Raw genomic sequence first — 228375 nt, 5'->3', positions numbered from 1 at the left:
GCGGAGAAAGTCGTCACGGCCGGCGTGACCCCGGGCACGACCGTCACCGCGAACGACGACGAGAAACTGAGCTGGATGTGGCCGTCCGACGGCAAGATCATCGCCACCTTCGACGAAGGCAAGAACAAGGGCATCGACATCGCGGGCAAGATGGGCCAGCAAGTGATGGCGGCCGGCTCCGGGAAGGTGATGTACGCGGGCAGCGGCATCCGTGGATATGGTAATCTCGTGATTGTTAAGCACAGCAACAGCCTGTTGTCGGCGTACGCACACAACCGCACCATCCTGGTCAAGGAAGGTCAGAACGTGACCAAGGGCCAGCCGATCGCGGAAATGGGCGATTCCGATGCCGACGGGGTCAAACTGCATTTCGAGATACGCCAGCAGGGCAAGCCGGTCGACCCGGCCAAGTTCCTGCCCAGTCGCTAGAGAGAGCCGATGACGCTGCCCCCCGATCCGCTGGACCACGACACGCCGGAAGACAATCCGGACGAGCCGCTGGACGACGGCGAGTTCGGGGCCGACGGCGTCGAGCGCGCCGAGATGCTGCCGGACGGCGCGGTGGTGGCCGTCGCGGACACCGTCGACGAACTCAAGAGCGTGCTGCAGGCCGAGCTCTCGACCGACACCACGCAGCACTACCTGAACCGGATCGGCGCCAAGCCGCTGCTCAGCGCGGAGCAGGAAGTGCATCACGCCACCCTGGCCAAGGCGGGCGACTTCAATGCGCGGCAAAAGATGATCGAGCATAATCTGCGGCTCGTCGTCTCCATCGCCAAGCACTACATCAATCGCGGCGTCGTGCTGCTCGACCTCATCGAAGAGGGCAACATCGGGCTGATGCGCGCCATCGACAAGTTCGAGCCGGAACGGGGCTTCCGCTTCTCGACGTACGCCACGTGGTGGATCCGCCAGAGCATCGAGCGCGCGATCATGAACCAGGCCCGCACCGTGCGCCTGCCCGTGCACATGGTGCGCGAGCTGAACCAGGTGCTGCGCGCGAAATACCACCTGGAAGCCCAGCACCACGACGGCAAGGAAGCGAGCGCGGAAGACATCGCGAGCCTCGTCGGCCGGCCCGTGGAAGAAGTGCAGGACATCCTCGCGCTGTCCGAACACGCGACGTCGCTCGACGCCCCGCTCGACAACGATCCGCAGAGCAGCTTGATGGACATGCTGCCGGACGAGGGCGACGTCAGTCCCGACACCCACGCGGAACAACACGAGATGACGGTGCTCGTGCGCGACTGGCTGCAGAAGCTGCCGGACAAGCAGCGCCTCGTCGTCATGCGCCGCTTCGGCCTCGACAACGATGATCCGGCCACGTTGGAAACCTTGGCCGAGGAGATGGGTGTGACGCGCGAGCGCGTGCGCCAGATCCAGCAGGAAGCCCTCGTCAAACTGAAGCGGGCCATGGCCGCCCGTGGCGTCGTCCGCGATTCCTTGCTATGATGCCCGGCTGGCCTGAGTAGGCCACGAGCCGTTTGGTCTTCCCGTTTTGCTTCTTCTATCCCCATGCAAGAAACCTTCATCAACATCAAATCCCTCGACATGGACGCGCGCGGCGTCGGCCACCTGGAGAACGAGGACGGCACGCCAGGCAAAGTGATCTTCGTCGAGGGCGCGCTGCCGGGCGAGCGCGTCAGCTTCGAGACACTGCGCAAGAAGAAGAACTGGGAATCGGGCCGCATGGTCACCCTGCAGAAGGCGTCGTCCATGCGCGTCGAGCCGAAGTGCCCGCACTTCTGGCATTGCGGCGGCTGCTCGATGCAGCACCTGGAGCCGTCGGCCCAGGTCGCGATGAAGCAGCGCGTCCTGGAAGACAACCTGTGGCACATCGGGAAGACGAAGGCCGAGAACATCATGCGCCCGATGTACGGCCCCACGTGGGACTACCGCTACCGCGCGCGCCTGTCGGTCCGTTACGTGGCGAAGAAGGGCACGGTGCTCGTGGGCTTCCACGAGCGTCACTCGTCGTACGTGGCCGACATGACGAGCTGCGAGATCCTGCCTGACCATCTGTCCGCGATGCTCGTGCCGCTGCGCGAGCTGGTGCGCGCGCTGTCGATCTACCAGCAGATGCCGCAGATCGAGATCGCCGTCGGCGAAGAGACGACCGTGCTCGTGCTGCGCATCATGGCGCCGCTGACGGCCGCCGACGAGGTGCTGGTGAAGGCGTTTGCCGACCAGTGGAACATCCAGTGGTGGCTGCAGCCGAAAGGACCGGATACGGCGGCGCCGTTCTACCCCCTCGGCAAGGAGCTGTACTACACCTTGCCCGAGTTCGGCATCAGGATGCCATTCAAGCCGACGGATTTCACGCAGGTCAATCACCAGATCAACCGCCTGCTCGTGCACAAGGCGCTGACCCTGCTGGACGTGCAGAAGGATGACCGCGTGGCCGACCTGTTCTGCGGCCTCGGCAACTTCACCTTGCCGCTGGCGACGCAGGCGCGGGAAGTCGTCGGCATCGAAGGCAGCACGGCGCTGACGACGCGCGCGCTGGAAAACGCCCGCGCCAACGGGCTCGCGGACAAGACGACGTTCTACACGCGCAACCTGTTCGAGGTGACGAAGGATGACCTGATCGCGCTCGGCAAGTTCGACCGCATGCTCGTCGACCCGCCGCGCGACGGCGCCGTCGCGCTGGCCATCGCGCTCGCGGAGCTGCGTTTGACGAACCCCGAGCTGATGCCGCAGCGGATCGTGTACGTGTCGTGCAGCCCGTCCACGCTGGCGCGCGACGCGGGCATCCTCACCCACCGCGCCGGTTATGTGCTGAAGAAGGCCGGTGTGGCGAACATGTTCCCGCACACGTCGCACGTGGAATCGATCGGCGTGTTCGAGCGCCTCGAGAATTTCCAGCCGCGCGAATTCGCGGCGCCGGACGTCAAGGACAACGCGTCAGCGGGCGGCGACGCGGTCCAATAACGCGAACAACCCCGCCGGATCCACCGGCTTCACGAAATAACTGTCGAACCCGGCATACGCCGCGCTCGCCTGATCCGATTGCTGCCCATAGCCCGTGATCGCAACGAGCGTCGAGTCGGCGCATGAAGGCAGCGTGCGCAGCCGGCGCGCCAATTCGTAGCCGTTCATGCCGGGCAGCCCGATATCGAGCAGGAACGCGTCGTAATGCGCCGCCGTGGCCCGCTCCAGCGCGTCGCCCGGGTTGTGCATCACGGTCACGTGGTGGCCGCCGGATTCCAGCAGCAGGCCCAGGGTCATGGCGGCGTCGACGTTGTCGTCCACGAGCATCAGCGATAATCCTCGCGCGGCGCCGGGCGCCGGTGTGCCCGACTGATCCGCGCCGCCGGCCGGTGTGGCGGCCGTGTGCACGCGCGGCAGGCGGATCGTGAATTCGCTGCCGTGGTTGCGGCCGTCGCTGGCCGCCGTCACCATGCCGCCGTGCAGTTCCACGAGGCTCTTCACGAGCGCGAGGCCCAGGCCCAGGCCGCCCTGCGACCGGTCGGGCGTGCGCTCGGCCTGCGAGAAGAGCTCGAACACGGTGGGCAGCAGTTCGGCGGAGATGCCGATGCCGTTGTCGGACACGGAGACAAGCACCTGTTCCGGCGTGATGCCCATCCAGATCGACAGCCGGCCGTCTTCGTGCGTGTACTTGGCCGCGTTGTTCAGCAGGTTGGCGACCACCTGCACGAGACGCTTCGGATCGCCTTCGACGATCGCGGGCTCCGTCGACAGATGCAGCGCCAGCTGGTGGCGGCGCGCCTCGATCAGCGGGCGCACCTGTTCGACGGCGTCGCCGATCACGCGGCGCAGGTCGACTTCCTCGCGAGCCAGGACGACGAGGCCGCGCGTGACGCGCGAGACGTCGAGCAGGTCGTCGATCAGGCCCGTCATGTGCGCGACCTGGCGCGCGATGATGGCGCTCGTGCGCTCCACGCGGGCATTGTCCGGCGGGCCCAGGGTCAGCAGCTGCGCGGCGGCCGAGATCGGCGCAAGCGGGTTGCGCAACTCGTGCGCGAGCATCGCGAGGAACTCGTCCTTGCGGCGGTCGGCGAGGCGCAGCGCGTCCTCCGCGCGCACGCGCTCAACGGCGCTCCACGCGCGTTCCGCCACGTCCTCGATGAGGCGCACGATGTCGGCGCTCCACAGCCGGGGCAGGTTGTCGTTGATGAACAGGCACGAGGTCAGCGCCCCGTTGCGATTCAGCGGCACGACGACGGCAGAGCGGATCTGCAGCGCCGCGTAGTTCGGCCACACGTCCGCGCCGCTCGTGCGCGGGTCGCGCTGCAGGTCGCTCGACACCCACGTGGCCTGGCCCAGCGACGCGAGGTTCGCCGTGCCGAACAGGGCGGCGGGGAAGGTGCCGTTCAACTCGGCGACGATGCCGTCCGTGTAGTTCGAGTGGAACGTGACGAGCTGCTTGTCGGCGTCGTAGTCGCCGTACAGCACGCGGCTGGCCTGCAGGAAGCGGCCCAGCATGGCGCCCGTCTGCGTGAAGATCTGCGCGGGGTCGTTCAGGCGGCGCAGCAGGTCCGAGACTTCCAGGCGGAACTCGTTCATGTCGAGCAGCGTCGTCTGGCGCGCCACGGCGTCGCGCAACGCCTGTTCGGCGCGCACGCGGTCGAGCGCTTCCCAGCTGCGTTCCGCGATGTCGGCGGCGAGGCGTTGCGCTTCCTCGTTCCAGTCGCGCGCCTGCGTGGCGTAGCCGACGAGGGCCGCCACGAGCTGGCCGCGGCGGATCTTGGGCACGACGAGGATCGCGCGCGCGCCGGCGGCCGCGTAGCGCTCGCCGCGCGCGGGCAGGCGCGGGTCGGCCATCGCGTCGCGCACGGCGAGCGGCGAGCCCGTGCGCAGCAGCGCCAGCGCCTGCGGGCCGAAATCGTCGAGGCGGGCACGCCGGCCGATGAGCGGGGCGCCGGCGTCGCGGGCCCAGTCGTGCATCACTTCGAAGCTGCCGTCGGCCTCGTCCGTTTCGACATAGCAGGCGCGCTCCAGTTCGAGATGCTTGCCGAGCAGCGTGCACGCGCTTTCGATGATGTCGGACGGGTGGTGCAGGCGCCGCAGGCTGTCGACCACCTGCAGCTGCACGGCGTGGCGCCGTTCCAGCTGGACGCGCTGCGTCGTCTCGCTCGTCACGCACAGCATGCCGCGCACGGTGCCGGCGTCGTCGCGGACGGGGGAGTAGGCGAGCGTGAACCAGGCGTTGTACGGCTTGCCGTCGCGGTCGACGGGGCTCGGTACGTCCTCGCCGTACGTGGCGTGGCCGGCGAGCGCTCGCTCGACGAGCGGTTTCAGGCCGGGCCAGCGGTCGGGCCAGACCTGGGCCAGCGGCCGGCCGAGCGCCGCGGGATGCGTGCCGTCGAGGAGGGGAATGAAGGCGGCGTTGTAGAGCAGCGCCAGCTGCGGACCCCACGCGACGTACATGGGGAATTCGGATTCGAGGATCAGGCTGACCGCATTGCGCAGTGCGGAACTCCATTGGTCCGGCGGGCCGAGCGGGGACGACGACCAGTCATGGACGTGGTAACCGGCGCGGACGGCGCCAGTGCTGTCGAGGAGATGAAAGTCGCGCGTCGCTGCTTCCATACTGATCGCTTCCGAGTCCGAAAGCGGTCATTCTATGCGCAAATGCATAAGCTGGAACAGCTGTGAAAAAAAATACATTTTCCGCGCGAGAAGGTCCATTGATACCTGGGGAACAAAATGTCTCCAAAGGACCAAATGAGGCGGCAAGACGCGTGATGCTGATGCCGAAGGGATTGGGTTCGATGGCAATACTATAACGACGGCGGTGACAACGTGGCGCACGGGACGCCAATACGTCACGCGCCGGTGGTGACGCAATGGTGGGCGGAGGCCGCCCACCCTACGGCAGTCACGTAGGGTGGGCGCGGCCGGCGTAGGCACCCCGTGCCCACCATCGACGCGCCATCAGAATTTGGCACGCACCCCGAACGTGATGTTCCGCCCCGGCAGCGGGGCAATATCCTTCAGCAGCGACGTCGACAGCCGGATATCCTCATTCAGCAGGTTTTTAGCCGTGAGGAAATACGTGAGGTCCATGCTCTCGAGCTTTTGCGTGTACGACAGGTTGGCATCGACGAGATTGTAGGCCGGCGTGGGCGACGTCTCGAACGCGGCCAGACGTTCCTGGCCGCGGGCGTGCGTCCACTCGAGGCCGGTGCGCCAGTGCGGCTGGCGGTAGCCGATCGAGGCGCCGACGCGGTCGGCCGGCTGCAGCGGCAGGTTGCCGGCGTCGTCGAGGTAGCCGCGCGACGTGTCGGCGAACACGCGGCCGTTCCAGCCCATGCCGATCTGATTCCACGTCATTTCGGCTTCCGCGCCCTGGACGTGCGCCTTGGCCTGCTGGAACAGGCGCTGGCGGAAGTCGCCGCCCGGGTTGCCGTCCTCGTCGAACATCGCGTCCGTGACATGGCCGTAGATGAAGTTGTTGACGTTGTTGCGGTAGGCGTTCACGCGCCAGCGCAGCAGGCCGCTCGTCTTTTGCAGCGACAGCTCGACGTTGCGCGAGATTTCCTTGTGCAGGTCCGGGTCGCCGACGTCGAACGTCAGCGTGGCGTCGTGCGGGCCGCCCGAGTACAGCTCCTCCGTCCCCGGCGCGCGCTGGGCGTACGACAGCGTGGTGCCGAAGGAATAACCCTGCGTGAACGGCCACAGCGCGCCGATCGAGCCGGAACCGAGGTCGAACGTGCGCTCGCGGTTCGAGACGGGCTTGCGGTCGACGTTTTCGTAGCGCACGCCGGCGTTCCAGCGCAGCGGACCCTGTTTCCACTCCTCGACGAGGAAGGCGGCCTGCGTCGTGGAGTGGGTGACGGGCACCGTGTCGGGGCCGCCTGCCGCGCTCAGCGCCGAGAAATGCGTGTTTTCCGTCTGGACGCCGACCGTGCCGTGCAGGCCGAGGCTCGTCAGCGGCTTGTGCGTCAGTTCGATGCGCGACTCGAACGACTTGTTCGAGAACAGCGTCGCCGGCACGCCGTCGTCCAGTTCGGCGTGGTGGTAGTCGGTATAGCCGGCCTTCACGCGCGCGCTCTCGAAGCCGGCCAGCGGGTTTTTGACGACGCTGTCGAAGTCGTAGCGGTTCTGGCGCTGGTCGATGTGCGACCCGGCATTCGTCGGAATGCCGTAGAAATTCGTCAGGTGCGACACCGACAGGCCCGCATAGCCCCAGTCGTCGACATACGAGCCGCCCACGCCGACGTTGCGTTCGCGCGTGTCGCTGTTGGGCAGACGGTGCATGGCGGACGACGGGTCGTTCAGCACGCGGTCGCCGGGGATCTGGTAATCGTCCGTGTTGCGCAGATTGGCGTCGAGGTGCAGGCCGAGCTTGCCGACCGCACCGTCCAGTGTGCCGGAAAGATTCTTGCCGTCGTCGACGGAGCTGTAGCGCGTCTCGATCTGGCCCGTCGGCTTTGGCTCCAGCGCCGTCGGGATGCGCTCGTTGACGACGTTGACGAGGCCGCCGATGGCGCCCGAGCCGTACAGCAGGGCGGCGGGGCCGCGCAAGATTTCGATCTGGCGCGCGACGGCGCCTTCCGATGCGACGGCGTGGTCGTTCGACAGGCCGGACACGTCCGACGTCGCCATGCCGTTTTCCAGCATTTTTACGCGCGAGCCTTCCATGCCGCGGATGATGGGGCGCGACGCGCCGGCGCCGAAGGCGGACGATGACACGCCCAGTTCGTTCTGCAGCGTCTCGCCCAGCGAGTTGCCGACCTTGTCGCGCAGTTCGTCGCCCGCGAGCACCTTGGCCGGGGTCAGGATCTGGTCGCCTTCGCCGTTGCGCAGCGGGCTGGCGGTCACCACGACTTGCTGGACCTTGCCTTCATTGATGGTCTGCTGGTCGTCGGCGGCGCGGACGGCCGGGTGGAAGGCGAGCAGGAGCGCGCTGGCGAGCAGCGTATGTTCGATGTTCATGACTGTGTAAAACCTCAAGCGAATGGATAACGGCCCGCACCGCCGGGACGCGCCGGGCGGTGCGGGAAAAACGGGACGTTATTCAGGCCTGGGGTGGGGCGCGCGACTGGAACGGGCAGGCCTCGAGCAGGCAGATGCCCGGGGTGGCACGGACGACCGGCGCGGCGTAGGCCAGCTCGGCCGGGACGAACCGGCGCAGCGTCGTCGGCAGCGCGAAGGCGATCTGGGCGCTGGCCGCGCACTGGCCGCACAGGTCGTGCAGGGCCGGCTTCGGCAGCTTGCCGCTGTTGTCGTCGGCTTCGTCGGCGCCGGCGGCCGCTTGCTGGACGAGCGCCTCGTCGACCTCGGCCCAGTGCGTATAGCCGTGGCCGAGCGACAATTGCTGCGATACGAGCAGCAACAGCGACAGCAACACATGGACCAGGCTACGGGGCATTGGGGAGGCGGAATCGACGGCGAACGGATATTGTACGCAGGCCCGTTCAATTCTGCCAATCGGACTTTTCGTCGACGCCGCTGTTCGCATGGGCTCGGGGTGCCCACCCTACGACAGCGTCACTCGTAGGGTGGGCACACCCCTGTGCCCACGCGTATGCATGCGTGACCGCGAAAAAAAGCCGGCCACGCGGGCCGGCTCCGATGCATCAGGCAAGCAGGGAATCAGTCGCGGTTGCCGAACCCGACGCCCAGCAGCTGCAGCATGCTCGTGAACACGTTGTAGATGTCCAGGTAGATGGCCAGCGTGGCGCTGATGTAGTTCGTCTCGCCGCCGTTCACGATGCGGTTCACGTCGAACAGGATGAACGCGGAGAAGATCACCATCGCCAGCACCGACACCGCGAGCATCAGCGCCGGCAGGTGCAGGAAGATGTTGGCGAAGGCGGCCACGATCACGACCATGGCGCCGGCGAACAGCCAGCTGCCCATGCCCGAGAAATCGCGCTTGGACACGGTGGCGATCGTCGCCATCGTGGCGAACACGACCGCGGTGCCGGCGAACGCCGTCATGATCAGGGTGCCGCCGTTGGAGAAGTGCAAGGTGTAGCGCAGCAGCGGCGTCAGCCACAGGCCCATGAAGAACGTGAACCCGAGCAGGATCGGCACGCCGGCCGCCGAGTTCTTCGTCCTCTCGATCGCGAAGATGAAGCCGAACGCGATGGCGAAGAACAGCAGGACGCCCATGCCGCCGGCGAAGATCGGCAGCGCCATCTGCAGGCCGATGTAGGCGCCGAACACGGTCGGGATCATGGACAGTGCGAGCAACCAGTAAGTGTTGCGCAGCACGCGGTGACGCGAGGCCTGGATGGCCGACACGTCGTAGGTTTTCTGCAGGCTGGGAATCATAATGCCTCCGTTGGAAGAAATCGCTTTGCACCCCATATGGGGATGGGACCCGTCTTCAACAGGCCGTGGGCTGTCGGAACCGCAAGATTTAAGCCCTGCATAAGTGCCGGCGCACGCGACCGTATGGACGAGGTCTGACTGATGTCACTCTAACATCCGGGGCGCGGGCGGCGCAATATGGGTAGGATGACGGATGTATGGTAAAATAGAAGGTTGATTGAGTTCCCAAATCTCGATTTAAACCTTTCTTTTTATTGGAGTTTTTAAATGGCAATCGAACGCACCCTGTCGATCATCAAACCTGACGCAGTCGCTAAAAACGTGATCGGCCAAATCTACAGCCGTTTCGAAGGCGCAGGCCTGAAGATCGTCGCTGCCCGTATGGCCCAGCTGTCGCGCGCCGAAGCCGAAGGTTTCTACGCCGTCCACAAAGAGCGTCCGTTCTTCAAGGATCTGGTCGACTTCATGATCTCGGGTCCGGTCATGATCCAGGTGCTGGAAGGCGAAGGCGCGATTGCCAAGAACCGCGAACTGATGGGCGCAACCGATCCGAAGAAGGCCGACAAGGGCACCATCCGCGCCGACTTCGCCGATTCGATCGACGCCAACGCCGTGCACGGTTCGGACGCTGCCGAGACGGCCGCTGTCGAGATCGCTTACTACTTCCCGGCACTGAACGTCTACTCGCGTTAATCGCAGTTTATTTTTTGTAGCAATTATTTGTGTTGGCCGGCCAGAGGTCGGTTTAACATATGCAATAACCCGCTCGCCCATGCTCGAAGAGCCCGGCGGGCGGGACTTATTTTGAAGGCACAGGATTCAATCATGGCAACTCTCACCAACTTGCTGGACTTCGATCCCGCGCAGCTCGCCGCTTACTGCGCCGAGTTGGGGGAGAAGCCCTTCCGCGCCAAGCAGCTGCAGCGCTGGATCCACCAGTTCGGCGCCGCCAATTTCGACGACATGACGGACTTGGCGAAATCGCTCCGTGAAAAGCTGAAGACGCGCGCCGAAGTCCGCGCGCCGGCCGTCATCAGCGACCACACGTCGAGCGACGGCACGCGCAAATGGCTCGTGGACGTCGGCAACGGCAATGCCGTCGAGACCGTGTTCATCCCGGAAGAGACGCGCGGCACCCTGTGCATTTCCACGCAGGCCGGCTGCGCCGTCAACTGCCGCTTCTGCTCGACGGGCAAGCAAGGCTTCAACCGCAACCTCACCGTCGCCGAGATCATCGGCCAGCTGTGGATGGCCGAGTTCGAGCTGCGCCGCACGAAAGGCATCGAGCCCGGGCCGAAGGGCGAGCGCCAGATCACGAACGTCGTCATGATGGGCATGGGCGAACCGCTGCTGAACTTCGACCCCACCGTCACCGCGCTGAAGCTGATGCTGGACGATAACGCGTACGGCCTGTCGCGCCGCCGCGTGACCGTGTCGACGTCCGGTGTCGTGCCGAACATGGACAAGCTGTCGCAGGAATGCCCGGTGGCGCTTGCGGTGTCGCTGCACGGCTCCAACGATCCGCTGCGCGACATGCTCGTCCCGCTGAACAAGAAATACCCGCTGCGCGAGCTGATGGCCGCGTGCAAGCGTTACCTGGAGTTCGCCCCGCGCGACTTCATCACGTTCGAATACTGCATGCTGGACGGCGTCAACGACACGGACGAGCATGCACGCGAACTCGTCGCGCTCGTCAATGACCCGGTCGTCGGCGTGTCGTGCAAGTTCAACCTGATCCCGTTCAATCCGTTCCCGGAATCGGGCCTCGTGCGCTCGAAGAACCCGCGCATCAAGGCGTTCGCCCAGGTGCTGATGGATGCGGGCCTCGTGACGACGATCCGCAAGACGCGCGGCGACGACATCGACGCCGCCTGCGGCCAGCTGGCAGGGGAAGTCAAGGACCGCACCCGCGTCAACGAGCGCATGAGCAAGATGACCGAATACCAGCAAAAGTTCGGCCCGAACTTCGGCAAGATCGTGGAGATCGCGTCCTGATGCCGCGGCTGCCCGGACGCCTCGCCTGCGCGCTCGCCATCCCGCTGCTGCTGTCGGCCTGCGCCGGCACGAACGGCGGCCTGGAAGGCGAGTCGCATGAGCTCAAGACGCTGTCCGACCAGACGGCCGCGGAAAAGCGCGCCCAGATCCGCCTGCAACTGGCGGTGGGCTATTACCAGGACGGGAAGTACGACGTCGCGCTGGACGAGGTGAAGCAGGCCATCGTCGCCAACCCCGAGTACGCGGACGCGTACGGCGTGCGCGCGCTGATCTACACGGCGATGGGCGAGAATGTGCTCGCCGACGAAAACTACCGGCACGCGCTGCGCCTCGCGCCGCGCAATCCCGACCTGGCCAACAACTACGGGCTGTTCCTGTGCGGCGCCGGCGGCAAGCCGCGCGACGCGATGGCGTATTTCGACGCGGCGCTGAAGAATCCGAATTATGCGACGCCGGTCAAAGCCATGATCAATGCAGGCAATTGCAGCCTGAAGATGAAGAATGCCGACGCGGCCGAGCGCTATCTGCTCGACGCCCTGCGTTACGATCCCGATCAGCCGGCGACGAGCGCCGGCCTGGCCCGGGTGTATTTCGAGCGGCGCGATTATTCCCGCGCCGGGTTTTTCATTAACCGCCTGACGGAGACAGCGAAGCTCGATACGCTGTCGGCCGACGTGCTGTGGCTGGCCATCCGGGTCAAGCACATGGTCGGCGACCGGAGCACGGAAGCGTCGCTGGCCGCGCAGCTGCGCAAGCGCTTCCCCGGTTCGCCCGAGTACGCGGCCTTCGAGCGCGGTGCATTTAGTGAGTGAGACAACGACAATGACTTCCGAGCGTGCAGATCAGCCGGCGGCACCCGATAATCCGCCTTCCTTGCATGGCGTCCCTGGCCAGACCCTGGCCGCCCAGCGCGAGGCGATGGGATGGTCCGTCGAACAGGTGGCCGACCAGTTGAAACTGGCCGTGCGCCAGGTCATCGCATTGGAAGCGGGCGATTACGCCTCGCTGCCCAGCCCCGCCGTCACCCGCGGCTTCGTGCGGGCCTATGCCAAGCTGGTGAAGCTCGATCCGGCGCCGCTCGTGGCGCAGATCGCGATGGAGACGGAACCCGCGCCCGACACGAGCGCCGTCACGGCGACCCGCCGTCCGACGCCGGCCTCGTTCTCCGAGTCGCGCTTCCCCAGCCACGGCAAGCGCTCGTCGCTGCCGCTGGGCTGGATCGCGGGCGGCATCGTCGTCGTCGCGGCAGCCGCTGCCGGCGCGTGGCACTTCGGCCTCGTGCCGGGCAGCCAGCGTAACGAAGCAGCGACGACCGCCGTGACGCCGCCGGCCGCGAACGGCGTCGTGACGGAGACCCCGGGCACCACCGTCGAACCCGTGCAGAATCCGTCCGTGCCGCTGATTTCCGTACCGGGCCCGGGCGCCAGCGCCACCGCGCCGGCCGCGCCCGCGACCAATGCGGCACCGGGCCCCGTCGTCAACGTGCCGGGCACGACGGCGACGGGTGCGCCGCCGACGACCATCCCCGCGCCGGCTGCCACGCCGGCCGTGACGCAGGCGCCGGCCGCAGTCGCACCTGCGCCCGCCGCAGCCGCGCCGGCCGCAGGTGCGCCCGCGGGCGCCAACGCGCTCGTGCTGAACGTGCGCGAAGATTCCTGGATCGAAGTGCGTCCCGCGAAGGGCGGCGCGCCGCTGCTGTCGCGCCTCGTGAAGGGCGGCAGCACGGAGACGGTCAACGTCGAGCAACCCGTGCGCGTCGTCGTCGGCAATCCGTCCGGCGTGACGGCCACCCTGCGCGGCAATGCCGTCGCGCTGCCGCCCGTGCCGGGCAAGACGCTGGCGCGCGTGAACCTGCAGTAACAACGGAATGGAAGAGATGACTTTTTCGAACAACGCCAACGAGCCGATCGGATCCGGCCCGCTGTCGCGCCGCGCCAGCCGCGGCGTGGTCGTGCAGCACGGCGCGCGCAAGGTCGTGATCGGCGGCGATGCGCCCGTCGTCGTGCAGTCGATGACGAACACGGACACGGCCGACGTGATCGGTACGGCGATCCAGGTGAAGGAACTGGCGCGCGCCGGTTCCGAGATCGTGCGCATCACCGTGAACACGCCGGAAGCGGCGGCCGCCGTGCCGGCGATCCGCGAACAGCTCGACAAGATGGACGTCGACGTCCCCCTCGTCGGCGACTTCCACTACAACGGCCACCTGCTGCTGCGCGATTTCCCCGAGTGCGCGCAGGCGCTGTCGAAATACCGCATCAATCCGGGCAATGTGGGGCAGGGCGCCAAGCGCGACACCCAGTTCGCCCAGATGATCGAGACGGCGATCAAGTACGACAAGCCCGTGCGCATCGGCGTCAACTGGGGCAGCCTCGACCAGGCGCTGCTGGCGCGCATCATGGACGAGAACGCTTCTCGCGCGCAGCCGTGGAGCGCGCAGTCCGTCATGTACGAAGCGCTGATCACGTCGGCGATCGAGAACGCCCAGCGCGCCGAAGAGATCGGCCTCGCGCGTGAAAAAATCGTCCTGTCGTGCAAGGTGTCGGGCGTGCAGGACCTGATCGCCGTCTACCGCGAACTGGGCCGTCGCTGCGACTACGCGCTGCACCTGGGCCTGACGGAAGCGGGCATGGGCAGCAAAGGCATCGTCGCCTCGACGGCCGCGCTGTCCGTGCTGCTGCAGGAAGGCATCGGCGACACGATCCGCATCTCGCTGACGCCGGAACCGGGCGGCGACCGCACGAAGGAAGTCGTCGTCGGCCAGGAAATCCTGCAGACGATGGGCCTGCGCAAGTTCACGCCGATGGTCATCGCGTGCCCGGGCTGCGGCCGCACGACGTCGACCGTGTTCCAGGAACTCGCGGACAACATCCAGACCTTCCTGCGCGAGCAGATGCCGGAATGGAAGAAGACGTATCCGGGCGTGGAAGCGATGAACGTGGCCGTCATGGGCTGCATCGTGAACGGTCCGGGCGAATCGAAGCACGCGAACATCGGCATCTCGTTGCCGGGCACCGGCGAATCGCCGGCGGCGCCGGTCTTTGTGGATGGGCAAAAGGTCGCTACACTGCGGGGCGAGCGGATCGTGGATGAGTTCAAGACGATCGTGCTGAATTACGTGGAAAAAAATTACGGCAAGGAAACCGTGTAGGGTGGACGGCTCCGCCGTCCACGCGGTGATGGTTGGCGTTAGCAAGACGCGCTCGATATCGGAGCCATCGTTTTGCGGCTTCGTGAACGTCGGCTTCGTGAACGTGTGCGGTGTCGGGGCCGGTAACTATCGCCGCGTGGACGGGGGACCCGTCCACCCTACCGGACGGGAAACCGTTCGTCATACGAGAACAAAAGAATATGTCTAAAGCAGAGAAAATCGTCGCCATCAAAGGCATGAACGATATCCTCCCGGCCGACGCGCCGCTGTGGGAATTGTTCGAGAACACCGCGGAATCCGTGCTCAAGAGCTACGGCTACCAGAAGATCGTCACCCCGATCGTCGAAGAGACGGGCCTGTTCGCGCGCGCCATCGGCGCCGTCACCGACATCGTCGAGAAGGAGATGTATTCCTTCACCGATTCGATGAACGGCGACCAGCTCACGCTGCGTCCGGAAGGCACGGCGGGCGTCGTGCGCGCCGTCATCGAGCACAATCTTGCGTACGACGGTCCGAAGCGCCTGTGGTACAAGGGCCCGATGTTCCGCCACGAGCGTCCGCAGCGCGGCCGCTATCGCCAGTTCTTCCAGTTCGGCGCGGAAGCCATCGGCTTCTCCGGCCCGGACATCGACGCGGAACTGATCATGCTGTGCCGCCGCCTGTGGGACGACCTGGGCCTCGACAACATCCGTCTCGAGCTGAACTCGATCGGCAACGCGGACGAGCGCCAGCGCCACCGCGCCGACCTGATCGCCTACTTCGAAGCGAACATCGACGTCCTCGACGCGGAAGCCAAGCGCCGCCTGCACGCGAACCCGCTGCGGATCCTGGACACGAAGAACCCGGCGATGCAGGACCTCGTCAACCAGGCGCCGCAACTGCTGGCCTACCTGGGCGAGGAATCGCTCGCGCACTTCGAGGGCCTCAAGAAGATCCTCGACGCGAACAACGTCCAGTACACGGTGAACCCGCGCCTCGTGCGCGGCCTCGACTACTACAACCGCACCGTGTTCGAGTGGGTCACCGACCTGCTGGGCGCGCAGGGCACCGTCTGCGCCGGCGGCCGTTACGATCCGCTGATCGAGACGTTCGGCGGCAAGCCGACGCCGGGCATCGGCTTCGCGATGGGCATCGAGCGCCTGATCGAGCTGATGAAGGCGCAGGGCGAGCCGTCGCAGCCGGCGCAGTGCGACGTCTACCTCGTGCACCAGGGCATGGACGCGCAGATGAAGGCGTTCATCCTTGGCGAGCGCATCCGCGACGCCGGCCTGGACGTCGTCCTGCACTGCGCGACGCCGGCCGGGGCGGGCAGCTTCAAGAGCCAGATGAAGAAGGCCGATGGCTCGGGCGCCGCGTTCGCCGTGATCATCGGCGAGGACGAGGTCAAGAACGGCGTCGTCGCAGTGAAGGCGCTGCGCGAAGGCGAGGCGGGCGGCCAGCAGTCGAGCGTGCCGTTCGACGACGCCGTCGACTTCATCGTCGACCAGATCGTGGGCGGTCACGACCACGATCATGACCACGACCACGTGCATTACCATCCATAATCCGCAGCCCGCGCGCGCGGGCACCTTCAACCAACGATAACGACTAAGAACGACGTCCATGGCATACGATCTCGAAGAACAGGAACAGATAGCCAATTTCAAGGCCTTCTGGGGCCAGTACGGCAATCTGATCAGCTGGGTGCTGATCATCGCGCTGGGCAGCTACGCCGGCTACAATTTCTGGAACGCGCACCAGCGCACGCAGGCCGCGGAAGCGTCCGGCCTGTACGACGGCCTGACGGAAGCCGTCCAGGCCAATGACAAGGCCAAGATCCAGCGCATCACGAGCGACATCGAAGGCAAGTACGGTTCGACCGCGTACGGCCAGATGGCCGCGCTGACCGCCGCCAAGGCCGCGTTCGACGCGAACGACCTGAAAACCGCGAAGACCCAGCTGCAATGGGCGATCGACCACGGCGACGACGAGTACAAGGCCATCGCGAAGCTGCGCCTGTCCGGCGTGCTGCTGGACGAGAAGGCCTACGACCAGGCGCTGGCGCAGCTGAATGGCGAGTTCCCCGCGCAGTTCGCGGCCGAAGTCCTGGACCGCAAGGGCGACATCCTCGTCGCGCAGAACAAGCTGCTTGAGGCGCGCACCGCGTACCAGAGCGCGCTCGACAATATGGCCAAGAACCACCCGGGCCGCCAGGTCGTGCAGGTCAAGCTGGATGCGATCGGCGGTGCCGCACCGGCGCCGAAAGCGGCAGCGTAAGTCAGATAAACCCGTCCTTCCCGCTCGCGTCGCGGGCATCGGCAGGTCGCGCCAGGCGCGGCGCCGCTGCGCCGGCCCGGCGGGAACGACGTTTTTGAGAACAAGGTAAAAAAACACATGCGTATTACCCGGAAGCTCGTTGGTGTCGGTATGTTCGCCCTGATGGCGGGCTGCTCCTCGCTCAACCCGTTCGCGTCGAAATCGAAGGGCAACCAGCCCACGCCGCTCGTCGACCTGAAAGGCTCGATGGCCGTGCGTACGGCGTGGAAGCTGGAAGTCGGCAAATCGCAGAACTACATGTTCTCGCCGGCCGTCGCCGACAACACCATCGTCGCGGCCGGGGGCGACGGTACGCTCGTGCGCGTGGAAGCCGCGACGGGCCGCCAGCTCTGGCGCACGAAGGCGGGCATGGACCTGACGGCGGGCGTCGGCACGGACGGCAACGTCATCGTGCTGGGCGGCGCCAAGGGCATGCTGCTCGCGTTCGACATGGACGGCAAGAAGCTGTGGGATGCCCAACTGTCGTCCGAGATCCTGTCGGCGCCTGTCGTCGGCCAGGGCATCGTCGTCGCGCGCAGCATCGACAACCGCATCGTCGGCTACGACGCCAAGACGGGCCAGAAGAAATGGACCGTGCAGCGCACCGCGCCGGCACTGACCTTGCGCCTCGCGCCGGGCATGGTCATCCACGACAAGGACGTGCTGATCGCCCAGCCGGGCGGCAAGCTGATGTCGCTGATCCTCGCCACCGGCGCACCGCGCTGGGAGATCGAGGTCGGCATCGCGCGCGGCGCGACGGAACTGGAGCGCGTCACCGACATGGGCGGCACGCCGGTCGTGATCGACGACGAAGTCTGCGCCGTGTCGTACCAGGGCCGCGTCGGCTGCTTCGACCTCGCGACGGGCAGCCCGCGCTGGACCCGCGACCTGTCGTCCGAAGTGGGCGTCGCCGCCGACCAGCGCTTCGTGTTCGTCCCGGACGACAAGGGCGCCGTCTACGCGTACAACCGCGACAGCGGCACGAGCGCGTGGAAGAACGACAAGCTGGCATACCGCCGCCTGTCGACGCCCGTGTCGTACGGTCGCGCCGTCGCCGTCGGCGACTACCAGGGTTATGTGCACTTCCTGTCGCGCGAAGATGGGGCGTTCCTGTCCCGCGCCGCCACGGACGGCAGCGCCATCGAATCGACGCCCCTCGTCGCCGGTTCGAACCTGATTTTTCAAACACAAAATGGAACAGTGACCGCCATCGCGGTCGAATAAGATTCAATGAAGCCGGTAATCGCACTCGTAGGTCGTCCCAACGTCGGAAAGTCGACCTTATTCAATCGCATGACCCGCTCGCGCGACGCGCTTGTGGCGGATCTGCCCGGTCTCACGCGCGACCGCCACTACGGCGAAGGGCGCATGGGCGAACGGCCGTTCCTGGTCATCGATACCGGAGGTTTCGAGCCGGTCGCCAAGGAAGGCATCATGCACGAGATGGCGCTGCAGACGCGCCAGGCCGTCGCCGAGGCGGATATCGTCATGTTCATCGTGGACGGCCGCCAGGGCCTCACGCCGCACGACAAGACCATCACCGACTTCCTGCGCAAGTCGGGCCGCAAGGTCATGCTCGTCGTGAACAAGAGCGAGGGCATGAAGTACACGTCCGTCACGGCCGACTTCTACGAGCTGGGCATGGGCGATCCGTACGTGATCTCCGCGGCCCACGGCGACGGCGTGCTGGACCTCGTCAACGAAGCCATCGACGAAGCCGTGCAGCAGCGTCCCGCGGAAGAGGAAGAGCTGGAGCCGGCCGACTACGGCGTCAAGATCGCGCTCGTGGGGCGGCCGAACGTCGGCAAGTCCACCCTCATCAACACGCTCGTGGGCGAGCAGCGCGTGATCGCGTTCGACATGCCGGGCACCACGCGCGATTCGATCGAGGTGCCGTTCGAGAAGGGCGGCAAGAACTACACGCTGATCGACACGGCCGGCATCCGCCGCCGCGGCAAGGTGTTCGAGGCCATCGAAAAATTTTCGGTGGTGAAGACCCTGCAGTCGATCTCGGAGGCGAACGTCGTCGTGCTGATGCTCGACGCGCAGCAGGACATCTCCGAGCAGGACGCGCACATCGCCGGCTTCATCCTGGAGACGGGCCGCGCGCTCGTCGTCGCCGTCAACAAGTGGGACGGTCTCACGTCCGACCAGCGCGACCAGATCAAGAACGACATCGACCGCAAGCTGAACTTCCTCGATTTCGCCGAGACCAAATTCATCTCGGCGCTGAAGGGCACGGGCATCAACCACCTGATGAAGGCGATCGACACGGCATATGCCGCGGCGACCGCGAAGCTGTCGACGCCGCGCCTGACGCGCGCGCTGCAGGAAGCCGTCGAGAAGCAGGAACCGAAGCGCAAGGGCAGCACGCGTCCGAAAATGCGGTATGCCCACCAGGGCGGCCAGAATCCGCCGATCATCGTCATCCACGGCAATGCGCTGGACGGCATCACGGAGCCGTACAAGCGCTTCCTGGAAAAGCATTTCCGCGATACGTTCGACCTGATCGGCACGCCGCTGCGGATCGAGCTGAGGAGTGGCAAGAACCCGTTCGCCAAGGACTAACCGGCGCGGGTAGGGTGGACGGCAAGCCGTCCACCCTACCGATGTTCGGCGTTGCATCCGCAGCCGATATTCGATACTGCAAGCAGCTTTTTAAGCCAGGATTAACCATAGCAGTACGACAAAAAAGACCAAAACAGGTTACAGTGAGCCTGGGCGAACATTCACAGCTTGAGAATGTTGGCGCAGCCACTTGAAATCCGGCATCCCGCCACAATTTTTATACGACAACAACATCACGGAGCTGTCATGAGCAACAAAGGGCAACTGTTACAAGACCCATTCCTCAACGCCTTGCGCAAAGAGCACGTCCCCGTCTCGATCTACCTGGTCAACGGGATCAAGCTCCAGGGCCATATCGAGTCCTTCGACCAGTACGTGGTCCTGCTGCGTAACACGGTCACCCAGATGGTTTACAAGCACGCTATCTCCACCGTCGTTCCGGCCCGCGCCGTCAACCTCAACCTCGAACAAGACGCCGAGTGAGGTCGATGGCTGACGTGTCCGGCAACTCCATGCGCGCCGCACTGGTCGGTATCGATTTCGGTGCTGGCGACTTCAAGGCCAGTCTCGAAGAACTGGCCCTGCTGGCGCGCTCGGCGGGGGCCGAACCGGTCACCACGATCACCGCGAAGCGCAACAGTCCAGATCCCGCGCATTTCGTCGGCAGCGGCAAGGCCGACGAGATCGCGCAGGCCGTTCTCGCCGATAAGGTCGAGATCGTCATTTTCAACCACGCCCTGTCGCCCGCCCAGCAGCGTAACCTGGAGCGGCGCCTCAACGTGCGCGTCGTCGACCGCACCAGCCTGATCCTCGACATCTTCGCGCAGCGCGCGCAGAGCCACGAGGGCAAGCTGCAGGTCGAACTGGCCCAGCTGCAGCACCTGGCCACGCGCCTGATCCGCGGCTGGACCCACTTGGAACGCCAGAAGGGCGGTATCGGCCTGCGCGGTCCCGGCGAAACCCAGCTCGAGACCGACCGCCGTCTCATCGGCGAGCGCGTCAAGATGCTGCGCACGCGTCTGACGAAGCTGCGCAAGCAACACGAGACCCAGCGCCGTTCGCGCGGGCGCAACCAGACGTTTTCCGTGTCGCTCGTCGGCTATACCAACGCCGGCAAGTCGACGCTGTTCAATACCCTGACGAAGGCCGGCGTGTACGTCGCGAACCAGTTGTTCGCCACGCTGGACACGACGTCGCGCCGCCTGTACCTCGGCCCCGACACCGGCAACGTCGTCGTGTCCGATACGGTCGGTTTCGTGCGCGAACTGCCGCACCAGCTGGTCGCCGCGTTCCGCGCGACCCTCGAAGAAACCATCCACGCCGACCTGCTCCTGCACGTCGTCGATGGCGCATCGCCCGTGCGGATGGAGCAGATCGACCAGGTCAACGACGTGCTGCGCGAGATCGGCGCCGACCATATTCCCCAGATCCTCGTCTGGAACAAGATCGATGCCGCGGGCCTCGAGCCGGGAATCGAGCGTGATGAATATGGTAAGATCAGCCGCGTTTTCATCAGCGCCAGGAGCGGCGCGGGCCTCGACCTGTTGCGCGACGCGATCGTCGAAGCGGCCGGCCGCCCGGCAGCCTTGCCGGACGCCGACGAGCAGGAAGGCGAGGAAGTCGGCTATGCGCATGCCGACCCCATGCCCGCGACTCCCCATCCCGGACCCCACTAGTCTATGCTTGTATCTTTGATTAAACGGATCGGCACACGCAAGGCCGGCGGCCCTCTGCTGTCCTTGAATGATCCGCGTTGGGGCCACAAACCCAAGTCGAACGAGGGGCGGCGCCCCAACAATAAGAACGACAACGAGGGACCGCCTGAACTCGCGGAACTGTGGAACGACTTCAATCAGCGCCTGAACCGCCTGTTCGGCGGCAAGCGCGGCGGCGACGGCGGCAAGTTCCGCCCGGACGCCCGCGGCATCGGCCTGACGGCCACCGTCGTCGGCGCCATCGCCTTGCTGATCTGGCTCGCCAGCGGCGCGTTCATCGTGCAGGAAGGGCAGGTCGGCATCGTGACGACGTTCGGCAAGCTGTCGCACGTGACGGGTGCCGGTTTCAACTGGCACTGGCCGGCACCGTTCCAGGCGCACGACATCGTCAACACGGCGCAGCCGCAGACGGCCGAGATCGGCTATCGCGCGAACGTGCGCAACAAGCAGCCGAACGAAGCGCTGATGCTGACGGGCGACGAGAACATCGTCGACGTCCAGTTCTCCGTGCAGTACAAGATCAAGGACCCGGTCGCCTGGGCGTTCAACAACCGCGACCAGGTGCAGACCGTCCGCGACGCGGCCGAGACCGTCGTGCGCGAACTCGTGGGCCAGAACCGCATGGACACCGTCCTCTACGAAGGCCGCGACAAGCTCGGGGCGCAGGCGCGTGAAGCGATCCAGCTCATGGTCGACCGCTACAAGATGGGCGCTGACATCGTCGGCGTGACGATGCAGTCCGTGCAGCCGCCGGACCAGGTCGTCGCCGCGTTCGAGGATGCCGGCAAGGCGCAGGAAGAGCGTGCGCGCGCACGCAGCGAAGCGCAGGCGTTCGCCGACGACATCATCCCGCAGGCCAAGGGCCGCGCGGCGCGCCTCGTGCAGGATGCGGAAGGCTATCGCGCGCAGGTCGTCAACCAGGCGACGGGCGCCGCCGCGCGCTTCGACAAGGTCGTCGCCGAGTACGCGAAGGCGCCGGCCGTCACGCGCGACCGCATGTATATCGAGACGATGCAGCAAATCCTCTCCAGCACGAGCAAGGTCATGATCGACACGAAGAACGGCACCAACCAGGTGTACCTGCCGCTGGACCGCCTGCTGGCCCAGTCGACCGCGAACGAGGCGGCGCGCGGCGCGGGCTCCGGCCCTGTGATGGCGCCGCCGCAGAACCCGGCCCAGCCGGCGCAGCAGCCGCAGGCCCAGTCGCAACCGCAGCAGCAATCGTCCACCGCGACGCAGCCGGACAACGCGTCGGGCGAATCGGCGCGCACGCGCGAGCTGCGCAGCCGCGACACGGGCCGCGAACGGGAGAGCCGCTGATGGGCCGCCTGTTTGCCATACTGCTCGGGGGCGCGCTCGTCGTCGCGCTCGCGGCGTCGTCGATGTTCGTCGTCGACCAGCATCGCTATGCCGTCGTGTATGCGCTGGGCGAATTGCGCGAGGTGATCCAGGAACCGGGCCTGAACTTCAAGGCGCCGCCGCCGTTCCAGAACGTCGTGTACCTCGACAAGCGCCTGCAGACGCTCGACACGCCGGACGGCGAGCGCTTCATGACGGCCGAAAAGAAGGATTTGCTCGTCAACGCCTTCGTCAAATGGCGCATCGTGAACCCGCGCCAGTACGTGATCGCCATTAACGGCAACGCGGACCGCGGCGCCGAGCGCCTGGGCCAGCTCGTGCGCAATGCGCTTACGGCCGAGATCGGCAAGCGCAACCTGGCGGATGTCCTCACGGGCGGCAAGCGCGCGGACGTCGCGGCCGCCGTCCGCACCGACCTCGCGCAAGACGCGAAAGACCTGGGCGTGGAAGTGTTCGACGTGCACCTGAAGCGCATCGAATTCGTCGACCAGGTGAACAACGCCGTGTACGAGCGCATGAAGGCCGACCGCGTGCGCGTGGCGAACGAATTCCGCGCGACGGGCGCGGCCGAGGCGGAAACGATCCGCGCCGACGCCGAGCGCCAGCGCAACACGATCCTCGCCGAAGGCCAGCGCGACGCCGAGACGATCAAGGGCGAGGGCGATGCGCAGGCGTCGCAGATCTATGCGCAGTCGTTCGGCAAGAATCCGGAGTTCTACCGGTTCTATCGGTCGATGGAGGCGTACAAGGCCACGTTCAAGGGTCGGAACGACGTGATCGTGCTCGATTCGAACTCGGAATTTTTCAAATACTTCAAAGGGCCCGGGAAGTAGGGTGGACGGCTACACCCGTCGGTGTGCCGATCGGCGGCCGACGGGCCGTCCACGCGTTCAAATCCCGCGTGAATGGACGGGCAAACGGTTGTTGAACGCGTGGACGGGGAACCCGTCCACCCTACGTGACACGGCACGTTTACGTGGATGATCGGCAACGTTGGCATTCGTTTCATCGCCAACCGGCCCGCGTTTTCGGTTAAAATCGTCGATTCGGCGGAATGAACGCGTGCAAAGCCGCGCTCGTGCTGCCCGAATGTTGTCCGACTTTTAATAATCCGACCCGCTTTGCCCATGCCCACCTGGCTCCTGCCCGAGAATATCGCCGACGTCCTGCCGTCCGAAGCGCGCAAGATCGAAGAGCTGCGCCGCTTGATGCTCGACACCTTCCGTACCTACGGCTACGAGCTCGTGATGCCGCCGCTGCTCGAATACGTCGATTCGCTGCTGGCCGGCGCCGGACAGGACACCGATCTCCGCACGTTCAAACTCGTCGATTCGATGAGCGGCCGCCTGCTGGGCCTGCGCGCCGACATGACGACGCAAGTCGCCCGCATCGACGCCCACCTCTTGAACCGCGACACGGTGACGCGCCTGTGCTACGCCGGCAGCGTGCTGCACACGCAGCCGTCCGGCCTGCACGCGACGCGCGAGCCGCTGCAGATCGGCGCCGAGATCTACGGCCATGCCGGCCTCGAAGCGGACGCCGAGATCCAGGAACTGGCCCTCGCATCGCTGGCTCTGGCGGGTTTCGACCAGCCGCGCCTCGACTTGTCGCACGTGGGCGTGCTGCGCGCCATCCTCGCCGAGGATGCCGCCGCCAAGCGCGACGAGCAGCTGCTGTATGCGTTGCTGCGCTCGAAGGACGTGCCGGGCCTGATCGATGCGACCGCCGGCTACAACGAGCAGACCCGTGCCGCGCTGCTGGCGCTGCCGAACCTGTATGGCGACGTCGACGTGCTCGCGCGTGCGAAAGACGTGCTGCCGCCGCTGCCGGGCATCGCCCGCGCGCTGGCGGAACTCGCGGCGCTGGCGGGCTCGGTCCTCGGCCGGGCCGAAATCGCGATCGACCTCGCCGACCTGCGCGGCTACCAATATGAAAGCGGCGCCATGTTCGCGCTGTACGTGCCGGGCCTGCCGAACGCCGTCGCGCGCGGCGGCCGCTACGACCACGTGGGCGAGGCCTTCGGCCGCGCGCGTCCCGCGACGGGCTTCTCGCTCGACCTGCGTGAACTCGCGCGGCTGCTGCCGACGGCCGAGCGCAAGCACTCCATTCGTGCCCCGTGGGGCAACGCGCCGGAACTGCGCGAAAAAATCGCCGAACTGCGCAAGCGCGGCGAAACGGTGATCCAGTCGATGCCGGGTCACGACAATGTACAGGACGAGTTCGAGTGCGACCGCGTGCTCGTCCTCGAACAAGGAAATTGGATTCTCAAAAACTTAGGCTCATGATGTCAAATACTGCTAAGAACGTCGTTGTCATCGGCACCCAGTGGGGCGATGAAGGCAAGGGTAAGATCGTCGACTGGCTCACCGACCATGCCGCCGGCGTGGTACGTTTCCAGGGCGGCCACAATGCCGGCCACACGCTGGTCATCAAGGGCCAGAAGACCGCGCTGCAACTGATCCCGTCGGGCATCATGCGCGCAGGCGTGGCCTGCTACATCGGCAACGGCGTCGTCGTCTCCGTGCCGGACGTGATGCGCGAGATCGACAAGCTGGAAGCCGCGGGCGTGGAAGTCGCGTCGCGCCTGAAGATCTCGGAAGCGTGCCCCGTCATCCTGCCTTACCACGTCGCCATCGACGTCGCGCGCGAAGCCAAGCGCGGCGTGAACAAGATCGGCACGACGGGCAAGGGCATCGGCCCCGCCTACGAAGACAAGGTCGCGCGCCGCGCGATCCGCATCGCCGACCTGCTGAACGAAACCCGTTTTGCCGAGAAGCTGCGCGAGAACCTGGAATACCACAACTTCGTGCTGACCGGCTTCCTGGGCGGCCAGGCGCTGGACTTCCAGAAGGTGTACGACGACGCGATGGCCCTCGTGCCGCGCCTGCGTCCGATGGTCGGCGACGTGTCGTCCGCGCTGTACGCGACGCACAAGGCCGGCGGCCACCTGCTGTTCGAAGGCGCGCAGGGCTCGCTGCTGGACGTCGACCACGGCACGTACCCGTTCGTCACGTCGTCGAACTGCGTCGCGGGCAATGCCGCCGCCGGTTCCGGCGTCGGTCCGGGCATGCTGCACTACATCATGGGCATCACGAAAGCCTACACGACCCGCGTGGGTTCGGGCCCGTTCCCGTCGGAGCTGCCGACGGACGCCGGCGTGGGCGAGCACCTGTCGCGCATCGGCCATGAATTCGGCACCGTGACGGGCCGCGCCCGCCGCTGCGGCTGGTTCGACGCCGCGCTGCTGCGCCGCTCCGTGCAGATCAACGGCGTGTCGGGCATGTGCCTGACGAAGCTGGACGTGCTCGACGGCCTGGAAACGTTGAAGCTGTGCACCGGCTACAAGATCGACGGCCGCGACGCGGACATCTTCCCGGTGGGCGCCGAAGAAGCCGCGGCCTGTGTGCCGGTGTACGAAGAGATGCCGGGCTGGACGGGCACCACCGTCGGCGCCAAGTCGATGGACGAGCTGCCGGCCAACGCCCGCGCGTACATCAAGCGCATCGAAGAACTGGTCGGCGTTCCGGTGGACATGGTGTCGACCGGTCCGGACCGCGAAGAAACCATCGTGCTGCGCCACCCGTTCGCAGCCTGATATCGAAACAGCGTCCCCGCCGTGCTACCCGTGCGGTCGGGACGTCAGCCACAAGCAGAAACTAGGGATACTCCAAATGACGACGCCTCCATCGACCGACAAGGACCTGTGGGTCTCCTGGGATGAATACAACCGCCTGATCGAGCGCCTCGCGCTGAAGGTGTACGAATCGAACTGGAAGTTCGACATGGTGCTGTGCCTCGCGCGCGGCGGCGTGCGCCCGGGCGACGCGATCTCGCGCATCTTCGACGTGCCGCTGGCGATCCTGTCGACCAGCTCGTACCGCGAAGAAGCGGGCACGAAGCAGGGCGACCTGGACATCGCCAAGTACATGACGATGACCAAGGGCCCGCTGGCCGGCCGCATCCTCCTGGTCGACGACCTGGCCGATTCCGGCGTCACCCTGATGCGCGTGCGCGAGCACCTGCAGCAGAACTACCAGGACGTGACGGAAGTGCGTTCGGCCGTCATCTGGGTCAAGGGCACGTCGTCGATCAAGCCGGACTACCACCTGGTCGACCTGCCGCACAATCCGTGGATCCACCAGCCGTTCGAGGATTACGACGGCCTGCGTCCGCACCAGCTGTCGTCGTGGCTGAAGAAGTTCGAGCAGAACTGATCCGCAGCGGATACGAACGAGAAGGGCGACACGAGCAGTGTCGCCTTTTTTCATTGCGGCCGCGCTGTCGTAGGGTGGGCACCCCTGTGCCCACCCTACGATCCAATGATCGGTTAATATCGACGAGTCGCAAGAACAATAACAACGCCCATGACCCAGAGCTTCTTCCAGACCTTCATCCTGCTGCTGCTCGTCACGGACCCCTTCGGCAACGTCCCCCTGTTCGTGACGGCGCTGAAAGACGTGGCCCCGGCCCGCCGCCCGCGCATCGTCGTGCGCGAATGCGCGATCGCCTTCCTCCTGCTGCTGCTCTTCATGTTCTTCGGCCGCCACTTCCTGGCGGCGCTGCAGCTGACCGACATCTCGCTGCGCATCGGCGGCAGCGTCATCCTGCTGATCATCGCCATCCGCATGATCTTCCCGCATCCCGACGGCGTGCTCGGTCGCAGCGAAGGCGGCGAGCCGTTCATCGTGCCCCTCGCGATTCCCGCGCTGGCCGGGCCGTCGGCGCTGGCGACCGTGCTGCTGTTCACCTCCGGCTCGATCGAGGAAGTGCTCGTGCACGTGGCCGCGCTGGCGGCCGTCGCCGCCGTCTGGCTGGTCGTCTTCCTCGGCGCCGAGCGCCTGCAGAACCTGCTCGGCACGCATGTCATGACGGCGTTCGAGCGCCTGATGGGCCTGATCCTCACGGCGATGTCGATCGAGATGCTGCTGGGCGGCGTACGCGCCTTCGTCAAGACCCTCTGACTTTCACAAGGATCCAACCATGAACACAATGCTCCGCGCCGCTGCCCTCGGCCTCGCGCTCACCCTGTCGCTGGCTGCCTGCAAGCGCCGCGAAGAAGCGCCGTCCGCGCCCGCCAAGGCCGACACGTCCGCCATCGCCTTCCAGAAGATCGACACCACGGCCGGCACGGGCGCGGAAGCGACGCCCGGCAAACACGTCACCGTCAACTACACGGGCTGGCTGTACCTGCCGGACGCGCCCCAGCACCACGGCGAGCAGTTCGACAGCTCCGTCGGCCGCAAGCCGTTCACGTTCCAGCTCGGCAGCGGCATGGTCATCCCCGGCTGGGACCAGGGCGTCGCCGGCATGAAGGTGGGCGGCAAGCGCACGCTCGTCATTCCCGCCGCGCTGGGCTACGGCGCGGAAGGCGGCGGACCGATCCCGCCCAACGCGAACCTGATCTTCGACGTCGAACTGCTCGACGTGCAGTAAGTCCGCCGCGGCGACCATGCACGCCTGGATGCACACGCCGCAGGGAGAGCTGACCGAGGCCGTGCACGGCATCGGCTTCTATTCGACCGTGGACGAGCCGTGGCCGCCCGCGCAGCCGCACCTGAACCGGTTCCCGGCGATGGTGTACTGCAGCCTCACGTTCTTCGCGCAAGGCGCCGTCGCGCTGCCGGACGATATGGGCGAACTGCGGGCGATGGCCGACTGGTCCGTGTCCGGACCGCGCACGCGGCCCGTCGCGTCGCTGTCGCTGGCGCCGCTGCGCTCGCTGGGCGTGCTGCTGTATCCCGACGCGTTCGCCTTGTTGACGGGACTCGCACCAGCCGCCCTGCAAGACCGCAACGACCCCGCCGACGACTTGCTCGATGCCGGCTGGGCCACGTGGCCGCAGGCGCTGCGCGCGTGCGCCGACGATGCCACGCAGCTGGCGTGGGTCGAAGCGGACCTGTGTGCGCGCTGGCGTGCCGTGCGCGGCCGCTGGGATCCGGCGCTGGGCGCCAGCCTGCGCCGCATCGCCGCGCCGGACGGCGCCGCCACCGTGCCCGCGCTCGGAGAAGCACTTGGCGTGGGCGAGCGCCAGGCGCAGCGTCAGTACCGCGCCCATGTCGGCCTGAGTCCCGCGCAGGCGCGCCGCCTGCAGCGGATGAACGCGGCCGTGTACGCGCTGCGCGACCCGCAGGCGCCCGCGCGCACGCTCGCGGACCTCGCTGCCGAACTTGGCTATGCCGACCAGGCCCACATGGCGCGCGAACTGCGCCAGCTCGCGGGCTTGCCGCCGTCGCGACTGGAAACGCACATCGATACCGACCGCGAGTACTGGCCGTATCGGCTCTGATGTCGGGTTTGTTCAAGCCGGCCGCCGCGCCGCCGGCCAGAATCGTGCCTTTCCGAACGAGGCACGACGATGAAGATCACCTTTCTCACCTACGGTACGGACGGCGACACGCGCCCGCTGCTGGCGCTCGCGCGTGAAGTGAGGGCGCGCGGCCACGAGGCGCACGTCCTGGCCGACGTGGCGGGCGCGCCGCATGCGCAGGCCCTCGGCATTCCCTTCACGGCGCTGGCGGGCGACATGCGCGCCGCGTTCCTGCCCGGCGGCGCGTTCGGCCGGCTGCTCGAGGACGGCGCCAGCATGACGCGCCTCACGCGCGCCTGCGCGGCCCTCGCGCGCGACAACACGGGGCCGTGGATGGAAGCGGCACGCGCGGTGGCGCGGGGCAGCGATGCGCTCGTGTATTCGGGCCTCGCGGGTTTCGTCGGCCTCGCCGTCGCCGACGCGTTGCGCGTCCCCGTCGCCGGCGCCGCCATGTGGCCGATGACGCCCACGCGCGCGTTCGCGCCGCCGTTCCTGCCCGTGCACCGCTGGCCGGGCTGGGCCAACCTGCTCGCGCATCGCGCGTTCGAGCACATGGCGTGGTCCATGTTCGGCCCCGAACTGAACCGCGCGCGCCGCCACGTGTTCGGCGCACCGCCGCGGCGCCGGCCGTGGCGCGGCGTGCCGATGCTGTACGGCTGCTCGCCCACGTTGCTGGCGCGTCCTGCCGACTGGCCCGCGAACGCGGAACTCACGGGCGCGTGGCATCTGCCGGCGCGGGAAGACTGGCGGCCCCAACAGGCCTTGCTGGACTTTCTCGCGGCCGGGCCGGCACCCGTCTACATCGGCTTCGGCAGCATGGCGGGTGTCGACCAGGCGACGCTCGTCGATGCCGTCACGGCCGTGGCAGCGGAGCGGCGCGTGCTGTTCCATCCGGGCTGGAGCGGCATCGATCCGGCCCGGCTGCCGGAGGGCGTGTTCGCGCTGGGCGACACGCCGCACGACTGGCTGTTCCCGCGCACGGCGCTCGCCGTGCACCATGGCGGCGCCGGGACCAGCCACGCGGCCGCGCGGGCGGGCGTGCCGTCCGTCGTCGTGCCGTTCGCCGGCGACCAGTTCTTCTGGGCCCGGCGGACGGGCGAGCGGGGGATCGCCGTGACGTGTCCGGCCATGCGGCTCGACGGCGATCGCCTCGCGCACGCCGTCGCGGCCGCGTCGGCGCCCGCGCTGCGCGACAACGCGCGCCGCGTCGGGCAGGCGATGGCGCGCGAAGACGGCGTGCGCGAGGCCGTCGACCGCCTGCTGGGCGGCGCCGCGCGCCGGCTGGCCGGCTGACGGCGCCGATGTTGGCTGATCGGACACTTCTTCGGTATATACTGGAATTCCCAGCCGGATTCCCCGCCTTAGAAACGATTGGCCTGCACATGAATCTGTCGCTCTCCCGTCCGACGGCGCTCAGCTATTACGTGGTGATCGCCTTGCTGCTGGCGACCCCGGCCTTGCTGCTCTGGCAGCACTTCGGGATGATCCGTACGATCGAGATTTCGCCCCGCCAGCCGCATGGGGTCATGGTCGCCGACGATCGGCGCGAGCTGCACGGCAATTCCGTCGGCTCGGTCGTCGTGAGGCCGGATGCCATCGTCATGCATTGCGAGTTGCGGGCGCGCGCCTCGTACCCGTTTTGCAAGTTGCAGTTCCTGCTGGGCGAACCGGGCAAGGGCGTGGACCTGTCCCGCTTCGACACGATCGAGTTCGACCTGCGCTATACGGGCCGCACGCCTCCCATTGTCAACCTTAACCTGCTGAATTTCGAACCGGAGTTTTTCAGGCCGGGCGAGTGGAATTCGCAGCGCTACAACATTGCCGAGATCGAGCTGCCCGCCCAGCCCAGGTTCAGCATCCCCATGAACGTATTGCGCACGGCGGATTGGTGGCGCACGTTGTACAAGGTGCCGCTGTCCAAGACCTATCCGCGGCTCGACCACGTGACGGTCGCGGAGATATCGACGGCCGCCATCCCGCCGGGCCAATCGATCACGATCGAGCTGCGCTCCCTGCGGTTCCGCGGCAAATGGATCTCGAAGACCGCCTTGCTCGCGGGGCTCGTGATCGCGTGGATCGCCTCAGGACTCGTCGGCCTGGCGCAGGGGCTGCTGCACTACCGGGCGGGCCTGTCCGCCAGTAACTCGCGGCTCGAGCACCTGGCCACCGTCGACCGGGAACGCAAGGCGGCCGAGGCGGCGCGCGAGGAGGCGCTCGCGGAGGCCGTCGGGCTGGCGCGCCAGCGCAGCAATTTCCTCGCACAGATGAGCCATGAACTGCGTACCCCGCTGAACGCCATCATCGGCTATGCGCAGCTGCTGCGGCGCGACCGGCACCAGTTGAACGAACGGCAGGCCGTCGGCCTCGCCACGATCCACGAGAGCGGCCAGCACCTGCTCACCTTGATCAACGACATCCTCGACCTGGCGCGCGTCGAGGCCGGCAAGATGGTGCTGCATCCCATCGCCATCCATCTCGGCACCTTCCTTCAAGTTGTCGTCGACATCATGCGCGTGAAGGCCGAGGAAAAAGGGCTCGCGTTCCACTACGAACCGGCGCCCGACCTGCCGGCCGCGGTGACGGTCGACGAGACGCGCCTGCGCCAAGTGCTGTTGAACCTGTTGGGCAATGCGGTGAAATTCACTGATCAGGGCACGGTGTCGTTGCGCGTGCTGCCGGCACCGCCGGGCGACGGTGCGAACGGGCATGGCAGTGACGCGATCGCGCGCCTGCGCTTCGAAGTGGCCGACAGCGGCATCGGCATGAGCGCGCCTCAGGTCGGCCGCCTGTTCCACCCGTTCGAGCAGGTGGCCGACGCCCGCCGGCGCGAGGGCGGCACGGGCCTCGGCCTGGCCATCAGCCAGCAACTTGTGCGCCTGATGGGCGGCACCATCACGGTGGCGAGCCAGCCGGGCAAGGGGAGCACGTTCGCGTTCGAACTGGCCCTGCCGGTCGCGACAGGCACCCCCGCCACGCAGCCGTCGATGCGCGCCATCGTGGGCTATGAAGGCGAACGCAAGCGCGTGCTGGTCGTCGACGACGTCCCGCAGAACCGCGCGATGGTGATGAGCCTGCTGCAAGACCTCGGGTTCGTCGTCGCCGCGGCCGAGAACGGCATGGAGTGCCTCGTCGTGCTCGACAGCTTCAAGCCCGACCTGATCGTGATGGACGTCATGATGCCTGTCCTCGACGGCAACGAGACGACGCGGCGCATCCGCCAGTTGCCGGCGTGGAAGACGATCCCGATCATCGCCGTCGCCGCCAGCGCCGGCCGCGACGACGAGGCGCGCAGCGTCGACGCCGGTGTCGACGCGTTCCTCGCCAAGCCCGTCGAGCACGACGTCCTGCTGCGCACCATCGGCACGCAGCTCGCGCTGACGTGGATCGCCGGGCTGCCCGCGCCGGAACCGCACGCCGCCGAGGACGAGGACGACGCGGCGCTCGTCGTCCCGCCGGCCCAGGAGATCGAGGTGTTGTGGCAGCTGGCGCGGATCGGCAACATGCGCAAGATCCGCGAGCGCGCCAGCTACCTGCAGGCGCTCGATCCCGCGTATGCGCCATTCGCGAACCGCCTGCACGCACTGGCGCAAGGCTACCATTCGAAAGACCTGGCCGCGTTCGTGGAGCGCTACCGCACCGAAAGCGCCGTACCGCCGGCGTGACTCGTTTGATTGCGATCAAACATTTGTGTGTCGAGAAAATTTACATAAATACAAATTTTTTGACACAAACAATGTGACAGGAGGATGACAAGCTTTTGATTAATTGAGGAAATGACTCTTGGTTACAGAAAATGGCATACGGCTTGCTTGATGGTCGATGGTCTGCCCCATGCGGGCAGACGTCCAACAACCATCAGGGAGTCCGCATTGAAAACGCTCACTGCAATTACCGTTGCCATCGGTGTGTTGACCAGTTCGCTGGCTTACGGCGCCACGACATCCACCCAGTTCCACGTCGATAAAGACGCGCGCATCGTCGATCTCGGGCTCGCGCCCCAGTCCGAAACGCGGCAGATCACGCTGTCGCTGGCCGTCAAGAACCTCGCCGCCATGGAAGCCCATGTCGCGTCGCTCGCCGATCCCGCCAGCCCCAACTACCGTACATTCCTGACGCCGGCCCAGGTCGGCAGCTTGTACGGCCAGGACGCCGCCACCGTCGCCCAGGTCGTCAACTTCCTGAAGGCGCAGGGCCTGACGGTGACGAAGGTCTATGCGAACAACCTGCTGATTTCCGCGCGCGGCACGAATGCGCAGCTCGCCGCCGTGTTCGGCAGCCCCATCCACGCCTACCAGGCGCAGGGCCGCGCGTACGAGGCGCCCGCGGGCGCGACCGCCGTGCCCGCCAACCTGGCCGGTATCGTGAAGTCCGTGCACGGCCTGGACGGCCGGCCGCTATTCCGCAGCAACGTCGTCCGGCAGCCCGCGACGGGCCCGTCGGCCGCCGAAGCGAAGCTGGTGCCTACCCGCATCCCGACGCCGAACGCCACGCCGGCATCGCTGCCGGGCGAATACACGGTGCTGGACCTCGCCGCCAAGTACAACGTGACACCGCTGTACGCGGCCGGCGTGACGGGCACGGGCAAGACGATCGGCATCGCCACCCTGGCCGGCTACCGCCAGTCCGACGCGTACGGCTACTGGAATGCGCTGGGGCTACCGGTGGCGCCGAACCGCATCACGGACGTGCTCGTCGACGGCGGGCCGCTGCCGGACGACGGCCCGGGCAGCGACGGTGCCGGCGAGACGACGCTCGACGTCGAGCAGTCGGGCGGCGTGGCCCCGGGCGCCAACATGCGCGTGTACCTCGCGCCGAACAGCGGCAACGGCTTCCTCGACATGTTCGCCGCAGCGATCGACGACAACATCGTCGACACCCTGTCCGTGAGCTGGGGCGCGGCCGAGATCTACAACACCGCCGCAGACCTGGAGGCGTTCCACAAGGTATTCCTGCAGGCCGCATTGCAGGGCATTCCCGTGATCGCCGCCTCGGGCGATGCCGGTGCGTTCGACATCAACCGCAACTTCCCGTATCCCGACTGCACCACGTTGCTGTCGGCGGACCACCCGGCGTCCGACACGGCGGTCCTCGCCGCCGGCGGCACGACCTTGCCGCACACGCAGGTCCACCGCTACGGCACGATCACGATCCCGACCGAGCGCGCCTGGGGCTGGGACTACCTGCGCAACTACATCACGCAATACTATGGCCAGGCCACGTACTACACGAACTACTTCCCGGTGGGCGGCGGCGGCGGCGTCAGCGTCGACTTCGCGCGGCCCGGCTACCAGAACGCGCTCGCGGGCGTGATGACGAGCGCCGCGGCGCAAAGCCTGTACTGCAAGGCGTCGCTGGTCGGCGACCCGGGTTCGGGGTACGAAGACCTGATCGACCTGCCGCCGGGCGCCCCCGGACGCAACCTGCCGGACGTGTCGCTGAACGCGGACCCGTACAGCGGCTACCTCGTCTATTTCGAAGGGCAGTGGGGCGCGGGCAACGGCGGCACGAGCTTCGTGGCGCCGCAGCTGAACGGCATCTTCACCTTGATCGCCGCGGGCACGAACAGCCGGCTGGGGCCGTTGCATCCGAAGCTGTACGGCGCGTTCAAGACCTATGGCTACGGCGCCAAGTCGCCGTTCCGCGCCATCACGGCGGGCACGAACCTGTACTACAAGAGCACAAGCACGTTCAATCCGGCGACGGGCCTCGGCTCGCTCGACGTGACGAACCTCGCGCGCGCCTTCGGCGTGAACCTGTGACCCGCAGCCCGACAACCTTTACGAAAGACTTGCGATGAAATCGATCAAACACGCTTTGTTGGGCTTCGTGCTCGCGACCTGCGCCGTCTTCAACGCCTCGGCCACGCCGACGTTCAGCGACGCGTTCTTCGTCGTGCCCGTCTTCGGTCCGACGACGACGCAGACTTGGGACTTCGGCATCACGGAACCCGCCGCCCAGGCGGGCGACACGTTCCTGTACGACTTCCTGTTCAACACGCCGCCGGAGCCCGCGTGGTTCAAGTTCGCCGTGTTCCCCGATGTGGCCGGTTCGCTGGCGTTCACCGACCTCGGCTTCTTCGCGGGCGACTTCGTGACGCCGATCGATGCGCTCACCTTGTCGCTGACGAGCGACCTGGCCGCCGGCAGCGGCACGATCACGAGCGGCACGTACGACGTGCGGCTGGCCGGGACGTTCCTCGCGGCCGGTGCCGGCTTCACGGGAGTGGCGGTCTCCGACGTCCCGGAACCGGTCAGCCTTGCGCTGATGGCTGCCGGCCTGGCCGGCATGGGCGCCGCGCGCCGGCGCCGGCGTGTCGCAAAGGAGGATGCCGTCGAAGCGACCTGATCATTCGACCCCGCTGCCCGTGCCCTCCACGAGCACGGGCGCGCGATAGCCGGCCGGCTTGTCGCCGACGCGGGCGCCGCCGTACATCATCCCCTGCATCGCATTCGTGAAGAAGTAGTAGGGGAACGGCGTTGCCGGCCGGCTGGCGTCGTCCAGGCGCTGGACGAGTTCGGCGGGCAGCTCGAAGTCGAGCGCGCAGAGGTTGGTCGTCATTTGCTCCGGCCGCGACGCACCGACGATCACGCTGGCCACGCCCGGGCGGTTCGCGACCCAGTTGAGGGCAACTTGCGCCAGCGGCCGGCCGACGGCATCCGCGACTTTTGCCAGTTCGTCGACGATCTGGAAATTGCGTTCGGTGAGGTGCTGGAACGCCGGGTTGCCATTGCCCTGCATCGCGGCGAGCCGGCCTTCCGAGGCGCCGTCGCGGCGGTAGCGGCCCGCGAGCAGGCCACTGGCCAGCGGGCTCCACACGGTGATGCCCATGCCCAGTTCCGTGGCCAGGCGCTGGTATTCGTGTTCGATGTTGCGTTCGACGAGCGAGTACTGCAGTTGCAGGGCCGACCCCGGCTCGTAGCCGCGCCACTCGGCCAGCGTCTGGGCGCGGGCCGCGTACCACGCGGGCACGTCGGACAGGCCGATGTGGCGGATCTTGCCGGCACGGACGAGGTCGTCCAACGTGCGCATCACTTCCTCGACGGGTGTCAACTGGTCCCAGGCGTGCACGTAGAACACATCCAGGTAATCCGTTTGCAGGCGCTTGAGGGAGTTCGCGACAGCGCGCATCAGGTTCTTGCGGCCGTTGCCGCCGCCGTTGGCATTCGCGGCCGCCAGGTTGAACGTGTACTTGCTCGCGAGGACGAGCTCGTCGCGTGATCTGCTGGACTTGATGAATTCGCCCAGCCACGTCTCGCTGGTACCGTTCGTGTACACGTCGGCCGTGTCGATGAAGTTGCCGCCGTGGTCGCGGTACAGGTTGAACACCGTTTCCGCCGCCGCCTTGTCCGAACCCCAGCCCCATTCCGTGCCGAAGGTCATCGCGCCCAGCGACAGGCGGCTCACGCGCAGGCCCGTGCGGCCGAGGGTGTAGTAGATCGGTTGGTTCATCGTCGTTCTCCTCGTTGGGTGGATGAACGACATCGTAATTCGCGCGATAAGGAAGAAAAAGCGGGATAATCTTCAATCCTTATTAAGCTACGCTTCATAATGAAACTCACGCAACTGGACGGCCTGCTCGCGTTCGCCACCGTCGCCAGGCAGGGCAATTTCACGGCCGCGGCCGCGCTGCTGGAAGTGACGCCATCGGCCGTCAGCCAGACCATGCGGCAACTGGAGGAGCGGCTGGGCGTGCGCCTGTTGCACCGGACGACGCGCAGCGTGAGCCTGACGGAAGCAGGGGAGCAATTTCTCGCGCGCGTGGGGCCCGCCGTGGCCGAGCTTACGCAGGCGGCGGCCGAGCTGGACGACTATCGCCGCGGCGTCAGCGGCACCTTGCGGCTGAACATGGCGAACATCGTGTACGCCGCGTATCTGCGGCCGCTGCTGCCGGGCTTCCTGGCGCGCCATCCGGCCATCAAGGTCGAGCTGGACCTGGACGACAGCTTCGTCGACATCGTGGCCGGCGGCTTCGACGCAGGCGTGCGGCTGGGCGAGTCCGTCCAGGTCGACATGGTGACCGTGCCGCTGACGCGCGAGGAGACGATGTGCATGGTGGCGTCGCCGGACTACGTGGCGCGGCGCGGGCTGCCGGACTCCATCGAGGCATTGCAGCAGCACGACTGCATCCGCTTCCGCTTCCGCAAGAGCAATACGATCTACCGGTGGGAGCTGATGCGCGACGATCAGTTGATCGAGGTGGAAGTGAACGGGCCTTTGATCGTGACGAGCAGCGTCGCGATGGCCAGCGCCGCACTCGACGGCGTCGGCATCGCGTTCGTGTTTGCCCGGCAGGTGGAGGCGGACGTCGCGGCCGGCAGGCTGGTGCCCGTGCTGCCTGCGTGCTGGCCCACGTTCGCGGGCTTTCACCTGTACTACCCGACAAGAAGACAAATGCCCGCGAAGTTGCGGGCATTTATCGATTACTGCACGGCGAGGGTGGGGTGACTCACTTGCCGAGGATGGACACCACGTTGTCCGCCCCCGGCGCGCCGAACGCCTGTTGCTTGAGGACGTGCAGTTGATCGCGCACCTGCGCGGCCTTCTCGAACTCGAGGTTCTTGGCGTGGTCGACCATGAGCTTTTCGAGGCGCTTGATCTCTTTCGAAATCTGCTTCTCGCTCATGCCCTCGACCTTCGCCGCGTCTTCCGACAGGCCGACGTCGTTCAGCATGGCCTTCTGCGCGGCCGCGCTGTAGACGCCGTCGATCATCTCCTTGATCTTCTTCTGCACGCCCTTCGGGATGATGCCGTTCGCCTCGTTGAACGCGATCTGCTTCGCGCGGCGGCGTTCCGTCTCGTCGATCGCGCGCTTCATCGAATCCGTGATCTGGTCCGCGTACAGGATCGCGACGCCGTTCAGATTACGCGCCGCGCGGCCGATGGTCTGGATCAGCGAGCGTTCCGAGCGCAGGAAGCCTTCCTTGTCGGCGTCCAGCACGGCCACGAGCGACACTTCCGGCAGGTCGAGGCCCTCGCGCAGCAGGTTGATGCCGACCACAACGTCGAACGTGCCGAGGCGCAGGTCGCGCAGGATTTCCACGCGTTCCACCGTGTCGATGTCGCTGTGCAGGTAGCGCACCTTGATGCCGTGGTCGGACAGGTATTCCGTCAGCTGTTCGGCCATGCGCTTCGTCAGCGTCGTGACGAGCACGCGCTCGTCCTTCTTGATGCGGTCCGTGATCTCGCCCATCAGGTCGTCCACCTGCGAACGCGCGGGTTTCACGATGACCTGCGGATCGACGAGGCCCGTCGGGCGCACGACCTGCTCGACCACGTTGTCGGCTTTTTCCTTTTCGTAGTCGGCCGGGGTCGCGGAGACGAAAATACACTGGCGCATCTTGTTCTCGAATTCCGAGAATTTCAGCGGCCGGTTGTCGAGCGCGGACGGCAGGCGGAAACCGTAGTCGACGAGGTTCACCTTGCGCGAACGGTCGCCGTTGTACATGGCGTTCAACTGGCCGATCATCACGTGCGACTCGTCCATGAACATGAGCGCGTCCTTGGGCAGATAGTCGATCAACGTGGGCGGCGGCTCGCCCGGCATCGAGCCGGACAGGTGGCGCGAATAGTTCTCGATGCCCTTGGTAAAACCGACTTCGGCCAGCATCTCGAGGTCGAAGCGCGTGCGCTGTTCGAGGCGCTGCTCTTCCAGCAGCTTGCCCTGCTGGCGGAATTCTTCCAGGCGGTCGCGCAGCTCGGCCTTGATGGAGTCGACGGCCTTCAGCACGGTGGCGCGGCCCGTGACGTAGTGCGAGCCAGGGTACACGGTGAAGCGCGGGATCTTCTGCCGGACCTTGCCCGTCAGCGGGTCGAACAGTTGCAGCGATTCGATCTCGTCGTCGAACATCTCGACGCGGATCGCGAGTTCGGCGTGCTCGGCCGGGAAGATGTCGATCGTGTCGCCGCGGACGCGGAACGTGCCGCGCGCGAAGTCCATCTCGTTGCGCGTGTACTGCATCTGGATCAGGCGCGCGATGACGTCGCGCTGCGCGACCTTGTCGCCCGTGCGCAACGTGAGAATCATCTTGTGGTACTCGTTCGGATTACCGATACCGTAGATCGCGGACACGGTGGCGACGATGACGACGTCGCGCCGTTCCATCAGCGACTTCGTGCACGACAGGCGCATCTGCTCGATGTGCTCGTTGATCGACGAGTCCTTCTCGATGAACAGGTCGCGCTGCGGCACGTACGCTTCCGGCTGGTAGTAGTCGTAGTAGGAGACGAAGTACTCGACGGCATTCTGCGGGAAGAACTCGCGGAACTCCGCGTACAGCTGGGCCGCGAGCGTCTTGTTCGGAGCGAACACGATGGCGGGCCGGCCCGCGCGCGCGATGACGTTGGCCATCGTGTATGTCTTGCCGGAACCGGTCACGCCGAGCAGCGTCTGGTACATCAGGCCGTCTTCGATACCGTCGATCAGCCCTTCGATCGCCGTTGGCTGGTCGCCGGCCGGTGGGAAGGGCTGGTGCAGCTTGAATGGTGAATTCGGGTACGTGATGACGGTGGGTGCTGGTGAATTTGCAACCGATAAATCTGCCATTGGATCAGACCTTTGCTAGAATGAGAATCCGCTTGCGATCTGGCACGGTCCAGACCGCCTATCTATACAACCGCTGCGAACCCAGCCGACAAACCAAGTTTATCACGATGAATTCCCCAGCTTCTGCCAGCATCTTCAGCGCCATCGCTATGGCTCCCCGCGATCCGATCCTCGGCATCACCGAGGCCTTCAACGCAGATACCAACCCCGCCAAGATCAATCTGGGCGTGGGCGTCTACTATGATGACAACGGGAAAGTGCCGCTGCTGCAATGCGTTCAGAAAGCGGAAGCGAAGCTGATGGAACAGCCGACGCCGCGTACCTATCTGCCGATCGAAGGCCTGGGCGCGTACGACAAGGCTGTGCAAGAACTCGTATTTGGTGCCGACAGCGCCGTAATTCAAGAGAAACGTGCCGTCACGGTGCAAGCCCTGGGCGGCACCGGCGCGCTGAAGATCGGCGCCGACTTCCTGAAGCGCTTCTCGCCGGATTCGCAAGTCTACATCAGCGATCCGAGCTGGGAAAACCACCGCGCGCTGTTCGAAAGCGCCGGTTTCACCGTCAACAACTACGCCTACTACGACGCAGCCACGCACGGCGTCAACTTCGACGCGATGCTGGCCGCCTTGAAAGCGATGCCGGAAGGTTCGATCGTCGTGTTGCACGCCTGCTGCCACAACCCGACCGGCGCCGAACTGAACGCCGACCAGTGGGGCCAGGTGATCGACGTCGTGCGCGCCAACAACCTGATCCCGTTCCTCGACATGGCCTACCAGGGCTTCGGCGACGGCATCGCGGAAGACGGCGCCGTCGTGCGCCGCTTCACCAACACCGCCGGCCCGCTGCTCGTGTCGAACTCGTTCTCGAAGTCGTTCTCGCTGTACGGCGAGCGCGTGGGCGCGCTGTCCGTCGTCGCCGCGACGGCGGAAGAGGCCGCTCGCCTGCTGTCGCAGCTGAAGCGCATCGTCCGCACCAACTACTCGAACCCGCCGACGCACGGCGGCAAGGTCGTCGCGACCGTCCTGTCGACGCCGGAACTGCGTCAGCTGTGGGAAGACGAGCTGGCCGGCATGCGCGTCCGCATCAAGCAGATGCGCGAAGAACTGGTGAAGAAGCTGGCCGCCAAGGCACCGGGTTCGGACTTTGCGTTCGTGCGCCAGCAGGTCGGCATGTTCTCGTACTCGGGCCTGACGAAGCAGCAAGTCGAGAAGCTGCGTGCAGAATCGATCTACGCCGTGGACACGGGCCGCATCTGCGTGGCCGCGCTGAACTCGAAGAACATCGATACCGTCGTTGACGCGATCGCAAAAGTTCTCTAAACTCTTGCTTCTTTCGCTGCGGCATCTGTCGTAGCGAAAGATCTTTTCCCTGATAGCTCAGTCGGTAGAGCGACGGACTGTTAATCCGCAGGTCCCTGGTTCGAGTCCAGGTCGGGGAGCCAAGATTCAAAGCCTCGGTAGTGCGTGCACAATTGGCAACCTTGCCTGTGCAAGCGCGCTGCCGGACGCTATAATAGCAACACCTATTCCCTGATAGCTCAGTCGGTAGAGCGACGGACTGTTAATCCGCAGGTCCCTGGTTCGAGTCCAGGTCGGGGAGCCAGAATTCAAGAAAGGACATCGAGAAATCGATGCCCTTTTTTCGTTTTGGCGGCCGGCGTCCTTGCCGGCCAGGCCGGCCACGTTCCACGTCGCGGGATTTTCGAGGCCACTTGTCGAAAAACGGAATTGAACTCATCCGCACGATTGCCAATGATGTGTTCTTTGGTCCGTTGAAACTGGTGGAGTGATGGAGATGAACAAGAGAATGATGTGCCTCGTGGTTGCCGTTGCCACGGCGCTGGCAGGATGTGGTGGTGGTGGCGGTGGGGCCTCGGCGGGCACGAGCAGCACGGGTGGCACGACCGGCACGGGTGGCTCCGCCGGAACGGGAACGCCGAGCCCGCCGGCGGTAACCAGCGTCAGCGCCGTGAACGCGACCGGTGCCGATTTCGCGACGGCAGCCAGTCCGCGTCTGAACCAGCAGGCCTATTTCCAGGTCACGGGCAGCAACCTGCCTGCCGGCGTGACGCTGGCCGTGCCCGGCTGCGCCGACATGAACACGGTCTCCACCAGCACCACCGAAGTGCACTTCAAGTGCACGCCGGTGGGCGTGGCTGGCACCCGGGCCGTCACGGTCCTCGACAAGCCGGGTGGCACGACGCTGTCCAGCAGTTCGGTCGCCGTGCAGGCCGCGACCCCCGCCGGCGACGACGTGCCGCTGCCGATGCCCACATATGGCTTCAACCTCGGCAATTCGCTGGAAGCCGTCTGGGGCTATTCCGTGCCGACCGCGGCCGTGTTCACGAGCGCCGCGGCGGCCGGATTCAACGCCGTGCGTATCCCTTGCGCCTGGGTGTCGAATGCCGACAAGGTCACCGGAAAGATCGATCCCGCGTACATGGCCAAGGTCAAGCAGGCCGTGGACTCGAGTATCGCCGCCGGCATGTATGTCATGATCAACGTCCACTGGGACAATGGCTGGTTCGACAGCAATATCGGCGACACGGTCGACCCGGCCCTCGACGCCAAGTACCGCGATGTCTGGTCGCAGATCGCCACCGCGTTCGCCGGCTACGACAACCATCTGCTGTTCGCGGCCGCGAACGAGCCGGACATCAAGACGCCCACGAAGATGAAGACGCTGTTCGCGTATTACCAGAGCTTCGTCGACACGGTCCGTGCCGCCGGCGGCAAGAACGCCAACCGCTGGCTCATCCTGCCGATCCAGGGCGACGCGTCGTGGATCACCGCGATGCCGACCGATTCGACGACGCACCGCGTGATGCTCGAGTTCCACAACTACACGCCGTCGCTGTTCACGATCATCCACGACGACCAATCGTGGGGCAAGGCCATCTATTACTGGGGCACTGCCTACCACAACCCGGCCGACCCGACCCGCAACGCCACGTTCGGCGAGGAGGGCGACATCGACTGGGGATTCCAGCAGTTGAAGGAACAGTTCGTCGACAAGGGCATCCCCGTGCTGATCGGCGAATTCCAGGCCGCGTCGACGCCGGGCCTGACGGGCGATGCGAAGACGTGGAACAGCGCATCCGCGCTCTACTGGAACAAGTTCGTGGGCGATTCCGCCCGCGCCCACGGCCTGAGCCCATTCTACTGGAGCACGCCGAACGCGCCATTTACGTATGACAGCGCCGGCACCATCACGAGCCCGGACGTCGTCAACGTCCTGACCGGCGGCGCCGCACCGCCGCCGCCGAACGGCGCGCCGTATGCGGTGACGGGGCTCGCCGCGACGGGCGCCACGGGCAAGGTGTCGCTGTCGTGGAATGCCGTCGCCGGTGCCACCAGCTACAGCCTCTACCGCACGACGAAGTCGGGCTCCGAGCCCGCCGCGGCGTCCGTCACCGGCATCACCGGCACGTCGTACACGGATACCGGCCTGAACGACGGCACCACGTATTACTACCGGGTCGTCGCCGTCAACGGTTCGGGCGCATCCGGCTTCTCGACCGAGGCGCATGCGGCCACGCCCGGCACGAACCCCGATCCGGCGCAGTTCTCGTTCGAGACCGACACCCGTGCATGGACGCCGAGCGGCGCGCAGATCAGCGGGGTCGCCACGTCCACCGCCCAGCACTATGCGGGCAAGCAGTCGATGGCGGTGAATTTCGGCGGCACGTCGGGCGGGACGTCGTCGGTGGATGCCAGCTACATCGTCGTACCTCCCGGCGCAACGGTGACGTTCCACGTGTGGGTGCCGGCCGGCAGCGCGATCACGACGATCGAGCCGTACGCGACGGACTACAACTGGGGCTGGAGCTCGAATCCGACCGGCAGCTTCACGGCCGGCGCGTGGACCACGGTGACGCTCACGGTGCCGCCGGCCGCCATCACGCCGCTCAATCGGCTCGGCCTGAGATTCACGACCAGCGGCGCGTGGACCGGGACCGTCTACGTCGATGCGATCGACTGGACGGCGCCGTAGGCCTCTATCGTTCGCAAACCTCCATGCGTTTGGTGGGCACGTTTCATTTGGGGCCCCCGGCCCCAAATGCCCGCCATCACGTCAGCGGCCCACGACCGGCTTCACTTTCGAGGCTGCCTCCAGCGCGCGCGCACGCGCCGTGTCGACGTCATCCGCCGTCGCCAGCGCCACGCCCATGCGGCGGCGCGCGAACGACTCCGGCTTGCCGAACAGGCGGATGTCGCTGCCCGGCCCGCGCAGCGCGTCCGCGACGCCTTCGAACGCGATGCCCGCTTCCTCCAGCTGGCCGTAGATCACGGCGGACGCGCCCGGCGCGCGCAGCGCCGTGTTCACGGGCAGGCCGAGGATCGCTTTCGCGTGCAGTTCGAATTCGCTTTGCACTTGCGTGGCCATCGTGACCATGCCCGTGTCGTGCGGGCGCGGGCTCACTTCCGAGAACCACACCATGTCGCCCTTGACGAACAGCTCGACGCCGAACACGCCCTGGCCGCCCAGGTTCGCCGTGACCTTCTCGGCGATCTCCTGCGCGCGCTGCAGCGCGACCGGGGCCATCGGTTGCGGCTGCCACGATTCGACGTAGTCGCCATGCACCTGCTTGTGGCCGATCGGTTCGCAGAAGCGCGTCTCGACGTTGCCGTCGGCGCCGACGGCGCGCACGGTCAGCAAGGTGATCTCGTAGTCGAAGTCGATGAATCCTTCGACGATGACGCGGCCCGCATCCACGCGCCCGCCGGACGCGGCGTAGTGCCACGCGTTCTCGACGTCCGCGGCGCTGTCCAGCTTCGATTGACCCTTGCCCGACGACGACATCACGGGCTTCACGACGTTCGGAAAACCGATCTCGGCGCACGCGGCCTTCAGCTCGTCGAGGCTCGACGCGAAACGGTACGGCGACGTGGCCAGGCCCAGCTCCTCGGCGGCGAGGCGGCGGATGCCTTCGCGGTTCATCGTCAGCTGCGCGGCGCGCGCGGTCGGGATGCAGGTGATGGTGCCTGCCGCTTCCAGCTCGGCCAGCCTGGCGGTGGCGATCGCCTCGATCTCGGGCACGACGAGGTCCGGCCGCTCGCGCTCGATCAGCGCGGCCAGCGCGTCGCCGTCCGTCATGTCGATCACGTGCGCGCGGTGTGCGACCTGGTGGCCGGGCGCGTTCGGATAGCGGTCGACGGCGATCACTTCGACACCGAGGCGTTGCAACGAGATGATGACTTCCTTGCCGAGCTCGCCGGAGCCGAGCAGCATGACTTTCGTTGCGGAAGGGGAGAGGGGCGTGCCGAGGGTGCGTGCAGTGGTCATGAGGAAATAAGGTTGGGTCGCAAAGAGTGGCGACTATAACAAACCGCGCCGCCCGGCGCACGCGAGGCCGGCATTTGGCAATCCCGGATTTCCTGCTATAATATTGCCTCAATTCCCTGATAGCTCAGTCGGTAGAGCGACGGACTGTTAATCCGCAGGTCCCTGGTTCGAGTCCAGGTCGGGGAGCCAGAATGCAAGGCCTTGCGAGCGATCGCAAGGCCTTTTTCGTTTGGGGATGCCGATGAATCAAATCCTGACCACCCTCATGGGCACGCTGGCCATTGTCGCCGGCCTGTTCTGGCATGCGCCGGCGTTGGCGCGCAGCGACTGTGCCGACTATTTCTTCAATCCGCAGAACCGCTATCCGCACAACACGGCCAGCGCCGCTCCAGCGCCGTTCCCGCTGAAGCCGGGCCCGGCATTGGGCGACGTGACGTACAAGCTGCGCGACGATCCGACCACTTACACGCTCGAGCAATATCTAACGACATTCTGCACCACGGGATTTCTTGTCCTGAAGGACGACCGGATCGTTTTCGAGCGTTATTTCCAGGGCCGCAAGCCGAGCGACAGTCTGCTGTCCGCCTCGATGTCGAAATCGATACTCGCGCTGTTGATGGGAATCGCCGTCAGGGACGGCAAGCTGGCTCTCGACGAACGTGTCGCGGCGGTGCTGCCCGATTTCAAGGACAGTGCGTTTGCCGATGTGACGATCGAAGACCTGTTGCGCATGGCGTCGGGCGTCGCGATGGTCAACTCGTTCGAGCCGGGCGCCGACGCGGACAACCAGGCGATCAATCCGATCATCGCCCCGCGGCAGAATGTGCACGACTACCTGAAAGCCAAGAAGGAACGCGCCGCGGCGCCCGGTACGGCGTTCGCGTACAACGGCGCGCAAACCGCGTTGCTGGGCCTGATCCTCGCCAAGCGCTTGAACACGAACAACCTGACCGCTTATCTCCAGGAGAATCTCTGGATGCCGATGGGCGCCGGAGCCAGCGGATATTGGATCAAGAACTATCACGACGAAGAGGGCGTGCAGGGACAATTCGCCGCAACGCTGCACGACTATGCGCGGCTGGGCTATCTCGTCATGAACCAGGGCCGCGTGGATGGCAAACAGATCGTGCCCGCCGACTGGATTGCGAAGATGACGGAGCTGCGGCGCGACAAACCGCAACCGTCGCACCCGCCGTTCTACGGACTCCAGATCTGGATACCGCAAGCGGCCGGCGGACGGTCGATGTTCTGGGGTGTCAACGGCCAGAACATTTTCATCGATCCCGTGGCGCGGGTCGTGATCGTCCATACGGGGAACGGTCCGCACGCGGAGTTCGACGGCAACCGGCACCTGTTCGCGCTGCGGGACGCGATCGTGCGCCACCTGAGTGCATCGCATGACTGACGCATCCCCGCTCGCGCCGCGCGACGCCGCGCGCATCGCCCGCCACGCGGCCGCCGCCGACGCGGAGGGCTGGCTGCACCCGGCGCAGCAGGCGCTGATTCACCACCGCGGCTGGCTGCGCATGCTGGCGCCGCGCGCCGTCGGCGGGGAAGAGCGCCCGCTGCCGGACGTCGTGCGGCTGGAAGAGGCGATCGCGCGGGTCGACGGCAGCGTCGGCTGGACGGTGACCTTGTGCGCCGGCGCCGGCTGGTTCGCGGGCTTCCTGCCGCCGCACCTGGCGCGCGCGATCCTCGCGACGCCGCGCGCCGGCCTCGCGGGCAGCGGCGCCCCGACCGGCCACGCGGACCGCGAGGGCGACGGTTGGCGCATCGGCGGCGAGTGGGACTACGCGAGCGGCGCGCCGATGGCCACGCACTTCACGTTCAACGCCTGGCTGCGCGAGAACGGCCGGCCGCTGTGCGACGCGGACGGACAGCCGCGCATGCTGGCGTTCGTCGTGCCGAAAGCCATCGTCGAGATCGTGCCCCGCTGGCGCAGCATCGGCCTCGCCGCGACGGCGTCGCACGCCTACCGCGTCCGCGGCGCGTGGGTTCACGCGGACCACGGCTTCGTCATCGACCCGGCTTGCGCGCGCGCGCAAGGCCCGCTGTACCGCTTTCCATTTCTGCCGTTCGCGTTCGTCACGTTGGCCGCCAACGTCGCTGGGATGGCGGCCCATTTCGTCGACCTGGCGGCCGCTTGCATCGCGCGCCGCCGCAACCGCTTTGGCGCGCACAACGAACCGCTGATCGAGGTGCCGGCCGTGCGCGCCGCGCTGGACGGCGCCCGCGACCGCCTGGACGACGTGCGCGGCCGTTTCTATGCGCTGCTGGATGCGTGCTGGGCCGACGTGGCGGCGGGCGGCGCCGTCGGCGACGAAGAGGCCGCCCAGATGCAGGCGCTCGCGCAGGAATGGGTCGCGGCGGCGCGGCACGCGGTCGACACGTTGTACCCGTACTGCGGCCTCGTCGCGGCAAGCCGGGACAGCGACATCAACCGTGCGTGGCGCGACTTCCATACGGCGTCGCAACACGCGCTCTTGATGCCGCAAGGTTGAGCCGCTATAATGCGGCCTCCATTCCCTGATAGCTCAGTCGGTAGAGCGACGGACTGTTAATCCGCAGGTCCCTGGTTCGAGTCCAGGTCGGGGAGCCAGAATTCGAAAGGCCGTGTATTGTTCTGCAGTACACGGCCTTTTTGCTATGCAATTCGCGACGGGGAGATGACGATGTCCGGAAGACGATCGGGCGCGCTGGCGCTGGCAGCCCTGCTGACGAGCGGTTGCACCATGAACTCGACGGTGCCGCTGGCAACCGGTGGCGCGCCTCATGCGGGCCGTGCCGTGATCGTCTACGGCGTCGGCGTCGACGGCCCGTGGGCTTACCCCAACTTCGCAGTACAACTGACCGAGTACAGCATCGAGAAGCAGGCCATCACGGGCAATTGCTTCCGCTTCAACCGGGTCGACGCGGTCGTGCCGGCCACGGCCATCGGCATCCGCTATTTCGCGTTCGACGTCGCGCCCGGCAGCTATGTGTACAGTCCGATGAACGGGGCGCAGCCGAACGGCGAACCCGTCGCGTTCCGCGCCCCGGCGGGGCGTGCCGTCTACCTGGGCGATTTCGTCTACGGCAAGGATGGGCGCGTCACGCGCGGCGGTAATCTCGACGGTGAAAAATCCGCGATCCGCCAGGCGCTGCCGGCCGTGCCGGACGACCTGGCCCTCGCGGACACGGTCGTCGTCGCGGCGCCGAAGCCGTTCCTCTGCGCGCCCTGACGCAGTCGCGGCCAATCCGGGCCGTCGCCAGCAGCAAACAAAAAAACGAGCGAAAATAACGACTTACGTCATCCATCGCTCGTTTCCAAATGTCTATTTCTGCTTCTCCGTCACTGCGTGGCGGCATCGACGTCAATCCGAAACCGCTCGGCGTGTCGCTGCTGCTCATCGTCCTCGGCGCCTGGTACCTGGCGCAGACCGTCGATACGAAACATGCCGCGCTGTTCGTCGTCGGCGCGCTGCTGGGCCTCGTGCCGTACCACGCCGCGTTCGGCTTCACGTCCGCGTGGCGTGTGTTCATCGCGGACGGCCGCGGCGCCGGCCTGCGCGCGCAGATGATCATGCTCGCCGTCGGCGTCGCCCTGTTCTTCCCCGCATTGTCCGCCGGCGCCTTGTTCGGCAATCCCGTCACGGGCCTCGTGTCGCCCGCGGGCACGTCCGTCGTCGTCGGCGCGTTCCTGTTCGGCATCGGCATGCAGCTGGGCGGCGGGTGTGCGTCCGGCACCTTGTACACGGTGGGCGGCGGCAGCACGCGCATGATCGTGACCCTGGCCGCGTTCATCGCCGGCTCCGTCATCGCCACGGCGCACATGCCGTTCTGGACGGCACTGCCGCATCTGCAACCCATCTCGCTCGTGAAGACGCTGGGCCTCGCGCCCGCGCTGCTGCTGAACTGGGCCGTGTTCGCGCTGATCGCCGCCGTCACGGTTGTCGTCGAGAAGCGCCGCCATGGACGGCTCGTCGCGCCCATGCTGCGGCCCGCGCAGGCGTCGCCGTGGCTGCACGGCCCGTGGCCGCTGGTGGCGGGCGCCGTCGCGCTCGTCGTGCTGAACTTCGCGACGCTCGCGTTGTCGGGCCGGCCGTGGGGCGTGACCTCGGCATTCGCGTTGTGGGGCGCGAAGGCCGCGCAGCTCGTCGGCATCGATACGGCGAGCTGGACGTACTGGTCGACGAAGGCGAACGCCGCCGCGCTGGCCGCGCCCGTGTCGCACGACGTGACCTCCGTGATGGACATCGGCATCGTGCTCGGCGCGATGCTGGCGGCCGCGCTCGCGGGCCGCTACGCGCCGCAGTGGCGCGTGCCGCTGCGTTCGCTCGTCGCGGCCGTCGTGGGCGGACTGCTGCTCGGCTATGGCGCGCGCCTCGCGTACGGCTGCAATATCGGCGCGTACTTCAGCGGCATCGTGTCGGGCAGCCTGCACGGCTGGCTGTGGCTCGTCGCCGCGTTCGCCGGCAACGTTCTCGGTACGCGGCTGCGGCCGCTGTTCGGGCTCGAGGTCGAGCGGGTGAAGCGGAGCGCGTGCTGAGCCGTTTCGCCTGTCAGTACGGGCCGTATGAAAAACGGCGGCCCGCTGCACGCTTCGTCCAACGGGCCTACAATCGATCCTTTGCCGTCAGGATCGAGCATGCAAGCAACAGTCAATACAACACCTCTCGAACACGACGGACTCCCGCCCGGACCCCGCATCTGGGCCATTCTCGCCCTCTCGCTGGGCGTCGGCATGTCGGCACTCGACACCGCCATCGCCAACACGGCGCTGCCCGCGATGGCGCAGCAATTGCACGCCTCGCCGGCCGACTCCGTGTGGATCGTGAATGCTTATCAACTGGCGATGGTCGCCACGTTGCTGCCGATCGCGGCGCTGGGCGAGACCATCGGCTACCGCCGCATCTACGTGGCCGGCATGGCGTTGTTCACGCTGGCGTCGCTCGCGTGCGCGCTCGCGTGGTCGCTGCCGCTGCTGATCATCGGACGGCTGTTCCAAGGGCTCGGCGCCGCCGCCATCATGGGCGTCAACACGGCGCTGCTGCGCGCAACGTACCCGGCCGCGCTGCAGGGGCGCGGCTTCGGCAATAACGCACTCGTCGTCGCCGTCGGGTTCGCGCTGGGGCCGAGCCTCGCGTCGATCATCCTCGCGGCGTCATCGTGGCAATGGCTGTTCGGCATTAACGTGGTGCCGGGCATCGTCGCATTTTTCATGGCGCGCAAGGTCTTGCCGGACACGCGCCGCGCCAGCCACAAGGTCGACGTCGTCGCCGGCGTCTTCAACGTTATCGCGTTCGCGATGGCCGTGCTGGCGCTGGGCGACGCGGCGCACCGCGTGCCCGTCGCGACCCTGCTGCCCGAAGCGCTGGTTGCGCTCGTGTTCTTCGGCCTGCTGCTGCGGCGCGAACGGGGCCATCCGGCGCCGCTGTTGCCGGTCGATCTGTTCCGGCGGCCATTGTTTGCACTGTCGACCATCACCGCGATCTGCACGTTCGCCGCGCAGGCGCTGGCATTCGTCGCGCTGCCGTTCTACTTCGAGACGACGCTGGGCCGCTCGCCCGTCGAAACAGGCTTCCTGATGACGCCGTGGCCCGTGCTCGTCGGCGTGATGGCACCCATCGCCGGGCGCCTGTCCGACCGGTATTCGCCGGGCCTGCTGGGCGGTATCGGCCTCGTGATCCTCGCCGCGGGCCTCGTCGCGATGATGACCTTGCCGGCCGACCCGTCGGCCCTCGCCATCGGCTGGCGGATGGCCGTGTGCGGCATCGGCTTCGGCTTCTTCCAGGCACCCAATGTGAAAGCGATCATGGGCAGCGCGCCGGCCTCGCGCGGCGGCAGCGCCAGCGGCATGGTCGCGACCGCGCGCCTGACGGGGCAGGCGACGGGCGCCGCGCTTGTCGCGTTCTGTCTTACTATTTCCCATGTGCGCGGACCATGGCTCGCGCTCGGCATCGCGGCCGCGTTCTCGGCCGCGGCCAGCGTCGCGAGCTTCTCGCGCCTCGTCGTCGCGGCGCCGGCCGTGTGAGCCGGATACATTACAAGGACAACAAATGACACGACGTTTCAAGATCGCCGCCATCGCCGGCGACGGCATCGGCAAGGAAGTGCTGCCGGAAGGCCTGAAGGTATTGGCCGCGGCGGCCGAGCGCTTCAACCTGCATCTCGACTTCGCGCATTTTCCATGGGCCAGTTGCGACTGGTACATGCAGCACGGCGAGATGATGCCGCCGGACTGGAAGGAGCAATTGTCCGGGATGGACGCGATCTATTTCGGCGCCGTCGGCTGGCCCGCGCTCGTGCCGGACCACGTGTCGCTGTGGGGCTCGCTGCTCAAGTTCCGGCGCGAATTCGACCAGTACATCAACCTCCGTCCCGTCCGGCTGTTCGAAGGCGTGCCATGCCCGCTGGCCGGCCGCAAGCCGGGTGACATCGACTTCTTCGTCGTGCGCGAAAACACGGAAGGCGAGTACACGAACCTGGGCGGCGTGATGTTCCCCGGCACCGAGCGCGAAATGGTGATCCAGGAATCCGTGTTCACGCGCCACGGCACCGACCGCGTGCTGCGCTACGCGTTCGAGCTGGCCAACGCGCGCCGGCGCCGTCACCTGACGGTCGCGACGAAATCGAACGGCATCGCCATCAGCATGCCGTGGTGGGACGGCCGCGCGGACGCGATCCACGCCGACTATCCGCAAGTCACCGTCGACAAGCAGCACATCGACATCCTGACGGCGCGCTTCGTGCTGCAGCCGGACCGCTTCGACGTCGTCGTGGCGTCGAACCTGTTCGGCGACATCCTGTCCGACCTCGGCCCCGCGTGCACGGGCACGATCGGCCTGGCGCCGTCGGGCAACCTGAACCCGGACCGCACGTTCCCGTCGCTGTTCGAGCCCGTGCACGGGTCCGCGCCGGACATCGCCGGCCAGGGCATCGCCAACCCCATCGCGATGATCTGGTCGGGCGCGATGATGCTCGCGTTCCTCGCGGCCGGTCCGAACCCGGACCCGCGCTGCGGCGAGGCGCACGACGCCATTGTCGCGGCCATCGAGGAGGTGCTGCGCACGGGCCCGCGCACGGGGGACCTGGGCGGCACGGCGACGACGGTCGAAGTCGGCGATGCCATCGCGGCGCGCGTGCGCGGCTGAGAGGCACTTTAAACGGCGGCGCCCGCCTCGATATGGAGCCCATGGCGCGCCGTCCCGTTCTTCCCGTTCCTCCCGACCCGCCGCCCGCGGCCGACGGTCCGTGCCCGCTGTGCGGCCGGCCGCTCGGCACGGTCAACATCGACCGCCATCACCTCGTCCCGAAGTCGATGAAGGGCAGGGAGCAATTCCCCATCCACAAGATCTGCCATCGCAAGATCCACGCGACCTTTTCCGAACGCGAATTGCTGCGCGCGTATCACACGTGGGACGCGCTGCGGGACGATGCCGATATTCGCGCGTTCATCGACTGGGTGGCGACGAAGCCGCCCGGGTTTTATGCGCGGACTTTTACCTCGAATAAAAAGAAGAGCCGCTGACGCCCTCCATTTTTGTCTCCGATTTCTTCATTTTCATTCTTGACTCGCCATGGGGAGGCGGCCCATATTCGGCTTCTGCTATCCCATTCGACGAAAGGCTGTCCCATGTCGTTTACCCGGCGTTCGATGCTCAAAGCGACCCTGGCGGCGCTGCCGGCGCATTGTGCCGCCCACGACCTTGGTCAACCGGTGCCCCCGGTGTCGGGCGCCGCACCGGTCGATGCGGCCCGCGCCTTCCTGGCAAATCAGGTGCGCCTGCTGCCGGGCAGTCCGTTTTACGCACGGCAGGAACTGCATCGAAATGGGGTGCTCGCGGCTTACGATCCCGACAAACTGCTTTACCACTACCGCGCTGTCGCCAAGCTTCCCCAAAAAGAAGGTGTCGACAAGGGGTACGACGGCTGGGACAGTGAATTTATCCGTGGGCACATGACCGGGCATTATTTGTCGGGCGCATCGCGCATGGCGGCGGCGACGGGAAGCCTCCTGTTCCGCGACCGGGTGAACTATCTCGTGGGTGAGCTCGCCGCATGCCAGCGGGCGCTGAATCTGGACGGCTACCTGGCCGCCTTTCCCACGGCCGCGTTCGACCAGCTCGAGGGCAAGCCCGGAGCCGATGCCCAGGGCATCGGCGTGCCTTATTACACGATCCAGAAGATCATGTCGGGCCTCGTCGACGCCTATACCTATGTCGGCAACAAGCAGGCACTGGACGTCGTCACGAGGATGGCCGACTATTTTGGGAAACGGCTCGCGGCGCTGGATGCCGCGCAGATCGACAAGATGTTCCGGACGGACGGCAGCCGCAATCCACAAAACGAGTTTGGCGCGATGAGTGACGCGCTCACGGAACTTTTTAAAATCAGCAACGATCCGCGCCACCTCGAATTTGCCCGCATGTTCCATCGCGCCTGGTTCGTCGGTCCGCTTGCCGAGGGCGAGGATAGGCTGGGCGGCTTGCACGCCAATACGCACATCGCGCCGGCAGTGGGCCTTGCCAACTCGGCGAACGTCGACGGCGACCCGGTCGAATTGAAAGCGTCCGAGAATTTCTGGCGACTGGTCGCGCACCGGCATTCGTTCGCCAACGGCGGCAACTCGTTCAACGAATGGTTCGACAAACCCGGTGTGGAGGCCGGCCCGTCCATCGATAGTCAGAAGGCGTTGCCCCCGACCACCGCCGAAACGTGTAACACGCACAATATGCTGAAGCTGACCGCGAGGCTGTTCGAGCGCAACCGCCGTGCGGAACTCGCCGACTACTACGAGCGCGCGTTGTACAACCACGTGCTCGCGTCGGTGGCGCCCGACACGGGTGCCGTGACCTACTTCACGCCGTTCCATGGGGATTTCCGCACCTATCTTCGCGGCACCTTTTGCTGTTCGGGCACCGGTCTCGAAAACACCGCACGCTACAACGAAGGCATTTACTTTCACAACGATGGTGCGCTGTGGGTGAACCTGTACATCCCATCCGAGCTCAGCTGGCGGGAACGTGGGATGGTATTGCGGCAGCAAGGCGACATCACGCGGGGGGAGCCGGTGCACATGACGGTGGTGAAGCCTGGCGCCCACGCCGTCACGCTCCACCTGCGCATTCCCGCGTGGGTGGCCAAGCCGGTGACAGTCAGCATCAACGGCAAGCCGCAGCGCGTTGACGCCAAGCCGGCAAGTTATCTCGCGTTGCGGCGGCAATGGAAAGCCGGCGACGTGATCGACCTGACGCTTCCCGCGGGGCTGCGCCTCGAGCAAGCGATGGACGATGCCTCGATGATCTCGATATTCCACGGCCCCGTGCTGCTGGCCGGAGAACTCGGCAAGGCCAATATGCATGCCAGCGACGTGGGCGACAAGGATGCCTATTTGAAGATCGCGCCAGTGGCGGTGCCCGATATCGTCAGCACGTCCGGCGATCCCGCCGATTGGCTCGTTCCACTCGCCGGCGATCCGTCCGCGTTCCAGATCAAGGACGCCGGTCCGGCAAGCGGCATCGTCGTGCGGCCGTTATTCGACCTGCACCATCAACGATATTCCGTGTATTGGCGCCTGCGCAAGGACACGCGACCGCACCTGGTCGGATCGAGATGACGCAATGTTGTGGTGGATGGGGCGTGGTAAACCCTGATTCAAATTGGCACGACGAGAAATTTACGGCGTCATCAAGTACAACCGTGCGGGCCGGGACGATCCGCACTGGTCGGATAACGGAGCGTGAGCCATGAAAACAATAGTGCTTTGTCTGTCTTTGTCGGTGCCATTCCATCCAGTCCTGGCAAATGAACAGCTTCCAAACGATGTGCGGACTTTCATCGAAACACGCGAGGGTTGCGATCACATGCGAGGCGAACTACCTGATCCAGTCGATAAACATCGCACGCAACAGCTGCGGCGCGAAACACGGAAGCTGTGCAAGGGAACTGATCAGAAACTGGCGCAGCTCAAGAGAAAGTATGCAAAAAATTCGTCGGTGTTGCAGCACCTCGACGCATTCGAACCTGCCGTCGAGGAAGTCCAGAAAACGCATTAGCCAACAAAGTAGTGCGCCGCCCGCATCAGCAGTTGCTCATAGGCATCGAGACTCAGGGCAATCGAGCTTGCGCCCGCCCGCGATATCGAATTGTCCCACCGTCGTACGCTTCAATCGAGCAACGTCACCCGCCATGGTTGGTGTAAAATCAACCCTTACTATTTTGCAATTTTGGTTCTCTCTTCCATGCCGTTTCCTGCCGTTTTGCAATGAACCAAGACGACCCCAGCGCCTGCTCGATCCTGCTGATCGATGACGAACCCTTTGCCGAGGACATCATTTCCCATGGCATGAAAGGGTGCGCGTCGTATGGGCTGCGGTATGCCCGCGACCCCGGCATGGCGGTCGCGCTGGCGAAGGAGATCGGTGCGACGGTCATCCTCGTCGACTTGCGGATGCCGGAAGCCGACGGCTTCGAGGTCACGCGCCGCCTGCGCGCCGACAAGGACACGGAGCATATTCCCGTCATCCTGCTGTCGTCCGAAGAAGATCCCGAAATCAAGGCGAAGGCGTTCGCCGTCGGTGCGAACGATTACCTCGTCAAATGGCCCGATCCGCGCGAGCTCGTCGCGCGCGTGCGCTACCACAGCGATGCGTGCATCGCCCGGCGCCAGCGCGACGCTGCGTTCGTGTCGCTGCGCCACAGCCAGGAACAGCTCGCGGCCAGCCAGTCGGCGCTGCACCAGGCGCAGAAGATGGAGGCCATCGGCCAGTTGACGGGCGGCGTCGCCCACGATTTCAACAACGTCCTGCAGATCATCGGCGGCAACCTGCAATTGCTGAAACTGGTCGGCAACTTGAACGATGCGGGCAAGGCACGCGTCGACATGGCGCTGGCTGGCGTCGAGCGCGGTGCCAAGTTGTCGTCGCACCTGCTTGCGTTCGCGCGCCGCCAGCCGCTGCAGGCCGTCGTGATCAATCCCGGCCACCTGCTGCGCGAGATGGACGACATGATGCGCCGCGTGCTCGGCCCGCGCGCGCGCGTCGTGACCGAGATCGCGGCAGGCCTCGGCAGCACGCTCGTCGACCCGAGCCAGCTCAACAACGTGCTGCTGAACCTCGCCATCAATGCGCGCGACGCGATGGCCGGCAGCGGCACGCTGACGATCCACGCCGCCAACGTCGGACCCGACGGCCCGTTGCCCACCGAAGTGCCGATCGGCCATTACGTGCTGATCGAAGTCGCGGACACCGGCAAGGGCATGGCGCAGGAAGTGCTGGAGCGCGCGTTCGAACCGTTCTTCACGACCAAGCCGACGGGGCAGGGGACGGGGCTCGGGCTGTCGATGGCCTACGGCTTCGTCAAGCAGTCCGGCGGCGAGATCGTCCTCAAGAGCGAGCCGGGCAAGGGCACCAGCGTGCGCATCTACCTGCCGCGCACCGAGGCCGAGGCCGTGCGCGCGGAACACGTCGCGTCCGGGCCGCTGCTGGGCGGCATCGAGACGATCCTCGTCGTCGAGGACGAGGAAGACGTGCGCAGCACGACGTGCGGCATCCTGTCCGCGCTGGGCTACCGCGTGCTGGAAGCGCCAGACGCCGCGCGCGCCGTCGAGATCGTCGAGGGCGGCCAGCACATCGACCTCGTGTTCACGGACGTGATCATGCCGGGGCCCGTGAGCAGCCTGCAGCTGGGCGACGTCGTGCGGACGCGGCTGCCGCAGGCGCAGATCCTGTACACGTCGGGTTATGCGGAGGGCGTGCTCGCGCACGAGGGGAAGCTGGAGGCGTCCGTGAACCTGTTGCAGAAGCCGTATCACCCGGACGCGCTCAGTGCGCGCATCCGGCACCTGTTGCGGCGGCGGCGTGCCGAGGTGGCCGCCAGCGCTACGCACTAAATCCGGCGATAGGGCGCGCTGCGTCTGCGCATGGTGGGCACCCCGTGCCCACGCGAATTCCGCGCCGTCGGCCGATTATTTATTGGGCTTGATGTAGCGCTGCGACCCCGGCGGCGGTTCGTTCAGCACGGCCCAGAAGATGCCCAGGTCCGCGATCGCGCGCACGAATTCCGTGAAATCGACGGGCTTGACCACGTAGGCGTTCACGCCCATTTCGTAGCTGCGTACCAGGTCCTGTTCTTCCCGCGACGAGGTGAGCATCACGACGGGCAGGGGCTTCAAGCCTTCGGTGGTGCGGATCTCACGCAGCACTTCGAGGCCATCCACTTTCGGCAGTTTCAGGTCGAGCAGCACGACGGCCGGGTTGCCGGCCGGGCGCGCCGCGTAGTCGCCGCGGCGGTGCAGGTAGTCCAGCGCCTCGGCGCCATCGCGCACGATGATGACCTGGTTGGCGAGCTGGCTTTTCGACAAAGCGATCAGCGTCAGTTCGAGATCGTTGGGGTTGTCTTCGACCAGCAGGATGGGCTTGAGCATGAGTATCTACGAATGACGGTCAATATTGGTTCTGTTTTGGGAGCGCGAACGAGAACGTCGCTCCCTCGCCTTGCACGGACCGGGCCCAGACCCGCCCGTCGTGGCGCTCGACGATGCGGCGCACGTTCGCGAGGCCGATGCCGGTGCCCGCGAAGTCTTCCATCCGGTGCAGGCGCTGGAACACGCCGAACAGCTTGTGCACGTATTCCATGTTGAAGCCGGCGCCGTTGTCGGCCACGTGGAACACGGTCTCGTGCGGATGGTCTTCCGCGTGGACGCGGATTACGGCCGGATCGCGCTGGCCCGTGAACTTGACGGCGTTCGACAGCAGGTTGAACACGGCCAGGTGTACGAAGGTCGGGTCGGCCCAGATCGTGGGCAGCGGGCCGATGTCCCACTCGATGTTGCGGCCGCGCGTTTCCAGCGCCAGCTTGTCGATGCAGGAGGCCACGAGGTCGTTCATGTCCACGGTCGTGGGGCGCAGCGACGCGCGGCCCATCTGCGAGAACGACAGCAGGTCGTCGACGAGCTTGCCGGCCAGGCGCGCCGCTTCCTTGATGTTCTTGAGGAAGCGCTGGCGCTGCTGGGCGTCCTCGCTGCCGGCCGATTCGAGCAGCAGGTCGGCGAAGCCGACGATGTGGCGCAGCGGCGCGCGCAGGTCGTGCGAGACGGAATACGAGAACGCCTCCAGTTCCTTGTTCGCGCGGCCCAGTTCCTCGGCCAGTTCGGCCATCTGCTCGGCGCGTTCGAGCGCGATGCCCAGCAGCGCGGTGCGGAATTCCAGCGCCAGCTCGATCTCGCCGCCGTGCCACGGCAGGCTCGTGCCGTGGATCGTCTCGCGCCACGCGGCGAAGCTCGTGCGCGGCGACAGCTGCGTGGGCGCGCCGGCTGCCGGCTCCTTCGCGTGCGGATTGCCGGCCCATTCGATCGTGTGCACCCACTCCGGCCGGAACCACAGCAGGTAGTGCTTGTGGATGCGCGAGATCGGCATCGCCAGCAGGCCGCTGGCGTTGCGCGCGAACCGCTCCGCCGGCGGGTACAGCGCGGACAGCTTATCGGTGTGGAAGACGTCCCCGTGGTCGTGCAAGGTGAGCCAGTCGACGAGGGCCACGATGTCGTCCTGCTCCGGCGTGTCGCCGTACGTGAGCACCCGGTCGTCGACGACGATCGCCGCGCCGGCCGCGCGCGCGAAGCGCAGCAGGTCGGGGAACACGTTGGCAAGGTTCTCGATGAAGTCGCTGCCCTGCGTGAGGCCGGCCAGCATCGACACCATCGTGCGCCGCACCTCGAGGCGGAACTGCAGCTCGGCCGCGTCCTCGCGCGACTCGATGCACAGCGCGAGGATCTGCCCCAGTTGCTCGCACGCCGTGCGCTTCTCGAACGCGACCGGGGCCGCGTCCTCGTTGTGGCACGAGATCAGGCCCCACAGCCGGCCCTTGACCATCAGCGACACGGACATCGACGCCAGCGTGTTCATGTTGCGCATGTACTGCAGGTGCACGGGCGAGACGCTGCGCAGCGCGGCGAACGACAGGTCGTTCGGCCGTCCGGTCACGGGGTTCAGCGCCGGCACGAGCGGCGCCGGCGTGTACGTCGCGTCCTGGATCAGGCGGATGCGCGACAGCTTGTACAGCTCGCGCGCCTGGACCGGGATGTCGGATGCCGGGAAGTGCTGCCCCAGGTACGAGTGATAGCGTTCGTCGCGCGCTTCCGCCATCACGTGGCCGTGGCCGTCGGCGTCGAAGCGGTACACGAGCACGCGCCCGAAGCCCGTGACCGAGCGCACGTGCTGGCACGCGAGCTGCGCCAGCGATTCGATGCTGCCCGCGCTGTTCACCTTCAGCAGGAAGTCGCCGATCAGCGGATACAGGTTGCGGAAATCGGCCGGCTCCGCGCGGTCCACGGCTTCGAATTCGGCGATCGTGACGCCGTCCCAGCGGTGCGCGAGCACGTCGAAGTGGCGGCCGTTGGCCGTGGCGACGGTGCCGAGGTAGTAGGGATGCGGGCCCCGGTCCGCCGCGAGTTCCGGCGCCAGGCGCTGCGCCGCCGCGGTGCCGATCACGTCGGCCAGCGGTCGCCCGATCGCTGCGTCCGCCGCCGTTCCGGACCATGCCGCCACGTTCGCGCTGGCCTGCAGCACGGTCAGATCGGGCGCCAAGGTGAGCAGGAAACCGTGGGGCTGGATGCTGCCGGGGGTGCGGATCGGTTCCTTGTCGCAGGTCGACAGGTCGAGGACGGGAACTGGAGCGGCCTGGGTCATGGATAACAGCGGTGGGGACGTCGGTTGCAAGTCCGGCATTTTACAATGAAACGGCAAACGTCAATTATGCTCGGCATGTTATTATGCAATATGCATAAAACAATGTTGCAGCGATACCTCATCGGTTTGTGCGCGAATCCGGCGAATTGGGCCGGAGAACGACCATGTTGTCGTTCCAGAAATGGGCAATTTGACGCCCGCGCGACGACGTCATTACCTGGGAGGTAATCGCCGCGCGGCGCGGCGGCGGGCACACTGGCTCCATCGTCAACCCACCAAGGAGCCCATCATGAACCAAGCCACCCATATCGCCGAACGCTACCTCGCCGCCTGGAACGAACGCGAACCGGCCGCCCGCCGCGCGCATGTCGTCCAAGTGTTCGCCCCGGATGCCAGCTACCTCGACCCGATCATGCGCGGCAGCGGCGTGGACGGCATCGACGCGATGATCGGCGCCGCCCAGCAGCAGTTCCCCGGCTGCCGGTTCGCGCTGCATGGCACGCCGTCCGGCCACAACGACGTCGTCCGCTTTTCCTGGTCGCTGGCCGCCGAGGCCGCACCGGACGCCGTGCTCGCCGTCGGCACCGACTTCGCCACCGTCGACGCGCAAGGCCGCCTGGTCCGCGTCACCGGTTTCCTCGATGCCGCCTAAGCAAAGGAGACGATCATGCACAATGCCCACACCTCCCGTCCGGCCCGCGCCTACACGAGCGCACCGAACACGATCATCGCCGGCGACGTCAACCTGTACTACCGCGACTGGGGCCGCGGCCGCCCCGTGCTGTTCGTGTCCGGCTGGTCGATGTGCTCCGATTCGTGGGGCTACCAGATGATGGCGCTGCAACGCCAGGATCTGCGCTGCATCGCCTTCGACCGGCGCGGCCACGGCCGCTCGTCCGACCCGGGCCGCGGCTACGACCTCGACACGCTCGCCGACGACATCGCGGCCGTCATCGAAGCGCTGGACCTGCGCGACGTCGTGCTCGTCGGGCACTCGATGGGCTGCAACGAGATCGTCCGCTACCTCACGCGCCACGGCAGCGCGCGGGTGGGGCAGGTGGCGCTGCTGGGGCCCATGACGCCCGGCGTCACGCTGTCGGCGACGAATCCGGAAGGGATCGATCCGGCGCTGCTGGAACAGTTCCGCGCCACGCAGCTGCTGCACGACTTCCCGCGCTGGATCGAGGAGAACGTCGAGCCCTTCGTCCCCGGCGCCGGCCCGCGCATGTGCGACTGGCTCGCGCAGATGGCCCTGCAATGCTCGCTGCAGGCGCTGCACGACTGCCACGTCGCCGTGCAGGCGTCGGACATGGGCGCGGAGCTGGAAGCGCTCGACGTGCCCGTGCTCGTGATCGCCGGGATGCTGGACGTCTCCGCGCCGTTCGCGCTGACGGCACGCCGCACGGCCGCCCTCGTGCCGGACTGCCGCCTCGTCGTGCTGGAAGATGCCGCGCACGGCATGTTCCTCACGCACGTGGAGCGGGTGAATGCCGAGCTGCTTGAGTTCGTCCGGGCCGCGGGGTAGATTCATGTTTTCCTATCAAGGAGGCGAGATGCAGGACGGACACGTGGAAGCGGCCGAGGCCCGCAGCGAGGGCTACTTCAGCGACTTCGGCTCGGCGCTGCGCTACTGGCGCACGCGGCGCGGCTACAGCCAGCTGCGGCTGGCGGTGGACTCCAGCGTCTCGCAGCGCCACCTGAGCTTCTTGGAAAGCGGGCGCGCCCAGCCGAGCCGCGACCTCGTGCTGAAGCTGGGCATCGCGCTGGACGTCCCGCTGCGGCAGCGCAACGCGATGCTGCTGGCGGCAGGCTTCGCGCCCGCCTACCAGGAACGCAACCTGTCCGACCCGGAGCTGTCGAGCGTGATGCAGGCGCTCGACTTCATGCTGCGCCAGCAGGCGCCGTTCCCCGCGCTCGTCGTCGACCGGCTGTGGAACCTCGTGCGCTTCAACGAGCCGGCCGCCGGCTTCATGAAGTGGCTGCTGGGGATGCCCGCCGACGCCGTCATCCCGCGCGACGGTTCCATCAACGTGCTGCGCCTGATGCTCGACCCGGCCGGCCTGCGGCCGCGCCTCGTCAACTGGCAGGCCGTGTGCGCCGACAGCCTGCTGTGGATCCAGCGCGAAGCCATGGCGGACGGCCCGGGCAGCGAGGCGACGGCGCTGCTGGCCGAGCTGTCCGCGCTGCCCGGCATCGCGGGCGGCCTCGCCCCGGACCACCACGTGCCGAACCTCGAGCGGCGCGCGCTGCCGTTCCTGCCGCTCACCCTCGCGCACGAGGGCGTCGAACTGAACCTGTTCACGACGATCACGACCTTGGGCACCCCGCACGACGTGACCGTGCACGAGTTGCGGCTGGAGTCGTTCTTCCCGGCGGATGGCGCGACGGCGGACTGGTTCCGCGCACGTTTCGGCGCGACAATATAACGGGTGTTGCGTTCTTGCTCATCAATTCCGGTGATTTTTCGTGAACATGCATCGAGGATGCACGTTTCTTGGTGGTCCGGTTTGCGAAAATTGGCAATGTGAAATTCGTTAAATGGCAGCGCGCGCGGCCATTTTTGCTGCGGTGTATGATGGGCTGGTTCCGATACCCTTTAGGCCCATGAAAACCGCAGTACATGAATGATCTGACCCTTACGCAACGCTGGCCCGACGAGAAGCGCTACCAGTACCTGATCTCCGGGATCAGCGACTACGCCATCTACATGCTCGATCCGGAAGGCCACGTCAGCAGCTGGAACGCGGGCGCCAACCGGTTCAAGGGCTATGTCGCGCAGGAGATCCTCGGCGAACACTTCTCGCGCTTCTACACCCCCGAGGACCGCGAGGCGGGCAAGCCGGCGCGGGCGCTGTCGATCGCGCTGGCGGAGGGCAAGTACGAAGCGGAGGGCTGGCGTGTGCGCAAGGACGGGTCGCGTTTCTGGGCCCACGTGGTCATCGACCCGATCTACAACGAGGAAGGCGTGCTGCTGGGCTTCGCGAAGGTCACGCGCGACGTCACCGAACGCAAGCGCGCCGAGGATGCGTTGCGCGAGAGCGAACAGCGCTTCCGCCTGCTCGTGAACGGCGTGACGGACTACGCGCTGTTCATGCTGTCGCCGGAAGGCACCGTCACGAACTGGAACCCGGGCGCCGAGCGCATCAAGGGCTACAGCCAGGCCGAGATCATCGGCAGCCATTTCTCGCGCTTCTACACGGCGGAAGACCAGGTCGCCGGCCTTCCGAAGCGCGCGCTGGAGACGGCCGCGTCGGCGGGCCGCTTCGAGTCCGAGGGCTGGCGCGTGCGCAAGGACGGCTCGCGCTTCTGGGCGCACGCCGTCCTCGACGCCATCCGCGACGACGACGGCGCCTTGCTCGGCTTCGCCAAGATCACGCGCGACCTGACGGAAAAGAAGAAGGCCGACGAGGCGCTGGAACGGGCCAATATCGCGCTGTTCCAGGCGCAGAAGATGGAATCGATCGGCCAGCTCACGGGCGGCGTCGCGCACGACTTCAACAACCTGCTGTCCGTGCTGTCCAGCGGCCTGGAAGTGCTGGGCCTGCAGCGCGGCGAGACCGACGTGCGCACCCTCGAATCGATGCGCCGCGCGATCGACCGCGGTGCGCGCCTCACGCAGCAACTGCTCGCGTTCGCGCGCCAGCAGCCGCTGCAGGCGGAGACGCGCAACGTCAACGGCATCATCCGCGGCTTCGAGACCGTGCTGCGCCGTGCCGGCAATCCCTCGATCGACTTCGTGATCGACCTCGACCGCAAGGCCCACAGCGCCGTGATCGACAGCGCCCGTTTCGAGTCGGCGCTGCTGAACCTCGTCGTCAACGCGCGCGATGCGATGCCCGACGGCGGCCGCCTGACGATCGCCACCGGCAACGTCGTGGCGGACGGCCAGCAGCCCCCCGGCCTGGCGCCGGGCGAATACGTGCGCGTGACGGTGAGCGACACGGGCACGGGCATGCCGCCCGACGTCGTCGCGCGCGCGTTCGAGCCGTTCTTCACGACGAAGGAAGTGGGCAAGGGCACGGGCCTCGGCCTGTCGCAGGTCTACGGCTTCATCAAGCAGTCGGGCGGCGAAGTCGCCATCGACAGCCGGCCGGACGAAGGCACGACCATCGCGATCTACCTGCCTGCCGCGATCCATTCCGTCGAGGAGACGCGCGCCGAGCACACGGAGCGCGTGCTGATCGTCGAGGACGAGCCCGACCTGATGGACGTCGCGGCGTCGCTGTTCACGAGCATGGGCTACGACGTCGTGACGGCGTCCAGCGGCCAGGAAGCGATCGAATTGATGGAGCAGGGCGACATCGACATCCTGTTCACGGATGTCGTGATGCCGAACGGGATGAACGGTATCGAGCTCGCCAGCTACACGCGCGAGCACTATCCGGGCACCAAGATCATGCTGGCGTCCGGCTATCCGCTGCCGGCGCTGAAGCAACGGCATGGCGTCGACCTCAACGAGTTCGCGTTCGTCAACAAGCCGTATCGCCTGTCCGACCTGGCGCGCACGCTCAGGTCGGCGATCTGACGCGGTGCCGCTCACTGCAGGCCGAAGATGATATCGCTGATCCGCTCGTAGATCGGGTCGGCCGACGGCCCCGGGTTCGGCCAGTTCAGCACGTCGAAGTGGTCGTAGCCGCGGTAATTGCCGAGGAAATTCCACATCCCCCGCACGGCCGTGCCGTCGTAGTCGCGCACGGGGTGCCCGCTCGGTGCGCGCATGCTCACCGTGTTGACGACGCCGTCGTTGGGAAACCACCTGCTGTCGATGCGCACGCGGCCCGGTGCGTTCTGCGTGTACGACCCCATGCCCGGCTGGGCCAGCGATCCGACGATCCACTCGCCGGCGAACAGCTTGAAATACGGGATCATGTCGGCGCGCGGGTATTGGAGCTCGGTGTTTTGCACGGGTGCGATGATGCGGTCCGTGTCGTTGCAGCACCAGGCGCCCGCTTCCGTGGCCAGGGTGCCGACCGAAAAATAATAGGTCGACGGCGACGTGAGGGCCCAGCGGTTGAATTCGCGTGCGCCGTCCGGGGCCAGTTCCCAATGGGCCAGCTCGTTGTCGAGGATGTCGCGCAGGGGGCTGCGCAGATTCGGCAGGACGTCGAGCACGGCATCGCGCAACGTGGTGCCGTCGTGCGGGGCGGAGATCGTGACGACGCTCTTCACCCAGCCGACCTTGCCGCCTTGGTAGAGCGCGCCGCCGCCTTCGTCGCCATCCGGTGAACCGTGCTCCAGCAGCTGGATCAGCGCGCGGATCGTCGTGCCGCCCTGGCTGTGGCCGATCATGTGGATGGGGTGGGCCGCGTCCCATTGCGGGTAGAAGGCGAGCGGGTAGCCCTGCGGATTGTGCGTGGGGTCGGCGGCCCAGCACTTGCCGGCGGGCTTCTGCTGCTGGCCCGGATAGCCGTAGCGCGCCACGTGATGGGCGCCGTAGTCGACGCAGCCGCCCTTGATCTGGGCATACAGCTCGGCGGCGCGGTCCCAGTTGGACGCGATCGCACCGACCTGCGCCGTGAACACGGTGTGCGGCCCGTGGTAGACGGCCAGGTGCGCCGCGATGTCGCCGTAGCCGCCCCAGTACAGGAAGCTGCCGAGCGGATGCGACTGCGGGCCGAAGCCGAGGACGCCATGCACGAGCACGACGGGATCGTTGTTGGCCGCGCGGGCAGGGGCGCCCAGCAACGCGGTGAGCGCCAGCAGCGCGCAGGCGCAGGTGTTCGTCAGTCGCAACATATGACCTCCATTGGACGTGGCGAGCCCATTGTCGGTTTGATATGCGGCGCTACGTTTGCGCTGGCTCGACCGGAGCTGCAAATCTGTTGCAATGCAACAAAAGTTGCGGACGTATGAAGCACGCAGGGTGGGCACTCCGTGCCCACCCTGCGGTGATTGTGCTGGACGAAAAAAAGCGGCCGTCCGGCGGCCGCTCGTGCGTTGCGAGGACGGTACTCAGTTCGCCGCCGTCATCCCCGCCGCATTGCCCACCGCGCCGTTGCCAGGCGCCGGGACCGGCGTGTTGGACGCCGTGACGGCCGCCTTCTCGGCCAGGTCCGGATTCCACACGACGTGCTCGTCGACGGAATACAGGCGGCACGGCTTGTCGCTCTTGGCCGAGCACGTCGCGAGGGCGCGTGCGTCCGGGTCTTCGCCTTCCTCCGCCCAGCACCAGGCGCCGCTGGGCGACACGGCGAACGCGCGCGGCGTCATCTTGGTCAGATATTCGCGGTAGGCGCGGCGGCCGTTCTCGCTGAGGAAGGGCACGGCGTCGATGTCGTCGACGCCCGCGAAATTGGTCGCCTGCGGCTGCGGCGGTTCCGGCACCTTGTACACGATTTTCGTGGGCATGCCGACCTGCTGCAGGAAGTTCATCGTGTCCGCGAGCCAGATCTTCTCGCCGTCACGGCTCGCCAGCATGCCGTGCGAATCGCGCTTGAACGGCGCGAATTCGACGAGCTGGGCGTGGCCGCCGGCCTGCTCGAACGCGTCGTGCATGCGCGCCACCAGTTCCGGCGAGAACAGCGAATCGTTCTGGCCGTACATCCACAGGCTCGGGATCTTGTTCTGCGCGCCGTATTCGGCGAACGCCGAGACGAGAGCCGAGCGCCAGCCGCAGCCGTTGCTGTCGTCGCGCAGGCCGCCGGCGAAGTTGATCAGGCCGCGCACACCCGGCAGATCCTGCGTGCCCAGCGCCATCGTCGCGAGGCCGCCGTACGACTGGCCGGCGACGACGATGTGGTCGGCATCGATCCAGCGCTGCCCGCGGGCATAGGCGAGGGTGGCGGCGATGTCCTCGGCCTGCGTGTAGCCGTTGGCCGTCATGTCGCAGCCGTGATCGCGGTAATAGCCCGTCGAACTCGCGAAGCCCTGGCGCATCGGCACCATCACGGCATAGCCGCGCTCCACGAACGCGTGGGCCATGTGGTAGAAGCGGTCGCGCGGCTGCAGGTTCGGATGGCCCGGGTCCTTGCCGTGGTTGATGATGATCAGCGGGAACGGGCCGGGGCCGTTCGGCTGGAACACGGTCGTTTCCAGGCGCGCCTGGTGGTCCTGGCCGGCCGGAATCAGGATGATGTGTTCGTTGATCCGGTAGTCGAGCTGCAACTCCTGTTCGATCGCGAGGCCCGGCAGCAGGGCGAGGGCGGCGAGGAAGGCGGACGTCAATTGGCGAACGGAAGGGCGGACTTTAACCATGGGACACTCTGAACGACACCGGGTTTGCTTGTTATCCGCCAGCACTGATTGCCTTGCGGAATGAATTGATTCTAAGCACGGTGATTTCTCAGAGCAATGCCTGAATAACCAGAACTCGAACTAAATCTTTGCGTGTGGCGACTTTTGCCATAACGGGCCGATAATCTGCATGACCAACGATTGGGACGCCCATGTTTCCTTGACATGAACAACGCCGACGACCCCGACGACCGTTTTCTGCACGCCTTGCAAGGCGCCGCGCGTGCATGGCGCTTCGCGCTCGAACGCCACCTGAAGGCGCACGGGCTGACGACGGCCGCCTGGAACGCGCTGGCAGCCGTGGCGGACAGCACCGAGCCGCCGTCGCAGCGCGAGCTCGCGCGCCGGCTGGGTGTCGACGGCGCGACGCTCGTGACGACCATCGACCGCCTCGCTGCCGGCGACCTCGTGCGGCGCGATGCGGCACCGGGTGACCGCCGCGTCAAGCGCATCGGCTTGACGCCGGCGGGGGCGTCGGTCGCGGCGCAGGTGCGCGCGGACGCGGCCGCCCTGCGGGCGCGCACGGTCGCGCGGCTGGATGCCGATGCGACGGCCGCCGCCGCCGGCCTGCTGGACGACCTGCAACGGCTGCTGGAGGGCGCATGAGCGACGAGTACGCGCCGCGCGAATGGCATCCGGACGAGCGCCCCACCTTGCCGGGCAGCCCGTCGTTCCCGAAGCATTCGACGCCGCGCCGCATCGCCTACTTCCTCGTCGGCGTGCTGGTGACCTTGACGGGCGGCCTGGGCAACGCACTCGTCACCGTCAACCTCGTGAACCTGCAAGGCACGCTGGGCGTGTTCACGGCCGAGGTCAACTGGCTGCCGACGGCGTACGTGATGACGAACGTGTCGATGAACCTGCTGCTCGTGAAGTTCCGCCAGCAGTTCGGCCTGCGCGCGTTCACGGAATTCTTCCTCGTGCTGTACGCGCTCGTCACGTTCGGCCACCTGTTCGTCAACGACCTCGGCTCCGCGATCGCCGTGCGCGCGGCCCACGGCATGGTCGGTGCGGCGCTGTCGACACTGGGCCTGTACTACACGCTGCAGGCGTTCACGAAGGCGTGGCGGCCGCGCGGCATCGTCATCTCGACGGGCATCGCGCAGCTGGCGCAGCCGATCGCCTATATCTTTTCGCGCAGCCTGCTGCAGGTCGCGGAATGGCGCGGGCTGTACCTGTTCGAGCTGGGGCTGACGCTCGTCACCCTCGCTGCCGTGCTGTGGCTGAAGCTGCCGCCGGGCGACCGCTTCCGCGCGTTCCGCCCCACGGACTTCCTCACCTTTTCCCTGTTCGCACCGGGCATGGCGCTGCTGTGCGCGGCGCTGACGTTCGGCCGCGTGCTGTGGTGGACGGAGAACCCGTGGGTGGGCATCGCGCTCGCGGTGTCGATCGTGCTGCTGCTCGCGGCGATCTGCGTCGAGCACAACCGCGACAATCCGCTGCTGAACATCCGCTGGCTGACGAACGGGATGATCGTCCGGCTCGCGCTCGCGCTGATGCTCGTGCGCGTCGTGCTGTCGGAGCAGAGCGTGGGCGCCGTGGGCTTCCTGCGCCTCGTGGGCCTGAACAACGATGAAATGCAGACCATGTTCGTCGTGATCCTCCTCGCGACCACCCTCGGCATCGCCGTGTCCGTGCTGATCATCCGCCCGCCGCACCTGATGGCGCCGCAGGTGGTGGCGTTATTGATCATGGCGCTGGGCGCGTGGGTCGATTCGCACGCGTCCAACGTCACGCGCCCCGCGCAGCTGTACGTGGGCCAGGCCATGCTGGCGTTCGGCGGCGTGATGTTCCTCGGGCCGCTGCTGCTCACGTTGATGGGCTCCGTGATCTCGAACCCCGCGAACCTGATCAGCTTTTCCGTGCTGTTCGGCCTGACGCAGAACCTCGGTGGCCTGATCGGCTCGTCGTTGCTGGGCACGTTCCAGGTGATGCGCGAAAAATACCATTCGTCCGTGCTGGCCGAGCAACTGAGCGCGCTCGATCCGCTCGTCGCCGCGCGCATCCAGCAGGGCGGCGCCGCGTATGCGCGCCTGCTCGCGGATCCGGCGCTGCGCACGCGTCAGGGCATCTCCGTGCTGACGCAGACGGCGGCGCGCGAAGCCAACATCCTTGCCTACAACGACGTGTTCCTGCTGATCGCGATCCTCGCCGCCGTGCTGGCCGCGTGGATCTGCGGCCGCGCGCTGTGGCTCACGTACGTCGCGCCGCCACCGCCGCAACCTCCCGCGCCGCCGGCACCGCCCGACCCGACCGATTCGCCGCTCGCCGTGCCGTCCGGCGACCGCCGCTCGGCGCCGCGTCCGCCCGAGCCGACGCGCGCCGTCCCAACCTGAAGCGAGCCTGCCGCCATGCCCGAAACGACAACGACGACCACCACGACCACCACAGAGACAGCAGCGACGACGCAGCAGAAGTCGAACCGCAACGTCATCGCCAGCGGCCTGCTGTTCGCGCTCGTCGCGCTGATCGGCGTGCTGATCGTGCTGTACGCGTGGAACCTGCCGCCGTTCCACAGCGCGCTGCAGACGACGGAGAACGCGCTCGTGCGGGGCCAGGTGACGATCATCAGCCCGCAGCTGTCCGGCTACGTCGTCGAGGTCGACGTGCAGGATTACCAGCAGGTGCGCCAGGGGCAGCTCTTGATGCGCATCGACGACCGCATCTACCGGCAGCGGCTGGAGCAGGCGCAGGCCCAGCTGGCGGCACAGCGGGCGGCCCTCGCCAACTTCACGCAGACGAGGAACACGGCCAGCGCCACCATCGCGCAGAACCAGGCCGCCGTCGCCAACGCGGCCGCGCAGGCGCAGCGCGCCAATGCCGACCTGCGCCGCGTGGAAGAGCTGGCGGCCGACGGTTCGCTGTCCGCGCGCGAACGCGACGCGGCCCGCGCCACGCGCGCGCAGACCGTGGCCGCGGCCGAGCAGGCCCGCGCCGCGCTGGAAATCGCGCGCCAGAGCCTGCGCACGGTGGACGTCAACCACGCGTCGCTGGAAGCGGCCGTCGCGAACGCGGAGGCGGCCGTCCGGCTGGCCGAGATCGACCTCGCCAACACGCAGATCATCGCGCCGCGCGACGGCCAGCTGGGGCAGGTGAGCGTGCGCCTGGGCGCGTTCGTCAACGCGGGCGCCCAGCTGACGGCGCTCGTGCCGCATACGATGTGGGTCGTCGCCAACATGAAGGAGACGCAGATGGCGGACGTAGCCGTGGGCCAGCCCGTCACGTTCACCGTCGACGCGCTGAACCGCGCGAAGCTGCGCGGGCACGTCGAGCAGATCGCGCCGGCGACGGGCTCGGAATTCTCCGTGATCGTGCCGGACAACGCGACCGGCAACTTCGTCAAGATCGCCCAGCGCATCCCCGTGCGCATCAGTATCGATCCGGACCAGCCGCTGGCGGCGCGGCTGCGGCCGGGGATGTCGGTGGTGGCGAGCATCGACACGAAGGCGCCGGCCGAGCCGCGTCGGGTGCAGCCTGCGGCGCCGGCTGATGCGTCACCGTCAGGGCAGGGGGAGGCTCAACGTAGAGTGGGCACCCCCGTGCCCACGCGAACGCCAGCGGTTACGCAAGCGCCGGCCGGTCCACGCACCGGCAGCACACCGGTGCCCGCCGCAACGCCGCCCGCCCAACCCGCGCCGGGACAAGGCCAATGACGCGCCACCTCCTGCTCATCGCCTGCGCCGCGCTGCTGGCCGGCTGCCGCATCCCGGTGCAGCCGCCGCCGCAACCGACACTGGTCGTGCCGCCCGCGTGGCACGCGCAGGTCGGGCCGGGCACACCGGTGGAACGCGACTGGTGGCGCGCATTCGCCGACCCGGCGCTGGACCGCCTCGTCGCGCAGGCGCTCGCGCGCAACAACGACGTGCGTACGGCGCAGGCGCGGCTCGCCGAATACCGGGCGCGCATCCAGGTCGCGCGGTCCGCGCAGGAACCGAGCCTGTCGGTGGGCTTGTCGCCCACGCGGGCGCGCGCGATCGGCCCGTTCGGCACGCCGATCGATTCCACCGTCCTGCAGGGCAGCTTCCAGGCCGCGTACGAACTCGATCCGTTCGGCCGCCTGGCCGGCGCCACGGACGCGGCGCGCTTCGACTACGCGGCGCAGCAGGCCGCGTTCGATGCGACGGCGCTGGCGGTGGCCGCGAACACGGCGTCCGGCTACCTGAACCTGCGCGGCCTCGATGCCCAGCTGGCCCTCGCGCGCGCGACCCTGGCATCGCGCCAGCGCTCGCTGGAACTGGCGCGGCGCCAGTTCGAAGTCGGCTACAGCTCGCGCCTCGAACTGTCGCAGGCCGAAGCCGAATACCGCGCGACGGCCGCCGTCGTGCCGCAGCTTGAGCGCGCGATCACGCAGCAGGAAAATGCCCTCGACATCCTCGCGGGCGCGAATCCCGGCCCCGTCGAACGCGGCACCGAGCTCGCCCGGCTGGACGCGCCGGCGATCCAGCCCGGCCTGCCGTCGGAACTCTTGCGGCGCCGGCCGGACGTCGCCGCGGCCGAGCGGGCCGTCGCCGCCGCGGACGCGAGCCTCGCCGCCGCGCGCGACCAGATGCTGCCGTCCCTGCGGCTGACGGCGTCGCTGGGCGCGTACGCGCACGACCTGCCCACGTTGCTGCGCTCGCCGACGGCGCTATGGAGCGTGGGCGGCAGCATCCTCGCGCCGCTGTTCGACGGCGGCCGGCTGCGCGCCCAGGCCGAGATCAGCGCGTCGCTGCGCGACCGCGCCGTGTTCGCGTACGAGGCCGCCGTGCGCAACGCGTTCGCCGACACGGAGAACGCGCTGACGGCCGTGCAGCGCCTGCGCGAACAGCTGGACGAGGTGGAGGCACGGCGCGTGGCCGCGGCGGAAGTGCTGCGCATCGCGCACAACCGCTACCGCAACGGCTATTCGTCGTACCTGGAAGAGCTGGATGCCCAGCGCAACGCGTTCAGCGCGGAGACCGCGGCGCTGCAACTGCGCGCCGCCTGGCTGCAGGCCCACGTCGACCTGTACCGCGCGCTGGGCGGCGGCTGGGCGCCCGTACTGGCCGCACGCGGCTAGAATCGATAACAACCTTGGAGGAGGAACCATGATCAAGATCGGGATCATCGTCGGGAGCACCCGGCCCGGCCGCAAGGCGCCGGACGTGGCGCGCTGGGTGCTGGACATCGCGGGCATGCGCGCGGATGCCGTGTTCGAGCTGGTCGACATCGCGGATTTCGACCTGCCGCTGCTGGACGAGCCGGTCCCGCCGGCGGCCGGCCAGTACGCGCAGCCGCACACGAAGGCGTGGGCCGCCGCCATCGCCGGCTTCGACGGCTTCGTGTTCGTGACGCCCGAGTACAACCACGGCACGTCCGGCGCGCTGAAGAACGCCATCGACTACCTGTACAAGGAGTGGAACAACAAGGCCGCGGGCTTCGTCGGCTACGGCAGCGCCGGCGGGTCGCGCGCCATCGAGAGCCTGCGCCTCGTGATGGGCGAGCTGATGGTGGCCGACGTGCGCGCCCACGTGATGCTGTCGCTCCGGACGGACTTCGAGAATTACAAGACGTTCAACCCGGCCGAGCACCACGAGCAGGCCGTCGACGCGATGCTCGACCAGGTGGTGGCGTGGAGCCGCGCGCTGAAGACCTTGCGCCCGGACGCACCGGTCACGTCGGCCGATGCGCCGCAGGCCGGCCAGCGCATGGGCAGCCAGTGAACGCGCGGCGGCGCTACAATCGCCGCCCATGACCGTTCCTTCCTCTACCACCCGGCGCGCCACCTGCGCCGCCTGCCTGCGCGCACAGAGCGCCTGCATTTGCCACTGGGTGCGGCCGCTGGCCAGCCGCGTCGACGTATTGATCCTGCAACATCCGCTCGAGGTGCGCAACGCCAAGAACAGCGCGCGCCTGCTGCACCTGTGCGTGGCCGGCAGCCGGCTCGAAGTCGGCGAAGCGTTCGATCCTGCCGCGTTGCACGCGTTGTTGTATGCGGACGGGCGCGTGCCGCTGCTGCTGTATCCCGAGACGCCGGGCGATGCGCCGGCTCCCGTCCTCGATCCATCGCCGCGGGCGCAGCCGGAGGGGCTGCGGCTCGTCGTGCTGGACGCCACCTGGCGCAAGAGCCGCAAGATGCTGTATCTGAATGCCGGGCTGCAACGCCTGCCGCGCCTCGCGCTGCAGGACGTGCCCGCGTCGGCTTATCGGATTCGCAAGGCGCACGCGCCGCACCAGCTGTCGAGCCTGGAGGCGGCCGCGCTCGCACTGGCCCAGCTGGAAGGCGATCCCGACGCATACCGGCCTCTGCTGCAGGCGTTTGACGGTTTTGTGCAACAACAAGCTGCTCTTTTTTCGCGCTTGAACCCATCCTGACATCGGCGTACTATACTGTATAAACATACAGTACTTAAGGAGCGCCGTGTGAACCGGGTAAAAGCAAACGCAAGTCGGGCGGTCAGCCAGGTTATGTTGCCGTTCCCGCAAAAGTCCGCCGAGGTCGTGCCGATCGATGGTCCGATCAAAGGCCGTGGTGCCGTCACCAATATTCAAGGCCGCTACGAAGTGAACGGCCGCGAACGGTTCGACGACGGCTGGACCGTGCCGAGACCGAAGGACGAGGCACCGGCGCCCCTGAAGACGATCGTCACGGACGAGATCGCGAAAACCATCCTCAGCCGCAACACGTCGCCGGACATCCCGTTCAGTGTCTCGCTGAACCCGTACCGCGGCTGCGAGCACGGCTGCATCTACTGCTTCGCGCGGCCCACGCACGCCTATCTGGGCTTGTCGCCGGGTCTGGACTTCGAAAGCCGCCTGTTCGCCAAGGTGAACGCGGCCGACCTGCTGCGGCGCGAGCTGGCGCGGCCCGGTTACGTTCCGGAAAACATCGCCATCGGCGTCAACACGGACGCCTATCAACCGTGCGAACGCGAGCGCCGCATCACGCGCGAAGTGCTGGAAGTGCTGGGCGAGTGCAACCACCCGTACGGCCTCATCACGAAGTCGGCGCTGATCGAGCGCGACATCGACCTGATCGCGCCGATGGCCGAGAAAGGCCTCGTCTGCGCCGCCATCACGTTGACCACGCTGGACGGCGAAATCTCGCGCACGCTCGAGCCTCGCGCAGCCGCGCCCGCGCGCCGCCTGCGGGCGATCCGCACCCTGACGGAAGCCGGCATCCCCGTCAGCGTGAGCGTGGCGCCGATCATCCCGTTCGTCACGGAGCCGGAAATCGAGCGCATCCTGGGAGCGGCGAAGGACGCTGGCGCCGTCGGCGCCCACTACACGGTGCTGCGCATGCCCTGGGAAGTGAACCCGCTGTTCCAGCAATGGCTGCACGCACACTTCCCCGACCGCGCCCAACGCGTGATGAACCGCATCCGCGACATGCGCGGCGGCAAGGACTACGACAGCGAGTTCAGCAAGCGCATGACGGGCGAGGGCATATGGGCCGACCTGATCCGCCAGCGCTTCACGAAGGCCGTCAAACGCCTGGGCCTGGACGGCCGCATGAGCCGCTTCAACACGTGCGACCCGTCGCAATTCCGTCGGCCGCTCGTGGTGCCGAAATCCGTCGTCAAGCCGGAAAGCAGCAAGGCGGCGCAGATGGATCTGTTTTAACAGTTCGTCGTCGTATCCGGCGGCACCAGCGACAGCACGTGCGCGGCGACGGCGTGTCCGTGCAGGTTGAGACGGTTGCGCGCGAGGCATTCGTGGACGGCCCCGGCCTTGCGGGCGATGCCGAGACTGGGCAGGTTGCCGTCCGCGACGACGATCTCGACCCGCGACTGGCCGAGGCGCTCGAACGCAAAACGCGACAGCGCCCGGATGGCCGCCAGTGCCGCGCCCTGGCCCTGGGCCGACGTGCGTACCCAGTAGCCGAGGTTGCAAAAGCCGTGCAGGCGGTTGAACTGGTTCAGGCCGGCCGCGCCGACGCAGTGCAGGCCGTCCGCCCGGAAAATGCCGAACTCGTGCGCGGAGCCGTCGGCACGCGCGGCGTCGCAGAACGCGATCCAGGCGAGCGCATCGGCATTGTCGTAGCCGGCGTGGGCCCACGGCATCCACGGGCCGAGGCTCGCCATCGATTCGCGGACGGCGGCCACCGTCGCGGGCGCGTCGTCCGGGACGAGGGGACGGAGCAGGAAGCCGTCGGCGTGGATGGGCTGTGTCATGTCGGCATGATAACCCGTCAGTTGTGGGGAGGCGGGCTCTCGGCTACGATTGCGCTCTTTGCAACGGCGGATCGGCAGGCAGGATATGGTGGAGCAGGGCAGTACAGTGGAACGCGTCGTCTTCGTGGGCGCGGAATCGACGGGCAAGTCGACGTTGTCCGAGTATCTGGCGCGCGCCTACGACACGGTGGCGGTGCCCGAGATCGGCCGCTTCATCTGGGAAGACAAAGAGGGCCGGCTGGGGCCGGACGACTACGTGGACATCGCCGTGAAGCACCGCGCCGCCGAGGACGCGGCCATGACGCATGCGCGCCGCTGGCTGTTCGTCGACACGAATGCGCTGACGACGCTGCTGCTGGGCATCGAGTTCCGCCAGGTCGGTGAACTGCCCCCTGCCGACCTGCTGCGCTGCGCCGACGAGTGCCGGGCCCGCTACGCGCATACGTTCGTCTGCGCCGACGACATCCCGTACGAGGAACAGGACGTGCGCGAGAACGAGGCGTGGCGCGGCCGCATCCAGCAACTCGTGTTGAAGGACCTCGATGCGCGCCGCATCCCGTACACGGTCGTGCAGGGCAGCGTGGAAGAGCGGGCGCGCCAGGTGCGGCGCGTGCTCGACGCGGCCGCCGCTTGACTGCCGCGACACCACAACGCGATGCTGCGGGACCGTTCGCGCGGGTGGTGCCCGCGGTGGATGTCCGCTTCCGTTCCTAGACGATCGTGCCCGGCAACTCCATCCCATGCAGGCGCCGGAACAGTTTCAGCGCGAAGCTGTCCGTCATCCCGGCAATGTAGTCGGTCGCGCCGAGCAGGCGCGCGTACCGTGTCGCGCCGCGGCTGAATTGCTGCGGAATGATCTGCGCGATCTTGCGGTCGGCCGCCGAGCGGTCCGCGTCCTCTTTCACGAGGGCCGGGACGATCTTGCCGAGCAGGCCGCCGAGGATCTCGAAGCCGGCCGCTTCGATCTGCAGCACGGACGGCGTCGCGTAGATGCGTGCGCGCGACAGCGTCGCGATGGCCTTCAATTCCGGCGCGAAGCGCGACGCGCCGGCGAGGTCTTGCTCGAAGCGCCCGTCCATGATGGCGTCGTAGTGGTCGCGGAACACGTCGAGTGAGCCACCGATGAGGTGGCCGATGGCGCGGGCGCGCAGATACTCCACGCGGCCCGTGTCGTCGGGCAGTTGCCGGTACGACTGGCTTTCGGCCTCGCCGCCGGGGAAGGCGATGGGCCACAGCAGGCCGCGCGCTTCGTCGAACGAGACGCGGCCCAGCCGGTGGCCGTCTTCCAGGTCGACGATGCCGTAGCAGATGTCGTCCGCCGCCTCCATCACGAATGCGAGCGGATGGCGAGTCCAGGCGCCTGGTCCTTTGCGTACGAGACCGACTTGAGTCGCCACGCGCTCGGCCGCCGCCACATCGTCCGCGAAATAGCCGAATTTCCGTTCGCTGATTCTGTCCTTCGCCGCCGGCAGGTCGGATGGGCGCGGGTATTTCATGAACGCGGCCAGCACGGCACAGGTCAGCTGGAAGCCGCCGTGGTCGACGGCGTTCTGCAGCCGCGTGACGAGGCGGAAGCCCTGCGCATTGCCTTCGAAGCGCAGGAAATCCTGGCGCTCGCGTTCCGTCAGGCCGGCGAGCCAGCGGTCCGCGTGTTCGGCGAACCACGACTGGATCGCGGCTTCGCCGGAATGGCCGAATGGCGGGTTGCCGATGTCGTGCGCGAGGCAGGCGGCGGCCACGATGCTGCCGAAGTCCTGCGGCGCCATCGACAGCGCGGGCTCGCGCTCCTTGATGAACTCGCCGCACAGCATGCCGAGCGAGCGTCCCACCGACGACACTTCGATGCTGTGCGTGAGCCGCGTGCGCACGTAATCGCTGTCCGACAACGGGAACACCTGGGTCTTGTCCTGCAGGCGCCGGAATGCGCTCGAATACACGAGCCGGTCCCAGTCGCGCATGTACTCCGTGCGGCTGCCGCCGTCGCCCCGGTCATCCTCGCGACCCAGACGCACCGTCGATACCAGCCGTTCCCATTCCATCGACATCGATTCCTCCTTGAACGTTCGCCGCCGCCACGTCCGCGACGGCCGGCGGCCCAGTGTAGCGCACTGCGTCGGCCCGGGACGCTGACGCGGCCGGCGTCGCCCCGCGCGCGCCGCGTGCATGCGCGCACGCAGGCGCAGCCCCGGGCGCTTGACTACTGCGTGCAGCCACGACGCCACGACCAGTGCCGTTGCGTCGTCAAGTCGCCCGTCATGCCGTCGAGCCACGCGTCATGCGCAACACGGGCCCCGTCATGCAGAGCTCGGCAACGCCGTTGGCAAGCTGTCATCGCTGCCGTATGCTTCCCCATCCATCTACGCCATCGCCAAACACAATGCGTCCTGATTCCACCACCGCCACCAGCAAGCTGCTGAGCTACGTGCTGCGCCACCGCCCAGACAGCATCGGTCTGCAACTCGACGCCAACGGCTGGGCCGACGTGGACGAGCTCTTGCAACGCCTGGCCGAACACGGCAAGCCCGTCGCGCGCGACTTGCTCGACCGCGTCGTGGCGGAGAACGACAAGCAGCGCTTCGCGTTCGATGCGCAGCGCACCCGTATCCGCGCCAGCCAGGGCCACTCGATCGACGTCGAGCTCGGCCTCCAACCGGTGGCGCCACCGGACGTGCTGTACCACGGCACCGCGAGCCGCTTCGTCACCTCCATCCTCGCGACAGGCCTGCGCGCCGGCGGCCGCCAGCACGTGCACCTGTCGGGCGACGTCGACACGGCCCGTCGCGTCGGCGTCCGGCATGGCGTCCCCGTCATCCTGCGCGTGGACACGGCGCGCATGCGCGCGGACGGTGCCGTGTTCTACCGGTCGGACAACGGCGTGTGGCTGACCGGGTCCGTCGCGCCGCGCTACCTGCGCGTGCTGGACGGCGCCGGCGACTAGTCCGCGTTCGCGTCGCTGCGACTCCCGGCCTGTCTCGTCCCCCGGGCGCGCGATCAGGGTTCGTGGCGCATCGCCGCCAGCATCTGCGCCGTGTCCGCCGCCCCCATCCTGCGCGCCGCATCGACCACCGTATTGCCGTCCGCGTCCCTGCGGACCGGGTCGGCACCACGCGCCAGCAGCAGGCGGGCGATGGTGACGCGGTTGAACATGGCGGCGAACATCAGCGCCGTCTTGCCGTTCGGCCCTGCGTTGTCGACGGCCGCGCCGTGGTCCAGCAGCAGCGTCGCGATCGCCGTGTCGCCCTTGAACGCGGCGCCGGCGAGCGGGGTCTGGCCGGCGTCGTTCATCAGTTCCGGATCGGCCCCGTGCTCCAGCAGCACGCGCGCGGCGTCCGCATGGCCGTGGTAGCAGGCCAGCATCAGCAGGCTGTCGCCCCGTTCGTTGCGCAGGTTGGGCGGCAAGCCCTGGTCGAGCAACGTGGCCAGTTCGGCGGCGTCGCCGGAGCGCGCGGCATGGAAGACCTTGCGCACGAACGCCAGCGTGTCTTCGTCGAGCTCGCTCGCCGATGGCGGACGGGGCGGTGCTTGCTCCTGCATGGTGACCTCCGGGATAGGAACGCTCGACAGGATTAGAACACAGCGCACCACCGCGCACGGTTGCGGCGCATTCGCGCTGGATCAAACGCGGCCCTGGAACTCGCGGAGGTGGCGCTCGATCTCAAACACGTGCGGGTCGGGCTTGCCGAGTGCGCGCAGGGCCTTGGCCAGTTCCAGCAGGTATTCGCTGTTCGGTCCGCTGGGTCCACGCGCGGTGGCGATCTGTAGCGCAATGTCGCGTTCGGGCGCCGGGCCGAGGTAGGCCGCGTTCTCGTGCGTGGCGATGTAGACGAGGCCTTCGGTGCCGCTGCCGTCCTCGAAGCGGATGTCGGTTGCGAGGCGCAGGTAGCCGTTCTTTTCGCGGTAGTCGAGGTGCGCGAATTCCTCGGGGGTGACGAGGTAGGCCATGCCGTGGCAGGTCGCGCCGGCATCGGGGACCAGGGTCACGACCCGGCCCGGCGCCGTCTCCGTGCCGCGGTGGTCGTGCGAGCCTTGCCAGAAGCGCCGGCTCCAGCCCGTGATGCTGGCCGGGCGCCGCTCGAGGTAGGGGAAGTCGGCCTTGAAGATGAGGGAGCCGTAGCCGAACAGCCACACGCTGGCGTGGTTGTCGAACTTGTCCATGCGTCGGTTGACCGCGATGGTGTTGTGAGACATCGATGAAGGAGGTGACATGTAGGAATCCGCATTCTAGCGCGGCCGTTCGGCGGCGTCAGGCGCGGCCCGGAGCGCCACTTGCTGCAAGCAGCGGCGTCAGCGGGCGCGCGTCCGCAGCGCGCCCGCTGGGTTGTCGGCGCCGCCGATCCAGTCGAACAGGAAGGCGATGAACGCCGCAGCCGCCGGTGACAGCGAGCGCTGTTCGCGCGTGTAGACGAAGAAGCGACGCGTCAATACGGGCGCCTCCAGCGGCAGCATGCGCAGGCCGTGCAGGCGCACGAGCGGCGCCGCGTACGGCATGCAGACGGTGATGCCGAGGCCGGACGCGACCATCGCCAGCGCGGTCGTCATGTAGGTCACTTCGTGGGACGGTCGCAACGCCAGGGTCACTTCGTGGGCTGGCCGCGGCGCCAGCTCGCGCACGTTGTCGGTCCGGCGGTCGTCCGTGCCGTCTGCGTCGACGTTGGCGTGGACGTCGGCGTTCGATGCGCGGCGGCGTTTTGCGACGTCACGCTCGTCGCCCATGTCGGCCAGCAGCCGTTCCGTGAACTGGCCGCGCAGCGTGATCAGCGGATACGGCGCCAGGTCGCTCCAGCTGACCCGACGGCGCTTGGCCAGCGGATGGTCCGGCGGGACGACGGCCTGGAACGGCATCTCCATCAATTCGCGCGCCTCGAGTTGCGGCGCGTAGTCGCGCTCCGGGCCGATGCCGAAATCGGTCTCGCCTGACAGCACGCGCGTCGTGACGGCCTCGACCGGCGAATCGGACAGGCTCACGCCGATGTCCGGGTAGCGCTCCCGCCATGCCGCGATCACCTGCGGCAGCAACGTGCAGGCCATTAACTGTGGCACGGCCACACGCACGATGCCTTTTCTTAATTGCGCCTGGTCCGCAATGTTCGCAAGCGCACGGTCGAGGTCGTCGATCATCTGGCTGAATAGGGGGTAGAGTTCGGTCCCCGTCTCGGTCAGGGCGATGCGCCGCGTGCTGCGGTCGACGACGCGCACGCCGAGCGTTTGTTCCAGTTCCTTGATCAGGCCTGACAAGGCCGATTGTGTAACGTGCATGTATTGCGCGGCGAGCGTAAAGTTACCCGTCTTCGCGAGGGCAACGAAGGCACGCATCTGGCGCAGGGTAGGATTCATAAGGAAATCCGATAAATAGAGCGGAAAATATTGTTTGTATGATAGTCCGTTTTACTTTTTAATGGCGGAAACATTTACCAGCTGAAGGAAACGCCATGAAACTCGCTACCCTGAAGACGGGCGGCCGCGACGGCACGCTCGTCGTCGTCAGCCGGGACCTGGTCACTTGCCAGGCCGTCCCCAAGATCGCCCGTACCCTGCAGCAGGCGCTGGACGACTGGGACCACGTCGCGCCGCGCCTCGCCCAGGTCTACGACCAGCTGAACGCCGCGAAGGCCACGGCGGCCGAATCCTTCATCGAGGAAGAGTGCGCGTCACCGCTGCCGCGCGCGTACCAGTGGGCCGACGGCTCCGCGTACATCAACCACGTGGAACTCGTGCGCAAGGCGCGCGGCGCCCAGGTGCCGCCGTCGTTCTACACCGATCCGCTGATGTACCAGGGCGGCTCCGATTCCTTCGTCGGTCCGTGCGACCCGATCGCCGTGCTGTCCGAGGAATGGGGCGTCGACCTGGAGGCGGAAGTGGCCGTCGTCACCGGCGACGTGCCGATGGGCGCGACGGTCGAGCAGGCGGCACAGGCGATCCGCCTCGTCATGCTCGTCAACGACGTGTCGCTGCGTAACCTGATTCCGAAGGAACTGGAGAAAGGCTTCGGCTTCTTCCAGTCGAAGCCGGCAAGCGCGTTCTCCCCGGTGGCCGTGACACCGGACGAGCTCGGCGATGCCTGGCGCGACAGCAAGCTGCACCTGCCGCTGCTCGTCACCTTGAACGACCAGCCGTTCGGCCGGCCGAACGCGGGCGACGACATGACGTTCAGCTTCGCGCAACTGATCGCGCACGCCGCGAAGACGCGCGAACTCTGCGCCGGATCGATCATCGGTTCCGGCACGGTGTCGAACAAGCAGGGCAGTTTGCACGGGTCGAGCATCGTCAATGGCGGCGTGGGGTATTGCTGCCTGGCCGAGGTGCGCATGTACGAAACGATCGAGCAGGGCGCGCCCGCCACACCGTTCCTGCGCTTCGGCGATACTGTCCGTATCGAGATGCTCGATGCCGATGGCGCCAGCCTGTTCGGTGCCATCGACCAGGAGGTTGCACATTATCACGGGAGGAAGGAATGAAGCTCTATACCTATTTCCGCAGTTCGGCCGCATACCGGGTGCGTATCGCGCTCAACCTGAAAGGGCTGAAGTACGACGCGGTCCCGGTGCACCTCTTGCGTGGCGGCGGCGAGCAGTTGCAAGCAAACTACGTCAAGATGAACCCCAGCGGCCTCGTCCCCACCTTCCAGGACGATTTCATCACGCTGACGCAGTCGATGGCCATCCTCGAATACCTGGAGGACGAGTACCCGGAGGTGCCGCTGATGCCGAAGGACTCGGCCGGACGCGCGCGCGTGCGCGAGCTCGCGCAGATCGTCGGTTGCGACATCCACCCGGTGAACAACCTGCGTGTGCTGCGTTACCTCGTCAACGAGCTCGGGCTGTCGGAAGAGGTCAAGACGCAGTGGTACCGCCACTGGATCGTGGGCGGCCTCGACGTGCTGGAAAAACATCTGGCGCGCGACCCCAGCGCGGGACCGCTGTGCCACGGCTACCTGCCGACCATCGCCGACTGCTTCCTCGTGCCGCAGGTGTTCAACGCGCAGCGCAACGGCGTCGACATCGCCGCGTATCCGAACATCGCGCGCATCAACGCGGCCTGCGTGGAAATCCCGGCGTTCGTGGCGGCGCATCCGTCCAACCAGCCGGACGCGGAATAAGGCGACCGGCGAGGGCGACCGGCGAGGGCGACCGGCCAGCGCGACCGGCCAGGGCGATCAGCGAAGCGACCCGCCGCCGCGTGATCCACGGCGCCGGCCGGCGCCGCAACGCGCGAACGCCGCTGCCGCGCGTGCATCGACGCGTCGGCGGCGGCTGGCGTCAGTGCCGCGTCTGCGACCCGGTACTCGAGCGGTCGGGCACGGCCGGTGTCGAGATCTCTTCCAGCGTATGGTCGACGCCGGCCGAGTGCTTGGCCGCCATGTCGCCCAGCGACACGATGCCGACCACTTCATGCGAAGCCTCGTCGACGACGGGCACGCGGCGGATCTGCACGTCGCCCATCTGGCCCAGCACTTCATCCACTGTCTGGTTCGGCGCGCACGTGCGCACGTCGGTGCTCATCACGTCGCCCACGCGCGTCTGGCCCGGTGCCTGGCCCGCCGCCGTCGAGCGGACCGTGATGTCGCGGTCGGTGATCATGCCGACGAGCCTGTGGCCGTCGAGCACGGGGATCGAACCCACGTTCAGCTCATCCATCATCTGCGCGGCGCGCTGCACGGTTTCCTGCGGCGAAATGCTTTGCACGTCGCGGGTCATCACATCTTGAATGGTCTGCATTTGAACCTCCTTCGCTGCGTTCACACGGCGTTGCATGATGCACGAATCCACGCAGGTCGGACGCTACGTTGACTCGCGGAACGGCCCGTACATAAAGGCCTTGTGCGAACACGGCTCGGCTACAATCTGCCCCTTTCGACTCGCACCGACACCATGACCATTCCCGCGCCCATCGCCGCCGCCCTGGACCGTGCCGATCCTTCCTGGCGTCCCCATCTCATGAACGGTCTCGACGCGATGATGCGCGCGACGCCGGACTACCTGCCGCAGCTTGCGGACGATCACTATCTGCCGACCAGCGGGCGCCTGTTTGCCGCGTTCGCGCTGCAGTTCGATCACGTGCGCTACGTGCTCGTGGGCGAGGGGCCGTATCCGCGCGAGGAGAGCGCGACCGGGGTGTGCTTCATGGACGGGGCCGTCGGACCGCTGTGGTCGGACACGGGGCTGTCGAAGGCCGTCAACCGCGCCACGTCGCTGCGCAACTTCATGAAGATGCTGCTCGTGGCCGAGGGCCGGCTGAGCCCGGACGACACGGGTGGCGCGGCGCTGGCCCCCGTCGCGAAGGCGGCGCAAGGCGACGGCTCGATCCTGACGCTGGCCGAGCTGCAGGACAATCTGCTCGGCCACGGGTTCCTGCTGTTGAACGCGGCCCTCGTGTTCCGCAAGCATGTGCCGCCGGTACAGGAAGCGCGCGCATGGGTGCCGTTCCAGCGCGCCGTGTTCGCCGCATTGGCGGCGAGGGCTGACAAGCCGACGCTGGTGTTGTGGGGCAAGATCGCCGAACAGTTGAACAAGGTGCCGGAGACGGCCGGCTTCCCGCAGATCCACGCCGAACACCCGTACAACCTGTCGTTCATCCGCCACGAAGGCATGCAGAAACTGTTCGGGCCGATGCGTTTGCTGCACCGCGGCTAAAAATGGGGGCGCCAAGCAAAGGATGGCGAAATACGCTATACTTGACTAAATCGATCAACTAATCCGGCTTTTGTGAATGGCCGGAGGGCAGATGAAAACGCCGGTCGATTGAAGAGAAGCAAGATTTTACCACTGTCTGGACAACAACCGGGGTTGTGATGCGTCTGACCACCAAAGGCCGTTTTGCTGTTACCGCGATGATCGATCTTGCCCTGCGCCAGGGCAACGGTCCTGTCACGCTGTCGGGCATCAGCCAGCGCCAGGCCATTTCGCTGTCCTATCTGGAGCAGCTGTTCGGCAAGCTGCGCCGGCACGAGATCGTCGAGTCGGTGCGCGGCCCCGGCGGCGGCTACAGCCTGGCGCGCACTGCCGACAAGGTGACCGTCGCCGACATCATCATCGCCGTCGACGAGCCGATCGATGCGACGCAGTGCGGCGGCAAGGAAAACTGCCATGGCGCCGATGCCGCCAGCGGCACCCGCTGCATGACCCATGAGCTGTGGGCGACGCTGAATGCGAAGATGGTCGACTTCCTCGATTCCGTCACCCTGCAGGACCTCGTCGACCAGCAGAAGCAAAAAGAACAGAACGTCGTGGTGATGCACCGCCACGCGCCGTCGGACAATACTGAAGCTAAGCATATTGGAGTGAACTGATGAACGCGCCCTTGGACCAAAAAATCGAGCAGAGCTTCGCGACTGCGCCGCATTTCCCGATCTACATGGATTATTCGGCCACGACGCCGATCGACCCGCGCGTCGCCGACAAGATGATTCCGTTCCTGCGCGAGCAGTTCGGCAATCCGGCATCGCGCAGCCACGCCTACGGCTGGAGCGCCGAAGCGGCCGTCGAGGAAGCGCGCGCGCAGGTTGCCGATCTCGTCGGCGCCGATCCGCGCGAGATCATCTGGACGTCGGGCGCGACGGAATCGAACAACCTCGCACTGAAGGGCGCGGCGCAGTTCTACAAGAGCAAGGGCAAGCACATCATCACGGTCAAGACGGAGCACAAGGCCGTGCTCGACACCGTGCGCGAACTGGAACGCCAGGGCTTCGAGGCGACCTACCTGGAGCCGCAGGACAACGGCCTGATCTCGCTGGAGCAGCTGGAAGCGGCGATCCGTCCGGACACGATCCTCGTCTCCGTGATGTTCGTGAATAACGAGATCGGCGTGGTCCAGCCGATCAAGGAAATCGGCGAACTGTGCCGCAAGAAGGGCATCATCTTCCACAGCGACGCGGCGCAAGCCACGGGCAAGGTCGAGATCAACCTGGAAGAGCTGAAGGTCGACCTGATGAGCTTCTCCGCGCACAAGACCTATGGTCCGAAAGGCATCGGCGCGCTGTACGTGCGCCGCAAGCCGCGCGTGCGCCTGGAAGCACAGATGCACGGCGGCGGCCACGAGCGCGGCCTGCGTTCGGGCACCTTGGCACCGCACCAGATCGTCGGCATGGGCGAAGCCTTCCGCATCGCCAAGGAAGAGATGACGACGGAACTCGCGCGCATCAAGGCGCTGCGCGACCGCCTGGCCAAGGGCCTGCTGGAGATCGAAGAGGTGTACATCAACGGCGACATGGAACACCGCGTGCCGCACAACCTGAACGTGTCGTTCAACTTCGTCGAAGGCGAATCGCTGATCATGGCCATCAAGGACATCGCCGTGTCGTCCGGTTCGGCCTGCACGTCCGCGAGCCTGGAGCCGTCGTACGTGCTGCGCGCCCTGGGCCGCAGCGACGAACTGGCACACAGCTCGATCCGCTTCACCATCGGTCGTTTCACGACGGAAGAGGACATCGACTTCGCCATCAAGCTGTTGAAGGAAAAGGTCGGCAAGCTGCGCGAACTGTCGCCGCTGTGGGAAATGCACAAGGACGGCATCGACCTGAACTCGATCCAGTGGGCTGCCCACTAATTCACCGAACAGAACATCAAGGAGCACTACCATGGCATATTCCGACAAGGTCCTCGACCACTACGAAAACCCGCGCAACGTCGGCTCGTTCGACAAGAACGCCGACGACGTCGGCACCGGCATGGTCGGCGCGCCGGCCTGCGGCGACGTGATGAAGCTGCAGATCAAGGTCAACGAAGCGGGCGTCATCGAAGACGCGAAATTCAAGACCTACGGCTGCGGCTCGGCGATCGCATCGAGCTCGCTCGTGACCGAATGGGTCAAGGGCAAGTCGCTGGACGAAGCGCTGTCCATCAAGAACACGCAGATCGCCGAAGAACTGGCGCTGCCGCCGGTGAAGATCCACTGCTCGATCCTCGCTGAAGACGCCATCAAGGCGGCTGTCGCCGATTACAAGCAGAAGCACGGCGCCGAAGAAAAAGCCGCGTAAGGGACTCGCAAACCTACTGCGCGTTGCAGGTTCGGTCTGCGATGCTCGCTGTACTGTTCGTACAGCTGCGCTTCTCGACCGAACCTGCTGCCGCTCGCGACGGTTTTCGAGGCCCTTAAGATGTATCGAGTAATCCGTAAGAACGCTGGAGATATGAAATGGCTGTGACCCTCACCGAAAAAGCCGCAAAGCACATCAACCGTTACCTCGAGCGCCGGGGCAAGGGCGTGGGCCTGCGTTTCGGCGTGCGCACGACCGGCTGCTCCGGCCTGGCCTACAAGCTGGAATACGTCGACGAGGCGGCCGCGGAAGACACCGTGTTCGAATCGCACGGCGTGAAAGTGTTCGTCGATCCCAAGAGCCTGCCGTACATCGACGGCACCGAGCTCGATTTCGCCCGCGAAGGCCTGAACGAAGGTTTCCGCTTCAACAACCCGAACGTCAAGGACAATTGCGGTTGCGGCGAAAGCTTCCGCGTCTGACCGGGAGCACCGGAACGTGCAAAACCACTTCGAGCTGTTCCAGCTGCCGGCCAGGTTCGACGTCGACATGGACGCGCTGGATGCCGCTTATCGCGAAGTCCAGGGCCGCGTCCATCCCGACCGCTTCGTGAACGCGACCGACGCCGAAAAACGCGTCGCGATGCAATGGGCCACGCGCGCCAACGAGGCCTACCAGACGCTGAAGAATCCGATGCTGCGCGCGCGCTACCTGTGCGAGTTGAACGGCGTCGACCTGCAGACGGAATCGAACACGGCGATGCCGATGGACTTCCTGATGGAGCAGATGGAGCTGCGCGAAGCGCTGTCCGACGCCCGCGCCGCGAAGGACGCGGGCGCGCTCGACGAGCTCGATGCGCGCATTCGCGGCGAGCGCAAGCAGCGCCTGAAACAGGTCGGCAAGCTGCTCGACGCGGGCGACTACCCGCAGGCCGCGCAGGGCGTGCGGGCGCTGATGTTCCTCGATAAATTTGGCGACGAGTTGCATTACGCGTTCGAGGCATTGGAGTCGTAGGGTGGACGGGTTCCCCGTCCACGCGGTGATACGTAACGGCTCCGCTCTCGTGCATGTCCCGGCTGCCGCCAACAATCACCGCGTGGACGGCAGAGCCGTCCACCCTACGCATTGCGAACGTATCCAATAATAAAACCAGGTAACACGACCATGGCACTACTGCAGATCTCCGAACCCGGCATGTCGACCGCGCCGCACCAGCACCGGCTGGCGGTGGGCATCGACCTGGGCACCACCAATTCCCTCGTCGCGACCGTGCGTCACTCGATCCCTGAAGTGCTGACCGACGAGGACGGCCGCTCGCTGCTGCCATCGATCGTGCGCTACCTCCCGAACGGCCACGCCAACATCGGCTACAAGGCCATGGCGGCCCGCACCACCGATCCGAAGAACACCATCGTCTCCGTCAAGCGCTTCATGGGCCGCGGCCTGAAGGACATCGCGCACGCCGAGAACCTGCCGTACGATTTCGTCGATGCTCCGGGTATGGTGCAAGTGAAGACCGTGGCCGGCGTGAAGTCCCCGGTCGAAGTCTCCGCGCAGATCCTCGCGACGTTGCGCCAGACGGCGGAAGACGCGTTGGGCGACGAGCTGGTCGGCGCCGTCATCACGGTGCCCGCGTACTTCGACGACGCGCAGCGCCAGGCCACGAAGGACGCCGCGCAACTGGCCGGCCTGAACGTGCTGCGCCTGCTGTCCGAGCCGACGGCGGCCGCCATCGCGTATGGCCTCGACCACGGCAAGGAAGGCGTGTTCGCCGTGTATGACCTGGGCGGCGGCACGTTCGACATCTCGATCCTCAAGCTGTCGAAGGGCGTGTTCGAAGTGCTGTCCACGGGCGGCGATTCCGCGCTCGGCGGCGACGACTTCGACCAGCGCCTGTTCTGCTACATCACGCAGCAGGCCGGCCTCGCGCCGCTGTCCGAAGTCGACACCGCGACGTTGATGGTCAAGTCGCGCCAGGCCAAGGAACTGCTGTCGACGAACGAAGAGACGAGCGTCGAGGCGATCTTGAAATCGGGCGAGGTCGTGCAGGTGACCGTCACCGCGAAGACCTTTGCCGAGATCACGCAGCCGCTCGTCGCGAAGACGATGAACGCCGTGCGCAAGGCGATGCGCGACGCGAACGTGTCCGTCGAGGACGTCGATGGCGTCGTGCTCGTCGGCGGCGCAACGCGCATGCCGCACATCCGTCGCGCCGTCGGCGACTTTTTCAAAACGATCCCGCACGCGAACATCGACCCGGACAAGGTCGTGGCGCTGGGCGCGGCCATCCAGGCGAACCTCCTCGCGGGCAATCGCGCGGCCGGAGACGACTGGCTGCTGCTGGACGTGATCCCGCTGTCGCTCGGTATCGAGACGATGGGTGGCCTCGTCGAGAAAATCATTCCGCGCAACTCGACGATCCCGTGCGCCCGCGCGCAGGAGTTCACGACGTTCAAGGACGGCCAGACGGCGCTCGCGGTGCACGTCGTGCAGGGCGAGCGCGAGCTCGTGTCCGACTGCCGTTCGCTGGCGCGCTTCGAGCTGCGCGGCATTCCGCCGATGGCGGCCGGCGCGGCGCGTATCCGCGTCACGTACCAGGTCGATGCGGACGGGCTGCTGTCCGTGTCCGCGCGCGAGACGCGCTCTGGCGTGGAAGCGGCGATCACCGTGAAGCCGTCGTACGGTCTCGGCGACGACGAGGTCGCGCGCATGCTGCAGGATTCGTACAACTCGGCGCAAACGGACATGGTCGCGCGCGCGCTGCGCGAAGAACAGGTCGAGGCCGAGCGCATCCTGCTCGCGACGCAGTCCGCGCTCGACACGGACGCCGACCTGCTGAACGATGAAGAGCAGAACGCGGTCGCGCAGCTGGTGCACGCGGTGCGCGACGCGATGATGCGGTCGAACGATACGGACGTCGACGCGGCCGCGCGCCAGAACGCATTGCACGAGGCCGTGCAGGCGCTGGCGCACGGCACCGAGGAATTCGCCGCGCGGCGCATGGACAAGAGCGTGCGCAAGGTGTTGGCCGGCAAGGCGCTGGATCAGGTATAAACAATCGAAGAGGTCAAGAAGTGCCACAAATCGTCATCCTCCCCCATCCCGTCTTCTGCCCCGAAGGCGCCGTGCTCGAAGGCCAGAGCGGCAAGTCGATCTGCGACACGCTGCTCGAGAACGACATCGAGATCGAGCACGCCTGCGACCGCGTGTGCGCGTGCACGACGTGCCACGTGATCGTGCGCGAAGGCTTCGATTCGCTGAACGAGCAGGAGGAAAAGGAAGAGGACATGCTCGACAAGGCCTGGGGCCTCGAGCCGAACTCGCGCCTGTCCTGCCAGGCGATCATCGCCGACGAAGACCTCGTCGTCGAGATCCCGAAGTACACGATCAACCACGCAGCCGAGAACCATTGATCACGACGGAGGATTCCATGAAGTGGACCGATGTCACGGCCATCGCCGAGGCCTTGTACGAAACCTACCCGGACGTCGATCCGGCCACCGTGCGCTTCGTCGACCTGCATAACTGGGTCGTCGCGCTAGACGGCTTCGACGACGACCGCACGCGCGGCGGCGAACGCGTTCTGGAAGCCATACAGGCGGCATGGATCGATGAAGCAAAGTAAAAAGGAAGTCCCGACGATCTACGAACAGGCCCCGGAAATCAAGCCGGGCCAGTCGATCGAACTGCTGAAGGAACTGCATATCCTCACGCGCGACGGGAAGCTGAACCAGGACAGCCGGCGCAAGCTGAAGCAGGTCTACCACCTCGTGCAGTTCATCGAGCCGCTGCTCAAGGACGTTGGGGAGAGCGCCACGGTTGTTGACCACGGCGCCGGCAAGTCCTACCTGGGTTTCATCCTGTACGACCTGTTCTTCAAGGGGCGAGAGAACGCAGGCCACATCTACGGCATCGAGACCCGCGAAGAACTCGTGCAGAAATCGACGGAACTGGCCGCGCGGCTGGGCTTCCCCGGCATGTCGTTCCTGAACCTGTCCGTCGCGGAGTCGACGGAATCCGACAAGCTGCCCGCGACGATCGACGTGGTGACGGCCCTGCACGCCTGCAACACGGCGACGGACGACGCCATCGACTTCGCGCTGAAGAAGCACGCGAAGCACATCGTGCTGGTGCCGTGCTGCCAGGCCGAAGTCGCGTCCGTGCTGCGCAAGAATAAGAGCCGTGATCTGGGCCGCAGCGCGCTCACGGAGATCTGGCGCCATCCGATCCACACGCGCGAATTCGGCAGCCAGATCACGAACGTGCTGCGCTGCCTGCAGCTGGAGGCGCACGGTTACCAGGTCACCGTCACGGAACTGGTGGGCTGGGAGCACTCGATGAAGAACGAGCTGATCGTCGCGACGTATAAAAACCTGCCGCGCCGCCGGCCGGCCGAGCGCCTGCAGCAGGTGCTGGCCGAAGTGGGCCTCGAAGAACTCTCCTCGCGCTTCTACACCGAACCATCGACTGTTTGACACCGACATGAGCGACCACCACGACCGCTGGATCGACCTGCGCAGCGACACCGTCACCCAGCCGTCCGCCGCGATGCGCGCCGCGATGGCGGCGGCGCCCGTCGGCGACGACGTCTATGGCGACGACCCCACAGTCAACCGCCTGCAGGATTTCGCGGCCGAGCTGTTCGGCTTCGAAGCGGGTCTGTTCGCGCCGACCGGCACGCAGACGAACCTCATCGCGCTGATGACGCATTGCGGCCGTGGCGACGAATACCTCGTCGGCCAGGAAGCGCACACGTACAAGTACGAAGGCGGCGGCGCAGCGGTGCTGGGCTCGATCCAGCCGCAGCCCATCGCGAACCAGCCAGACGGCAGCATCGCCATCACCGACATCGCCGCGTACATCAAGCCGGACGACATGCACTTCGCGCGCACGCGCGTGCTGGCGCTGGAAAACACGATCGGCGGACGCGTACTGCCGCAGGCCTACGTGAAGGCCGCGACGGACTTCGCGCATGCGAAAGGCCTCGCCACGCACCTGGACGGCGCCCGGATCTGCAATGCGGCGGTCAAGCAGGGCATCAGCTTGCGCGACGCGGCGACCGGGTTCGACACCGTGTCCGTGTGCCTGTCGAAAGGTCTCGGCGCACCCGTAGGTTCCGTGCTGCTGGGGCCGAAGGCCTTCGTCGAGCAGGGCAAGCGCTGGCGCAAGATGCTGGGCGGCGGCATGCGCCAGGCCGGCGTCATCGCGGCCGCTGCGCATTACGCGCTGGAGCATAACGTCGCGCGCCTCGCGGACGACCACCAGAACGCGGCCGACCTATCCGCGGGCCTCGCGCGCATCGAAGCACTGACAGTAACGACGCCGCAAACGAACATCTTCTACGTCGAGATCCCGCAAGCCGCGTGCGCGCCGCTGGCGGACGCGCTGGCGCGCCAGGGCATCCGCGCATCGATCGCGCCGCACACGCGTCTCGTGACGCACCTGGACGTCACGAGCGCCGACGTGCGGACGACCATCGCCGCATTCGAATCCTTCTTCCGTTACTGGACTTTGCAATGACGCAGCCCTTGACTGAGGAAGGCATCCGTCTGGCCAAGCGCGTGGCCGAGATCGTGCCGTGCTCGCGCGCCGAAGCCGAGCGCTATGTTGCGGGCGGCTGGGTGACGGTCGACGGCGCCGTCGTCGAAGACCCGGCCACGCGCGTGACGCCTGAGCAACCGGTGGCGCTGCTGCCGGGCGCACAGCCCGTGGAGCCCGCGCCCGTGACGATCTTGCTGCACAAGCCGGCCGGCGTCGATGCGGCCGGCGCGCTGGCGCTGATCGCACCGGAGACGCTGGCGTCAGGCGGCGACACGCGCTTCCTGCGCCGGCACTTGGCGCGCCTGACTGTCGTCACGCCGCTGGAACCGGAAGCGAGCGGCTTGCTCGTGCTGAGCCAGGACTGGCGCGTGACGCGCAAGCTGGTCGACGACGGCGCGCGGATCGAACAGGAATACGTGGCCGAGGTGACGGGCGCCATTCTAGAGGATGGCCTGGCGCGCCTGAACGCAGGCATGCGCGTGCAGGGCAGGGCGACCGTGCCGCTGAAGGCCAGCTGGCAAAGCGAGGCGCGCCTGCGCCTGGCCGGCAAGGACATCCGGCCGGGGCAGGTGGCCGCCATGTGCGCGGAAGTCGGCTTGACCGTCAAGTCGCTGCGCCGGCTGCGCATCGGGCGCATCGCGCTGGGCCAGCTGCCGTCTGGGCGCTGGCGTTATCTGCACGAGACCGAACGCTTCTGATTGCCGAAGCGGCCCGGTACGCCGCGCCGCGCATCATCAACGCGCAACACATGGCCAACGTGGTCGCCATCGGCCCCGTTCAGGCCACGAAGCCCCCGTCGATCGTCAACGACGCGCCGTTGACATATCCCGCCTCGGTGCCCACGAGGTAGGCCACCAGCCCTGCGATCTCGGCATCCTGCCCCATCCGCCCGACCGGGATCTGCGCGCGCAGGTACGCGCGCACGGATTCGTCCGCGACGATCTCCGTCTCCGTCGGTCCCGGCTGCACGTTGTTCACCGTGATGCCGCGCGGCCCGAGGTCGCGCGCGAGCCCGCGCGTGAGGCCTGCGACGGCCGCCTTGCTCATCGCGTACAGGGCGACGCCCGGACCACCGGCGCGGTCCGCCACCATGCTGCCGATGTTGACGATGCGTCCGCCTTCTCCCATGTGCGGCACGGCCGCCTGCGTTGCGATGAACAGGGCGCGCACGTTGACGGCGGCGATGTGGTCGTAGTCGTCCAGCGTCGTCGCATCGAGGTCCTTGTGCACGAGGATGCCCGCGCTGTTGACGAGGATGTCGAGGCGGCCGAACTGCGTGGCCACGTCCGCGATGGCGTGCTGCAGCGCCTGCGCGTCGGCGCTGTCCGCGCGCAGCGGCAGGGCGCGGCCGCCCGCCGCGTCGATCTCGGCCGCCAGTTGCAATGCGCGGTCGTAGGCGCTGACGTACGTGAACGCGACGGTGGCGCCGTCGGCCGCGAGGCGACGGACGATGGCGGCGCCGATGCCGCGCGAACCGCCGGTGACGAATGCGACCTTTCCGGTGAGGGAGTTCATACGAGCCTTTCTGGACTGATTGGTCCAAAATTGTGAAAAAAAAGACCGGCGTGGCCGATCGCGGAGTTTTTGATTATACTGCCATTCTGGATAGATCAGTCAAGATTAAAAACGATGGCAAGAACAAAGGTATTCGACCCGGCCGCGGCGCTCGATGCGGCGGTGAAGGTGTTCTGGGAGCAGGGGTACGAGGCGACGTCCACGGACGATTTGTTGCGTGCGATGGGCATCGGCCGCCAGAGCATGTACGACACGTTCGGCGACAAGAAGCAGCTCTACCTCGCCGCGCTCGCGCATTACACGGACACGGGCGGCGCGGAGTTGCGGCGCCGGCTCGCGGCCGGGGCCTCGCCGCTGGCGGCACTGGAAGCGTTCCTGCGCCAGGTCGCGGGTGCCGACGCGGCCCTGCGCGCGCGCGGCTGCCTCAGCGTCAACGCGGTGGCGGAATTCGGCCAGGCCGACGCCGACGTGCGGGCGCTCATCGAGCGTTCGCAACGGGTCACGGAAACGATCTTCGCCGACGCTCTCGCGCGTGCGCGGCGCGCGGGCGAACTGGCCGCCGGCGTTGATCCCGCCACGGCCGCCCACTTCATCCACACGGCGATCCGCGGCATGCGCATCAGCGCGAAGGCGGGTGCCGGCGCGGCGCAACTCGGCGCGACGGTCGATTTCGTCATGGCCGCGCTGAAGGCGCACGGGACGCCCGTCGCGGAAGTGTGAACGGTCAGTCTTGCGCCTTGCCTGCCGCCTCGATCAGGTTGTCGCGCAGGCGCACGATCGCTTTCTGCAGCGCGGGGAATTCCTCTGGACTCAGGCCCGATGCGGCGACCGTCTGCTTGCCGAATCCGAGGCCCTTCTCGCGCAGTGCGCGGCCGGCATCCGTGAGGGAGATCCGCACGTTGCGCTCGTCTTCCTTGTCGCGTTCGCGGCGGAGGTAGCCCATCGCTTCCAGCCGCTTGAGCATCGGGGTGACGGTGCTCGGCTCCAGGAACAGCTTTTCGCTGAGGCTCTTCACGGTCTGGTGGTCTTCTTCCCACAGGGCGATGATGGCCAGGTATTGCGGGTAGGTGAGGCCCAGCGCATCCAGCACGGGCTTGTAGACGCGCGAATACGCGAGGTTCGTGGAGTAGATCGCGAAGCACATGAAGTCCGCCATGCGGGCGGCCTTGGCGCGGGTGGTGTTGTCGGTTGCCATGGCGTCGAAAAAGTTATCGTGATAACCGTTATCGTACTTGAAAACGACGGGAAGCGCTGCTAGACTTTGCTACACGATTTCTTTAATAATCATTATTTCGATAACCAATTCGAGGAGCCACCGATGAAACTGTACGACGCCGCCATCTCGTCCGCCGCCGCGCGCGTGCGCATCACCCTCGCGCTGAAAGGCATCGCCGTCGAGCGCATCCCCGTCGAGATCGTGGGCAGCGGCGCGGAGAACCGCCGGCCGGCCTACCTGGACGTGAATCCGCAAGGCCTCGTCCCGGCGCTGCTGACGGACGACGGCGTGCTGCTGACGCAATCGCTGGCCATCGTCGAGTACCTGGACGAAGTCTATCCACAGTCGCCGCTGCTGCCGTCCGACGCCGCGACGCGGGCGTGGGTGCGTGCCTTCGTGCTGGCCGTGCTGGCCGAGACGCATGCGATCGTGACGCCGCGCGTCGTGAACCATCTGGCGAGCCTGCCGGGATCCGACGAGACGACGGCGCCCGCGTGGCGCCGGCATTGGACGGCAGAGGGCATCGACGCGCTGGAAGCGCTGCTGGCGCGGCGTCACGCCGTCGTGCCCAGCCGTTTCTGTGCGGGCGATACGCCGGGCCTCGCGGACGTGTTCCTGTTCCCGCAGGCGCTGAACGCGGGGCGCGTGGACTTGCCGCTGGCGCGCTGGCCGCACGTGGAGGCGATCGCGCGGCGGCTGGCCGATATCCCGGCGTTTGCCGACAACGCGCAGGCCACGTTGCGGTGACGGGTAGGGTGGACGGCTCTGCCGTCCACCCTACGAGAGCCGCGAGCATCGACGTTTACGGGAGCGTGAGGCGTGCTTCCAATCCACCCTCCGGCCGGTTGTGCAACGTGAGCGTCCCGCCGAGACTCCCCGCGAGCTGGCGCGCGATGGCGAGCCCGAGGCCCGTGCCGCCCGTGTCGCGGTTGCGCGACCCCTCGAGCCGGAAGAACGGTTCGAACACGGCTTCCAGCTGCTCGGCGGGGATGCCGGGACCGTCGTCCAGCACGCGCACGAGCACCGCGCCTTGGCTGTCGCGGCCAACGACGATGGACGCGCCGCCGCCGTAGCGCAGCGCATTGTCGACGAGGTTGCCGACGATGCGGCGCAACGCTTTCGGGCGCGTCTGCACGGGCGCGCCGATGCGGCCCTCCAGCGTGACGGCACTGCCCGCGTCGCGGTAGTCCAGCACGAGGCTGTCGAGCTGCGCGTCGAGGTCGATGGCGCGCGCCGGCTCCCGTTCGCCGTGCATGGCGCGCGCATAGCCGATGCCGTCCTTGACGAGGCCCTGCAATTCCTCGAGGTCCGCGCGCAAGCGCGGCTGCTGCGCTTCGTCGTCCATCAGGTCCACGCGCAGGCGCATGCGCGTGATCGGTGTCTGCAAATCGTGCGAGATGGCGGCGAGGATGCGCACGCGCTCGTCGACGTACGCGGCGATGCGGCGCTGCATGGCGTTGAACGCGCGCGCCGAACGCAGGACTTCCGATGGCCCCCGTTCCGGCAGCTCGACGGGCCGCAGGTCGGGACCCAGCGCATCGGCCGCTTCGGCCAGGGTGCGCAGCGGGCGCACGGCCTGGCGCACGGCGAGCCAGCAGCACGCGGCGAGGATCGCCAGCTGCGTCGCGAGCATGTACGGCAGCCACGGCGACAGCGGCACGCCGCGCATCGGCACGACGTCGATGGTCAACGGCGAGCCGTCCGTGAGGCGCAGGTGGACCTGCATGCGCCCGCTGTTTCCGAGGCCGTTCACGGTGAGCGGATAGCTGCGCCCGATGCCTTGCGCGATCGAAGCGGCGATCTGCGCCGACAGCTTCTCGTCCGGCATCGCGCCGATCGTCTCGCCCGGGCCGAGGATGAAACGGTAGCTGCGGCGCGCGAGCCGCGGCAGCCACGCGGGCCGCTCGGCCGCCGGCAGCAGGTCGAGCAGGGCGACGGAGCTCGCCACCTCGCGCTCCACATAACCCATCATCAGTTGCGTCGTCGCCTGGTCGCGTTCCGTGAACGTGAGCGCGACGGACAGGCCCTGTGCCAGCGCGAGCCCGGCGAACAGGATCAGCGCGAGGCGCGCGTACAGGCTGCGCGGCCAGGGGATGGCCCACCGCGTGTTCATGCCGTCCGGCCCTCCAGGATCGTCACCTCGGCCGAGAACACATAACCTTCGTTGCGCAAGGTCTTGATGTAGCGGGGCTCGCGCGCGCCGTCGCCCAGGCGCTGGCGCAGGCGGCTCACGAGCAGGTCGATCGAGCGGTCGAAGAATTCCGCGTCGTTGCCGTGCGTGAGGCCCAGCAGCTGGTCGCGCGACAGCACGCGCTGCGGATGGTCGAGGAAGACGCGCAGCAGGCGGTACTCCGCGCCGCTCATCGCGACTTCGACGCCGTCTGCGTCGAGCAGGTGGCGCCCGACGGTGTCGAGGCGCCAGTCGCCGAACGCGATCAGTTTCGCGGCCTCCGTCACTTGCAGGTTCGGCGGCATCATGCGCGTGCGGCGCAGCACGGCGCGGATGCGCGCCAGCAGCTCGCGCACGGCGAACGGCTTCGGCACGTAGTCGTCCGCGCCCAGCTCCAGGCCGACGACGCGGTCGGTTTCGTCGTCGCGCGCCGTCAGCATCACGATGGGAATCGCGCGGTGTTTGCCCGCCCGTAGTTCGCGGCACAACATGAGGCCGTCGTCGCCGGGCATCATGATGTCGAGCAGGATCAGGTCGGGCGGCGCCTGCAGCAGCGCGTTCTTCATCTCGCGGCCGTTGGCGGCCAACGTGACGCGCAGGCCCTGCTTTTCCAGGTAGGCGCCGACCAGTTCGCGGATGCCGCGGTCGTCGTCGACGACCAGCACGTGGTCGTTATCGTTCATGCTCACTCCTCGGATGGTTGCGGGGCCTACTGTAGCGCGGCGCACCGGCGTCATTATGTCCGAATGTGTCGAGGGCGGCACGGGACACATGGCCTGACAAAACGGGGCGTTGCGGACACATCGCGCACACATGGCGGGCGTCCAATGGAGGCTCACGAATTCAGGAGCCTTCCATGACGAACCCGATCGAATCCCCGCTCGCGCTGCTGGCCGGCCTGGCCACGGTGGCGTCCCCGTGCGTGCTGCCCGTGCTGCCGTTCCTGCTCGGCGCCAGCGTCGAACAATCGAACCGCCGCCGGCCGCTGCTGATCGTGGCCGGCTTCGTGCTGTCGTTCTCCGCGTTCGCGCTGGCGCTGGGCGCCGTGTCGAGCGCCGCGCAGCTCGCGCAGGAGACGCTGCGCAATCTCGCCATCGTGCTGCTCGGCGTATCGGGCCTGCTGCGCATCTGGCCGCGTCCGTGGGACCTGCTCGTCGAGCGCGTCCGCCTGGTGTGGGCCAGCGTGCGCGGCGGGCGTGCCGACGCAGTGCCCAGGCAGAGCGGCGCCTTCGTGCTGGGCCTGTCGCTGGGCGCCGTGTGGACGCCGTGCGCGGGCCCCGTGCTGGCCTCCATCCTCGCCCTCGTCGTGCAGGCGCACGACCCGGCGCGCGCCGTACGGCTCGTCGGCCTGTACGCGCTGGGCGCCGCGCTGCCGATGCTGGCACTGATCCACGGTGGCCAGGCGATCGTGCAGCGCGTGCGCGGCGTCGCCCGCCACGCCGTTGCGCTGCAGCGCGCGTTCGGTGTGCTCGTGCTGGCCAGCGCGGCCGCGATCTGGTTCCAGGTCGACACGCAGATCGCTGCCCACGTCCCGTCCATTTTCCCCACCCTGTAAGGAGTTCATCATGCACAACGCCATCCGTTCCCTCGCCGCCGCCGTCGTCACGTTCGCCGCCGCCAGTGCGCATGCCGCCCCCGCACCGGAGTTCGCGGGCATCGACAACTGGATCAACAGCGCGCCCCTGTCGATGCAGCAGTTGCGCGGCAAGGTCGTCCTGGTGGATTTCTGGACATACGACTGCATCAACTGCCAGCACGTGCTGCCGTACGTGAAAGGCTGGCACGACAAGTACAAGGACCAGGGCCTCGTCGTCGTGGGCGTGCACACCCCGGAATACGGCTTCGAGCGCAACCTGAACAACCTCAAAACGGCCGTGCAGCGCAACGCCATCACGTTCCCGGTCGCGCAGGACAACCGGTACGCGACCTGGACCGCGTACAACAACCAGTTCTGGCCCGCGTTCTATCTCGTCGATAAAAAGGGCGACGTCGTGTACACGCACTTCGGCGAAGGGGATTACGCGCAGACCGAGGCGACGATCCGCAAGCTGCTGGCGCAGCGCTGAGTCAGGAGGCTTCGGCCGGCGCGGCGGCGGGCGCCGCCGTCTTCTTCGGCAGCGCGACGACGCGCGTGCCCGCGAGGCGGTCGTGCAGGAACTGGCGGTCGCGGTCGAACAGGGTCGTCAGGCTCCAGCCGGCGATGCCGACGGCGATGGCGACGCCGACCTGGCTCTTGTCCTTCAGGCCCAGCGCCGTGCAGGCGAGGAGGGCGGGCAGGAACCAGCCCCAGGCCAGCAGGTAGCGCACGACGGCCGTCGTCAGCGGCAGGCGCGCGCCGGCATTCGTCACGACCTGCATGCGCCACGTCTTCATGGCGAGAGTGTGGCCGCTGTTGGTCCAGCCCCAGACGAAATAGCCGCCGGTGACGACGAACAGCCAGACCTTCAGGCCGAACTGGAATACGGGCGCGTGGTTGTTGCGCGTGACGAGCAGATACAGCGCCACCGCCAGCATGTCCACGGCCAGCAGCAGGAAGGTCTCGTAGACCATCGCGATCAGGCGGCGCTTGATGCTGGGCGTGGTGCCGGCGGTATCGGACATGTGGGTCTCAGGCGTTGTTGGGCGAGATGCCCCAGTTGGCCGGCACCTGCTTTTCCGGCTCCGGTGCGGGTTGCGGCGCAGCGGGCGGCTGCACCGGCGGTGGCGCGGGCGTGGCGGGCTGGGTTGGCGGCACGCAGGGCGGGGCCGCGGACACCGTGTTCTTGACCGTGCCGGCCGGGCACGACGTCGCACCCTGGCCCAGCGGCGCAACGACCTTGCCGCTGGCCTGCGACGGCACGACGCGCGGCGTCTTGCGGGCGGTGGCGGAGGCGGCCAGCTTTTTCTTCTGCTCTTCCGGCAGCTGCTGGTAGCTTTCCCATGTGGCGTTCTTTTGCTCGGGGGCGATCTTGCGGGTGCGCGTATAGGTTTCGCGCGCCAGTTCGCGCTGCTCGGGCGTCAGCTTGGCCCATTCGCGCATGCGTTCATGCACGCGGTCCTGTTCTTCCGGTTTCATCGCGGCGAAGCGGTTGGCGAGCTGCAGCCACTTCTGCTTGCGTACGCCGTCCATCGAATCCCATTCGCCTTGCAGCGGCTGCAGGGCCACCTGCTGGGCGGGCGTGAGGCTGCGCCACAGCGGCTTGTCGCCGCTCTTGCGGTTGCCCGTGGCGCGCGACGGTTCGGGATGCGTGGCGGGCGCGGCGCCCACGGCCGCTGCGTGCGTCGACGCGGCGGGATGGGACGCGTTTTGCTCGTTGATGGTCAGTATGGTCGCGCCAACGAGCACGACGGCAGCGACGGCGCCGGCAACTTTGAGCTTGTTAGCCGCCATCCTTTACTGGGCTCGCTGCGGCTGTTGCTGTGCCTGCTGCTGTTGTGCCAGGTAGGCGTTGAATCCGTGGTCGGTGTAGGCGGTCAGGGGCAGGTCGTCGGACAGCACGGCCGCATCCAGCTCGGCCAGTTCGGCCACGCGCTGCTCGCGTTCGTACTGGTACACGCCGACCATGCCGGCGACCATCGCCAGCAGCGGGGCGACGACGGCGGCGCGCGCCACCCATTGCATCGAGAACAGCGAGCCGACATCGAACGCGGCACGCTGGCGCGCCTGCTTACCGCGGGCCGGCGCGTCGGCCTTCTTGCGAGCGAGCGCCTGCGCGCGCGCAGCCGCCAGGCGGTCGGTCGTCGACGCCGGCAGCTTGTCGAGGTTGTCGTTCAGGGCATGGCGGATCTTGTACGCCAGGTTGATGTCGTCGGTGTTCATAATTTAATTCCCTTGGCCTCCAGGGCTTTCTGCAGGGTATGCGTAGCGCGAGAACAATGTGTTTTTACACTGCCCTCGGAGCATCCCATCGCTTCGGCCGTCTCGGCCACGTCCATGTCCTGCCAGTAACGCATGAGGAACGCTTCCCGTTGACGCGCCGGTAGCTTTTGTACCTCTTCCTCGATCAAACGCAGGGTTTCCGCCCGTTCGACCTGGTCCGCGCTCGACTCGGCGGCGGCCGTCCCTTCCTCGGCTTCGTAAGAGGCAAGTATATCAAACTCCTCGTCGTCGTCGTCCCGGCGGCCGAGGCCTCCGAAGAGGCTGACCCAGGTGTTCCGGACCTTTTCGCGGCGGAAGTAATCGAGGATCGTGTTCTGCAGGATGCGCTGGAAAAGCATCGGCAATTCGGCCAGGGGCTTGTCGCCGTACTTCTCCGCAAGCTTGATCATGGCGTCCTGAACGATGTCGAGCGCTGCCTCGTCCTTGCGGACCGCGTACGCCGCCTGCTTGAAGGCGCGCCGCTCGACACTCTCGAGGAAGTCGTTGAGTTCTTTATCAGTGGCCATGCGATAAGTGGTGGACGCCACGGGTACGTTGCCTGTGGCTTTTCGGAAAACTTTCGAATGCTAGCAAAATTTACGGATGACCGCACCCGAAACCGGCGAACCGCGCGTACGTAGTTTCCGGCATGGTCGCTGCGGGCTTGTCGTTTTGCATCTAGAATGGTCGAGTTGACATGATTGGGAGGCAGGCATGATGCGAGTCCTCGGCAAGGCAAGTTCGATCAACGTGCGCAAGGTCTTGTGGACCTGCGCGGAACTCGGCCTCCCGTTCGAGCGTGAGGACTGGGGCAGCGGTTTCCGCTCGACGCAGGATCCGGCGTTCGTCGCGCTGAATCCGAACGCGATGGTGCCGGTGCTGGTCGACGGCGACGGTGCCGTCGTGCTTTGGGAGTCGAACACGATCTGCCGCTACCTGGCCACGCGCTACGGTGACGGGCGCTTGCTCCCTGTCGATGCGGTGGCGCGGGCGAAAGTGGAGCAGTGGATGGACTGGCAGGCGACCGAGTTGAACAATGCGTGGCGCTACGCGTTCATGGGGCTCGTGCGGGGCAGTGCCGCGCACCAGGATCCGGAGCTGATCGCGGCGAGCCTCGCCGGCTGGAACCGGCAGATGGGCTTGCTCGAACGGCAACTGGCGTCGGCGGGCGACTATGTGACCGGTGCGGCATTCTCGCTGGCCGACGTCGTGCTGGGCCTGTCCGCGCACCGGTGGCGCAAGACGCCGATGCGCGAGCGTCCCGACTATCCGGCGGTCGCGGTCTGGATGGCACGCCTTGCGGCACGGCCCGGTGCCGGCGCGTGGTTGCCCGACGATACGGCTTGAGCCGGCACCGCCCAAATGTCATGAAAAAATAATTATTTATCTTGACCAGAATGGTGCAACGCAGTAAGGTATGGAACGCTTTGCACCCCCGAAGCTTATTGTCAAGCCAGCTTGTCACACAACGTCAACCTCGGCATGACGCGCTTTCACAATGTAGGCAGTTTGCTCCAACCCGTGCCACAAGCGCGAGAGATTCGCATTCCGCTACAGTAACTCAAGCCGAACGAGTTGCGTCCAGCGCCGGTTCGTAAGGATCCTACGGCATCCTGAAAGATCGACGTGACCGCAGAAAGAAGGGAAGCATGAGCACTGTTGCGTGACACGTATCTCGTCAGGGACGAGCATCCGATCAATCTCCCTATGGGTTTTGAAAGGAAACGTATCATGAGTAACGACGCAGCAGCTCCCATCACGGGCGCTGAGATCGTAGTCCGTTGCCTGGCGGAAGAGGGCGTGAAGCACGTCTTCGGTTACCCCGGCGGAGCGGTTCTCTACATCTACGACGCCATCTTCAAGCAGGACAAATTCCAGCACATCCTGGTACGCCACGAGCAGGCAGCCGTGCACGCGGCCGACGCGTATTCGCGTTGCTCGAACGAAGTCGGCGTTTGCCTGGTCACGTCCGGTCCGGGCGTCACCAATGCCGTCACCGGCCTCTCCACCGCATACATGGATTCGATTCCGATGGTCGTGATTTCCGGCCAGGTGCCGACCGCGGCGATCGGTCAGGACGCTTTCCAGGAATGCGACACCGTGGGCATCACGCGCCCGGTGGTGAAACACAATTTCCTCGTCAAGGACGTCAAAGACCTTGCCGATACGATCAAGAAAGCCTTCTATATCGCACGCACCGGCCGTCCGGGCCCTGTGCTCGTCGATATCCCGAAGGACGTGAGCATGCAGAAGGCGACGTATTCGTACCCGAAAGAGGTCGAGATGCGTTCCTACCGCCCCGTCGACAAGGGCCACGCCGGCCAGATCCGCAAGGCGGTGCAGCTGCTGCTGGCGGCCGAGCGTCCGATGATCTACACGGGCGGCGGCGTCATCCTCGCCAATGCATCGAACGAACTGAACAAGCTGGTCGAGAAGCTCGGCTTCCCGATCACGAACACGCTGATGGGCCTGGGCGCCTACCGCGCCACCGACAAGAAGTTCGTCGGCATGCCGGGCATGCACGGCACGTATGAAGCGAACATGGCGATGCAGCACTGCGACGTCCTGATCGCCATCGGCGCCCGCTTCGACGACCGCGTGATCGGCAACCCGAAGCACTTCGCGACCAACCCCCGCAAGATCATCCACATCGACATCGACCCGTCGTCGATCTCGAAGCGCGTGAAGGTCGATATCCCCATCGTCGGCAACGTCAAGGACGTGCTGATCGAAATGCTGTCGCAGCTGGATGCCGCCGAACAGCGTCCGAATCCGGCCGTGCAGAAATGGTGGCAGCAGATCGAAGAGTGGCGCGGCCGCGACTGCCTGCGCTATGCGACCTCCGATGAACTCATCAAGCCGCAGTCCGTCGTCGAGAAGCTGTGGGAAGTGACGGGCGGCGATGCCTACGTCACGTCCGACGTGGGCCAGCACCAGATGTGGGCCGCGCAATACTATCCGTTCGACAAGCCGCGCCGCTGGATCAACTCCGGCGGCCTGGGCACGATGGGTGTCGGCCTGCCGTACGCGATGGGCGTGCAGATGGCGAACCCGGGCGCGACCGTGGCCTGCATCACGGGCGAGGGTTCCATCCAGATGAACATCCAGGAACTCGCGACCTGCAAGCAGTATCACCTGACGCCGAAGATCATCCTCCTGAACAACCGCTTCCTGGGCATGGTGCGCCAGTGGCAGGAACTCGACTACGGCTCGCGCTATTCCGAGTCGTACATGGATTCGCTGCCCGACTTCGAGAAGCTGGCCGAGGCCTACGGCCACGTCGGCATGCGCATCGAGAAGCCGGGCGACGTCGAGGGCGCGCTGCGCGATGCCTTCGCCATGAAGGACCGCCTGGTGTTCATGAACTTCATTACCGACCGCAGCGAAAACGTCTGGCCGATGGTCAAGACGGGTAAGGGCCTGTCGGAAATGCTGCTCGGATCGGAGGACCTGTAATGCGACACATCATCTCCGTCCTGCTGGAAAACGAAGCCGGCGCGCTGTCGCGCGTCGTGGGGCTGTTCTCGGCACGCGGCTACAACATCGAGACGCTGACCGTGGCGCCGACCGAAGACGCCACCTTGTCGCGCATGACCATCGTGACGACGGGCTCGGACGACATCATCGAGCAGATCACCAAGCACCTGAACCGCCTCATCGAAGTGGTGAAGGTGGTCGACCTCACCGAAGGCCAGCACATCGAGCGCGAGCTCATGCTGATCAAGGTCAGGGCAGTGGGCAAGGAGCGCGAGGAAATGAAGCGCACCGCCGACATCTTCCGCGGCCGCATCATCGACGTGACGGAAAAAACGTACACGATCGAGCTGACGGGCGCGAAGACCAAGCTGGACGCCTTCATCGACGCCATCGACCGCGCCTCGATCCTCGAAACCGTCCGCACGGGCGGTTCCGGCATCGGCCGCGGCGAGCGCATCCTCAAGGTGTGATCGGCCAGAGACCTCGATCGAAACGTAGGGTGGGCACCCCGTGCCCACGCGTGACGCCGGCAGACCCGCGGCGACATTAACGATATAAATAATTAAGCAAACAGGATACAAAATGAAAGTTTTCTACGACAAAGACTGCGACCTCTCCCTCATCAAAGGCAAGAACGTCGCCATCATCGGCTACGGCTCGCAAGGCCACGCACACGCCCAGAACCTGACGGAATCGGGCGTCAACGTCACCGTCGGCCTGCGCCGCGGCGGCGCCTCGTGGGGCAAGGTCGAGCAGGCCGGCATCAAGGTCGCTGAAGTCAACGAAGCGGTCAAGAACGCCGACGTCGTCATGATCCTGCTGCCGGACGAGAACATCGCCGACGTCTACAAGAACAACGTCGAGCCGAACATCAAGCAGGGCGCCGTGCTGGCGTTCGCGCACGGCTTCAACGTGCACTACGGCCAGGTCGTGCCGCGCGCCGACCTCGACGTGATCATGGTCGCACCGAAGGCCCCGGGCCACACCGTGCGCGGCACCTACCGCCAGGGTGGCGGCGTGCCGCACCTGGTCGCCGTGTACCAGGACAAGTCGGGCGCAGCCCGCGACATCGCCCTGTCGTACGCGATGGCCAACGGTGGCGGCAAGGCCGGCATCATCGAAACCAACTTCCGTGAAGAAACCGAAACCGACCTGTTCGGCGAGCAGGCCGTGCTGTGCGGCGGAGCCGTCGAGCTGATCAAGGCCGGCTTCGAGACGCTGGTGGAAGCCGGCTACGCGCCGGAAATGGCGTACTTCGAGTGCCTGCACGAACTGAAGCTGATCGTCGACCTGATCTACGAAGGCGGCATCGCCAACATGAACTACTCGATCTCGAACAACGCGGAATACGGCGAATACGTCACCGGCCCGCGCGTCGTGACCGAAGACACCAAGAACGCGATGCGTGCCGTCCTGAAGGACATCCAGACCGGCGAATACGCCAAGTCGTTCATCCTGGAAAACAAGGCCGGCGCACCGACCTTGATCTCGCGTCGTCGCCTGAACGCCGAGCACCAGATCGAGACGGTCGGCGCACAGCTGCGCGCGATGATGCCGTGGATCGCCAAGAACAAGCTGGTCGACCAGTCGAAGAACTGATCGGCTTCCGCTGATGTAAAAATCGCCTCCGCTTGCGGGGGCGATTTTTTTTGTGTCCCTCGTTTGCATTCATTTGCAACTTTCCATTACATAAACTCGACTTTGTCGCAAAACCGGCTATCGTTCTCCTGCCGCGGCACCGCGCCGCGAACCGAATCAAGGAGAACAACAATGTCCATCAAAAAACGGGTCCTGTTGACCGCACTGAGCCTTGCGCTGGCCGCGCAGGTGCACGCCCAGGCCGCGCCGGCGGCCGCCACCACGAGCGGCACCCTCGTGATCGTGCCCGCGTTCGGCGAGGTCAAGCATGCGAACGACGAGGCGACCGTCAGCTTCGCCGTCGAAGAGCAGGACAAGGACCGTGCGGCTGCCACCGCGCGCGTCAACCAGAAGATGAAGCAGGGCACCGAGATCGTGCGCCGCGAAGACCCGCAGGCGGAACTCAAGACGGTTGGCTATTACACGGTGCCCGTCTATCCGGAAGTGCCGGACGGCCCCCGTCCGCTGGCGAATCCGGCCGTGCGCCGCGTGCCGATCGGCTGGCGCGTGGGCCAGTACCTCGAAGTCAAAACGCGCAACCTGCAGGCGCTGCCGAAGACCGCCGCGGCCGCGCAGAAAGTGCTGAACCTGAACGGCATCGACTACCACGTGAGCCCGGAACTGGCGAAGCGCCTGGACGACGAGCGCATCGCGGCCACGTACCGCAACCTGAACGAGCGCATCGCATCGATCGCGCGCGCGATGGGCCGCAACGTGAACGACGCCGTCATCGACACGGTCGACTTCGAAGGCAGCGGCAACTATGCCGGCGGCCAGGCCGAGGCGGCACCGGCGCTGATGCGGATGTCGGCCAAGCGCGCCGACGTGGCCGAGATGCCGGAGCCGAGCTTCGAGCCGGGCGAGACGACCTTGCAGATGCGCCTCGTCGGCAAGGTGAAATTCCGCTGACGTGACCGGTAGTAGTTCGCTAACAGAGGGGCGCGACCGATATAATGGTGTCGTCGCGCGGACCCTGCGCATTGCTTAAGAAAAAGAAACCTATGCCGACACTACCCCGACGCCGCAAACCCGGCGCCATCAAGGCGCCACGCTTCGGTCGCCCCGGCCGGACCGGCCCGGCCCGCCCGCGCCGGGGCATCTACCTGCTGCCCAACGCCTTCACGACGGCCGCGCTGTTCGGCGGCTTCTACGCGATCGTGATGGCGATGAACCAGCGCTTCGACCATGCCTGCTGGGCCGTGTTCATCGCGATGGTGCTGGACAGCCTCGATGGCCGCGTGGCCCGGCTGACGAACACGCAATCGGAATTCGGCGCCCAGTACGACAGCCTGTCCGACATGGTGTCGTTCGGCGCGGCCCCGGCACTCGTCATCTACGAATGGTCGCTGCGCGGCCTGGGCAAGCTGGGGTGGATCGCCGCGTTCGTCTACTGCGCCGGTGCCGCGCTGCGGCTGGCCCGCTTCAACACGAACATCGAGGTCGTCGACAAGCGCTTCTTCCAGGGCTTGCCGAGCCCGGCCGCCGCCGCGCTCGTCGTCGGCGTCGTGATGTTCATGAGCGACCCGGACATCAACATCGACGCGCGCAAGGTCGACTGGATTTCGTGGACCATCACGCTGTTCGCCGGCCTGACGATGGTCTCGAACATTCCGTTCTACAGCTTCAAGGACGTGAATTTCCGCAAGTCGGTACCGTTCATCGTCGTGTTCCTGATCGCGCTGGGCCTCGCGTTGCTGGCGATCGCGCCGCAAGTCATCCTGTGGCCGCTGTTCGTCGTGTACGGCCTGTCCGGCTACACGATCTACTTCTGGCGCCTCGCCAAGGGCAAGCCCGTCAGCATCATCCAGACGGACGAGGAACCCCTCGACCCGAGCGAGCGGCGCTGATCGCCCGGCCATGCATACGACAACGCCCCTCGCGGGGCGTTGCGCCGAGCGGGGCCGTGCGCGCGACGGCGCATGGCCCCGTGTCGTCGGCGGCGAGGGTCAGCTCGCCTTGCTTGCGCCCTTGCCTTGGCCCGATTGCGGGCTCCCCTGGACGCTGCCGCGGTACGTGCCTTCCGGCGTACCGGCTTCGGCGTGACTGCGCGATTCGGCGCCGTTGCCGCCGCTTTGCAGATTGCCGCGCTGTGCGCTGCCGTTGGCGCGCGCTTCCTGGAATGGATCGCGGAAATTCTTCAGTGTTTCCTGCTGCGTGCGCAGGCTCTTTTGCGTTTCTTCCGAGGCGGCGCGCGCCACCTCGTCGGCCAGTGTCCGGGCCGTGCGTGACGTTTCCGGCACGTGCTGCTCGGCCACGCGGGCCATCTCGGCCTGCGAGTCCGCGACGACGCGCGTCAGGTGCTGCTGGTAGGCGCGCAGCTTTTCCGCGGCCGGTTGAGCGCGCGCGGCGGCGGCGGAGATGACCTCCGTCGGGTGATTGGTAGTCCACATTTGCTGGCTGGCGAGATTGCTCTCTTCGAGCAAGGTCTGGCTCAGCTGGATGTTCGCTTCGACGATGCTCTGGATCGAACGCGACCAGGTTTTCGACATGTCGTTGAGGAAGGCGACCTGGGCGTCCAGGTGCGAACGGACTGCGGGGGTAACCGCTTGCGAGAATAGGAACATGGATGACCTCATAAAAAGTGTATCCGCTGTGTGAGGGGCGATGCGTCAGCATAAAAATGCTAGGAAATAATTTCTGTCAGAAATTTTGCATCGCACAATCGCGCTCGGCGCAAAATGCGTCCCGGCGCGAGTTCGTAAGACTAGACGATTTCGATGACATTTCAACCGCTTTTTCAATCGTGCGGACGAAATACGCGACCTGCATCATGGTTTCCCACGGCCGGGAGTGGCTGTCGTCGAAGCCGGGCTCGCCGGCGTTTAGTCGATAAAATTGCTGCGACGCAGCAGGTCTGTCGGGCAGGCACGCTTGAGGTGGCGGCCCTCAATCCCGGGCTGTGCGCCACTCCTGCCCGTTGGCGGTCGACTCGTGCGCCGGGCAGTTGGTCTGGCGCCACTTGCCGTGCTTCTCGATCATGTCGATGCTCGCCGCGGGCGAGCGCTCCGTCATGCAATAGGTCTGGCCGCCCGTGACGATGCGCGTGCGCCGGGCGCCGTCGCCGGTGTTGTTGACCAGTTCGTCCATGCCGGGCTCCATCTGGGCCGCCGCCGCGATCCCTTTGCGCATACGGATCTGCGGGCTGTCCAGTGGGGCCACGATGTAAGGAAAATTTTCCTTGCGCAGCGCGCGGTCGACGGCGCCCGCGTCGCGGCGCGCCCGTTCGAGCAGGGTGGCCGCATCGGCACCGGCCGCCGGTGCCGCCGACGTGGATGCGGGCGGCGCCGCGGCGGCGGGCGGTGCGGCCGGTACGACCGGGACGGACGGAAGCGGCAGCAAGGTGATCGCGCTTGGCCGCGCGGGCGCATGCGCCGGTACGCGCGCGGGTTCCGGGCGCGCTTCGTCCTCGCGGCGCGGCTGCGGCCGGGCGGGCGGCGCGGGCAAGCGTATCCATTGGATCGTCGTGCGGACGGGATCGGGCGCGGGGGTGATTGGGGCCCGGCGCGTCAGCTGCCAGCCCAGCAGCAGGAGGGCGTGGATGGCGATGGTGACCGCGAGGCCGACTGGGCGGCGGTCACGCGGCGGCAGGAAGGTGGGAACGGTGGCGCTCATGTCGCCCGAGTATAGCGGGCGGCGGGCGCGGCATTCTCACACATTGTCGCGCCGGGGCCGGCGCCTTGGCGGGGTCAGCGGTGGCGGAAGCGCTCGTCGTACATCGGGTCGGGCCCGTTGAGCATCTGGCGCACGATGCCCTGAGCGTCGAAGTGCACGTTCATCAGCGAGTTCCATACACCCGCTTCCTTGTAGCGGTAGGACCAGACTTCGTAGTCGTGCACGTACACCCGCGAGACCTCGGCGGGGCGGCCGAAGTGGCGCAGGATGTCGTCCTTGGTCCAGTGGTCGACCTTCACCTGCGCGAAATTCTCGCTGGTGAGCACCTGCTCGTACGAGATCAGGCGGCCGTCCGGGCCGATGCGCGCCATGTACTGGAACTGGCCCATCGGCTGGCCGCGGTACTCGAGCACCTGGCCGCCATCCGGCTCGGGATACGTCGCGGCGGGCTGGCCCAGCGCGGCGGTGACGGCCGTGAGCGGCGCACCGATGGGCGGCGGTTGCCGGAACACGGTGGCGCAGGCCGACAGGGCGAGCACCGTGGCGGCCATCAGGCCGGCTGTGCGCCAGGTTGTGCGGGAAGGGGCGGGCATCGCAGTCCTCCGTTGATTCACAGGCCTTTCGAGCGGTCGTCGAGCACCGGATCCGGCGTATTGTCCGTGCGGCGCACTTCGCCCCGGCCGTTGAAATAGACGTTCATGTAGGCGGGCCAGACGCCGTCCTGCTTGTAGCGGTAGGACCAGACCTCGCCGCCGTCCACGCGGTCGCGCGACGCCTCGGCAGGGCGGCCGAAGCTGCGCAGCACGTCGTCCTTCGTCCAGTTCCCCGGCTGTATCTTGGCGAAGTTCTGGGTCGTCAGCACCTGTTCGTACGAGATGAGCCGGCCGTCGGCGCCGATATGCGCCATGTGCTGGAACTGGCCCATCGGTTGCCCCCGGTATTCCAGCATCTGGCCGCCGGAAGGAATCGGATAGACGGCGTCGGGCTTGCCCAGCTTGGCGGTCACGTCGGCCAGCGGCGTGCCGGCCGGCGGCGTGCGGTTGAAGGAGGCGCAGGCGGACAGGGCGGCGCCGAGCGCCAGGACGACGACAGTGTTCTTGATCGGGGTGGTCATGGTCGTATGCCTTTCGGGCATGCCGAAATGGCATCGCCAACCCGGGGATTGTAACGGAAGACGAGGAAACACTGGCCTCGCCACGTCTTTTCACCTATACTTCCCGGTCTTGGCCTTCCGGCCAGGTTTTTTATTAATTCACGGTGCGCTGGGTTCCGACTCTTGCACCGCATGTGAAAGGCAACATCATGACCGTAGAAAACATCAACAAGGCCGCGATCATCGCGGACAACGCACGTGGCCAGAACGACACCGGTTCGCCGGAAGTCCAGGTTGCACTGCTGACCGCCCGCATCAACGAACTGAACGGCCACTTCAAGGAACACCAGAAGGATCACCACTCCCGTCGTGGCCTGATCATGATGGTCAACCGTCGTAAGAGCCTGCTGGCTTACCTGAAGCGCAAGGATCTGAACCGTTACCGCGACCTGATCGCCAAACTCGGCCTGCGTAAGTAATCAGCAGTTCCCGAGCATTGCGCCAGACGGCTCAAGCTTCGAAATGCCTGCGTCAGTTTTACTGCCGCGGGCATTTTTCGTTTTGGTCGTCGTTGAAGTTTTTCCTGTAGCAAAGGTTGTCGTCGAGAGCGGCAACCCGTGGTGAGGTGAACGACAGCGCCTGAAAATCTGTCGGCAAATAGAAAGGGATTACCCATGTTTAACAAAGTTACGAAAACCTTCCAGTACGGCGACCATACCGTGACCCTGGAGACCGGCGAAATCGCTCGCCAGGCCAGCGGCGCCGTCCTCGTGTCGGTGGAAGACACCGTCGTTCTCGCCACCGTCGTGGCCAAGAAGGACGCGAAGCCGGGCCAGGACTTCTTCCCGCTGACCGTCGACTACATCGAGAAGAGCTATGCGGCCGGCAAGATCCCGGGCGGCTTCTTCAAGCGCGAAGGCCGTCCGTCGGAGAAGGAGACCCTGACGTCGCGCCTGATCGACCGTCCGATCCGTCCGCTGTTCCCGGAGGGCTATCTGAACGAAGTCCAGGTGATCATCCACGTCCTGTCGGTCAACCCGGAAATCGATCCGGACATCCCGTCGATGATCGGCGCTTCGGCCGCCCTGTGCATCGCCGGCATCCCGTTCAACGGCCCGATCGGCGCGGCGCGCGTCGGCTACGCGAACGGCCAGTACATCCTGAACCCGACCACCACGCAGCTCAAGACGTCGCAGATGGACCTCGTCGTCGCCGGTACCGAACACGCCGTGCTGATGGTCGAATCGGAAGCGCAGCAGTTGTCGGAAGAAGTCATGCTGGGCGCGGTCGTCTACGGCCACGAGCAGATGAAGGCCGTGATCGACGCGATCCACGCGCTGGTCGAAGAAGGCGGCAAGCCGGAAGTCGAATGGGCACCGGCACCGAAGAATGAAACCCTGATCGCGCAAGTCGCGCAACTGGCCGACGCGAAGATCCGCGACGCCTACCAGACCCGCGAAAAATCGGCACGCCAGCAAAAGCTGAAGTCGCTGTCGACCGAAGTGCTGGCAGGCCTGGCCGCGCAGGGCGTCGAAGCGGACGCGGCCGAAGTCGGCAACATCCTGTTCGACATGGAAGCCAAGGTCGTGCGTTCGCAGATCCTGGAAGGCGAGCCGCGCATCGACGGCCGCGACACCCGCACCGTGCGTCCGATCTCGATCCGCACCAGCGTCCTGCCGCGCACCCACGGTTCCGCGCTGTTCACCCGCGGCGAAACCCAGGCCCTCGTGATCGCCACGCTGGGTACGGGCCGCGACAGCCAGAAGATCGACGCGCTGATGGGCGAGTACACCGACGACTTCATGATGCACTACAACATGCCCCCGTTCGCCACCGGCGAAACGGGCCGCGTGGGCACGCCGAAGCGCCGCGAAATCGGTCACGGCCGCCTGGCCAAGCGCGCGCTGGTCGCCGCGCTGCCGTCGCCGGAAGAGTTCAGCTACTCGGTCCGCCTGGTGTCGGAAATCACGGAGTCGAACGGTTCCTCGTCGATGGCTTCCGTCTGCGGCGGCTGCCTGGCACTGATGGACGCCGGCGTCCCGATGAAGGCCCACGTGGCCGGCATCGCGATGGGCCTGATCAAGGAAGGCGGCAAGTTCGCCGTCCTGACCGACATCCTGGGCGATGAAGACCACCTGGGCGACATGGACTTCAAGGTTGCCGGTACCACCGCAGGCATCACCGCACTGCAGATGGACATCAAGATCCAGGGCATCACGAAGGAAATCATGCAGGTGGCACTGGCGCAAGCCAAGGAAGCCCGCCAGCACATCCTGGGCGAGATGCAGAAGGCCGTGCCGTCCGTGAAGACCGAGCTGTCGGACTTCGCACCGCGCCTGATCACCATCAAGATCAACCCGGAGAAGATCCGTGACGTGATCGGCAAGGGCGGCGCCGTCATCCGCGCGCTGACGGAAGAGACCGGCACGCAGATCGACATCACGGACGAAGGCATCGTGACCATCGCTTCGGTCGACGCCGCCGCCGGCCAGGAAGCCAAGCGCCGCATCGAAGAGCTGACCGCATCCGTCGAAGTGGGCAAGACCTACGACGGCACCGTGCTGAAGCTGCTGGACTTCGGCGCCATCGTGCAAGTCATGCCGGGCAAGGATGGCCTGCTGCACATCAGCCAGATCGCCAACGAGCGCGTGAACGCCGTCGCCGACTACCTGAAGGAAGGCCAGCAAGTGCGCGTGAAGGTCCTCGAGACCGACGAGCGCGGCCGCCTGAAGCTGTCGATGAAGGCAGCAGCCGCGGATGACGCGGTGGCAGCGGCGCAGTAAGCCTCTGCCGGCTGTTCAGCCGAACAAAACCGCCAGTGCGTGAGCCTGGCGGTTTTTTTGTGCCTGACATCCGGGGCGTCACGTACGCCTGACAACATGTCTCGTTTGTCCCGAATTCGGCGAACTGGAGCCGCTTCCTCCATCGCACTGAAGGGATGCTAGAGTTGCAATACAGCAGAGACGTTTCTTTATTGATCATGTCAGATTCTTACCTTCGCTACGTACCGAATGACCCCGCGTTCGTACCGCAGGCGGAAGCGGCTTGTGAAGCCGTACGTTTTTTGGGGAAGCTCGCGAGCGCCGGGACAATCGAGACCCGGATCAGCGAAACGGTGATGTTTGTCGACGCCGGAGAAAATTGGGACGGTGTTTGTTGTCCGACGTGCGGGGCCGATGCTGACGCCTGGTGGTCGACTGCGATGGACGCCGCCTGGCAGTCACAGTTCGCCTGCCTCGATGTGCGCGCACAGTGTTGCGGAAATCAGGTCTCGCTCAATGAGCTCCGTTATGGCTGGCCCGTCGCCTTCGGCAAGTTTGTGCTTGAGGTGAGGAACGCGGGAATACCTCGTTTGCAGCCTGAGCAGTTGGCTCGACTCGAAAGCATCTTGGGTTGCGGTCTCAAGGAGATACTGGCCAATACTTAGAAGTACGAGGAAAAGGCTGCGCGTTTATCGGGAGTCGGAATCGGGCGTGTCTTTCGAATCGAGCCCCCAGTCCTGCCAGTCGTCACCGAATAATTCCACCGGGTGCTGCGTACGCACCGAACCATTTCCGCATGCCATTGAATCCGCGGGGCAGTATTTGTCACAACCCCAGCACACGCGCTCCGGGTGTATCGGATGAATGGGAAATTTCTTGGCCATCTATGAAGTATCGTGACCTGGGCAGCGATTTTCCTTGATCCAGTTTAACTTCTTCCGAAAGTACACCACGAGCGTTCGATCGTTTCCTTGTTTCCAGCATTGCGCTGCTCGCGCATCAGCGTATGCGGTGGACATAGGTCGACACGTCTTGTCTGGCGCTCTTATTCATGACGCGAGAAGGCACTATTCGTTAAGGTGATATCTCGACAGTGCTTGGTACTTTATATATTAAATCCATGAATGACCAGTATTTGAACATAGAATTGGATTTATATCTCATCCGTTTCCATAATGTGCTCACAGTCAACGAAACGGAGAAGAGAAATGAACATCGCAAAAAACATGGAATTCGTCTTTGTCGCAACCGCCTTCGTCGCCGTCACCATGGCGAACGCGTTCGCAGCGCCCGCCGCGCCGCTGAAAGTCTCGGCCCGCTCGGCCATCGTCGCGAAGGCGCCGGTCTTTGAAGCACCGATGATGACGATCGTCGTCGTCGGCAAGCGCCCGACGGCCGCACAGAAAGCCAAGCGCACGGCCACCGTATGAGCCGCCGTGCCGAACAGGGGCGTCGCCATCCACGCGACGCCCGCTGACGCCGCATGACGTAGGTCCCTCCAGTTCCCCACCGTGCCAGCCGATTCGGCGCTGGACGACTCCCGCCTCCCCACGCATTGCCCTTCCGGCGTCTTGCCGGCATGCGTCGTGCCGTCGCACCGCACGTGCATACGCACCGAATTCGGATGCTCCCCGGATCCGCGAACATAAATATCCCCGAGCTGAAATGGTGCCGAACATGTGGCGTCATGGTGCCGGTATTGAAAAATAAATTTAGTTTTCAAAGTCCTATCGTGTCGTGTTGCCCAGGCAATGGATGGTATAGTTGGTCATTTGACAGAATTGCCGGGATCGTAAAATGGTCCGAACGGCGTAACCTTTCACGACGAAAAAGGACAACAGATGACCACCCAGGACTACGCCAACCGCATCAGCCAGCTCATCCAGGACCACGAGGCCGAGATCGGCGCCGAATGGGCCGAGCAGCTGAGCGCCCTGACGGTGCGGTCGAACGTGGTCGCGAAAGACCAGCTGCGCAAGCACTGCCAGCAATTCCTGGCCGCGTTCGCACAGGCCACGCGCGGCGGCGAACTGCAGAACATGGAACACCGTTCGTGGGACGAGGTGCGCGACATCCTGAGCGAGATCTCGGCGAGCCGCGCCCGCAACGGCTCGACCCCGAGCGAGACGGCGACCTTCGTCTTTTCGCTGAAGCAGCCGCTGTTCACGCACCTGAACGAGGGCTTCGCGAACGATCCGGCCGGGCTGGCCAATGCGACGTGGACCATCGGCTCGCTGCTCGACAAGATGGGCCTCTACACGATCGAGGTGTTCCAGCGCGCCCGTGACCAGATCATCGTGCGCCAGCAGCAGGAATTGCTGGAATTGTCGACGCCCGTCGTGAAGCTGTGGGACGGCATCCTCGCGCTGCCGCTGATCGGCACGCTGGATTCCGCGCGCACGCAGGTCGTGATGGAAAACATCCTGCAAAAGATCGTCGACACGGGCGCCGCGATCGCCATCATCGACATCACCGGCGTGCCCACCGTCGACACGCTCGTCGCGCAGCACCTGATGAAGACCATCGCGGCCGCACGCCTGATGGGTGCGGACTGCATCATCAGCGGCATCCGCCCGCAGATCGCGCAGACCATCGTGCACCTGGGCGTGAACCTCGAGGACGTCGTCACGAAGGCCACGCTGGCCGACGCGTTCCTCGTCGCGCTCGAGCGCACGGGCACGTCGGTCGTCAAGCGCAGCCACGCGTAAGGACGGGGCATGGAACGCATCCCGATCCTCCGCATGGGCGGCCTGCTGCTGGTGACGATCCAGGTCGACATGCACGACCGCCTGGCGATGACCCTGCAGGACGACCTCACCGAACGCATCGTGCGCGACCGCGCGAAGGGCGTGCTGATCGACATCTCCGCGCTCGACCTCGTCGACTCGTTCATCGGCCGCATGATCAGCAACACGGCCGCGATGGCGCGCGTGCTCGATGCGCAGACCGTCGTCGTGGGCATGCAGCCGGCCGTCGCCATCACGCTGGTCGAACTGGGCCTCACGCTGCACGGCGTGAAGACGGCACTCAACGTCGAGAAGGGCATGGCCCTGCTGGGAAAGACTAATTTTTGATGAGCGCAGCTCTCGATAACGCGGCCCGCTTCGAGTCGGAAGTGCTCGATCGGCACCGCCAGCATCGCACCGAACGCACGGCGCTGTCGCTGCGGTCGGACGAGGACGTCGTCGCCCTGCGCAAGCACGTGCGCGAGCGCGCCGTCGCGATCGCGCTGTCGCTCGTCGACCAGACCAAGCTCGTGACGGCCGCCAGCGAACTGGCGCGCAACACGCTGAAGTACGGCGGCGGCGGCAGCGTCTACCTCGACGCGCTGGAGGACGGCTTCCGCAAGGGCGTCGGCCTGATCTTCGTCGACGACGGTCCCGGCATTGCCGACCTCGAGATGGCGCTGCGCGACGGCTTCACGACGGGCGGCGGCCTGGGGCTTGGCCTCGGCGGCTCCAAGCGTCTCGTCGACGAGTTCGACATCGATTCCCGTGCGGGAGAAGGCACTGCGGTGTCGGTCGTCAAATGGAAACGCTGATCACGTCGCTGTCTCCGCAGCTCAACTTCCCGATCACCCACGCCAGCGACGTCGCCGCCGCCCGCCGCGCGGGGCAGAAGCTGGCGGATGCGCTGGGCTTCGACGACGTCAAGGCCGGGCGCCTCGCCATCGTGATCACGGAAGCCGCCACCAACATCCTCAAGCACGCGGGCGAGGGCACCGTCACCGTCATGCGCACACAGTCCGCCGTGGCGATGCCGGGCGTGGACGTGATCGCTATCGACCACGGCCCCGGCATCCGCGATATCGAATTCGCGCTGCGCGACGGCGTCTCGACGGCCGGCACGGCCGGCACGGGCCTCGGCGCGCTGCGCCGCCAGGCCGACGAATTCGACGTCTGGACGCAGCACGGCCAGGGCAGCGCGTTCTTCATGCGCATCTGGCAGGGCGCCGTGCCGCCGGAACCCTGCGGTGTCGAAGTGGGCGCCCTGTGCACGCCGCTCGCGGGCGAGGAAGAGTGCGGCGACGGCTGGGCCGTCGCGTGCAATCACGGCGGCGCCACCTTGCTCGGCGTCGATGGCCTCGGCCACGGCCCCGAAGCCGCGAAGGCCGCCGCGGGCGCGATCCGCGCGCTGGAACAGCGCCCGGCCGACACGCCCGCCGACGTGGTGCACACCGCGCACGGCCTGCTGCGCCTCACGCGCGGCGCGGCGCTGTCGGTGGCGCGCATCGACTACGGTGGCGACGAGGTGCGCTTCGCCGGCATCGGCAACGTGAATGCCATCGTCCACGACGGCCTCGCGCGCCGCGCGCTCGTCTCGCACAACGGAATCGTCGGCCACAATATGCGCAAGGTGCAGGAATTCACGGCGCCGTTCCCGCAAGGCGCGCTGTGCGTGCTGTACTCGGACGGCATCCAGTCGCAATGGGACCTGGCCGCGTATCCCGGCCTGCACGCGCGCGCGCCCGCGCTCGTGGCGGCCGTGCTGATGCGCGACTTCATCCGCCGCCGCGACGACGCGATGGTGCTGGTCGCGCGCCGCAAGGTGACGTCATGAGCGTGCAGCGCATCCTCGCCGTGGGCCTGGACGACGAGCAGGACGTCGTGCTCGTGCGCCAGCGCGCGCGCCAGGTCTCGCACCTGCTCGGGTTCTCGCACCAGGACCAGGTGCGCATCGCGACCGCCGTCTCGGAAGTGGCGCGCGGCGCATGCCAGCTCGCGTTCGGCGGCCGCACGGCATTCCTGATCCGCGACGGCGGCCGGCGCCAGGTGCTCGAAGTGACGATCAGCGCGGGCCCCGGCGCGTCGGGCCCGCTGGCGGACGACGCCGTCGTCACGGCGCACCGCCTGATGGACGACTGCGACGCCGTGCACGACGGCGCGGGCACAGCCACGATCACGATGTGCAAGGCACTGCCGCCGCAGTCCCACGTGGACAACGCGCGCCTGGCCGCGATCGCGGCGCAGCTCGCGAAGGACAGCCCCGTCGCGAACACGTACAACGAATTGCAGCTGCAGAACCGCGAACTGGTCACCACGTTGGCCGAGCTGCGCGAGCGCCAGGAAGACCTGCTGTCGCTGACGCGCGAGCTGGAAGACACGAACCGCGGCATCGTCGCGCTGTACGCGGAGATCGAGGACAAGGCCGAGAGGTTGCGCAAGGCGGACGAGATGAAGTCGCGCTTCCTGTCCAACACGAGCCACGAGTTGCGCACGCCGCTGTCGTCGATCCGCGCGCTGGCCAAGCTGCTGCTCGACCGCATGGACGGCGACCTGACGCCGGAGCAGGAGCGCCAGGTGCGCTATATCGAGGCCGCCGCGGCCGACCTGTCGGAACTCGTCAACGACCTGCTCGACCTGGCCAAGATCGAGGCGGGACGCGTCGAGGTGCTGGTGGCGCCCGTCGTCGTGGACAACCTGTTCCGCGCGCTGAAGGCGATGCTGCGCCCGCTCGTCGACGACGCGCGCGTGGACCTCGTCTTCGAACCGTGCGCCTTCACCGAGGCGTTCGACTCGGACGAGGGTAAGATCTCGCAGGTGCTGCGCAATTTCATCTCGAACGCCCTGAAATTCACCGAGCAGGGCGCCGTGACCGTGTCGGCCTTCCACGACCCCGACGCCGACACGATCACCTTCGCGGTGGTCGACACCGGGATCGGCATCAGCCCGGACAACCTGCAGCTGATCTTCGAGGAGTTCAGCCAGATCGAGCACCCGCTGCAGCGGCGCAGCAAGGGTACAGGTCTCGGACTGCCGCTGTGCCGCAAGCTGGCGGCGCTGCTCGGCGGCCGCGTGGAGGTGGTCAGCCAGCCAGGCGCGGGCTCGACGTTCAGCCTCGTGCTGCCGCGCGTCTTCCCGTCCCATTCTTCGCCGCGCAACGATGCAAACTGAGGAACGCAACATGACGACCCCGACCTTGATCCTCAACGTCGACGACAACGATGGCGCCCGCTACGCCAAGACCCGCATCCTGCAGAGCGCCGGCTTTACCGTCGTCGAGGCGAGCAACGGCACCGACGCGCTGGCCGTCGTGAAGCGCGGCGGCGTCGCGCTCGTGCTGCTCGACGTGAAGCTCCCCGACATCAACGGCATCGAGGTGTGCCGCCGCATCAAGGCCGACCCGGACAGCGCGATGGTGCTCGTGCTGCAGACGTCGGCCGCGCTGACGGGCCGCGCCGACAAGATCCGCGGCCTGGAGGGCGGTGCCGACAACTACCTCGCCGCCCCGATCGAGGCGGACGAACTGGTCGCCAACGTCAACGCGCTGCTGCGCATGCGCCAGACGCAGAGCGCGCTGCGCGACAGCGAGGAACGCTTCCGCCAGCTCACCGACAACATCGAGGACGTGTTCTGGATGTTCTCCGTGCCGGCGCGCGCGCTCGAGTACGTGAGCCCCGCGTACGCGACGATCTGGGGCCGGCCCGTCGAGACGCTCGAGCGCGAGCCGGGGAGCTGGATGGCCGCCGTGCACCCGGACGACCGCGCCTACGTGGCGTCGCTGTGGGATGCGTTGCCGTCCACGCCGCACTACGACGCCGAGTTCCGCGTGACGATGCCGGATGGTTCGCTGCGCTGGGTGCGTGACCGCATGTTCGCCGTGCGCGATACCCGCGACGAGGTGTATCGCGTGGCGCGCGTGACGAGCGACATCACGCGCCGCAAGGAGATGGAAGCGCTTCTGCGCGCGGCCGACGCCAACAAGAACGAATTCCTTGCGACGCTCGCGCATGAGCTGCGCAACCCGCTGTCGCCGATCCGCAATGCGGCCGCGCTGCTGGGCGCATCAAGCATGGGCACGGGCGCGGATGCGGTCGAGCGCCAGGCGCGCGCGCGCGACGTCATCACGCGCCAGGTCGACCACCTCGCGCACCTCGTCGACGACCTGCTCGACGTCGCCCGCATCTCGGAAGGCAAGATCGTCCTGCGCCAGGAAGAGGTCGAACTGAAGGGTGTGATCGCGCAGGCCGTGGAGACGGCCGGCCCGTTGATCGCGGCGCGTGGCCACAAGCTCGACGTCGTCCAGCCGGACTGCCAGATCTGGCTGATGGGCGACCCCGTGCGCCTGGCGCAGTCGATGGGCAACCTGCTGCACAACGCGGCCAAGTTCACGCCGAAGGGCGGCCGCATCAAGGTCGAGGTCACCCTCGACGGCGAGATCGTGCGCATCGCCGTGCAGGACAACGGCATCGGCATCGCGGAAGACAGCCTGTCGCGCATCTTCGGCATGTTCGCCCAGGCCGCCGTCCCGCCGGACCGGGCGCCGGAAGGCCTCGGCATCGGCCTGTCGCTCGTCTCGCGGCTGCTCGAGATGCACGGCGGCCGCCTGTCGGCCACGAGCCCCGGCATCGGGCTGGGCTCCACATTCGTCGTCGAGCTGCCCGTGCTGCGCACGGCGCTAGCGGGGCAGGAGACGGCCGCGGCGGGCACCGTGCCCGGCCAGCCGGCAGCGGCGTCGGGCGGGCGCAAGGTGCTGCTCGTCGACGACAACGTGGATGCGATGGAGATGATGGCGTTCCTGCTGGCCGAGATGGGTTACGAGGCGCACACGACGGCCGACGCCGGCGACCTCGTGCAGATGGCGCTGTCGCTGCGGCCGGACGTGATCGTGCTCGACATCGGCCTGCCCGGTGTGGACGGGTACGAGCTCGCGCGCAGGCTCAAGGGGAATCCGCAGCTGGCGTCCACCCGCCTCGTGGCGCACACGGGCTATGGGTCGCCGGAGGACCGGCGCAAGGCGCAGGACGCGGGGTTCGATGCGCATCTCGTCAAGCCGGCGGAGTTGGAAGACCTGGAAAAAGCCTTGCAGGGCTGATCGCTCGGCCGTTTCGACGCTGGCTGAACGCGTGGACGGCCGAGCCGTCCACCCTACCGTAGGGTGGACGGGTTTCCCGTCCACGCGTTCAACGAACTTTCGAGTTGCCGCAATACGTGCGTCATCGCACGAACACCGCCTCGGCATCGGCCTAATCTTGCGGCATCATTGCCACCAACGGAGGCCATCATGCCCAAGGGAGCCAGCCCGAAACGCGAGCGCGAGTACAAGAAGCTCGAGACGGAATTCAAGAAGGAACACCGCTATCCGGGCCGTGAGGAAGAGGTCGCCTCGCGCATCGTGAACAAGCAGCGCGCCGAGCACGGCGAGACGAAGCAGTCGTCGAGCGGCGGCTCGAAGCAGTCCGCCAAGAAGTAATCCCGCAGCGCCATCTTTAAAAGCAAAGCCTCCCGCGCCCGCGCGCGGGAGGCTTTCGCACGTCCATGCATACATCAATGACAAACGGTGACAAACCGTGACATTTTGAGCGGGTCCGGCGGGCGATAATGACCGGCTCGCCTATGCATGTCAGCCTCGTCCCCATGTCGCTCAGGTGGCCTTTTTTGCAGTTCGTCGCAATCCGCTGGGAGGTGCGGCCGGATCCGTCTATCCTGTCATCAATACTTAGTCGCTTCTACAAAAAAGAACAGGAATTCGGAGAATCGGATGAACAAGATTTTCGCGCTCGCTCCGGTGGGCGTCGCCCTGTGTACGATCCTCGGGTTCGCGCACGCCGCGCCCGATCTCGCAACGGAGACGCGTCCCGTCGATGCCCGTGTCGTGCGGGTCAAGGTGGACGGTGCCGTCGACTTGCGGATCCGCCAGGGCGGCACGCCCGCGCTGACCTTGACAGGGGAATCGCGCTACCTGACGCGCACGACGACGGCGCAGAACGGCGACACGCTGACCATCGACACGGACATTCGCGGTCACGTGCACGGCGGGTCGCTGCATGCGGAACTCGTGCTGCCGGCGCTGCGCTCGGTGACGTCCGAGAGCCTGGGCACGACGGACATCTCGGGCTTTTCCGGCGACGAACTGGAACTCACGCTGGACGGCGCGGGGTCGATGAAGATCGCCTGCAACTACCGCATCGTGAAGGCGAACCTGGGCGGCATCGGCAGCATGCAGATGGTGGGCCTGAACGGGGAGGGCGTGGAACTGAACCTGCAGGGCGCGGGATATATCTCGCTCAGCGGGCGCGCCAAGTGGATCAAGGCCGACCTCGGTGGCCTTGGCAACCTGGATGCGCAGCAGTGCAATGCGGACTCCGTCGACATCGACCTGTCGGGCCTGGGCAATGCGCGCGTGACGGCGCGCCAGAACGCGAACCTGAACCTGTCCGGCATGGGATCGGTGACGGTGTACGGCAAGCCGCAGAACCGCACGGTGGCCGTCGACGGACTGGGCAAGGTGAGCTGGAAGTAGGTGAGCTGGACGTAGCCGTATCTCGACAAGAAGTAGAAAAACGAAGAGGCGCAAGCCTCAAGATCCGAACGAGACAATGAGAAAACTGACCGTTGCGATCCTGCTCGCACTGGGCCTGAACGGTAGTGCGATGGCGGGCCTCACGGAGGGCGCCAATGCCTACAATGCCCGCAACTACGCGCTGGCGCTGAAGGAGATCACCCCGCTTGCCAAAGCCGGCAACGCGGACGCGGAGCATTTGCTGGGCCTGATGTACTACATGGGGCGCGGCGTCCCGCGCGACTACAAGCAGGCGTTCGCCTGGCACTACAAGGCCGCCGTGCAGGGCAAGGCGGACGCCGAATACGTGATCGGCGCCATGTACTACACGGGCAACGCCGTCCCCCAGGACCAGAAGCTGGCCGTGCAATGGTTCCGCAAGGCAGCCGAGCAGGGCCATCCGGACGCGCAACACGCGCTCGCCCTCATGTACCGCTACCACGTGGGCGGGATGCCGCAGGACGTCGTCATCGCCTACATGCTGTGCAACCTGGCCGCCGCCAACGGCCACCGCAACGCCATCGAACAGCGCGCCTCGCTCGCCAAACAGATGAGCCAGGAGCAGATCGACGAGGCCCAGGCGCTGTCGCGCAACTGGAAGCCGGGCACGCCTTTGCCGGCGTCGTCGCGCACGGGCGGCGGCGGTTCCTGAACAGTTAAGTTGCTCCAAGATGTAAGGACCAAGCCCACAGCGGTATGGGGAATCGTCCTACGCGCGCATGGCGAAACCTTGATGTCCCGGCCGTCTCGACGGGACTACGATGGGGACCCTCAAGCAGTTTTCATGAGCCGTACGACAACTCAACCATTGGAGGCAATCATGGCAAACCAAGGCAATCAGGGCGGCAACAAGGGCGGCAACAACCAGAGCGGCGACACCAGCAACCGCGGTTTCGCATCGATGGACCCGCAGAAGCAGCGTGAAATCGCTTCGGAAGGCGGCAAGGCCGCACACGCTTCCGGTAATGCCCACGAGTTCACCTCGGAAGAAGCACGCCGCGCCGGTTCGATGAGCCACAAGAACGACGGCAGCCAGCAAAGCCAGCGCGGCGGCAGCCAGCAAAGCGGCGCCGGTACCCGTGGTGGCACGCCGGAGCAGCACGCCAAGGCCGGCTCGCAGAGCCACAAGAACGACGACAAGAAGTGATGTGATGCGCCGAGCCTGAACGCGAAGGCGGATCGCGCGCACCGGCAGCGCTGGTGAGATCGCATACCGTCCCGCAGTTCCGTATCGCACACACAACGTGACCGACACCGCCAGCCTCCGGGCTGGCGGTGTTTTTTTTATCCGTCCACCCCACGGTTCTTACAAATCGCACCCTGAGCCGTAAATTTACTACATTTATTGTATAAACGAGCATTTTCTTGCTCATTGTTAGCGTTACCCGCCATTTTCTGCTTGCTCATGCTTGGGTGATCCGAGCCGCTCGCGTACAATTGCTCTTTATTTAACTAGGGTATGCCATGCGTGCAATCGAAATCACCCAGCCCGGCGGGCCGGGCGTGCTCACGCCCTGCGAGCGCTCCGTACCGCTACTGAAGCCGGGCGAAGTCCTCATCCGCGTGCTCGCGGCCGGCGTCAACCGGCCCGACGTGTTCCAGCGGCTGGGCCAGTATCCCGTGCCGCCCGGCGCGTCCGACTTGCCGGGCCTGGAAGTGGCCGGCGAGATCGTCGACGGCGACCTGGGCGCCAGCGGCTTCAGCAAGGGCGACCTCGTCTGCGCCCTCGTGCAGGGCGGTGGCTATGCGGAATACTGCGCGGCGCCTCTCGCGCAATGCCTCCCGGTGCCGAAGGGCTTGAGTCCGCTCGAAGCGGCCGCGCTGCCCGAAACCTTTTTCACCGTGTGGAGCAACGTGTTCCAGCGCGCCGCGCTGGCGGAGGGCGAGAGCCTGCTCGTGCAGGGTGGCAGCTCCGGCATCGGCACGACGGCGATCCAGTTGGCGACGGCGCTGGGTCACCGCGTGTTCGCTACCGCGGGCAGCCAGGACAAATGCCGCGCGTGCGAGTCCCTAGGCGCCGAGCGCGCGATCGACTACAAGACGGAAGACTTCGCCGCCGTCGTCAAGGAATTGACGAACGGGAAGGGCGTCGACGTCGTGCTCGACATGGTCGGCGGCGACTACGTGGCCCGCGAAATCGCGTGCCTCGCGGACGACGGCCGCATCGTCGTCATCGCGCTGCTGGGCGGTGCGAAGGCCAATGTCGACCTGGGCCAGGTGCTGCGCCGCAGGCTCACCATCACGGGCTCCACGTTGCGCCCGCGCCCCGTCGCGTTCAAGGCACAGATTGCGCGCGAGCTGCGCGAGCGCGTGTGGCCGCTGCTGGAAGCCGGCCGCATCAAGCCCGTCATTTACCAGACCTTCCCCCTCGAGGCGGCAGCCGACGCGCACACGCTGATGGAAAGCAGCGCGCACGTCGGCAAGATCATGCTGAATGTCGCCGCGAACTGAGACAACAAGAATGAATAATCCATTGAACAACCATGCCAGGCCCGGTTTGACCGGTTTTTCAACGCCCGTTACAATAGCGGGTTATTTGACCGTGAGGTTGTAATGCGTGCCAAACTCATCGTAGGCAACTGGAAGATGAATGGCAGCCGCGCGGTCAATGCAACGCTGCTGGAAGGTATCGTCGCAGGGCTCGGCAACGCGAAGGCGCAGTGCGCCGTCTGCGTACCGGCCCCGTACCTGCAGCAATGCGAGGACGTGTTGACCGGCACGCCGGTCGGGTGGGGCGCGCAGGACGTGTCGATCCACGCATGCGGCGCCTACACGGGCGAAGTATGCGCGACGATGCTGTCCGAGTTCGGCTGCCGCTACGTGATCGTCGGCCACTCCGAGCGCCGCGCCTACCATCGCGAAGACAGTGCGCTGGTGGCGAAGAAGGCGCTGGCGGTGCTGGCGGAGGGCATGACACCGATCGTGTGCGTCGGCGAAACGCTGGAGCAGCGCGAGGCGGGCGAGACGGCGCAGGTGGTCGGCGCCCAGCTCGACGCCGTGCTGGAAGCGCTCGACGGCGCATCGGTGACGAAGATCGTCGTGGCCTATGAGCCCGTGTGGGCCATCGGCACCGGCAGGAACGCGACGCCGGCGATGGCGCAGGACGTGCACGCGCAATTGCGCGCGCAGCTGAAGGCGCGCAGCGCCGAGGCGGCGGCCGTCGTACCGATCCTGTACGGCGGCAGCATGAAGCCGGAGAATGCGAAGGATTTGCTGGCCCAGCCGGATATCGATGGCGGGCTGATCGGGGGCGCGGCCTTGAAGGCGGAAGATTTTCTTGCCATCATTCACGCGGCCTGAATAACGCCGGGTTGGTCATCCAGTCCAGGCGAGGAATCTCTTCCCGGTGCGCCGGGATTCGTTTTTAGTAACGTAGTTTCAACCTTGGAATGGAATAAACAATGAACGTGTTGTTCAATCTGATCGTCGTCGTGCAGGTCGTCTCCGCGCTGGCCATCATCGGTCTCGTGCTCGTCCAGCACGGCAAGGGCGCCGATATGGGCGCGGCCTTCGGTTCCGGCGCGTCCGGCAGCCTGTTCGGTGCCAGCGGCTCGTCGAACTTCCTGTCGAAATCGACGGCCGTCGCCGCCGCGATCTTCTTCGCGTCCACCTTGGGCCTCGCTTACTTCGGCAGCAACCGTCCGCATGCGAGCGTGGGCGGCGGCGTGATGGAAAACGTGACCGTGCCCGTGAAGAAGGCGCCGGCCGCCGGCGACGCGATCCCGACGACCGTGCCGGCGCCTGCCGCCGCACCGGCCGTGCCGGCCGCATCGGTGCCCGCTGCACCGCAGGATGTGCCGGCGCCGGCAGCGGCACCGGCACCCGCGCCCGCAAAATAATTTCGGGGCGGCCACTTCCTGCACGCGCGCGCAGGGTGGTGTAACATGCGCGGGCTTCGGTCCGCCAGCGCCGGCGACCGGACTCTCAACTCGGCCCGCCGTAAACACAAGTTTTATAAAGTTGAGAAAAAGAGTATTTTTTCTTGGGTTAGCGCAATTTGAGCATTGAAAAATGCTGCTAAGACAGGGTAGAATACTGGTCTCCAGCCGACGTGGTGAAATTGGTAGACACGCTATCTTGAGGGGGTAGTGGCGCAAGCTGTGCGAGTTCGAGTCTCGCCGTCGGCACCAAGATACAAGAAGCCAGCTAGGGCGCATGAGCTTCCGCTCGCAAGCCTAGCTGGCTTTTTTACGAGGATATGTCGGAGGCTTTGAAGAACCGTCCCAGCGGCGGCGCTTCTGGCCCGAGAAGCCCAGTCGTACGAACGTGCGGCGAGCCTCGAAGGTCGGGATCGGCAACGCGAAGATGATTCAGTGTCTCCAGTCGTACGATCCTGGCTCAGGCAACCGGCCGGGATTGCGCGATGCGGTACTGCAGCACTGCAGTGTTTTTTCAACCGATCGTTCAACTAAGGCTTCATCGTGAACCTCGAGAACTATTTCCCCGTCCTACTCTTCATCGTGATCGGCACCGTTGTCGGCGTCGCATCGCAGCTCCTCGGCCGCGTGATCGGCCCCCATCGCCCCGATGCGGCGAAACTCTCCCCGTATGAATGCGGCTTCGAGGCGTTCGAAGACGCGCGCATGAAGTTCGACGTCCGGTACTACCTGGTCGCGATCCTGTTTATTTTGTTTGATCTGGAAACGGCATTCTTCTTCCCTTGGGGCGTTTCGATGCGCGACCTGGGCTGGACGGGGTTCGTCACGATGATGGTGTTCATCGTCGAATTCGTCGTCGGCTTCTGGTACATCTGGAAGAAAGGTGCCCTTGATTGGGAATAAGCCATGGCTATTGAAGGCGTTTTAAACGAAGGTTTTGTCACCACCACAGCCGACAAGCTGATCAACTGGGCGCGCACCGGGTCGATGTGGCCCATGACGTTCGGCCTGGCTTGCTGCGCAGTCGAGATGATGCACGCGGGGGCCGCGCGCTACGACCTCGACCGCTTCGGCGTCGTGTTCCGCCCGTCGCCGCGCCAGTCCGACGTGATGATCGTGGCCGGTACCCTGTGCAACAAGATGGCGCCCGCACTGCGCAAGGTGTACGACCAGATGGCCGAGCCGCGCTGGGTCATCTCGATGGGTTCGTGCGCCAACGGCGGCGGCTACTACCACTACTCGTACTCCGTCGTGCGCGGTTGCGATCGCATCGTGCCGGTCGACGTCTACGTCCCGGGTTGCCCGCCGACGGCCGAGGCCCTGTTGTACGGCATCATCCAGCTCCAGAACAAGATCCAGCGCACCAATACCATCGCGCGATAATCCAAGCCGGTTTCAACCATGACGACTAAAATCGAAGCCCTCGAACTCGCCCTGAAGAATGCTCTGGGCGAGGGCGCTGCCATTACCGTGGCGCTGGGCGAAGTAACGGTAGTAGTGAAGGCCTCCGAGTATCTGGCCTCGATGCGAAAGCTGCGCGACGATCCCGCGCTGCGTTTCCAGGAACTCGTCGACCTGTGCGGTGTCGACTACTCGTCCTACGGCGAAGGCACGTGGGACGGTCTGCGTTTCGCGGTCGTGTCGCACCTGCTGTCGATCGAGCACAACTGGCGCGTGCGCGTGCGCGTGTTCTGCCCGGACGACGACATGCCGCTGGTCGACTCCATCACGAGCATCTGGCGCAACGCCAACTGGTTCGAGCGTGAAGCGTTCGACCTGTTCGGCATCCTGTTCGAGGGCCACGGCGACCTGCGCCGCATCCTCACCGACTACGGCTTCATCGGCCACCCGTTCCGCAAGGACTTCCCGATCTCGGGCTATGTCGAGATGCGCTACGACCCCGAACAGAAACGCGTGGTCTACCAACCCGTGACGATCGAGCCGCGTGAGAACATTCCGCGCGTGATCCGCGAAGAAACCTACGGGATGAAATAATGGCTGAGCTTAAGAATTACACCCTGAACTTTGGTCCGCAGCACCCGGCAGCGCACGGCGTGCTGCGTCTCGTGCTGGAACTGGACGGCGAGGTCATCCAGCGTGCCGACCCCCATATCGGCCTGCTGCACCGCGGCACCGAGAAACTCGCCGAGACCCGCACCTACCTGCAGTCCGTGCCGTACATGGACCGCCTCGACTACGTCTCGATGATGTGCAACGAGCACGGCTACGTGCTGGCCATCGAGAAGCTGCTGGGCATCGACGTTCCCATCCGTGCGCAGTACATCCGCACGATGTTCGACGAGATCACGCGCATCCTGAACCACCTGATGTGGCTGGGCGCGCACGCGTTGGACATCGGTGCGATGGGCCCGTTCCTGTACGCGTTCCGCGACCGCGAAGACCTGTTCGACGTGTACGAGGCCGTGTCGGGCGCGCGCATGCACGCGGCGTACTACCGCCCGGGCGGCGTGTACCGTGACCTGCCGGACGTGATGCCGCGCCACCGCGAATCGCCGTTGCGCAGCAAGAAAGCGATCGACGAACTGAACGAGACCCGCCAGGGCTCCGTGCTCGACTTCATCGACTCGTTCACGAAGCGCTTCGACGGCTATGTCGACGAATACGAGACCCTGCTGACCGATAACCGTATCTGGAAACAGCGTACCGTCGGCATCGGCGTCGTGACGCCGGAAGACGCGATGGGCATGGGCTTCTCGGGCCCGATGCTGCGCGGCTCGGGCATCGCCTGGGACCTGCGCAAGCTGCAGCCGTACGCCGCCTACGACAAGGTGGAATTCGACGTCCCCGTCGGCACGAATGGCGACTCGTATGACCGCTATCTGGTCCGTATCGAGGAAATGCGCCAGGCCAACCGCATCATCAAGCAGTGCATCACGTGGCTGCGTGCGAATCCGGGCCCGGTCATGACGAACAACCACAAGGTCGCCCCGCCGTCGCGCGTGGACATGAAGACCAATATGGAATCGCTGATCCACCACTTCAAGCTGTTCACCGAAGGCTTCCACGTCCCGCCGGGCGAAGCGTATGCGGCCGTCGAACATCCGAAGGGCGAGTTCGGCATTTACATCGTGTCGGACGGCGCCAACAAGCCGTACCGCCTGAAGATCCGCACCCCGGACTATGTCCACCTGCAATCGCTCGATGAAATGGCGCGCGGTCACATGATCGCCGACGCCGTCACCATCATCGGCACGCAGGACATCGTGTTCGGCTCGATCGACCGATAAGAAGGGTAGAAAAGATTATGTTATCTGAGCAGTGCTTGAAAAAAATCGACCGCGAGTTGGCCAAGTATCCGGCCGACCAGCGCCAGTCGGCCGTGATGGCCGCGCTGGCCCACGCGCAAGTCGAACTGGGCTGGCTGTCGCCGGAAACGATGCAGGAAGTGGCCGACTACATCGACATGCCCGCCATCGCCGTGCAGGAAGTCGCCACCTTCTACAATATGTACAACCTGAAGCCGGTCGGCAAGCACAAGATCACCGTGTGCACCAACCTGCCGTGCGCGCTGTCGGGCGGCGAGCGCGCCGCCCACCGCATCAAGGATGCCCTGGGCATCAATTTCCGCGAAACGACCGAAGACGGCCAGTTCACCCTGCTGGAAGGCGAGTGCATGGGCGCCTGCGGCGACGCGCCGGTCATGCTGGTGAATAACCACCGCATGTGCTCGTTCATGTCGGACGAGAAGATCGACGCCCTGCTGGAGGAACTGAACAAATGACCAGCCTGCACGACCGCCACATCAACCCGCTGATCCTGAAGGATCTGACCGGCGACAACTGGCACCTGGAAGACTACGTCAAGCGCGGCGGCTATTCCGCGCTGCGCCGCATCCTGGAAGAGAAGATCACCCCCGAGCAGATCATCGCCGATCTGAAGACGTCCGGCCTGCGCGGCCGCGGCGGTGCGGGCTTCCCGACCGGCCTGAAGTGGAGCTTCATGCCGCGCCAGTTCCCGGGCCAGAAATACCTCGTCTGCAATACCGACGAAGGCGAACCGGGCACGTTCAAGGACCGCGACATCATCCGCTACAACCCGCACGCACTGATCGAAGGCATGGCCATCGGCGCGTACGCGATGGGCATCACCGTGGGCTACAACTACATCCACGGCGAGATCTTCCAGGAATACCTCCGCTTCGAAGAGGCGCTGGAAGAGGCGCGCGCCGCCGGCTTCCTGGGCGACCGCATCCTGGGTTCGGACTTCTCGTTCCAGCTACACGCGCACCATGGCTATGGCGCGTACATTTGCGGCGAAGAGACGGCGCTGCTGGAATCGCTGGAAGGCAAGAAGGGCCAGCCGCGCTTCAAGCCGCCGTTCCCCGCGTCGTTCGGCCTGTACGGCAAGCCGACCACGATCAACAACACGGAAACGTTCGCAGCCGTCCCGTTCATCCTGAACATGGGCGCCGCCGAGTACATGGGGCTGGGCAAGCCGAACAACGGCGGTACGAAGATCTTCTCGATCTCCGGCGACGTCGAGCGTCCGGGCAATTACGAAGTCCCGCTGGGTACGCCGTTCGCCAAGCTGATGGAACTGGCCGGCGGCATGCGCGGCGGTAAGAAGATCAAGGCCGTCATCCCGGGCGGTTCGTCGGCACCGGTCGTGCGCGGCGACGTCATGATGCAGACCGACCTGGACTACGACTCGATCGCCAAGGCCGGTTCGATGCTGGGTTCGGGCGCCGTGATCGTCATGGACGAGACCCGCTGCATGGTCAAGTCGCTGCTGCGCCTGTCGTACTTCTATTACGAGGAATCGTGCGGCCAGTGCACGCCATGCCGCGAAGGCACGGGCTGGATGTACCGCATGGTCCACCGCATCGAACACGGCCAGGGTCGTCCGGAAGACATGGACATGCTGAACTCGATCGCCGACAACATCCAGGGCCGCACCATCTGCGCACTGGGCGATGCCGCCGCGATGCCGGTCCGCGCCATGATCAAGAACTTCCGCGAAGAATTTGAATATCACGTCGAGCACAAGCACTGCCTGGTGCCGACTTACCTCTAAACCGGGTCAGGTAACGATCAAATGGTTGAAATCGAATTAGACGGCAAGAAAGTCGAAGTCCCACCGGGTTCGATGGTGATGGACGCCGCAAACAAACTGGGAACCTACATCCCGCACTTCTGCTACCACAAGAAGCTGTCCATCGCGGCCAACTGCCGCATGTGCCTCGTGGAAGTGGAAAAAGCGCCGAAGCCGCTGCCTGCCTGCGCCACCCCGGTCTCGCCGGGCATGATCGTGCGCACGCACAGCGACAAGGCCGTGCAGGCGCAGAAGTCCGTCATGGAATTCCTGCTGATTAACCACCCGCTGGATTGCCCGATCTGCGACCAGGGCGGCGAATGCCAGTTGCAGGATCTGGCCGTCGGCTACGGCAAGGGCGACTCGCGCTACGCGGAAGAGAAGCGCGTCGTGGCGCCGAAGGAAGCGGGCCCGCTGATCTCGATGGAAGAGATGAGCCGCTGCATCCAGTGCACCCGCTGCGTGCGCTTCGGCCAGGAAGTGGCCGGCGTGATGGAGTTCGGCATGGTCGGCCGCGGCGAGCACTCGGAAATCACGACGTTCGTCGGCAAGTCCGTCGACTCGGAAGTGTCGGGCAACATGATCGACCTGTGCCCGGTCGGCGCGCTCACGAGCAAGCCGTTCCGCTATTCCGCACGTCCGTGGGAATTGCAGCGCCGCCGTTCGGTGTCGCCGCACGATTCGCTCGGTTCGAACCTGATCGTCCAAGTGAAGGGCGGCAAGGTGATGCGCGTGCTGCCGCTGGAAAACGAAACGATCAACGAGTGCTGGCTGTCCGACAAGGACCGCTTCTCGTACGAAGCCCTCGACAACGCCTCGCGCCTGACGACGCCGATGCTGAAGCAGGACGGCAAGTGGATCGAGACCGACTGGCAGACGGCGCTGGAATACGTCGCCCACGGCCTGCGCAACATCCGCCACGAACACGGCGCCGACAGCATCGCCGCCATCGGCACCGCGCACTCGACCGTCGAAGAATTGTTCCTGCTGCAAAAGGCCATGCGCGGCTTCGGCATCGAGAACGTCGACTTCCGTCTGCGCCAGACCGACTTCGCGCTGGACGGCCAAGTGGTCCCGCACCTGGGCATGCCGATCGCCGAACTGTCGACCCTGGCACGCGTGCTGGTCGTCGGCTCGTTCCTGCGCAAGGACCACCCGCTGGCCGCGACGCGCCTGCGCGCCGCCGTCAAGTCGGGCGCCAAGCTGTCCATCGTCCACGGCTCCGCCGACGACAACCTGATCCCGACCGCGAACCGCTTCATCGCGGCACCGAGCGACTGGCTCGCCGCGCTGTCGGAAATCGCCGTCGCCGTCGCTGCAGCGAAAGGTATCGCCGCTCCGGCCGGCCTGGAAGGCGTGACCGCCGGTGACGTCGCCAAGGCCATCGCCGCAACGCTGGCCGTGGACAACGCTGCCGACCTCCCGGGCGCCGTCCTGTTGGGTAACGCCGCGATGTACCACCCGCAGGCGTCGAAGCTGCATGCGATCTCGCAATGGATCGCCGAGCAGACTGGTGCCAAGTTCGGCTACTTCGTCGACGCCGCCAACACGGTCGGCGGCTACGTGGTCAACGCCACGTCGAAGAATGCCGGGGTTAATGGTGGCCTGTTCGCGCAGCCGAAGAAAGCGTACGTGCTGCTGAACGCGGAACCGGAACTGGATGCGGCGAATCCGTCGCAAGCCGTCAAGGCGCTGCGTGGCGCCGAGATGGTCGTCGCGATGTCCGCATTCAAGCACGGCATGGACTACGCCGACGTGCTGCTGCCGATCTCGCCGTTCAGCGAAACGGCCGGCACGTTCGTCAACTGCGAAGGCCGCGCACAGAGCTTCAACGGCACCGTCAAGCCGCTGGGCGAGACGCGTCCCGCGTGGAAAGTGCTGCGCGTGCTGGGCAACCTGCTGGGCCTCTCCGGCTTCGATTACGAGAACTCGGAAACGATCCGCGACGAAGCGCTGGGCAAGGGCAACATGGACCTGTCCGCGAAGCTGAACAACGTGGCGAAGACGGCTGTCGCCGGCGCGTTCTTCGGCAATGGCGAGCAACTGGAACGCCTGGCCGACGTGCCCATCCACTTCGCCGACGCCGTCGCGCGCCGTTCCGAACCGCTGCTGCGCACGGCCGATGGCCAGACGCCGCGCGCCACCTTGTCGGCCAAGCTGGCCGAGAAGCTGGGCGTCGCCGCTGGCGATGCGGTCACCGTATCGCAAGGGCAGGGCAGTGTCGTGCTGGTGGCGAACATCGACGCGCGCCTGCCGGCGAACGTCGTGCGCGTCGCGGCCGCCCACGAATCGACTTCGGTACTGGGCGACATGTTCGGTCCGATCAACGTAGCTAAAGCATAAAAGCAGGGGAGCCCAAGCAAAATGTCGGTACCTGACATGATCAACAACCTGAACAGCAGCGGCGCGAGCCTGCTCGGCGCGACGGCATGGCCGCTCGTGTGGACGCTGCTGAAAATCGTCGTCGTCCTGCTGCCGCTGATGGGCCTCGTGGCCTATCTCGTGCTGTGGGAGCGCAAGCTGATCGGCTGGATCCACATCCGTATCGGCCCGAACCGCGTAGGCCCCGGCGGCCTGCTGCAGCCGATCTCCGATGCCCTGAAGCTGCTGCTGAAGGAAATCGTGATCCCGGCGAAAGCCACGCCGAGCCTGTTCGTCATCGGCCCGCTGATGACCATCATGCCGGCACTGGCCGCCTGGTCCGTCATCCCGTTCGGCCCGCAAGCGGCACTCGCCAACGTGAACGCCGGCCTGCTGCTGCTGCTCGCGATCACGTCGATGGAGGTGTACGGCATCATCATCGCGGGCTGGTCCGCGAACTCGAAGTACTCGTTCATGGGTGCGATGCGCGCCTCGGCGCAGATGATCTCGTACGAAATCCCGATGGGCTTCGTGATGGTCGTCGTGCTGATGGTGTCGGGCTCGCTGAACTTCTCCGACATCGTCGGCGCGCAGACCCGGGGCTGGGCCGTCGACCACGGCATCAACCTCCTGTCGTGGAACTGGCTGCCGCTGCTGCCGCTGTTCGTCATCTACATCACGTCCGGCCTGGCGGAATGCAACCGCCACCCGTTCGACGTGGTCGAAGGCGAATCGGAGATCGTGGCGGGCCACATGGTCGAGTACTCGGGCATGTCGTACGCGATGTTCATGCTCGCCGAGTACGCCAACATGATCCTCGTCGCCACCCTGGCATCGATCATGTTCCTGGGCGGCTGGTCCGCACCGTTCTCGTTCCTCGAATTCGGCGGCGGTTTCGGCGGCTTCTTCTGGCTGTTCGCGAAGATGTTCCTGATCGTCTCGCTGTTCATCTGGGTCCGCGGCACGTTCCCGCGCTACCGCTATGACCAGATCATGCGTCTCGGCTGGAAAGTGTTCATTCCGCTGACCCTGATCTGGCTGGTGCTGGTCGCCGGCTGGATGCAGACGCCGTGGAATATCTGGAAGTAAGGAAGCACACAAAATGACACGAGTTAAAGAGATCCTCGGCAGCCTGATGCTGTCCGAGCTGATTAAAGGTCTGGCCCTGACCGGCAAGTACGCGTTCTCGCGCAAGATCACGGTCCAGTACCCGGAAGAGAAGACCCCCATCTCGCCGCGCTTTCGCGGCCTGCATGCGCTGCGCCGCTACCCGAACGGGGAAGAGCGCTGCATCGCGTGCAAGCTGTGCGAAGCCGTGTGCCCGGCGATGGCCATCACGATCGAATCGGCGCAGCGCGAAGACGGCACCCGCCGCACGACGCGCTACGACATCGACCTGACCAAGTGCATCTTCTGCGGCTTCTGCGAAGAATCGTGCCCGGTCGACTCGATCGTCGAGACGCAAGTGCTGGAATACCACGGCGAAAAACGCGGCGACCTGTACTACACCAAGGAAATGCTGCTGGCCGTGGGCGATCGCTACGAGAACGACATCGCCGCCGCACGCGAAGCCGATGCCAAGTACCGCTAATAACAAAAGGGCTCCTGCGTAAAGTCATGGATTTCAATTTCACAACCGTTCTGTTCTACGTGTTCGCGGCCGTGATGGTGCTGGCCGGCTTGCGCGTCATTACCGCCAAGAACCCGGTGCACGCCGCGCTGTTCCTGGTGCTCGCGTTCTTCAACGCTGCCGGTATCTGGATGCTGCTCAAGGCCGAGTTCCTGGCCATCGTGCTGGTACTGGTCTACGTCGGCGCCGTGATGGTGCTGTTCCTGTTCGTCGTGATGATGCTCGACATTAACATCGACCGCATGCGCGAAGGCTTCTGGGGCTACCTCCCCGTGGCGTCGGGCGTGGGCGCGCTGATCGTGCTGGAAATGGCCGCCGTGCTGTGGCGCGGCTTCCTGGGCCAGGGCGATGCGCCGGCCGAGTCGGCCGTGGGCCACATCGGCGGCACGCATGAACTGGGCCGCCTGATCTACACCCAGTACATCTACGGTTTCGAGATCGCCGGCCTGATCCTCTTGGTCGCCATCATCGCCGCCGTCGCGCTGACCCTGCGCAAGCGCAAGGACACCAAAGCCATCGACCCGGGCCTCGCCGTCCGCGTCAAGCGTAACGACCGTCTGAAGATCGTCAAGATGCAGACGGTGAACCAGAAGGCGATCGACGATGCGGCTATCGCTGCCGCCGCTGCTGCCGCCAATGCAAACAAGGAGGCGCAATGACGTTGTCGCTCGCTCACTACCTGATCCTGGGCGCGATCCTGTTCGCGATTTCCGTGATCGGCATTTTCCTGAACCGGAAGAACATCATCATCCTGCTGATGGCCATCGAACTGATGCTGCTGGCGGTGAACCTGAACTTTGTGGCGTTCTCGCATTATCTGGGCGACGCGGCAGGGCAGATCTTCGTGTTCTTCATCCTGACTGTCGCGGCCGCCGAATCGGCGATCGGCCTGGCGATCCTGGTGGTCCTGTTCCGTAACCTGGACACGATCAACGTGGAAGACCTCGACAGCCTGAAGGGCTAAGCGGTTTGTCTGTCAACCTCCTGATAAATACGACAAAGGTTCAAAATGGCGGGGCAAATTAACCCTAATCTCTTGCTGGCGGTGCCTCTGGCGCCGCTCGCGGGCTCGGCGATCGCCGGCCTGCTCGGCACCAAGTTCTTCGGCAACGTCGTCGGCCGGGTCGTGTCGCACTCCGCGACCATCCTGGGCGTCTTCATTGCCATGGTCATCTCGATCATGACGCTGAACGACGTCATCGGCGGTGCGACCTACAACGGCGACGTCTACACGTGGATGACGATCGGCACCATGAAGATGACGGTCGGCTTCAAGATCGACGCACTGTCCGCGATGATGATGTGCGTCGTCACGTCCGTGTCGCTGATGGTCCACATCTACACGATCGGCTACATGGCGGAAGACGACGGCTACAACCGCTTCTTCTCGTACATCTCGCTGTTCACGTTCTCGATGCTGATGCTGGTCATGTCCAACAACTTCCTGCAGCTGTTCTTCGGCTGGGAAGCGGTGGGCCTGGTCTCGTACCTGCTGATCGGCTTCTGGTACACGCGTCCGACCGCGATCTTCGCGAACATGAAGGCGTTCCTCGTGAACCGCGTCGGCGACTTCGGCTTCATCCTCGGCATCGGCCTGCTGCTGGCCGCGACCGGCACGATGAACTACGACGAGACGTTCGCCAAGTCGACGCAACTGGCCGCGATGCACGTGCCCGGCCTCGGCTGGCCGCTGCTGACGGCTGCCTGCATCTGCCTGTTCATCGGCGCGATGGGCAAGTCGGCGCAGTTCCCGCTGCACGTGTGGCTGCCCGACTCGATGGAAGGCCCGACCCCGATCTCGGCACTGATCCACGCCGCGACGATGGTTACCGCCGGCATCTTCATGGTGACGCGCATGTCGCCGCTGTTCGAGCTGTCGGACACGGCGCTGTCGTTCGTCGTCGTCATCGGCTCGATCACCGCGCTGTTCATGGGCTTCCTGGGCATCATCCAGAACGACATCAAGCGCGTCGTCGCGTATTCCACCTTGTCGCAGCTGGGCTATATGACGGTGGCGCTGGGCGTGTCGGCGTACAACGTCGCCGTGTTCCACCTGATGACGCACGCGTTCTTCAAGGCGCTGCTGTTCCTCGGTGCCGGTTCCGTCATCATCGGCATGCACCACGACCAGGACATGCGCAACATGGGCGGCCTGCGCAAGTACATGCCGGTCACGTGGCTCACGTCGCTGGTGGGTTCGCTGGCGCTGATCGGTACGCCGTTCTTCGCCGGTTTCTACTCGAAGGATTCGATCATCGAAGCCGTCGCCGCCGCCCGCGAGCATGGCATGGCAGGTGCAGGTTTCGCCTACTGGGCCGTCATCATCGGCGTATTCGTGACCGCGTTCTACTCGTTCCGCATGTACTTCCGTGTCTTCCACGGCCCGGAAAACTTCGGCAAGGCGCATGCGCATGACCACCATCACGCGCACGACGACCACCACGCCGAACTCGGCGAAGGCAAGGATCCGACCGCATTGCACGAGGCCACTGCCCATCACGAAGAGGACGAGGACGACCACGGCCACCACGGCCTGGCCCCGGGCCAGAAGCCGCACGAGTCGCCGTGGGTCGTCACGCTGCCGCTGATCCTGCTGGCGATCCCGTCCGTCATCATCGGCTACTTTGCGGTCAAGCCGATGCTGTACGGCGACTTCTTCAAGAACGTCATCTACATCGACGCGGAACGCCACCCGGCGATGGAAGAACTGGCGCACGAGTTCCACGGCGCCGCCGCGATGGGTATCCACGCGTTCACGTCGCTGCCGTTCATCCTGGCCCTGGCCGGCGTCGTCGCCGCGTTCTACTGCTACATGATCAATCCGCGCGTGCCGGCCGCCTTCTACAAGGCGCTGCGTCCGATCCACACGCTGCTGGACAACAAGTACTACATGGACAAGTTCAACGAGATCGTCTTCGCCGGCGGCGCCCGCCTGCTGGGCAAGGGCCTGTGGCAAGTGGGCGATCGCGCGCTGATCGACGGCCTCGTCAACGGTTCCGCGAAGGTCGTGGGCTGGTTCTCGACCATCGTCCGTACGTTCCAGACTGGTTACATCTACCACTATGCGTTCGTGATGATCCTGGGCGTGCTGGGTACGCTGCTGTACTTCTTCCCGTTCTGGCGCGCTTAAAAGAGAGAAAAACAAGATGCAGTCTACGATTTCTACCTTTCCTCCGTACCTGAGCCTGTCGGTCTGGTTGCCGATCCTGTGCGGCGTGATCATCCTGGCCGTCGGCCGCGACAGCCGCGCGGGCTTCACCCGGCTGCTGGCGCTGGCGGGTTCGATCATCAGCTTCCTGCCGACGATCCCGCTGATGACACAGTTCAGCAACACGGCCCACGGCCCGCAATTCGTGGAGAAGGCCGCCTGGATCTCGCGCTTCAACATCCAGTACTACCTGGGCATCGACGGCCTCTCCCTGTGGTTCGTGCCGCTGACGGCGCTCATCACCATTATCGTGGTGATCTCCGCCTGGCAAGTGATCCAGGAACGCGTGGCCCAGTACATGGGTTCGTTCCTGCTGCTGTCGGGCCTGATGATCGGCGTGTTCGTCGCGCTGGACGGCCTGCTGTTCTACTTCTTCTTCGAAGCCACGTTGATCCCGATGTTTATCATCATCGGCGTGTTCGGCGGCCCGAATCGCGTGTACGCGTCGTTCAAGTTCTTCCTGTACACGTTCATGGGTTCGCTGCTGACGCTGATCGCGATCATCTACCTGTACAACAAATCGAACGGCAGCTTCGACATCCTCGCGTGGCATAACGTGCCGCTGTCGATGAAGGAACAGGTCCTGATCTTCCTGGCGTTCCTGATGGCCTTCGGCGTGAAAGTCCCGATGTGGCCGGTGCACACGTGGCTGCCGGACGCCCACGTGGAAGCGCCGACCGGCGGCTCCGTCGTGCTGGCCGCGATCATGCTGAAGCTCGGCGGCTACGGTTTCCTCCGTTTCTCGCTGCCGATCGCGCCTGACGCTAGCCACTACCTGGCCCCGCTGATCATCGTCCTGTCGCTGATCGCCGTCATCTACATCGGTCTCGTCGCGATGGTGCAGGCCGACATGAAGAAACTGGTCGCGTACTCGTCGATCGCCCACATGGGTTTCGTCACGCTGGGCTTCTTCATCTTCAACACGATCGGTGTGCAGGGCGGCATCGTGCAGATGATCTCGCACGGCTTCGTCTCCGGCGCCATGTTCCTGTGCATCGGCGTGCTGTACGACCGCCTGCACTCGCGCCAGATCGCCGACTACGGTGGCGTCGTCAACGTGATGCCGAAGTTCGCCGCGTTCTCCGTGCTGTTCGCGATGGCCAACTGCGGCCTGCCGGCCACGTCGGGCTTCGTGGGCGAGTTCATGGTCATCCTGGGCGCCGTGCAGTTCAACTTCTGGACGGGCCTCCTGGCCGCCACCGCCCTGATCCTGGGAGCGGCGTACTCGCTGTGGATGGTCAAGCGCGTCGTGTTCGGCAAGATCGGCAACAAGCACGTGGCCGAGCTCGTCGACCTGAACGGCCGCGAGTTCTTCATGCTGGGCGTGCTCGCCCTGCTGACGATCTACATGGGCCTGTATCCGGCGCCGTTCACCGACACGATGCAAGTGTCCGTCGCGGACCTGCTGCAGCACGTGTCGGTCAGCAAGCTGCCGCAGGCGGTCGCTGCTGTCGCCGCGCACTGACACGATAGGGCATCAACAACGATATGAATCCGATGATTAACACCCAAGCCGTGCTGGCCGCCAACAACCTGGGGCCGGTCTCTGCAGAAATCTTCCTGGTCATCGCGTCCTGCGCCATCCTTCTGATCGACATGTTCCAGAAGGAAGGCAAGCGTACGCTGACCTACGCACTGTCGCTGCTCACCCTGGTGGGCTGCGCAGTGATCACCTACGCCGACTTCAAGGCCGGCACGACGACCTACACGTTCTACAACATGTTCGTGTCGGACCCGATGGCGAACCTGCTGAAGCTGTTCACCTACCTGGCCGTGGGCGTCACGCTCGTGTACTCGCGCCAGTACACGGGCGAGCGCGGCATGATGTCCGGCAATATGGGCGGCGAGTTCTACGTGCTCGCGCTGTTCACGATGCTGGGCCAGATGATCATGATCTCTGGTAACAACATGCTGCCGATCTACCTGGGCCTGGAACTGATGTCGCTGTCGCTGTACGCGCTGGTGGCAATGCGCCGCGACCACGCGATCTCGACCGAGGCGGCGATGAAATACTTCATCCTCGGTTCGCTGGCATCGGGCTTCATGCTGTACGGTATCTCGATGATCTACGGCGCCACCGGCTCGCTGGACATCTCGACGATCGCCAAGGTGGTGTCGAGCAACGCCGCCAACCACACGATCCTCGTGTTCGGCCTCGTGTTCGTCGTGGCCGGCATGGCCTTCAAGCTGGGCGCCGTGCCGTTCCACATGTGGGTCCCGGACGTGTACCAGGGCTCGCCGACGGCCGTCACCTTGCTGCTGGGCGCCGCGCCGAAGCTGGCCTCGTTCGCGATGATGATCCGCATCCTCGTCGAAGGCCTGCTGCCGCTGGCGATCGACTGGCAGCAGATGCTGCTGGCGCTGGCCGTGCTGTCGCTGCTGGTCGGTAACCTGACCGCGATCGCGCAGACCAACCTGAAGCGCATGCTGGCGTACTCGACCATCGCACAGCTGGGCTTCGTCTTGCTGGGCATGATGGCCGGCGTCGTCGGCACGCGCGATGCCGCGAATGCCGCGAACATCGCCACCGCGTACAGCGCGTCGATGTACTATACGATCACCTACGTGCTGACGACGCTGGGCAGCTTCGGCACCATCATGCTGCTGGCCCGCTCGGGTCATGAAGCGGAAGAGATGGCCGACTTCAAGGGCCTGGCCAAGCGCAGCCCGTGGTACGCGCTCGTGATGACCGCGCTGATGTTCTCGCTGGCCGGCGTGCCGCCGATGATGGGCTTCATGGCCAAGTGGGCCGTGCTGGATGCCGTCGTCCGCTCCGGCCACCTGCCGCTGGCGATCATCGCCGTGGCCGCGTCGCTGGTGGGTGCGTTCTACTACCTGCGTGTCGTGAAAGTGATGTGGTTCGACGAGGCGGCCGACGCGACGCCGATCGCGACGCCGCTCGACATGCGGGTCGTGCTGTCGCTGAACGGCATCCTCGTCGTGATCCTGGGCGTGCTGCCGGGCCCGCTGCTGGCGGCCTGCCTGTCGGCGATGACCCTCACCTTGAAGTCGTAAGGCCTCGGTGGACGTCTCCCTGGCCAGCTGGTTGGTGATCGCGGTTGCACTCGCGTTCGCCAACCTGCCGTTCGTCAACGAGAACGTGCTCGGCTTCATTCCCATGGAGCCGGCACGTAACGGCAAGCACGCGAAATACTTCGTCGTGCGCCTGCTCGAGCTGATTGTCTTATACTTCGTCGTCGGCGCGCTGGCCCACGCCCTCGAGTCCCGCATCGGTAACGCGTTTCCCCAGACCTGGGAGTTCTACGCGATCACCGCCTGTCTGTTCGTCGTGCTGGCCTTTCCCGGTTTCGTCTTACGTTACCTGCGCAAGCGCCACGGCTGAGCACCGTCGTCCATGGCGCCGGTGCGTTGAATAACGATGTACCGGAGCCTTCCATGGACGCCCACCTCAAAGAAATCAAAGTCGACGGCGAGCTCGCCTACGACGGCCACTTCCTCAAAGTCTCGCGCGACCGCGTGAAACTCCCCGACGGCAAGATCACGCAACGCGAATTCATCCGCCATCCCGGCGCGGTCGTGATCCTCGCGCTGTTCGACGACGGCCGCGTCCTGCTCGAACGCCAGTTCCGCTACCCGAACGACCAGGTGTTCATCGAATTCCCGGCCGGGAAGATCGACCCGGGCGAGGCGTCGCTCGCCTGCGCCAAGCGCGAACTGGAGGAAGAGACGGGCTACACGGCCACCGACTGGCACTTCGTCTGCACGATCCACAATGCCATCGCCTATTCCGACGAGCACCTCGACCTGTTCCTCGCGCGCGGCCTGACGGCCGGCGATGCGAAGCTGGACGACGGTGAGTTCCTCGAGACGTTCACGGCGACCCTTCCCGAGCTGCTCGAGATGGTCAAGCGGGGCGATGTCACGGACGTCAAGACCGTCATCGGCGCGTTCTGGCTGGAGAAGATCGCCGCCGGGACCTGGAAGCCCGAGTAAGTGGCCGCTGCGCCCGGACGCGTTTGCGCGGCCATGTTCGGCGTGGCGCTCGCGGCCTGGGCGGGTCCGGCCGCGGCGCGCACGGCGTTCGAGTCGCGCTGCATGGATGCGGCGCACGAGGCCGTCACGACGTTCGCCACGCGCTCGAGCGGCTGGCGTGTCGACAACACGCTGTCGTACCGCGACCTCACGCGGATGAAGCGGCCGGCCGTAGCAGGCGGGTTCGTGCTGGGCCTCACGCGCACGGAATCACGCGTGGCGATCCAGGCCGACGGCACGTTGCTGCAATCACCGGACGGCACGATGGAATGCGTGCTGCCGCGCATCGCCGTCACCTTGTACTACCAGCCGATCGTCGTGTACGTCAGCCGCGAATTCAAGCCGGGCTCGTGCGCGTACGACGCGATACTTGCGCACGAAATGCGCCACCTCAAGTCCTATCTGGACTATCTGCCGAAAGTGGAAGAGCGCGTGCAGGCCCGGCTCGGCAGGCGCTTCGCGGGCAGACCGTTGTATGCGCGCGCCGGCGCATCGCGCTTGCTGCTCCAGCGCGACATCGACCGCAACTGGATGCCGTACATTAGGGGCGAGATGGGGCGCGTCGAACAGATGCAGGCCGCCATCGACAGTCCGCGGGAATACGCGCGTCTGAGCAAAGTTTGCCAAGGTGAGGTACAGTCTCTTATTGGATCGACAAGACGTTCCCGATCGTAGAAACAAAAGACAATGACCCAAGCTCCACGTTATTTCGCGCTGATTCCCGCTGCCGGCGTCGGCGCCCGGATGGGGGCCACGAGCCCCAAGCAATACCTCAAGATCGGCGGCAAGCCGATGCTCAGGCATACGCTCGACGCATTCCTGTCCAGCGAACTCATCGCCCATACCTTCGTCGTCGTGAGCCCGGACGACCCGACTATCGACACGGTCGCGCCCAACCACGGCGTGACGGTCTTGCGCTGCGGCGGCGCCAGCCGCATGGAATCCGTGCGCAACGGCCTGGCTGTGCTGGCCAGCACGTTGGCGCCGACCGACTGGGTGCTCGTGCACGACGCGGCCCGTCCGGGCCTGACGGCCGGACTGATCGAAAAGCTCATCGCGGGCACGGGCGACCATCCGGCCGGCGGCCTGCTGGCGCTGCCCGTCGTCGACACGGTCAAGCGCTGCATCGACGGCGAAGCGTGCGGGACGGTGCCGCGCAGCGGCCTGTGGCTCGCGCAGACGCCGCAAATGTTCCGCTACGCACTGCTGCGCGATGCGTTGGCGGCCGCGACCGACCCCGAATCGATTACCGATGATGCCAGTGCGGTTGAAGCCCTCGGTTTGAGCCCTAAATTGGTGGAAGGGCATCCCCGCAATCTCAAAGTGACGCTGCCGGACGATATCCGGATCGCCGAGATGTACCTGGCAGTGTCCCAACCTGAACTCGTGTAAAGAACATCATGGCTCTCGCATCGTACAACCCGACTCCACCGTTCCGCATCGGTACCGGCTATGACTGCCACGTCCTCGTCGAGGGCCGCAAGCTGATCGTGGGCGGCGTCACCATCCCGCACCGCCTGGGCCTGCTCGGCCACTCGGACGCCGACGTGCTGCTGCACGCCGTCATCGACGCGCTGCTGGGCGCCGCCGGCCTGGGCGACATCGGCAAGCACTTCCCCGACACCGACCCGATGTTCGCCGGCGCCGATTCGCGCGTGCTGTTGCGCGAGGCCGCGAACCGCGTGCTCGGCACCGGCTACACGATCGGCAACGTGGACGCGACGATCATCGCCCAGCAGCCGAAGATGGCGCCGCACATCCCGCAGATGGTGTCGCGCATCGCCGAAGATCTCGGTGTGTCGCCGCAGCAGGTGAACATCAAGGCCAAGACGAACGAAAAGCTCGGCTTCCTCGGCCGCGAGGAAGGCATGGCAGCGCAGGCGACGGCGTTGCTGATCCGAGCTGTGGGCTGATCCGCCGTCCGGTGGGCGCCGGCCGCTCACCGACGCGTCCGTCGTTTCCGTTGTAACATCGTCGGTCTGACAATAAAAACGGGGACGACATGACGACCACGACGCCACCGCGCGCAGGCTGGGGCCTGATCCTGGCCGCCAGCGCCATCCTGATGATCACGATGGCCGCGCGCCTCACGACGGGCCTGTTCCTGTCGCCGCTGAACACGGCGACGGGCCTCGGCATCGCGTCGATCAGCTTCGCGCTGGCCGTCGGCCAGTTCATGTGGGGCGCGTCGCAGCCGCTGTTCGGTGCCGTCGCCGACAAATACGGCTCCGTGCCCGTGATCGTACTCGGCGCCGTGCTGCTGGCCGTCGGCCTGGCGGCAACGCCATTCGTCTCGACGCAGATGGGCCTGCTCGTCACGCTCGGCATCCTGTCCGCGAGCGGTGCGGGCGCGGGCAGCTTCTCGATCCTCATCGGCGCCACCGCGCAGCGCCTGCCGCCCGAGCGGCGCGCGTTCGCGTCCGGCTTCATCAACGCGGGCGGCTCGTTCGGGCAATTCGTGTTCGCGCCGCTCGTCCAGTTCCTCATCGCCACCGCCGGCTGGGTCACCGCGATGTTCGCGCTCGCGGCGACCACCTTGCTCACGATCCCGCTGTCGTGGCCGCTGCGCGGCAAGCCGCAGGCGCACGCGACGGTCGGCCATGGTGCGCTTTCTGCCGATCTTTCGCTGGGGCGTCAGGTGCGCATCGCGATGCGCGACCGCAGCTACCTGTGCCTGCACGCGGGCTTTTTCACGTGCGGCTTCCACATCGCCTTCCTCGTCACGCACCTGCCGGGTGAAGTGGCGCTGTGCGGCCTGCCGGCGGGCGTGTCGGCGACGGCGCTGGGCCTCATCGGCCTCTTCAACATCGCCGGGTCGCTGACCGCAGGCGCGCTCGCGCAGCGCTACCGCATGAAATGGCTGCTCGCGGTCACGTACGGCAGCCGCGCCGTCATCATCGCCCTCTACCTGCTGGCGCCGAAGACGGCATGGACGTTCTACCTGTTCGCCGCCGCGCTCGGCTTCTCGTGGCTCGCGACGGTGCCGCCGACGGCGGGCCTCGTCGGCAAGCTGTTCGGCACGCGCTATCTCGCCACCTTGTTCGGCCTGACGTTGCTGTCGCACCAGATCGGCGGCTTCTTCGGCGCGTGGCTGGGCGGCCTCGCGTTCGTGCGCTTCGGCGACTACACGTGGATGTGGTACGCGGACATCGCGCTCGCGCTGGCGGCTGCCGTCGTCAACGTGCCGATCCGCGAAGCCGCGCCGCACCGCGCGGCCGCCGCGGCTTGACGCCCGTGGCGCGCGACCCGTGGGCCTACCGCGACGTGGCCGTCGAATCCGTGGCGGACCCGCGCACGGGCCGGCTGCGCATCAAGCCGATGGCCGGGCAGGCGTACGCGACGTCGATGCGCGTGCAGTGCGCGCGCGCGTTGGCCGACCCCGACCGCTATCCGGCCGGCACGCGCTTCCTCATCCGCGCCAAGCTGACGGACCGCGCGGGCGGGCCGCCATTCCTGTACGCGTGGCATGGCGACCCGGTGCGGGTGATGACGCCGCGCGAGGTACGCAACTTCCTCGACGAGTACCGCCGCCGGCGCATCTGAGCAGCGCGCACGGACCGGACGGAAAATCGTTACACTCAGGTCTCCGCAAGCCCCTTCACGACCGAAAGGACCGTCATGGCAACTAGGAAGATTGCAGTGCTCGTCGGCAGCCTGCGCAAGGAGTCGTTCACCCGCAAGCTCGCGAAGAGCCTGATGCTGGTGGCGCCGCCCACGCTGGAACTGGAGATCGTCGACATCTCCCAGCTGCCGATGTACAACCAGGATGACGAGACCGAGACGCCGCCCGTGACCTGGACCGAATTCCGCGGCCGCATCCGCGAGGCCGACGGCGTCCTGTTCTGCACGCCGGAATACAACCGTTCGCTGCCGGGTGTCCTGAAGAACGCCATCGACGTGGGGTCGCGCCCGTACGGCGAGGCCGCGTGGACCGGAAAGCCGTGTGCCGTCGTGTCGAATTCGCCGGGCGCGCTGGGCGGCTTCGGCGCCAACCACGCCATCCGCCAGTGCCTCGTGTTCCTCAACATGCCGTGCATGCAGTCGCCCGAGGCGTACATCGGCGGCGTCGCGGGCAAGTTCGACGGCGATACGCTGAAGGACGAAGGGCTGAAGACCTTCCTCCAGCAATTCATGGAATGCTTCGCGACGTGGGTGGAACGCCATGCGGACTGACGCCATGCAAGCTGCCATCTCGATCCGCGAGATCGACCACATCGTGCTGCGCGTCGTCGACCTCGCGCGCATGCAGGCCTTCTACGGCGACGTGCTGGGCTGCCGCGAAGTGCGGCGCCAGGACGAGATCGGCCTCGTGCAGCTGCGCGCCGGCAGCTCGATGGTCGACCTGATCCCCATCGCCGGCAAGCTCGGTGCCGCGGGCGGCGCGGCGCCCGGCAAGGAAGGGCGCAACGTCGATCACTTCTGCTTCCGCGTCGAGCCGTTCGACGAGGCCGCGATCCGCACGCACCTGGCCGCGCACGGCATCGAGACGGGCCCGGCCGCGTCGCGCTTCGGCGCCGAGGGCGAGGGGCCGTCGATCTACCTGCAAGACCCCGAAGGCAATACGATCGAGCTGAAAGGGCCGCCCACCGCATCATGATGCCGGACGACGACGCGCCACAGTATGTGCCGCAATCGCCCGTCGAGTACGGCAAGCCGCCGGCCGGGTGGCGGCGGCGCATGTACGACGTCATCTTCGAGGCCGACACGCCGGCCGGCCGGCGCTTCGACGTCGCGCTCGTCGTCGCGATCCTCCTGAGCATCCTCGTCGTCGTGCTGGACAGCGTGCCGCGGCTGCACCGCGACCACGCCGACCTGCTGAACGCGTTCGAATGGGGTTTCACGGCGCTGTTCACGGTGGAGTACGCGGCGCGCATCGCCTGCGTGCAGCGGCCGTGGCGGTATGCGACCGGGTTCTACGGCGTCATCGACCTGCTGGCCGTCCTGCCGTCGTATTTCTCGCTGCTGATGCCGGGCACGGAACTGCTGCTCGACATCCGCATCCTGCGCCTCTTGCGCGTCTTCCGCATCTTCAAGCTCACGTTGTACATCGAGGAATACACGCGCCTGGGCGAGGCGCTCGCCGCGAGCCGGCGCAAGATCCTCGTGTTCCTGTCCGTCGTGCTGATGGCGATCCTGATCCTGGGCACGATCATGTACGTCGTCGAGGGGCCGAAGAACGGCTACACGAGCATTCCCGTCGCGATGTACTGGGCGACCGTGACGATGACGACGGTGGGCTATGGCGACATCACGCCGCACACGAACCTGGGCAAGGCGATCGCGTCGTTCATGATGCTGCTGGGCTGGGGCATCCTCGCGGTGCCGACCGGGATCGTGACGGCGGAGATGACGCTGCGCCACCGTGCCGAGCACGCAGGCCCGGCGCGTTCCGAACGCACGTGCGCCGCCTGCGGCAGCAAGGGTCACGACGCCAACGCCAGGTTTTGCAAGGACTGTGGGGCGGCCATGTCCTGAAATGCCATGAAACGCCACACAGGCACTGTTGATGGTTGCCCTTGTTTCAGAATTTGCTAGAATCGATTACAAGCGTATGTCCCTGCGAATCGATTTGTCAGCGGACCAGTTCAATGATGACGACCTCTGTCGTGCCACCGGAAGCGGGCACCCCGACCGTCCTGATCGTCGACGATACGCCCGCCAACGTGGGGATCCTGGTCGAGTACCTGGAGGATCGTCAGGTCCGGGTGGCCGTCGCGCAAGAAGGCGAGGAGGGACTGGCGCGTGCCGAATTCGTCCAGCCCGACCTGATCCTGCTGGACGTGATGATGCCCGGCATGGACGGGTTCGAGACCTGCCGCCGCCTGAAGGCGTCCGCCGCCACGCGCGACATCCCCGTGATTTTCATGACGGCCCTCACCGAGACCCCCGACAAGCTCGCGGGCTTCGCGGCGGGCGGCGTCGACTACGTCACCAAGCCGTTCCAGATCGATGAAGTGTGGGCGCGCGTGACGACGCACCTGGCCCTGCGCAGCGCGCAGAGGCGCCTGGCCGAGCAGAACACGCAACTGCAGCAGGAGATCGCGCTGCGCCGGCGCGCGGAAGCCGACTTGCAGGCCGCCAACGACTTGCTGGAAGCGCGGGTGGCCGAACGCACGGCCGAACTGGTCAGCACGAATGCCCGCCTGGAACAGAAGATCGCCGACTACAACCAGGCCGAGCGCCGCATCGACTTCATGGCCCACCACGATGCGCTGACGGGGCTGCCGAACCGCCTGCTGCTGGAAGACCGGGTCAACCAGGCGATCGCGCAGGCGCGCCGGCACCAGGAAGAATTGGTGGCGCAGCTGCACATCGACCTCGACCACTTTAAAACCATCAACGACTCGCTCGGCGAACGCATCGGCGACCGCCTGCTGCAAGCCGTCGCCGCGCGACTGCAGGAATGCACGCGCGAAGGCGACAGCCTCGGCTGCCTGGGCGGCAACGCGTTCGGCATCTGCCTCGCCGCGCTGCGCAGCAGTAACGACGCCGCGCTCGTGGCCAGCAAGATCCTCGAGTCGTTGAGCCGTCCGTTCGACGTCGAGGACCACGAGCTCCACCTCACCGCCAGCATCGGCGTCGGGCTGTTCCCGTCGGACGGCGGCGACGCGGCCGCCCTGCTGCGCGCCGCGAACGCCGCGATGTACAAGGCGAAGCAGACGGGCCGCGGCAACTACCAGTTCTTCACGGCCGCGCTGCACGAAGCGGCGAAGCGGCGGATGGCGACGACGAACCGCCTGCGCCAGGCGTTCGCCCACGACGAGTTCTGCGTGTATTACCAGCCGCAGGTCGACATGGAAAGCGGACGCATCTTTTCGGCGGAAGCGCTGCTGCGCTGGACCCCGCCCGGCAAGGCGCCGCGCTCGTGCGTCGATTTCATCGCCATCGCGGAAGAGACGGGCATCATCGTGCCGATCGGCGAATGGGTGCTGCGCGAGGCGTGCGCCCAGCTCAAGCGCTGGCGCGAGGGCGGCCATCCGGACATGCGCATCGCCGTCAACCTGTCGGCCCGCCAGTTCACCCAGGCCAACCTGACGGACTTCGTGGCCCAGGTGCTGCACGACACGGACATCCCCGCAGACGCGCTCGAACTCGAGCTGACGGAAAGCCTCACCATGCAGCCCAGCGACGACAATCTCGCCGTCATGCACCGGCTGAACAACATGGGGGTGCAATTGTCGATCGACGACTTCGGCACCGGCTATTCGAGCCTCGCCTACCTGCAGAACTTTCCCATCCACGCCCTGAAGATCGACCGTTCGTTCGTCATCGGCATCAACGAGGAAACGCACGACGCCGCCATCGTCACCGCGATCATCGCGATGGCCCACAGCCTGCACCTGAACCTCATCGCGGAAGGCGTCGACCGCCCCGAGCACGTGTCGTTCCTCACCGCCCACGGCTGCCTCGCCGCGCAGGGCTATTACTACAGCCAGCCCGTTCCCGCCGACGTCATGACAGAGCTGCTGAACCAGCGCAATCTGGTGCCGAACGGCGACGGCAAGGTCGGGGCGGCCGTGCGCTAGGCGTCAGAACTTGAAACCCAGCCGCGCGTAGTAATAGCCGCCGTTGATGCCGAACGGCGAGAACGACGGGTACACGGTGACGGCGCCGTTGTCCAGGTTGGCGCGCTGCTCGGCCAGCAGGCCCGCGTTGACATGGTCCGGATACTGGTTGAACAGGTTGTTCGCTCCCACCGACAGCATCCATGCCTTTGTGAACTGGTAGCTGACTTCCAGGTCCGTGATGGCTGTCGGCTTCACTTCCGTCTTGTAGTACGTGGCGCCGTCCGACGATTGCAGTTCCGACGACCGGCCATAGAACGCTTCACGCGCGCTCACGGTCCACGGACCCGACTTCCACAGCGCGCCCAGGTTCACGCGCACGCGCGGCGATGCCGTCTCCAGGTCCGAGATCGCGGTGGCGTCCAGCAGCGTTTGCGGCTGCAGCTGGGCGGGCGCCTGGTTGACCTTGATGACCTCGACCTTGTTCCAGTTCGCGGCCAGCGACCAGTCCACCTTGCCGTAGCCACCGTAGCTGCTGTTCAGCGTGGCGACGAATTCCAGGCCGCGCGAGCGCGTGTTCACGGCGTTCGAAAAAATGTTGATGCCGGTCTGGACGACCGTCGGGTCCAGTGCGTTGCCGTTGGCGAGGATTGCCGCCGTGACGGCCGGCGAATTCACGGCGCCGCCGGAACCGTACAGCGAGCCGGAACCGACGATGCGGTCGCGGATCGTGATCTGGTAGGCGTCCAGCGTGATGGCGGCGTTCGCGGACGGATTGATGACGATGCCCGCGCTGATGTTCGTCGATGCCTCCGGCCGCAAGCCGTTCACGCCCACGAGCCGGGCGCCCGGCGAGTTCGGCGCCAGTTGCACGAACGCGCTGCGCGGCGACACGTTCGTCGCCGAATAGTATTCCTCGGCCAGCGTGGGGGCGCGGAAGCCGTTCGAATACGTGGCGCGCACGCCGACGACGGGCGAGAAATCGTAGCGGCTCGTCAGCTTGCCGACCTTCGCGTTGCCGAAGTCGCTGAAGTGCTCGTAGCGGCCCGCCAGGTCGACCGTCCATCCCGCCACGGGCTGGCCGGACAGGTCCACGTAGGCGGCCTTGTTCGTGCGGCTGTGCGAGCCTGCGTCCGTGAGCGAGAAGCCGGGGAACGATTGCGCGCCTTCCTTGTAGCGCGAGCCCGGGTCGCCGGCGCCGATCTCGTACTCGTCGCGGCGGTGCTCGAGGCCCAGCGCGAAGTTCAGCGGCGCGGCCCAGCCCACGTCGAACTCGTGATTCACGTCGAGGTTGTTCGTCCACTGGCTCGCGACGAACTTGCCGGCGTAGAAGTCGAGCGGCGTCGAGCCCGTGTCGGCGAACAGCGACACGTTGCCCGAGTGCGCGACGCCCAGCTTCGCCTCGTCGCGGCCGTACGTGCTCGACAGGTCCCAGTTCCACGTGCCCGCCAGCTTGCCCTTGATGCCGGCCGTGAACGCGTAGTCGTTTTCCTTGAACGTCTCCTGCGGCGAGAAGCCGAGCGGGTAGATGGCCGGAAGGCGGTTCGGCATGCGGTAGTTCTCGAACGCGGCCGCCTTCTTGTGGCCGTACGTGGCGAAGCCGTACAGCGTGAGGTCGGGTGCGAGGTCGGCACCGAAGTTGGCGGCGACGATCTGCTGGCGGTATTGCGCGTCGCCGGAGATGTGGTTCACGTTCGGGTAGCCCGGCGCGTCCTTCAGCTGCGGCATGTCGGCCAGCTTGCCCGGGTCGATGACGCGCGGGTCGATGCCGCCGCGGTCCGAGAAGCCGTGGTATTTCGTTTCCGCCGTGAGGCTCAGGTAGGCGTCCGCGAACGGCGCCAGGCCGATGTTGGCGCTGGCGTCCCCGGTGTGGCCGCCGCCGTCGCCGTAGCCGCCGCCGTTGACGTTGCCCGTGATGCCGCGGTAGTTCGACTTGAGGATGATGTTGACGACACCCGCGATCGCGTCCGTGCCGTACTGGGCCGCGGCGCCGTCCTGCAGCACCTCGATGTGATCGATGGCGCCGACGGGAATGTAGTTCAGGTCTGCCGCCGCGCCGCCCTGGTACGGGCCCCCGAGCACGGCCAGGTTCGACGTGCCGTGGCGGCGCTTGCCGTTGACGAGGACCAGCGTGTTGTTCGGCGACAGGCCGCGCAGCCGCGCCGACAAGGTCATGTTGGCCATGTCGCCGCCGAATGCCTGCGCCGTCAGCGAGGGCAGGTTCTGCGCGAGCGCCTGGATCAGGTCCGGCTGGCCCGTGCGCTGCAGCGACGTCGTGTCGAGCACCTGGATCGGCGACGCGCTGTTCTCGACCTTCAGGCCCGTCGCGCGGGTGCCCGTGACGATCACGACGCCCGTGTTCAGAGGACCGGCTTCGGCGGCCGGCGCCGCGGCGGGCGTGGCGGCGTCAAGCGGCGCCTTGTCGTCTTCCGCGCCGATGGCGGCCCCGAGACCGCAGGACAGGACGCCGGCGGCGACGCCGGCATGGAGGATGGCCTTGTGCATGTAAACCCCTTGTCAGGACAACGTGTGATGAATGGATGCGATTATTTTTTTGCGGCCACGACTTCGATCTCGACGAGCCAGCCGGGATTCGACAGGCCCGCCACCTGAATCACGGCGCGCGCCGGCAGGTTCGGCTGCGGGCCGCCGAAGAACTGCGTGTAGCCCTCCATGAAGCCGGCCACGTCGGCGCGGCCGTTCTTCGCGGGGTCGCCGACGAGGAAGACCTGCATCTTGACGACGTCGCCCATCGCCAGGCCCATGCCGTGCAGGACGTCCTTGATCTTCGTGAGCACGCCGACGGTCTGCGTCTTCGTGTCGCCGAACGCGGCGAGCGAATTCGGGTCGGCCGCCTTGTCGACCACGGGCGGCACCTGGCCGCTGATGAAGTGCAGCGTCGTCCCCGGCGGCAAGGTGACGGCCTGCGCGATCGGGAAGTCGGACTGGGGAATCTTGTGGCGCACGATGCCCGGCGTGGCGGCCGATGCGCACAAGGGCAGGGCACAGGCCAGCGCGAACGCGGCCTGCTGCAGGGGGCGGGGAATGGTCTTCATGGATCCTCTCGATTGATGAATTAATGCTTGTTGCCGAAGCGGTCGTGCGACGCGGGCGCGACGCCCAGCGCGGCGCGCGTGCCGGCGACGTCCTGCTCCGTGACGGGTGGCGCGTCGTTGCCCCAGCTGCTCCGGACGTAGGTCAGCACGTGGGCGATCTCGCCGTCGTCGAGGCTGCCGGAGAAGTCCGGCATGCCGCCCCGTCCCTTCAGCAGCACCGTCGCGACGGCAGCCGACGCGCCTTGCACGAACGCGTTGCCGGCGAGGGCGGGAAAGGCGCCGGGGATGCCTTTGCCGGTGGGCTGGTGGCAGGCCGCGCAGTTCTTTGCGAACAGGCTCTTGCCGTCCATGGGTTGCGCGTGGGCCAGCGCGGCGCTGGCCGCGAGCACGGCGGCGATGAATGGTTTTGCGGTCATGCGCTGGCTCTCCGGTGGAGTTCTTCGATCTGCAGCCAGGCCGATTCGATGGCGCCGGCCTGCCAGCCCGTCAGGTAGCTCATGTGCTCGCCGGCGAGCAACACGCGGCCTTCGCCCGCCAGCAAGGTCGGATATGCGTGCGTGCGGCCGGCGTCGTCCCACTCGGCCCAGCCGCCCAGGTTGTACTTGACGCGGTGCCAGGCGACGGAGAACGCGGTCTCGAACGACGCGCGGTACGGCGGGAAGATCTTCTCGCCGGCGCTGACGGCGAATTCCGCGCGCTCCGCCGGCGACAGGGCGCTCACTTCGATGGCGTCCAGCGCATAGTGGTAGTAGCCGAGCAGCACGCCTTTCTTCGACTGCCAGCCGGACGACGGCAGCGAAATCGTGTTGATGGCCTTCAGATCGGTGAGGACGTGCCCGCCGTAGATCTGGTCGTCCTCTTCCCAGAAGCGGCGCTTCATCTGCAGGCCGATCTTGCCGACCGGGGCATACGACACGGCCTTCAGCGCGCCCTTGAAGCCGTCCGAGAAATCCGCGTCGATGGTGCGCAGCACGGACAGGGGGATCGTGCACAGGCAGTAGTCGGCCGCGATCTGCGACACCGTACCGCTGTTCGCGTCGCGGACGGTGACGGTGACCTGGCCGGGTGATTGCCGGATCGCCTGCACTTCCGCGCCGTAGCGGATCGTGCGGCCCAGGCGCTTGGCGAAACCGTGCGCGATGCGGTCCATGCCGCCGACGGGCTGGAACATGGTGGCGTGCATGGGGAATTCCTGCACGGCGCTGTAGACCCTGCCGACCTTGGACGCGAGCAGGTCGCGGAAGCCGAGCGGATCGGCCAGGCGGCCCGGCTTCAGGCCCGCGCCGGGCGGCTCCGCGTAGCCCGCGCCGTTACGGCCCCGGTACACGAGGTCTTGCGCGGACAGCGCGCCTTCGTGCGCCAGGTAGTCGAGCAGCAGGCGCTGATCGTCGGCCGTGAGTGCCGTGTCGAGGCGCTGCGCCTGCACGGACTTGGCCAGCAGTTCCGCCACGTGGCCGCGCAGGTCGGCCTTGACTTGCGCGGGGCGCAGCCGCTGCTTCGAGAACGGGCCGGCATCTTCCATGTAGACCCAGGCGTGGTCGTTGTCGTTGACCATCACCTCGAGCGGGATGCCGAACAGCTTCGTGTAATACAAGGTCGACTGGTGGTCAAGCGGGATGCGCCACGGTCCGTGGTTGATGTAGAGGCCGTCGTCGAAGCGGCACGTCTGCGCTTCGCCGCCCAGTTCCTGCAGCGTGAAGCCCTTGCGGGCCGTCTGGCAGCGGCCTCCCGCGAAAGGCCGCGCTTCGAGCACGTCGACGTGGTAGCCGAGCTTGCCCAGCTCATAAGCGGCCGTCATGCCGGCCAAGCCCGCACCGAGGATGACGACCTTCTTGCCCTTGCCGCTGCCGCTCAGCGCCGGCGGGGCGCTCGCGCGCGAGGCGATGCCCATGCCCCACGCGTTCATCGCACCCAGCACTAACGCCGACCCGCCGACCGCGGCGGCCCGGTAGAGGAATTCCCGTCGCGTCGGCGACCGTGTGAAACGTTTCATCCGCCCCCCCCTTGTTGTCGCAGAAAACTCGTTTGTCCCTTGAGTTTCAGCAATACCCATGCCAGCTGGATGGGGCAAATGGCGGAAATAGGCGTGGAAAATAAAGTATGGTCGTCGAATCGTCGAACGTCAGCTTGGCGAAAGCGACTACTGTCGAATAAAGTTTGTTTCGCGGCGGCTGTTCCTGGTCTGGCCCGCCCGGCAGGACGCCCCGCCGCGCACACTTTGTTTTTTCGTGATCAGACTTTGTTTGATCGACCGTGCCGGGGCATGACGGGGCGTGCCTTCATGCGCACGACATGGAAAAGAGGGGCAGCGCGGCGCGCGATGCCGCACTGCACCATTCTGGGCGGGATCGCACTGGAATGGCTAGGGAAGAAGGGTATGCTGCACCGCAACGACCGCGCGTCGAGGACCTGGTACGCCGTCCTTGTCCAGCCAGTAGCTGAACTGGCCGAAGCTGGGCAGGTCGGCCGGCGGGCGCCCGCGGTAATAATCCTGCAGCATCTGCCGGTACGCGGCGCGGCGCGAGAATTCCGGATGCGTGGCGGTGTAGCGCGCGACGGCGGCGCGGAAGGTGGCGCGCATCGCCGCGTCCGTGTTCAGGCCGGGATGGTCGCCCGATTTGCGCGGACGGCCCCGCTTGATGCCCGCGCTCGCCGCGCGCGTCTTGCCGCGCGCGCCGGAATTGCCGTAGTCCGGCAGAAGCGCGTCGACCGTCTGGCCCCGTTCCCAGAAGCGGCGCAGATAGCGCAGCACGCTTTGCCGCGACACGCCGTGAGCCGCCGCGCAGTCCGCCACCAACGCGACCCGTTCGCGCCGCTCGTACAGCGCGGGCACGCGGGCCTGCAGGCTGGCGACGATGTCCCAGGCCTTCGCCTGCAGGTCGCGGTATTTCTGCGGCACCAGCGGGGGCGGGGCGAGCGCCGCGCACGGGTCGTCGGGCAGCAGTCTGGCGCGCCCGCCGAGCACGTCGTCGGCCAGCGCCTGCAGCGCGACGGCCCTCGGCTGGCTGTGCGCCAGCCCCAGCTCGAACGTATAGGCGAGCGCGCGGTCGGGGGCGATCCACAGGATGCGGACCAGTCGCGCCGGAGCGACATAGCGGATCACATCGTTGGGCAGAAACATGGGCAGCTCCCGGATGAGTTCAGGAACTTGAACTCATGCAAATATCGCGCCAGTGAGCGGGCCGCGCGGCCGGCAATCGCGGCACGATTAGTCCAGATCAAAGGTGGGCGGTCCTGCCGCCTTAGTCTTGGAGCTCCGCGCCGCTGCATTGCGGCCACCCGTTCAATCCATCTTTGCGAGGCTAACCATGTATCCATTTCCGCACGCGATCGCGCCAGCACTGAAATCCCATATCGATGCGCAGACCGCATTCCTGAACGATATGTCGAAGTCGTTGTTCGCATCGTTCCAGCAGATGTGCGACCTGAACATCCAGCTGGTGCAGACGATGCTCGAGGAAACGACGTTGGCGAGCAAGCAGGTGCTGAGCGCGGACCGCCAGTCCGAGCTGCTGAGCGCCGCCGCGTCGCGCACGCAGCCCACGGCGGACAAGCTGCGGGCCTACCAGCAGCACATCGCGCGCCTCGCGGCTGACGCCCAGGTGGAGCTGGCGCGCGTGGCGGAACAGCACGTGCAGAACACGGCCCGCACCGCGCGCGCCCTGGCCGACGAGGTGGCGCGCGATGCCACGGAGCAGACGGAGCGCGGCCTGCGCGCCCAGGAGGAAACCGTACGGCAGTTCGTAGATCCGTTCGTGCGCGGCGGTAACGGCGCCGCCCAACCGCAAGGCGCGTCGCAGCAGCATATGCCGCCGGGCGCCCAGCCGCCGGCGGGGCAGGGCGGGCACCAGCGTTCCGCTACCACGCACTGAGGCCGGCGCTCGTTCAAGCGGGCTCGGCGCCGACCGGCGCTCCGGCGGCCGGCGCTCCGGCGGACGGCGCTCCGCCGGACGGCGCCGCCGCGGCATGGGCGGTCACCGGAGCCGTGGCCGCGCGCGGGCCGAGGCCGAACAAGGGCCGCAGCAACGGCACGCGGCGCACGATCTCGAAGCCCGCGAAGCTGCCCACCGTCACCAGCACGACGAGGAGCATCGCTTCCAGTACGGGCGCGCGATGCAGCGGCTTCAGCGCATGGGCCAGCACGACGATCAGCGTCTGGTGCAGGATGTAGACGGGGAAGATGGCCTCGGTCAGGTAGCGCCGGGCGGGGCCGTCGCGGTCCAGGTGCAGGCGGGCGAAGCCGCAGGCCGCCACGATCGCCGTCCAGGCCATCAGCACGTACATGGCCCGCATCGGATACACGAGCAGTTCCCACCGGGTGCCCGCGATGGCCCCGTGCGACAGCGCGTACCAGATGATGATGGCGGCCCAGCCCGTGCCGGCGAGCGCCAGCGCATGCCAGCGCAGTGCCGAGGCGCGCGGCCAGAAGCCCGGCACGCGCGCGAGGAGGGCGCCGAGCAGGAACACGGTGAGGTAGTGCGCATGGTTGTACCAGTCGTCGGCGAGTGCATGGGTGATGGGGAAGCGGTCGAGCATCAGCACGCGGGCCAGTGCCAGCACGGCCGTCGGCACCGCGATGAGCTTCCAGCCCGTGAGCACCTTGCCGAGGCGGGCGGCGATGCGGTCGAAGCGGGGGCCCAGCACGGCGATCAGCAGCGCGAGGACCGCGGTGTAGGCCCACAGGTAGGCGACGAACCACAGGTGGTTCCACGTCGGCAGGATCAGGCAGCCGTCCTTGCAGAAGCCGTGGTACGCGGTCAGGTACAGCCGCATGAAGTCGCCGTAGCTGCCCGCGTAGCCGACCTGCTCGACGACTTGGAGATAGGACTGCGGCGGCACGATGACGAGCATGCCGAACAGCAGCGGTATCAGCAGGCGCCAGCTGCGCTTGCGCAGGAACATGGCGGGCGCGACCTTCGTCAGCATGCAGCTGGAAGCAACGCCGGACACGAGGAACAGCAGCGACAGCCGCCACGGCGACGACAGCATCATGTAGGGCTCGAGCGTGTCGCTCGCGTACGGGCTTTTGACGTGCCAGTCCCACGTCACGTAGTACATGCCGACGTGGAACAAGATGAGGAGGAAGAATGCGATGATGCGCACCCAGTCGAGGAAGTGATAGCGCGGCAGCGGTGCCGGCAGCGGTGATGCGAGCGTGCGGAGAGTGGTCATGGCGGGCGTCCGTGGTTGATCGGTGAAGGAACAACGCCAGACTAGGACCGGCTCCACGCCCACGCGAGCGGAATGTGGCGAGGCGGGAGCGGGGTGGGGCGAGCCGGACGGCGACCGGAGCGGCCGCCGTCCGTCGGGTCAGAGCGCGCCGAGCGCGGTGGTCGGCTGCGACAACTCGATCTTCAGCGCAGACGCATGCGCCGTCGGCAAGCGCGCCGGCAACGTCACGACGAGTGCATCGTCGCGCTGCGTCCAGGCCAGCTTTGCCTTGCTGCCCAGCAGGCGTACAGAACGGATCGGTCCGGCGGCATAGGTGCTGTCCTTGCCGAGCGCATGGATCACGACCTGCTTGACCGGGACGCCGAGCGTGATGGCGTACACGGCATTGCCCTTCGCGGTGAAACGGATGTCTTCCGCCGTATAGTTCCCGCTTTCCTTCATGGCGCCGGCCGCCGTTCGCGTCGGTCCTTCGCCGAACACCTTCCATGGCCGCGTGCCATGGATCGCATCGCCGTTGACGCTCATCCACGCAGCCATCTCGTCCAGGAAACGTCGGGACTCGGGCGGCAGGCTGCCGTCCGCATATTGCACGACGTTGAGCAGCAGGTTGCCGTTCTTGCTGACGATGTCGGCCAGCATATAGATGACCTCGGCGGTCGACTTGTATTTGTAGCCGTCGCTGTAGAACCAGTCGCCCATCGACGTGTCTGTTTGCCACGGCTGCGGATTGATGCCGGCCAGCACGCCGCGTTCCACGTCGAGGACGCCTTCGCCGGCGTTGAAGTCGCCGGCGCCTTGCGCCTTGTGGGTATAGACGGCCGTCAGGTGCCCGTCATGCACCGCCAGGTTGCCGTTGTAATAGTTTGCGAGCAAGGTGCGGCCCACGGTCCCGAACGGCAGGCCGCCATCGGAATACAGCAAGTCGGGGTGATAAGTGTCGACGAGGTCGCTGATGCGCTTGAACCATTCCTCATGCCACGCAGGATTCTTCGCATACCAGTTGTCCAGGTTGCTGTGGAGCGCTTCGTCGTGGGCCGGGTGATACAGCTCCTGGTAGGCGGGATCGGCGCCGTCGTACGGCACCCCGGCCATGGGCCCGGTCGTGTCGTGGCCGTGGCTGGGCGCGAGCCACCCATAGCTGGCGCCCAGGTGTTCGGACACGCCGAATGGCAGGCCAACCTTGCGCGCCGCCTTTTGCCAGGCGCCTACGATATCCCGGTGCGGCCCCATGTTGACGGCGTTCCAGCTGTGGGTGTGCGAATTCCACAGGTCGAAGTTATCGTGGTGGACGCCCATGCTGACGAAGTATTTCGCGCCCGCTTTCACGTACAGGGCCATCAGCGCATCCGGATCGAAGCGCTCGGCCTTCCACAGCGGAATGATGTCCTTGTAGCCCGCGCGGGACGGATGGCCGTAGTGCTTCAGGTGGTGCTCGTACTGCGGCTGGCCCTGGATATACATATTGCGCGCATACCAGTCGCCCGCGCGCGGCACGGCCTGCGGACCCCAGTGCGACCAGATCCCGAATTTGGCATCGCGGAACCATTCCGGTACGCGGTATTGCTGGAATGAGGCATCGGCGCTGGTGTAGGGACCAGGCCGGAGCGGCGGTGCATACGCATCCTCCGCGAAAGACTGCAGGTGGCATGCGAGCACGCCGGTGAACAGCAGGCATCGAAGCGTTCGGTGCGCCATTGTTTTATCTCCGTTATCGTTATTGGAACGTGCAAAACCCGCAATGATAGTCCGTGGTCCGCGGCGCGCGTGCGTCGTGGACAATAGTGTTCGCGAGATTGGAAGATTTCATAAAACGGGTGCGGACGGGCCTGAAACGGAGTCGTCATAATTGCCGCATAGAATTATTCTCATGGCCCTCGACACCTCCATCTATGCCAAGACCGCGAAAGGCCGCGACGAAGTCGCCTCGCGCGGCATGGGCCTGAACGGCCGCCAGCGCACTGTCCTCATCCTGCTTGACGGCCGCAAGCCGTGCGGCGCGCTCGCGTCGCTGATGACGGCGGGGCAGGTGGCCGACATCGTAGGGCAGTTGCTGGCGCTGGACTTGATCGAGCCCCGTGCGGCGGACGGCGGCCCGCCCGCGGCGCAGCCGGAGAGGGCGCGGGAGACGTCGCGCGGCGAGCACGACGCGCACGTCGCCCGGGTCAAGCGCTACATGGTGCAAACGGCGCAAGCCCACCTGGGCCTCCTGGCTGCGGAGGTCGTCGGGCGCATCGAGCGCACGAACGATGCGGACCAGCTGCGGTCCGTCGTCGGCTACTGGCACATGGCGCTGCGGGATGCGAAGGATGGCCGCGCGACGGCGTGTGCGCACCTGGAGCACGTGCGCGCGGGCCTGCGTGATGCGGGCGTGCCGGCCTGAGCGGCCGGGCTTGCCGCGCGCGCAGGCCGTCCCGTACACTGCGCATCCCGCACAACCGCCGACCCAACCGTTTCCGGTCACGATCATGAATCCCCATGCCTTTGCGCCGTCCGAAATCGACGGCGTCTACCGCGCCATCCGCACGCGGCGCGACATGCGCCATTTCCTGTCGACGCCTCTCGAGCCCGGACAGCTGGAACGCTTCGTCACGGCCGCGCACCAGGCGCCCAGCGTCGGCCTGATGCAGCCCTGGCGCTTCATCCGGATCGCCGACCGCGACCTGCGCCGCCTCATTCACGCGAGCGTCGAGGAGGAGCGCGTGCGCACTGCGGACGCGCTCGGCCAGCGGTCGGCGGATTTCATGCGCCTGAAGGTCGAGGGCATCCTCGAGTGTGCGGAGGTGGTGGTGGTCGCATTGATGGACAAGCGCGAGCCCTATGTGTTCGGACGGCGCACGATGCCGCACATGGACCTGGCGTCGGCGTCGTGCGCGATCCAGAACTTCTGGCTCGCGGCGCGTGCCGAGGGCATCGGGGTGGGGTGGGTGTCGCTGTTCGATCCCGAGCGCATCCGCGCGCTGTGCAAGATGCCCGACGGCAGCGAGCCCATCGCGGTGCTGTGCGTGGGCCACGTCGCCGAGTTCTACCCCGCGCCCATGCTCGAGGCGGAAGGCTGGGACAAGCGCCACCCGGTGTCGGCCATGATGTATGTCGACTCGTGGGAAACGCCTGCCGCAGCGGAGGGCTGAACGTCAGTCGTGCTGGCCGACGATCTTGACGGCGTGCAGTACGCCGCCGCTGTTCGTGCCTTGCACTTCCAGCTTCTTGCCGGCGAGCGTGTCGGCGGTGGCGTCGCGGAACAGCGTCACGTCGCTCCACTGGACGTTGAGCGTTTCCTTGTCCGTCGTCAGCGCGAAGGTCTTCGCCGTCGTGTCGACCTTGCTCGCGGTGCCGATGCGCGAGAGCACCGCGTGCACGTCGCCCGCTTTTTCGCAGGTGATGGCGCTCGCCTTGACCTGGCCGGATGCGCTCAGCACGCCCGTGACCTCGACCTGCAAGGTGTTCGCGAGCTGGGTGGTGCCGCACGTCGCCGCATCGAGCGCCACGCCGGTGGCGTCGACCTTCACGTCGCGCACGGTGAAGCTGGACACGGACACGAAGTTTGCCACGCTGCCGTGCAGCTCGACCTGCTTGTCCTTGCTTTGCTCGACCCCGCGCAGCACGACGGTCGAGGCCTTCAGCGTGCCGTCCGTGCCGTACGAACCCTTGACCACGACATAGCCATTGACCTTCAGGTCCGTGAACGTCTTGCCGATCGGGTCGTAGGTCGCGGCGGACAGGTCGACCTTGACGCCGTTGATGGTGACGGTCTTCGCGCCGGGGTCAACTGCCGAGATGGCGCCACCCAGCTCCGAATCTTTCGCACCGGCTTCCGCCTTGTGGTCGCGCACCTTGACGACGGTCGCCTTCACCGCGGTGCCGGCGGCCACCGTGCCGAGCGGAATGGCCACGTGGACGTCGACGCCGTTGGCGAGCGTGGCGCCGGCCGGCAGCACCTTCGATGTGCCGTAATCGACCAGCAGACCGCCGACCTGGAACGTGTGGGCCGACGTCGACAGATTGGCGACAAGACCGTCCACGTGGTCCGCGGTGGCGGCCGACACGCCCGCCTTCTCGATGCGCGTGGCCTGCACCGTCGCCTTGCCCGTCGCATCCGTCTTCGCGATGCCGTGCACTTCGATACGGTCGCCTACCTGCACGGCAGACAGCGACGCATAGCCTTCGAGGATCGTCACCGGCCCCGCCGTCGCGTCCGTGTTCACCGCGACCGTCTGGCCGGCCACGGTCAGCGTGCCGGCCGTGGCGTCGACTGCGGACACGGCGCCTTCGACTTCGGCGACGACGCGCACCTGCGTCGCGACGAGCTGCCCGTCATGCTGGACCTCGACATGCTGGCCCAGTTTCAATTCCACGTGCTGCACGGTGCCGTCGTCCAGCTCCTTGCCGGCGGCCACGGTGGAGTCGTCGATGCGCACACCATCCACGATCACGCTGCCGAAGCCGGTCACCGTGCCGGCGACCGTCGAGACGCCGGCCGTGACCGGCGCGGGCGTCGGTGCCGCGGCGACGGGCGTGGTCGTGCCGCTGCTGCCGCCACCACCGCCGCCACAGGCGGACAGGACGGCAGCGGCCATGGCCGCGAGGACGAGGCAAGAGGGAATGTGGGACCGTTTCAGCATGGGACGTCTCCTGTGGATGTCGAGGGATCGGTGATGACTGTAAACATTTCCACACGGCAATAACATTACAGTCGATTCATTCGTTGTATGTACGCCACATTGCGCTACAATCAATTTCTTCGACCGTCGAACGAAAGACTTCCATGTCCAACCAAGCCCGCCGTCTCCGCATCGCCGTCCTGCTCGCATTGTCGTACGGGGCCGCCGTCCACGCGGCGCCCGCCTGCGGCCCGGCCCCGTCCGGCGAACTGCGCGCGGAGCGGGTCGCCGCGGTGCAACCGTCGCGCAGCGAGTCCGGCTTGTACGAAGGGCCCGTGTGGATCAAGGATGCGCTGTATTTTTCCGATTTCAGCCTCGCCCCCGGCTACGCGTCGCGCATCCGCAAGCTGGACCTGGACGGCCGCGTGACGACGGTCATCGAGGACAGCGGCAGCAACGGTCTCGCCGTCGACGCGCACGGCGACCTCGTCGCGGCTACGCACAAGTACAAGGCCCTGTCGCGCTACGCGCTCGCGGACGGCAAGCGCGCCACGCTCGCAGGCACGTACGACGGCGCCGTCTTCAATTCGCCGAACGACATCGCCATCGCCAAGGACGGGACGATGTACTTCACGGACCCCGATTACCAGAAGACGGCGGCGCCCGGCGGCCAGCCCGTCACGGGCGTGTACCGCGTGGGCACGGACGGCACGGTGACGCTGGTCGACGGCAGCCGGCCGAATCCGAACGGCGTGTCGCTGTCGCCGGCCGGCGACGTGCTGTACGTGAACGCGGGCGACGGCCTGCTGCGCGCCTACCCGATCGTGGACGGCGTGCCGGGCGCGGGGCGCGACATCGTGCGCGGCCTGCAAATCCCGGACGGCATGGCCGTCGATTGCCACGGCAATCTCTACGTGAGCGAGCACACGGCCAAGCGCGTGCGCGTGTTCACGCCGCAGGGCAGGGAGCTGGCGACGATCCGCACGGACGCCAACGTCACGAATGCCGCATTCGGCGGCGCGGACGGCAAGACGCTGTACCTGACGGGCGCCGGCGCCATCTGGCAGGTCCGGCTCGCCGTCACGGGGTCGCCTTACTGAATCAGGCCTTCAGCACGACGCGCTTCTGTTCGCGCGCCGAGCGGTAGATCCCCTCGATGATGCGCAGGTCGCGCAAGCCTTCCTCGCCGCCGACGATCGGTTCGCGGTTTTGCAGCACGCATTGCGCCATGTGGTCGAGCTGGCCGGCCCATTGCGTGGCGCCGGGACCGGGCGGCGGCGTGACTTCCTTCTCGCGGCCATTGCCGATCCACATGCGGTTGCCGTAGTAGCCGGTCGCCGGTTCCATCTCGATGCGGCCCTTGTCGCCCATCAGCAGGATGTGATTCTGATTGGCGCTGTACATCGACATGCACGAGCCGATCACGCCGGACGGGAATTCCAGCTGGAAGCCGATCCTGTCCTCCACTTCGCGGAAGCGCGGATCGTTGCGGTCCGTCGTTTCCTGGGCATACACGGCGACCGGTTCCTCGCCCGTCATGTAGCGGGCCGCGTTGAGGGCGTAGATGCCGATGTCCATCATCGACCCGCCGCCCGCCAGCGCCTTTTTCAGGCGCCAGGCGTTCGGGTCGTTGAACGTGAAGCCGTGCTCCGAGCGGAAGTAGCGCAGCTTGCCGATCGCGCCCGAGCGCGCAAGGCGGACGGCTTCCAGGTTGTATGGCTCGAAGTGGCAGCGGTAGCCGATCATGAGCTTCTTGCCGGCCTGGCGGCAGGCGGCGATCATCGCTTCGCATTCGGCCGACGACACGGCCATCGGCTTTTCGCACAGCACGTGCTTGCCGGCCTTGGCGGCGCGGATCGTGTACTCGGCGTGCATCGACACGGGCAGGCAGACGTAGACGATGTCGATGTCCGGGTTGTTGCGGATCTCGTCGTAATTGTCGTAGTTGTAGATGTTCTTGTCCGGGACGCCGTATTCCTGCGCCACCCGTTTCGCCTTGGCCGGATCGCCGCTGACGAGCGCGACGAGGCGGCTGTTCCTGCAGTTCTTGAATTGCGGGATGATGACGCCCAGGCCGTAGGAGCCCAGGCCCACGATCGCATAGCCCAGCTTGCGGTCGGGCGGGGCCGCCCATGCCATGTCGCCCATCGCGCTCGCCGCCAGCGCACCGCCGGCGGCGAAGACGACGCCGCGCCGATTCTTGTTGAACATCTCGTCTCCTTGGTCGTTTGGTCCGAAACACTCCGCCGCGGGCGGGAAATGTTAGCGCTCACGGTAGCGTTGGCATTGTAGTACGAATCTGCGCTCCCGCAGCGTTGGTTAGCGCCAATCAAAAGGTGCGTCGATGGGGCGCGCACACTGGCAGATGGTGACCGGCAAGCCCGGTGCCGTCGCCGTTCGACGTCCGTATCGACGAATCCCGGTCCGGTTCAATGCCGGCCATCTTCCAGTGAGGTGAATCATGGTCAAACTCCAGGGCAGCGTGCCCCCCCTAAGTGCCGACATGCGGTCGCTCGGACCGGCGCCGGCCGACGAACGCTTCGACGTCACCGTCCTCGTGCGCCGCCGCGCGTCGCTGTCGGCCGACTTGCTGGCGCCCCATGCGCAGGGCGGCGGCCGCTCCTATCTCACGCGCGCCGAGTTCGCCGCGCGCCACGGCGCCAGCGACGCCGACCTCGACGCCGTCGCCGCGTTCGCGCAGCGGTCCGGTCTCGTCGTCGTCGAACGCCGGCCGGCCGCGCGCAGCATCGTGCTGTCCGGTACGGCGGGCCAGGTGGCGGCCGCGTTCGGCACGGCGATCGAACGGGTCGAGCACGGCGCCGGCATCTCGCGCCGCCGCACGGCGCCCGTGCACGTGCCGCCGGAGCTGGACGGCATCGTCGAAGGCGTGTTCGGCATCGAGGACGTGCCCATCGCGCGGCCGCACTTCAAGTTTTCGCGCGACTCGGCGCAGGCCGCGCTGGCGGCATCGATGCCGGCCGGCGCCATGGCGGACGCGCAGGCAGCAGGCGGCTACACGGGCGTCGACATGGCGCACCTGTACGACTTCCCGCCCGGCCTGGACGGCAGCGGCCAGTGCATCGGCATCATCGAACTGGGCGGCGGCTACCGCACCACGGACCTGAAAGCGTATTTCAAGACTCTGGGCATGAAGGCGCCCAGCGTGACCGCGGTGTCCGTCGACGGCGGCAAGAACAGCCCGTCGCTGCCGTGGAGCGCGGATGCCGAGGTCATGCTCGACATCGAAGTGGCGGGCGCCGTCGCGCCGAAGGCGCACATCGCCGTGTACTTCGCGCCGAACAGCGAGCAGGGCTTCGTCGACGCGATTGCCGCCGCCGTCCACGACGACGTGCATAAACCGTCCGTGATCTCGATCAGCTGGGGTGCGCCGGAATCGGACTGGACGGAACAGGGCCTCGCCGCGATGGACGGCGCCTTCCAGGCCGCGGCCGCGCTGGGCGTGACGGTGTGCTGCGCGGCGGGCGACGCGGGCGCCGGCGACCAGAACCCGGACAACGGCACGCCGGACGGCCACGCGCACGCCGACTTCCCCGCATCGAGCCCGCACGTGCTGGCCTGCGGCGGCACGCGCCTGACGGCCACCGGCACGACGATCACGAGCGAAACCGTGTGGAACGACGACCCGACGAGCAGCGCCACGGGCGGCGGCGTCAGCGACGTGTTCGACCTGCCGTCGTGGCAGGCGGGCGCGGGCGTGCCGGCATCCGTGAACCCCGGCGGACGCGTGGGCCGCGGCGTGCCGGACGTGGCGGGCAATGCGTCGCCGGCGACGGGCTACCGGGTGCGCGTCGACTTCATGACGTACACGATCGGCGGCACGAGCGCCGTCGCGCCGCTGTGGGCGGGCCTCGTCGCGCTGTTGAACCAGAAGCTGGCGCAGCCCGTCGGCTGGCTCAATCCGCTGTTGTACGGGCCGCTGGCGGGCAGCAGCGCCACGCGCGACATCACGAGCGGCGACAACGGCGGCTATGCGGCGAAGGCCGGCTGGGATGCGTGCACGGGCTGGGGCGTCCCGGTCGGCACGCGGCTGCTGGCTGCGCTGGAGGGCTGACCGAGCTCAATCCTCACAACCGCGCCAGCACGTCGGCGCGGTATTGGCGGCTGCACGGCACGCGGGCGCCGCCGCGCAGCAGCAGTTCGCCGTCGCCCTTGTCCAGGGTGACGACCTGCTCGATCCAGGGCACGGCGACGGCTGCGCGCCGGTGGCAGCGCACGAAGCCGGCGCCGAGCCGGTCGACGAGCCCGGCCAAGGTCTGGCGCAGCAGCGGGCTGCCGGCCGCCGTGTGCAGCACGACGTAGTTGTCGGCCGTCTCGATCCACTGGATGTCCGCGATGCGCACGACGCGCGTGACGCCGCGTTCGCTCACGAGCAATTGTTCCAGCGGCGCGGGTGGCAGCGCGGCCGGCCGGCCATCGCCCGGGACTGCCAACCGCTTGCGCAGGCGACCCAGCGCGCGCGCGAGGCGGGCGCCGTCGTAGGGCTTGAGCAGGTAGTCGATGGCGTCGATGTCGAATGCCTGGCTGGCATAGCGCTCGTATGCCGTGACGAACACGACGAGCGGCGCCGGTTCCGGCAGCGACGCGGCCAGTTCGATGCCGGACAGCTCCGGCATCTCGATATCCAGGAGCAGGGCGTCCGGGCGGAAGCTGGCGATGCGGTCCAGCGCTTCGATGCCGTCGGCCGCTTCCTCGACGGCCGCGACGCCGTCCTGCTGCGCGAGCAGGTGGCGCAGCTTCGCGCGCGCGGGGCGTTCGTCGTCGACGATCAGCAGGCGCATGCAGCCCTCAGCACGGAAGTCTCAGTTCCGCGCGCACGCCGCCTTGCGGACGCGGCGCCAGGTCGAGCCGCGCCGCGTCGCCGTACAGCGCCTGGATCCGCGCCCGCAGATTCGACAGGCCGATGCCGCCGGGACGTTCCACGGCCGTGAGCTTGCCCGCGTCGTCCTCGACGCCGAGCACGAGCTCGCCGCCGTCGCGGCGGGCATAGACGTCGATATGGGTCTGGCCGCGGCGCCGCTCGACCGTGTGCTTGAACACGTTTTCCAGCAGCGGCTGCAGGCTCATCACCGGAACTTCGCGGTCGAGCAAGGTGTCGTCGACCTGCCAGGCGATGTCGACGCGGTCGGCGAAGCGTTCGGCCATCACGTCCGCGTAGCCGCGCGCGAGGCGCAGTTCGGTCGCCAGCGGGGCGGCGTGGCGGTCGCCCAGCGCCAGCGTCTCGCGCAAGACGTCGGCCAGCTGGGCCAACGTGGCGTCGGCGCGGGCGGGGTCCGTCCAGATCAGCGACGACACCGTGTTCAGCGCGTTGAACAGGAAGTGCGGTTGCATCTGCTGGCCGAGGCGCTGCAACTGGGCCTGGCGCAGCAGCGTGTTCGAGCGCTCCGCGCGCAGCCGCGCGTCGAGCAGCGCGCGGTACGACTGGACGCCGAAGCGGATCGAGATGAACAGCCCGAAGAAGATCGTGATCTTCATCGATTCGTACAGGAACAATTGCGGCACGGGGTCGTGGTAGTACGTCTCGCCGACGAGCGCGTACACGGCATTGCGGATGCCGAAGGCGAGGGGCACGAACGCGATCCAGTACATGGGGAGCCAGCGCGCCTGATGGGCGAACCAGCGCGCCGGGCTGCCGAGCAGGTGGTCGTCCGCGCGCGACCAGCGCAGCTGCACGAAGGCCAGCGCGCTGATGACGACCGCGGACGAGCCTTCCCACAGCAGGGGTTTCCAGATCGCGTGGCTGTGCACGTTACGCATGAAGTCCTGCACGGCGACGAGCATCATCAGGATCCAGAACAGGATCCAGGCGACGATGAAGACGGCATTGCGGCGCAGGAAGGTCATGCGGCGATGATCGGCCATCCTTGTGCGATTGTCAAAAGGCACGGGTGCGGCATGGCCGCCGCGCTTCTGCTAACGTCGAGCCGAAGACCAATCACAGGAGGAAGCCATGGAACGTTTCCTGTTCGTGTACCACGGCACACCTGGCCCCGATGCCACCACCCGGCACGACCTGTCGCGCTGGGCCGCCTGGTTCGACGGCATGGGCTCGCGCGTGATCGACCGCGGCAGCCTCACGCACAGCGCCGTCGAGGTGCCGCGCCGGCTGCTGGGGCCGAAGGAATCCGCCAGCTCGCTGTGCGGCTATTCGATCGTCGAGGCGGTCGATTTCAACGAGGCCGTCGAGATCGGCGAGCGCTGTCCCATCTTCGACGAGGATGGCTCGGTCGAGATCGCCAGGCTGACGATCCCGCTGGCCTAGTTTTCAGCCCTTGCTTAGCACCACGTGCGTGGCCGCCGCCGTCGGCACGTGCTCGGTGCAGGTGAACCCGAGCGCCGGCAGGTCGATCCCGGCCAGCAGCGCCTCGCCCGAGCCCAGCAGGACGGGCGAGATCGCGAGGTGCATCTCGTCCACCAGGCCGGCCTGCAGGTACTGGCGGATGGTCGACACGCCGCCGCCCAGCCGGATGTCCTTGCCGCCCGCCGCCGCGCGTGCGCGCTCGAGGGCCGCTTCGATGCCGTCCGTGACGAAGTGGAACGTCGTCCCGCCTTTCATGGCGAGCGGGGCGCGGGCGTGGTGCGTGAGGACGAACACGTCGTTGTGATAGGGCGGCTCGTCGCCCCACCAGCCCTTCCAGCTGTCGTCGGGCCACGGCCCGCGCACGGGGCCGAACATGTTGCGGCCCAGGATCCACGCGCCGATATTGTGAAAGCCGCGCGCCGCGAAATCCTCGTCCGGGCCGTCGCCGCCCTTCGAATCGTTGCCCACCATGCGCTGGAAAGTGCGCGTGCCGAAGAACCAGCGGTGCAGTTCTTCGCCGCGCTCGCCCAGCGGATTCTGCAGGCTCTGGTTCGGGCCGGCGCCGTAGCCGTCGAGGGATATGGAAAAGCAGTGAACTTTGAGTCTGGCCATCGTCGGTCTCCTGTTGGACGGGACGCAGGCTGCGCCCCCGTTCCGACGACGAACGGGGCGGGCCCATTTCGACAACGCCGCGCGTTCAATCGTCGATATCGTCATCGCCCGGCTTGCGCCCGCGGCTGCGGTCGAGCGGGGCCTTCATCCCTTCCACGCCGCGCATGAATTCGTCCAGCCCGTGGTCGGGGCTCACGCGCACGGCGGGCGGCATCAGCACGGCCATATACAGTTCGTCGGACACGCGCCCCGTGCGCTGGACATTGCCGGCAAGGATCAAACTCGAGCATAGCACGGCGAGGCCGGCGCAGATCCAGCGGTAGCGCACCCGGTTCTGCGGCCGGATCGTGCACAGGTGAAAATAGACGGCGCCGGCCACCAGCACGACGGCGACGTGCGACGCGTAGTGCGTAAAGGCTTCCGCGGAGAACGCGTAGGCGAGCGTGCTGCCGAGCACGACGTAGGCGGCGAGGGCGGCCACGCCGCAGCCGAACACGAACAGGTGGCGGCCCAGGCGCGCGTGGCGCGCGAACAGCCGGTTCGCGCACGCCCACGCGCCGCCCCACAGCAGCGCGACGGCGAGCCCGGCGGCCAGCGCCTCGGCGTAGCGCGCAACTTCGAACAATGAGTCGTCGGCCAGCCAGCGCGCGAGCAGCGCGACGGCGCCCGCGAGCAGCAAGCCCAGCGCGCCCGGCAGCACGCCTTCCCAGCGGTGGAACGTGCGGTCGACGAGTTCCGGCGCGACGGGCCAGTCGGCCGCGCGCACGCGCAGCGCCGTGTGGCCGATGCGCGCGACGGTGTCGCCGGCCAGCACGACATCTTGCACGCGCCGGCCGCGCACGACGATACCGTTGCGGCTGCCGAGGTCGCGCAGCACGAGGCGCCCGTCCGCGTCCGGCTCGACGACGGCGTGGCTTGGCGCCGCGTAGTCGTCGTCGAGGATCACGTCGTTCGCGTAACCGCGTCCGATGCGGATGGGGAGCGCGTCCACGCATTGGCGCTGCAGCACGTCGCCGGTGCGGGCGAGCAGCTCGACGTACCAGGGCCCGTTCATTTCACGCGGCTGCGCCCGAGCGCAGACAGGAAGGCGCGCGTCGTGCGCACGCCGTTTTCGTACGACACGCCGGCGAGGTCGAGGCGGCTTTGCAGGCTCGCGTGCGCATCGTCCGTGCTGGCGGCCAGCAGGGTGAAGTTGTACAGGCCTGCGAACTTGCGGTACGCGCGCACGCACGTGACGGCGCGCACGGGCAAGGTCGCCGTCTGCACGAACATCTCCGTGCAGGCAGGGCGCGTGAGGCGCGTGTCGCGGCCGGGGCCGATGCGGTCGACGCGGAAGCGGCTGCTCGCGAGCACGGCGAACTGCAGCGGGTGCAGCGACGTCGAGCGCAGCACCTGGTGCGTCATCGACACGTGGCCCGTCTGCTGCGAGTCCGACACGTACACGGCCGCCTCCATCGCGCAGCTGACGGCGTCCAGCGTGTACTCGGCCTCGGCGCGGAAATTCGAGCGGCCCCAGCAGCGCAACTGCTGCGATTCGCGCACGGGCACCTGGTACGGTCCCATCGTGCGCAGCGACAGCGGTTCGGCCAGCAGCCGGTCGATCAGCGCGCGCTGGTGCGCCAGCAACTGCTGGCCGATCAGCGGGTTGAAGTTCTTCGGTGGCCTGGTCTGCGCCGCGGCCTTGGCCAGCAATTCACGCGCATATCTCACCGGAACGAGAAAGCTGACCAGCTCGCCGTCGCGGCGTTTCGACACGTTCACGCCCGCGACGACGCCGGACGCCGTCACGCTGGGCCCGCCACTCATGCCCGAGTTGATGGGGCCGGTGAAGATCAGCTGCTCATAGAAACTGCGTGTGACGATGCCGTTGTACGCGCCTTCCGAGATGGCGAAGCCGAGGTCGAGCGGATTGCCGAGCGAATACAGGTATTGGCCCTGAAAGAGTTTCACGGGTTTGTCCGGCACCTTGAAGAAGCCGGTGCCGTTGCGGTTCACGCGCACGACCGCCAGGTCGTGCAGGACGTCCACGGCGAGGAGTTCGACGGGGCCGCTCTTGCCGTCCGTATCGACGTATTCGCCCACGTAGACGTCGGGGTCGAGCGCCATCTGCGACACGACGTGGTAATTGGTCAGCACGAGGTCCCCCGTGCCGACGAGAAAGCCGGAGCCCACGCTGGACTGGCTGCGGCCGTTCCTCAGCAGCATGCGGATCTGCAACAGGTCGGCCTTGGCGGCGGAATACAGGGTCTGCGCGGCGCTGGACGGGGTGGGTAGCGCGGCCGTCTCGTCCGTTTCGCCGGGGCCGGGCGCGGGCGGCGTCGTCGCGGGCGGCGTGGCGGGCGGGATCACGAGCGGCGGCTGCGGCGCAGGTTTGGTCACATGCTGGCCGGCCCTGCCCGCGGCGATGGCGAGCGGGACGGCCGCGGCGCCGATGACGGCGGCGGCGAGCAGCACGCGGGTGGCAGACGGGAGGCGCATGCCCCCATCTTGCCAGAACTCCCGCGGCGGGGCTTACGCTTCGCTGTCGAGTGCGGCTTCGGTGGCCGGGGTCATCATATGCCCCAGCTTGGCCTGCTTCGTGTTCAGGTAGTTGTCGTTGAAGACATTGCGGTTGACGAGCAGCGGCACGCGCTCGGCGACCTTGATGCCCAGCTTGCCCAGCGCGTCGATCTTGCGCGGATTGTTCGTCATCAGGCGCACGGCCTCGATGCCGAACTGTTCCAGCATCGGCAGCACGAGTTCATAGTTGCGGGCGTCCGCGTGGAAGCCCAGCTGCAGGTTCGCCTCGACCGTGTCGGCACCCGCTTCCTGCAGGCGGTAGGCGCGGATCTTGTTGACGAGGCCGATGCCGCGGCCTTCCTGGCGCAGGTACAGCAGGATGCCGCGGCCTTCGTCGGCGATGCGGCGCAGCGCCGATTCCAGCTGCGCGCCGCAGTCGCAGCGCTGCGAGAACATCACGTCGCCCGTCAGGCATTCCGAGTGGATGCGCGCCAGTGGCGGTTCTCCCGTGGACAGGTCGCCCAAGGTCATCGCGAGATGCTCCTTGCCGGTGGAATGCTCGACGAACGCATGCAAGGTGAACTGCGCCCACGGCGTCGGCAGGCTGCACGACGTCACGTAGTCGACGAGGTTGGAAGGCGCGGTGGCGTTGTCTTGCATGGCTGATCCTGGAGCGATGACTGAAAAACAGGGAAGTAACGGGCAAGTTTACCGGAAATCGGACATGACCGTGTAGTCGGCCCCCTCGGTGCCACCTTTTGCGGGAAAGGTGACGTGAGTGTTCACGCACTGCAACACAATTCCCGCATGGAATCGTGGCTATGCTAGGCTGGTAACAGCGTCCAATCGGACCCGTGTCCTTGTCAGTTTGCCATGTCGAATCCCCTGAAATCGTTCCGCCGGCTGCTGCCGCGCGCCCTCGGCGCCTGGCTGGCGCTGGCCTTCGTGCTGCTGTCCATCGTCCTGACGCTGGTGCTGACCGCCGTCATCGAACGCAAGTCGTCCGAGCAGGTCGAGACGAACATCGGGCACGGCCTCGCCGAGCTGGCGATGCAGACGTCCGACAAGCTGGAGCGCGGCATGTTCGAACGCTACCGCGAGGTGGGCCTGCTCGCGCGCCGCCGTTCGCTCGGCGAGGACCAGCCGCCGGCGCTGCGCCGCGCCACCCTGGACGCCATCCAGAGCACGCTCGGCTACTACAGCTGGCTCGGTTACGCGGGACTGGACGGCAAGGTGCAGGTGTCCGCACAGGGCTTGCTGGAAGGGGCCGACGTGTCGCGCCGCCCGTGGTTCCGCAACGCGCTGCGCGGCATCCATGCGGGCGACGTGCACGAAGCCGTGCTGCTGGCGCGCCTGCTGCCCCGGCAGCCGGAACCGTGGCGCTTCGTCGACGTCGCCTTTCCCTACGTCGACGAGCATGGCGTCATGCGCGGCGTGCTGGGCGCGCACTTGTCGTGGCAATGGGCGCGCGACGTCGAACGTTCCGTCATGGCCGGGATCACGGCACGGCGCCAGGTCGAAGCATTGATCGTCGATGCCGAGGGCGACGTGCTGCTCGGGCCGCCCGACGTGGCCGGCAAGCGCCTCATGTTGCCCAGCCTGAAGGCGGCGCGCGCGCAGCGCGGGGACGGCTACGTCGTCGAGAAATGGCCGGACGGCCGCAGCTACATGGTGGGCTTCCAGCGCGGCCGCGGCTACGCCGAATACCCGGGCCTCGGTTGGACGGTGCTCGTGCGCCAGAATGTCGACGACGCCTTCGCCCCCGTGCGCCGCCTGCGCGAATACGGCCTCGGTGCCGGGGTATTGCTTGCCGCGCTGTTCTCGCTGGTGGGCGCCGGGATCGCGCGCCACATCACGCGGCCGCTCGGCGAGCTCGCGGACGCGGCGCGGCGCATCCGCGCAGGCGAAACGGTGCGTATCGAAGTGCAGCGGGGCGGCTACGCGGAAGTGCGCGCGCTGGGCCACACCTTGAATGCGCTCGTCGCGAACCTCGTGCGCCGCCGGCGCGCGCTGGAAGACTTGAACGCGACCTTGGAGGAGCGCGTCGCCCTGCGCACGCGCGAGCTGGAACAGGCGCTCGCCAAGGTGCGCGCCAACGAACAACGCATCGCGGCCATCATCGAGACGGCGCAGGACGCGTTCGTCGGCATCGACATGCGGGGCCGCATCCTCGATTGGAACTCGGCGGCCGAAGCGATGCTGGGCTGGACGCGCGCCGAGGCCGTCGGCTGCATCATCTCCGACCTCGTGATGCCGGAACGCTTCCGCGCCCATTCGCGCGCGCTGCTCGCGCACTTCCTCGAGACGGGAGAAATGGAGATCCTGGGCCAGCGCGTCGAACGGGTGCTGCTCACGCGCGACGGCCGCGAGATCCCCGTCGAGATGACGCTGGGCCTGGCCGGCACGGGCGAAGGCCTGTTCTTCTCCGCCTTCGTGCACGACATCTCCGAGCGCAAGGAAGTCGAGCGGATGAAGGACGAATTCGTCGCGACCGTGTCGCACGAGCTGCGCACGCCGCTGACGGCGATCTCCGCGTCGCTCGCGCTGCTGGCCGACGGCATGGCCGGTGAATTGCCGCCGGACGCGCAAGGCCTCGTCGACGTCGCGAACGCGAGTTCGGCCCGCCTCGTGCGCCTCGTCAGCGACGTGCTCGACCTGCAAAAGCTGGACGCCGGCGCCATGGTGTTCGACCGCGAAGTGCAGCCGCTGCTGCCGCTCGCGGAGGACGCCGTCGCCGCGATGCAGAGCTACGCCGACCAGGCCGGGATCGCGTTGTCGTGCGTCGCGGCGCCCGGCGCGGAGAGTGCGCGCGTGGACGTCGACGGCGACCGCCTCGCGCAGGTGCTGACGAATCTGCTGTCGAATGCGATCAAGTTTTCCGGGCCGGGATCGACGGTGCGCACGCACGTCGAGACGCGCGGCGACCGTGCGCGCCTCGCGGTGGCGGACGAGGGCGCCGGCATTCCGGAAGCGTTCCGCGACCGCGTGTTCCAGCGCTTCGCCCAGGCCGACGGCGCCGATTCGCGCCGTCAGGGTGGCACGGGCCTCGGCCTGTCGATCTGCAAGACGATCGTCGAGGAGCTGGGCGGCGACATCTGGTTCGACAGCGCCGAGGGCATTGGCACCACGTTCTACGTCGAGCTGCCGCTCGCGGCCTGAACGGGCGCCTCCATCGGCACGGGCGGCCGGCCGTAGCGTGCCTCGAACTCGTCCAGCGCGACGGGACGCCCGAGCAGGTAGCCCTGCATCACGTCGCAGCCATGCGCCGTCAGGAATGCCTGCTGGGCATCCAGTTCCACGCCCTCGGCGATCGTCGCGAGATGCAGCTTGCGCGCCAGGGCGATGATGGCCTCGACGATCGACGACGCGTTCGGGTCGTTGTCGACGTCCCGCACGAACGAGCGGTCGATCTTCAGCGCCGCCAGCGGAAAGCGCGCCAGGTACGCGAGCGACGAATAGCCGGTGCCGAAATCGTCCAGCGCGAAATGCACGCCGAGGCCGCGCAGCTGCTGCATGCGGTCGACGAGGTCGCCCGGGTTGCGCGCGAACACGCTCTCCGTCAGTTCCAGGGTGAGGCGGTCGGCCCGGGCGCCGGTCGCGGCCAGCAGGGTGGCGACGGCGTGGGGGAAATCGGGGTCGCGCAGCTGGTGGACGCTGATGTTCACCGCGAGCTTCAATCCTTGCAGGCTCGGTGCGCGCGCCCAGCGCGCGAGCGCGTGGCACCCCTGTTCCAGCACGTCCATGCCGAGCGCCGCGATCAGGCCGCCGGATTCGGCCGCGCCGATGAATTCGCCGGGGCTCACCAGTTCGTCCGCGCCGCGCTGCCAGCGCACGAGCGCTTCCGCGCCGACGAGGCTGCCGTCGTGCCCGAACTGCGGCTGGCAGTACAGCACGAACTGCCGATGCGCGAGGCCCGTGCGCAGCGCGGCCGACAGCGCGGCCTGGCGGTCGACGGCCGCTTGCATGCCGGGGTCGAAGAAGCGCAAGGTGTTGCGGCCCTCGTCCTTCGCGCGGTACATCGCGAGGTCGGCCTGGCGCAGCAGCAGGTCGATGTCGGTCGGGTGGCCGTCGAACAGCGTGGCGCCGATGCTGGGGCTGCTGGAGCACTGGCGGCCGGCCAGATCGAACGGTTCGGCCAGCACGTCGAGCAGCTTGCGGCCCACGGCGTGGACTTCGACCATCGCGTCGGCCGGCGTGGCGCCGAGGTTTTCCAGCACGATCACGAATTCGTCGCCGCCCAGGCGCGCGAGGTGGTCGCCTTCGCGCAGCGCCCGCCGCAGCCGCCGCGCCACTTCGCGCAGCAGCAGGTCGCCCACGTCGTGGCCCATCGTGTCGTTCAGCAATTTAAAATTGTCGAGGTCGAGGAACAGCAGGGCGCCGTGGCGGCTCGCGCGCCCGTTGCGGGCGAGGATCTGGCCCAGCTCGTCGAGCAGGAAGCGCCGGTTCGGCAGGCCCGTCAACTGGTCGAAATAGGCGAGTTCGTGGATGCGGCGCTCAGTGACCTTGCGCTCCGTGAGGTCGGTATTGGTGCCGGACAGCCGCACGGCCTTGCCGCCCGCGTCGCGCAGGATGAAGCCGCGGCTCAGCACGGGCACGTAGTGGCCGTCGTGGTGGCGCAGGCGGAACTCCGTGCTGTACGCCTGGCGCGGGCCGGCCAGCAGTTCGTCCAGCAGGTCGACGGTGCGGATCCGGTCTTCCGGGTGCATCAGCCGCACCCAGGCCTCGGCGTCGGCCGGCTGCGCGCCGGGCGTGTAGCCCAGCATCTCCCACCAGCGCGCCGAATAATAGAGTTCGCCCGAGACCAGGTCCCAGTCCCACGGCGCGTCCGTCGAGCCCTGCAGCGCGAGGCGCATGCGTTCCTCGGACTTGTGCAGCGATTGTTCGACGTCCTTCAACGCGGTGCAGTCGGTGAAGCAGACGACGACGCGGTGGATCGCACCGTGCTCGTCGCGTTCGGGATAGGCGTTGCAGAGCGCCCAGCGTACGTCGCCCCGGGCGGGGCGGGGCACGCCGACGACGAGGTCCGACACCTTGGCGCCCGTACGCAGCACGTCGTTGACGGGATATTCCGAGGCCGGCATGGGCGTGCCGTCCGCACGCACGAAATGCCAGGCCGTGTCGCTGGCCGCCGCGCCCAGCACCTCTCGTTCGCTGCGCCCTAGCAGGGCAAGCGCCTCGGGATTGGCGGCGACGACCCGCCCCTGCGCGTCGTGCATCACCACGCCGGCGGGCAGGTGGGCGAGCAGTTCGTCGAAGCGGCGGCTGGCATCGTCCGGGGCGGCGCCGTCGCCCATAATGCAAGGCGGGTTCTCGTGCATGTAGACTTTTGGTTACGATTTCCGCGCATGCTAGCAGTTCCCGGACGCCCGTGGCGCGCGCTCAAGTCATCATGACGACGCCAGCGCGCGGTAGCGGAAATCACGCAGGCGCACGGTGCCGCCGCCCGCCGCGTACACGCCTACTTTCAGGCTCAGGAAGCCGCCGAACACGTTGTGGTGGATACCCGACACTTCCATGCGCGTGCCGTGCAGCTGCCACGTCTTGCCGCCGTCGAACGAGTAATGGAAAGTCACCACGTTGTCGTCGTTGGTCAGCCGCACGCGCACGCTGGAGATGGCTTGCGGGCGGCGCGCCCACGGCAATTCCTCGGAATACTCGTACGTCTTGACCGTGTCCGGCGTGAAGCCGAGGCCGACGTAGGCCTTCGGATTGTAGAACAGCAGGATGCCGCCTTCGGCCGCGCCCAAGAGGTCGAGCGTGATCTCGGCCTCGTACGCGCGGTCGCCGACGCCGCAGGTGAGCGGGGTGGCGTCGGCCGGCGACGTGCCCTTGCCCTTGATTTCCAGGCCGCCGTTCGCGAAGCGCACGCGCGCCATCTCGTTCGGTGCCGGATCGTGGAAGGTCCACTGGACGCCGAAGCGGTCCTTCGAGAAATCGTCGGACAGCGCGAACCCGTTCGGCCCCGCCTTGCCGCCGCGCGGCTTCGGCAGAGGTTTGGAGAGGTCGCCGCCCTTGGCGCGGAACCAGCCGTCGGCCGTCCACTCGATGGGCTCCAGCAAGGTCTGGCGGCCCAGCGTGCGGAAGCCGTTCTCGTAGGCGTGGTAGATCATCCACCAGTCGCCGCCCGGGCCTTCCACGAGCGATGCGTGGCCGCGCGACCACCAGGGCTCCTTGTTGCTCGTCGTGCGCACGATCGGGTTGTGCGGGCAATGTTCCCACGGGCCGTGGATCGACTTCGAGCGGGCCGCGATGACCATGTGGCCCGTCACGGGACCGGCCGTGCCGCCGACCGCCGTCACGATGTAGAAGTACGCGCCGTGGCGCAGCAGTTTCGGGCCTTCCGGCGCGAAGTTCTCGACGACCCAGTCTTCCGGATAGCGCCACGGCTGGTAGGCGGGTTCGACGGGGCCGTCCGCCGCGAGGCCGTCGTCCGTCAGGCGCACGCGGCGGATGCCGTTCACGAACAGGTAGCGCTTGCCGTCCTCGCCCACGACGTGGCCCGGGTCGATGCAGCCCGAGATCTTCAGGTCGATGGGGTCGCTCCATGGCCCCTCGATGCGGTCGGCCCAGATGGCGTAGATCGACCAGCCGTTGCCGTCCGGCGCGGCCGGGATGTAGATGAAGTAGCGGCCGTTGTGCTTGCACAGGTCGAGCGCCCAGATGGTGCCCAGCGGCTTCTTCAGCGCGGGCCCGACGGGCGTCCAGTTCACGAGATCGGTCGAATGCCAGATCACGATGCCCGGATACGACAGGAAGGACGAGAACGTCATGTAATAGTCCTTGCCGTCCTTCAGGATCGTCGGGTCCGGGTGGTCGCCCGAGATGATCGGGTTCATGTACGTGCCGTCGCCGAGGTCGGCCTTGCGCTGGCCTTCGATGCCGCGGCCCCAGCGCGGGGCAGGTGGGCACGCGGGGACGGCTGGTGCGGCGTTCCGGGCGGCGGCCTGGGCCGGCAGCACGGCGGCGGCGGGGAGGGAAGCGGCGCCGGCGAGCAGCGTCTTGAATGCCGAGCGGCGGGATGGGTTGGTCACGCGGGTCTCCAGATTCTTGCGTAATGATTGTTTCCAAGAGTATATGAAAACGATTTCATGAGCAAGGGCGCGACCTCAGCGCAGTTCGTGGATGGCGATCCCGCCGAAGCCGTCCCACAGGCCGAATTCCTGTTCCAGGCCGGGCAGCTGGCGCAGCAGCGCGGGCTTGTCCCGGTGGAACGTGGTCGCGCTGCCGTCGACGGTGCGCGTGCCGTCCAGGCGATACAGGCGCGCGTCCGCGCCCGCGACGGGCTTGCGCAGCAGGACGAGCACCTGGCGGCCGCCCACGTCGATGGCCTGCAGGTCGCCGGGACCGCCCGTCGCCTTCACGTAGCGGCGCTGGACCTCGGGCTCGATCGGCCCCGCTTCCAGCGCGATGCGCACCTGCCGGTCGTGGACAGATGCCCAGTCGAGGAACGGGATGGCGAAGTCGACGACCTGGGCGCGGTCGGTGCGGTAGTCCATCACGGCGAGGGAGTCCGCGTAGGGCGCCAGCGCGTCCAGCAGCGCGGGATTCCCGCCCCACCAGAACGGGACGACAAATTCGAGGCGCAGGCCGTCGCCCGCGGCCGCCTTCAACGCGCGCGCCATGTCGACGTAGGCCGTATCGCGCCGGGCCGGCGCCAGAACGGTCTCCGGCAGCAGATACGGTTCGACGTCGAACTGCGCGCCCCGCAGGCGCGCCTCGGCGGGCTGCGCGGCGTTGTACGCGGCATACGCGCGCGCGCGCCGCACGGCCGTCGCCACTTCGCCGGGCAGCACCATGTGCGGGTCGCCGTCGACGCTGTCGATGACGATGCCGCGCGCACCCGCGGCGCGCACGAAGGCGGCCAGTTGGCCGGGGTCGCGCACGGCGGCGCCGTCCGTCAGCGGCACCGTGACGAACAGCTCGCGGATGCCCTGGCCGGCCGCCCAGTCGAGCAGCGCGGGCCCGCCGTCAATCCAGTCGCCGGGACGCCAGACCCACGTCGCGCGCGGCGCGGCCTTCGGCGCGGCGGCGGGCTCCAGCGCCAGCGCCGTCACGTCGACGCTCGCCTCGGACGCGGGGCATAGCAGCACGAACTGGCGCCAGCCGGCGCGGTCCAGAGACGCGGGCAGCGTGAGCCGGGCGGCCTTGGCGCCGGCGGTCAGCGTGCCCATGTCGAGCGCGTCGCCGCTTGCCTGATGGGCCGCGTCGGCGGCCTGCCACGTGAACGCGCTGCCCTGCGCTTCATACGTCGCGGCCAGCACGGTACTGGCGCGCGTGAGGAACCACGGCCCCGTGAGGATCGCACCGGCCGGGCGCCGGCCCGGGCGGCAGGTGACGCGCAGGGTGGCATTTTCCAGGTGCGCCTGCACGCGCTCCTCGACGCCGAACGTACGCGCGTCCATCCACTGCAGCAGGTTCGCGTGCAGCGGCATGGGGTCCGGACGCGCCGGGCCGCGCGTGGCGGACGGCAGTTCGTGCTCGCTGACGGCGAAGTGGCCGTCCGTCACGTTGCCGTTCAGGACGATCACGTCGTCCGGCGTCTCGCCCGGTGCCAGCGGATAAACGGCCTCGACGTCGGCGCCGGGCGCCAGCGCGACGCTCGTGCAGCCCGGCGCGTGCTCGCGGCCATCGACGACGTAGCGCGGCGGCGCGCCGTCCGTCGCGGCTGGACATTGGTGCAGCCAGGCGGCGTGGGCCGGGATCGTCATCGCGAGCAGGGGCAAGGAAACGAGGAGCGTGCGCATGGTCAGGGGCCTTTGGGCGTACCTGCCTGCCAGTCGCCCTTGCGTTTCATCGTACCCCAGGTCGATTCCTTCTGCGCGATCCAGCGCCACAGGCCGATCAGGCGCCACACCGTGTTCAACTGGCGGTAGCCGAGGTTTTCCAGCAGCACGACGGCGCCCAGCGCAAGCAACTGCTTGCCGCGCGGGTACATGTGGAACGACATCTCTTCCAGCAGCAGGCCGGACGCGGACAGCAGGATGCCGAGGCCGATCGCGACGAACATGAACGTGGCGAACGCCTGCCACGAGATCCCGCCCGCGACGGCCGCCCACGTCATGAAGACATAGCCGCCCAGTTCGACGACGGGCCCCAGCCATTCGAACAGCAGCATGAACGGGAATGCGAGCCAGCCGGGCACGCCGCCGTTCCTCGAGAACATCAGGCCCCAGTTGGCGTTCAAGCTCTCGGCCAGGCCGCGCTGCCAGCGGATGCGCTGGTTCTTCAGTGTGCGGTAATCTTCCGGCGCCTCCGTCCAGCACACGGGATCGGGCACGAATTCGATTTTGTACGGCTGGCGCTGCGCGCGCAGCAGGCGGTGCATGCGCACGATCAGTTCCATGTCCTCGCCGATCGTGTCCGGGCGGTAGCCGCCGGCCTGGATCACGGTCTCCTTGCGGAACACGCCGAACGCGCCGGAGACGATCAGCATGCCGTTCACGGACGACCACCCGAGGCGGCCGAACAGGAACGCGCGCAGGTATTCCACGACCTGGAATAGCGCCCAGACATTGCGCGGCAGGCCGACCTTCGTGAGGAAGCCGCCCGTCACTTCGCACCCGTTGGCCACGCGGATCGTGCCGCCCGTGGCGACGACGGTCGGGTCGCGCAGGAACGGTTCCGTCACCTTTTCCAGGCTGTCGCGCTGCAGGATCGAATCGGCGTCCACGCCGCACACGAGCGGGTAGCGCGCCGCGTTGATGCCCGCGTTCAGCGAGTCGGCCTTGCCGCCGTTGTCCTTGTCGACCACTCGCAGGTTCGGAAAGCGCGTGGAGCGGTAGATCTGGCGGATGTCCTTCGTCGCGATGCGGCGCCGGTACGCTTCCGGAAACGGCAGCAGGCCGAACTCGCGCTTCAACACGTCCAGCGTGGCGTCCTTCGAGCCGTCGTTCACGACCAGCACCTCGTATTCGGAATACGTCAGCTGCAGCATGGAGCGCACGGACGCGGCAATCGTCGCGGCCTCGTTGTACGCGGGCACGAGGATGCTGACGGGCGGCTCGAGGCCGGAGTAGACGCGCGGCAGGTCGTCCAGCATCGCTTCCTGGCCCTTGCGGTGCAGCGCGCGCAGCGACAGCATGTTCAGCACGAGGTAGCCGCCGTTGAGCAGCACGAAGTAGCACAGCACGAACCACGTGATGAACTGGATGAGCAGGTGGTGCGACATCACGCGGTCCTTTCCGCGGCGCGGGTCTCGGCGATCACCTGGGCGAGGATGTCGGCGGCGAAGCGGTCGGTGAGGCCGGCCTGCAGGGCATCGAGTTCGGCGCGGGCGAGCCAGGGCAGGTCGGCGATCGCCTGGGCGGCGCGGTAGCGCACCCACCATTCGCGGTCGGCGAGCAGCGCGACGAGGCGCTGCACGTCCGATGCGTCGCCGATGCGCCCCAGCGCCTTCGCGGCCAGCACGCGCACCTGCCAGTCGGGATGCGCGAGCAGGCCGCGGACGGTGTCGCGCAGGCCCGGCGTGGCGACGATGCGCAGGGCGGCCGTCACGAGGTCGACGTCGGTGCTGGCGAGGGCATCGGCCAGCAGCGCGGGCGGCAGGTCGATGCGCAGCGCTTCCGCGATGCGCAGGGCGCGCGGCAGGCGGTCCGGCGGCAGCGTCGGCAGCAGGTCCGCGAGGACGCCGGCGACGGGCGCGCTCGCCTCCTTCAGGATGCCGGCGACGTGCGACATCGCCCAGTCGTCGCGCGCGACGAACAGCGGCGTGAGGTAGGCGGCCGCGGCGTGCGGGTCGATGCGCACGAGAGCCCACAACGCGGACAGCGACAGCGTGACGTCCGGGCTTTCGGCCAGCGTGCGCAACGTGTCCCACGATGCGCGGTCGCCCAGGTGGCCCAGCAGCAGGGTGGCGAGCAGGCGCTCTGTGCGCGGCCCGCGCGCGAGCATTGCGCGCGCGTCGTGCTCGACGCCGAGGCGGCGCGCGACGGCGTTCAGCGCGAGACTCGCCTCGCCGCGCAGCGACGCCTGCAGGTGTACCCACAGCTTGATGAAATGCGGACGCTCGGCGCGCGCCAGCCGCGGCAGCGTGGCGGGCATCTCGCCCACGATGGCGGCGTTCAGTACGGGACGCCAGCGCGCGAGCGCACGCGCCTCGCGCCGCTCGCGCCGGCGCAGCGCCATGCGCAGGCGGACGATCTGGGCGGCCAGGAGCAGCGTGAGGAAGAGGGCGCCGATCCCGGTCCAGTACGCGGCGGCCAGGATCGGATCGGCGGGCGCCTTGAACGCGGCGGCGAGTACATGGGCGGGCAGGGCGCCGCCGGGCGGGATCATGCCGGTGTTTTCAGGAAGCGGCGCAGGCGGGCCAGCAATTCCTGCGGCTGGAACGGCTTGATGATGAAGTCGTTGGCACCGGCGTCGAGGGCGCGCACGGTGTCGCGCTCCGTGTTCTTCGCGGTGAGCATCAGGACGGGCACGGCTTCCCAGCCAGGCTGCGCGCGGATCAGGCCGACGATCTCGAAGCCGTCGACGTAGGGCAGCATCACGTCCAGCAGGACGAGGTCGGGCGCGGGCTCCGCCACCACGTGCTGCACGGCCGCGCGCCCGTCCGCCACGTGGGTCACGCGATAGCCCTGGCGTTCGAGCATGAAGCTCAGGACGTGGGCGATGTGGACGTCATCTTCGACGACGAGGACGCTGGGTTGTGCGCTCATGCGGATGGGGTCGAAAGTTGCTGTGTGGCTTGATTATAGCGACGGAATTTAACAGTTGACGCGCGATTGCGGCGGGGCGATTCATTGCGATTTCGTTTGGGCGTGCTTCCGGTCGAGGCGGCGCTGATGCGTGCGAGTCGCGTGCTCGATTTCACTTATTTGATATTTTTGGATAGAAATCGAGATTCATATTTGCATGAGACCTCACGCACGATATAGGAACTGCGTTTTTCATATCGTTATTGTCGAATGCGACATCGGTATTCACCAATAAGGATTCTTCGGGATTGGTCAGATAGTGCACCTGGTCAATTTCATTGTTAGCCCTGATGGATATAGTAATATCAAATAATAAATTCATGGGTAAGCTTTTCCCTCGACTGATGAGCGAAGACGTGCGCAATCTGTGCGGCCGTGCTTTCAGGACCTGGTTGAAGCCGGCGCCAAAGCAATGAAGCGAGCGCTTGCGTTCGGTGGATCGTCGCTGAGCCCATCCACATATCGGACTCAGCTCACCTTGTCGCGAACCTGGTTGCTGTCTTATTAATTTTTACGTGAGTATTTATGAAACGCATTGTGTTCGCTTCCCTCTGCTTTGCAATTTGCACGTCCGTTCACGCTGGCCGAGTTGTCCGCCTTTGGCCTTACAACAAGCATACGGACTCGATCGAACAAATGATTGCGGAAGGCCGTTGCGTTCCCGCAGTGGAGGCGCTCAAGGCGGGCCTTGCAGCGAAAAAGCCAGAGGTCATGTTGTTGGCTGGGACTATGTACGACGAGGGCTTGTGCGTGAAGGCCGACTGGGATCGCGCTGCTGCTTTCTATATGCGTGCTCAAGATTCTGGTCAGCGTTTTGCCCTGGAGCGCCTGATTGCCGGGTATGCGCGGCCCGGACGCGACAACGGCATGGCACTGTACTGGGTGGCGCAGTTTCCCGCCCACCTGGGGTTGCCGCAGGAATGTATCCCGGTCGCCGATCCGCTGAAGGACCCGGATGGCTTCGCCTCGGCTATCGACAAGATGCCACCCGCGACGTTTCAGTCATGTGTCTACACAGCGGGCGTCGTGGCGCAGATCTTCTCGGAAGCCAGCTACCCGACTCTTGCGCTGGAATGGAACGTCACAGGTAAGATCCAGATGGTGTTCGATCCTGCTGCGAATACGATTGATTGGAAGGCCGATACGCTGAATGTCCCGGACACTCTTCCATCGGGCCTCCGTAACGGCGCCGACGATATGGTGCAGAATCCGAGGGCCGTCAAGAACAGCTTGGTCAATTACATGAAGGGCAAGGGCGACTTCGCCCTGAAGCGCTTTGCGCGCCCGTCGACATGGGGGCTTGATCGCACATTCCGGTTGAAGAGAGAAATGACATTTACCATCGAGTGACATCCGTGCGGCGGGGGCGACCATTTCCACCTATCAAGTCGGCAGATCGAACAACAGTAGTTTGAACGATATTTTCTAATTAAGAAAATGCCGGCTTATTAGCTGTCAAGGATTTCCCCGATCTCCGCAGCGCCGCGCCGCGGAGACCGCTCATTCCACCCATCAAGCAGGCAGGTCGAATAGCAACACCTCGGCCGCTTCCGCGTGATCAAACACGACACGCTCCTCACCACCGATCTTGAGCGCATCCCCATCCTTGAGCGCCACGCCATTCACGCTGACGTCCCCGCGAATGACGTGCACGTACGCCAGCCGCTCACGATCCAGCGCGTGCTCCGCATGATCGCCTTCATCGAGAATCGCAGTATAGATCGACGCATCCTGATGAATGGTCACTGACTCCTGCCGCCCGTCACGCGACGCGATCAGCCGCAGCTTGCCCTTCTTGCTGTCGGCAGAAAAATGCTTTTCCTCATAGCTGGGCGGGATGCCTTTCGTGTCCGGCTCGATCCAGATCTGCAGGAAGTGCACGGGGTCCGTCTTCGAGCCGTTGAACTCGCTGTGGCGCACGCCGGTGCCTGCGCTCATGCGCTGCACGTCGCCGTAGTGCAGCACGGAGCCGGTGCCCATGCTGTCCTTGTGTTCCAGCGCGCCGTCCAGCACGTACGAGATGATTTCCATGTCGCGGTGGCCGTGCGTGCCGAAGCCGGCGCCCGGGGCGACGCGGTCTTCGTTGATCACCAGCAGCGGGCCGAAGCCGGTGTGGCGCGGGTCGTAGTAATCGGCGAACGAAAACGTGTGCTTGGACATCAGCCAGCCGTGGTGGGCGGCGCCCCGTTCTTCGCTCCTGCGGACTTCCATCATGGTGTGCTCCTCGTTGTTTGGTGTCGATGGAAGCCAGTATAGGGAGCCGGCCCCGCAATGAAAAACGAGTTCTTTTACGGGCTGCGATCGAAAAAATCGATCATCGCCGCAGGGGATCCAGCAGGCTCCGCAGATTGTTGTGGTCGAGCTCGTACATGAGGGCCAGCAGCTCGCCCAGTTCGCCCTTCGGAAAGCCTTCGCGGGCGAACCAGCCCAGGTAGTGGCCGGGCAGCTCGGCGATCGTGCGGCCCTTGTACTTGCCGTAGGGCATCTCGCGGGTGAGGAGGAGGGTCAGGTGTTCGGGTTTCATGGTGGCGCCACTTTAGCAAACATGGCGTAGCATGCGGCGAAGGAGGGGAGACCGATGACGACCGATTTCAACCTGGAACGCTTCGTCGACGCGCAGATCGGCGTCTACGACACGGCACTGACCGAGTTGCGCGCCGGCCACAAGCGCACCCACTGGATGTGGTTCATCTTTCCGCAGATCGAAGGCCTCGGGCACAGCGCGATGGCGCAGCGCTATGCGATCCGCTCGGCCGACGAGGCCGCGGCATACCTCGCGCACCCGGTGCTGGGCCCACGCCTACGCGCGTGCGCGGCGGCCGTGGCGAGCCACCACGACCGCGGCGTCGATGAGATATTCGGCCATCCCGACAACCTCAAATTCCACTCGTCGATGACCTTGTTCGCGGACGTCGCGCCCGACGAGGCGATCTTCCAGACGTGCCTCGACCAGTTCTTCGACGGCCGCGCCGATCCGGCCACGATCGACCAGCTGGCGTGAGCGTGCTCGCCTCGGACGCGTCCGTGGCGGTGGTGGCGCCGTTGTTGCGTATAATCGCTGGTCAGCTTGTCCACAAACCCAACAACAACACACATGGCTTCATCTTCAGACAATATCAGCATGGCGGTGTTCTGCGACTTCGAGAACGTCGCGCTCGGCGTGCGCGATGCGAATTACGAGAAGTTCGACATCAAGCCCGTCCTCGAACGCCTGCTGCTCAAGGGCAGCATCGTGGTCAAGAAATCCTATTGCGACTGGGATCGCTACAAGGGCTTCAAGGCGACCATGCATGAAGCGAACTTCGAACTGATCGAAATCCCGCACGTGCGTCAGTCGGGCAAGAATTCCGCCGACATCCGCATGGTCGTCGATGCGCTCGACCTGTGCTACACGAAGTCGCACGTGAACACGTTCGTGATCGTGTCCGGCGACTCCGACTTTTCCCCGCTCGTCTCCAAGCTGCGCGAAAACGCGAAGCGCGTGATCGGCGTCGGCGTGAAGCAGTCGACGTCCGACCTGCTGGTCGCGAACTGCGACGAATTCATCTTCTACGACGACCTCGTGCGTGAACAGCGCCGCGCCGCCGCCAAGCGCGACGAGCGCAAGGCCCAGCCGCAGCAGGGCCGCCGCCCGTCCGACGGCGACAACCGCAAGCGCGAAGAAATGGAAGCGCGCAAGCTGCAGGCGCTGGAGATGGTCGTCGAGACCTTCGACGCGCTCGTCTCGGAACGTGGCGACACCGGCAAGATCTGGGCCTCGCTGCTGAAGGACACCTTGAAGCGCCGCCGTCCGGATTTCTCCGAAACGTATTACGGCTTCCGCACGTTCGGCAACCTGCTGGAAGAGGCGCAGACGCGCGGCCTGTTCGAATTCGGCCGCGACGAAAAATCCGGCACCTATGTGTATCGGGGTGCGAACGCCCAGGTCGAGTTGCAGCCCGTCGAGACGGGGGCGGTTGAGGGCACTGGCGCACCTGACGTCGAGCAGCAGGCCGCGTTCGAGGCGGCAGCCGTCGACGAGCTGGCCGCCGAAACGCAGGGCGAGCAGCCGACGGAAGTGCCGGCGGGCGGGCGAGAACCGCGCCGCCGCGGCGGGCGTGGACGCAAGGGCCGCGACGGCCAGGCAGCGGCCGCGCAGGACACGGTCCCCGCATCGGAAGACGCGGCCGTCGCCACGTGGCCCGCGCCGACGCCGGACCTGGCCGAGGCGATCGAGCCCGTGGCTGCGGACGCTGCCCCGGCCCCCGCCGTCGCCGAGGAAGAGGAAGCGCCGGCGAAGGAAGGCCGCCGCGCCGCACGCACGCCGCGCAAGCCGGCCGCGCGCAAGCGCGGCGCCGCGGCCGTCGATGCGGCCGCGCCCGAAGCGGCCGTGACGCCGGAGACGGCGCCGGCTGCGGCCGCCGACGCACAGCGCGCCGACGCGGTCGCGGCACCGGTGGAAGCGCCGGCCGAAGCGGGCGCGCCGGACGTCGACGGCGAATCCCAGGCCGCCAAAGCGGCTCGCAAGAAATCGAGCCGCCCGGCCCACAAGGCCCCGTCGCGCAAGCCGGCCACGCGTGCGCCGCGCCGCCCGGCAAAGCCGAAAACGCCCGAGAACGGCTGACGATCCGCGGCGTCGTTTCCGCCCACCGGAAACGGCGCCCGCGTGCGCGCCCGCGCCGCGCGGGCCTGTGCAATAATGACAAGAACGCCGTTCACCGTCATGCAGAGGCCCATCATGCGTACGCTCACCGGACTGTCCGCCCGCCTGTCGCTCGCCGCGACGCTTGCCGCGTGCCTGCCGGCGCATGCGGGCGCGCCGTCGGCGTCGCATCCGCTGCTGGGCATCTGGGTGCTCACGATCCCGCAGCTCGGCTGTTCCGAGACGTACCACTTCCGCGGCGACGGCACGACGCTCGTCCGCAGCGCCGACGAAGTGTCGGAAAGCGAGTTCACCGTGGCCGAGCAACCCAGCGCCAAGGGTTTCTACAAGCTCGAGGACAAGGTCGTGAAGGACAACGGCAAGCAGGACTGTTCCGGCGAGATCATGAAGCCGGGCACCCGGGCCACGAACTACCTCCGTTTCCACCCGTCCGGCGCGCGCTTCGTCATGTGCCAGGACGAATCGATGGACGCCTGCATCGGCCCGTTCGAACGGGCGCCGGGCCAGGGGATCTGACCGCCACGCTGGCTTGGGTGTATATTGCTGGGCGAATAGACAACATTCGGATCGTCGATGTCCCCGGCTTTACTCTTCTGCATCCTCATCGCTTATTTCGCGCTGCTGCTGGGCGTCGCCCGGGCCACGGCGCGGGGCGCGAACAATGACAGCTTTTTCATCGGCAACAAGAGCAGCAACTGGATGCTCGTCGCGTTCGGCATGGTCGGCACCACGTTGTCCGGCGCCACGTTCATCAGCGTACCGGGCGCCGTCGGCGCGGACGGTTTCGGCTATGCGCAAATCCTCATCGGCTATGTGATCGGCTACGTCGCCGTCGCGTTCCTGCTGCTGCCGCTGTACTACCGCCTGCGCCTCACGTCGATCTACCACTACCTCGACGTCCGCCTCGGCCGCCGCGCCTATCAGAGCGGCGCCGGGTTCTTCATCCTGTCGCGGCTGTTCGGCGCGACGGCGCGGCTGTACCTCGTCGTCGCCGTGCTGCAGACCATCATCCTCGACGGCCTGGGTGTCCCGTTCTGGCTGACGACCCTCGTCATCCTCGGCATGATCCTGCTGTACACGTACCAGGGCGGCGTGAAGACCATCGTGTGGACGGATACCCTGCAGACGACGTGCATGCTCGCGGGCCTGTTCGCCTGCGTCGCCTTCCTGCTGGGCCGTCTGGACCTGACGATCCCGCAGGCGCTGCAGCAAATGCAGCAGCAGGGCCTCGCGCGCGTGTTCACGCATGATCCGAACAGCCCGGGATTCTGGCTCAAGCAGGTCGTGGCGGGCGCGTTCATCGTCGTGACGATGACGGGCATGGACCAGGAAATGATGCAGAAGACGATCTCCGTGAAGACGCTCGGCGATTCGCAGAAGAACCTCTTGACCCTCACCGCGGTCCTCGTCGTCGTGCTCGGCGCGTTCCTGTTCCTCGGCGGCCTCCTGTACCTGTACGCGCCCGTGGCCGGCGTCACGGCGACGGGCGACAAGATCTTCCCGGCCGTCGTCATGGGGCACCTGCCGGCGGCCGTGCAGATCGTCTTCCTCGTCGCGCTGATCTCGGCGCTGTTCCCCAGCGCGGACGGCGCGATCACGGCGCTGACGTCGACGTTCTGCATCGACATCCTCGGCATCCAGCGCCGCGACGATTTGTCGGAAGCTGCGCGCGTGCGCCTGCGCCGCCACGTGCACCTCGCGTTCGCCGTGCTGTTCCTCGCGATGGTGCTCGTGTTCAAATGGGTGGACAATCCCAGCATGATCGTCGTGATCCTCAAGCTTGCCAGCTATACGTATGGCCCCTTGCTCGGCCTGTTCGCGTTCGGCATGATGACGACGCGTACACTCCAGGATCGCCTCGTGCCTGTCGTGACGGTCGGCGCGCCCATCCTGTGCGCACTGCTGGAATACCACCAGCACGCGCTGCTGGGCAGCTACCGCCTCGGCCTCGAATTATTGATCGTGAACGGCGCCCTCGTGTTCGCGGGCCTGTTCGCGATCTCGCGCCCCGCCACGGCCAGTCCGGCCGTCGCCGGGGTCCGAATCACCAACGATGTCTAACCAGTCGGAGAACCGATGTCCTTCAAACCCCTGTCTTCCCTGCGCCGCGGTATCGGTGCGCTCTGGCGCGGCCTCGACGCCACGCGCCGCTTCGTGCTGAACCTGATCTTCCTGCTCATCCTCATCTTCCTCGTGTGGGGCATGTTCGGCGGCGGCCTGAAGCCGCTGGCGCCGAAGACGGCGCTCGTGCTCGACCTGAAGGGTGAACTCGTCGAGGAACGGGCGGGCAGCGTGCGCGATTCCGTCGTCGCGGGCCTGTCCGGCAACGGCCGCCGCCTCGTGCGCCTGCCGGACGTGCTGAAGGCGCTGGACAGCGCCGCCAAGGACCCCAACGTGGGCGACGTCCTGCTGCTGCTGGACGAGATGGGCGGCGGCGGCCTCGCGTCCGTGCGCGAGATCGGCGCGGCCGTCGAGCGCGTGAAGGCTGCGGGCAAGCGCGTCGTCGTCTGGGGCGGCAACTTCGACCAGAAGCGCTACCTCATCGCCGCGCACGCGAGCGAGGTGTACCTGCACCCGATGGGCATGGTGCTGATCGAAGGCTTCGGGCGTCACCGCAACTATTATCGCGACGCGCTCGACAAGGTCGGCGTCACCGTCAACCTGATGAAGGTCGGCACGTATAAAAGCTTCGCCGAGCCGTTCATCGGCAACGGCCCCTCGCAGGCCGCGCAGGAAGCGGACGCGTTCCTGTACAACGGCCTGTGGACCGCGTACACGACGGAAGTGGAGCAGGCGCGCAAGCTGCCGGCAGGGGCGATCGCGAAAGGCATCGACGAGCTGCCGCAGCGCCTGACCGCGGCCAACGGCAACGCGGCCAAGGTGGCGCTGGACTGGAAGCTGATCGACGGCATCAAGACCCGCGACGAGGTGCGCGAGATGTTCGTCAAGCGCGGCGCGTACGACGCCCGCATCAAGAGCTTCCGCCAGGTGGGCCTCGACGACTACGTGGGGCGCCATCCGGACAAGCCGTTCGGCGATGCCGTCGCCGTCGTCGTGGCGGCCGGTGACATCACGGAAGGCACGGGCGGCCCCGGCATGGTCGGTGCCATCTCGACGTCGAACCTGATCCGCAGCGTGCGCGAAGACGACTCCGTGAAAGCCGTCGTCCTGCGCATCAATTCGCCGGGCGGCAGCGCCTACGGCTCGGAACTGATCCGGCGCGAACTGGAACTGACGCGCGCAGCGGGCAAGCCCGTCGTCGTGTCGATGGGAGACGTGGCCGCGTCGGGCGGCTACTGGATCTCGATGGCGGCCGATGAAGTGATCGCCGACCCGTCCACCGTGACGGGTTCGATCGGCGTGTTCGCGATCCTGCCGACCGCGGACAAGGTCGGCGACAAGCTGGGCATCCACACGGCCGGCGTGACGACGACGTGGCTCGCCGACGCCTACAATCCGCTGCGCCCGCTCGACCCGCGTTTCGGCCAGCTGATCCAATCGACCATCAACCACATCTACGACGAGTTCACGACGAAGGCGGCCATCGCGCGCCGCACGACGCCGGCGAAGATCGACGAAGTGGGCCAGGGCCGCGTGTGGACGGGCACCCAGGCGAAGGAGCGGGGCCTCGTCGACCGCCTGGGCAGCTACGGCGACGCGCTGCGCTCGGCCGCCAAGCGCGCTCACCTGGGCGACGATTTCCGCGTCACGTATGCCGAGCAGCCCGCGACCTTGGCCGAGCGCCTGCTGGAGCGCATGGGCCTCTCCGATGCGCAGGCGCTCACCGTGCAGGTGAGGCTGGGCCTCCTGCCGGCCGACCTCGGCGCGGCCGCGCTGGGCGGCAGCACGGCGGCGGCCATCGGCAAGGACCTGGGCTGGCTGTCCGCCGTCGCCGACCGCAAGCAACCGTTCGCGGCGGTCACGCACTGCCTGTGCGGGGTGCCTTGAAACCTTTCCGCTGCGTTAAGCTTTGTAACAGCATGTAGGGGCGAGTACATACGCCGAAACATGGCGTCGCCGTCTTCGATACGGGCGCGGGACCTTCCCGCGCCCGTTTTTGTTTGGATCTGACGGGATGTGTACGGCATCCGTGTAAATCGGTGTAAAGGCGGCGAATTTCTTGCCCGGCGGCAGGCGCGTCTGCGAGGCGGCGTGATGGCGCGTCGGTACGTTACGAAACATAAGCCTGCGGTGGAGCGTGCTACATTCCAAGAAAAATTTATTGTGCTTTTGAACACTCGGCCGCCAAGGACTCGCATGGATTCGACCGTCACCCCCGACAAGAACAAGACGCCCACCCAACCGAAGCGCTCGCGCCGCACGCGCGTCATCGGCACCATCGTCGCCGTGCTCGCGATGGCCGGACTGGTGGCTTTGGCCTGGCACCTCATACACCAGGCGCCGCAGGCCGGCCCGGGCGGCGGCAGGCCGGGCGCGGGCGGGCCCGGCGCGGGTCGCGGAGGACCGGGCGGCTCCGGCGGACGCGGCATGCCGGCGACGACGGTCGGCGTCGGCAAGGCCGAGCGTGCCGACATCCCGGTCGTGCTGGACGCCCTCGGCACCGTGACCCCGGCCGCCGTGGCGACCGTGCGTCCGCAGATCGGCGGCGTGCTGCAGAAGATCCTGTTCACCGAGGGGCAGCTCGTCAAGGCGGGCCAGGTGCTTGCGACGATCGACCCGCGTCCCGCGCAGATGGCGCTGCTGCAGGCGACGGGCCAGCGCCAGCGCGACGAGGCCCAGCTCGAGACGGCCAAGGTCACCCTGGGCCGCTACCAGACCTTGCTGCAGCAGGATTCGATCGCGCGCCAGGACGTCGACACGCAGGCCGCGCTGGTGAAACAGTTGCAGGGGACCGTCACGACGGACAAGGCGGCCGAAGGCATCGCCCGCATCAACCTCGGCTACACGCAGGTGCGCGCGCCGATCGCGGGCCGCGTGGGCTTGCGTACCGTGGACATCGGCAACCTCGTGGGCAGCACCGACGCGACGGGCATCGCCGTCATCACGCAGCAGTCGCCGATCGACGTCGAATTCGCCGTCCCGCAGGACCGGCTGCCCGCGCTCACGCAGCGCATCAACGAGAACGCGACTCTGCCCGCGACGGCGCTGGACCGCACCCGCACGCGCGAGCTGGCGCAGGGCCACTTCATCGCGCTGGACAACCAGGTCGATACGCAGACGGGCACCGTGAAGGCGAAGGCCCGCTTCGGCAACGAGGGCGCGAAGCTGTTCCCGAGCCAGTTCGTGAACATCCGCCTGCAGGTCGACGTCGTCAAGAACGCCGTTACGGTGCCGGTGACGGCGCTGCGCCACGGCGCCAGTGGCGACTACGTCTACGTGCTGAATCCGCAGGCGCGCACGGTGGCGCTGACGAACGTGAAGCGCGGCGAGGAGAATGCCGAGCGCGTCGAGATCACGAGCGGCCTCGCGGGCGGCGAGACCGTCATCACGGAAGGTGCCGACCGCTTGAAGGACGGCGCGAAGGTGACTTTGCCGGGCGATCATCCGCGCGGCCAGGGTGCCGGCGGGGAGGGTGGCGGTGCGGCGGGCGGTCGTGGCAACTGGAAGGGCCGCCACGGCGGGCAGGCCGGCGGCGCGGACACGCCCGCGGCCGCGGGACCGGCAGCGCCAGGCGCCGCTCAACCGGCGCAGCCGGGACAGCCGGGTCAGGACGGCGCCCAGCGTCAGCATCGCCGCCGCCAGCAGCAGGAAGGAGCCGCGCAATGACGCCGTCCGCAGTGGTAGGGTGGGCTCCCCGAGCCCACGCGGACGTATGCGGCGTATCGGCGTTACGCGTGGGCACGGGGTGCCCACCCTACGTCCATGGCGGAGGTGCCATATGAATCCATCCGTCCATAGCGGAGGCGGCGCATGAGCCCATCCGCGCCTTTTATCCGCCGCCCCGTCGCCACGTCGCTGCTGATGCTGGCAATCGTGCTGGCAGGCCTCGTCGGCTACAAATTCCTGCCGCTGTCGGCCCTGCCGCAAGTGGACTTCCCGACGATCCAGGTGCAGACCTTGTACCCGGGCGCGAGCCCGGAAGTGATGGCGCGCACCGTGACGGCGCCGCTGGAACGGCAATTCGGCCAGATGGCGGGCCTCGCGCGCATGGGCTCCAACAGCGCGGCCGGCGTCTCCGTCATCACCTTGCAGTTCACGCTGGGCCAGACGCTCGACGTGGCGGAACAGGAAGTGCAGGCCGCGATCAACGCGGGCGGCTCGCTGCTGCCCACGGACCTGCCGGCGCCACCGGTCTACGCGAAGGTCAACCCGGCCGACGCGCCCGTGCTGACGCTCGCCATCACGTCCGATTCGATGCCGCTGACGGAGGTGCAGAACCTCGTCAACACGCGCCTCGCGCTGAAGATCAGCCAAGTGACGGGCGTGGGCCTCGTCACGTTGCAGGGCGGCCAGCGGCCGGCCGTGCGCATCCAGGCCGACACGGCGGCCCTCGCGGCGAACGGCCTCGGGCTCGACACGTTGCGCACGGCGATCACCGCCGCCAACGCCAACAGCGCCAAGGGCAGCTTCGACGGCCCCGCGCGCGCCTACACGATCAACGCCAACGACCAGCTGGTGACGGTACCCGACTACACGAACCTGATCGTCGCCTACCGCAACGGCGCCCCGGTGCGCCTGGGCGACGTGGCGAAGGTCGTCGACAGCGCGGAAAACGTCAAGCTGGGTGCGTGGGCCAACATGAAGCCCGCGATCATCCTGAACGTGCAGCGCCAGCCGGGCGCCAATGTGATCGCCACCGTCGACGCCATCAAGCAGCGCCTGCCCGAGCTGCAGGCGAGCCTCCCGCAGAGCATCCACATGGACGTGCTGTCGGACCGCACGAACGGCATCCGCGCGTCCGTCGAACACGTGCAGATCGAGCTGGTGCTGGCCGTCGTGCTCGTGGTGCTCGTGATCTTCGCGTTCCTGCACAGCGTGCGCGCCACCGTCATCGCGAGCCTCGCCGTGCCGATCTCCCTCGTCGGCACGTTCGGCGTGATGTATTTGCTGGGCTACAGCCTGAACAACCTGTCGCTGATGGCGCTGACGATCGCCACGGGCTTCGTCGTCGACGACGCCATCGTCATGATCGAGAACATTTCGCGCTACATCGAGGAAGGCGAGCCGCCGATGGAGGCCGCATTGAAGGGCGCCACGCAGATCGGCTTCACCATCATCTCGCTGACGGTGTCGCTGATCGCCGTCTTGATCCCGCTGCTGTTCATGGGCGACGTCGTGGGCCGCCTGTTCCGCGAGTTCGCCGTGTCCCTGGCCATCACGATCCTGATCTCGGCCGTCGTGTCGCTGACGCTCGTGCCGATGATGTCGGGCCGCTGGCTGAAGCACCACGACCAGGCGCACGAGAGCGCGTTCGCGCGCAAGTTCCAGTCGTTGTTCGACTGGACGGTGGGCCACTACGACCGCGGCCTGAACTGGGTGCTGGAACGCCAGGGCCTGACCTTGCTCGTCGCACTGGGCACGCTCGTGCTGACGGCGTTGATGTGGGTGTTCATCCCGAAGAGCCTGTTCCCCACGCAGGACACGGGCCAGCTGCAGGCGCGTGTGGAGGCGCGCCAGGCCATCTCGTACAGTGCGATGGCCGACATGCAGCAGGCCGCCGCGCGCGAGATCCTGGCCGACCCGGACGTCGAATCGCTCGCGTCGACGGTGGGCGTGGACGCCGCCAACAATACGATGCTCCACACGGGCACGATGCTGATCAACCTGAAGAAAAGCCACGGCGACCAGCGCGACCTGATGGACCGCCTGCGCCGCCGCGTGGCGCAGAACGTCGCGGGTGTCACGTTGTACCTGCAGCCCACGCAGGACCTGACGATCGACGCCGAGACGGGCCCCACCCAATACCGTCTGTCGATCGAGGGCGCGGACACGAAGACCGTGACGGAATGGGCGCAGAAGATGGTCGACGCGATGGCGCGCCGCAAGGAGCTGGCGAACGTCGTCACGGACGCCGGCGCCACGGGGGCCGCCGCGTACGTCAACATCGACCGCGACAGCGCGTCGCGGCTGTCCGTCACGGCGTCCAACGTCGACGACGCGTTGTACAGCGCGTTCGGCCAGCGCATCGTGTCGACGATCTTCACGGAGACGAACCAGTACCGCGTGATCCTGGAAGCGCAGCAGGACGAGCACATGTCGCTCGACGCGCTCGCGAACCTGCAGCTGCGCACGGGCTCCGGCTCGCCGACGCCGCTGTCCGCCATCGCCGCCATCACGGAGCAGGCCGCGCCGCTGCAGATCACGCACGTGGCCCAGTACCCCGCGACGACGATCGGCTTCGACACGGCGAACGGCATCAAGCTGGGCACCGCCGTCGCCGCGATCAAGGACGTCGCGCAAGAGATCGGCCTGCCGGCGTCCGTCAGCATGACGTTCCTCGGCGCGTCCGGCGCGTACCAGGCGTCGCTGACGAGCCAGCTGTGGCTGATCCTCGCGGCCGTCGTCTGCGTGTACATCGTGCTGGGCGTGCTGTACGAGAGCTACATCCACCCGCTGACGATCCTGTCGACGCTGCCGTCGGCCGGCGTGGGCGCGCTGCTGGCGCTGGGCGTGACGGGGCAGGGTCTCGGCGTCATCGGCATCATCGGCATCATCCTCCTGATCGGCATCGTCAAGAAGAACGCGATCATGATGATCGACTTCGCCATCGAGGCCGAGCGCGACGAAGGCAAGGACCCGCGCACGGCCATCCACCAGGCCGCGATGCTGCGCTTCCGTCCCATCATCATGACCACGTTGGCCGCGCTGTTCGCCGCGATCCCGCTGATGTTCGGCTGGGGCGAGGGCGCCGAACTGCGCCGGCCGCTGGGCCTCGCCATCTTCGGCGGCCTGATCGTCAGCCAATTGCTCACGCTGTTCACGACGCCCGTCATCTACCTGGCGTTCGACCGCATGGCGCGGCGCTGGGGCGGCGAAGAACCGGCGAAGCCGCGCACGGAACCGAAGCCTGGCGGGGCGGGCGCATGAGCCTGTCGCAACCGTTCATCCGGCGGCCCATCGCGACGGTGCTGCTGACCATCGGCATCGCGCTGGCGGGCGTCGCCGCGTTCTTCGTGTTGCCCGTGTCGCCGCTGCCGCAGGTCGACTTCCCGACGATCTCCGTGTCGGCGAACCTGCCGGGCGGCAGCCCGGACACGATGGCGACGTCGGTGGCGACACCGCTGGAGCGGCGCCTCGCCGTCATCGCCGGCGTCAACGAGATCACGTCGAACAGCGGCAACGGCTCCACGCGCATCAACCTGCAATTCGACCTCACGCGCCAGATCGATTCCGCCGCGCGCGAGGTGCAGGCCGCGATCAACGCGTCGCGCGCCGACCTGCCGGCCACCTTGCGCAGCAACCCGACGTACCGCAAGGCGAATCCGGCCGACGCGCCGGTGCTGATCCTCGCGCTGACGTCGAAGGCGCGCAGCCCCGGCCAGATCTACGACGAAGTGTCGAACATCGTGCAGCAGAAGATCGCGCAGGTGAAGGGCGTGGGCGACGTGGAGCTGGGCGGCGGCTCGCTGCCCGCCGTGCGCGTCGACCTGAACCCGTACCAGCTGAACCAGTATGGCCTCGCGACGGAGGACGTGCGCGCCGCCATCCAGGCCACCAACGCGAACCGGCCGAAAGGCGCGCTGGAAGGGCAGGGCATGCGCCTGCAGATCTATTCGCAGGCGAACACGCCGACGAACGGGCGCACCGCGGCCGATTACAAGGGCCTCGTCGTCGCGTGGCGCAACGGTTCCGCGATCCGTCTGCAGGACGTGGCCGACGTCACGGACGGCGTCGAGGACATCCATACGCTGGGCCTGTTCAACGGCGAGCCCGCAGTGGTCGTGCTGATCACGAGCCAGCCCGGCGCGAACGTCATCGAAACGGTGGACGGCGTGCGCGCGCTGCTGCCGCAACTGCAGGCGCAGCTCCCGCAGGACGTGCACATGCAGGTCGCGTCGGACCGCACCAATTCGATCCGCGCGTCGCTGCACGAGATCGAGATGACGTTGATGATCTCGATCCTGCTCGTCGTGCTCGTCGTCTCCGTCTTCCTGCGCAGCGCCCGCGCCACCGTCGTGCCGGCCGTGGCGACCATCGTCTCGCTGCTGGGCACCTTCGGCGTGATGTACATGCTGGGCTTCTCGCTGAACAACCTGTCGTTGATGGCGCTGACGGTCGCCACCGGCTTCGTCGTCGACGACGCCATCGTCGTGCTGGAAAACACGAGCCGCCACGTCGAGCAGGGCATGGACCGCATGAAGGCCGCGCTGCTGGGCGCGCAGGAAGTGGGCTTCACGGTGCTCTCGATCAGCCTGTCGCTCGTCGCCGTGTTCATCCCGCTGCTGTTCATGGGCGGGCAGGTGGGCCGGCTGTTCCGCGAATTCGCCGTCACGTTGTCGGCCGCCGTCATGATCTCGCTCGTGATCTCGCTGACGACGACGCCGATGCTGTGCGCCGTGCTGCTGAAGCCCGGCCAGAAGCTGCACGGCCACGTCGAGCGCAAGCAGGGCCGCCTCGCGCGCTGGTCCGAGCGCGCGTTCGGCGGCGTGCTGAAGTCGTACGAGCACGCGCTGGATTGGGCGCTGGACATGAAGCCGCTGGTCATGCTGATCCTCGTGTTCGTCGTCGGGCTGAACGTGTACCTGTTCTCCGGCGCGCCGAAGGGCTTCTTCCCGCAGCAGGACACGGGGCAGATCAACGGCGGCATGCGCGCCGACCAGAGCATCTCGTTTCAGGCCATGCAGGGCAAGCTGCGCCAGCTCGTGAACATCATCAAGAGCGATCCCGCCGTCGACACCGTCGTCGGCTTCACCGGGGGCTCGCGCGCGGGCGGCGGCTTCATGTTCATGAACCTGAAGCCCGTGAGCCAGCGCGCGAAGGGCGAGAGCGGCCAGGCCGTGATCGCGCGCCTGCGCCCGAAGCTCGCGCAGGTGACGGGCGTGCAGCTGTTCCTGAATCCCGTGCAGGACTTGCGCATGGGCGGGCGCCAGTCGAATTCCACGTACCAGTACACCCTCAAGAGCGACAACCGCGCCGACCTCAAGACGTGGGCGTCGAAGCTCGCCGACGCGATGAAGATGCAGAAGGCGCTGACGGACGTCGACACCGACCAGGCGGACAACGGCGTCGAGACCTATGTCGACATCGACAAGCAGACGGCCGCCCGCATGGGCATCAGTGCGAAGGACGTCGACAACGCGCTGTACGACGCGTTCGGCCAGCGCCAGGTCGCCAACATCTACGACGAGTTGAACCAGTACCACGTGATCATGGGCGTCGCGCAGAAGTATGCGCGCTCGCCGGCCGCGCTGGACGACGTGTACGTGCCCGCGAAGAACGCGGCCGGCGCCGCGACGACGGCCAAGGCCACGGCGACATCGGCGACCAGCGGCACGCCGGCCGCACCCGCGAACCTGACGGCCGCGCGCGACCCGGCCAGCGGCGCGGCGCTGTCGACGGGCGCCACGACGATGGTGCCGCTGTCCGCCATCGCCCGTTTCGCCGAACGGGCGACACCGAGCTCCGTCAACCACCAGGACGGCGAGCTGGCGACGACGATCTCGTTCAACCTCGCCGAGGGTTACTCGCTGTCGGAGGCGCAGCGGGCCGTGCTGCAGGCGGAGGCCGATATCGGCATGCCCGTCAACGTGCGCGGCAGCTTCCAGGGGCAGGCCAAGCAGGCGCAGGAATCGAACCAGCAGCAACCCTTGCTGATCCTCGCCGCGATCGTCGTCATCTACATCGTGCTGGGCATCCTGTACGAAAGCCTCGTGCACCCGATCACCGTGCTCTCGACATTGCCCTCCGCCGGCGTGGGCGCCGTGCTGGCGCTGCTGCTGTTCCACATGGAGTTTTCCATCATCGCCCTGATCGGCGTGTTCCTCCTGATCGGCATCGTCAAGAAGAACGCGATCCTCATCATCGACTTCGCGCTGGAAGCGGAGCGGGCGCGCGGACTCTCGGCCACGGAAGCCGTGCGCGAGGCGTGCCTGCTGCGCTTCCGGCCGATCCTCATGACGACACTGGCCGCCGCTTTAGGCGCGCTGCCGCTGGCGATCGGCTTCGGCGAAGGCTCCGAGCTGCGCCAGCCGCTGGGCATCGCCATCATCGGCGGGCTGATCGCGAGCCAGCTTCTCACCTTGCTCACGACGCCCGTCGTCTACGTCTACGTCGACAAGCTGCGCCGCCGCGGCGCCGACGAGCACCACCTGGTCCGCCATCCGCTGGAGGACCAGCCAACGACTTCACCATCATGAACCACACCATGCGCACCACCGTGATCCTCCGTTCCCTGACGCATGCCTTGCTGGCGGCCGCCGTGCTGTCCGGCTGCGCGTTCACGCCCGCGTACGAGCGCCCGACGACGCCGCAGCCCGCAGCCTTCAAGGAGCTGGCCGGATGGACGCCCGCCGCGCCGGCCGATGCGCTCGAGCGCGGACCGTGGTGGAATCTGTTCGGCGATCCCGTGCTCGACGGCTTGATGCGCCAGGTCGAGGTCAGCAACCAGAACGTGGCGGCCGCCGTCGCCGCGTACGCGCAGGCGCGCGCCGTCGTGGCGGAGCAGCGTGCCGCGTTATTCCCCTCCGTGACCCTGACGGGAGGCGCCAACCGCAACGGCAGCGGCGGGGGCGCGAACAACAGCGGCAACGGTAGCGGCAACAACAACGGCGGCGGGCGCACGTCGAACAGCTACCGGCTGAACATCGGCTCGACGTGGGAGCCGGACGTGTGGGGCCGGCTGCGCGCGGGCGTGTCCGCGGCGCAGGCGAATGCGCAGGCCAGCGCGGCGGACCTCGCGTCCGCGCGCCTGTCCGCGCAGGGCGAGCTGGCCGCCGATTATTTTTCGCTGCGCTCGGTCGACGCCCAGCGCGCGTTGCTGGCGACGACAATCGAGGGCTACCAGCGCGTGCTGAAGATCACGCAGAACCGCTTCGACGTGGGCATCGTGCCGCATTCGGACGTCTACCAGGCGCAGACCCAACTTGCCAGTGCGCAGAGCGACGACTTGTCGCTGGCGCGCCAGCGCGCGCAGTTCGAGCACGCGATCGCGGTCCTCGTCGGCAAGGCACCTGCCGACTTCGCGCTCGCGCCCGTGCCGTGGAACGTGACGGTGCCGGAGGTGCCGGTGGGCGTGCCGTCCGCGCTGCTGGAACGCCGCCCCGACATCGCCGCCGCGGAGCGCGCCGTCGCGGCATCCAACGCGCAGATCGGCATCGTGCGCTCCGCCTACTTCCCGCAGATCGGCCTGACGGCGTCGTACGGCCCCTCGGCCAGCGCCATCGGCGACCTGTTCAAGGCATCGAGCATGGCGTGGGCGTTGGGGCTGTCGGCGACGGAGGTGATCTTCAACGGCGGCGCCAACCGCGCCGCCGTGCAGGGCGCAAATGCGGCCCGCGAGCAGGCCGTCGCGCGCTACCGCCAGACCGTGCTGACGGCGTTCGCCGACGTCGAGGATCAATTGGCCGCCACACGCGTGCTGGCGCAACAGCAGGACTTGCTGCGCCAGGCGTCGCAGGCCGCGGACAAGGTCGAGGAGCAGGTGCTGAACCGCTACAAGGCCGGCCAGGTGAGTTACTCGGAAGTCGTGCAGGCGCAGGTGACGGCGCTGAACGCGCGTCGCGCGCTCGTGCAGGCGCAGGGCAATCGCCAGACGACGGCGGTGGCGCTGATTCAGTCGCTGGGCGGCGGCTGGCACGCGGGCCAGGAGTAGACGATGCCCGGATGGAGCGCGCTGTACCTGGCCGGCGACGTCGCGCTGTCGGCCTGGATGCTGCGCCACGAATTCCGCCGCCGCGGCCGCGCGGCGCTCATCGCGACGGCCGAATTGCTGGGCAGCGTGTGCCTCGCGCTGCCGGCGTTCGCCTATCTCGACAAGGACGTGGCGGCCTTGTTCGACGACGCGGCGTTATGGGGTCTGTTCGTGGTCGGGCTGGTGGCGCTGGCGTGCTTCGGCTGGCGCGACGTCCGCGCGAGCCTCGCCGACCCGCGCACCGCGTGGCTAGCGCCTCGGCGGCGCTGGCTCGTCACGGCGCTGGGGCCGGGCATGATGCTGGCCGCGTCGGTTCCCGAAGTGTGGTGGGGCGGGCTCGCACTGGCGCACGCGGCGCCCTGACGCATGCAACGGCGGGCACGGAACGCCCACCGATGTTTGGTAGGGTGGGCGGCTCGCCGTCCACGCGGTGATACGCATCGTTCGATCTACCGCGGCTGCGCCGGGAATCGTTGAACGCGTGGACGGCATTCACGCCGCCGTCATTCACACATCGCGGTGCAGCCGTCCAGCCTACGAGCGATTCAGGGACGGGGTTCGCGGCCCCATTTCTGCGCCAGCACGGCGCACACCATCAGCTGGATCTGGTGGAACAGCATCACGGGCAGGATCACCATGCCCAGCGCGCTCGGCGCGAACAGCACCTTCGCCATCGGCACGCCGCTTGCGAGGCTTTTTTTCGAGCCGCAGAACACGATCGTGATCTCGTCCTCGCGGTTGAAGCCGAGCCGGCGGCTCGTCCACGTGGCGAGCCCCAGCGCGATCGCCAGCATCACGCAGTTGATGGCGACCAGGCCCGCGAGCGCTTCGCCGGACAGCTTGTGCCACAAGCCTTCGATGACAGATTCCGAAAATGCCGTGTAGACGACGAGCAGGATCGAGCCCTGGTCGACGATCTTCAGCATCGGCTTGTGGCTGTCCACCCAGCGGCCGATCCACGGGCGCAGGAATTGTCCGGCCAGGAACGGCAGCAGCAGTTGCTCGACGATGGCGATCACGGCGTCCAGCGCCGAGCCGCCCGCCGCGCCGCGCACGATCAACGTGGACACGAGCAGCGGCGTGACGAAGATGCCGACGAAGTTCGATGCCGAGGCGCTGCACACGGCCGCCGCCACGTTCCCCCGCGCCATCGACGTGAACGCGATCGACGATTGCACGGTCGAGGGCAGCGTGCACAGGAACAGGATGCCCACGTACAGCTCCGGCGTGACGACGCTTCCCGCCAAGGGCTTCAGCGCCAGGCCCAGCAGCGGGAACATGACGAACGTGGATGCGAGCACCAGCAGATGCAGGCGCCAGTGCGTGAGGCCGGAGACGAGCGCCTCGCGCGACAGCTTGGCGCCGTGCAGGAAGAACAACAGGCTGATGGCGACCGTGGTGATCTTGCCGAGGACGACGGCCGTGTGGCCGGCGCACGGCAGCACGCTCGCGAGGGCGACGGTGCACAGCAGCAGGATGGTGAAGGTGTCGATCGACAGGCGGCGCAGCAGGGCGGAAACGGGGGCGAGGAAGCTTGGCATGGTGAGAGGAGAAAGGCTCCGGGCGGCGCCGGACCCGTCATTTTATCTCGATCCGCGCCAGCGTGCTTGCCATACCGCCCGTCGCTACAGGCGCTCCGCTCAAGCGCGTGATTCTTTGCGCAAGGGACCGTGCGCCCCGTTGACCCGCCGCGCGTGGGCCATCAATACTAGCGTGCCAACAAGGCAACGACAGCAACGACGACCGGGCCGGACGTCCCGGGATCACGGAGCCCGCCGCAGGCATGGGAGGGGCGCGCCACGTCCTCACCAACAACAGGAGACAGGCACGATGCACAAGTTCTTGCGCAGGACCCCGGCCGCGATGACGGCCATGCTGTGCTTACTGACCGCCGGCTGCGGCGGCGATCCGGGTGGCGGCGCGACCGCGGGCCCTGACCGGATGCTGGCCACCGTCGCGGCGGCGTCCTCGTTCGGCCTCACGCAGGACGCGAACTTCTACACGATCGACACGGGCGCGGGCCTCGTGTTCAAGGTCCGCCGGCTGGACAACGGCGTCAGCACGCAATCGGCCGGCGACATCGCGTCGATGGTCTACAACGGCCTCGAGTACCAGGACCAGGCGCGCGGCACGCAGGTCAATTCAGGCTTCGACTACCTGTACTCGGGCATCTCGGCGGTGGACGTCAGCGCCGTCACCGTGGGCACCGACGTCGCCAAGGTCACGGTCAAGGCCGGCAACCTCACGCACTACTACATCGCGCGCCGCGGCGAGGCGAAGATCTACATGGGGACGTATTTCACGAGCGAGCCGGATACGTTGAACCTGGCGCGCTTCATCGTGCGCGTCCCGATCGCGCGGCTCCCGAACGGCCCCGCACCGTCCGACCTGCGCGGCAACACGGGCGCCATCGAGGCAAGCGATGTCTTCGGCATGCCGAACGGCGAGACGCGTTCCAAGCACTACTCGAACATGCGCCTGAAGGACTGGCAATACATCGGCGCGACGGGGACGAACGTCGGCCTGTGGATCGTCCGCGACAACAACGAGGGGAATTCCGGCGGCCCGTTCTACCGCAGCCTGCTGAACCAGGGGACTAGTACGGACCAGGAGATCACGTACATCATCAACTACGGCGAGGGCCAGACGGAGCCGCTGCGCACGAAAATCCTCAACACCTACACGATGGTGTTCAACGACGGCTCGGCACCGGGCGCCGTCGACACGTCGTGGCTCGGCACCCTCGGCCTCACGGGCTGGGTGGCGCCGGAAGCGCGCGGCGCCGTCAGCGGGGCCGCCATCACGGGACGCGATCCGCGCTTCGCCTACACGGTGGGATTTTCCAACGCGACGGCGCAGTATTGGGCGGCGGTCGACGCCACCGACGGCCACTTCGCGAGCACCGGCATGATCCCTGGTACGTACACGATGAAGGTCTACAAGAACGAGCTGGCGGTCGACACGCGTACGGTGACGGTGAACGCGGGTGCGAACACGGACGCGGGCAGCATCGCCGTGACGGGCGATCCGGGCGCTGCTACCGCGCTGTGGCGCATCGGTGACTGGGACGGCTCGCCGGCGGAATTCATCAATGGCGGCAAGGTGACGACGATGCATCCGTCCGACGTGCGCATGGCGTCGTGGACGCCGGGCGACTACGTGGTCGGCACGTCGACGCCGGCCACCGGCTTCCCCGCGTACCAGTGGAAGGACGTGAACGGCGCGCTGACCGTGCGCTTCAACCTGCGCCAGAGCCAGATCGTGCCGCTGCGCCTGCGCGTCGGCATCACGACGGCGTTCGCGGGCGGGCGGCCGAAGGCGCAGGTGAACGGCTGGGTGTCGGCGAATCCGGCGCCATCCACGCAGCCGTCGTCGCGCACGCTGACGGTGGGCACCTACCGCGGCAACAACACGATGTACACCTTCGACATTCCGGCGAGTGAGCTGGTCGTCGGCCAGAACGTGCTCACGCTGACGGCCATCAGCGGCACCAGCGGCACGCGCTTCCTGAGCCCCGGCTACAGCTACGACGCCATCGACCTGATCCCGACACCATGATGACAACCACCATGTACCACACGACGATCCGCCTGCTCGGCGCCGCCACCCTGGCATTGGCCGCCCACGGCGCGGGCGCCACCGTGCTGGCGACGCTCGGCGCAGGCAGCACGGTGGGCACGACGACGAACGCCGCCCACTTCGACCTGAACACGGCGCTCGCCAACGACTGGGTCGAGGACGGCCTGCTGTTCCACTTCAGCGGCTACGGCGCGAACAACGGCTGCGGCTACGCGGGCGTCGATTGCTATGACGCCGTGACCGACCTCAGTCCCGCGTTCGCCGGCAACTACATGGCGACGGCGGGCATGAACGCGTACATCAGCGTGCGGCGCGCGGACGGCGGTGCGATCCACCGCATCGAGTTCGCGGCCGGCAGCGGCTACCGCACGCTGAACGGCTACTGGGCCACGTACGGCGCGGGCTTGCGCACGGGCAGTGGCAACTTCACGGCGCCAAGCGGCGCCGTGCTGGGGCTGCGCGACGGCGCCGGCTTCGACGAGGTGCGCTATTTCGCCTTCTCGACGGCGAACCGGCAGGCGGGCTACAGCGCGCCCGCGCTGGACGAGGTGCGCGTCGGCGTGCCGGAACCGGCGTCGCCGGCGCTGTGCGCGCTCGCGTTCCTCGGCATGGCGGCCGTGCGGCGGCGCGCCGGGAACAGGTCGACATGAAACGTAAATACGCTTAAAGCATATTCCGGCGGCATGTGGTGCCCGCGCGACGCCGAAGCGCGGGCTGTACATACTACCGACAGGCGTTTACTGACGATTTCGTTTCCGCATCAAGACAAGCTGGCGATATACTCGTGTTTATTTTTTTGCATCCGAGGCTCGTCTTGTTCAAATCCGTCGTCCTTCCCGTCGCCCTGCTGGGTGTTGCCGCCGCCGCCGGCGCCGATGAGGGCCAGTGGCAGCCGCACCAGCTGCCGCAACTGAAATCCGAGCTGAAACGCATCGGCATCACGATCCCGGCCGAACGCCTCGCGGATTTGACCAAGCATCCGATGAGCGCCATCGTCGCGACGCCGGGCTGCTCCGCGTCGTTCGTGTCGCCGGACGGCCTCGTCGTCACGAACCACCATTGCGGCTACGGCGCGATCCAGCGCAATTCGACGCCCGAACACAATTACATCGCCAACGGCTTCCTCGCGAAGACGCGCGCCGAGGAACTGCCGGGCGGTCCGAACACGGTCGTCTACGTGACGGAGAAGGTCGAGGACGTGACGGACCGCGTGCTCAAGGGCCTCGCGCCCGGACTCTCCGGCAAGGACCGTCACGAGCAGGTCGAGGCGCGCATCAAGGCGCTGATCGCGGAGTGCGAGAGCGACAAGGCCTACCGCTGCTCGGTGCCCGCGTTCAATCGCGGCGGCTCGTACTACCGCATCAAGCAACTGTTGATCCGCGACGTGCGCCTCGTGTACGCGCCCGCGAACAGCGTGGGCGACTTCGGCGGCGACATCGACAACTACGAATTCCCCCGCCACGTCGGCGACTTCTCGTTCCTGCGCGCCTACGTGGGCCGCGACGGCCGCCCGGCGGACCCGTCGCCGGACAACGTGCCCTATCAATCGAAGAGCTTCCTCGTCGTGTCGGCCGAAGGGTTGAAGGCCGGCGATCCGATCCTGCTGGCCGGCTACCCGGGCCGCACGAGCCGCTACAAGCTGCCGGCCGAGATCCGCTTCGCGCGCGACGTCGACTACCCGGCGAAGGTCGCGTCCATCACGGCCGACCTGTCCGTGATCGCGGCCGCCACGATGGGCAACCCGGACTACACGGTGCGCTACGCAAGCGTGTCGAAGAGCCTGAACAACGTGCTGAAAAAGACGCGCGGCCTCCAGGACGGCTTCGCGCGCAAGGACATCGCCGCCATCAAGGATGCGCAGGACGCGCAATTCCGCGCCTGGTACAAGCAGCATGGCACGGGATCGAAGAACCTGCTGGGCGACCTCGATGCCGCCATCGCCGCCGACATGGCGACGACGCAGCAGGAAACCGCGTGGGCGGAAGCCACGCACAGTGATCTCCTGAGAAGCGCGCGTACCTTGTACCGCCTCGCGCTCGAGCAGCAGAAGCCGGACGCGCAGCGCGAAGCGGGCTACCAGGACCGCGACGTCTCGTTCATCAAGGCGCGCCTGACGCGCCTCGAGCAATCGTTCGTGCCGAGCGTCGACCAGGCCCGCTGGCAGGCCGCGCTCGTCCGCTACGGGAAGATCGATGCGAAGGCGCGTCCGCAAGGCCTCGATGCGCTGCTCCCGGCGCAGAACGCGCTGGCGCCGCTGTACAAGGGGACGGAGCTGGGTGACACGGCGAAGCGTCTCGCGTGGATCGGCAAGGATGCGGACGCGTTCCGCAAGTCGAACGACCCGTTCATCCAGCTCGCCGTGCGCCTGCACGACACCGGCATGGCCCTGGAAGAGCGCCGCAAGGAAGTCGACGGCAACCTGGAGCGCGTCGTCCCGCAGTACATGGACGCCGTCATCGCGTGGAAGAAATCGCAGGGCAAGCCCGTGTACCCGGATGCCAATGGCACGTTGCGCGTCACCTACGGCACCGTGGCGCCGTACAGCCCGCGCGACGGCATCGTCAAAGGACCGTTCACGACGGTGGAAGGCATCCTGGAAAAGCAGACGGGCAAGCCGCCGTTCGATGCGCCGCACGCGCTGCTGCAGGCGATCCGCGACAAGCGCTACGGCCAGTTCAAGGACCCGGTGCTGGGCACGGTGCCCGTGAACTTCCTGTCGAGTGCCGACACGACGGGCGGCAACTCGGGGTCGGCCGTCATGAACAAGCGGGGCGAACTCGTGGGCCTGAACTTCGATTCGACGTATGAATCGATCACGAAGGACTGGTACTTCGATCCCGTCATCACGCGCGCGATCCACGTCGACATCCGCTACATGCTGTGGCTGATGAAGGAGGTTGACCATGCGGACAACCTGCTCAAGGAAATGACGATCAAGTACCCGAAGGGTTGAGAACAGGCGTCACGGCGCCGGAAACCAGATGTCGAACCGCGTCTCTCCCGGCGCCCCCGGCGCGAGCGAATACGTGCACCCGTGCCGCTGCAATACCTCGCGCACGAACATCAGCCCGATTCCCTGGCCGCCCTTGCGCGTCGTGAAGAACGGCGTGAACAGCGGCCGCGCCGGCCCTGACGCCAGCAGGTCGCCGGAATCCACGACCGACAGCCGCACACGCCGTCCCTCGGCGGTCAGTTCCAGCCGCACGAAGCCGCCGGCCGCGCCGCGCGCCGCGTTGGCTTCGTCGATCGCCTCGATCGCATTCTTCACGATGTTGAGCAGCGCCTGCTCGATCAGCTGCGCATCCAGCGCCAGCGGCGCGACTTGGTCGCAGCGGTGCCAGCCGAGCACGATGCCGCGGCTGCTGCACTGTTCCCGGTTCAGCCGCAGGATGTCGTCGACGACGGCCTTCACGTCCGCCGGCTTCAGTTCCGGCGGCGGCATCCTGACGACCTTCGTGAAGCGTTCGATGAATTCGCCGAGACTCTTGTTGCGGCGCTTGACTGCGACGATCGCCGTCGCGAAGTCGCCCGCGTCCGGCTCGGCGAGCTGGCCGCGGTAGAACAGCAGCGAATCGAGCACGGAGCCCGTCGCGGCCACGGTGTTGTTGACTTCGTGCGCGAGCACGCGCACGAGGCGCTCATACGTGGCGCGCTCCGAATCTTCCAGCTCGGCCGTCAATTCCTCGACCATCAGGAAGTGGCGCGCGAAGCCGCGGTCGAAGAACTGGCCGCGCCGGGCGCGGTAGCGGCGGCCGTCCGGATCGGCCAGCAGCCGCGCTTCGCCCAGCGGCAGCGCGTCCAGCTGGGCCGCGAGCTGCCGGCTGCGTGCGCGTGCCCGCGCATCCAGGCCGGCCGCGAAGCCGGCGTCGCCGTCGGGCCAAGCCGACAGCGGCTTGCCCTGCGGCCGATCCAGGCCGAGGAGTTGCGCGGCGCTCGCGTTCACGAGGCTGATGGCGCCGTCGAAATCGAACACTAGGACGGCGGCCGGCGTCGCTTCCAGCAGCCGGTCGAGGAAGCCCTGCTGCTCGCCGATGGCCAGGCGCTCGCGGTGCAGGGCGGCCAGCATCGCATTGAACGTGTCCACGAGGCCGTCCAGTTCGGACGACGCCGGCGCCGCCAGCCGGCTCGCGTAGTGCTGGTCCTGCAGCAGTTCGTGCACGCGGCGCGTGTAGCCGAGCGGTTCCAGCGCCTGGCGCACGAGGCGCCAGCCCAGCGCGAGGCTAGCCAGCAGCAGCGCTTCCGCGCCGACGAACCACAGCGGGCGCGCCGGCAGCAGCAGGGCGGCGCAGGCGAACAAGGGCAGGTGCAGCGCCAGCACGTAGGCGCCCAACCGTGGACGCAGCCGGATCATCCGTCCGCGTCCACGCCCGCATCGCCCAGTCCGTGGCGTTCGAGCCGGCGATACAGCGCCGTGCGCGACAGGCCGAGCGCCTTGGCGACGCGCGAGATGTTGCCCGTGTGCTGGCGCAACGCCTGCTCGATCATCAGGCGTTCGACCTGGTCCAGGGTCATGCCGTCCACGCCGAGGCGCGCGCTGCCCACGTTGTCGTCGACGGCGCTCGTGGCCTGGAAATCGGCGTGCGTGAGCAGGCCTTTCCCGGCCAGCAGCAAGGTGCGCTCCAGGGTCTGCTTCAACTGCCGGATATTGCCGGGCCACGGCTGCGCCGCGAGCCAGTCCAGCGCCTGCGGCGCAAGGCAGACGGGCCCGAGCCCATAGCTCTCGGCCACGCCGGCGACGATGTGACGTGCCAGCAGCGGGATGTCGCTGCGCCGTTCGCGCAGCGGCGGCAGGCGGATCGTGATCAGGTTCAGGCGGTAGAACAGGTCTTCGCGGAAGTCGCCGGCCGCCACCAGTTCCGCCAGCTCGCGGTTCGTGGCGGAGATCACGCGCACGTCGGCCTGCTCGGCGCGACTCGCACCGACGGGCTGGTAGCGCTGGTCCTGCAGGACGCGCAACAGTTTGACCTGGTCGCCGCGGTTCAGCTCCCCGATCTCGTCGAGGAACAAGGTGCCGCCGTCGGCGCTCGCCACGTGGCCCTTGCGGTCGGCCTTCGCATCCGTGAACGCGCCGCGCACGTGGCCGAACATCTCGCTTTCGAACAGCGAAGAAGCGATGGCCCCCATGTTGATCTTGACGATGGGGGCATTCCGGCGCGGGCTGTTGCGGTGGATGGCGTCCGCGATCATTTCCTTGCCCGTGCCGCTTTCGCCCAGCACCAGCACGGGCGCGCGCGTGGCCGCGACCTGCGCGATCGTCTCCAGCACCTTCAAGAGCTTTGGATGCTCGCCGACGATGCCCGCGAAATCGTATTTCGCGTCCAGCGCCGCGCGCGTGGCGCGGCCCGCCGCCGGGGGCGCGCCGAGGTCCAGGGTGGCCTCGATCAGGTCGACCAGCTGGGCGTTGTCCCACGGTTTCGTGAAGAAGTTGGCGGCGCCGGCCTTCACGCCGCGCACGGCCAGTGCGATCGAGCCCCAGGCCGTCATCAGCAGCACGGGCAGCACGGGGTGCGCCGCCTTGATGCTGGCAAGGAGATCGAGGCCTTCCTCGCCGCTCGTCTGCAGCGAGAAGTTCATGTCCTGCAGGACGAGGTCGAACCTGCCGGCATCGAGCTGCGCGAGGGCCTCGCGCGGGCCGTCCGCGCAGGCGGCGTCGAAGCCGGCCTGCTTGAGGAGCAGGGCCAGCGAGACCTGGACGGCCTGGTCGTCGTCGACGACCAGTACGCGCCTGCGTTGTGATTCCATGTGCGAAGTCTTTCTCGTCTCTCTCGTCATTCGTAGTGCAGCGCCGCGGCAGGATCGAGGCGGCTCGCGCGCCAGCCCGGGTAGAGCGAGCACACGAAGGATAGCAGATAGATCACGGCCATCGACAGCGCGCAGGCCCCCGCGAACACGGACCAGTTCAACGCCTCGCCCAGCGCGCCCGTGAGCGGCAACTGCACGAGCAGCACGAGGCCGACGGCGACTGCGAGAGAGCACAGCAGCAGCTGTTCGAACACGATTTGCCGGTAGATGCCGGCCGCGCTGGCGCCGAGTGCGCGGCGCAGGCCGATCTCGGGAATCCGGCGCGTCGTGTTCTGCCACAGCACGCCGAACAGGCCGAAGGCGACCATGACGAGCATGAACCCGGCGATCACGGCGACGGCGGCCAGCGGCACGAGCTGCTCCTTCAGCAGGGCGGCGCGGGCGGCCGCCAGCGGGGAGATCTCGTACGACCAGTCGTTGCGCACGCGCTTCAGGCGCTCGCTCAGCTTCGCTTCGAACGCGCGCGGCGTTCCCGGCGCGACCTTGAGCAGCATCGTGCGCACGCGCGACTTGGTCGTGTGCGGGGCGAAGCGGACGATGACGAATTTCGTCGGGATCATCAAGGGACCCTTGTTGCGGAATGCGTCGACGAGACCCACGACCCGGTATGTCCGGGGCACACCGTCTTCCGCGCTCGTGAAGCGCTGGCCCAGCGCCGGACGGCCGGGGAACAGCGCGGTCGCCATGCGCCCGTTCACGACGACGGCGGTGTCGGGCGCGCCGTCGTCGGTTGCGTCGAACCAGCGGCCCGCGACGAGGTGTACGCCGAGCGCGTCGGCGACGCCGTCGCTCGCCTCGACGGTGTCGCTCAGGATGCCCGTCCCCGTCTGCGCCGACTTGAAGCTCATGGTCCACGTCGACAAGGTGTACGGTGCGAAGCTCGCGAAGCCGACGGCGCGCACTTCCGGCAGCTCGAGCAGGCTGCGGCGGAACAGGTCGTAGGTATCGGGGGGGATCGCCTCGGCCGGCAGGTCGGACATCAGCATCGAGACGGACCACGTGTCGGTGCCGTCGAAGCCCAGCGGCTCGCGGTACAGCTGCCAGCAGCGCAGCCCGAACGCGGCGATGCCGAACACGATGGCGAAGGCCAGCAGGATCTCGAGGCTCAGCATCAGGTGCCTGGACTTGCGCTGCCAGGTCAGTTGCAACAGGTGGCGCAGCATCACGCGGCTCCTTTCAGGGCATGGACGGGATCGAGTCGCGACATCTTCCACGCGGGCAGCGCGCCGGACAGCAGGCCGAACACGAGGGCCAGCACCATGCCGCAGCCGAACACGGGGAGGTTGATGTCGACGTCGAGATAGGGGATCAGCTGCGACGCTTCGAGCCACCACAGCACGAGGCGCGCGCAGGCGAGGCCCAGCAGCCCGCCGGCAAGGCACAGCAGGACGTTCTCGACGACGAGCTGGCCCGCCAGTTGCAGGCTCGTGGCGCCGTAGGCCTTGCGCACGCCGATCTCCGCGCTGCGTTCCATGATGCGGCCCATGTTCAGGTTGACGAGATTCAGCGCGGGCAGCAGCATGAACAGCAGCATGCCGCCGCCGATGATCAGGAGCAGCGTCGTTGCGCCAGAATCGGCCTCGCTCTGGCGGCTCAGCAGCACGCGGGCGAACACGTCCAGCTTGCTGTCGGCCCAGAACTGTGTCGTCGAGAACGCGTGCGGGTCCTCGCTGACGAACGTCGTCGCCGCGTGCGCGACCTCGCGCTGAATGCGCGGGACGTCGCCAGGGGTGCGCGCCAGCAGCATGGCGGCGAAGCCGCCGATCAGGTCCTTCTGGTAGTCGGTCGAGGGGAACGTCGTCAGCGGCGCCCAGATGTCGGCGTACGCGTTGATGTGGATGACGTCCGCGACGACACCGATGATCTCGAACGTCTGGCCGCTCACGCTGATGCGCTGTCCCACCGCGCGGCCGTCCGCGAACAGCCGGCGGGCCGTCGATGCGTTGACGACCGCGACGAGGCGGCCCAGCCGGTCGTCGTCCTCGTTCGGCAGGCGCCCGGCCACCACGTGGAAATCGAGGATCTTCCAGTAGTCGGCATCGACGCGGCGGATGTCGAGCTGGCTCACGCGGTCGCCCTGGTAGACGGACACCGGTCCCGGAATCGTGAAGGCCGATACGCGCTCGGCGCTCGCGATCGGCTTCAGGTATTTGTCGATCGTCTTGTAGCCGAGCAGGGTGGTGCGCATGTTCTTGCCGTCGGGGCTCATGCTGCGGATGCCGTACACCTGCAGCAGGCGGTCGCTCTTGCCTTCCACGCCGTGCGGCCAGAACGTCGTCTGCAGCAGCGCCGTGATCACCATCAGCACGACGAGCGTCAACACGATGCACGCGAGGTTGATCGCCGTGAACAGCTTGCGCCGCATGAAGACCTTGTATGCGGTCAGCAGGTAGTTACGCAGCATGGAGGTGCTCCTGGCCCACGAGCTGGCCGTCGAACACGCGCACGATGCGGCCGACGCGGCGGGCTTCCTGCTCGTCGTGCGTGACCATGACGACGGTCGTGCCCTCGGCGTTCAATTGCAGCAGCAGGTCGATGATCTCGGCCCCCATCTTGCTGTCCAGGTTCCCCGTCGGTTCGTCCGCCAGCAGCACGTGCGGGCGGCCGACGATGGCGCGCGCGATCGCCACGCGCTGCTGCTGGCCGCCGGACAGCTGGTTCGGAAAGTGGTCCATGCGCGCACCGAGGCCCACGCGGGCCAGCGCCTCGCGCGCCAGCTTGCGGCGCTCGCCGCCGGACAGGCTGCGGTAGAGCAGCGGCAGTTCCACGTTGTCGATCACGCGCAGGTCGGGGATCAGGTGGAAGCTCTGGAACACGAAGCCGAACGTCTGGTTGCGCAGCCGCGCCACGGCCTTGTCGCCGTACGAGCCGATGGCGGCGCCGTCGATTTCCACGCTGCCTTTCCCCGGCCGGTCGAGCAGGCCGATCAGGTTCAGCAGGGTGCTCTTGCCGCAGCCGCTGGGGCCCATCAGCGCGACGAATTCGCCGCGGTCGACGGCGAGGTCGATGTCCTTCAATGCCAGCGTCTCGACCTTGTCGGTGCGGTAGGTCTTGCTGACGTCATGCAGTCTGATCATGGTGTCTCCCGGTTGAGTCAATACGAAATACGGATGGTGTCCAGGTCCTTGAACGCATGCGTGTCCGACACGATCACGCGTTCGCCCGCGCGCGCGCCGGCGACCACTTCGACCACGTGGCCGTCGCTCGCGCCCAAGGCGACGGTGCGCTTGCGCGCCACGCCGCCGTCCACGACGAACACGGGTTGCGGTCCGCGGCCGTTGAACGCGGCGCCGCTGTCGACGACGAGCACGTTCGCGCGGCGCTCCGTGACGACGTTGACGTCCACGCGCATCTTGTTGCGCAGGTGCCCGTTGCGCGGCTGCGCAAGGTCGACGAGCAGCCGGATGGTGCCGTTCTGGATCTCGGGCAGGATCGTGTGCACGGTGCCGGCCATCGCCTCGCCGTTCTGCTCCACGCGCACGGCCAGGCCGGGCGCGAGCTGGCGCGCGTGGAAGTCGGACAGCGTCGCCTCGACGCGGTAGTTGTTCAATTCAGAGACGCGCGCGACGAGCTGACCCGCCGCCACGCTGGCGCCTTCCTCCTCGACGAGCCACGTGAGCATGCCACCGAACGGCGCGCGCACGCGGGTGCGGTCCAGCAGTTGCTCCTGCTGCGCGATCTGCTTTTGCAGGATGGCTTTCTGGAGGTCGGCCGCGGCGATATTGCTGGCGGTCGTGCGCCGCGTCGCGTCCATCAGTGCGCGCTGCTGGCGCAGCTGGATTTCCGTGCGCTTGACGTTCAGCTCCGCCGTGAGCAGGTTTTCGCCCGACACGAGGCCGCTGCTGCGCAGCTTCTGGCTCCGTTCCAGCGTGGCGCGCGCGGCCTGCAGGTCGATCTCCAGCAGTTCGATGGCGCTTACGATCTGCGTATGCTTCTGCGCCTGTTCCTGCGTGAGGGTCGCGATACGGTTGTCCTGCTGCGCCAGCTGTTCCTTCAACGCTTCCAGCGCGAGGCGGATCTCGTGGTCGTCCAGTTCCAGCAGCAGGTCGCCTGCCGCCACCTGCTGGCCGGGCTTGGCGTGTACCTTGGCGACACGGCTCGCGCCGGGACTTGCGACGACTTCCTCGTGCACGGGGATGACGACGCCGGCCGCGTTGATCGTGTTGTCGATAGTCCCCCGCCGCACCTCGGCGATGACGACGTCGGCGGCGGATACGCTCGGGCGCAGCACGCGGTTCAAGCCCCACGCGGCCGCGCACAGGCTCCCTAAAAGCAGCAGGGTCGTGGCGACGCGTACACGGTTGCGGCGGCGGACGACGTCGAGAGGGATGGCCTGGTCCATGATGGCGTGAGTGAATACGATGCTGCCAGTATTGCAAGGCCCGTGCCAGCAGGTTTTCCCAGTGGCGCGCCGCGCAAATGGGCGCGGCGTTGCCCGGTGGCGGGCAGCGGTGTCCGGAAACGGACAGTCGCCGGGCTGGAAGCGCGGTTGCGTAAACGGGCGCCGCCTTCCATAATCGCTGACTCGCCCGCATCTCTCTACCATGAACTCGACCCTCGTCTTCCTAGGCTTTACCACCACGCCGCTCGAACTGCTCGGCTTCGCGCTGTCGGTCGCGACGGTCGTCCTGACGATCCTGCGCAATCACTGGGGCTGGTTCTTCGCGATCGTGTCGTCGGCCACGTACGGCGTCGTGTTCTACGACGCGCGCCTGTACGGCGACGCCGGCCTGCAGGGCGTGTTCATCGCGGCATCCGTCTGGGGCTGGTGGCAGTGGCTGCGCGGGGCGGAGGGCAAGCCGCTGCCGGTGACGCGTCTTGCGCGCGCCGGATGGGTCGCATCGCTCGCCGGCTGGGCCGTCGGCTTCGTCGTGCTGTCCGCGTTCCTGAAGGCGTACACGGACACGGACGTGCCGCACATGGACGGCTTCCTCACGGCGGGCAGCCTGCTGGGCCAACTGCTGACGGCGAAGAAGAAGATCGAGAACTGGCACACGTGGATCGTCGTCGACGTGCTGTACGTGGGGCTATACGTCTACAAGGGCCTGCACCTGACGGCGATCCTGTACGCCGTGTTCGTCGTGCTCGCGGTGCTCGGACTGCGCGCGTGGTCGGCGGCTGCGCGCACGGATGCGGGCGAGGACGCGGACATGCCGGTCGGCGAGGCGATCCGATGAGCGTCGCGCGCATCGCGCTGCTGGGCGCGGAATCGACGGGCAAGTCCACGTTGGCCCAGGCACTGGCCGCGCGCTACGACACGCTGTGGGTACCGGAATATCTGCGCGAATTCGTCGAGGTGAACGCGCGCGTGCCGCGCGAGGACGACCAGGTGGGCATCGCGCGCACGCAGCGCGCGCGCGAGGAGGCGCTCGCGCGCGACGCACGCGTGCGGGACTTCCTGTTCGTCGATACGACGCCGCTGATGACGGCCGTGTACAGCCGCATCTACTGGGACCGCGTCCCGCCGGACCTGCTGGCATTGGAAGCGGCACACGATTACGCGCACACGCTCGTCGCGGCGCCCGATTTGCCGTGGGTGCCGGACGGCCTGCAGCGCGAATCGGAAGAAGTGCGCCTGCGCGTGCATGCGCAGCTCGTCGCGGTGCTGGACGAGCGGCGCATTCCGTTCACGCTGCTGACGGGAGAATTGGATGCACGGCTGCGCCGGGTCGCGGCCGTGATCGGCCCGCCCGGCGCGTGATCTTCACTTGGAACGTATCGCGGTAGGGTGGGCGGCCCTCCGCCCACGCGGACGTATGCGGTGCGTTGGCGTTCGCGTGGGCACGGGGTGCCCACCCTACGATCTCGGAGCGGGCTACTGAGTTCTTAGAAGTCGAACTGCGCCGACGCGCGGAACGTGCGCGGTGCGCCCGGCAGCAGGTAGCCGCCCAGTTCCGGCGTCACGTCGCGCCAGTAGAACTTGTCGAACAGGTTCTCGGCCCGCGCGCGCAACGTGATGTTCGTCGCGCCCCATTTCATGCCGTATGATGCGCCCACGCCGAACACGTGGTAGTCCGGCACGAACACGGTGTTCTCGGTGTCGAACGCCTTCTTGCCCGAGTACTGCCACGTGCCGTCCACCTTCAGGCCCGGGACGGCGGCCACCGCATACTGCACCCACGCCACCGACTTGAACGCGGGGACGTCCGTCACGCGCTTGCCGTCGATATCGGCCTGGCCCGTGCCCTGCTGGCGCGTGTTCAGCGCCATCAGCGACAGGCTCCAGTCCAGCGCCGGCGTCGCGCGGCCTTGGGCGGTCAGCTCGAGACCGCGGTGCGTCTCGCGGCCGTTGCGCACATAGGTGTTGTTCGCATCCGTGTACTCGAGGCCCTGGCGGATATCGAACAGCGCGGCCGACAGGTTGATGCCGTTGTCCAGCGCGGCCTTCGCACCGATCTCGACCTGGTGCGAACGCTGCGGCGCCAGCACCTGGTTCTCGTTCGTCGTCTGCATCGGGGCGACGCCGCCGTGCTGCAGGCCGTGGCTGACGCCTGCGTACACATTCCATGCGCGCGAGGGACTGAACATCAGGGCGACTTGCGGCAGCAGGAACGACGCGTCGCTCGTTGCCCCGTCGGTGAATTCGCTGCGCTTGATCTGTACGTGGCGCAGACCCGCGTGCAGCGTGAACTGGTCCGTCAGCGTGATGACGTCTTGTGCGAACAGCGCACGTTCCTCGTCGCTGCGGCGCTCGAACACGGGGCCCGTCACGCGGTCGGCCGCGACGTGCGGCGTCACGAGCGGATGCCACAGGTTGCTGTAGCCGACGTAGTCGTACACGTAGTCGCCGAAGCTGTCGTGGCGCTCCGAATACGACGCGCCGATGGCGACCGCGTGGCGGATGGCACCCGTCGCGAACTTGCCGTTCACGAGAGCCTGCACGCCCCACGGCGTCTTGCGCTCGCCGGTGCTCTGGTAGTCGTAGACGTCGTAGTCGCCGTTGCCGCAATAGCCCGGATAATAGCCGGCGCCTTCGTTGCTGCAGCCGTAGGGGAACGCGGTGAAGTCGTCGCGCTTGAACCAGTGCTTGTTGCCGGACATCGTTGCGGTCCAGTCCTGCGCGAGCTTGTATTCGAAGCGCAGGCCGAGGTTGCTGTCCTTCGTCGTGACGGGGCGCGTCCATGGCTGGTCGTTCAGCAGCATCTTCGGCGACACGCCCGTCGGCAGCGTCGCGTTCTGGATCAGCTGGAAGCCGGGCGCCGTGATCTGCGACTTGCGCTGGTAATCCATGTCCAGCTGCAGCAGTGCGTCCGGCGTGATCTGCCAGTCGAACGCGGCCGACACGAACTGGCGGTCGCCGTTGGCGCCGCGCACGTACGGGTGGAGGTCGGCGGCGGCGGCGTTGATGCGGTAGCCGAAGCGGCGGTCCTCGAAGCGGCCGCCCAGGTCGACGGTGCCGTACAGGGTGCCGCGCTCGGCGACTTCGACGGTGGCCGAGCGCAGCAGCGCATTCGTCGGGCGCTTCGTCGTGTAGTTGACGATGCCGCCCGACGTGGCGATGCCGGACGTGAGGCCCGCGATGCCTTTCAGGATTTCGAAGCGTTCCTTGTTTTCGAGCGGGATCTGCGTGTCGCCGGGGATCGCGAAGCCGTCCTTGCGGTAGCTGTAGTTGTTGTCCAGCGCGAAGCCGCGGATCGAGAACTGCTCGGCATAGCCGACGGCGTTATAGGCGTCCGCGACGGAGGCATCGAAGCGCACGGCTTCGGTCGTCGAGCGGATCGACAGGTCCTGCAGTTGCGTGCGGCCCATCGAGGTGATGGAGGCGGGGGTGTCGAACAGCGACGCCTCGCCGAAGCTGCCGACGCTGGCGCGGTCGACGGCGCCGAAGCGGTTGCCCGTGACGACGACCTCGGCCACGGGGTGGGTGGTGTCCTGCGCTTGCGCCTGCGCGACGAATGCCTGCGCGATCGCGCACGCGACGGCGGTGTACTTCAAATGTGATGTCATGGTTTGCTCGTTTCGCGCGCCGAAGGCGGCACGCTGCTTTTCTCAAAAGCCGGAGCCAACGGGGGAAGGGCAAACAGGGAGGGAACGGCGTTGCGCTTTCCTTCGCTGGCATTATCCAGATCAGGTACGGAGGGTATCTCTCACCCGGAAGCAGACTTCCAGGACCCCTAGCGAAGGCGCGAGTGTAGCACAGCGCGCCCCGTCGTGGTGCGTCTGCCAATAGACATGTTGTAAAGGCGAAGGTTCCCGCGCGACGCCGCGGCCGCGCGGGAGGGGGCGATCAGGCCGGCTCGGGAATCGCGGCCTCGCGCGCGACGGGCGTGCGCGTGGGCAGCACATGGCGTTGGATGACGGCCTGTGCTGAATCGCCGATCAGGCGCCAGTGCTCGCGCCGCAGCGCCGCGCGCTTGCGGTGCTTGGACGGCATCTCGGCCAGCGGCTTGACGTAGAACGGCAGCGCGATCAGGTAGCCGTCGCGGCCGGGCATGTCGGTGCCGCCGAGGATCTTCCAGAAACCGTCGTACGCGTTGGCGAAGTGCTTGTCCGGATCGGGGTCGTAGGCAACGTGGGCCTCGGCGCGGACGCCGACGATCTTGTCCATACCGAGCGCCAGTGCGACGCCCTGCATCGCGGCGAAGCAGAAGAAGCTGGGCGAGTTGTTCGGGAACACGCGCTCGAACGCCTCGAACGCGGGACCGGCATCCACCCAGCGGCCCTCGTTGCGTGCGATGAACGGGACGATGGGCAGGTCGACGCCGGCCATGTCGCCGGGGAGCCAGTTGAACGAGAGGCGGTGCAGGCATCGGCCGTCCGCGACGAGGGCGACGGTGAGGTCGCCTTCCGCATTGCCGCGCCCCGTCATCTCGAGCCGGATCGTGAACGCGCTGCCGTCGGCCTCGTGGTGCCACAGCGGCAGGCTGCGCCGGCCGTACACGGCGCCGAGGTAGGCCTCGTCGAACGTCGCGTCCTCGAAGCGGTAGTGGCTCAGCACGGCCCGCACGCGCTCGCGCGGGGTCAGGCCCTGGATCAGGTAGTCGCGGTGGCTGAGGTGGTGGAACGGGTCGGCGTTCGTCGCCGCCACGTGGTTGCGGACCACGCCGAGCCCGCACAGCGAGCGGTGGTCGCGGTAATGGGCCAGCACGCGCAGGCTGCTGGCGACGCACGACCACCACGCGGCAAAGTTGTGCTGCTGCCGGCGGGCCATCCAGTGTTGGGTGAGGTGAGCGAAAATCATCGGTGCGCTCCGGGCGATTCGTTATCGGTGGATATTGCTGAAGTGGAATGAACCGTTCAGCAGATTAAGAATGTCGTCCGTCGATAATTGATGCCCTGCGTTCTTGTTATTGTCTTCATGTCTCTCTTTATTGATATTTTGTCAGGCACGCGCCAGACGCAAGACTAGCACGATTGCCGCGCCATACTTCGAAAAGCTGCTCAATAATTGCGTCCGAGCGAACAAGTGGAGGAGTGCGGCATGACGTATGAACTTTTTTATTGGCCGAGCATCCAGGGCCGCGGCGAATTCGTGCGGCTGGCGCTGGAAGAAGCGGGCGTGGACTACGTGGACGTGGCGCGCGGGCGGGGCGGCATGGCGCGCATGATGGCGGCGATGGACGGCGCCGACCACCCGTCGTTCGCGCCGCCGTTCCTGAAGGCGGGCGACGTGACGGTGGGGCAGACGGCCAGCATCCTGATGTTCCTGGGCGAGCGCCACGGCCTGGCGCCGCAGGACGCGCAGGGCAAATATTGGGTGAACCAGATCCAGCTGACGATCGCCGACCTGGTGGCGGAGACGCACGACACACACCATCCGATCGCCACGTCGCTGTACTACGAGGACCAGCGCCCGGAAGCCAAGCGCCGCGCGGCCGACTTCCTCGACACGCGCGTCCCGAAGTTCTTCGACTGGTTCGAGAACATCCTGTCGCGGCCCGAGACGAAGGACTATCTGCTGGGCGACACGGTCACCTATGCGGACCTGTCGCTGTTCCAGCTCGTCGAGGGGCTGCGCTACGCGTTCCCGAAGACACTTGCCCGCATCGACGCCGGCTATCCGCTGCTGATGGCCTTGCGCGACCGGGTGGCGGCGCGGCCGCGCATCGCGGCGTATCTGAAATCGCCGCGGCGGATACCCTTTAACGAAGAGGGAATCTTCCGCCACTACAAAGAATTGGACAAGTAGGGTGGGGTGATCGATGCCGGGGGCATCGATCACCCCACCCTACGAGACTCGACAAATAACCGATCGATCCCAGCGCGGCGCGAACGCCGGATCGACGGGACGTTCGCCCCGTTCCAGCGCATCGATGGCGGCGATGTCCTGGGTTTCCTTTCGATTCGATTCAATGCATGGCGACGGCGCGGGCATCACGGCGGGCTTGCGGCGCCGGGTCGCGTGCATCCAGCCGGCCGGCCAAGGTGGTGAGGAGCAGGGCGCCACCGACGATCAGCGCGCCGATCCACGGCGTGTGCATCAGGCCCAGATGGGCGACGATCAGGCCGCCGCCCCAGGCACCGAGCGCGATGCCCACGTTGAACGCGGCGATGTTCAGGCCCGATGCCACGTCGACGGCACGGGGCGCGTCGATCTCGGCGCGGCGCACGACATAGACCTGCAGGCCCGGCACGTTGCCGAAGGCGACGGCGCCCCATGCGAGCACGGTGGCGAGGACGGCGATCTTGTGCGCGGCCGTGAACGCCAGCAGCACGAGCACGCCGACCAGCAACGCGAACACGATCTGCAGCGCACGCACGGGGCCCTTGCTGTCCGCGAGTTTCCCGCCCCAGATATTGCCGAAGGCGACCGACACGCCGTACACGAGCATCACGAGACCGACGGTGTCCGGCGCGAAGCCCGCGACCTGTTGCAGGATCGGCGCGAGATAGGTGAAGGCGATGAACGAGCCGCCGTAGCCGAGGGTCGTCATCGCGTACACGAGCAGCAGGCGCGGTTTCTTCAGCACGGCCAATTGCGTGGCGAGGCCGGCCGGTTTGCTGTCTGCGATGCCGCGCGGGACCAGCAGCGCGATGCCGACGAACGCGATCACGCCCAGCAGCGCGACGGCGAGGAAGGTCATCTGCCAGCCGAAGCGCTGGCCGATGAACGTGCCGAGCGGTACGCCCGTCACGAGGGCGACGGTAAGGCCGCTGAACATCAGCGCGATGGCGCTGGCCGCTTTTTCCTTCGATACGAGGCTGGTGGCGATCGTCGACCCGATGGAGAAGAAGACACCGTGCGCGAGGCCCGTCAGCACGCGTGCGGCCATCAGCGCGGCATAGCCGGGGGCCATCCACGCCGTCAGGTTACCGGCCGTGAACAGCAGCATGAGGCCCAGCAGCAGGGTTTTGCGCGGCACGCGGCCGGTGAGCGCGGTCAGCACGGGCGCGCCGATGGCGACGCCCAGCGCGTACAGGCTCACGAGCAGGCCGGCCGACGGCACGGACACGTGCAGGCTGGCCGCGATGGTGGGGATGAGGCCGACGATCACGAATTCCGTCGTGCCGATGGCGAAGGCGCTCAGGGTGAGCGCCCACAGGGCGAGTGGCATGGTGTTCTCCTTGTCGATGATGCGATGGGATGGCGCATTCTGGCCGCCCCGTCCGCAAAGAAAAACCCGTGGCCGTACAATAGACTTTTGACTTGGGAGCAAAAATGCTGGACGTCGGTTCGCTGATCGCCTTCGCCGCCGTCGTCGATACGGGCTCGTTTTCCGCCGCCGCGCAGCAGCTGGGACAGACGCCATCCGGCGTGTCGCGCACGATTTCCCGCCTGGAGCGGCAACTGGCGATGACCCTCATCCACCGCACGACGCGCCGTCTCGACCTGACGGAGGAAGGCAGCTGGCTGCTGGGCCGCGCGCGCCGCATCCTCGCCGAACTGGAACAGACGGAAAGCGAGGCCGCGTCCGCGCGCGCGCAGCCCGCGGGCCTCGTGCGCGTGAATGCCGCGACACCCGCGCTGGACCACCTCGTCGCGCCGCTGCTGCCCGACTTCCTCGACGCGTATCCGCAGGTGCAGGTCGAACTGGCGAGCGGGGAGACCGTCGTGGACCTGATCGAGGAAAAGGCCGACGTCGCGATCCGCATCGGCCAGCTGGCCGACTCCACGCTGAACGCGCGGCGCCTGGGCGCAAGCCGCATCCGCGTGCTGGCCGCGCCCCGCTACCTGGAACGCCACGGCACGCCCGCGCGCGTGGACGACCTCGCGCGCCACCGCCGCATCGGCTTCGTGGCGCCCGCGGCGCTGAACACGTGGCCCTTGCGCGCCGGCGTGGAAGAGGGCTGGCGCAGCGCGCCGCACGTGACGGCGACGAGCGGCGAGACGGTCCGCCACCTCGCGCTCGCGGGCGCCGGCATCGTCAGCCTGTCGGACTTCCTCACGCGCGCGGACGTGGCCGCGGGCCGCCTCGTGCCGCTGCTGGACGATGCGGCGCTCCCGTGGACCCAGCCCGTGTGGGCCGTGTTCTACAAACAGGGCGCGCTGGCGCCGCGCGTGCAGGCGTTCGTCGACTTCCTCGCGGCGCGCCTGGCCGGGGTGCTCGACGCCTGACGCCGGCTAGCGAGCCCGGCAGGCCGCGCGCGGCCGCACTATCATGGTCGTCCCATCCATTCGCGAAGGAGCTTCCATGACCCAACCATCCCCCCTCGTGCCTGACGTGCAGGACGTCCAGCGCATCGCCGCGTTCTCGGACGGCGACACCGGCGGCAACCCGGCCGGCGTCTGGATCGGCCCCGCGCTGCCGCCGGACGACGCGATGCAGCGCCTGGCCCATGCGGTCGGTTATTCGGAGACGGCGTTCGCGGCACCGCAGGGGCAGGGCTGGCGCGTGCGCTATTTTTCGCCGGCGGCCGAAGTGCCGTTCTGCGGCCACGCGACGATCGCGCTCGGCGCGGCGCTGGCGCGGCGCGAGGGCGACGGCGTGTTCGCGCTCGCGTTGAACGAGACCGCCATCACGGTCGAAGGCCGGCGCGACGGCGCGCGCGTGGCCGCCGCGCTGCAATCGCCACCCACGTGGAGCCGGCCGGCGGCGCCGGAACTCGTCGCCGACGCGCTGGTGTTGTTCGGATACCACGCCGCCGACCTCGACCCGCGCATTCCGCCCGCCATCGCGCACGCGGGCGCGAACCACCTCGTGCTGGCGCTGGCCAGCCGCGACCTGCTGGCCGCGATGCGCTACGACCTGGACGCCGGCCGGGCCTTGATGACGCGCCACGGCCTGACGACGATCGTGCTCGCCTGGGCCGAAAACGCGCGCCGCTTCCAGACCCGGAATCCATTCGCCGTCGGCGGTGTTTACGAGGACCCGGCGACCGGTGCGGGGACGGCCGCGCTCGCGGGTTATCTGCGCGATCTCGGCTGGCCGCACGGCGGCGCCGTCGACGTCGTGCAGGGCGAGGACATGGGCATGCGGTCGCTGCTGCATGCGGAAATCGGGCCGGAGCCGGGCGGGTCGATCCGGGTCAGCGGCACGGCGCGTCAGTTGTCGTAAAGATAATTTTCTTGATCATGATTTATTGAAAATTGAAATAGGGGCAAAAGGCACGCTTTTTCGACAATTTGTTAACCCCTGTAACGTTGATAAAGTTCAAAACGGAAACTAAATTTCTGAACATCAACTCAGGAGTCATCATGGAAATGCGCCACCCGGGCGTCCTACGCCCCCATTTCGCCCCCATCGGGGTTTCGGGCAAGTTGACCGAACGCCTGCCTTTCACGATCCGCCGCGTGAGCAACGAAGCCGACCTGTGGAAGGCCGTGCGCGTGCGCCACGCCGCCTACGCACGCCACGTGCCGGACTTCGCGCGCCAGCTCGCACACCCCGAAGCCGCTGACTACGGCGACGACGCAATCGTTTTCCTGGCCGAATCCAAGCTGGACGGCGCCCCGTTGGGCACCGCGCGCATGCAGACGAATCTGCACGAGCCGCTGCATGTGGAAGAGTCGGTCACGCTGCCGGACTGGCTGCGCGGAGAGCCCCTGGCCGAGATGAGCCGCCTCGGCGTCGACAACGGCCGCATGGGCCGCCTGGTCAAGACGGCGCTGCTGAAGGCGGGCGTCATGTATTGCCAGCAGAACGACATCGCCTGGGCGCTGGCCACGGGCCGCGCTCCGATCGACCGTCAGTACGAACAGCTGACCTTCGTCGACGTGTTCCCGGACCTGGGTTTCGTCCCGTTGCGCCACGTGGGCAATATCCCGCACCGCGTGATGGCCTTCGACATCACGACGATCGAAGCGCGCTGGACGGCCGCACAGCATCCGCTGCTGAATTTCTTCTGCCACATCGACCATCCGGACATCGACGTGAGCGGCCGGGCAGGTGTGCGTCCCCCGCAGCCGAGCGCCGGGCGGACCATCGGCAGCGGTCTGGGTGTTGCGCAACAGGCATCGGATCGGTTCGAATTGGTTGCTTGATTTAATAATTGCATGACGGCATTACTGTAAAGCTGTATGCTTGCGAAACCACAACGGCCGCCCGCGCCGCCGGGCCGATACCAGTTTCGCAGAGACTCATGCAATTCACATCATCCGGCCGCTGGAAACTGCCGGGCCTGGCGCAAAGCGCGCTTGACCTGACGTTCCAAGCGTTCGCTTATTATCTGATTCCGATCGCGATCGGTGTCGTTTCCATCGTGGCCCTCGTGTGCTGGGACAGCCAGTACGTGACGGGGAGCGGCGATGCGCGCGCTATCCGCGTGCTGCGTGAAACGACGCCCTTGAGCCCGGCCGTGGCCAACGCGCGCCTGCGCGACGCCGTGCCGGTGTCGTACGCCGACACCCACCTGTCCGAGGAACCCGTGTGGTTCCGCTTCAGCACGCGGCCGCGCGCGGCCGATGCCGTCGCCGCCGACGTCGTCGAATTCCCCTCGCGCCATGCGGTCGACGTGACCTGCTGGGACGCGACCACCTTGCAACCGCTGGGCGAGGCCACCCGCGAGCGCGGCTCGCCGACGCTGTTCGCCGCGCGGGCCGGCTTCGCGCTGCGGCCGGCCGCGCTGCCGCGCGACATCCTGTGCCGCGGACGCTTCGCCGGTCCCGCCCGCCTGTCGGTCGTGCAATGGCCGGGCGCGGAGTTCGACCAGTCCGTCGAGGACTATCACCGCAAGTCGGGCCTGCTCGACGGCGGCATGATCGTGCTGGCGCTGTTCGTCCTGATCACGGCCCTCATCAACCGCCAGCCGCTGTACGTGCTGTTCTCCGGCTGGCTGATCCTGAACCTGCGCATCGGCGCGCTGTCGGCCGGCTGGGACACCCAGTGGCTCGGCATGACCGTGCCCGCCCAGTGGATGCTGCTGGGCCGCTCGCTGACGATCGCGTTGTACGGCGTGTCGACGCTGACGTTGTACCAGGCCCTGTTCCGCGAGGAGCTCGTCAAGACGCGCTGGTCGATCCCGCTGCGCATCACGCAATGGGCGTGCGTGCCGCTGCTCGTCGGCGCCGTCATGCTGCCGTACGGCGTGTTCCTGCCGATGCTGTGGGTGATCATGGCGTTCGGCTTCTCGCTGATGACCCTGGGCCTGCTGACGATCATCGTGCGCTCGCGCAACCGCGTGGCCGGCTGGTTCGCGGCGTCGTTCGCCCTGACATACGTCGCGTCGCTGGCCGAGGTCGTGTCGGCCGCGCTGGGCATGCACCAGGTGCTGAACGTGATCAACAGCGTCACGGCCGCGCTCGCATCGAGCCTGCTGGCCGCGCTCGCGGTGGCCGAGCAGATGCGCATGGAGACGCAGAAGCGCCGGGAAGCGCAGGAAAAGCTGGAGCACGCGTTCGAGGCGATGCCCGTCGGCCTGTTCACGCTCGATATGTATGGCAACATCGTGAGCGCCAACCCGGCCATGCGCAAGATGCTGGACATCGACGAGATCGTTCCCGGCCGCACGTCGTGGAAGCAATTCTTCGCCGACAGCCTGTGGTCGGAACTGCTGGAAAAAGTGCATCTGCGCAGCGATGCCGAGATGCAGATCATCAGCCGCGACGGCGCCCAGCGCTTCATGGTCAGCGCCACGCTCGCGCGCGGCCGCGTGGAAGCCGTGCTGCAGGACGTCACCGAGCAATACCGCGCGACGGAACAGCTGCGCTTCATGGCCAACAACGATCCGCTGACGAAGGTCTTCAACCGGCGCGGCATCGAGAAGGTGTTCGAGAGCGCCGCGCAGCTGCTGAATGCGGGCAAGCCGCTGGCGCTCGCCTACATCGACCTCGACCGCTTCAAGCTGATCAACGACCTGTTCGGCCACGCGGCCGGCGACGAAGTCCTCAAGCAGGTGTGCGAGCGCATGGAACTCACGCTGGCCGGCGGCCAGAAGATCGGGCGCGTGGGCGGCGACGAATTCGTCATCGTCATGCCCGACACGGCGATCCCGCTGGCGTCGCTGATCTGCCGCGGCATCGTCGACCGCATCGGCGGCACGCCGTACCGCGTGGGCGACAAGGCGTTTCACGTGCGGGGTTCCGTGGGCCTGATCGAAGTCTCGCCGGGCATGCCGATGAAGGATGCCGTGTCGACGGCGGACCGCGCCTGCCGCGAGGCGAAGGGCGGCCACAGCGACGGCCTCGTCGTGTACGAGCGCGGCTCGCACGCGTTCCAGGAACGCGCCAACGAACTGAACCTCGTCGCGCGCCTGTCCGGTCCGGATGCCACCGAAGGCATGTTCCTCGAGATGCAGCCGATCATGTCGCTGTCGGCGCCGTACGAGTCGCTGAATTTCGAAGTCTTGCTGCGCATGCGCGAGGCGGACGGCCGCGTGTCCCCGGCCGGCCCGTTGATAGCCGCCGCCGAGAAGAGCGGGCGCGCGGGCGTGATCGACCGCTGGGTCATGTCGACGGTCCTGGCGTGGATCGAAGCCAACATCGATTCCCTCGTCAACACGCGCTTCGTGTGCATGAACCTGTCCGGCGCGTCGCTCAACGACGAACGCTTCGTGCAGGACACGCTGGAGGTGCTGTCGCGCTACACGCACGTGGCGAGCCGCCTGTGCATCGAAATCACGGAAAGCGTGGCGCTGCACGACCTGGACAACACGCGCCGCTTCATCGACCAGGTGCGCAACTTCGGCGTGAAGGTGGCGCTGGACGATTTCGGTGCCGGCTACACGTCGTTCTCGTACCTGAAGGAATTGCCGGCCGACGTGCTCAAGATCGACGGCAACTTCATCGTCAACATCAACGCGCACCCGGCCAACGTCGCGATCGTGGAAGCGATCGTCAGCCTCGCGGGCAACCTCGGCATGCGCACCATCGCCGAGTGGGCCGAGGACGCGGCCACGATCCGAACCTTGGCGGAGATCGGCGTCGACTACGTGCAGGGCTATGCCGTGGCGCGCTCGCAGCCCGCGGACAAGCTGCTGACCGCCAGCTCATCGGCCAGCTTCATCCAGGCCGACGACGTGCTGCAGCTCGTGCGTACGCTGGGCAAGTCGGCCAACGAGCCGGACCTGCTGGGCTTCGGCTTCGACGAGCACCTGCT

General features: G+C 66.8%; 209 protein-coding genes, 5 tRNA genes and 1 riboswitch (1 of these 215 only partly in view). Of the genes, 151 read left to right on the top strand and 63 right to left on the bottom strand.

Translation table 11 applies throughout. The features are described from left to right. From NX784_RS09225 to rlmD, 3 genes are all read left to right on the top strand, one after another. Positions 1-429, top strand: the final stretch of a protein-coding gene (locus tag NX784_RS09225) for a peptidoglycan DD-metalloendopeptidase family protein (RefSeq protein WP_258816350.1). 462 nt of this gene lie to the left of the window's left edge; 429 of the gene's 891 nt are visible here — the last part of the coding sequence; its start codon lies off the left edge, out of view; it ends in the stop codon at positions 427-429. A gap of 9 nt (positions 430-438) precedes the next feature. Then, positions 439-1452 (top strand): RNA polymerase sigma factor RpoS, encoded by a 1014-nt coding sequence (gene rpoS / locus NX784_RS09220; RefSeq protein WP_258816349.1) that lies wholly within the window; start codon positions 439-441, stop codon positions 1450-1452. 63 nt (positions 1453-1515) lie between these two features. Continuing rightward, positions 1516-2931, top strand: coding sequence for a 23S rRNA (uracil(1939)-C(5))-methyltransferase RlmD (gene rlmD, locus NX784_RS09215; RefSeq protein WP_258816348.1), 1416 nt, complete (start codon positions 1516-1518; stop codon positions 2929-2931). Here the strand turns inward: rlmD and NX784_RS09210 are convergent. From NX784_RS09210 to NX784_RS09195, 4 genes are all read right to left on the bottom strand, one after another. Next, a complete protein-coding gene (locus NX784_RS09210; RefSeq protein ID WP_258816347.1) occupies positions 2905-5553 on the bottom strand; it encodes a hybrid sensor histidine kinase/response regulator in 2649 nt (882 codons plus the stop codon). The two genes, rlmD and NX784_RS09210, sit on opposite strands and share 27 nt — an antisense overlap. Positions 5554-5898: 345 nt before the next feature. Then, on the bottom strand, positions 5899-7902 hold the full coding sequence (locus tag NX784_RS09205) for a TonB-dependent receptor (protein ID WP_258816346.1): 2004 nt from the start codon (positions 7900-7902) through the stop codon (positions 5899-5901). A gap of 82 nt (positions 7903-7984) precedes the next feature. Continuing rightward, positions 7985-8338: a hypothetical protein gene (locus NX784_RS09200; protein ID WP_258816345.1), complete on the bottom strand. Its 354-nt coding sequence runs from the start codon at positions 8336-8338 to the stop codon at positions 7985-7987. Positions 8339-8562: 224 nt separating this feature from the next. Further along, positions 8563-9246 (bottom strand): Bax inhibitor-1/YccA family protein, encoded by a 684-nt coding sequence (locus NX784_RS09195; protein ID WP_258816344.1) that lies wholly within the window; start codon positions 9244-9246, stop codon positions 8563-8565. 267 nt (positions 9247-9513) lie between these two features. Between NX784_RS09195 and ndk the strand changes: the two genes are divergently transcribed. The 23 genes from ndk to NX784_RS09080 all read left to right on the top strand — a co-directional run bounded on the left by ndk (position 9514) and on the right by NX784_RS09080 (position 34981). Beyond that, positions 9514-9939 carry a nucleoside-diphosphate kinase gene (gene ndk / locus NX784_RS09190; RefSeq protein WP_047824070.1) on the top strand — a complete coding sequence of 142 codons (426 nt, stop codon included), beginning with the start codon at positions 9514-9516 and terminating at the stop codon, positions 9937-9939. 129 nt (positions 9940-10068) lie between these two features. Beyond that, on the top strand, positions 10069-11241 hold the full coding sequence (gene rlmN, locus NX784_RS09185; RefSeq protein ID WP_258816495.1) for a dual-specificity RNA methyltransferase RlmN: 1173 nt from the start codon (positions 10069-10071) through the stop codon (positions 11239-11241). Continuing rightward, entirely contained in the window at positions 11241-12053 is an 813-nt protein-coding gene (pilW, locus tag NX784_RS09180; RefSeq protein ID WP_258816343.1) for a type IV pilus biogenesis/stability protein PilW, read from the top strand. The genes rlmN and pilW overlap by 1 nt, the downstream gene beginning before the upstream one ends. A gap of 10 nt (positions 12054-12063) precedes the next feature. Next, the gene (locus NX784_RS09175; RefSeq protein ID WP_258816342.1) at positions 12064-13101 is read left to right on the top strand and encodes a helix-turn-helix domain-containing protein; all 1038 of its coding nucleotides are present in this window, start codon (positions 12064-12066) and stop codon (positions 13099-13101) included. Positions 13102-13108: 7 nt separating this feature from the next. After that, positions 13109-14392, top strand: a complete 1284-nt coding sequence (gene ispG / locus NX784_RS09170; RefSeq protein WP_258816341.1) for a flavodoxin-dependent (E)-4-hydroxy-3-methylbut-2-enyl-diphosphate synthase — start codon at positions 13109-13111, stop codon at positions 14390-14392. Positions 14393-14628: 236 nt separating this feature from the next. Further along, complete coding sequence (gene hisS, locus NX784_RS09165) at positions 14629-15936, top strand: histidine--tRNA ligase (RefSeq protein ID WP_258816340.1); 1308 nt, start codon at positions 14629-14631, stop codon at positions 15934-15936. A 58-nt stretch (positions 15937-15994) separates the two neighbouring features. Beyond that, entirely contained in the window at positions 15995-16648 is a 654-nt protein-coding gene (locus NX784_RS09160) for a YfgM family protein (protein WP_258816339.1), read from the top strand. Positions 16649-16765: 117 nt separating this feature from the next. Continuing rightward, a complete protein-coding gene (bamB, locus tag NX784_RS09155; RefSeq protein WP_258816338.1) occupies positions 16766-17911 on the top strand; it encodes an outer membrane protein assembly factor BamB in 1146 nt (381 codons plus the stop codon). Positions 17912-17917: 6 nt separating this feature from the next. Beyond that, positions 17918-19255 (top strand): ribosome biogenesis GTPase Der, encoded by a 1338-nt coding sequence (der, locus tag NX784_RS09150; protein ID WP_258816337.1) that lies wholly within the window; start codon positions 17918-17920, stop codon positions 19253-19255. Between the two features lie 246 nt (positions 19256-19501). After that, on the top strand, positions 19502-19738 hold the full coding sequence (gene hfq, locus NX784_RS09145; protein ID WP_036168820.1) for an RNA chaperone Hfq: 237 nt from the start codon (positions 19502-19504) through the stop codon (positions 19736-19738). Positions 19739-19767: 29 nt separating this feature from the next. Beyond that, the gene (hflX, locus tag NX784_RS09140; RefSeq protein WP_258816494.1) at positions 19768-20931 is read left to right on the top strand and encodes a GTPase HflX; all 1164 of its coding nucleotides are present in this window, start codon (positions 19768-19770) and stop codon (positions 20929-20931) included. Positions 20932-20994: 63 nt separating this feature from the next. After that, the gene (gene hflK, locus NX784_RS09135) at positions 20995-22290 is read left to right on the top strand and encodes an FtsH protease activity modulator HflK (RefSeq protein WP_307735930.1); all 1296 of its coding nucleotides are present in this window, start codon (positions 20995-20997) and stop codon (positions 22288-22290) included. Beyond that, a complete protein-coding gene (gene hflC, locus NX784_RS09130; protein ID WP_258816336.1) occupies positions 22290-23162 on the top strand; it encodes a protease modulator HflC in 873 nt (290 codons plus the stop codon). Before hflK ends, hflC begins: the two co-directional genes overlap by 1 nt. 294 nt (positions 23163-23456) lie before the next feature. Beyond that, a complete protein-coding gene (locus NX784_RS09125; RefSeq protein WP_258816335.1) occupies positions 23457-24614 on the top strand; it encodes an ATP phosphoribosyltransferase regulatory subunit in 1158 nt (385 codons plus the stop codon). Beyond that, positions 24611-25924, top strand: coding sequence for an adenylosuccinate synthase (locus NX784_RS09120; protein WP_370662921.1), 1314 nt, complete (start codon positions 24611-24613; stop codon positions 25922-25924). Before NX784_RS09125 ends, NX784_RS09120 begins: the two co-directional genes overlap by 4 nt. Before the next feature lie 76 nt (positions 25925-26000). After that, on the top strand, positions 26001-26543 hold the full coding sequence (locus NX784_RS09115) for a phosphoribosyltransferase (RefSeq protein WP_166865465.1): 543 nt from the start codon (positions 26001-26003) through the stop codon (positions 26541-26543). A gap of 150 nt (positions 26544-26693) precedes the next feature. After that, positions 26694-27290, top strand: coding sequence for a MarC family protein (locus NX784_RS09110; RefSeq protein ID WP_258816333.1), 597 nt, complete (start codon positions 26694-26696; stop codon positions 27288-27290). A 19-nt stretch (positions 27291-27309) separates the two neighbouring features. After that, positions 27310-27762: an FKBP-type peptidyl-prolyl cis-trans isomerase gene (locus NX784_RS09105; RefSeq protein WP_258816332.1), complete on the top strand. Its 453-nt coding sequence runs from the start codon at positions 27310-27312 to the stop codon at positions 27760-27762. 16 nt (positions 27763-27778) lie between these two features. Further along, positions 27779-28615 (top strand): helix-turn-helix domain-containing protein, encoded by an 837-nt coding sequence (locus NX784_RS09100; RefSeq protein WP_258816331.1) that lies wholly within the window; start codon positions 27779-27781, stop codon positions 28613-28615. A gap of 69 nt (positions 28616-28684) precedes the next feature. Further along, the gene (locus NX784_RS09095) at positions 28685-29929 is read left to right on the top strand and encodes a glycosyltransferase (RefSeq protein ID WP_258816330.1); all 1245 of its coding nucleotides are present in this window, start codon (positions 28685-28687) and stop codon (positions 29927-29929) included. Positions 29930-30018: 89 nt separating this feature from the next. Next, positions 30019-32298, top strand: coding sequence for an ATP-binding protein (locus NX784_RS09090; protein WP_258816329.1), 2280 nt, complete (start codon positions 30019-30021; stop codon positions 32296-32298). A gap of 207 nt (positions 32299-32505) precedes the next feature. Beyond that, on the top strand, positions 32506-34395 hold the full coding sequence (locus NX784_RS09085; RefSeq protein ID WP_258816328.1) for a S53 family peptidase: 1890 nt from the start codon (positions 32506-32508) through the stop codon (positions 34393-34395). 34 nt (positions 34396-34429) lie between these two features. Continuing rightward, complete coding sequence (locus NX784_RS09080) at positions 34430-34981, top strand: PEP-CTERM sorting domain-containing protein (RefSeq protein ID WP_258816327.1); 552 nt, start codon at positions 34430-34432, stop codon at positions 34979-34981. Here the strand turns inward: NX784_RS09080 and NX784_RS09075 are convergent, their stop codons facing one another. Continuing rightward, positions 34982-36085, bottom strand: coding sequence for an aldo/keto reductase (locus NX784_RS09075; RefSeq protein WP_258816326.1), 1104 nt, complete (start codon positions 36083-36085; stop codon positions 34982-34984). Between the two features lie 99 nt (positions 36086-36184). Here NX784_RS09075 and NX784_RS09070 point away from each other — a divergent pair, with 99 nt between their 5' ends. Further along, entirely contained in the window at positions 36185-37081 is an 897-nt protein-coding gene (locus NX784_RS09070; RefSeq protein WP_258816325.1) for a LysR family transcriptional regulator, read from the top strand. 1 nt (position 37082) lies between these two features. On the opposite strand, the gene uvrB is transcribed toward NX784_RS09070, so the two are convergent. After that, a complete protein-coding gene (uvrB, locus tag NX784_RS09065) occupies positions 37083-39179 on the bottom strand; it encodes an excinuclease ABC subunit UvrB (protein ID WP_258816324.1) in 2097 nt (698 codons plus the stop codon). 107 nt (positions 39180-39286) lie between these two features. On the opposite strand from uvrB, the gene NX784_RS09060 reads away from it, so the two are divergent. The 4 genes from NX784_RS09060 to NX784_RS09045 all read left to right on the top strand — a co-directional run bounded on the left by NX784_RS09060 (position 39287) and on the right by NX784_RS09045 (position 43172). Continuing rightward, entirely contained in the window at positions 39287-40498 is a 1212-nt protein-coding gene (locus tag NX784_RS09060) for an amino acid aminotransferase (RefSeq protein WP_258816323.1), read from the top strand. A gap of 46 nt (positions 40499-40544) precedes the next feature. Continuing rightward, positions 40545-40620 (top strand) — tRNA-Asn (locus tag NX784_RS09055). An 85-nt stretch (positions 40621-40705) separates the two neighbouring features. Next, positions 40706-40781: transfer RNA gene (locus tag NX784_RS09050), tRNA-Asn, on the top strand. A gap of 192 nt (positions 40782-40973) precedes the next feature. Continuing rightward, positions 40974-43172, top strand: a complete 2199-nt coding sequence (locus NX784_RS09045; RefSeq protein WP_258816322.1) for a cellulase family glycosylhydrolase — start codon at positions 40974-40976, stop codon at positions 43170-43172. A gap of 81 nt (positions 43173-43253) precedes the next feature. Here the strand turns inward: NX784_RS09045 and purT are convergent, their stop codons facing one another. Next, on the bottom strand, positions 43254-44465 hold the full coding sequence (purT, locus tag NX784_RS09040) for a formate-dependent phosphoribosylglycinamide formyltransferase (protein WP_258816321.1): 1212 nt from the start codon (positions 44463-44465) through the stop codon (positions 43254-43256). Between the two features lie 113 nt (positions 44466-44578). On the opposite strand from purT, the gene NX784_RS09035 reads away from it, so the two are divergent. The 12 genes from NX784_RS09035 (at position 44579) to NX784_RS08980 (ending at position 56337) form a co-directional block, all read left to right on the top strand. Beyond that, positions 44579-44654: transfer RNA gene (locus NX784_RS09035), tRNA-Asn, on the top strand. A gap of 52 nt (positions 44655-44706) precedes the next feature. Then, positions 44707-45870: a serine hydrolase domain-containing protein gene (locus NX784_RS09030; RefSeq protein ID WP_258816320.1), complete on the top strand. Its 1164-nt coding sequence runs from the start codon at positions 44707-44709 to the stop codon at positions 45868-45870. Then, positions 45863-46966 carry an acyl-CoA dehydrogenase family protein gene (locus NX784_RS09025; protein ID WP_258816319.1) on the top strand — a complete coding sequence of 368 codons (1104 nt, stop codon included), beginning with the start codon at positions 45863-45865 and terminating at the stop codon, positions 46964-46966. The genes NX784_RS09030 and NX784_RS09025 overlap by 8 nt, the downstream gene beginning before the upstream one ends. A gap of 22 nt (positions 46967-46988) precedes the next feature. Continuing rightward, positions 46989-47064 (top strand) — tRNA-Asn (locus NX784_RS09020). A gap of 73 nt (positions 47065-47137) precedes the next feature. Further along, positions 47138-47686, top strand: coding sequence for a hypothetical protein (locus NX784_RS09015; protein WP_258816318.1), 549 nt, complete (start codon positions 47138-47140; stop codon positions 47684-47686). A gap of 89 nt (positions 47687-47775) precedes the next feature. Further along, positions 47776-48993 (top strand): YeeE/YedE family protein, encoded by a 1218-nt coding sequence (locus NX784_RS09010; protein WP_258816317.1) that lies wholly within the window; start codon positions 47776-47778, stop codon positions 48991-48993. A gap of 99 nt (positions 48994-49092) precedes the next feature. Further along, the gene (locus NX784_RS09005; protein ID WP_258816316.1) at positions 49093-50478 is read left to right on the top strand and encodes an MFS transporter; all 1386 of its coding nucleotides are present in this window, start codon (positions 49093-49095) and stop codon (positions 50476-50478) included. A 25-nt stretch (positions 50479-50503) separates the two neighbouring features. Further along, positions 50504-51598: a tartrate dehydrogenase gene (locus NX784_RS09000; RefSeq protein WP_258816315.1), complete on the top strand. Its 1095-nt coding sequence runs from the start codon at positions 50504-50506 to the stop codon at positions 51596-51598. 41 nt (positions 51599-51639) lie between these two features. Continuing rightward, positions 51640-51975, top strand: coding sequence for an HNH endonuclease signature motif containing protein (locus NX784_RS08995; protein WP_258816314.1), 336 nt, complete (start codon positions 51640-51642; stop codon positions 51973-51975). A gap of 105 nt (positions 51976-52080) precedes the next feature. Beyond that, entirely contained in the window at positions 52081-54063 is a 1983-nt protein-coding gene (locus tag NX784_RS08990) for a beta-L-arabinofuranosidase domain-containing protein (RefSeq protein ID WP_258816313.1), read from the top strand. Positions 54064-54193: 130 nt separating this feature from the next. After that, positions 54194-54502: a hypothetical protein gene (locus tag NX784_RS08985; RefSeq protein WP_258816312.1), complete on the top strand. Its 309-nt coding sequence runs from the start codon at positions 54194-54196 to the stop codon at positions 54500-54502. A 209-nt stretch (positions 54503-54711) separates the two neighbouring features. Further along, positions 54712-56337, top strand: a complete 1626-nt coding sequence (locus NX784_RS08980) for a response regulator (RefSeq protein ID WP_258816311.1) — start codon at positions 54712-54714, stop codon at positions 56335-56337. Positions 56338-56412: 75 nt separating this feature from the next. On the opposite strand, the gene NX784_RS08975 is transcribed toward NX784_RS08980, so the two are convergent. Both NX784_RS08975 and NX784_RS08970 read right to left on the bottom strand, forming a co-directional pair. Next, positions 56413-56871 (bottom strand): response regulator, encoded by a 459-nt coding sequence (locus tag NX784_RS08975; protein WP_258816310.1) that lies wholly within the window; start codon positions 56869-56871, stop codon positions 56413-56415. 19 nt (positions 56872-56890) lie between these two features. After that, entirely contained in the window at positions 56891-59131 is a 2241-nt protein-coding gene (locus tag NX784_RS08970; protein ID WP_258816309.1) for an ATP-binding protein, read from the bottom strand. Between the two features lie 289 nt (positions 59132-59420). On the opposite strand from NX784_RS08970, the gene NX784_RS08965 reads away from it, so the two are divergent. The 4 genes from NX784_RS08965 (at position 59421) to NX784_RS08950 (ending at position 63656) form a co-directional block, all read left to right on the top strand. Further along, complete coding sequence (locus NX784_RS08965) at positions 59421-59783, top strand: nuclear transport factor 2 family protein (protein ID WP_258816308.1); 363 nt, start codon at positions 59421-59423, stop codon at positions 59781-59783. A 15-nt stretch (positions 59784-59798) separates the two neighbouring features. Beyond that, a complete protein-coding gene (locus tag NX784_RS08960) occupies positions 59799-60656 on the top strand; it encodes an alpha/beta fold hydrolase (protein WP_258816307.1) in 858 nt (285 codons plus the stop codon). A 28-nt stretch (positions 60657-60684) separates the two neighbouring features. Then, complete coding sequence (locus NX784_RS08955; RefSeq protein WP_258816306.1) at positions 60685-61557, top strand: helix-turn-helix domain-containing protein; 873 nt, start codon at positions 60685-60687, stop codon at positions 61555-61557. A gap of 194 nt (positions 61558-61751) precedes the next feature. Next, positions 61752-63656, top strand: coding sequence for a hybrid sensor histidine kinase/response regulator (locus tag NX784_RS08950; RefSeq protein WP_258816305.1), 1905 nt, complete (start codon positions 61752-61754; stop codon positions 63654-63656). A gap of 11 nt (positions 63657-63667) precedes the next feature. Here NX784_RS08950 and NX784_RS08945 read toward each other — a convergent pair whose 3' ends face one another. Further along, complete coding sequence (locus NX784_RS08945; protein WP_258816304.1) at positions 63668-64867, bottom strand: lipase family alpha/beta hydrolase; 1200 nt, start codon at positions 64865-64867, stop codon at positions 63668-63670. 216 nt (positions 64868-65083) lie between these two features. Continuing rightward, the gene (locus tag NX784_RS08940; protein ID WP_258816303.1) at positions 65084-66325 is read right to left on the bottom strand and encodes a dienelactone hydrolase family protein; all 1242 of its coding nucleotides are present in this window, start codon (positions 66323-66325) and stop codon (positions 65084-65086) included. 204 nt (positions 66326-66529) lie between these two features. Here NX784_RS08940 and NX784_RS08935 point away from each other — a divergent pair, with 204 nt between their 5' ends. From NX784_RS08935 to NX784_RS08905, 7 genes are all read left to right on the top strand, one after another. After that, on the top strand, positions 66530-66970 hold the full coding sequence (locus tag NX784_RS08935; protein ID WP_258816302.1) for a MarR family winged helix-turn-helix transcriptional regulator: 441 nt from the start codon (positions 66530-66532) through the stop codon (positions 66968-66970). Further along, positions 66967-68700 (top strand): MFS transporter, encoded by a 1734-nt coding sequence (locus NX784_RS08930; RefSeq protein WP_258816301.1) that lies wholly within the window; start codon positions 66967-66969, stop codon positions 68698-68700. Before NX784_RS08935 ends, NX784_RS08930 begins: the two co-directional genes overlap by 4 nt. A 15-nt stretch (positions 68701-68715) precedes the next feature. After that, positions 68716-70017, top strand: coding sequence for an HlyD family secretion protein (locus tag NX784_RS08925; protein WP_258816300.1), 1302 nt, complete (start codon positions 68716-68718; stop codon positions 70015-70017). Further along, positions 70014-71402, top strand: a complete 1389-nt coding sequence (locus NX784_RS08920) for an efflux transporter outer membrane subunit (protein ID WP_258816299.1) — start codon at positions 70014-70016, stop codon at positions 71400-71402. Before NX784_RS08925 ends, NX784_RS08920 begins: the two co-directional genes overlap by 4 nt. Before the next feature lie 28 nt (positions 71403-71430). After that, the gene (locus NX784_RS08915; protein ID WP_258816298.1) at positions 71431-72045 is read left to right on the top strand and encodes an NADPH-dependent FMN reductase; all 615 of its coding nucleotides are present in this window, start codon (positions 71431-71433) and stop codon (positions 72043-72045) included. Positions 72046-72073: 28 nt separating this feature from the next. After that, positions 72074-72697: a tRNA-uridine aminocarboxypropyltransferase gene (locus tag NX784_RS08910; protein ID WP_258816297.1), complete on the top strand. Its 624-nt coding sequence runs from the start codon at positions 72074-72076 to the stop codon at positions 72695-72697. Positions 72698-72790: 93 nt separating this feature from the next. Beyond that, complete coding sequence (locus tag NX784_RS08905) at positions 72791-73945, top strand: PA0069 family radical SAM protein (RefSeq protein WP_258816296.1); 1155 nt, start codon at positions 72791-72793, stop codon at positions 73943-73945. Here NX784_RS08905 and NX784_RS08900 read toward each other — a convergent pair. After that, positions 73942-74496 carry a GNAT family N-acetyltransferase gene (locus tag NX784_RS08900; RefSeq protein ID WP_258816295.1) on the bottom strand — a complete coding sequence of 185 codons (555 nt, stop codon included), beginning with the start codon at positions 74494-74496 and terminating at the stop codon, positions 73942-73944. The genes NX784_RS08905 and NX784_RS08900 overlap by 4 nt on opposite strands. Positions 74497-74602: 106 nt before the next feature. Here NX784_RS08900 and NX784_RS08895 point away from each other — a divergent pair, with 106 nt between their 5' ends. Continuing rightward, positions 74603-75130, top strand: a complete 528-nt coding sequence (locus NX784_RS08895; RefSeq protein ID WP_258816294.1) for an AAA family ATPase — start codon at positions 74603-74605, stop codon at positions 75128-75130. 76 nt (positions 75131-75206) lie between these two features. Here the strand turns inward: NX784_RS08895 and NX784_RS08890 are convergent, their stop codons facing one another. Next, positions 75207-76541 (bottom strand): deoxyguanosinetriphosphate triphosphohydrolase, encoded by a 1335-nt coding sequence (locus tag NX784_RS08890; protein WP_258816293.1) that lies wholly within the window; start codon positions 76539-76541, stop codon positions 75207-75209. A gap of 332 nt (positions 76542-76873) precedes the next feature. On the opposite strand from NX784_RS08890, the gene NX784_RS08885 reads away from it, so the two are divergent. Continuing rightward, a complete protein-coding gene (locus NX784_RS08885; protein WP_258816292.1) occupies positions 76874-77434 on the top strand; it encodes an RNA 2'-phosphotransferase in 561 nt (186 codons plus the stop codon). 53 nt (positions 77435-77487) lie between these two features. On the opposite strand, the gene NX784_RS08880 is transcribed toward NX784_RS08885, so the two are convergent. From NX784_RS08880 to NX784_RS08870, 3 genes are all read right to left on the bottom strand, one after another. Continuing rightward, positions 77488-78030: an ankyrin repeat domain-containing protein gene (locus NX784_RS08880; RefSeq protein WP_258816291.1), complete on the bottom strand. Its 543-nt coding sequence runs from the start codon at positions 78028-78030 to the stop codon at positions 77488-77490. An 81-nt stretch (positions 78031-78111) separates the two neighbouring features. Continuing rightward, positions 78112-78684 (bottom strand): gamma-glutamylcyclotransferase, encoded by a 573-nt coding sequence (locus NX784_RS08875; protein WP_258816491.1) that lies wholly within the window; start codon positions 78682-78684, stop codon positions 78112-78114. A gap of 96 nt (positions 78685-78780) precedes the next feature. Next, the gene (locus tag NX784_RS08870; protein WP_258816290.1) at positions 78781-79830 is read right to left on the bottom strand and encodes a LysR family transcriptional regulator; all 1050 of its coding nucleotides are present in this window, start codon (positions 79828-79830) and stop codon (positions 78781-78783) included. Between the two features lie 95 nt (positions 79831-79925). On the opposite strand from NX784_RS08870, the gene NX784_RS08865 reads away from it, so the two are divergent. Next, positions 79926-80951, top strand: coding sequence for a fumarylacetoacetate hydrolase family protein (locus tag NX784_RS08865; protein ID WP_258816289.1), 1026 nt, complete (start codon positions 79926-79928; stop codon positions 80949-80951). After that, complete coding sequence (maiA, locus tag NX784_RS08860; RefSeq protein ID WP_258816288.1) at positions 80948-81592, top strand: maleylacetoacetate isomerase; 645 nt, start codon at positions 80948-80950, stop codon at positions 81590-81592. Before NX784_RS08865 ends, maiA (NX784_RS08860) begins: the two co-directional genes overlap by 4 nt. Positions 81593-81752: 160 nt before the next feature. Here the strand turns inward: maiA (NX784_RS08860) and NX784_RS08855 are convergent, their stop codons facing one another. Continuing rightward, positions 81753-82211 carry a CBS domain-containing protein gene (locus NX784_RS08855; RefSeq protein WP_258816287.1) on the bottom strand — a complete coding sequence of 153 codons (459 nt, stop codon included), beginning with the start codon at positions 82209-82211 and terminating at the stop codon, positions 81753-81755. A gap of 153 nt (positions 82212-82364) precedes the next feature. On the opposite strand from NX784_RS08855, the gene NX784_RS08850 reads away from it, so the two are divergent. The 12 genes from NX784_RS08850 to NX784_RS08795 all read left to right on the top strand — a co-directional run bounded on the left by NX784_RS08850 (position 82365) and on the right by NX784_RS08795 (position 91707). After that, complete coding sequence (locus NX784_RS08850; protein ID WP_258816286.1) at positions 82365-83126, top strand: uracil-DNA glycosylase family protein; 762 nt, start codon at positions 82365-82367, stop codon at positions 83124-83126. A gap of 158 nt (positions 83127-83284) precedes the next feature. Then, positions 83285-83782 carry a Fe-S cluster assembly transcriptional regulator IscR gene (gene iscR / locus NX784_RS08845; RefSeq protein ID WP_258816285.1) on the top strand — a complete coding sequence of 166 codons (498 nt, stop codon included), beginning with the start codon at positions 83285-83287 and terminating at the stop codon, positions 83780-83782. After that, on the top strand, positions 83782-85038 hold the full coding sequence (locus NX784_RS08840) for an IscS subfamily cysteine desulfurase (protein ID WP_258816284.1): 1257 nt from the start codon (positions 83782-83784) through the stop codon (positions 85036-85038). Before iscR ends, NX784_RS08840 begins: the two co-directional genes overlap by 1 nt. Positions 85039-85069: 31 nt before the next feature. After that, positions 85070-85468 (top strand): Fe-S cluster assembly scaffold IscU, encoded by a 399-nt coding sequence (iscU, locus tag NX784_RS08835; RefSeq protein WP_075792495.1) that lies wholly within the window; start codon positions 85070-85072, stop codon positions 85466-85468. A gap of 158 nt (positions 85469-85626) precedes the next feature. After that, entirely contained in the window at positions 85627-85950 is a 324-nt protein-coding gene (iscA, locus tag NX784_RS08830; RefSeq protein WP_091665522.1) for an iron-sulfur cluster assembly protein IscA, read from the top strand. A 16-nt stretch (positions 85951-85966) separates the two neighbouring features. Then, a complete protein-coding gene (gene hscB, locus NX784_RS08825) occupies positions 85967-86482 on the top strand; it encodes a Fe-S protein assembly co-chaperone HscB (RefSeq protein ID WP_258816283.1) in 516 nt (171 codons plus the stop codon). Between the two features lie 150 nt (positions 86483-86632). Continuing rightward, complete coding sequence (gene hscA / locus NX784_RS08820; protein WP_258816282.1) at positions 86633-88522, top strand: Fe-S protein assembly chaperone HscA; 1890 nt, start codon at positions 86633-86635, stop codon at positions 88520-88522. Between the two features lie 20 nt (positions 88523-88542). Further along, positions 88543-88881, top strand: coding sequence for an ISC system 2Fe-2S type ferredoxin (fdx, locus tag NX784_RS08815; protein WP_166858900.1), 339 nt, complete (start codon positions 88543-88545; stop codon positions 88879-88881). 17 nt (positions 88882-88898) lie between these two features. Next, positions 88899-89093, top strand: a complete 195-nt coding sequence (gene iscX / locus NX784_RS08810) for a Fe-S cluster assembly protein IscX (protein WP_166858901.1) — start codon at positions 88899-88901, stop codon at positions 89091-89093. Next, positions 89080-89943, top strand: coding sequence for a class I SAM-dependent methyltransferase (locus tag NX784_RS08805; protein ID WP_258816281.1), 864 nt, complete (start codon positions 89080-89082; stop codon positions 89941-89943). Before iscX ends, NX784_RS08805 begins: the two co-directional genes overlap by 14 nt. Positions 89944-89950: 7 nt before the next feature. Next, the gene (ltaE, locus tag NX784_RS08800; protein WP_258816280.1) at positions 89951-90988 is read left to right on the top strand and encodes a low-specificity L-threonine aldolase; all 1038 of its coding nucleotides are present in this window, start codon (positions 89951-89953) and stop codon (positions 90986-90988) included. After that, positions 90985-91707: an RNA pseudouridine synthase gene (locus NX784_RS08795; protein ID WP_258816279.1), complete on the top strand. Its 723-nt coding sequence runs from the start codon at positions 90985-90987 to the stop codon at positions 91705-91707. Before ltaE ends, NX784_RS08795 begins: the two co-directional genes overlap by 4 nt. A gap of 79 nt (positions 91708-91786) precedes the next feature. Here NX784_RS08795 and NX784_RS08790 read toward each other — a convergent pair whose 3' ends face one another. Next, complete coding sequence (locus NX784_RS08790) at positions 91787-92524, bottom strand: 3-oxoacyl-ACP reductase family protein (protein WP_258816278.1); 738 nt, start codon at positions 92522-92524, stop codon at positions 91787-91789. A 114-nt stretch (positions 92525-92638) separates the two neighbouring features. Here NX784_RS08790 and NX784_RS08785 point away from each other — a divergent pair, with 114 nt between their 5' ends. After that, complete coding sequence (locus tag NX784_RS08785; protein ID WP_258816277.1) at positions 92639-93244, top strand: TetR/AcrR family transcriptional regulator; 606 nt, start codon at positions 92639-92641, stop codon at positions 93242-93244. Positions 93245-93248: 4 nt separating this feature from the next. Here NX784_RS08785 and NX784_RS08780 read toward each other — a convergent pair whose 3' ends face one another. Continuing rightward, positions 93249-93719, bottom strand: coding sequence for a MarR family winged helix-turn-helix transcriptional regulator (locus tag NX784_RS08780; RefSeq protein ID WP_258816276.1), 471 nt, complete (start codon positions 93717-93719; stop codon positions 93249-93251). 123 nt (positions 93720-93842) lie between these two features. Between NX784_RS08780 and maiA (NX784_RS08775) the strand changes: the two genes are divergently transcribed. Next, positions 93843-94487, top strand: a complete 645-nt coding sequence (gene maiA / locus NX784_RS08775) for a maleylacetoacetate isomerase (protein WP_258816275.1) — start codon at positions 93843-93845, stop codon at positions 94485-94487. Between the two features lie 55 nt (positions 94488-94542). Here the strand turns inward: maiA (NX784_RS08775) and NX784_RS08770 are convergent, their stop codons facing one another. Then, the gene (locus tag NX784_RS08770) at positions 94543-95853 is read right to left on the bottom strand and encodes an ATP-binding protein (protein ID WP_258816274.1); all 1311 of its coding nucleotides are present in this window, start codon (positions 95851-95853) and stop codon (positions 94543-94545) included. After that, on the bottom strand, positions 95850-96593 hold the full coding sequence (locus tag NX784_RS08765; protein ID WP_258816273.1) for a response regulator: 744 nt from the start codon (positions 96591-96593) through the stop codon (positions 95850-95852). Before NX784_RS08765 ends, NX784_RS08770 begins: the two co-directional genes overlap by 4 nt. A gap of 173 nt (positions 96594-96766) precedes the next feature. Between NX784_RS08765 and NX784_RS08760 the strand changes: the two genes are divergently transcribed. Both NX784_RS08760 and NX784_RS08755 read left to right on the top strand, forming a co-directional pair. Beyond that, positions 96767-97465, top strand: coding sequence for a cytochrome c biogenesis CcdA family protein (locus NX784_RS08760; protein WP_258816272.1), 699 nt, complete (start codon positions 96767-96769; stop codon positions 97463-97465). Positions 97466-97475: 10 nt separating this feature from the next. Next, positions 97476-97976 (top strand): thioredoxin family protein, encoded by a 501-nt coding sequence (locus NX784_RS08755; RefSeq protein ID WP_258816271.1) that lies wholly within the window; start codon positions 97476-97478, stop codon positions 97974-97976. Between the two features lies 1 nt (position 97977). Here NX784_RS08755 and NX784_RS08750 read toward each other — a convergent pair whose 3' ends face one another. The 4 genes from NX784_RS08750 to NX784_RS08735 are packed head-to-tail and all read right to left on the bottom strand — an operon-like array spanning position 97978 to position 100275. Continuing rightward, positions 97978-98511 (bottom strand): RDD family protein, encoded by a 534-nt coding sequence (locus tag NX784_RS08750; protein ID WP_258816270.1) that lies wholly within the window; start codon positions 98509-98511, stop codon positions 97978-97980. Positions 98512-98518: 7 nt separating this feature from the next. Next, entirely contained in the window at positions 98519-99280 is a 762-nt protein-coding gene (locus NX784_RS08745; RefSeq protein WP_258816269.1) for a DUF3106 domain-containing protein, read from the bottom strand. Between the two features lie 3 nt (positions 99281-99283). Further along, positions 99284-99709, bottom strand: a complete 426-nt coding sequence (locus tag NX784_RS08740) for a DUF3619 family protein (RefSeq protein ID WP_258816268.1) — start codon at positions 99707-99709, stop codon at positions 99284-99286. Beyond that, a complete protein-coding gene (locus tag NX784_RS08735) occupies positions 99706-100275 on the bottom strand; it encodes an RNA polymerase sigma factor (RefSeq protein WP_258816490.1) in 570 nt (189 codons plus the stop codon). The genes NX784_RS08740 and NX784_RS08735 overlap by 4 nt, the downstream gene beginning before the upstream one ends. 187 nt (positions 100276-100462) lie before the next feature. On the opposite strand from NX784_RS08735, the gene NX784_RS08730 reads away from it, so the two are divergent. The 6 genes from NX784_RS08730 to pssA all read left to right on the top strand — a co-directional run bounded on the left by NX784_RS08730 (position 100463) and on the right by pssA (position 106710). Continuing rightward, the gene (locus tag NX784_RS08730) at positions 100463-101095 is read left to right on the top strand and encodes a glutathione S-transferase family protein (RefSeq protein ID WP_258816267.1); all 633 of its coding nucleotides are present in this window, start codon (positions 100463-100465) and stop codon (positions 101093-101095) included. A 384-nt stretch (positions 101096-101479) separates the two neighbouring features. After that, the gene (locus tag NX784_RS08725; RefSeq protein ID WP_258816266.1) at positions 101480-103204 is read left to right on the top strand and encodes an acetolactate synthase 3 catalytic subunit; all 1725 of its coding nucleotides are present in this window, start codon (positions 101480-101482) and stop codon (positions 103202-103204) included. Further along, positions 103204-103695, top strand: a complete 492-nt coding sequence (gene ilvN, locus NX784_RS08720; protein WP_056136997.1) for an acetolactate synthase small subunit — start codon at positions 103204-103206, stop codon at positions 103693-103695. The genes NX784_RS08725 and ilvN overlap by 1 nt, the downstream gene beginning before the upstream one ends. Before the next feature lie 112 nt (positions 103696-103807). Further along, positions 103808-104824 carry a ketol-acid reductoisomerase gene (gene ilvC / locus NX784_RS08715; RefSeq protein WP_166858916.1) on the top strand — a complete coding sequence of 339 codons (1017 nt, stop codon included), beginning with the start codon at positions 103808-103810 and terminating at the stop codon, positions 104822-104824. 171 nt (positions 104825-104995) lie between these two features. Continuing rightward, positions 104996-105772: an SIMPL domain-containing protein gene (locus tag NX784_RS08710; RefSeq protein WP_258816265.1), complete on the top strand. Its 777-nt coding sequence runs from the start codon at positions 104996-104998 to the stop codon at positions 105770-105772. A 92-nt stretch (positions 105773-105864) separates the two neighbouring features. Next, complete coding sequence (gene pssA, locus NX784_RS08705; RefSeq protein ID WP_258816264.1) at positions 105865-106710, top strand: CDP-diacylglycerol--serine O-phosphatidyltransferase; 846 nt, start codon at positions 105865-105867, stop codon at positions 106708-106710. 99 nt (positions 106711-106809) lie between these two features. Here pssA and NX784_RS08700 read toward each other — a convergent pair whose 3' ends face one another. From NX784_RS08700 to NX784_RS08685, 4 genes are all read right to left on the bottom strand, one after another. Continuing rightward, positions 106810-107427: a phasin family protein gene (locus NX784_RS08700; RefSeq protein WP_258816263.1), complete on the bottom strand. Its 618-nt coding sequence runs from the start codon at positions 107425-107427 to the stop codon at positions 106810-106812. Between the two features lie 322 nt (positions 107428-107749). Further along, the gene (locus tag NX784_RS08695; RefSeq protein ID WP_258816262.1) at positions 107750-108475 is read right to left on the bottom strand and encodes a hypothetical protein; all 726 of its coding nucleotides are present in this window, start codon (positions 108473-108475) and stop codon (positions 107750-107752) included. A 74-nt stretch (positions 108476-108549) separates the two neighbouring features. Beyond that, positions 108550-109068 carry a hypothetical protein gene (locus tag NX784_RS08690; protein ID WP_258816261.1) on the bottom strand — a complete coding sequence of 173 codons (519 nt, stop codon included), beginning with the start codon at positions 109066-109068 and terminating at the stop codon, positions 108550-108552. Between the two features lie 17 nt (positions 109069-109085). After that, a complete protein-coding gene (locus tag NX784_RS08685) occupies positions 109086-109589 on the bottom strand; it encodes a hypothetical protein (protein ID WP_258816260.1) in 504 nt (167 codons plus the stop codon). A gap of 188 nt (positions 109590-109777) precedes the next feature. On the opposite strand from NX784_RS08685, the gene rpsO reads away from it, so the two are divergent. The 3 genes from rpsO to NX784_RS08670 all read left to right on the top strand — a co-directional run bounded on the left by rpsO (position 109778) and on the right by NX784_RS08670 (position 112995). Continuing rightward, complete coding sequence (gene rpsO / locus NX784_RS08680; protein ID WP_036230908.1) at positions 109778-110047, top strand: 30S ribosomal protein S15; 270 nt, start codon at positions 109778-109780, stop codon at positions 110045-110047. A 195-nt stretch (positions 110048-110242) separates the two neighbouring features. Beyond that, on the top strand, positions 110243-112351 hold the full coding sequence (gene pnp / locus NX784_RS08675; RefSeq protein ID WP_258816259.1) for a polyribonucleotide nucleotidyltransferase: 2109 nt from the start codon (positions 110243-110245) through the stop codon (positions 112349-112351). A gap of 155 nt (positions 112352-112506) precedes the next feature. Then, entirely contained in the window at positions 112507-112995 is a 489-nt protein-coding gene (locus NX784_RS08670; protein ID WP_258816258.1) for a hypothetical protein, read from the top strand. A gap of 24 nt (positions 112996-113019) precedes the next feature. On the opposite strand, the gene NX784_RS08665 is transcribed toward NX784_RS08670, so the two are convergent. Continuing rightward, positions 113020-113214, bottom strand: a complete 195-nt coding sequence (locus tag NX784_RS08665; RefSeq protein WP_258816257.1) for a DUF3079 domain-containing protein — start codon at positions 113212-113214, stop codon at positions 113020-113022. A 324-nt stretch (positions 113215-113538) separates the two neighbouring features. Between NX784_RS08665 and NX784_RS08660 the strand changes: the two genes are divergently transcribed. From NX784_RS08660 to NX784_RS08465, 40 genes are all read left to right on the top strand, one after another. Beyond that, positions 113539-113760, top strand: coding sequence for a hypothetical protein (locus NX784_RS08660; RefSeq protein ID WP_258816256.1), 222 nt, complete (start codon positions 113539-113541; stop codon positions 113758-113760). Between the two features lie 411 nt (positions 113761-114171). Then, positions 114172-115038 (top strand): STAS domain-containing protein, encoded by an 867-nt coding sequence (locus tag NX784_RS08655; protein WP_258816255.1) that lies wholly within the window; start codon positions 114172-114174, stop codon positions 115036-115038. Between the two features lie 9 nt (positions 115039-115047). Beyond that, positions 115048-115404: an STAS domain-containing protein gene (locus NX784_RS08650; protein WP_258816254.1), complete on the top strand. Its 357-nt coding sequence runs from the start codon at positions 115048-115050 to the stop codon at positions 115402-115404. Continuing rightward, entirely contained in the window at positions 115404-115871 is a 468-nt protein-coding gene (locus NX784_RS08645) for an anti-sigma regulatory factor (protein ID WP_258816253.1), read from the top strand. The genes NX784_RS08650 and NX784_RS08645 overlap by 1 nt, the downstream gene beginning before the upstream one ends. Beyond that, positions 115859-116890, top strand: a complete 1032-nt coding sequence (locus tag NX784_RS08640; protein WP_258816252.1) for an ATP-binding SpoIIE family protein phosphatase — start codon at positions 115859-115861, stop codon at positions 116888-116890. The genes NX784_RS08645 and NX784_RS08640 overlap by 13 nt, the downstream gene beginning before the upstream one ends. After that, positions 116887-118224, top strand: a complete 1338-nt coding sequence (locus NX784_RS08635; protein WP_258816251.1) for an ATP-binding protein — start codon at positions 116887-116889, stop codon at positions 118222-118224. The genes NX784_RS08640 and NX784_RS08635 overlap by 4 nt, the downstream gene beginning before the upstream one ends. A 10-nt stretch (positions 118225-118234) precedes the next feature. Then, on the top strand, positions 118235-120145 hold the full coding sequence (locus tag NX784_RS08630; RefSeq protein ID WP_258816250.1) for an ATP-binding response regulator: 1911 nt from the start codon (positions 118235-118237) through the stop codon (positions 120143-120145). A gap of 189 nt (positions 120146-120334) precedes the next feature. Further along, positions 120335-120523, top strand: coding sequence for a hypothetical protein (locus NX784_RS08625; RefSeq protein WP_075796307.1), 189 nt, complete (start codon positions 120335-120337; stop codon positions 120521-120523). Positions 120524-120811: 288 nt separating this feature from the next. Beyond that, entirely contained in the window at positions 120812-121573 is a 762-nt protein-coding gene (locus NX784_RS08620) for a GIN domain-containing protein (RefSeq protein ID WP_258816249.1), read from the top strand. A gap of 76 nt (positions 121574-121649) precedes the next feature. Further along, positions 121650-122264, top strand: coding sequence for a tetratricopeptide repeat protein (locus NX784_RS08615; RefSeq protein WP_258816248.1), 615 nt, complete (start codon positions 121650-121652; stop codon positions 122262-122264). A gap of 168 nt (positions 122265-122432) precedes the next feature. Then, positions 122433-122759 (top strand): KGG domain-containing protein, encoded by a 327-nt coding sequence (locus tag NX784_RS08610; protein WP_258816247.1) that lies wholly within the window; start codon positions 122433-122435, stop codon positions 122757-122759. A 317-nt stretch (positions 122760-123076) separates the two neighbouring features. After that, positions 123077-124063, top strand: coding sequence for an NAD(P)H-quinone oxidoreductase (locus NX784_RS08605; RefSeq protein WP_258816246.1), 987 nt, complete (start codon positions 123077-123079; stop codon positions 124061-124063). Positions 124064-124165: 102 nt separating this feature from the next. Further along, positions 124166-124912, top strand: a complete 747-nt coding sequence (gene tpiA / locus NX784_RS08600; protein ID WP_258816245.1) for a triose-phosphate isomerase — start codon at positions 124166-124168, stop codon at positions 124910-124912. Positions 124913-125013: 101 nt separating this feature from the next. Continuing rightward, on the top strand, positions 125014-125451 hold the full coding sequence (secG, locus tag NX784_RS08595) for a preprotein translocase subunit SecG (RefSeq protein WP_258816244.1): 438 nt from the start codon (positions 125014-125016) through the stop codon (positions 125449-125451). Positions 125452-125657: 206 nt separating this feature from the next. Beyond that, positions 125658-125742 (top strand) — tRNA-Leu (locus NX784_RS08590). Between the two features lie 291 nt (positions 125743-126033). After that, positions 126034-126393 (top strand): NADH-quinone oxidoreductase subunit A, encoded by a 360-nt coding sequence (locus NX784_RS08585; protein ID WP_258816243.1) that lies wholly within the window; start codon positions 126034-126036, stop codon positions 126391-126393. Between the two features lie 3 nt (positions 126394-126396). Then, a complete protein-coding gene (locus NX784_RS08580; RefSeq protein ID WP_036230641.1) occupies positions 126397-126873 on the top strand; it encodes a NuoB/complex I 20 kDa subunit family protein in 477 nt (158 codons plus the stop codon). A gap of 18 nt (positions 126874-126891) precedes the next feature. Beyond that, positions 126892-127485, top strand: coding sequence for an NADH-quinone oxidoreductase subunit C (locus NX784_RS08575; RefSeq protein WP_258816242.1), 594 nt, complete (start codon positions 126892-126894; stop codon positions 127483-127485). Further along, entirely contained in the window at positions 127485-128738 is a 1254-nt protein-coding gene (locus NX784_RS08570) for an NADH-quinone oxidoreductase subunit D (protein WP_258816241.1), read from the top strand. The genes NX784_RS08575 and NX784_RS08570 overlap by 1 nt, the downstream gene beginning before the upstream one ends. A 17-nt stretch (positions 128739-128755) precedes the next feature. Then, positions 128756-129232 carry an NADH-quinone oxidoreductase subunit NuoE gene (gene nuoE, locus NX784_RS08565; protein WP_258816240.1) on the top strand — a complete coding sequence of 159 codons (477 nt, stop codon included), beginning with the start codon at positions 128756-128758 and terminating at the stop codon, positions 129230-129232. After that, positions 129229-130524: an NADH-quinone oxidoreductase subunit NuoF gene (gene nuoF / locus NX784_RS08560; RefSeq protein ID WP_258816239.1), complete on the top strand. Its 1296-nt coding sequence runs from the start codon at positions 129229-129231 to the stop codon at positions 130522-130524. The genes nuoE and nuoF overlap by 4 nt, the downstream gene beginning before the upstream one ends. Positions 130525-130545: 21 nt before the next feature. Further along, complete coding sequence (gene nuoG / locus NX784_RS08555; RefSeq protein WP_258816238.1) at positions 130546-132885, top strand: NADH-quinone oxidoreductase subunit NuoG; 2340 nt, start codon at positions 130546-130548, stop codon at positions 132883-132885. A 36-nt stretch (positions 132886-132921) separates the two neighbouring features. After that, a complete protein-coding gene (nuoH, locus tag NX784_RS08550) occupies positions 132922-133992 on the top strand; it encodes an NADH-quinone oxidoreductase subunit NuoH (protein WP_370662920.1) in 1071 nt (356 codons plus the stop codon). 13 nt (positions 133993-134005) lie between these two features. After that, a complete protein-coding gene (nuoI, locus tag NX784_RS08545; protein WP_029757430.1) occupies positions 134006-134494 on the top strand; it encodes an NADH-quinone oxidoreductase subunit NuoI in 489 nt (162 codons plus the stop codon). A 26-nt stretch (positions 134495-134520) separates the two neighbouring features. Further along, positions 134521-135192: an NADH-quinone oxidoreductase subunit J gene (locus tag NX784_RS08540; protein WP_258816236.1), complete on the top strand. Its 672-nt coding sequence runs from the start codon at positions 134521-134523 to the stop codon at positions 135190-135192. Then, entirely contained in the window at positions 135189-135497 is a 309-nt protein-coding gene (gene nuoK, locus NX784_RS08535) for an NADH-quinone oxidoreductase subunit NuoK (RefSeq protein ID WP_029757428.1), read from the top strand. Before NX784_RS08540 ends, nuoK begins: the two co-directional genes overlap by 4 nt. Before the next feature lie 45 nt (positions 135498-135542). Continuing rightward, positions 135543-137663 (top strand): NADH-quinone oxidoreductase subunit L, encoded by a 2121-nt coding sequence (nuoL, locus tag NX784_RS08530; RefSeq protein WP_258816235.1) that lies wholly within the window; start codon positions 135543-135545, stop codon positions 137661-137663. 16 nt (positions 137664-137679) lie between these two features. After that, complete coding sequence (locus tag NX784_RS08525) at positions 137680-139206, top strand: NADH-quinone oxidoreductase subunit M (RefSeq protein WP_258816234.1); 1527 nt, start codon at positions 137680-137682, stop codon at positions 139204-139206. Between the two features lie 23 nt (positions 139207-139229). Beyond that, positions 139230-140756, top strand: a complete 1527-nt coding sequence (nuoN, locus tag NX784_RS08520) for an NADH-quinone oxidoreductase subunit NuoN (protein ID WP_258816233.1) — start codon at positions 139230-139232, stop codon at positions 140754-140756. A gap of 7 nt (positions 140757-140763) precedes the next feature. Further along, entirely contained in the window at positions 140764-141084 is a 321-nt protein-coding gene (locus NX784_RS08515; RefSeq protein WP_258816232.1) for a DUF2818 family protein, read from the top strand. Positions 141085-141137: 53 nt separating this feature from the next. Continuing rightward, a complete protein-coding gene (locus NX784_RS08510; protein ID WP_258816231.1) occupies positions 141138-141695 on the top strand; it encodes an NUDIX domain-containing protein in 558 nt (185 codons plus the stop codon). Continuing rightward, positions 141696-142409, top strand: coding sequence for a hypothetical protein (locus NX784_RS08505; protein WP_258816230.1), 714 nt, complete (start codon positions 141696-141698; stop codon positions 142407-142409). A gap of 12 nt (positions 142410-142421) precedes the next feature. Further along, entirely contained in the window at positions 142422-143126 is a 705-nt protein-coding gene (gene ispD, locus NX784_RS08500; protein WP_258816229.1) for a 2-C-methyl-D-erythritol 4-phosphate cytidylyltransferase, read from the top strand. 8 nt (positions 143127-143134) lie between these two features. Continuing rightward, on the top strand, positions 143135-143647 hold the full coding sequence (ispF, locus tag NX784_RS08495) for a 2-C-methyl-D-erythritol 2,4-cyclodiphosphate synthase (RefSeq protein ID WP_258816228.1): 513 nt from the start codon (positions 143135-143137) through the stop codon (positions 143645-143647). An 89-nt stretch (positions 143648-143736) separates the two neighbouring features. Beyond that, entirely contained in the window at positions 143737-144963 is a 1227-nt protein-coding gene (locus NX784_RS08490) for an MFS transporter (RefSeq protein ID WP_258816227.1), read from the top strand. Between the two features lie 5 nt (positions 144964-144968). Further along, positions 144969-145277, top strand: coding sequence for a hypothetical protein (locus NX784_RS08485; RefSeq protein ID WP_258816489.1), 309 nt, complete (start codon positions 144969-144971; stop codon positions 145275-145277). Between the two features lie 75 nt (positions 145278-145352). After that, entirely contained in the window at positions 145353-145907 is a 555-nt protein-coding gene (locus NX784_RS08480; RefSeq protein ID WP_258816226.1) for an NADPH-dependent FMN reductase, read from the top strand. Between the two features lie 4 nt (positions 145908-145911). Further along, positions 145912-146331 (top strand): VOC family protein, encoded by a 420-nt coding sequence (locus NX784_RS08475; protein ID WP_258816225.1) that lies wholly within the window; start codon positions 145912-145914, stop codon positions 146329-146331. Next, on the top strand, positions 146328-147209 hold the full coding sequence (locus NX784_RS08470; RefSeq protein WP_307735928.1) for an ion transporter: 882 nt from the start codon (positions 146328-146330) through the stop codon (positions 147207-147209). The genes NX784_RS08475 and NX784_RS08470 overlap by 4 nt, the downstream gene beginning before the upstream one ends. Before the next feature lie 113 nt (positions 147210-147322). Beyond that, entirely contained in the window at positions 147323-149260 is a 1938-nt protein-coding gene (locus tag NX784_RS08465; RefSeq protein ID WP_258816224.1) for a two-component system response regulator, read from the top strand. 3 nt (positions 149261-149263) lie between these two features. On the opposite strand, the gene NX784_RS08460 is transcribed toward NX784_RS08465, so the two are convergent. The 5 genes from NX784_RS08460 to NX784_RS08440 all read right to left on the bottom strand — a co-directional run bounded on the left by NX784_RS08460 (position 149264) and on the right by NX784_RS08440 (position 155416). After that, positions 149264-151744, bottom strand: coding sequence for a TonB-dependent receptor plug domain-containing protein (locus NX784_RS08460; protein ID WP_258816223.1), 2481 nt, complete (start codon positions 151742-151744; stop codon positions 149264-149266). Positions 151745-151785: 41 nt separating this feature from the next. Continuing rightward, the gene (locus NX784_RS08455) at positions 151786-152295 is read right to left on the bottom strand and encodes a RidA family protein (RefSeq protein ID WP_258816222.1); all 510 of its coding nucleotides are present in this window, start codon (positions 152293-152295) and stop codon (positions 151786-151788) included. Between the two features lie 20 nt (positions 152296-152315). Next, positions 152316-152711: a c-type cytochrome gene (locus NX784_RS08450; protein WP_258816221.1), complete on the bottom strand. Its 396-nt coding sequence runs from the start codon at positions 152709-152711 to the stop codon at positions 152316-152318. Continuing rightward, positions 152708-154288 (bottom strand): flavin monoamine oxidase family protein, encoded by a 1581-nt coding sequence (locus tag NX784_RS08445; RefSeq protein WP_258816220.1) that lies wholly within the window; start codon positions 154286-154288, stop codon positions 152708-152710. The genes NX784_RS08450 and NX784_RS08445 overlap by 4 nt, the downstream gene beginning before the upstream one ends. 369 nt (positions 154289-154657) lie before the next feature. Beyond that, on the bottom strand, positions 154658-155416 hold the full coding sequence (locus NX784_RS08440) for a hypothetical protein (RefSeq protein WP_258816219.1): 759 nt from the start codon (positions 155414-155416) through the stop codon (positions 154658-154660). A gap of 187 nt (positions 155417-155603) precedes the next feature. Here NX784_RS08440 and NX784_RS08435 point away from each other — a divergent pair, with 187 nt between their 5' ends. Continuing rightward, entirely contained in the window at positions 155604-156167 is a 564-nt protein-coding gene (locus tag NX784_RS08435; RefSeq protein ID WP_258816218.1) for a phasin family protein, read from the top strand. Positions 156168-156180: 13 nt separating this feature from the next. On the opposite strand, the gene NX784_RS08430 is transcribed toward NX784_RS08435, so the two are convergent. Both NX784_RS08430 and NX784_RS08425 read right to left on the bottom strand, forming a co-directional pair. Then, a complete protein-coding gene (locus NX784_RS08430; RefSeq protein ID WP_258816217.1) occupies positions 156181-157467 on the bottom strand; it encodes an acyltransferase family protein in 1287 nt (428 codons plus the stop codon). A 138-nt stretch (positions 157468-157605) separates the two neighbouring features. Then, positions 157606-159162: an alpha-L-fucosidase gene (locus NX784_RS08425; RefSeq protein ID WP_258816216.1), complete on the bottom strand. Its 1557-nt coding sequence runs from the start codon at positions 159160-159162 to the stop codon at positions 157606-157608. Between the two features lie 172 nt (positions 159163-159334). On the opposite strand from NX784_RS08425, the gene NX784_RS08420 reads away from it, so the two are divergent. Further along, positions 159335-159847 (top strand): hypothetical protein, encoded by a 513-nt coding sequence (locus NX784_RS08420; RefSeq protein WP_258816215.1) that lies wholly within the window; start codon positions 159335-159337, stop codon positions 159845-159847. An 85-nt stretch (positions 159848-159932) separates the two neighbouring features. Further along, a complete protein-coding gene (bluB, locus tag NX784_RS08415) occupies positions 159933-160595 on the top strand; it encodes a 5,6-dimethylbenzimidazole synthase (RefSeq protein WP_258816214.1) in 663 nt (220 codons plus the stop codon). A gap of 3 nt (positions 160596-160598) precedes the next feature. Here the strand turns inward: bluB and NX784_RS08410 are convergent, their stop codons facing one another. Continuing rightward, a complete protein-coding gene (locus tag NX784_RS08410; RefSeq protein WP_258816213.1) occupies positions 160599-162086 on the bottom strand; it encodes a DUF5666 domain-containing protein in 1488 nt (495 codons plus the stop codon). A gap of 143 nt (positions 162087-162229) precedes the next feature. Here NX784_RS08410 and NX784_RS08405 point away from each other — a divergent pair, with 143 nt between their 5' ends. Continuing rightward, positions 162230-163165: an SMP-30/gluconolactonase/LRE family protein gene (locus NX784_RS08405; protein WP_258816212.1), complete on the top strand. Its 936-nt coding sequence runs from the start codon at positions 162230-162232 to the stop codon at positions 163163-163165. Position 163166: 1 nt separating this feature from the next. On the opposite strand, the gene NX784_RS08400 is transcribed toward NX784_RS08405, so the two are convergent. Continuing rightward, positions 163167-164276, bottom strand: coding sequence for a Gfo/Idh/MocA family protein (locus NX784_RS08400; RefSeq protein ID WP_258816211.1), 1110 nt, complete (start codon positions 164274-164276; stop codon positions 163167-163169). 250 nt (positions 164277-164526) lie between these two features. Between NX784_RS08400 and NX784_RS08395 the strand changes: the two genes are divergently transcribed. After that, on the top strand, positions 164527-166137 hold the full coding sequence (locus tag NX784_RS08395) for a S53 family peptidase (protein WP_258816210.1): 1611 nt from the start codon (positions 164527-164529) through the stop codon (positions 166135-166137). Positions 166138-166150: 13 nt separating this feature from the next. On the opposite strand, the gene NX784_RS08390 is transcribed toward NX784_RS08395, so the two are convergent. Both NX784_RS08390 and NX784_RS08385 read right to left on the bottom strand, forming a co-directional pair. Beyond that, positions 166151-166864: a LytR/AlgR family response regulator transcription factor gene (locus NX784_RS08390; protein ID WP_258816209.1), complete on the bottom strand. Its 714-nt coding sequence runs from the start codon at positions 166862-166864 to the stop codon at positions 166151-166153. A gap of 7 nt (positions 166865-166871) precedes the next feature. After that, the gene (locus tag NX784_RS08385) at positions 166872-167927 is read right to left on the bottom strand and encodes a sensor histidine kinase (RefSeq protein WP_258816208.1); all 1056 of its coding nucleotides are present in this window, start codon (positions 167925-167927) and stop codon (positions 166872-166874) included. A 106-nt stretch (positions 167928-168033) separates the two neighbouring features. Here NX784_RS08385 and NX784_RS08380 point away from each other — a divergent pair, with 106 nt between their 5' ends. Continuing rightward, entirely contained in the window at positions 168034-168345 is a 312-nt protein-coding gene (locus NX784_RS08380) for a YciI family protein (RefSeq protein WP_258816207.1), read from the top strand. Positions 168346-168348: 3 nt separating this feature from the next. Here the strand turns inward: NX784_RS08380 and NX784_RS08375 are convergent, their stop codons facing one another. The 4 genes from NX784_RS08375 to ribA form a co-directional block, all read right to left on the bottom strand. Further along, complete coding sequence (locus NX784_RS08375; protein ID WP_258816206.1) at positions 168349-168996, bottom strand: dihydrofolate reductase family protein; 648 nt, start codon at positions 168994-168996, stop codon at positions 168349-168351. An 85-nt stretch (positions 168997-169081) separates the two neighbouring features. After that, positions 169082-170050, bottom strand: a complete 969-nt coding sequence (locus tag NX784_RS08370) for an FHA domain-containing protein (protein ID WP_258816205.1) — start codon at positions 170048-170050, stop codon at positions 169082-169084. Next, a complete protein-coding gene (locus tag NX784_RS08365; protein WP_258816204.1) occupies positions 170047-171474 on the bottom strand; it encodes a S1 family peptidase in 1428 nt (475 codons plus the stop codon). The genes NX784_RS08370 and NX784_RS08365 overlap by 4 nt, the downstream gene beginning before the upstream one ends. 33 nt (positions 171475-171507) lie before the next feature. Then, positions 171508-172155 (bottom strand): GTP cyclohydrolase II, encoded by a 648-nt coding sequence (ribA, locus tag NX784_RS08360; RefSeq protein WP_258816203.1) that lies wholly within the window; start codon positions 172153-172155, stop codon positions 171508-171510. A 213-nt stretch (positions 172156-172368) separates the two neighbouring features. Here ribA and NX784_RS08355 point away from each other — a divergent pair, with 213 nt between their 5' ends. After that, positions 172369-174654 (top strand): ATP-binding protein, encoded by a 2286-nt coding sequence (locus NX784_RS08355; protein ID WP_258816202.1) that lies wholly within the window; start codon positions 172369-172371, stop codon positions 174652-174654. On the opposite strand, the gene NX784_RS08350 is transcribed toward NX784_RS08355, so the two are convergent. The 6 genes from NX784_RS08350 to NX784_RS08325 form a co-directional block, all read right to left on the bottom strand. Further along, positions 174627-176813 carry a sensor domain-containing protein gene (locus tag NX784_RS08350; protein ID WP_258816201.1) on the bottom strand — a complete coding sequence of 729 codons (2187 nt, stop codon included), beginning with the start codon at positions 176811-176813 and terminating at the stop codon, positions 174627-174629. The two genes, NX784_RS08355 and NX784_RS08350, sit on opposite strands and share 28 nt — an antisense overlap. Positions 176814-176882: 69 nt before the next feature. Beyond that, positions 176883-178526, bottom strand: coding sequence for a family 43 glycosylhydrolase (locus NX784_RS08345; RefSeq protein WP_258816200.1), 1644 nt, complete (start codon positions 178524-178526; stop codon positions 176883-176885). A gap of 75 nt (positions 178527-178601) precedes the next feature. Further along, positions 178602-180239, bottom strand: coding sequence for a hypothetical protein (locus tag NX784_RS08340; protein WP_258816199.1), 1638 nt, complete (start codon positions 180237-180239; stop codon positions 178602-178604). 2 nt (positions 180240-180241) lie between these two features. Further along, positions 180242-181663 carry a glycosyltransferase family 2 protein gene (locus NX784_RS08335; RefSeq protein ID WP_258816198.1) on the bottom strand — a complete coding sequence of 474 codons (1422 nt, stop codon included), beginning with the start codon at positions 181661-181663 and terminating at the stop codon, positions 180242-180244. Then, positions 181663-182769, bottom strand: a complete 1107-nt coding sequence (locus NX784_RS08330; protein WP_258816197.1) for a HEAT repeat domain-containing protein — start codon at positions 182767-182769, stop codon at positions 181663-181665. The genes NX784_RS08335 and NX784_RS08330 overlap by 1 nt, the downstream gene beginning before the upstream one ends. Further along, on the bottom strand, positions 182766-183149 hold the full coding sequence (locus NX784_RS08325; protein WP_258816196.1) for a response regulator transcription factor: 384 nt from the start codon (positions 183147-183149) through the stop codon (positions 182766-182768). The genes NX784_RS08330 and NX784_RS08325 overlap by 4 nt, the downstream gene beginning before the upstream one ends. Before the next feature lie 564 nt (positions 183150-183713). On the opposite strand from NX784_RS08325, the gene NX784_RS08320 reads away from it, so the two are divergent. Next, positions 183714-184538: an SEL1-like repeat protein gene (locus NX784_RS08320; RefSeq protein ID WP_258816195.1), complete on the top strand. Its 825-nt coding sequence runs from the start codon at positions 183714-183716 to the stop codon at positions 184536-184538. 162 nt (positions 184539-184700) lie between these two features. Here the strand turns inward: NX784_RS08320 and NX784_RS08315 are convergent, their stop codons facing one another. Then, on the bottom strand, positions 184701-185402 hold the full coding sequence (locus tag NX784_RS08315) for a pirin family protein (RefSeq protein WP_258816194.1): 702 nt from the start codon (positions 185400-185402) through the stop codon (positions 184701-184703). A 100-nt stretch (positions 185403-185502) separates the two neighbouring features. Then, on the bottom strand, positions 185503-185712 hold the full coding sequence (locus NX784_RS08310) for a DUF3820 family protein (RefSeq protein ID WP_091665665.1): 210 nt from the start codon (positions 185710-185712) through the stop codon (positions 185503-185505). 54 nt (positions 185713-185766) lie between these two features. Between NX784_RS08310 and NX784_RS08305 the strand changes: the two genes are divergently transcribed. The 10 genes from NX784_RS08305 (at position 185767) to NX784_RS08260 (ending at position 201943) form a co-directional block, all read left to right on the top strand. Then, positions 185767-186189, top strand: coding sequence for a DUF1810 domain-containing protein (locus tag NX784_RS08305; RefSeq protein ID WP_258816193.1), 423 nt, complete (start codon positions 185767-185769; stop codon positions 186187-186189). Positions 186190-186282: 93 nt separating this feature from the next. Further along, complete coding sequence (locus NX784_RS08300) at positions 186283-187791, top strand: NYN domain-containing protein (protein WP_258816192.1); 1509 nt, start codon at positions 186283-186285, stop codon at positions 187789-187791. 114 nt (positions 187792-187905) lie between these two features. Then, complete coding sequence (locus tag NX784_RS08295) at positions 187906-188346, top strand: hypothetical protein (RefSeq protein WP_258816191.1); 441 nt, start codon at positions 187906-187908, stop codon at positions 188344-188346. Positions 188347-188403: 57 nt separating this feature from the next. Continuing rightward, positions 188404-189891, top strand: a complete 1488-nt coding sequence (locus tag NX784_RS08290) for a sodium:solute symporter (protein WP_258816190.1) — start codon at positions 188404-188406, stop codon at positions 189889-189891. Positions 189892-189906: 15 nt separating this feature from the next. Beyond that, the gene (gene sppA, locus NX784_RS08285) at positions 189907-191778 is read left to right on the top strand and encodes a signal peptide peptidase SppA (protein WP_258816189.1); all 1872 of its coding nucleotides are present in this window, start codon (positions 189907-189909) and stop codon (positions 191776-191778) included. A 309-nt stretch (positions 191779-192087) separates the two neighbouring features. Further along, positions 192088-193557 (top strand): efflux RND transporter periplasmic adaptor subunit, encoded by a 1470-nt coding sequence (locus NX784_RS08280; protein ID WP_258816188.1) that lies wholly within the window; start codon positions 192088-192090, stop codon positions 193555-193557. Positions 193558-193701: 144 nt separating this feature from the next. After that, positions 193702-196818, top strand: coding sequence for an efflux RND transporter permease subunit (locus tag NX784_RS08275; RefSeq protein ID WP_258816187.1), 3117 nt, complete (start codon positions 193702-193704; stop codon positions 196816-196818). Beyond that, on the top strand, positions 196815-200087 hold the full coding sequence (locus NX784_RS08270; RefSeq protein ID WP_258816186.1) for an efflux RND transporter permease subunit: 3273 nt from the start codon (positions 196815-196817) through the stop codon (positions 200085-200087). Before NX784_RS08275 ends, NX784_RS08270 begins: the two co-directional genes overlap by 4 nt. After that, the gene (locus NX784_RS08265; RefSeq protein WP_258816185.1) at positions 200084-201541 is read left to right on the top strand and encodes an efflux transporter outer membrane subunit; all 1458 of its coding nucleotides are present in this window, start codon (positions 200084-200086) and stop codon (positions 201539-201541) included. The genes NX784_RS08270 and NX784_RS08265 overlap by 4 nt, the downstream gene beginning before the upstream one ends. Before the next feature lie 3 nt (positions 201542-201544). Continuing rightward, positions 201545-201943, top strand: coding sequence for a hypothetical protein (locus NX784_RS08260; RefSeq protein WP_258816184.1), 399 nt, complete (start codon positions 201545-201547; stop codon positions 201941-201943). 182 nt (positions 201944-202125) lie between these two features. Here the strand turns inward: NX784_RS08260 and NX784_RS08255 are convergent, their stop codons facing one another. Continuing rightward, positions 202126-203121 carry a bile acid:sodium symporter family protein gene (locus NX784_RS08255; protein WP_258816183.1) on the bottom strand — a complete coding sequence of 332 codons (996 nt, stop codon included), beginning with the start codon at positions 203119-203121 and terminating at the stop codon, positions 202126-202128. Positions 203122-203410: 289 nt separating this feature from the next. On the opposite strand from NX784_RS08255, the gene NX784_RS08250 reads away from it, so the two are divergent. From NX784_RS08250 to NX784_RS08240, 3 genes are all read left to right on the top strand, one after another. Next, positions 203411-205138 carry a rhamnogalacturonan lyase B N-terminal domain-containing protein gene (locus tag NX784_RS08250; protein WP_258816182.1) on the top strand — a complete coding sequence of 576 codons (1728 nt, stop codon included), beginning with the start codon at positions 203411-203413 and terminating at the stop codon, positions 205136-205138. Then, on the top strand, positions 205135-205809 hold the full coding sequence (locus NX784_RS08245) for a hypothetical protein (RefSeq protein WP_258816181.1): 675 nt from the start codon (positions 205135-205137) through the stop codon (positions 205807-205809). Before NX784_RS08250 ends, NX784_RS08245 begins: the two co-directional genes overlap by 4 nt. A 164-nt stretch (positions 205810-205973) precedes the next feature. Next, positions 205974-208112 carry a S46 family peptidase gene (locus NX784_RS08240; RefSeq protein ID WP_258816180.1) on the top strand — a complete coding sequence of 713 codons (2139 nt, stop codon included), beginning with the start codon at positions 205974-205976 and terminating at the stop codon, positions 208110-208112. Positions 208113-208121: 9 nt separating this feature from the next. Here the strand turns inward: NX784_RS08240 and NX784_RS08235 are convergent, their stop codons facing one another. From NX784_RS08235 to NX784_RS08210, 6 genes are read right to left on the bottom strand one after another with little or no spacing between them, the layout of a single operon-like run. Then, positions 208122-209510 carry a sensor histidine kinase gene (locus tag NX784_RS08235; protein WP_258816179.1) on the bottom strand — a complete coding sequence of 463 codons (1389 nt, stop codon included), beginning with the start codon at positions 209508-209510 and terminating at the stop codon, positions 208122-208124. After that, a complete protein-coding gene (locus tag NX784_RS08230) occupies positions 209507-210901 on the bottom strand; it encodes a sigma-54-dependent transcriptional regulator (protein WP_258816178.1) in 1395 nt (464 codons plus the stop codon). Before NX784_RS08230 ends, NX784_RS08235 begins: the two co-directional genes overlap by 4 nt. A gap of 26 nt (positions 210902-210927) precedes the next feature. Continuing rightward, positions 210928-212124, bottom strand: a complete 1197-nt coding sequence (locus NX784_RS08225) for an ABC transporter permease (protein WP_258816177.1) — start codon at positions 212122-212124, stop codon at positions 210928-210930. Then, the gene (locus tag NX784_RS08220) at positions 212124-213365 is read right to left on the bottom strand and encodes an ABC transporter permease (RefSeq protein WP_258816176.1); all 1242 of its coding nucleotides are present in this window, start codon (positions 213363-213365) and stop codon (positions 212124-212126) included. The genes NX784_RS08225 and NX784_RS08220 overlap by 1 nt, the downstream gene beginning before the upstream one ends. Continuing rightward, on the bottom strand, positions 213355-214038 hold the full coding sequence (locus NX784_RS08215) for an ABC transporter ATP-binding protein (protein WP_258816175.1): 684 nt from the start codon (positions 214036-214038) through the stop codon (positions 213355-213357). The genes NX784_RS08220 and NX784_RS08215 overlap by 11 nt, the downstream gene beginning before the upstream one ends. A gap of 17 nt (positions 214039-214055) precedes the next feature. Continuing rightward, a complete protein-coding gene (locus NX784_RS08210) occupies positions 214056-215303 on the bottom strand; it encodes an efflux RND transporter periplasmic adaptor subunit (RefSeq protein ID WP_258816174.1) in 1248 nt (415 codons plus the stop codon). Positions 215304-215505: 202 nt separating this feature from the next. Here NX784_RS08210 and pnuC point away from each other — a divergent pair, with 202 nt between their 5' ends. After that, positions 215506-216138 carry a nicotinamide riboside transporter PnuC gene (pnuC, locus tag NX784_RS08205; RefSeq protein WP_258816173.1) on the top strand — a complete coding sequence of 211 codons (633 nt, stop codon included), beginning with the start codon at positions 215506-215508 and terminating at the stop codon, positions 216136-216138. Further along, positions 216135-216662: an AAA family ATPase gene (locus tag NX784_RS08200; RefSeq protein WP_258816172.1), complete on the top strand. Its 528-nt coding sequence runs from the start codon at positions 216135-216137 to the stop codon at positions 216660-216662. The genes pnuC and NX784_RS08200 overlap by 4 nt, the downstream gene beginning before the upstream one ends. Positions 216663-216787: 125 nt before the next feature. Here NX784_RS08200 and NX784_RS08195 read toward each other — a convergent pair whose 3' ends face one another. Beyond that, positions 216788-218908 (bottom strand): TonB-dependent siderophore receptor, encoded by a 2121-nt coding sequence (locus tag NX784_RS08195; RefSeq protein ID WP_258816171.1) that lies wholly within the window; start codon positions 218906-218908, stop codon positions 216788-216790. 80 nt (positions 218909-218988) lie between these two features. Further along, positions 218989-219087, bottom strand: a riboswitch (TPP riboswitch). Between the two features lie 101 nt (positions 219088-219188). Further along, positions 219189-220142: a DUF535 family protein gene (locus NX784_RS08190; protein ID WP_258816170.1), complete on the bottom strand. Its 954-nt coding sequence runs from the start codon at positions 220140-220142 to the stop codon at positions 219189-219191. A gap of 240 nt (positions 220143-220382) precedes the next feature. On the opposite strand from NX784_RS08190, the gene NX784_RS08185 reads away from it, so the two are divergent. Beyond that, on the top strand, positions 220383-221090 hold the full coding sequence (locus NX784_RS08185) for a glutathione S-transferase (RefSeq protein WP_258816169.1): 708 nt from the start codon (positions 220383-220385) through the stop codon (positions 221088-221090). Positions 221091-221250: 160 nt separating this feature from the next. On the opposite strand, the gene NX784_RS08180 is transcribed toward NX784_RS08185, so the two are convergent. Beyond that, the gene (locus NX784_RS08180) at positions 221251-222456 is read right to left on the bottom strand and encodes an MFS transporter (RefSeq protein WP_258816168.1); all 1206 of its coding nucleotides are present in this window, start codon (positions 222454-222456) and stop codon (positions 221251-221253) included. Between the two features lie 104 nt (positions 222457-222560). On the opposite strand from NX784_RS08180, the gene NX784_RS08175 reads away from it, so the two are divergent. From NX784_RS08175 to NX784_RS08160, 4 genes are all read left to right on the top strand, one after another. Beyond that, positions 222561-223457 carry a LysR family transcriptional regulator gene (locus NX784_RS08175; RefSeq protein WP_258816167.1) on the top strand — a complete coding sequence of 299 codons (897 nt, stop codon included), beginning with the start codon at positions 222561-222563 and terminating at the stop codon, positions 223455-223457. A gap of 76 nt (positions 223458-223533) precedes the next feature. Continuing rightward, complete coding sequence (locus NX784_RS08170) at positions 223534-224397, top strand: PhzF family phenazine biosynthesis protein (RefSeq protein ID WP_258816166.1); 864 nt, start codon at positions 223534-223536, stop codon at positions 224395-224397. Positions 224398-224537: 140 nt separating this feature from the next. Continuing rightward, a complete protein-coding gene (locus NX784_RS08165; protein WP_258816165.1) occupies positions 224538-225323 on the top strand; it encodes a hypothetical protein in 786 nt (261 codons plus the stop codon). A 98-nt stretch (positions 225324-225421) separates the two neighbouring features. Next, on the top strand, positions 225422-228375 hold a 2954-nt coding region (locus NX784_RS08160), incomplete at its 3' end, for a putative bifunctional diguanylate cyclase/phosphodiesterase (RefSeq protein ID WP_258816164.1).

The sequence above is a fragment of the Massilia pinisoli genome (genome assembly GCF_024753285.1).
GTDB classification, from domain to species: Bacteria; Pseudomonadota; Gammaproteobacteria; order Burkholderiales; family Burkholderiaceae_D; genus Telluria; species Telluria pinisoli.
This window is presented reverse-complemented; position numbering and strand designations above follow the sequence as displayed.

Excerpts from the sequence above, each read along its gene's own strand:
- rpoS (WP_258816349.1), top strand. The coding sequence starts at position 439 with ATGACGCTGCCCCCCGATCCGCTGGACCACGACACGCCGGAAGACAAT.
- rlmD (WP_258816348.1), top strand. The coding sequence starts at position 1,516 with ATGCAAGAAACCTTCATCAACATCAAATCCCTCGACATGGACGCGCGC.
- NX784_RS09210 (WP_258816347.1), bottom strand. The coding sequence starts at position 5,553 with ATGGAAGCAGCGACGCGCGACTTTCATCTCCTCGACAGCACTGGCGCC.
- NX784_RS09205 (WP_258816346.1), bottom strand. The coding sequence starts at position 7,902 with ATGAACATCGAACATACGCTGCTCGCCAGCGCGCTCCTGCTCGCCTTC.
- NX784_RS09200 (WP_258816345.1), bottom strand. The coding sequence starts at position 8,338 with ATGCCCCGTAGCCTGGTCCATGTGTTGCTGTCGCTGTTGCTGCTCGTA.
- NX784_RS09195 (WP_258816344.1), bottom strand. The coding sequence starts at position 9,246 with ATGATTCCCAGCCTGCAGAAAACCTACGACGTGTCGGCCATCCAGGCC.
- ndk (WP_047824070.1), top strand. The coding sequence starts at position 9,514 with ATGGCAATCGAACGCACCCTGTCGATCATCAAACCTGACGCAGTCGCT.
- pilW (WP_258816343.1), top strand. The coding sequence starts at position 11,241 with ATGCCGCGGCTGCCCGGACGCCTCGCCTGCGCGCTCGCCATCCCGCTG.
- NX784_RS09175 (WP_258816342.1), top strand. The coding sequence starts at position 12,064 with ATGACTTCCGAGCGTGCAGATCAGCCGGCGGCACCCGATAATCCGCCT.
- ispG (WP_258816341.1), top strand. The coding sequence starts at position 13,109 with ATGGAAGAGATGACTTTTTCGAACAACGCCAACGAGCCGATCGGATCC.
- hisS (WP_258816340.1), top strand. The coding sequence starts at position 14,629 with ATGAACGATATCCTCCCGGCCGACGCGCCGCTGTGGGAATTGTTCGAG.
- NX784_RS09160 (WP_258816339.1), top strand. The coding sequence starts at position 15,995 with ATGGCATACGATCTCGAAGAACAGGAACAGATAGCCAATTTCAAGGCC.
- bamB (WP_258816338.1), top strand. The coding sequence starts at position 16,766 with ATGCGTATTACCCGGAAGCTCGTTGGTGTCGGTATGTTCGCCCTGATG.
- der (WP_258816337.1), top strand. The coding sequence starts at position 17,918 with ATGAAGCCGGTAATCGCACTCGTAGGTCGTCCCAACGTCGGAAAGTCG.
- hfq (WP_036168820.1), top strand. The coding sequence starts at position 19,502 with ATGAGCAACAAAGGGCAACTGTTACAAGACCCATTCCTCAACGCCTTG.
- hflX (WP_258816494.1), top strand. The coding sequence starts at position 19,768 with ATGCGCGCCGCACTGGTCGGTATCGATTTCGGTGCTGGCGACTTCAAG.
- hflC (WP_258816336.1), top strand. The coding sequence starts at position 22,290 with ATGGGCCGCCTGTTTGCCATACTGCTCGGGGGCGCGCTCGTCGTCGCG.
- NX784_RS09125 (WP_258816335.1), top strand. The coding sequence starts at position 23,457 with ATGCCCACCTGGCTCCTGCCCGAGAATATCGCCGACGTCCTGCCGTCC.
- NX784_RS09120 (WP_370662921.1), top strand. The coding sequence starts at position 24,611 with ATGATGTCAAATACTGCTAAGAACGTCGTTGTCATCGGCACCCAGTGG.
- NX784_RS09115 (WP_166865465.1), top strand. The coding sequence starts at position 26,001 with ATGACGACGCCTCCATCGACCGACAAGGACCTGTGGGTCTCCTGGGAT.
- NX784_RS09110 (WP_258816333.1), top strand. The coding sequence starts at position 26,694 with ATGACCCAGAGCTTCTTCCAGACCTTCATCCTGCTGCTGCTCGTCACG.
- NX784_RS09105 (WP_258816332.1), top strand. The coding sequence starts at position 27,310 with ATGAACACAATGCTCCGCGCCGCTGCCCTCGGCCTCGCGCTCACCCTG.
- NX784_RS09100 (WP_258816331.1), top strand. The coding sequence starts at position 27,779 with ATGCACGCCTGGATGCACACGCCGCAGGGAGAGCTGACCGAGGCCGTG.
- NX784_RS09095 (WP_258816330.1), top strand. The coding sequence starts at position 28,685 with ATGAAGATCACCTTTCTCACCTACGGTACGGACGGCGACACGCGCCCG.
- NX784_RS09090 (WP_258816329.1), top strand. The coding sequence starts at position 30,019 with ATGAATCTGTCGCTCTCCCGTCCGACGGCGCTCAGCTATTACGTGGTG.
- NX784_RS09080 (WP_258816327.1), top strand. The coding sequence starts at position 34,430 with ATGAAATCGATCAAACACGCTTTGTTGGGCTTCGTGCTCGCGACCTGC.
- NX784_RS09075 (WP_258816326.1), bottom strand. The coding sequence starts at position 36,085 with ATGAACCAACCGATCTACTACACCCTCGGCCGCACGGGCCTGCGCGTG.
- NX784_RS09070 (WP_258816325.1), top strand. The coding sequence starts at position 36,185 with ATGAAACTCACGCAACTGGACGGCCTGCTCGCGTTCGCCACCGTCGCC.
- uvrB (WP_258816324.1), bottom strand. The coding sequence starts at position 39,179 with ATGGCAGATTTATCGGTTGCAAATTCACCAGCACCCACCGTCATCACG.
- NX784_RS09060 (WP_258816323.1), top strand. The coding sequence starts at position 39,287 with ATGAATTCCCCAGCTTCTGCCAGCATCTTCAGCGCCATCGCTATGGCT.
- NX784_RS09045 (WP_258816322.1), top strand. The coding sequence starts at position 40,974 with ATGAACAAGAGAATGATGTGCCTCGTGGTTGCCGTTGCCACGGCGCTG.
- purT (WP_258816321.1), bottom strand. The coding sequence starts at position 44,465 with ATGACCACTGCACGCACCCTCGGCACGCCCCTCTCCCCTTCCGCAACG.
- NX784_RS09030 (WP_258816320.1), top strand. The coding sequence starts at position 44,707 with ATGAATCAAATCCTGACCACCCTCATGGGCACGCTGGCCATTGTCGCC.
- NX784_RS09025 (WP_258816319.1), top strand. The coding sequence starts at position 45,863 with ATGACTGACGCATCCCCGCTCGCGCCGCGCGACGCCGCGCGCATCGCC.
- NX784_RS09015 (WP_258816318.1), top strand. The coding sequence starts at position 47,138 with ATGTCCGGAAGACGATCGGGCGCGCTGGCGCTGGCAGCCCTGCTGACG.
- NX784_RS09010 (WP_258816317.1), top strand. The coding sequence starts at position 47,776 with ATGTCTATTTCTGCTTCTCCGTCACTGCGTGGCGGCATCGACGTCAAT.
- NX784_RS09005 (WP_258816316.1), top strand. The coding sequence starts at position 49,093 with ATGCAAGCAACAGTCAATACAACACCTCTCGAACACGACGGACTCCCG.
- NX784_RS09000 (WP_258816315.1), top strand. The coding sequence starts at position 50,504 with ATGACACGACGTTTCAAGATCGCCGCCATCGCCGGCGACGGCATCGGC.
- NX784_RS08995 (WP_258816314.1), top strand. The coding sequence starts at position 51,640 with ATGGCGCGCCGTCCCGTTCTTCCCGTTCCTCCCGACCCGCCGCCCGCG.
- NX784_RS08990 (WP_258816313.1), top strand. The coding sequence starts at position 52,081 with ATGTCGTTTACCCGGCGTTCGATGCTCAAAGCGACCCTGGCGGCGCTG.
- NX784_RS08985 (WP_258816312.1), top strand. The coding sequence starts at position 54,194 with ATGAAAACAATAGTGCTTTGTCTGTCTTTGTCGGTGCCATTCCATCCA.
- NX784_RS08980 (WP_258816311.1), top strand. The coding sequence starts at position 54,712 with ATGAACCAAGACGACCCCAGCGCCTGCTCGATCCTGCTGATCGATGAC.
- NX784_RS08975 (WP_258816310.1), bottom strand. The coding sequence starts at position 56,871 with ATGCTCAAGCCCATCCTGCTGGTCGAAGACAACCCCAACGATCTCGAA.
- NX784_RS08970 (WP_258816309.1), bottom strand. The coding sequence starts at position 59,131 with ATGACCCAGGCCGCTCCAGTTCCCGTCCTCGACCTGTCGACCTGCGAC.
- NX784_RS08965 (WP_258816308.1), top strand. The coding sequence starts at position 59,421 with ATGAACCAAGCCACCCATATCGCCGAACGCTACCTCGCCGCCTGGAAC.
- NX784_RS08960 (WP_258816307.1), top strand. The coding sequence starts at position 59,799 with ATGCACAATGCCCACACCTCCCGTCCGGCCCGCGCCTACACGAGCGCA.
- NX784_RS08955 (WP_258816306.1), top strand. The coding sequence starts at position 60,685 with ATGCAGGACGGACACGTGGAAGCGGCCGAGGCCCGCAGCGAGGGCTAC.
- NX784_RS08950 (WP_258816305.1), top strand. The coding sequence starts at position 61,752 with ATGAATGATCTGACCCTTACGCAACGCTGGCCCGACGAGAAGCGCTAC.
- NX784_RS08945 (WP_258816304.1), bottom strand. The coding sequence starts at position 64,867 with ATGTTGCGACTGACGAACACCTGCGCCTGCGCGCTGCTGGCGCTCACC.
- NX784_RS08940 (WP_258816303.1), bottom strand. The coding sequence starts at position 66,325 with ATGGTTAAAGTCCGCCCTTCCGTTCGCCAATTGACGTCCGCCTTCCTC.
- NX784_RS08935 (WP_258816302.1), top strand. The coding sequence starts at position 66,530 with ATGAACAACGCCGACGACCCCGACGACCGTTTTCTGCACGCCTTGCAA.
- NX784_RS08930 (WP_258816301.1), top strand. The coding sequence starts at position 66,967 with ATGAGCGACGAGTACGCGCCGCGCGAATGGCATCCGGACGAGCGCCCC.
- NX784_RS08925 (WP_258816300.1), top strand. The coding sequence starts at position 68,716 with ATGCCCGAAACGACAACGACGACCACCACGACCACCACAGAGACAGCA.
- NX784_RS08920 (WP_258816299.1), top strand. The coding sequence starts at position 70,014 with ATGACGCGCCACCTCCTGCTCATCGCCTGCGCCGCGCTGCTGGCCGGC.
- NX784_RS08915 (WP_258816298.1), top strand. The coding sequence starts at position 71,431 with ATGATCAAGATCGGGATCATCGTCGGGAGCACCCGGCCCGGCCGCAAG.
- NX784_RS08910 (WP_258816297.1), top strand. The coding sequence starts at position 72,074 with ATGACCGTTCCTTCCTCTACCACCCGGCGCGCCACCTGCGCCGCCTGC.
- NX784_RS08905 (WP_258816296.1), top strand. The coding sequence starts at position 72,791 with ATGTTGCCGTTCCCGCAAAAGTCCGCCGAGGTCGTGCCGATCGATGGT.
- NX784_RS08900 (WP_258816295.1), bottom strand. The coding sequence starts at position 74,496 with ATGACACAGCCCATCCACGCCGACGGCTTCCTGCTCCGTCCCCTCGTC.
- NX784_RS08890 (WP_258816293.1), bottom strand. The coding sequence starts at position 76,541 with ATGTCGATGGAATGGGAACGGCTGGTATCGACGGTGCGTCTGGGTCGC.
- NX784_RS08885 (WP_258816292.1), top strand. The coding sequence starts at position 76,874 with ATGCGTCCTGATTCCACCACCGCCACCAGCAAGCTGCTGAGCTACGTG.
- NX784_RS08880 (WP_258816291.1), bottom strand. The coding sequence starts at position 78,030 with ATGCAGGAGCAAGCACCGCCCCGTCCGCCATCGGCGAGCGAGCTCGAC.
- NX784_RS08875 (WP_258816491.1), bottom strand. The coding sequence starts at position 78,684 with ATGTCTCACAACACCATCGCGGTCAACCGACGCATGGACAAGTTCGAC.
- NX784_RS08870 (WP_258816290.1), bottom strand. The coding sequence starts at position 79,830 with ATGAATCCTACCCTGCGCCAGATGCGTGCCTTCGTTGCCCTCGCGAAG.
- NX784_RS08865 (WP_258816289.1), top strand. The coding sequence starts at position 79,926 with ATGAAACTCGCTACCCTGAAGACGGGCGGCCGCGACGGCACGCTCGTC.
- maiA (WP_258816288.1), top strand. The coding sequence starts at position 80,948 with ATGAAGCTCTATACCTATTTCCGCAGTTCGGCCGCATACCGGGTGCGT.
- NX784_RS08855 (WP_258816287.1), bottom strand. The coding sequence starts at position 82,211 with ATGCAGACCATTCAAGATGTGATGACCCGCGACGTGCAAAGCATTTCG.
- NX784_RS08850 (WP_258816286.1), top strand. The coding sequence starts at position 82,365 with ATGACCATTCCCGCGCCCATCGCCGCCGCCCTGGACCGTGCCGATCCT.
- iscR (WP_258816285.1), top strand. The coding sequence starts at position 83,285 with ATGCGTCTGACCACCAAAGGCCGTTTTGCTGTTACCGCGATGATCGAT.
- NX784_RS08840 (WP_258816284.1), top strand. The coding sequence starts at position 83,782 with ATGAACGCGCCCTTGGACCAAAAAATCGAGCAGAGCTTCGCGACTGCG.
- iscU (WP_075792495.1), top strand. The coding sequence starts at position 85,070 with ATGGCATATTCCGACAAGGTCCTCGACCACTACGAAAACCCGCGCAAC.
- iscA (WP_091665522.1), top strand. The coding sequence starts at position 85,627 with ATGGCTGTGACCCTCACCGAAAAAGCCGCAAAGCACATCAACCGTTAC.
- hscA (WP_258816282.1), top strand. The coding sequence starts at position 86,633 with ATGGCACTACTGCAGATCTCCGAACCCGGCATGTCGACCGCGCCGCAC.
- iscX (WP_166858901.1), top strand. The coding sequence starts at position 88,899 with ATGAAGTGGACCGATGTCACGGCCATCGCCGAGGCCTTGTACGAAACC.
- NX784_RS08805 (WP_258816281.1), top strand. The coding sequence starts at position 89,080 with ATGAAGCAAAGTAAAAAGGAAGTCCCGACGATCTACGAACAGGCCCCG.
- ltaE (WP_258816280.1), top strand. The coding sequence starts at position 89,951 with ATGAGCGACCACCACGACCGCTGGATCGACCTGCGCAGCGACACCGTC.
- NX784_RS08795 (WP_258816279.1), top strand. The coding sequence starts at position 90,985 with ATGACGCAGCCCTTGACTGAGGAAGGCATCCGTCTGGCCAAGCGCGTG.
- NX784_RS08790 (WP_258816278.1), bottom strand. The coding sequence starts at position 92,524 with ATGAACTCCCTCACCGGAAAGGTCGCATTCGTCACCGGCGGTTCGCGC.
- NX784_RS08785 (WP_258816277.1), top strand. The coding sequence starts at position 92,639 with ATGGCAAGAACAAAGGTATTCGACCCGGCCGCGGCGCTCGATGCGGCG.
- NX784_RS08780 (WP_258816276.1), bottom strand. The coding sequence starts at position 93,719 with ATGGCAACCGACAACACCACCCGCGCCAAGGCCGCCCGCATGGCGGAC.
- maiA (WP_258816275.1), top strand. The coding sequence starts at position 93,843 with ATGAAACTGTACGACGCCGCCATCTCGTCCGCCGCCGCGCGCGTGCGC.
- NX784_RS08770 (WP_258816274.1), bottom strand. The coding sequence starts at position 95,853 with ATGAACACGCGGTGGGCCATCCCCTGGCCGCGCAGCCTGTACGCGCGC.
- NX784_RS08765 (WP_258816273.1), bottom strand. The coding sequence starts at position 96,593 with ATGAACGATAACGACCACGTGCTGGTCGTCGACGACGACCGCGGCATC.
- NX784_RS08760 (WP_258816272.1), top strand. The coding sequence starts at position 96,767 with ATGACGAACCCGATCGAATCCCCGCTCGCGCTGCTGGCCGGCCTGGCC.
- NX784_RS08755 (WP_258816271.1), top strand. The coding sequence starts at position 97,476 with ATGCACAACGCCATCCGTTCCCTCGCCGCCGCCGTCGTCACGTTCGCC.
- NX784_RS08750 (WP_258816270.1), bottom strand. The coding sequence starts at position 98,511 with ATGTCCGATACCGCCGGCACCACGCCCAGCATCAAGCGCCGCCTGATC.
- NX784_RS08745 (WP_258816269.1), bottom strand. The coding sequence starts at position 99,280 with ATGGCGGCTAACAAGCTCAAAGTTGCCGGCGCCGTCGCTGCCGTCGTG.
- NX784_RS08740 (WP_258816268.1), bottom strand. The coding sequence starts at position 99,709 with ATGAACACCGACGACATCAACCTGGCGTACAAGATCCGCCATGCCCTG.
- NX784_RS08735 (WP_258816490.1), bottom strand. The coding sequence starts at position 100,275 with ATGGCCACTGATAAAGAACTCAACGACTTCCTCGAGAGTGTCGAGCGG.
- NX784_RS08730 (WP_258816267.1), top strand. The coding sequence starts at position 100,463 with ATGATGCGAGTCCTCGGCAAGGCAAGTTCGATCAACGTGCGCAAGGTC.
- NX784_RS08725 (WP_258816266.1), top strand. The coding sequence starts at position 101,480 with ATGAGTAACGACGCAGCAGCTCCCATCACGGGCGCTGAGATCGTAGTC.
- ilvN (WP_056136997.1), top strand. The coding sequence starts at position 103,204 with ATGCGACACATCATCTCCGTCCTGCTGGAAAACGAAGCCGGCGCGCTG.
- ilvC (WP_166858916.1), top strand. The coding sequence starts at position 103,808 with ATGAAAGTTTTCTACGACAAAGACTGCGACCTCTCCCTCATCAAAGGC.
- NX784_RS08710 (WP_258816265.1), top strand. The coding sequence starts at position 104,996 with ATGTCCATCAAAAAACGGGTCCTGTTGACCGCACTGAGCCTTGCGCTG.
- pssA (WP_258816264.1), top strand. The coding sequence starts at position 105,865 with ATGCCGACACTACCCCGACGCCGCAAACCCGGCGCCATCAAGGCGCCA.
- NX784_RS08700 (WP_258816263.1), bottom strand. The coding sequence starts at position 107,427 with ATGTTCCTATTCTCGCAAGCGGTTACCCCCGCAGTCCGTTCGCACCTG.
- NX784_RS08695 (WP_258816262.1), bottom strand. The coding sequence starts at position 108,475 with ATGAGCGCCACCGTTCCCACCTTCCTGCCGCCGCGTGACCGCCGCCCA.
- NX784_RS08690 (WP_258816261.1), bottom strand. The coding sequence starts at position 109,068 with ATGCCCGCCCCTTCCCGCACAACCTGGCGCACAGCCGGCCTGATGGCC.
- NX784_RS08685 (WP_258816260.1), bottom strand. The coding sequence starts at position 109,589 with ATGACCACCCCGATCAAGAACACTGTCGTCGTCCTGGCGCTCGGCGCC.
- rpsO (WP_036230908.1), top strand. The coding sequence starts at position 109,778 with ATGACCGTAGAAAACATCAACAAGGCCGCGATCATCGCGGACAACGCA.
- pnp (WP_258816259.1), top strand. The coding sequence starts at position 110,243 with ATGTTTAACAAAGTTACGAAAACCTTCCAGTACGGCGACCATACCGTG.
- NX784_RS08670 (WP_258816258.1), top strand. The coding sequence starts at position 112,507 with ATGCTAGAGTTGCAATACAGCAGAGACGTTTCTTTATTGATCATGTCA.
- NX784_RS08665 (WP_258816257.1), bottom strand. The coding sequence starts at position 113,214 with ATGGCCAAGAAATTTCCCATTCATCCGATACACCCGGAGCGCGTGTGC.
- NX784_RS08660 (WP_258816256.1), top strand. The coding sequence starts at position 113,539 with ATGAACATCGCAAAAAACATGGAATTCGTCTTTGTCGCAACCGCCTTC.
- NX784_RS08655 (WP_258816255.1), top strand. The coding sequence starts at position 114,172 with ATGACCACCCAGGACTACGCCAACCGCATCAGCCAGCTCATCCAGGAC.
- NX784_RS08650 (WP_258816254.1), top strand. The coding sequence starts at position 115,048 with ATGGAACGCATCCCGATCCTCCGCATGGGCGGCCTGCTGCTGGTGACG.
- NX784_RS08645 (WP_258816253.1), top strand. The coding sequence starts at position 115,404 with ATGAGCGCAGCTCTCGATAACGCGGCCCGCTTCGAGTCGGAAGTGCTC.
- NX784_RS08640 (WP_258816252.1), top strand. The coding sequence starts at position 115,859 with ATGGAAACGCTGATCACGTCGCTGTCTCCGCAGCTCAACTTCCCGATC.
- NX784_RS08635 (WP_258816251.1), top strand. The coding sequence starts at position 116,887 with ATGAGCGTGCAGCGCATCCTCGCCGTGGGCCTGGACGACGAGCAGGAC.
- NX784_RS08630 (WP_258816250.1), top strand. The coding sequence starts at position 118,235 with ATGACGACCCCGACCTTGATCCTCAACGTCGACGACAACGATGGCGCC.
- NX784_RS08625 (WP_075796307.1), top strand. The coding sequence starts at position 120,335 with ATGCCCAAGGGAGCCAGCCCGAAACGCGAGCGCGAGTACAAGAAGCTC.
- NX784_RS08620 (WP_258816249.1), top strand. The coding sequence starts at position 120,812 with ATGAACAAGATTTTCGCGCTCGCTCCGGTGGGCGTCGCCCTGTGTACG.
- NX784_RS08615 (WP_258816248.1), top strand. The coding sequence starts at position 121,650 with ATGAGAAAACTGACCGTTGCGATCCTGCTCGCACTGGGCCTGAACGGT.
- NX784_RS08610 (WP_258816247.1), top strand. The coding sequence starts at position 122,433 with ATGGCAAACCAAGGCAATCAGGGCGGCAACAAGGGCGGCAACAACCAG.
- NX784_RS08605 (WP_258816246.1), top strand. The coding sequence starts at position 123,077 with ATGCGTGCAATCGAAATCACCCAGCCCGGCGGGCCGGGCGTGCTCACG.
- tpiA (WP_258816245.1), top strand. The coding sequence starts at position 124,166 with ATGCGTGCCAAACTCATCGTAGGCAACTGGAAGATGAATGGCAGCCGC.
- secG (WP_258816244.1), top strand. The coding sequence starts at position 125,014 with ATGAACGTGTTGTTCAATCTGATCGTCGTCGTGCAGGTCGTCTCCGCG.
- NX784_RS08580 (WP_036230641.1), top strand. The coding sequence starts at position 126,397 with ATGGCTATTGAAGGCGTTTTAAACGAAGGTTTTGTCACCACCACAGCC.
- NX784_RS08575 (WP_258816242.1), top strand. The coding sequence starts at position 126,892 with ATGACGACTAAAATCGAAGCCCTCGAACTCGCCCTGAAGAATGCTCTG.
- NX784_RS08570 (WP_258816241.1), top strand. The coding sequence starts at position 127,485 with ATGGCTGAGCTTAAGAATTACACCCTGAACTTTGGTCCGCAGCACCCG.
- nuoE (WP_258816240.1), top strand. The coding sequence starts at position 128,756 with ATGTTATCTGAGCAGTGCTTGAAAAAAATCGACCGCGAGTTGGCCAAG.
- nuoF (WP_258816239.1), top strand. The coding sequence starts at position 129,229 with ATGACCAGCCTGCACGACCGCCACATCAACCCGCTGATCCTGAAGGAT.
- nuoG (WP_258816238.1), top strand. The coding sequence starts at position 130,546 with ATGGTTGAAATCGAATTAGACGGCAAGAAAGTCGAAGTCCCACCGGGT.
- nuoH (WP_370662920.1), top strand. The coding sequence starts at position 132,922 with ATGATCAACAACCTGAACAGCAGCGGCGCGAGCCTGCTCGGCGCGACG.
- nuoI (WP_029757430.1), top strand. The coding sequence starts at position 134,006 with ATGACACGAGTTAAAGAGATCCTCGGCAGCCTGATGCTGTCCGAGCTG.
- NX784_RS08540 (WP_258816236.1), top strand. The coding sequence starts at position 134,521 with ATGGATTTCAATTTCACAACCGTTCTGTTCTACGTGTTCGCGGCCGTG.
- nuoK (WP_029757428.1), top strand. The coding sequence starts at position 135,189 with ATGACGTTGTCGCTCGCTCACTACCTGATCCTGGGCGCGATCCTGTTC.
- nuoL (WP_258816235.1), top strand. The coding sequence starts at position 135,543 with ATGGCGGGGCAAATTAACCCTAATCTCTTGCTGGCGGTGCCTCTGGCG.
- NX784_RS08525 (WP_258816234.1), top strand. The coding sequence starts at position 137,680 with ATGCAGTCTACGATTTCTACCTTTCCTCCGTACCTGAGCCTGTCGGTC.
- nuoN (WP_258816233.1), top strand. The coding sequence starts at position 139,230 with ATGAATCCGATGATTAACACCCAAGCCGTGCTGGCCGCCAACAACCTG.
- NX784_RS08510 (WP_258816231.1), top strand. The coding sequence starts at position 141,138 with ATGGACGCCCACCTCAAAGAAATCAAAGTCGACGGCGAGCTCGCCTAC.
- ispD (WP_258816229.1), top strand. The coding sequence starts at position 142,422 with ATGACCCAAGCTCCACGTTATTTCGCGCTGATTCCCGCTGCCGGCGTC.
- ispF (WP_258816228.1), top strand. The coding sequence starts at position 143,135 with ATGGCTCTCGCATCGTACAACCCGACTCCACCGTTCCGCATCGGTACC.
- NX784_RS08490 (WP_258816227.1), top strand. The coding sequence starts at position 143,737 with ATGACGACCACGACGCCACCGCGCGCAGGCTGGGGCCTGATCCTGGCC.
- NX784_RS08480 (WP_258816226.1), top strand. The coding sequence starts at position 145,353 with ATGGCAACTAGGAAGATTGCAGTGCTCGTCGGCAGCCTGCGCAAGGAG.
- NX784_RS08475 (WP_258816225.1), top strand. The coding sequence starts at position 145,912 with ATGCAAGCTGCCATCTCGATCCGCGAGATCGACCACATCGTGCTGCGC.
- NX784_RS08470 (WP_307735928.1), top strand. The coding sequence starts at position 146,328 with ATGATGCCGGACGACGACGCGCCACAGTATGTGCCGCAATCGCCCGTC.
- NX784_RS08465 (WP_258816224.1), top strand. The coding sequence starts at position 147,323 with ATGATGACGACCTCTGTCGTGCCACCGGAAGCGGGCACCCCGACCGTC.
- NX784_RS08460 (WP_258816223.1), bottom strand. The coding sequence starts at position 151,744 with ATGCACAAGGCCATCCTCCATGCCGGCGTCGCCGCCGGCGTCCTGTCC.
- NX784_RS08455 (WP_258816222.1), bottom strand. The coding sequence starts at position 152,295 with ATGAAGACCATTCCCCGCCCCCTGCAGCAGGCCGCGTTCGCGCTGGCC.
- NX784_RS08450 (WP_258816221.1), bottom strand. The coding sequence starts at position 152,711 with ATGACCGCAAAACCATTCATCGCCGCCGTGCTCGCGGCCAGCGCCGCG.
- NX784_RS08445 (WP_258816220.1), bottom strand. The coding sequence starts at position 154,288 with ATGAAACGTTTCACACGGTCGCCGACGCGACGGGAATTCCTCTACCGG.
- NX784_RS08440 (WP_258816219.1), bottom strand. The coding sequence starts at position 155,416 with ATGTTTCTGCCCAACGATGTGATCCGCTATGTCGCTCCGGCGCGACTG.
- NX784_RS08435 (WP_258816218.1), top strand. The coding sequence starts at position 155,604 with ATGTATCCATTTCCGCACGCGATCGCGCCAGCACTGAAATCCCATATC.
- NX784_RS08430 (WP_258816217.1), bottom strand. The coding sequence starts at position 157,467 with ATGACCACTCTCCGCACGCTCGCATCACCGCTGCCGGCACCGCTGCCG.
- NX784_RS08425 (WP_258816216.1), bottom strand. The coding sequence starts at position 159,162 with ATGGCGCACCGAACGCTTCGATGCCTGCTGTTCACCGGCGTGCTCGCA.
- NX784_RS08420 (WP_258816215.1), top strand. The coding sequence starts at position 159,335 with ATGGCCCTCGACACCTCCATCTATGCCAAGACCGCGAAAGGCCGCGAC.
- bluB (WP_258816214.1), top strand. The coding sequence starts at position 159,933 with ATGAATCCCCATGCCTTTGCGCCGTCCGAAATCGACGGCGTCTACCGC.
- NX784_RS08410 (WP_258816213.1), bottom strand. The coding sequence starts at position 162,086 with ATGCTGAAACGGTCCCACATTCCCTCTTGCCTCGTCCTCGCGGCCATG.
- NX784_RS08405 (WP_258816212.1), top strand. The coding sequence starts at position 162,230 with ATGTCCAACCAAGCCCGCCGTCTCCGCATCGCCGTCCTGCTCGCATTG.
- NX784_RS08400 (WP_258816211.1), bottom strand. The coding sequence starts at position 164,276 with ATGTTCAACAAGAATCGGCGCGGCGTCGTCTTCGCCGCCGGCGGTGCG.
- NX784_RS08395 (WP_258816210.1), top strand. The coding sequence starts at position 164,527 with ATGGTCAAACTCCAGGGCAGCGTGCCCCCCCTAAGTGCCGACATGCGG.
- NX784_RS08390 (WP_258816209.1), bottom strand. The coding sequence starts at position 166,864 with ATGCGCCTGCTGATCGTCGACGACGAACGCCCCGCGCGCGCGAAGCTG.
- NX784_RS08385 (WP_258816208.1), bottom strand. The coding sequence starts at position 167,927 with ATGACCTTCCTGCGCCGCAATGCCGTCTTCATCGTCGCCTGGATCCTG.
- NX784_RS08380 (WP_258816207.1), top strand. The coding sequence starts at position 168,034 with ATGGAACGTTTCCTGTTCGTGTACCACGGCACACCTGGCCCCGATGCC.
- NX784_RS08375 (WP_258816206.1), bottom strand. The coding sequence starts at position 168,996 with ATGGCCAGACTCAAAGTTCACTGCTTTTCCATATCCCTCGACGGCTAC.
- NX784_RS08370 (WP_258816205.1), bottom strand. The coding sequence starts at position 170,050 with ATGAACGGGCCCTGGTACGTCGAGCTGCTCGCCCGCACCGGCGACGTG.
- NX784_RS08365 (WP_258816204.1), bottom strand. The coding sequence starts at position 171,474 with ATGCGCCTCCCGTCTGCCACCCGCGTGCTGCTCGCCGCCGCCGTCATC.
- ribA (WP_258816203.1), bottom strand. The coding sequence starts at position 172,155 with ATGCAAGACAACGCCACCGCGCCTTCCAACCTCGTCGACTACGTGACG.
- NX784_RS08355 (WP_258816202.1), top strand. The coding sequence starts at position 172,369 with ATGTCGAATCCCCTGAAATCGTTCCGCCGGCTGCTGCCGCGCGCCCTC.
- NX784_RS08350 (WP_258816201.1), bottom strand. The coding sequence starts at position 176,813 with ATGCACGAGAACCCGCCTTGCATTATGGGCGACGGCGCCGCCCCGGAC.
- NX784_RS08340 (WP_258816199.1), bottom strand. The coding sequence starts at position 180,239 with ATGCGCACGCTCCTCGTTTCCTTGCCCCTGCTCGCGATGACGATCCCG.
- NX784_RS08335 (WP_258816198.1), bottom strand. The coding sequence starts at position 181,663 with ATGTCGCACCACCTGCTCATCCAGTTCATCACGTGGTTCGTGCTGTGC.
- NX784_RS08330 (WP_258816197.1), bottom strand. The coding sequence starts at position 182,769 with ATGATCCCGCCCGGCGGCGCCCTGCCCGCCCATGTACTCGCCGCCGCG.
- NX784_RS08325 (WP_258816196.1), bottom strand. The coding sequence starts at position 183,149 with ATGAGCGCACAACCCAGCGTCCTCGTCGTCGAAGATGACGTCCACATC.
- NX784_RS08320 (WP_258816195.1), top strand. The coding sequence starts at position 183,714 with ATGAAACGCATTGTGTTCGCTTCCCTCTGCTTTGCAATTTGCACGTCC.
- NX784_RS08315 (WP_258816194.1), bottom strand. The coding sequence starts at position 185,402 with ATGATGGAAGTCCGCAGGAGCGAAGAACGGGGCGCCGCCCACCACGGC.
- NX784_RS08310 (WP_091665665.1), bottom strand. The coding sequence starts at position 185,712 with ATGAAACCCGAACACCTGACCCTCCTCCTCACCCGCGAGATGCCCTAC.
- NX784_RS08305 (WP_258816193.1), top strand. The coding sequence starts at position 185,767 with ATGACGACCGATTTCAACCTGGAACGCTTCGTCGACGCGCAGATCGGC.
- NX784_RS08300 (WP_258816192.1), top strand. The coding sequence starts at position 186,283 with ATGGCTTCATCTTCAGACAATATCAGCATGGCGGTGTTCTGCGACTTC.
- NX784_RS08295 (WP_258816191.1), top strand. The coding sequence starts at position 187,906 with ATGCGTACGCTCACCGGACTGTCCGCCCGCCTGTCGCTCGCCGCGACG.
- NX784_RS08290 (WP_258816190.1), top strand. The coding sequence starts at position 188,404 with ATGTCCCCGGCTTTACTCTTCTGCATCCTCATCGCTTATTTCGCGCTG.
- sppA (WP_258816189.1), top strand. The coding sequence starts at position 189,907 with ATGTCCTTCAAACCCCTGTCTTCCCTGCGCCGCGGTATCGGTGCGCTC.
- NX784_RS08280 (WP_258816188.1), top strand. The coding sequence starts at position 192,088 with ATGGATTCGACCGTCACCCCCGACAAGAACAAGACGCCCACCCAACCG.
- NX784_RS08275 (WP_258816187.1), top strand. The coding sequence starts at position 193,702 with ATGAGCCCATCCGCGCCTTTTATCCGCCGCCCCGTCGCCACGTCGCTG.
- NX784_RS08270 (WP_258816186.1), top strand. The coding sequence starts at position 196,815 with ATGAGCCTGTCGCAACCGTTCATCCGGCGGCCCATCGCGACGGTGCTG.
- NX784_RS08265 (WP_258816185.1), top strand. The coding sequence starts at position 200,084 with ATGAACCACACCATGCGCACCACCGTGATCCTCCGTTCCCTGACGCAT.
- NX784_RS08260 (WP_258816184.1), top strand. The coding sequence starts at position 201,545 with ATGCCCGGATGGAGCGCGCTGTACCTGGCCGGCGACGTCGCGCTGTCG.
- NX784_RS08255 (WP_258816183.1), bottom strand. The coding sequence starts at position 203,121 with ATGCCAAGCTTCCTCGCCCCCGTTTCCGCCCTGCTGCGCCGCCTGTCG.
- NX784_RS08250 (WP_258816182.1), top strand. The coding sequence starts at position 203,411 with ATGCACAAGTTCTTGCGCAGGACCCCGGCCGCGATGACGGCCATGCTG.
- NX784_RS08245 (WP_258816181.1), top strand. The coding sequence starts at position 205,135 with ATGATGACAACCACCATGTACCACACGACGATCCGCCTGCTCGGCGCC.
- NX784_RS08235 (WP_258816179.1), bottom strand. The coding sequence starts at position 209,510 with ATGATCCGGCTGCGTCCACGGTTGGGCGCCTACGTGCTGGCGCTGCAC.
- NX784_RS08230 (WP_258816178.1), bottom strand. The coding sequence starts at position 210,901 with ATGGAATCACAACGCAGGCGCGTACTGGTCGTCGACGACGACCAGGCC.
- NX784_RS08225 (WP_258816177.1), bottom strand. The coding sequence starts at position 212,124 with ATGCTGCGCCACCTGTTGCAACTGACCTGGCAGCGCAAGTCCAGGCAC.
- NX784_RS08220 (WP_258816176.1), bottom strand. The coding sequence starts at position 213,365 with ATGCTGCGTAACTACCTGCTGACCGCATACAAGGTCTTCATGCGGCGC.
- NX784_RS08215 (WP_258816175.1), bottom strand. The coding sequence starts at position 214,038 with ATGATCAGACTGCATGACGTCAGCAAGACCTACCGCACCGACAAGGTC.
- NX784_RS08210 (WP_258816174.1), bottom strand. The coding sequence starts at position 215,303 with ATGGACCAGGCCATCCCTCTCGACGTCGTCCGCCGCCGCAACCGTGTA.
- pnuC (WP_258816173.1), top strand. The coding sequence starts at position 215,506 with ATGAACTCGACCCTCGTCTTCCTAGGCTTTACCACCACGCCGCTCGAA.
- NX784_RS08200 (WP_258816172.1), top strand. The coding sequence starts at position 216,135 with ATGAGCGTCGCGCGCATCGCGCTGCTGGGCGCGGAATCGACGGGCAAG.
- NX784_RS08195 (WP_258816171.1), bottom strand. The coding sequence starts at position 218,908 with ATGACATCACATTTGAAGTACACCGCCGTCGCGTGCGCGATCGCGCAG.
- NX784_RS08190 (WP_258816170.1), bottom strand. The coding sequence starts at position 220,142 with ATGATTTTCGCTCACCTCACCCAACACTGGATGGCCCGCCGGCAGCAG.
- NX784_RS08185 (WP_258816169.1), top strand. The coding sequence starts at position 220,383 with ATGACGTATGAACTTTTTTATTGGCCGAGCATCCAGGGCCGCGGCGAA.
- NX784_RS08180 (WP_258816168.1), bottom strand. The coding sequence starts at position 222,456 with ATGCCACTCGCCCTGTGGGCGCTCACCCTGAGCGCCTTCGCCATCGGC.
- NX784_RS08175 (WP_258816167.1), top strand. The coding sequence starts at position 222,561 with ATGCTGGACGTCGGTTCGCTGATCGCCTTCGCCGCCGTCGTCGATACG.
- NX784_RS08170 (WP_258816166.1), top strand. The coding sequence starts at position 223,534 with ATGACCCAACCATCCCCCCTCGTGCCTGACGTGCAGGACGTCCAGCGC.
- NX784_RS08165 (WP_258816165.1), top strand. The coding sequence starts at position 224,538 with ATGGAAATGCGCCACCCGGGCGTCCTACGCCCCCATTTCGCCCCCATC.